Source organism: Pseudomonas sp. R2-60-08W (assembly GCF_003852335.1).
Taxonomy (GTDB): Bacteria; Pseudomonadota; Gammaproteobacteria; order Pseudomonadales; family Pseudomonadaceae; genus Aquipseudomonas.
In genome coordinates, this window is the sequence record NZ_CP027731.1 from 1716712 (window position 1) to 1941455 (window position 224744).

A 224744-nucleotide genomic window follows, 5' to 3' on the forward strand; every position below is an offset into this window, starting at 1 on the left:
GGTTAGCTTTTGTCGTGCGCATAGGCCTCGATGAGATGATCAACCCGTTCGTGCTGCATACATGGCTATTTTTAACGGCGCCTATTGTGACTATTCCGCTGTTTATACGTTTTGGCATGTATCGCGCGGTTTTACGTTACTTTGGAAATGATGCGCTGATCGCGATAATTAAGGCTGTCAGCCTTTCCTCCCTTATTATTGGAGTGGTCGTTTATTGGTACAGTAACCATCAAAATGTAATTCCTCGTTCTATCATCTTTAACTATTGGTGGTTAAGCCTGATTATGATAGGAGGATTGAGGTTAGCGCTGCGTCAATTCTTCCTGGGGGATTGGTTTACGGCGGCTCAATATGTGCCTTTCACTAACCGTGATGACGGCTTGCCACGTGTGGCTATTTATGGCGCGGGATCTGCTGGGAATCAGCTAGTTGCGGCATTACGCATGGGCCGCTTAATGAGACCTGTAGCGTTTATTGACGATGATCCTACTATTTCTGATAGGGTAATCTCTGGGCTGCAGGTTTATAAGCCTAAACATATCCAACGAATGATCGACACCACGGGCGCCCAAGAGATCTTGTTGGCGATACCTTCATCGACGCGTGGTCGGCGTCGGGAGATTCTCGGGTTTCTTGAGGGTTTTCCTCTGCATGTACGTAGTGTCCCCGGCTTCATGGACCTTGCAAGTGGGCGCGTCAAAGTCGACGATATCCAAGAAGTAGATATTGCAGACCTGTTAGGGCGAGATCCAGTACCTGCACAAGAAAATTTGCTGGAACATTGCATACGGGGCCATGTAGTAATGGTTACCGGCGCGGGAGGTTCTATTGGATCTGAACTCTGCCGCCAAATCCTCGAGCTGCAACCAACAATACTGATTCTCTTTGAACACAGTGAATATAATTTATACAGTATTATGTCGGAACTGGAAGCGCGCATACTTCGGGATTCGCTGGCGGTAAAATTGCTTCCGATCCTGGGATCTATACGTAACCAGGATAAGTTGGTTGATGTTATGAAAACCTGGCATGTAAATACGGTCTACCATGCGGCCGCTTATAAGCATGTGCCGATGGTAGAACATAATATATCGGAAGGGTTTCTGAATAACGTTATCGGCACGTTAAATACTGCTCAAGCAGCTATTATTTCAAATGTTGCTAATTTTGTACTTGTTTCGACTGATAAGGCGGTGCGTCCTACGAATGTAATGGGGAGCACCAAACGTCTCGCTGAAATGACGCTTCAGGCACTCAGCCGTGAATTAGAACCGGCTCTTTTTAACACGACCTCTCTAGCCCTCAATCGTACTCGCTTCACAATGGTCCGATTTGGAAATGTTCTGGGTTCTTCTGGTTCAGTAATTCCTCTTTTTCACAAACAGATTAAGTCAGGTGGGCCCATCACGGTGACTCATCCGAAAATAACCCGGTATTTCATGACTATCCCGGAGGCTGCTCAGCTTGTTATTCAGGCAGGCTCAATGGGGCAGGGGGGGACGTATTTGTATTGGATATGGGCGAACCGGTTAAAATCACGGAATTGGCAGAAAAAATGATTCATCTGTCAGGCCTAAGCGTCCGCTCAGAAAAAAAGCCCCTCGGAGATATCGCTATCGAGTTTACAGGACTTCGGCCCGGAGAGAAGCTCTACGAAGAATTACTCATAGGTGACAATGTCGATGCCACGCAACACCCAATGATTATGAGTGCTAATGAAGATTATCTATCTTGGAGCATATTGAAGCCAAGATTAGTGGAATTGCTGAGTGCGATAGAAAGTCATGATTATATTGAGGTACGTAAGTTGTTACGCGAAACTGTGAGTGGCTATGCTCCCGATGGCGAAATTGTTGACTGGTCTTATCAACAAAAAAGACTTGAGTTGTAGTGTGATTTTTAGTTTGGATAACAGCAGTTTATGCTGTTATCTCAGCTTTTATGCCCGTATTTTCTTCCCTATGCACCTCTGACAGAATACAATTCACCTGCGGCAACGCACCATGATTTTTCCGTGCGCACTGCTCGTGATAAACGGACGGCATAGTTTTCACGCTTCGTCATCCATGGAGCGTCTTCAACATAGCCTAAAGCAGGATGGCATTGCATGAGTAATCCTTTTAAATGAAAACTGAATATTCGCTTGAAGTTATCACGCTCACCCTCTCAATTATATTAATGTTCATTGCTTTTTCGTCGATTTTTAGATCGAAAATTGAAAGCGCGGAAGTTCAGCATGAATATAAATTCATCAATGGTCTGCGTGGTCTTGCTGCTATATTCGTATTTGTTAATCATGCGCCGTTTGTGCTAATAAATTTGGGTGTAAAAAATACCGTTTTTTCTGCCTGGGGACAAATTTACCCGAACCTTGGATCTTTCGGTGTACAGATTTTTTTCTGTATTACAGGCTTTCTTTTTTTTGATAAAGTAATCAAGAATAAGAATATTGACTGGGGTGATTTTTTTGTATCTAGAATTAGAAGGGTTGCTCCTCTCTACTATCTAACATCGATTTTGGTGTTTTTTATCGCGGCTTTTTTTGCAGGCTTTGATTTTCTGGATAAAGAGTCTATTACTACTATTGCGGGTTTAATAACGTTCAATTTCATCGATAACCCGATGAGAATTGGAGGTGTATCTCTTGTACCTCTGAGTTCCGTGACATGGACGTTGGTTCATGAGTGGCGTTTTTATGCAGTGTTGCCAATGGTAGCAATTTTTTACAGATCCCAATATAAGTTTATCATACTGACGGTGGCGATAATTATAGCTGCCATTGACCTGGGCACCTCCGCCGTCGTCTGTTGGGCCTACTTTCTGTCAGGCATGGCAGCAGCAGTTATTCATAAAGCAAATATTACAAGTAGGTTCGTCAAATTTGTTTCTACTGTAGTTGCAATATGCATATTTGTGTGGATGTGCGGACTGGTTGATGTTCCTGGCTACGGAGCTTTTAGATTTGCTCTGGCGACTATATTTTTCATATGTGTTACTGTTTCTAATCCTCGTTTCTTGCATTATCAGTTCCTTAACAGGCTAAGTGATATTAGTTATAGTATTTATTTGCTTCACTTGCCTGTACTGTTTCTATCCTTCAAGGTGTTGTCTGTATTCTTTGATTTAGCTGTTCTTGATAAAGTGACCTTTTGGCTTGTGAACTTTGCGACTATTCCCGTTATTGTCGCCTTGTCGACCTTTACCTTCGTTCATGTAGAAAAAAGGTTTATGCGCAAGAAACGGGTAGAAGAGATTAATGTACCCGAGGTTGACCGCACCTTGGACAGAACAAATGCCGTGGTGTGAAGATGCTTACCTCAAGCTCTCGCACGCAACTGGGTACTGATGCTTTCGATAGCATTCGTATGTAGCTCAATTTCGCATCGTTGGGGGGCACGCCGATTTGGATGATTCGATCATGTGGGAGAACCAAGCCCTTCCACACGGCAGTTCGTCAGCGCCCACACACAAAACGACTTTCTCTCACATCTTGCAATATCCCCGTTTTGACACCCTCCATCCGTCGCCTAAGGTAGAAAAGCAGCTTCGGAAAAGCTGCTTTTCTCTTACCGATGTCATGGAGCGTCACCAATGCAAAACCTCTACATCTCCTCTCTAATCTTCGCCTTCCTCACCAGCCTCTCTGTCGCCACCACCGCAGCCCCGTCCGCTAAACCTGAGGTCCCGACCCCAATCTCCGCACAAATGACCAAAACCGAGCAATCCGCCAAGGTCAACCTCAACGCCGCCGATGCTGAAACCCTGCGACGTGATTTGTTCGGTATCGGCGCCTCCAAAGCGAAGGCGATCGTCGCCTTTCGCGAAAGCAATGGGCCCTTCACCTCGGTGGATGAGTTGTTGGAAGTAAAGGGCATCGGCAAGGCTTTGCTGGAGAAGAATCGCGACAGGTTGGTTATTAACTAAAAGGCGAAGCTCAAAAGGCCGATCATTGATCGGCCTTTTCTCGTTTTGTTATTGCGATTTAAGCACCTTGGCATGAAAAGTGTTTATCTCAAGAGCAAAGATTGTTCAACAATCTGGGGAGTGAATGGAGCTCAATTTGTCCTTAGCTGACCAGATCGCCCCTGGAGCTTCGTGCCGATATCATAAGCTCGGTTCTTCACCAACAGATTGTCAGACTGATGCGCAGCCCTCTGTTCGATGTTTTTTTTGCCCAGGTGATCGCCCAATTGCGCCTTGTATTTTGCGCCGCACCTGATGAGCAGCGTTTCCAGTCGCCCTGGCTGGAACGTGATCGTGAGATTTACACGCTGTTAGCCAGCGATAACAAACCAGCCGCCAGCGAGGCGATGAGCCTCTACCTGGACGATTCCGAACACCTTTCCCTGGCACTGTTTGCTCACCCTTGATGGAGGTTCGCCCCATGTACAAAGACTATCCAGCCGCTTACCAAGTCAGCAAAGGCTCGGCGTTACAGGTGGATACTGCGTTCTATGAACGTATCCGTGATCGCCAGGATCAGCGCACGCTGATCGAGCAGTTCGAGGTGCCGATCCGCACGGGCAGGGCGTGGAAGGTGCCGGCAGGGCATGTGTTCCGGGTGACCACGCCTGTAGGCCCCCAGGTGGGCGACTTCAATGTGTGGAACGCCAATGATCCGCGCGAACGCTTGTGGGCGGCGCGCACTCGGCAACTTCAAGGCGCCCACGTCAGCACTCACGACCGCTTGTGGTCGAACCTTCCATTTCTCCGACCGTTAGTCACTATTACAGACGACAGCCTCGCAAGCTACGGCATCGATGAGCACGGCGGGCGCCTGCACGACTTGCTCGGCACACGCTGCGATCCCTATGTAAACCGTATGCTCACTGGCGAGGACTTTCATCACCACTGCCACTCAAACCTGACTCGCGCGATATTGCCTCACGGTCTGACGGAATTCGATGTGCACGACGTGCTGAATATTTTCCAGTGCACCGGCCTTAATCACGACGACATGTATTTCATGAAAGCCTGCCCGGCGCAGAAGGGCGATTACCTGGAGTTTTTCGCCGAGATTGATTTGCTGTGTGCGCTATCGACATGCCCAGGTGGGGATTTGTCGTTGCCGATGTGGGGGCCGGACGCGCAGGACCCGCTGACGGTGTGTCGTCCGTTGGGGGTTGAAATCTACAGGCTGGAGGACGAATTGCTGAGTGGCTGGAGTCAGCCGGAGCGTGCCGCGTATAAGGGGCAGCACGGGTTGCATATTGCCAAGGCGGAATGGGAGTAGGGGGCTGCTTCGCAGCCCGGCGGGAGCTACCGCCATCTAGCGATCCTGTGCATCCTTGGCATCGGCCTGGGCATTGCGCTCGGCCACGCGTTTGCGTTGTTCGTCGGTGAGTTCCACTTTGTTGGCGCTGTCACGCAGCATCATCAACCCACCGACGATCGACCCGATCGCAATTACCATAATCAACCACGCGTACCACGGCATAAGGCTCTCCTTGAGGCAGATAGCCGGGGGAGAATTTTCCCACGGTAATAACTGCTTTGAGTTACGGGCTTTCTGAGTAGTTCATTGTAGGCCCGTTCTGCCTCGTAAACCCTATAGTCCGGTCAACATCGCATCTGCTGGCGCATCGGCGCGGTCTTGGGCGGTCAGTTGGAAGTAGATGAAGCCCACGGCCATGAAGCCGAGGAAGATCAGCCCGATCAGTGTGTTGAACCAGGCCATCGCTACCAGGCACACCACTGCCAGAGCCAGCGCGATGCCCGGCACGACGGGGTAACCGGGTGCGCGGAAGGTGCGTTCAAGCAGCGGTTCGGTTTTGCGCAGTTTGAACAGGCTGAGCATGCTCATGATGTACATGACGATGGCGCCGAATACGGCCATGGTGATCATCGCGGCGGTCAGGGTCATGCCGCCCAGGTTGATCAGACCGTCACTGTAGATGGCCGCAATGCCGACCACGCCACCGGCGAGAATGGCTCGGTGGGGCGTCTGAAAACGTGACAGTTTGGCCAGGAAAGACGGCAGGTAACCGGCGCGGGCCAGGGCGAAGAATTGGCGCGAGTAGCCGAGGATGATGCCGTGGAAGCTTGCCACCAGGCCGAACAGGCCAATCCAGACCAGCATGTGCAACCAGCCGGAGCTTTCGCCTACGACGGTTTTCATCGCCTGGGGCAGTGGGTCGTTGATGTTCGACAGGGTGCGCCAGTCGCCTACGCCGCCCGCAAAGAACATCACGCCCATGGCCAGGATTACCAGGGTCAGGATGCCGCTGATGTAGGCCTTCGGAATGGTGCGCTTGGGATCTTTCGCTTCTTCGGCTGCCATGGCTGCGCCCTCGATGGCGAGGAAGAACCAGATGGCGAAGGGGATCGCTGCGAACATGCCGGCAATCGCCGGGGCACCGAAGGTGTCGGAGCCGGCCCAACCGTTCAGGGCGAAGTTGCTGAAGCTGAATGCCGGGGCAACGACGCCCATGAACACCAGCAATTCGGCGACGGCGAGTACGCACACCACCAGTTCGAAGGTAGCAGCGAGTTTCACGCCGAGGATATTCAGGCCCATGAACACGAAGTAGGCGCCGACGGCGGCGTGTTTCGGGTCCAGCGCTGGAAACTGCACGTTGAGGTAGGCACCGATGGCCAAGGCGATGGCGGGTGGGGCGAAGACGAATTCGATCAGGGTCGCCAGGCCGGCAATCAAGCCACCTTTTTCGCCGAAGGCGCGGCGGCTGTAGGCGAAGGGGCCGCCAGCGTGGGGAATCGCTGTGGTCAGCTCGGTGAAGCTGAAAATGAAGCAGGTGTACATCGCGGCGACCATCAGTGAGGTCACCAGGAAGCCCAGGGTGCCGGCCACGCCCCAGCCATAGCTCCACCCGAAGTACTCGCCGGAAATCACCAGCCCGACGGCGATGCCCCAGAGATGGAGGGTGCCCAAGGTGGGTTTGAGGTGTGTGTTCATTGTGTGGTGCTCCCTGAACGGTTTGGAATGATTCAAGGTGTTGCAGTGGACATGCCACTTCCCAAAGCCGTGTCGTAAAGCGCGTCCACTGTCGCCTGGAAGATGGTTTGGCGTTTGAATAGTGGCGACGTCGCACCAGATAAGTGCGAGGGTGTCTTGACTGGCGCCATCGGGGGCAAGCCCCCTCCCACACTTGACCGAGTTGTCATGCCGAGCGCAGATCAATCTGTGGGAGGGGGCTTGCTCCCGATAGCGCCCGCCCAGGCGCCGAAATCACTCGTGTAAACCCCGCATAAAGCCACTCTTTACGCCATCTTTACGCCCTACGCCCCGCCTCGCTCTCGTTCCTTTACACCGCTCCTGCGGACAATTGCCCCACACGCGGCACTCGCCGTTAAACGGAGAAACTTCCATGAGCGTTCTGGACGGGGTGTCACTGCTATTGGCTGTGGCGCTGTTCATTTATCTGCTGGTTGCGCTGTTACGCGCGGATCGGAACTAGGAGCAGGCTATGCACAGTTATGACTATTGGCTGATCATCGCCTTCTTCGCCGTGGTACTGGTGCCGGCACCGTTTCTGGGGCGGTTCTATTACAAGGTGATGGAAGGCCAGCGCACGTGGCTGACGCCGGTGCTGGGGCCTGTGGAGAAAGCCTGTTATCGCCTTTCGGGTGTGGACGATCAACAGGAGCAAAGCTGGCAGAAATACATGCTGGCCTTGCTCGCATTCAACCTCGCGGGTTTTTTGCTGCTGTTTGCAATCCTGTTGTTCCAGAACTATCTCCCACTCAACCCGCAGAAATTGCCGGGCCAGGAATGGACGCTGGCCTTCAACACCGCGGTCAGTTTCATGACCAATACCAACTGGCAGAACTACAGCGGTGAAGCGTCCCTGAGCTACCTCAGCCAGATGGTCGGCCTCACTGTGCAGAACTTCGTCAGTGCCGCCACCGGCCTGGCAGTCCTGGTCGCGCTTTGCCGTGGGATCGGTCGCAAATCCTCCAAGACCTTGGGTAACTTCTGGGTCGACATGACCCGCGCCACGCTCTACGGCTTGCTGCCGTTATGCCTGGTGCTGGCATTGTTTCTGGTATGGCAGGGCGTACCACAGACCTTCGCCCATTACGTTGATGCCGTGACGATGCAAGGCGTGGATCAGGTCATTCCCCTCGGCCCGGCGGCCAGCCAGATTGCGATCAAGCAATTGGGCACCAATGGCGGCGGCTTCTTTGGAGTGAACTCGGCGCATCCATTCGAAGACCCGACGGCCTGGGCCAACCTCTTCGAAGTGGCCTCGATCATTCTGATCCCGGTGGCCTTGGTGTTTACCTTCGGCCATTACGTCAAAGACCTGCGTCAGAGCCGCGCCATTCTTGCCTGCATGCTGGCCTTGTTCCTGATCGGCGGCGCGACTTCACTGTGGGCCGAATACCAGCCCAACCCAACCTTGAACAACCCGGCCGTTGAGCAAACCGCTCCGTTGGAAGGCAAGGAAACACGTTTCGGCACCACCGGCACGGTGCTCTGGTCGGTGACCACCACCGCAGCGTCCAACGGCTCGGTCAATGGCATGCAGGACAGCCTCAACCCCCTGAGCGGGATGGTGGCGCTGGTCAACATGATGGTCGGCGAAGTGATCTTCGGCGGGGTCGGTGCCGGTATGTACGGCATGTTGCTCAACGTGTTGATCGCGGTGTTCCTCGCCGGCCTGATGATCGGCCGCACCCCGGAATACCTGGGCAAGAAACTCCAGGCCAAGGAAGTGCAACTGCTGGTGGTGACCCTGCTGGTGATGCCGGTGGGTGTGCTTGTGCTGGGTGCCATTGCTGCCAGCCTGCCAGGCCCGGCCGGCGCCATCAGTAACCCTGGCCCCCACGGCTTCAGCCAGTTGCTCTACGCCTACACCTCGGCGAGTGCCAACAACGGCTCGGCGTTCGGTGGGTTCAGCGGCAACACCACGTTCCACAACCTGATGCTTGGCCTTGGCATGTTGATCGGCCGTTTCGGCTACATCCTCCCGGTATTGGCCCTGGCCGGTAGCCTGGCGATGAAGAAGACCGCACCGATCGGCCAGAACAGTTTCCCGACCCACGGCCCGTTGTTCGTAACCCTGTTGACCGTGACCATCTTGCTGGTGGGCGGCCTGACTTTCCTGCCGACGCTGGCGCTGGGCCCAATTGCTGAACACCTGAGCATGGGCTTCTAACCAAGGGATATGAAAATGAATATGCCTGTAAAAAACGCGGCCCCGGTCAAACCCCAGGAACCTGCCAAAACCGCGATTTCCTCGCTGTGGCGCGGGGCGCTGGTCCAGGCGTTCGTCAAACTGGACCCCCGCCAGCTGCAACGCTCGCCGGTCATGTTGGTGGTCGAGCTGACCGCCATCCTCACCACCGTGCTGTGCTTTGTGCCCGACGCCGCCGTACCGACCTTCGTGGCCGTGCAAATCGCGGTGTGGCTGTGGTTCACCGTGTTGTTCGCCAATTTCGCAGAAGCCTTGGCCGAAGGCCGTGGCAAGGCCCGCGCCGACAGCCTCAAGGCCGGCAGTGAAGGCTTGAGCGCTCGTCGCAAGGAGTCCGACGGTAGCTTCAAGGTGGTACCGGCCACCAGCCTGCGCAAAGGTGATGCGGTGCGCGTCGCCGCAGGTGAAATGATTCCTGGCGACGGCGAAGTGATCGAAGGTATCGCCGCCGTCAACGAAGCGGCGATTACCGGTGAATCCGCTCCGGTGATCCGCGAGTCCGGCGGCGACCGTTCCGCCGTCACCGGCAACACCCGCCTGGTGTCGGACTGGTTGCTGATCCGCATCACCGCCAACCCCGGTGAGTCCACCCTGGACCGCATGATCGCCCTGGTGGAAGGCGCTAAACGCCAGAAAACACCCAACGAAGTCGCGCTGGATATCCTGCTGATCGGTCTCACCCTGATCTTCCTGCTGGTGGTGGTGACCCTGCAGCCGTTCGCTCACTTCGCCAACGGCAGCCTGCCCTTGGTGTTCCTGGTCGCACTGCTGGTGACGCTGATTCCTACGACCATTGGCGGCTTGTTGTCGGCCATCGGCATCGCCGGCATGGATCGCCTTGTGCGGCTCAACGTGATCGCCAAATCTGGCCGCGCGGTGGAAGCGGCAGGGGACGTGCATGTGTTGCTGCTGGACAAGACCGGCACCATCACCTTCGGTAACCGTCGTTGCTCGGCAGTGGTTGCGGCGCCCGGTGTCAGTGGTCGGGAAGTGGCGGAAGGTGCGCTGTTCGCCTCCCTGGCGGATGACACCGCCGAAGGCAAGTCCATCGTCGAATACCTGCGCGCCTTGCACCCCCAGGCAGAGCCGACGCCGGACGAACTGACTGCGGTCCCCTTCAGCGCCGAAACCCGTTTGTCCGGTGTCGACTATCAGGGCCGCGTATTCCGCAAGGGCGCGGTGGACTCGCTGCTTGCGTTTATCGGCCAGCAGCGCAGCGACCTTTTACCTGCACTGTCGCGGGAAATCGACAAGATCGCGCAAAGCGGCGGCACGCCGTTGCTGGTATGCGCCGATGGCAAATTGCTCGGTGCGATCCATCTGAAAGACGTGGTCAAGCCCGGCATCCGCGAGCGTTTTGCCGAGCTGCGCAAGCTCGGGATTCGTACCGTGATGGTCACCGGCGACAACCCGTTGACGGCCGCCGCGATTGCCGCTGAAGCCGGCGTGGATGACGTGCTGGCTGAAGCCACGCCTGAGAAAAAACTCGCGCGTATCCGTCATGAACAGAACGACGGCCGCCTGGTCGCCATGTGCGGCGACGGTGCCAACGACGCGCCGGCGCTGGCCCAGGCCGACGTCGGCATGGCGATGAACGATGGCACCCAGGCCGCACGCGAAGCCGCGAACATGGTCGACCTCGACAGTGATCCCACCAAGCTGCTGGACGTGGTGCAGATCGGCAAGGAGTTGCTGGTGACCCGGGGCGCGCTGACCACCTTTTCCATCGCCAACGACGTGGCCAAGTACTTCGCGATCCTGCCGGCGCTGTTCGCCTCGATCTACCCGCAATTGGGCGTGCTCAACGTCATGCACCTGCAGAGCCCGCAGAGCGCAATTCTGTCGGCAATTGTGTTCAACGCGCTGATCATCGTGGTGCTGATCCCGCTGGCCCTGCGCGGTGTGCGCGTGCAGGCGGCGAGTGCGGCGGCCTTGTTGCGACGCAACCTGCTGATCTACGGCCTGGGTGGGCTGCTGGTGCCCTTTGTGGGCATCAAGGCGATCGACATGCTGCTGACGGCGCTGCACCTGGTGTAACCCTGCGGTCTTTTGTGGCCCGATTTATTGAGGATTTGACGATGACTAATACAATCCGCCCGGCCCTGAGCCTGCTGGTACTCATGACCCTGATCACCGGCGTGGCTTATCCGCTGGTGGTCACTGGCGTCGCTCAGGTTGCCTTCCCGGATCAGGCCAATGGCAGCCTGGTGCGCGATGTCAGCGGCAAGGTGCGCGGCTCCAGCCTGATCGCCCAGGATTTCAGCGGTGACGGCTGGTTCCATCCGCGTCCCTCGGCCGGGGCGTTCGCGACGGTCTCCAGCAGTGCCAGCAACCTTGGTCCGAGCAATCCTGCGCTGGTCACGCGCATCTTCGATGACGCGGATAAACAACAGATGCCCGGCCAGGGGCCCGTACCGTTGGCCTCGCTGACGACCTCCGGCAGCGGACTTGATCCACACTTGCCACCCGCGGCAATTGCCTATCAACTGGCGCGAGTGGCGGCAGCACGGAATGTGCCGGTGTCGACCTTGCAGCGGATATTGGATGAACACATCGAAAGCCCGTTGGTGGGGCCGCCGGTCGTCAATGTACTTGCACTGAACATGGCCCTGGAAAAACTCTGAACCCCTGTGGGAGGGAGCAAGCCCCCTCCCACATGTGATTTGCATTGAACCTGACTGCTTTGATACCTGAAGGACACTACCCGCATGAGCGACTCCGGCCGCGCCGATGCCTTGTTAGCCGATCTACCCCGCAACGGCCGTGGCCGGCTCAAGGTCTTCCTCGGCGCCGCGCCCGGCGTGGGCAAGACCTACGCCATGCTCCAGGCGGCCCACACTCAACTGCGCCAGGGCGTCCCGTTGATTGCCGGGGTGGTCGAGACTCACGGCCGTGCCGAGACGGAAGCCTTGCTCAGCGGCCTGCCGCAACAACCGCTGTTGCGCAGCGAATACCGTGGCGTGATGCTCGAAGAAATGGACCTCGACGGCCTGCTTGCGGCCAAGCCCAAGCTGGTGCTGGTCGACGAACTGGCCCATAGCAACGCCCCTGGCAGCCGGCATGAAAAGCGCTGGCAGGACATTCAGGAATTGCTCGCTGCCGGCATCAACGTATTCACCACCGTCAACGTCCAGCACCTGGAAAGCCTCAATGACCAGGTGCGTGGCATTACCGGTGTGCAGGTGCGTGAAACCCTGCCGGACTGGGTGCTGCAAGAGGCCGACGAGTTGCTGCTGATCGACTTGCCGTCCCGCGAACTACTGGAGCGCCTGCGCGACGGCAAGGTGTATGTGCCCGAACAGGCGCGCGCGGCCATCGATGCGTTTTTCACCCAGACCAACTTGATGGCCCTGCGCGAACTGGCCATGCAGACCGCGGCCGCCCACGTCGACGACGATCTGGCCCAGGGTTACCGCCAACTCGGGCAAGCTGCGCCGGCGGTGCGGGGGCGTTTGCTGGTGGGGGTCGATGGCGACGCACAGGCCGAACGCCTGGTGCGCCATGCCAGCCGGGTCGCCCAGCGGCGGCATTTACCCTGGAGCCTGGTGCATATCGACAACGGCCACGCGCGAGATGAACAGTCACGGCTACGCCTGCAAAATGCCCAGCAACTGGCGGAGCGTCTGGGCGGCGAGGTGGTGTTGCTGCGGGCGGGCGAGGTGGCTAAAACGTTGATCCAGCATGCCGCCGAGCGCCGCGCCAGCCTGGTCCTGGTCGGGCAGTCGCGCATGCGCTGGCGTCGACGGCTGTTCGGCGGTGGCCTTGCTGCACGCTTGTTGCGCAGTGCGCGGGGCCTGGAAATCAACGTGCTCGACAGCGACGACATGCCTGCTCCGCCGCGCTTGCCGGATGCGCGTGGGTTGCGCTGGTTCGACTACGCCTTGGCCGTGGTGGCAACCGTTGTTGCGGCCGGCTTGGCCTGGGGCGTGTCCAGTGTATTGCCGCTGCCGAATATTTCACTGGTGTTTCTCGCAGCGGTGCTGCTGGTGGCGGTGCGCAGCAGTTTGGGGCCCTCGCTGGTATGCGCCGCGTTGTCGTTCATGACCTATGACTTTCTGTTTATTCCGCCGAATTTCTCCTTTGCCATCCAGCGTGAAGAGGACGTGCTGACCCTGTTGTTCTTCCTGTTGATGGCAGCGCTCACCGGCAACCTGGCTGCGCGCCAGCGTCGCCAGTTGCAGGCGCTGCGCGATACCCAGGAAGAAACCAGCGAGCTGCTCGACCTGTCGCGCAAGCTCACTGCAGCCACGGATCGCCAGGCCGTTATCAGTGCGGCGGCTCACCACCTGCAAGGTTGGAATGACTTGGATGTATGCCTGGTCAATCGCGACGGCGAGGGCGGCTGGACAATCGAGACCGGTGGCCCGTTGACCCTTACCGAAGCCGAACGCGCTGCCGCCGATTGGGCCTGGCAGCACGACCAACCTGCCGGCATGGGCACTGGCACCTTGCCGTTTGGGCGCTGGTGGTGGTGGCCGTTGTCGGGCGAAGAGGGGCCCTTGGGTTTGCTCGGTGTCAGTGCCAAGCCGGGCTTGGAGTTGAGCGGGCAACGCCGCCGCCTGCTCACCGCCTTGAGCCAGCCGCTGGCCCAGGCGCTGGCGCGGGCGCAGTTGGGACAGGAGTTGGAGTCGGCGCGTTTGCACGGCGAAACCGAACAACTGCGCAGCGCCTTGCTCGCCTCCGTATCCCACGATCTGCGCACGCCGCTGACCTCCATGCGTGGCAGTATCGACAGCCTGCTGGCGCTGGGCGAGGCGATTCCTTTGGAGGATCGCCGCGAATTGCTCGAAGGCACCCGCGATGAAGCCGAGCGCCTCGACCGCTACATCCAGAATTTGCTGGACATGACCCGCCTGGGCCACGGCGCGCTGAAGCTGGCGCGCGATTGGGTCTCGCCCGGCGATATCGTCGGCAGCGCCCTCGGGCGTTTGCGCGCGGTGCTGGCACCGTTGCAGGTGAGTACCGATGTACCGCCGGAACTGCCGCTGCTCTACGTGCATGCGGCATTGATCGAGCAGGCGTTGGTCAATGTAATGGAAAACGCCGCACGTTTTTCACCGCCCCAGGGCCGTTTGCAGTTGAGCGCCGGTGTAGCGGACAATCAGTTGTTTTTCGCCGTGGCCGATGAAGGGCCGGGGATTCCCGAGGATGAGCGTGCGAAGATCTTCGACATGTTCTACACCGCTGCCCGTGGTGATCGGGGCGGGCAGGGCACCGGCCTTGGCCTGGCGATCTGCCAGGGCATGGTTGGCGCACATGGGGGGCATATCAGCGTGGCGGATGGCATTGAGGGGCGCGGCACCTGCATCACCCTGTTTCTGCCGCTACAATCTCAGCCGGGCTTGGACTCTGACCTTTGAAAACGTATGCCTACCGTGGCGAGGGAGCTTGTTCCCGCTGGGCTGCGCAGCAGCCCCAAAACCATTCGGTCGCGACGCATCACCTGCCTGACTAGTTTGGGAGCGCTTCGCACTCCAGCGGGAGCAAGCTCCCTCGCCACAACAGGTTCGTTTCTACAATGGTTTGTTTTTAATGGATTTTAATTGGACACCATGAGCCAGACCGCGACGATTCTAGTCATTGATGACGAACCGCAGATCCGCAAATTCCTGCGCATCAGCCTGGCCTCCCAGGGCTATAAGGTGATCGAGGCCGGCACCGGCACCGAAGGCCTGGCCCAAGCGGCATTGAGCAAGCCGGACCTGCTGGTGCTGGACCTGGGCTTGCCCGACATGGACGGCCAGCAAGTGCTGCGCGAGTTTCGCGAGTGGTCGACGGTGCCGGTGCTGGTGCTGTCGGTACGGGCCAGCGAGAGCCAAAAGGTCGATGCTCTCGACGGCGGCGCCAATGACTACGTGACCAAGCCCTTCGGCATCCAGGAATTTCTCGCCCGTGTGCGCGCGTTGTTGCGCCAGGCACCGACGGGCGAGTCTCAGGAAGCCGCCCTGAGTTTCGGCCCGCTGACGGTAGACCTGGCCTACCGCCGCGTTCTGCTGGACGGTGCCGAGGTGGCGTTGACCCGCAAGGAATACGCGGTGCTGGCGCAACTGGCGCGGCATCCAGGGCGGGTGATTACCCAGCAGCAATTGCTCAAGGATATCTGGGGGCCGACCCACACCGAAGACAGTCACTACCTGCGCATTGTGGTGGGGCATTTGCGGCAGAAGCTGGCGGATGACCCGACGCAGCCGAGGTTTATCGTGACTGAGGCGGGGGTGGGGTATCGATTGCTGAATACTTAGGGTGGATAGAGTTTCGCTGCCTCAACAAGCGTCATCGCGGGCAAGCCCACTCCCACATTCGACCGCATGCTCATGTTGAACTCAGTCTAATTGTGGGAGTGGGCTTGCCCGCGATGGGGTCGTCAGCAGCGCCTACAATCTCAAGACTGCTCACTCTCATACCGATCCAACGTATCACTGGCAATTTCCCGCCCCAACGCGATCAATTCCGGCGCCTTGTAGAACTCGAAAAAACGGCACACCCGCTTGGGCACGTTGATCAGCACATCCGGCGGGTAGCCGGCGATTTTGTACTGTGCCAATGACGTCTGCATCACCTCGAAACTCTGGTTGATCAGGTCCAGCAGCGACGCAGGCCCGACGTTATCGATAATGAACGAGCCTGTGGCCGACTTCGGCGTGCCGGGTTTTTCCGGCGCGGCGGCGGGTTGCTGGGATTCGGGCTCGGCCGACTCCAGCCATGGGTTGATCTCGGCGGCCTGGGCCTGCAACGCTTCCTGCTCGAGCTTCATCAACTGCTCGGCCTGTTTGCGTCGAAACGGCAGGTGCGAACCCAATGATTTTGCCAGGCTGTTGAAGCGGCTCTTGAATGCCGGCGGGCGCTGGATCACCGGCAAATGATAGTGCTTCTGGTTGGTGGCGTTGAGGTTGACCGCGATGATCAAGTCGCAATGGCTCGACACCACCGGCACGATGGGCAACGGGTTGAGCAAGCCGCCATCCACCAGCATGCGGTTGCCCTGCATCACCGGCGTGAACAGGCTGGGGATCGCGGCCGACGCGCGCATGGCCTGGTGCAGGCAGCCTTCCTGGAACCAGATTTCCTGCTGGTTGGTGAGGTCGGTAGCCACGGCTGTGTAGGGGATGCGCAGCTCTTCGATATTGATTTCGCCGACGATCTTGCGGATCTGCCCGAACACCTTTTCACCGCGAATCGCGCCCAGGCGAAAACTCACATCCACCAGGCGCAACACGTCGAGGTAATCGAGACTTTCGATCCAGTTTCGGTACTCGTCCAGCTTGCCGGCGGCATAGATCCCGCCGACCACGGCACCCATCGAGCAGCCGGCAATACAGGCGATGTCATAGCCGCGTCGTTCGATCTCTTCGATCACCCCGATATGGGCGTAGCCCCTGGCTCCGCCGGAGCCCAGCACTAAGGCAACACGTTTCTTCATGACCAGATCCTTCGTGAAACAGGTGCCCACAATGCACCCATCAAGGGGGCCGCTACAATCCTCGGTAAGCCTTGGCAATATTTTTCCAGAATCGCGTCTTGGCTCGGGTATGCTCTGGCAATGGGTACTACTGATTTCAGGCTAAGGACAAGGCACTTTTCCCTGTGGGCAACGTCTACAGGCTACGACAGATTTTGTATATTTTGAGGTGTCATTGATGAAAGCCTGGATGTGTGTTCCCGTGATCCTGTTGGCCTTGGCTGGCTGTGCCGGGAAAACCGCGTATCGCGACAGCTGCGGGTCGCAGTTGGATGCCGCCTGGAAAGAACTGGACCTGGCCAAGGCCGAGGGCTTCGCGGGCACCGTCAGCTACTCCAAGGCTTTGTCGTTGTTGACCGGGGCCAAGACCCAACAGCAATTCGAAGCGTTCGAAGGGTGCTCCAACAAGGCCGAGAAAGCGCGCTTCTATATCCGTGAGTCACGCGCCGGGCGTTGATTCGCTAGCCTCGAGTAGGCTGTTTCATCACACAGGGAGGGCAGGATGTCAGCGCTGGTCAATCAGTTGGTCGCTCAGGTCATTGGCCTGGAAGTAGGGTTACTGAGCTGTCAGGCGCGTCTTGCCGCCGTCACCGATGATGAAGCCTTGCATGATCTGCGCACTACCGTGCGCCGCTTGCGCAGCCTTTTGCGCCCCTTGCGCGGGTTACCGGGTGTCGAACAGCTTGAATCGGCCGCCCGCGCGGTCGGCCAGTTGACCACACCGTTGCGTGACCGTGAGGTGCTGGCGGCGTACTTGCAGCAGCAAGGTCATTATGAGGCGGCTGAGCGGCGTCTGCGCCTGCAGCCTGAGGCCTATCGCCAGGTGGCGCAGAGCTCGCAGCTCGCACACTTGTTGCAGATCCTCGATGCGTTTCCACGGTTCATCCGCGCTTCCCAACGCCAGAAACTGCTCAAGGGCCTGCACTCGCGCATCCAGAAACGCCTGACCAAGCAATGGAAGGCGCTCGATCATGCGCTGAAGGACCCCGAGCATGATCGCCACCGTTTGCGCCTGTTGATCAAACGCGTGCGCTACGCCGCCGAGGCGTATCCCGAACTGGATAAATTGCCCGCCAAGGCCCTGTCCGGTCTGAAAAAAGCCCAGGGCGCCCTGGGTGACTGGCACGACTGCTGGCAGTGGTTGATGCTGGCCGAGCATCAAGCCGATCTTGAGCCCTTCGTCGCCACCTGGCGTCAAACCATGGCCAAGGCCGAGCGGCAGGCGGACCGGGTTCTGGATAAGCTCAGCGCCGATTGTTTCTGAACCGGTCCGGTTTTTGGCCGGAATAGGTGCTGTATCTGGCGGGCTTGGTGGTTAAGATCCCCTCATCGATTTTCTTGATGTGAGGTCGCCATGCGCTTTAGTGATTTGCTCGACGCTGCCCGTCAAAACCCACAGGATGTCACCATTCCTGCCGAATGGGCCCAAGGCCGCGCCACCTTTGGTGGCCTGGTCGCCGCGTTGCAATACGAAGCCTTGCGCGCCCACGTGCCGGCAGACCGGCCGCTACGCTCACTGGCAATCACCTTCGTTGGCCCGGTCGCGCCGGATGTACCCGCTAGCTATCAGGTTGAAGTGCTGCGCGAAGGCAAGGCTGTCAGCCAATTGCTGGGCCGTGTGGTGCAGAACGGTGAAGTGGCGACCTTGATCCAGGCCAGTTTTGGTGCGCCCCGCGCGTCGGAAATTGACGTCGCGAGCGAGCCGCCACCCGTGTTCAAACATTGGGATGAATGCCAGGAGCTGCCCTATATCAAGGGCGTCACCCCTGAATTCATGCGGCATCTGGCAATGCGCTGGAGCGTCGGCGGCCTGCCGTTTACCGGCAATAAATCCCGCGACATGGGCGGTTGGGTACGGTTGCGTGGGGACGTGAAAGAAGAGCCTCTGACCGAGGCGCACATCCTCGCATTGGTCGACGCCTGGCCGCCGGCGTTACTTCCGCATTTGAAGAAACCGGCGCCGGGCAGCACCCTGACCTGGACCATCGAATTCATCCAGCCGTTGCAGCACCTGACCACCCTCGACTGGTGCCAATACCACGTCAACATCGAACACGCCCGCGACGGCTACGGCCATGCCGCCGCCGCGCTCTGGAGCCCGACCGGCGAGTTGATCGCCCTCAGTCGCCAGACCGTGGTGGTCTTCGCCTGACCCTCAATGCCGGTGACGCTGGCGCCACGCCCGCCACCAGCCGCCGCTGAGCACAAAGCGCGGAAACGTCACGAACTGCTCGACCACCAGGCGCTGCACCGCGTCGTTACGATCACTGAACGGCTCGCTCGCCTGGGCTTCCAGGCTGTGACCGTGACGCTGCAGCGCCAAGCCCGCCAAAATGCCGATCACGCCTACGGCAAAACTCACCAGGCTCAGGCTGAACACACCGGAAACGATCAACAGAAAGCCGATGATGAACAGCGGCACGGCAATCAGGTGCAAAGCCAGATTGGTGGGGTGCTGATGATTTTGTGGGTAATTACGCCATTGCCAGGCGGGGAGATTGGGGTGACGTTTGCCCATGGTGGTGAATCCTCTGTCCGTTTAAACAACTTGGAGAGAGTTTAGGTGTAGATGGGCAAGGGTACGAATTAAGGCTAACTATGGAGTTCATAGGGGGCGCACGCAGAATTTTTAGGGCTAGAAAAAATAATCATCTGGTCCATTTATGTATACATTTGGATCGCAAATTGAAATGGATTTGGCTTTGAATTCAATTAAAGAGTTTTCGTTGGTCGCTTTAAAGTGGAAATGATTATTTTCTTTAGTCATAACGACAAAGAATACTTCTCTAACAGGAATGTTGTGTATTTTTAACTCGCGAATGCCATGACAATCAATGCCCATTCTGCAGGTGTTGTAGCCTTTTCCTTCCCATTTTTTTGGCAAGATATCTGGAAACTCGGGTATGTCGAATCCTAATCCCACAGAAGGTCGATCATTTTCTATTTGTAAAGAAAAAAGAGCGATTTTTCCGATTTCTATGGGCATACTAAAAATCTTTTCAAAAAAAATATTATGATCTAGTTCATTCCAATACTTCATCAGTTTTTCCTAAAGTTGTAATGATCTCTGCCGCCGTCTACGGTTCCGTTTCGAGGCTTTGCAAATGGTCGCAAATTGAAGTGAGCTTTTTGGTCTCCTATACCGTCCGCCCTGCCAAATTTATGCCCGGCAGAATGGTCTTGAATAAGAACCTTAGAACCGTCTGCTCTCGTGAATTGATACACCCTTGAGTATATAGGTCTACCACTCTCATCCAATATGTTCTCATCATTCAAATCAGTCATTTTTTCTATTTGGTACTGTTTCGTCCTTCCTGACTTCGGATTTTTCATCACATCAGGATTTTGGGTTATCGGTATATTGGCGTCCCTTTTTGCTTGCCTAAACGCACCTTTGCGAGAGTGATCAGGTATATCCGGTTCAGCAGGCAAAGAGCAGGTCGGTTTTTTCTTGCCTGGACCGGGACAATTCGCGTTCAGTCCCAGGGGATCAATCCATCCCGTAGGGTTGGGCACGTACTGGTACGCGTTGATCCCGCCCGCCAGCTTCACCGGGTCGGACGTCAGGTAACGACCAAAATCCGGATTGTAGTAGCGATGGCGGTTGTAGTGGAGGCCGCTTTCCTGATCGAAGTATTGGCCTTGAAAGCGCAGCGGGTTGTCGACTTTGCCTACGTCGAGGCGGCTGATTTCACCGTAGGCGCGGTAATGGGCGGACCAGACGATTTCGCCTTCAGGCGTGGTGAGTTCCTGCGGTGTGCCGAGGTGGTCGAGTTGGTAGTGGTAGGGCTTGGTCTCTGCTGGGCCGAAGCCTGCCAGCAATGCCAGTGGGTGGAAGCTGTCCGGCTCATAGATGTAGCTGCGATGACGATCGGCATGGTGTTCAGCGATCAGCTTGTCGCCTTGCCAGAAAAACTCCGTGGTGACGCCGTCGACGGTTTTGCTGATGCGCCGACCAAACGGATCGTAGCGATAACTGGCAGTTTGGCCGTTGGGCTTGGTGATGCCGATTAGCCGGTGCTGGCAGTCGTAGCGGTATTCGGTGACGAGCTGATGGCTTTTGCCGCGCCGTTCGCGGGTCAGGTTGCCGAAGGCGTCATAGTCATAATGGTGATCGCCTTGGATCACTAGGCGGTTGCCCGCGACGATGTCCGGGCCAGGACGATCTTGCATCAGCAGGTTGCCGGCCGGGTTGTGGCCGAAGCGTTCCTGGACGTCTTGCGAGTGATCGGCTCGGGTCAGGCGGTGGAGCGGGTCGTAGCGGTAAAGGTGTTCGCCTTTGCGGGTGTCGTGCAGGCGGGTGAGGTTGCCGGTTTTGTCGTAGTCGTAGTGGCGTTGGTAGAGGTGGTTTTCCTGCTGCGTGACGGTGTGGGCGTGCAGGCGGTTTTGCTCGTCATAGTGGTAATGGCTGAGCAGTTGGCCTTGTTGGCGTTGGTGTTCGCGACCGGCTTTGAACAGGTGTGAGGTCAGCAGCGAACCGTTCAGTTCGACGGTGGCGAGGTGGCCGCCTTTGTCGTGGTTGAAGGTGAGGCGATTGTTGTCCGGTAGGCGTAAATGCTGAAGTTGGCCGCAGGCGTCGTAGCCGTAGCGCAAAGTGCCCCAGCCTTGGTGTTCGGCAGTGAGGCGGTTTTGGCGGTCGTATTCGTAGGCCAGGAACCAGTGGCCGTCGTCGACGCTGAGGAGGTTGCTTTGGCGGTCGTAGGTGTATTCAACCGTATTGCCGTCGGGCAGGGTTTTTCCTACGAGGCGACCGGCATGGTCACGCTGGTATTGAGTGACGAGCTGACTGCCATCGTCGCCGTATTCGGTTTTCTCCAGCAGGTTGCCGTTGAGGTCGTAGGCGTACGCGGTGCGTTGGCCGTCAAAGCCGGTTTCCTGTTGGATCAGGCCGTTGGGGTGATAGTCGAGTTGGTAGGTTTCGCCGACTTCGTTTTCGATGGCGGTGAGCAGTAAGCGGGCGTTGTCGTAGCGGTAGTTGACCTGGGTGCCATCGGCATTGATGCGGCGGCTGATCAGGTGCAGGCTGTCGGCGTATTCGTAGCGGGTGACGTGGCCGAGTTCGTCGCGCTCGGCGATGATTTTTCCGTAGGGGTTGTAGCTGAATTCTCGTGTGGCACCGTCCGGCACTACCAAGCGAGTTAACCGACCCACGGCGTCCCATTGATACTGGGTCAGCGCGCCCTGTTCATCCTCACGCGCAACCTGCCGGCCCTGGTCGTCATAGCGATAGCGCTTGATCCCACCATTCGGTAGCTGTTCTTCAACGAGTTGCCCGCGTTCATTCCACACCAAGCGATGGCAGCTGTTGTCGGGATACCAAACCCCGGTCAGTTGCCCCTGTTTGTCGTAGCTGTAGTCGGTCGCGTTGCCATCCGGATCGATCTGGCGAATGACATCGCCCTGGTCATTACGCTCGTATTTCCAGACCGCCTCGCCACGCCGCACCACCCGTACGAAACCGTTGTCATGCTCGTAGGACGTCGGCTCATCATCCCCCGGAAACAGCGCGACCAAGCGTCCGGCGTCGTCGTATTGATAGGCCGTCACCGCGCCCAGCGGGTCTTGCTCGACCGTCAGGCGGCCCTTGTCATCGTAGGATTTGAAATGCTGGGCGCCGTCTGGGTCGATGCGCTGTACCAGCCGCGCCCGCTGGTCATGTACGTAAACTTCCTGGCTGCCGTCGGCGTTGTGCACGGTGACGCGACCGTCATCGCCCCAGGCATACCGCGTGTCCATCTGCGAGAAACTGGCCCAATGCCGGACACAGCGCGCCGCCTTGCCGGAACCTTCCCACTCCCAAAAGAAACTCGCCCCACCGGCCAGTTGCCGTTCAAGAATGACGTGCTGCTCGTCGTACCGATAACGCTCACATTCACCGACAGCATTGGTCGCTGAAACCAGTCGTCCACTGTCGTCATAGGCGTAGGCAACGACGTTCTGCTCGGTCACCCAGACGAACGGTTCACGCCCCGTGGCGCGATGAACTTGGTAGTCCACCGCGACAATGCGATCCAGCTCGTAGCGCAAGAGCAAAGAGCGGCCCACGCCGTTATCCAGCCGCTCAATCCGCCCCAACCGATCCCGGACAACCAACAACCGGTTGTCATACGCATCGCTGATCGCCGTTAGCACACCGTCGCGAAAGTGGTAGAAGCGCGACGCCTGGGCCAGCACCAACTCATCAGGCAACGACCCCAAGTAAATCGCAGCTTCCGCCAGGCTGTTGGTAATCGCCGGCCGAGCAGCTGTCGGCAAGGGCAGGGTGGTCGCGCGATTCTCATGGTCGGTCCACACCACCGAATCGCCCACAACCACGAGCCGCTGCGCCAGTGCATGGCTCCAGCCAAACCCCAAGCCACAGTCCACTTCCACCGCACTGCTGCGATACAAGCGCGTCCACTCGAACGGCAAGACCCCATCCAGCGCGCCATCGGTGAGGGTCAGCAGTTCCTCGCCAGTGACCATCGACACCGGGCAGCCGTTGGTCAGGGTTTTGTCTGCCGGAGCCGCCGCATCGCCCTTCGGATTCGACGCAACAGCAGGCACATCATCCACATGCTCCTGCCGAACCAACGCGGTACGCTGGGTCTTGCTGCGCACCGCCGGCACCGCGTTCGAAACCAGCGTGTCACCCGCCTTCAACGGCGCCACCGGCACCGCCTTGACTGCCGTCGCCGCACTGTTCAGCAGCAACGGCTTGGCCGCCTCCACATGGCTTTCCAGCCCAGGCCCCACAACCTGCTTGGCCAGCAGCGCCAACAACGCCCGCGCCCGCCCGGATTTGACCTGGCTGAGTACCTGAGCCCCCAACCGAAGCTGGATCCCAATTCCCCGCGTCGCCCATATCAGCAGCAGATTGATCAACACTTCGCCGGTAATCTCACCCAGCAGTTCATACATCTCGGGCGGTGGCAGCATGCGCATCCAGGCCACCGCCGCGGAGAGATAAATGAACAACAGCGGCTCATCACTGAGCACCAGCAAACCCTGGGCGAGCGTGTCTTTACCCAGCTTGAGTAACTGATCCAGTTCGGCTTGAGAAAGGTACTGCAGCAACTTCTCGCTGTTGGACTTAAGGTTCGCCAGCAGGTCGTACAGCTCGGTAATGTTGTCCCACAGGTTGTAAAAGGCCTTGCCAATTCCGGTTGCAAAGGCCGCTCCCTGTTTCGCGCTGCGCGTGAAGGACGGGGCGTTTGCAAAATCTGTCCACTGAAGCTTGAAGCGCTCGTTCCATTGCTGGCGCAGGTCAGCTTCCAGCCCGGCGATCACCGACTGGTAGGACGCATACAGCGCCTTGACGTGATCTTTGGAAACGTTGGGGTAAAAGGTGACCTGGTACCGCTGGTCGCGAGTGCATTCTGGGACTTCAAGAATGCCGCTGGGGCCGATGGTTCGCTGCAGCGGCGCGCCAATGGGAGTGCCGTCCTTGGCGATGGCTTGCAGCGTGACCGGCGTGTTGCCGATCGGCACGAACCGGGTGCTTTCGAACAGGTGCACCAGGGTCAGCCCACCCTGGGCTTTGCACATGGCGACGGTGCGACTGGGCAGTTCGGATGAGGTTGGCGCGATCAGCGCGACGTCTTCCCCGACCTTGAACACCTGCTCCACTTCCAGTGCCGAGCCACTTAAAAAGCTGTCGGCCCAGTCGTCGAACGTATTCAGGCAGTCGCGCAAATTCCGAAGAATGCTTTCAACATCCGGCGCTTCGGGGTCCATGGGGGCCAGCACAAAGCTGGCAATCACCGGAATCAAAAGACGGCCCCGGCGACCTGGGCCCTAACGAAAAAAACCATCTGCACTCCCTCGCACTGTTTGATCAGGCGAGGGACTTTGCAGAGGTTCGTCGGTAAAAGAAGTCGGCGTTATTCGCGGGAGTGGCGAGGAAGTTTCGTCTTAATCTCAGGTAGGTTGTGGCTTGGTCGTAGGAATCGGATTACGGTCTGAACGGCCCTACAGCTTCAACTGCCCAATCGCTGTGCTCAATTCTCCCGCCAACGCCGCCAGTGCATGGCTGGTAGTCGCCGAATCCACTGTCTGCCGCACGGTGTTCTCGGTTACATCACGAATACTCACCACTGCGCGGTTCATCTCTTCGGCGACATGGCTTTGCTGTTCGGCGGCCACCGCGATCTGGGTGTTGCTCTCGCGCATCTGCGCCACGGCGCCGGTGATGTCGGCGAGCGCGGCACCGGCTTCCTGGGCCTGCTTTACGCAGTCGTCAGCCTTGAACGAGCTTTCCTGCATGAAGTCCACCGCGTCGCGGGTGCCGGCTTGCAGCGCCGAGACCATGCGGGTGATTTCGTCGGTGGAGCTTTGTACGCGCTTGGCCAGGTTGCGCACTTCGTCGGCGACCACCGCAAAGCCACGGCCCATTTCTCCTGCGCGGGCAGCTTCGATGGCGGCGTTGAGGGCGAGCAGGTTGGTCTGTTCGGCGATGCTGTGGATCACCCCGACCACGCTGTTGATTTTCTGGCTGTCTTCGGCGAGTTTCTGGATCATCTCAGCGGTCTGTTGCACGCCGCTGGACAGCCCTGCAATCGAACGCTGCACGCGGATGACCACTTCCTGGCCGCTGCCGGCGAGGGTGTCGGCGGTTTGCGAGAGGTCGCGGGTGGCGCCCGCGTGCTGGGCAATGTGGTAGACGGTGGCGGTCATTTCGTTGATCGCCGTGGCGGCCTGGTCGGTCTCGCTTTGCTGGCCGAGCATGCCGCGCTGCACCTCGTTCATGCTGCTGGCCAGCCGCGCGGCGCCCTCGTCCAATTGCCTGGCAGTATGGGCCACGGTGATGACCACCCGCTGGTAGCCGGCCTGCATGGCGTTGAAGGCGCTGGCCATCTGCCCGACTTCATCCTTACAGGCCAGGGGCACGCGGGCGGACAAATCGCCGGTCTTCTCCACATGCAGCATCACGTCCTTGAGAGTGTTGAGCTGGCTGAGCAGGAAGCGGATCAGCAGTTGTGAGGCGCCAAGCATCGCGAGCATCAGGATCGCCACCGCCAGCGCATAGTTGACGAAACGTTCGCCGAACACCTGGCGCAGGCTTGGCGCGTAGGCGAGTACGGCGACCTGCTGTCCGTCGGCACGGCGGATGACCTCGGCGCCCAGCAGCGGATTGACGCCGAACAATGGCAGGTGACTGAGCTCGATCCAGCCGCTCGCGTCTTGCAAGGCTGAGAGATCCTCGCCTGCGCGTTGTGGGACTTGGCCGCGGGTGAAGGTCAGCCAGTTCTCGCCAGTGGGCAGTGGCGTGTCAGCCGGCCAGGCGTTGAGCAACTGCCCCTGGGCCTGGGCCGACACCTGGGAGGCATGGCTGCGCGCCTGTTGTTCGAGCTGGACGGCATACAGCACCAGCAACAGGGTGGTGATGAAGGCCACCGCGTTGACGGCCCAGAATTTGTATTTAAGCGAGATATTGCTAAGCCAGGCACCCATGGAAGGTTTTCTCTGATAGCGGAAACAGCATTGGCAAGGTGCCATTATTGTGCCGCTACTCAGGAAAGCGTTTTTGACATGGGTCAATGCGCCGCATCACTCCACGGCAGGCAGGCCGAAAAAGGCGCGGGCACAGGCGGTGCTGTGCATCGCCAGCTCTTGCATCGTTTCATTGCGATGCAGGGCAACCTCGCGCAGCACTTCGGTCAGGAACGCGGGTTCATTGCGGCCGTTCTTCGGCTTGGGGCGCAGCGTGCGGGGCAGCAGGTAGGGCGCGTCACTTTCCAGCATCAGACGGCCACGGGGAATTTCCCTGACCAATGGGTGCAGATGCGTCCCACGGCGCTCGTCGCAGATCCAACCGGTGATGCCGATGTGCAGGTCGAGGTCGAGGTAGCTGAAGAGCGCGGCTTGCTCGCCAGTGAAGCAATGCACCACGGCAGCGGGCAGGTAGTCACGGTAGTCCTTGAGAATCTCCAGCAGGCGTTGGTTGGCGTCGCGCTCGTGAAGGAACACGGGAAGTTGCAGCTCGACGGCCAGGACCAGGTGTTCCTCGAGGACTTTTTCCTGCTGCGGGCGCGGCGAAAAATCACGGTTGAAATCCAGTCCGCACTCGCCGACGGCGCGCACGCGTGTTTCGCTGAGCAAACCGCGCAAACGTTGGGCACTATCGCGGTTCCAAGCACTGGCGGAGTGGGGATGGATACCGGCGGTGCTGAACAGGCGTTGTGCGCTTTCATCGAGTTTTACGCACAGTTCCAGGGCCTGCTCGCTGCCTTCGACGCTGGTGCCGGTGAGCACCAATTGTTGCACGCCAGCGGCGTAAGCACGCTCTAGAACGGCTGAGTGCCTCTCGTCGAAACTGGGGTTGGTCAGGTTGACGCCGATATCAATGAGTTGCATGGTGCTATCTCCGCCTGCGGCCGGAAAGCATATCAGAGCTGTAGATTTATAAGAAAAACGAAGAACTACAACGCGTTATCGCTGTCTTTGAACGTCGCAAGCGACATTGTGCGGGGCCCGCTGCCTCTCACCGTGTCGCCGTTGCGCGCCTTGCCAGCGCTTAAAGCGCTCTGTTTCTGACGCCCAACACCTCGCTTTTCACGAAGGCGTTGGCCAGTATTCTTTCCGGAGAGCGGATGATCCGACCCTCGGCTTTGCTTGTAGTGTGCGTGACGTTGCTGCTGCCCATGGCGGCGGTCGCGCGTCTGGATGGGCCGCTGGAAGTGACAAAGCCCGGCAAGGTGCGTGACCTGGCAGACATTCGTTCCAGTCGCACCCTGCGTGTACTGGTCAACCAGAGCCGTAACAGCTCCGGTGAAGTGCAGGGCCAGGCCATCGGTGTCGAATACCATCGCCTGCGTGCGTTCGAGCAATACCTCAATGGCCATGCCCGTGATGGCCAGCAAATCAACCTCAAGATCATCCCCAAGGCCAAGGAGCAATTGCTTGGCGCACTGGCCCGTGGCGAAGGCGACCTGGTTGCCCCTGGCGAATTGCTGGACGTGAAGGCCGCGCACAAGATCAGCGCCAGTGCCCCGATCGCCAGTGATGTGCCGTTGTGGCTGGTCGGCGTCAAGGGTGAACGCCGGTTTACCAGGTTGGAGCAGTTGTCGGGCCGTACCCTGACGCTGACCACCGGCAGCGCGGCGGCGGATGCGATCAGCCAGGTCAATCAGAAGCTGGCCCTGCACAAGCAGCCGCCGATCAAGGTGGAATGGGTCGACCCGAGCCTGGCGGTGGAAGACGTGCTGGAGATGGTGCAGGCCGGGATCTTTCACCTGACCATCGTTGAAAAGCCGATTGCCGAACGCTGGTCGAAAATCCTGCCCAAGTTGCGCTTTGACAAGCAGGTGGCCATCAGTGAGCCGGGTGACGAGTACTGGTTCGTGCGCCAGGATGCGTCGATGCTGCGGGCGAGTATCGATCGCTTCCTCAAGACCTATCACACCCCCTCCGACCAGGATGTGGCGTTCCAGCGTATCTATCGACGTCTCTATCAAGTGCGCAACCCGTTGGCCCGCGCCGATCGTCAACGCCTGGAGAAACTGCGCCCGATCCTGCAAAAGCATGCGCGCGAGCAAGGCATGGACTGGTTGAACCTGGCTGCGCTGGCCTTCAAGGAGTCTGCGCTGGACCCTGGCGCACGCAATAGCGGTGGGCCTACCGGTTTGATGCAGATCACGCCTTCGGCGGCGCAGCGGGTGGGCGTCAACAATATCGCGAATCTGGACAGTAATGTGCAGGCGGGTGCGCGCTACCTGGCGATGATCCGGCGCAAGTTTTTCGCCAGCCCCAAGCTCAATGAGCGCGAACGCATGGCCTTTGTGCTGGCGGCGTATAACATGGGGCCGGAGCGAGTGCAGGGCATGCGTACCGAAGCCAGGCGCCGGGGGCTCAACCCCAATCAGTGGTTCTTTCAAGTTGAACGCATTGCCATGGAGCAGGTGGGGATGGGCGGCGTCAGCTATGTTAATAGTGTCAACAAATACTACCTGGCGTTCGATCGGGAGCGCGAGTCCCTGGAGCCGCCAGCGCCGAAAGTCGCGTCTCGAAAATAATCGATTTTATCGATGTTGATAAGGCAATTTTTCGGCTTTTATCATTGTTTAAACTGATTAATATAGCGGCCAACCAACCCCTACCTGAAAAAGGATTTACCCCATGAGCCCACTGATCACCCGCGTCCTGTCGACCCGTGCCGGCTACGGCCTGACTGTTCTGCGCATCTTCGTCGGCATTATCTTCGCTGCCCACGGCTCGCAAAAACTTTTCGGCTGGTTTGGCGGCGGTGGTCTGGCGGGAACCGCCCAGTGGATGGAAAGCATCGGCCTGGCGCCGGGCACGCTGATGGCCGTGCTGTCGGGTGGCACCGAGTTCTTTGCCGGCCTGGCGCTGATCATCGGCCTGCTTGCACGCCCAGCAGCATTGGGCCTGACCTTCCTGACACTGGTGGCGATTTTTTCGGTGCACATTCATAACGGGCTGTTCATGGCCAACAATGGGTATGAATTCGCCCTGGCCCTGCTTGGCGGCTCGCTGGCGGTGCTGTTCGAAGGTGCCGGCAAACTGTCGGCCGACCGCGCCATCGCCAACTGAGCGTTTCGCACCTCATGAGAGGCCCGCCCTGTGCGGGCCTTTTTCGTTGCTCGGGATTCTTGACACTGCCCCGCCAGCTTCTCTAGGATGCTGCTCATGCGCCGATTTAAACAGCTAATTGCGGGGCGCCACTGGACTCGATGCAGTCCGACAGAACCATGCACTCGTCAGGAGGCACGGGTCGAAATACCGCTAAAGCGCTGGTTCGGTGTTGCCTCTCACCTGCCCGCAGACTTTTGAGGCAGAGACACGACACGATGAATGCACTACGCCCCCTGATACGCCTGGCCCCGATCACTGCGGACCTGATTCAACGCAACCCGAAAATCCTCCTGGGCGGCAAGCACCAGCCGACGCTGCTGCGTTACCTGGACGGCTGGCCACGTCGCACCGGGCGGCCTTCGGCGTTCTTGATCCAGTTCGTGGAAGATGGCGACTCCCTGGCCCGTTTTTCCAGTAACAGCTTTGACCTCGCGGTGATCCAGGCGCCGAGTGCAGACAACGCCGAAGAAGTGATCCGCCAACTGACGCGGATTGCCCGGCAAGGGCTGATTGCCCGTCGCTGATTTCCAACCCCAAATGTTCAGCTGAAGCCTGCGGGCGGCCATCGGCGTCGACACAGCCAGCGATAACGTACCCAGGCGATCAGGCATAACACCAGCGGTACCGTTACGATCATCAGCAGCTTTAGGTTCCGCTCGAAGCGGTGCAGCGGCGCGTACGCCTGAGTCTTGAGGGCATGAAGTTCCATGGGCAGGCGCAGGCGCTCTTTGTTGAGCGCTTGCAATTGGGTATTGGTGTCCACGGCCTGGGTGCCCAAGCGTGTGGCCTGTGGATTCAACCGCTGCCACGCTTGCTCGGTACGCTCAAGACGACGTTCCAGTTCTGCGGCCGTTTCCCGATAGGCCTGTGCGGCGGCTTCGCGCATGGGTTCCAGGGTACTGAGTGAATGCGAAGTGAGGCGCGGACGAATATTCGCCAGTTCTGCGGGAGCCGCCAGGTTATCCAGGGTATTCAAAACGAACTGCACGTTGCTGTTGGCCGTTGTCTGGCTGACAGCGTCCGCGAGTAAATCGGTATCGGCAACTACCACCACCTCGATTCGGGCAGCCTTTTGTAAGCCTGGCGGCTGCCCCCTGAGACCGTCAGGAAATGCCGAGTAGGCCGGCCCCTCCAGGCGAGCGGCGATCACATGGCGCTGACCTGAGGTGGAAGCTTCGTCGATGAGTGAATCGAACGCCGTCGCTGAAGCGAAACGCCCGGCGTCCAGCAGCGCAGACTGCCGGGAGCTTTGTAGCAGCGGGGTAAACGTCATCCGGCTTTTTCGAGTGCGCAAGAGTGCGCCACTGCTTGATACGCTCAGGCTGTCGAGTTTCCAGGTGCTGACGTCGTGCGCGGTCATTGCCAGGCGTGGCAGTTTTAACCTGGCTGGGTGCAATACGGTAGGCAAGCCTGGCCCGAGCGAGGCCGAGGAGGCGTAAAGACTGTCAACCAACAGCTTGTTCGCGGGCATCCGTATGCCCCATGTGGTCAACAGGCCATCCAGCTCGGAGTCTACCGCTACGGTTTCGGCCCCCATCTCGCTCACCGGGTCGATGAAAATCATCAGCTTGCCGCCGCTTAAGGCAAACTGCTCGATGGCGTAAAGCGTTTGTTCGGCTAACGCCCTTGGCTGCACCACCATCAAGCTACCTATTGATTGAGGTACCTGAGTGATGTTCGCTGCCAACTCCACCAAGTTGAAATGCTCGCGCATCTGCTCCAGAAGATGTCCGGCGGACTCATTCAACGGCAACCCGGACAGGAGGCCGACGCTGGAACGCTGGGGGTGCATCAATTTATGGATCAGCTGGCTGATTTGATACTCGAGCAACGGCTCGTCGTCGGGGTTGAACGCTTCGATACGTTGCGTGCCCTGGCCGGCACGCGTGCCGATAAGTCCGAGGTATCCCTGTGTGTCATCCAAGCCGAATAAGCTGGCTTTGTAGGCGTCTTCTGAAAAAGGAGTGGGGTCAATAATGTGCAAATTGATCATGCCCTCGGCGGCTGCTTCGAATTCCTGGAGCACGTCTTCTACGCGTTGGCCGAAGCGTTTCATAATGTGGCTTTTCTTCGGTGCAGTAAGCGAGTTGAAATAATACAAGTCCAGCGGGCTATCAAGTGTTGCGAGCAGTTGCCGCGTGGATGGCGATAAGGTGTGAATTTTCTGTTGTGAAAAGTCCCAGCGAATATCGGATAGTTTGTTTATCCAGACCAGATTGAATGCCAGGAACAATAATGATATGACGATCAATGTCATACCCGTACGAAGAGCGGATCGCATCAGCGACTTTCCTTCTCAGCTGTTTTTATAGTTGAGTGTGACAATGGATGCAGAGAGAAAAGCAAGGATCATGCTGACAAAATATAAACAGTCATGAAGTGTTATTTTGCCGTTGTCCATTGAGCTGAAGCGGGAAATCGGGTCAAGCCTCATCACGCTATCAACTATCCAGATCGGTGCCTGATGTTCCAGTGCATCCAGGATTGAAGAAAGCCCGCTGATGGTCAGCAGCAAGCCCATCGTCAATAGGAAAATAACAAGGCGCTGGTGCGTGAGTACACAGATAAAACAACCGGCAGCTAGATAACTTCCTGCCAGCAGCCAGCTTGCCAGAAACTGTGATGCGATTACCCCGTTATCAGGCGTTCCAAGATAATGGGCGGCGATCACTATAGGAAAATTCAACAACAGCGCAGCACTGCATACCGCCCAGGCTGCCAGGAATTTTCCGATCACTCGTTCTGCTGAGGTGACGGGCAGGGTTTTGATCATATTGGAAAATCCGGCGCTGTGTTCATCGGACCACATGTGCATGGATAAGCTGGGTATCAGTAGCAGATAGAGCCAGGGGTGCAGCTCGAAAAAAGCCTGCAAGTCGCTGCTGTCTCGCTCCATCCAGCGGTAGGTGTGCAATCCCAGCGCCGCACATAGCACCAGGAAAAACGCCACGCTCAGGTAAGTGATGGGGGTGCTGGCATAACTGGCGAGTTGGCGTTTGAAAATGAGGGGCAGCAGGTTCAAGGCGATACCTCGTGGCTCAGAGGGTGAACGACATCGTTCAAGCGACCTGGCTCCAGATGCAGTGACGTTATGTTCCAGCCGCGATGGGTAATGAGCGAATTGATGGCGGGGAAGATGGCGTGCCCGGGCATGGCCAGAACCGTCACTTTGCCTGGGTTTAGACGGTCTTCTTCGATGCCTGCAACCCCAGGTAATACCGCAAGCGCGAGTAAATCCAGGGGCGGATCCGCTGCGAGTGTCACCGCCTGGAAGTGCCGGGAACTGCGCTGCAAATCCTCCAGCGAAGCGTCGATAATCAATCGCCCGCTTGCGATGACCAGGGCGCGGGTGCAGATGTCGGACAGCCAGTCGTAATGGCGGGAGGCAATGATGACGCTCATTTCCTCGTTAAGGGACTGAACAAGCGCCCTGAATTTGAGCCGTTGCTCGGCGTTCATCCCTTCCATAGGCTCGTCCAGCAGGAGCACGCTGGGGGAATGCACAATGGCTTGCGCAATCGCGACTCTGCCCTTCAAGTCCTGGCTGAGCACATCGATGGGGCAGTTGAGTACGGGAAGTAGCTCCAGTCGTGTGGCGACCCGGTCCACGTGCCTGCGTTTTTCGGCGCCGCTGAACCCTCGAGCGGCGGCAACGAAGTTGAGGATGCTTTTGACCGACAGCGTGTGATGGGTGATTCCCCCTTGAAGCTGGTAGCCAACGGCTTGCCTGGCGAGAACTGAATCGGTCTGGGTACTGAAACCCTGAATACTGATATGCCCACTGGTGGGCTTGATCATGCCGGAAAGCAAATTCAGCAATGTTGTTTTACCGGCGCCATGCTCGCCCAGCAAACCCACGCATTCCTTGCGTTGGGCACAGAACGAAAAGTCGCTGATCACGCTTTTTTTGCCCAGGTACTTTGTCAGGTTGCTGACCTCGATCATAGGATTACCGAATCTATTGGGCGATGCCTGAAGAAAGTTTCGTTAGTGTGTGGCGGTGCCTTAAAAAGACTACGTTCAATACCCGTGCTTGGGAACGCTGGGTGCACTTAATAAGTAAAGTCCTACGTTTGAGTTGATTACGTACTGAAACAATTGTTGTGTGCTGAGTACTTAATAATGGTCGGATATTTGTCTGATATTTATATAAGGTTTTCTTTTTATAATGAGGCCTGACTGCCATGATGCTTCTACGTACCCTTGTTCTTGAGCGCAGCGGCGAGAATGCCCCGGTCAACGGCGCACTGCTGTGTGGGTTCGCTGTCGAACAGACTGCTTCCAACTTCCTGGTGTATAGCCTTGATGAAGAAGCCGAGCCTGGTCATTCCAGGGTGTATATCGCGGCCTTGCGCAAAAAGCTCGAGCGGTATTTCCTTGGTGGCGTCGAGACCAAAGAGGATTTGCAAATGGCGATGCAAGTCTTCAAGCAAATCCTGATGATGGCGGCGGCATCGGGCAATAAGGACAGCGCCCTCAGCGAATCTCAGGTTCCGTTTCATTTCATTGACCTGAAAGGCTGCAGGTTGCCGCCTGCCAGGCCCGAGGACCATCACTCGGTGATCGTCAAGAAAGCGCTCGTGATGAAGGTGATTACATTGGGCATGTCCGCCCCTGCTGCGCCTGCGATCGAAAGCAGCGCAGTCATCGTGCCGTCCATTCGCTTTTCATCGCAAATGGTTGCACCGCCCCGAGGCAAGAGCCCGCCCAAGTCCGCCCCGCCGCCAGTGGAAGAAGCCCTCGTTGATGAGCCACCTCATTCACAGGTCACGGAACCCGAGGTGCCGGAGGTACCGCAGGTGCCAGCCGAACCCCTAGCGCAGTCCGTTCAGGCAGAACACCTCGAAACCCCGTCGTCCTCCCTCTCTCCGAGAGAGCATACCTCCATGCTCGAGATAGACAGTACGCTGAGCAATCTCGCAAGGGTTGCCCAGGAACTGACGCAGAAAACACAGGCCGTTACCGAACGCGAAGAGATGCTTGAACAGTGGCAGGCTCGACTGCAACAACAGCAGACCCAGCAGGATGAAAAAAGCCGGGCGTTGGACCAACGCCATTCGCGACTGCAGGAGCAAGAACTGGAGGTGAGTCAAAAGACCGAAAAAATGGTGCTGATGATGTCGCAGCTATCGCTGATGCGACAGCGCCTGCAAGGCACGCTCGTTGAACTGGACCAGGTACTCGATGGACAGGGCTGAGTCGATGAGCCTGTCGATCTGGAAACTTTGCGCCGTTGATTTATCATCGCTCCCCGCCAGACGACGCCAGGGTATGATGCCGTGGCCTGCCGACACTAATGGACATTGCCTGGGGATGTGCGCGTTTGAGTACCAAGCTGATTACCAAAGAAGGCCATGAAGCGCTGAAAAAGGAGCTGGACTACCTTTGGCGTGAGAAGCGACCGGACACGACGCGCAAGGTGACGTGGGCGGCTTCTCTGGGAGATCGCAGCGAAAACGCGGATTACCAGTACAACAAGAAGCTGTTGCGTGAGATCGATCGGCGGGTGCGCTACCTGCGCAAACGCCTCGAAGATATGCGCGTGGTGGAATACATGCCCGAGCAGGAGGGCAAGGTGTTTTTTGGGGCGTGGGTCGATGTCGAGAACGAGCAGGGTGAGACCAAGCGTTTTCGCATTGTGGGGTATGACGAGATCTACGACCGGATGGATTACATCTCTATCGACTCTCCCATGGCGCGTGCGCTGCTGCGCAAGGAGGTGGACGATGAAGCCATCGTGCAGACTCCCGGCGGTGAGGTGTGCTGGTGGATTACCCGGATTGAATATGTGAAATAGCAACGAATGGCGCTTGTTCCGAGTGGAGCAAGCGCCATTCGTGTTTCAGCCCTCGCGCAGCACCGTCAGCGGGCTGGCGTTCAACGCACGGCGTGTACCGAACACCCCGGCGCCACCGATCAGCACCGCACCGATCACCGGCAGCAGCAACAGCCAGGGGTGAGGGTGCCAGGCCAGATCGAAGGCATAGCGGTACAACACCCAGGTCACCAGTTCCGTGCCCAGTGCCGCCAGCAAACCACTGACCGCCCCCAGCAGGCCGAACTCGATGCGCCGGGCATTGATCAGCAGCCTGCGCTCGGCCCCCAGTGCACGCAACAGCGCACCCTGGCGGATTCGCTCGTCCAGGGTGGCCTGCAAACCGGAAAACAGCACGGCCATGCCCGCGGCGAGCACGAACAGCAGCACGTATTCCACCGCCAGGGTCACCTGGGCGAGGATGCTGCGCAGCTGTTCCAGCAGGGCCTCGACCTGCAGGATAGTGACGGCCGGAAAGGCTCGGGACAGGTCCACGATCTGTTGGTCATGCCCAGGCGCCAGGTAGAAGCTGGTCAGGTAGGTGGTCGGCAAATCCTGCAAGGTGCCCGGTTGGAAGATCATGAAGAAGTTGGGCTGGAAGTTGTCCCAGTTGATGGTCCGCAGGCTGGTGACCCGTGCCTCGCGATTCTCCCCGCCGATGGTGAATACCAGATGGTCGTTGAGCTTGAGTTTCAGGCTTTCAGCCACCTTGGCTTCCACCGACACCCCGGGAATGTCATCGCCCGGTTGCGCGGTCCACCAGGTACCCGCCGTCAGTACGTTACCTGGGGGCAAGTCGGCGGCCCAGGTCAGGCTCAGGTCCCGTTGCACGGCGCGATCACCGCTTGAATCCTTGCTGACAATCTCTTGTACGGGTTCGCCGTTGATGCTGATCAGCCGACCGGGCACGACGGGATACAGCGGTGCCGATTGCGCCTGGACTTCCAGAAGGCGGGCGCCAAAGGCGTCTTTGTCGGCTGGCAGGATATTGAGCGCGAAGTAGTTGGGCGCATCCTTGGGCAATTGGTTCTGCCAGGTGTCGAGCAGTTCACCGCGTAGCAGGGCGATCAAGCCCATGGACAACAGGATCAAGCCAAACGCCAGGGACTGGCCGGCGGCCGCCAGTGGATGTCGCAGCAATTGGCCCAGGCCCAGTCGCCACGGCAAGGAGGCGCGCGCAAGTAACCGGCGCAGGCTTTGCAGTAACAGCAACAACAACCCGCCGAGGATCAGTGCGGCTACCACGCCGCCGCCCAATAACGCGAAGGTCAACACCAGGTCGAGGCTCAGGCGCCACATGATCAGGCCCAGGGCGAAGAGCGCCGCCCCATAAACCATCCAGGTGCTCGAGGGGATAGGCAGCAGGTCCCGACGCAGTACCCGCAGCGGCGGCACCCGGCCCAGTGCGGCCAGGGGCGGGAGGGCGAAGCCGGCGAGGGCGACCAGCCCGGTGCCGATCCCTGCAACGGCCGGTAGCAGCCCGCCGGGTGGCACGTCTGCGGGCAACAGGTCGTGCAGGAAGTAGAACAGACCAAATTGCGCGAGCCAACCGAGCAAGGCGCCGGCCAGGCTCGCCAACAGGCCCAGTACGCTCAGTTGCAGGCTGAACAGCAGCATGGTTTCGCGTCGTGACAACCCCAGGCAGCGCAGCAGGGCGCTGGCGTCGAAGCGGCGGCTGGCAAAGCGGTTGGCCGACAGCGCCACGGCCACGCCGGCCAGTAACACCGCCACCAGGCTGGCCATATTCAGGTAACGCTCGGCCTTGCCCAGGGCACCGCCAATCTGTTGGTTACCATCGCGCGAGTCCTGCAGGCGCTGGTTGGCCGCGAGGCCCGGCTTGACCAGGTCGCGATAGGTTTGCAGCGCCGTGCTGCCGGGCGGTGCGCGCCAAAGTTCGCGGTAGCTCACGCGGCTGCCAGGCTGGACTACGCCGGTGGCGTCCAGGTCCGCCAGGTTGATCATTACCCTGGGCGTGAGGCTGTAGAAATTGCCGGCGCGGTCGGGCTCGTACGTCAGTATGCGTGCCAGGCGCAGGGTCTTCATGCCCACGTCGATGCTGTCGCCGACCTTCAGGTCCAGCGCGGTCAGCAGCCGCGCTTCCACCCAGGCTTCACCGGGTTTGGGGCCGCCGCCTGGGGTTTCGGCGCCAAAGGGCTCAGCCGTACTTTTAAGTTCGCCACGCAGCGGGTACTGCTCGTTGACCGCCTTGATACTGGAGAGCTGGATGCCGTTGTCCGCAGCGATAACGCTGGAAAATTCGACGATGCGCGCATGATCCAGGCCCAGCTCGGTGCCGGACCTGACCTGCTCGGGGCGCGCCGGTGAGCTGCCTTCGAGTATCAGGTCAGCGCCCAGGAACTCGGTGGCGCGCAGCAGCATGGCGCCGTTGAGGCGCGCGCCGAAATACCCGATAGCGGTGCTGGCGGACACGGCCACCAGCAGGGCGAAGAACAATACACGCAGTTCACCGGCGCGGGCATCGCGCAGTAATTGGCGCATGGCAAGGCTGAACAGACGTAACAACGGCAGGCGTGCCATCAAGGCTCCAGGGGCGCGACCATCAGGCCGGCTTCAAGGCGGATCAGGCGTCGGCAACGATGGGCCAGGCGCTCGTCGTGGGTGACCAGTACCAAGGTCGTGCCGCTCTCTTTATTGAGTTCGAACAGCAGGTCGCTGATGCGCTCGCCGGTGTGGCTGTCGAGGTTGCCGGTGGGCTCGTCGGCAAACAGTACGTCCGGCTCGGCGGCAAACGCGCGGGCAATCGCCACACGTTGCTGCTCGCCGCCGGACAGCTGGCGCGGCGAATGGGTCAGGCGCTTGCCAAGGCCGACGCGCTCCAGTAAGTGCGTGGCGCGCTCGCGGGCATCTTTGCGGCCGTCGAGCTCCAGTGGCAGCATGACGTTTTCCAGCGCATTGAGGCTGTCGAGCAACTGAAAGGACTGGAACACGAAGCCCACGTGTTCGGCACGGATGCGCGCGCGCTGGTCTTCGTCGAGGCTGCTCAACGCTTGACCCGCCAGGGTGACTTCACCGCTGCTGGGCAGGTCAAGGCCGGCCAGCAGGCCGAGCAGGGTGGATTTGCCGGAACCGGAGCTGCCGACGATAGCCAGGCTATCGCCCTTGTTCAGTTCCAGGCTCAGTTCGTGCAGGATAGTCAGTTCACCTTCCGCGCTGGGAACCACTTTGCTGAGGTTTCGCGCGGTGAGAATGCTTGCGCCCATGGAGAATCCGATGCGAATGTGGTTTTTGAGTGCTGGCCTGGCCTTGATGTGCATGGCCCAGAACGCAGCGGCGGGTACAGTCCTGATCGTTGGCGATAGTATCAGTGCCGGTTTCGGCCTGGATACCCGCAAAGGGTGGGTTGCCCTGCTGGAGCAACGGCTCAAGCAGGAGGGTTTCGACGATAAAGTGGTGAATGCTTCGATCAGTGGCGACACCAGTGCCGGAGGCCTCGCGCGGTTGCCTGCGGCGCTTGCAGCGCATAAACCGGATGTGGTGGTGATCGAGTTGGGCGGCAACGATGGGCTGCGTGGTCAGCCGCCGGCGCAATTGAAACAAAATCTTGCTTCGATGATTCAGGCGTCCCAAGACAGCGGTGCCAAGGTGCTGCTGCTGGGCATGCAGATTCCTCCCAACTATGGCAAGCGTTACGTCGAAGCGTTCGCCAAGGTATTCGGCGAGGTAGCAGAGGAAAAAAAGGTACCGCTGGTGCCGTTTTTCCTGGAGGGGGTGGGTGGACATCCCGACCTGATGCAAGCGGACGGCCTGCACCCGGCAGTCCCCGCCCAGAGCAAGTTGCTGGAAAATGTCTGGCCAACGCTAAAACCGCTGTTATGACGCTTTTCTACCGGCAGGCTTTCGGCTAAGGTGGCGCCCCCCCGATTTGGAGCCCCTGATGTCGCGTCCTGCCTGGTCCCTGTTTAATTACCAACTGATCGAGCCGGACGAACAGCTGGATCTGTTCGCCTGCCAGGAAGTCCGGGTGCATCTGGTGGCGCGTCAACTGGAGTTGGGCGGCTCGATTGACCGCACGCTTTGCGGCACCTTATTGCCGGCGCAACCGCTCTGGTCCTCGGTGGATCGTTCGATCTTTCAGGACCAGCGGCTGTGCCCGTTGTGCAGGGCGATTCTCGAGTCGCAAAAGCGCGGTACACCGCCGATCTGGCCAGAGCTGCGCTTCGAACTCTAGCGCGGCCGGCTTGATGCCAGGCGCTCGCTTCACGTATACAATCAGTTTTTTCCTACCGTCGTCTGCGAAGGATTTTCCGGATGTTGTCGCGCCTCTCCGTCGTTACCTGCTGCCTGTCTCTTGCTGCGCTTTGTGCGGCCGGCTCGGCGCACGCCTTGCAGTTGCCGTTGCCGCCCCCCGGTGAGGACATAGTCGGTCAGGTCCAGGTGATCAAGGCCAAATACGAAGATACGTTTGCCGACCTGGGCACCACGTATGACCTGGGTTATTCGGAAATGGTCGCGGCCAACCCGGGCGTCGATGCCTGGCTGCCAGGTGCGGGGACGGACATCGTGCTGCCGACGCGTTTCATTCTGCCGCCGGGCCCGCGTGAAGGCATTGTGATCAACCTTGCGGAATATCGGCTGTATTACTACCCCAAGGGCCAGAACGTGGTCTACACCTTTCCGTTGGGGATTGGTCGTGAAGGCTGGGGATCGCCCATTGCCCATACCAGCATCATCGCGAAGACGCCGAACCCCACCTGGACACCGCCTGCCTCGATCAAGGCCGAACACGCCGCCAACGGTGACCCGCTGCCCAACGTGGTGCCTGCCGGCCCCGACAACCCGTTGGGCCCGTTCAAGTTCACCCTGGGCACGCCGGGTTACCTGATTCACGGCTCCAACATGAAATTTGGTATCGGCACGCGTACCAGCCACGGTTGCTTCCGTATGTTCAACAACAACGTGTTGGAAATGGCCAGCATGGTGCCGGTCGGCACCTCGGTACGCATCATCAACGACGCCTATAAGTTCGGCAGCGCTGGCGGCAAGGTCTACCTGGAAGCCCATACACCGTTGAACGATGATGGCACGCCGTCGGTGGTCGACAAGCACACGGCGGTGATCAATGCCTTGCTCAAGCGTGAAGACCTGGCCAATAGCCTGCGGGTGAATTGGGATCAGGTGCGTGATGTGGTGGCGGCGGAGGATGGTTTGCCGACTGAAATCGGTGTGCCTGGCGTCGCTCCGATCGCTTCCAGCGCGCCAGTTGATTTTCAATAGACGCCCCAAGCCCTAATGCCAGTCAGTTAAGGCTTTTGTAGGAGCGAGCTTGCTCGCGAAGAACTCAGGGCCACCGCGTTTATCCAGAATGAACGTGTTGCCTAGACGTTTTTCGCGAGCAAGCTCGCTCCTACAGTGACCCTCTTTCGCTTTACTGACCGGCATTACCCCAAGCCCGCTCCTGCTGCCTGGCGCAGCAGATTTCAGGTAAAAAAAAGCCGACCCATAAATGGATCGGCTTGATAACAACCCCGAGGGATTATTACTTGCGGCTTGCTTTTTCAAGCATGCGCAGAGCGCGCTCGTTAGCTTCGTCAGCAGTCTGTTGTGCTTTTTGAGCAGCAGCCAGCGCTTCATCAGCTTTACGGTAGGCTTCGTCTGCACGAGCCTGGGAGCGAGCTGCTGCGTCTTCCGTTGCAGTCAGACGAGCTTCGGTTTCTTTGGAGACGCTGCTGCAACCGGTAGCCAGAACTGCGGCCAGAGCCAGAGCAGAGAATTTCAGAACGTTGTTCATCGTGTTCCCCTTCAAGGACTTTCTATTAGATGGCTACTGTCTCAGAGTGAGCTAATAGCCGGCGTACATACTACCCATTACTTGTAGTAAGTAAACTGACGTAGCGCAAGAAGCAAAAAAAATTCTTGCACCGAATCTATTTTGGCTAATCTTTTGAAGGTTTGTATAAAAACCCGCCAGATTTTTTCATTCTGCCGAAGATTGGATCCAGGCTGAAAGGGCCGGCCCGCATGCGTCGAGCGGTGTATATAGATGAAATTTTATATATCCAAGCCGGCACTTCCGTTGCGGCGGGTTGTCTCGCACCGGGCATCTTTTGCTCATCTAGAGGTGACTTTAACGGCGCCAGTTCGTCTCACGCTTCAACTGCCGGCAATGTTCAGGCGTTCGGTCACCGGGTGATCGAGGCCCTTTCTAATATTCCACCTGTGGCAGGGGATGACGAGTGTGCCTTGAGCAATTGCTGGATTGGTGCCTACTATTCCCTACGTGCAGGTGTGAGCGCTCAGGGTTTTCTCGTTGTCGAAACCGGCACGGGGTGGCGTAGATGTTCCTTCGCCGGAAAAACATCGGTAAGGTAGGGTCAATATTCAAGACCCGCGAGGAGTAGTGATGAGCGAGGCGTTGTCCATCCACCATGACCAGGCTGGTCATCAGTTCGAGACCAATGTGGACGGTCATCGTGCCTATCTGACCTACATGGACCTCGGGAAACAGACCCTGGATATCTATCGTACGTTCGTGCCCAACGCGTTGCGTGGGCGTGGCATTGCGGCCGCGTTGACTGAAGAAGCGTTGAAATTCGCCGAAGAGTCAGGCTACACGGTCATCCCGTCCTGCTCTTATGTGGAACGCTACATGGAGCGCCACCAGCGCCACGCCGCAAAGCTCTGAGCGAGCAGCCATAAAAAAACGCCGGGTTTAGCCCGGCGTTTTTGTGTGTGCCTGATTCAGCTTCAGGTGCGTTTGCGATTGGGCAATACGTCCTTGAGCTTGGCGTGCATGCTGCGCAGGGTGTTCTCGGTAGCGGCCCAGTCGATGCACGCATCGGTGATCGACACGCCGTACTGCAAGTCGGCCAGGTCTTTTGGAATGGCCTGGCAACCCCAGTTCAGGTGGCTCTCGACCATCAAGCCGATGATCGACTGGTTGCCTTCGAGGATCTGGTTGGCGACGTTTTCCATCACCAGCGGCTGCAGGGCCGGGTCCTTGTTGGAGTTGGCGTGGCTGCAATCAACCATGATGTTGGGCTTGATCCCGGCCTTGTTTAGCGCCTGTTCGCACAGTGCGACGCTGACCGAGTCATAGTTGGGCTTGCCGTTGCCGCCGCGCAGTACCACGTGACCGTAGGCATTGCCCTTGGTCGTGACGATGGACACGCCGCCTTCCTGGTTGATGCCCAGGAAGCGGTGAGGGCTGGAAACCGATTGCAGCGCGTTGATCGCCACCGTCAGGCCGCCGTCGGTGCCATTCTTGAAGCCCACGGCCGAGGACAGGCCGGACGCCATTTCGCGGTGTGTCTGGGACTCGGTGGTGCGGGCGCCGATGGCCGACCAGCTGATCAGGTCCTGCAGGTACTGCGGGGAAATCGGGTCCAGCGCTTCGGTAGCGGTGGGCAGGCCCATTTCCGCCAGGTCCAGCAGCAGTTGACGACCGATGTGCAAGCCGTCCTGGATCTTGAACGAGTCGTCCAGGTACGGGTCGTTGATCAAGCCTTTCCAGCCGACCGTCGTGCGCGGCTTCTCGAAATACACGCGCATCACCAGGTACAAGGTGTCGGACACTTCCGCCGCCAGCACCTTGAGGCGTTCGGCGTATTCGTGGGCCGCCTTGAGATCGTGGATCGAGCAAGGCCCGATCACGACGAAGAGGCGGTGGTCGGTGCCGTCGAGAATGTCACGGATGACTTCGCGGCCCTTGGTGACGGTCTGCAGGGCAGCGTCGCTCAGGGGGATTTCGCGTTTGAGCTGATCGGGCGTGATCAGGGTCTCGTTGGATTCAACGTTAAGGTCATTGATCGGTAAATCAGCCATCGTGTTACTCGTCAGGGTCACGGGTGCCGGCCGCCAGCCATCCCCGTGCGGCGGAGCACAGCATGATTTGGATGCAGGGGGGAGGAACCTTAGCGCGTAACACGGGCCCGCGACAATGGGCAAAGCCCGCTTTAATCCAGCACTGGCTGCACAACCGTCTCATGGGAGAACTCATTGGCGTGGCGCGATACCCAGTCGCGAGCCAAGGCTTCGAGTTGCTCGGGCGTGGGCTCGGCGGCGTCGTGCAGGCGGCAGTAGCGTTCGATCTGGCACACTTGCTCACCCATTCGTGCGCCGAACAGTGCATGTTCGTCGGCAAAACAGATGCCGATGCGATAGCCGGCCTCCACCCTGCGGCACCACGCGACATAGCCTGGATAGCGGGCGCTGGCGCCCAGGGAGGGGATATGCAGGTCGACCGCCGTGCCAGGGCGCCAGGCACGCGGCCAGTTGCAGGCAATGCCACCACGGCCGATAGTGCGCAGGCGTTGGGAGGGCAGGGCAGGAGAGGGACGTTGGATCAACTCGACAGCGACATCATCAGGGTGAGGTAGAAAACGACCCATGTACACGGACTCCGAACACCGTCCAATGGACGGCAGTGGCAGCAGTATAGTGAAGCAACTGGAATTGACCGACCTGGATATCGACCAGCAATTGCTGGGGTTACCAGGGTGTTCTCTGGTCGTGTTTACCAGTGTCGGTTGTTCCAGCTGCCGCTGGGCGCGCCAGCAGTTGCCGGGCTGGCGCTTGCCGGTGGACCGGCTGTGCTGGGTGGATGCCGGGCACAACGGCGGCGCGGTCGAACGTTACCAGATCTTTCATTTGCCCGCGTTGTTCCTCGTGTGCGAGGGTCAATTTCTTGGGCAATTACAGACGCGTCTTACACCGCCTGACCTTGTCGACGCGATAAACCAGGCGCTCACCCGCACACCAGAGGATTTGCCATGACCGCACTTGCACACCCTTCGCCACGCATTGGCATCATTGGCACCGGTGCCATTGGCGGTTTCTACGGCCTGATGCTGGCGCGTGCCGGGTTCGATGTGCATTTCCTGCTGCGCAGCGAATACGCGGCGGTCCGCGAGCACGGCCTGCGCGTCAACAGTAGCGTGCATGGCAACCTGCACCTGCACCCGGTGCAAGCGTATGCCAGCCCTGCCGACATGCCGCCGTGTGATTGGCTGTTGGTGGGGACCAAATCCACTGGCAACCCCGAGCTGGCGCCGACCATTGCCCAGGTCGCTGCGCCGGACGCCAAGGTGGTGCTGCTGCAAAACGGACTGGATGTGGAAGACAGCCTGCGCGAGCACCTGCCATCGTCGCTGCATTTGCTGGGTGGCCTGTGCTACATCGGCGTGCATCGCGCCGCGCCGGGCGTCGTCGAGCATCAAGCGCTGGGGCGGGTCAATCTTGGCTATCACAGTGGCATGGCGGCCAACGATCAAGCGCGCCAGCAAGCGATTGTCGAAGAAGGGGCCGCTCTGTTTCATCAAGCGGGCATCGAATCCCAGGCCATGGCCAGCGTGCATCAGGCGCGCTGGCATAAGTTGGTGTGGAACGTGCCGTTCAACGGCCTCTCCGTCTTGCTGGGCACGGGGACCCGCGCGCTGATGGCGGATGAGTCCAGCCGCGCGCTGATTCAAGCGCTGATGGCCGAAGTGGTTCAGGGCGCTGGCGCTTGCGGCCATGACATTGCGGCAAGTTATGCCGAGCAGATGTTCGCCATGACCGAAACCATGGATGACTACCTGCCCAGCATGTACCACGATCACGCGCATCAGCGCCCGTTGGAACTGGAGGCCATTTATGCCCGACCGCTGGCTGCCGCCAAAGCGGCCGGCTGCGAATTACCGCGCATGCAGGCGCTTTACCAGGCCTTGAGTTTTATTGATCGGCACACTCGCTGATTCGGGGGCAAGCACATGGCGACAGGATTGAGCGACAAACTGGTGCTGGCGATTTCATCGCGGGCCTTGTTCGATTTGAGCGAGAGCCACACGGTGTACCTCGCCGAAGGGGTTGAGCCCTATCGCAAATACCAGATCGAGCACGAGGAGGAAATCCTCGAACCCGGCGATGCCTTTCCGCTGGTCAAGAAACTGCTGAGCCTCAACGCCAGCCTCGGGCGTGCCCGTGTCGAGGTGGTCTTGGTGTCACGCAACAGCGCCGATACCGGCTTGCGAGTGTTCAACTCGATCCAGCATTACGGCCTGGATATTTCCCGCGCCGCATTCGTCGGAGGGCGTAGTCCCTATCCGTATCTGGCCGCCTTTGGTTGTCATCTGTTTCTGTCGACCCATGCCGAGGATGTGCGCAGTGCCCTCGACGCCGGTTTTGCGGCGGCGACTATTTTGTCCGGTGGTGCGCGCCGGGCGTCGAGCGAGGAATTGCGCATCGCCTTCGATGGTGATGCGGTGCTGTTTTCCGACGAGTCCGAGCGCGTCTACCAGGCTGGCGGGTTGGAAGCATTCCAGGCCAGCGAGCGCGAGTCGGCGCGCCAGCCCTTGCACGGTGGCCCGTTCAAGGGTTTCCTCGCGGCACTCAACCTGTTGCAGCGTGAGTTTGCTGATGAGGCCTGCCCGATTCGCACCGCACTGGTCACCGCGCGCTCGGCGCCGTCCCACGAGCGGGTTATTCGTACGTTGCGCGAATGGGATATCCGCCTGGATGAATCGTTGTTCCTGGGTGGCCTGGATAAATCCGCGTTCCTGGAAGCATTCGCCGCCGATGTGTTCTTCGATGACCAGGCCGGCCATTGCGAAAGAGCCAGGCAGGTCGTGGCCACCGGGCATGTGCCGCACGGCATCAGTAATGAGTTGAAAATCCAGGGCGAGCGCTGAGTCGTACCCCCTGGGCGCTGCTAAGCTGATTTAATCTCCGCCATCCTGGCAGTCCAGGGGGTTCTATGATTCGTTCGATACTGTACGCCACGGATCTTGGCCTGTATGCGCCGTACGTCATGCAACATGCCCTGGCGTTGGCGCGAACGTTCAAGGCAGATTTGTATGTGATTCATGTGGTGGAGCCCATCGGGCTGTTCGCAGAGTCGGTGTTGCAGAGCTACCTTGATGAAAAGGCGCTCAGCGAATGGCAGAGCCAGGGGCTGAGCACGGTCATGGCAACGATCGAGCAGCGGGTGCTCGACAGCTTTCGCGAGGAGTTGGGGGACGGGGAGCAGGACTTGAAGTTTATTCGTTCGGTGCGGGTGATCCAGGGCGACCCTTGCGAGGTGATTCTCGACCAACTGCATAAACTTTCCGTGGACCTGTTGATCGTAGGGAGTCATAGCCAAGCCAGCGCGGCGGCGACACCGCTCGGGCGTACCGCCGCACGGTTGCTGCAGCTGGCGAGCGTGCCGGTTTACCTGGTGCCGTCGCTGCAACGTCGACGCAGCGATGATATGGATCGGTAAAAAACGATAAAAAGTTCTAGATTTATATATCTTACCTTTAATATAGTTATATACCGTCGCTGATACCCGTGGCGTCTATCTGCTTTGAGGGATTCATATGAAGCTTCAACAACTGCGCTACATCTGGGAAGTGGCGCACCACGACCTCAACGTTTCCGCTACCGCTCAAAGCCTTTACACGTCGCAACCCGGTATCAGCAAGCAGATCCGCCTGCTCGAAGACGAGCTGGGCGTCGAAGTGTTCGCGCGCAGCGGCAAGCATCTGACCCGCGTCACCCCGGCCGGCGAGCGCATCATCACCACCGCCGGTGAGATTCTGCGCAAAGTCGAAAGCATCAAGCAGATCGCCCAGGAATTCTCCAACGAGAAGAAGGGCACCCTGTCGATTGCCACCACCCACACCCAGGCACGCTACGCCTTGCCGCCGGTGATCCGTGATTTCATCAAGCAATACCCGGACGTGGCGTTGCACATGCACCAGGGCTCGCCGATGCAGATCGCCGAGATGGCCGCTGATGGCACCGTCGATTTCGCGATCGCCACCGAAGCCCTGGAGCTGTTCGGTGATTTGGTGATGATGCCGTGCTACCGCTGGAACCGTTGCGTGGTCGTGCCCCAGGGGCACCCACTGGCCAAGTTGCCGAAGTTGACCCTGGAAGCCCTGGCGGAATTCCCCATCGTCACCTACGTGTTTGGTTTCACCGGCCGTTCGAAGCTAGACGAAGCCTTCAGCCACCGTGGTCTTACGCCGAAAGTGGTGTTCACCGCAGCCGACGCCGACGTAATCAAGACTTACGTGCGCCTGGGCCTGGGCGTGGGCATCGTCGCCAAGATGGCGGTCGACACCCAGCTCGATAAAGACCTGGTGGTGCTCGACGCCAGCGAGCTGTTCGAGTCCAGCGTGACCAAGATCGGCTTCCGCCGTGGCACCTTCCTGCGCGGTTTCATGTGCGATTTCATCGAGAAATTCGCCCCGCACCTGACCCGCGAAGTGATGGCCAAGGCGATCCAGTGCCACAACAAGCAGGAACTCGAAGAGCTGTTCGACGGCGTTGAACTGCCGGTTCACTGATCCCTCTAGCGAGGGCGCCAGCGCCCTCGCTATCGCGCCCTATTTGGCCTCGGTCACCGTGAAATGTTGCCGGGTGCCCGCCACCAGAATCTCTACCTCATCCTCGACACGCTTGCCCAGCAGGCTTTTGCCCAAGGGCGAGCGCGGGGTGATGACGGTTACCGGCTGGCCGACCACTTCAACCTTCAAGCCCGCGGCATCCGGCGCCAGGAACAGCCATTGCTGGCGACCGTTCTCGTCTTCCAGGCCCAGCAGCGTACCCACTTCGATCCCGCGTTGGTCATCGTACGCACGCACCTGCAGGTTCTGGCACAGCGCCAGCGACTGCTTGATCTCTTCGACCCGCTTGGCCTGGCCGGCCGCCAGATACGAAGCCTCCAGCCCCAAGGTGTCGTACTTGTTTTCTGCGATGTTCTCCTCGTGTGTCGCCGTCTCGTAGGCGGTCTGCGCGGCGCGCTGGGCGATGTCGAGGTCGGCGGAGAGTTTTTCCAGGATCAGTTGGAGGACGGCGTGTTTATTCATGATCTCTAATCGCAGAATTGCAGGACATTGGCTTTGGATTTTTCATTTGGAGCGTTCTGATCCTGTTGCAGCCAGAACTGGCATTTGGGGTTGGCCAGGTTGCGCGCATTGCTTCGGGCCTGGTCCAGGGCTTGTTGCTGCTCCTGCTTTTGCAGGTTCTGCTGGTACTGCTCGAACATACGGTTCGGCGGCTCAGGCGTGACGACGGTCGGCTTACCCAGTTGCTGCACCGCCTGGGCCACGGGTGCCAGGCTCTGCGGGAACAGGTAGCGCGATGCCAGCCAGCTGGTCAGTGCGATGGCGATAAACCCTAGCCACACGCCTGCGGCAATGGCGATACACAGCTTGAACAGCGACAGCGGACGGTCAGACATGGTGGCCTCCTGGCAGGCATTGACGGCGTGGCAGCGATTGTCGCACAGCCACTGCGCAGAATAATCGCGATCAAGCCTTCTGCATCGGCGCATTTATGCGGACAATCGAGCCTTTGAGTCGTGGAGCCCGGAATGAAAGCCCGCTGGGATATTTTTTGCAGCGTCGTCGATAACTACGGCGACATCGGCGTGACCTGGCGCCTGGCCCGGCAATTGGTCGCGGAGCACGCGTGCGATGTGCGCCTGTGGGTCGATGACCTGCGCGCCTTCGAGCGCATGTGCCCACAGATCGATGTAAACCTGGCGCAGCAATGGCAAGCGGGTGTCGATGTGCGCCACTGGCCGTTTGACTGGTCGACAACGCCTGCGGCCGATGTGGTGATTGCCGCGTTCGCTTGCCAGCTGCCGCCTGACTACATGGAAGCCATGGCCGCGCGTGAACGCACGCCGTTGTGGATGAACCTGGATTACCTCAGCGCCGAGGACTGGGTGGTGGGCTGTCACCGCCTGCCGTCGGTGAAGTTCAAGGGTGTGCAGAAGTACTTCTTTTTTCCGGGCTTTCGTCCAGGCACCGGCGGGCTGTTGCGTGAGGCGGGGTTGCTGCAACAGCGTCAGGTTTTTCAGCAAGATGCCGATGCGCAGCGACAATTCCTGCAAAGCCTGGGCGTATTTCCGCTTGCCGATGCGCGCCTGATCTCACTGTTCGCCTACGAAAACGCCGGGCTCGGCAGTTGGCTGGACGTGTTGTCGACAGACGGGCGTGCCACTCATCTGTTGGTGCCGGAAGGGCGCATCCTGGGTGACGTGCAGCGCTGGCTGGGCGAGGAGGGGTTGACGGCAGGGGCTGTTCACCAGCGCGGGGCCTTGACCGTGCAAGTGCTGCCGTTCGTGCGCCAGGCCCAGTACGACCTATTGCTGTGGTGCTGTGACATCAATGCCGTGCGTGGCGAAGATTCGTTCGTGCGCGCCCAGTGGGCCGGGCGCCCGTTGCTGTGGCACATCTATCGTCAGGACGAAGACATCCATCTCGACAAGCTCGATGCGTTCCTCGAGCTGTACACCGCCGCCTTGTCGCCGGCGGCCAAGGCGGCGCTGGTTGCACTCTGGCAAGCCTGGAATACCGAGGGCGATATGGCCCAACCCTGGAAAATGCTGCTGGAGCACTGGCCGGAACTCAGCCAGCATGCGCAAGACTGGTGTCTGGAACAGGGCTTGCAGGCCGATCTTGCGACGGCGCTGGTACAGTTTTATGAAAGTTGGATATGATACGCCACCTTGATTTTTGTAAATCCCATCCAAATTTCGGATATATGCAATGAAAACTGGTAAAGAACTGAAACCCGGTACAGTGATCCGTCTCGAAAACGACCCTTGGCTGGTTCAGAAAGCTGAGTTCACCAAGTCTGGTCGTAACAGCGCCATCATGAAGACCAAGCTGAAGAACCTGCTGACCGGTTACAAGACCGAGATCGTCTACAGCGCCGATGACAAACTGGACGACGTGATCCTCGACCGCAAGGAAGCGACCCTGTCCTTCATCAGCGGCGACACCTACACGTTCATGGACACCACCGACTACACCATGTACGAGCTGAACGCTGAAGATATCGAAGCCGTTCTGCCGTTCATCGAAGAAGGCATGGAAGACGTCTGCGAAGCGATCTTCTTCGAAGAGCGCCTGGTTTCCGTAGAGCTGCCGACCACCATCGTGCGTAAAGTGGCCTACACCGAAGGCTCCGCTCGCGGTGACACTTCCGGCAAGGTGATGAAGCCTGCCAAACTGAGCAACGGTACCGAGCTGCAAGTAGCCGATTTCATCGAAATCGACGACCTGATCGAAATCGACACCCGCGAAGGTGGTTCGTACAAAGGTCGCGCCAAGAAGTAATTCTGGCCCTGCCTTACGAATGGAAAAGCCCGACCATGCGTCGGGCTTTTTTGTGCCTGCGGGGTTTACTTCAGGTGCTGCTTGAGTTCGTCCGACGCTTGCAGCAATGCCGAGCGCACCGCCGGTACCTGGCTGACCACGTTCAGCAAACCGTAGTCGTGGATCATGCCGTTGTAGCGTACGGCAGTCACCGGCACGCCGGCCTGATCCAGCTTGCGGGCGTAGGCTTCACCCTCGTCACGCAGTACATCGGCGCCAGCGGTTTGCACCATCGCAGGTGGCAACCCCTTGAGTTGATCAGGGGTGGCTCGCAGTGGCGAGGCGTAGATCTCGGCCCGCTGGTTGGCGTCGGTGGTGTAATTGTCCCAGAACCATTTCATCATGTTCCGGGTGAGGAAGTGCCCCTCGGCGTACTGGTTGTAGGAGCCCGTGTCGAAGTTGGCATCGGTCACCGGCCACAGCAGCAGTTGGAACTTGATCGCCGGCGTACCCTTGTCCTTGGCCATCAGGCTGACCACCGCTGCCATGTTGCCCCCGACACTGTTGCCCGCGACCGCCAGGCGCTTGCCATCGACGTTGATCTCTTTTCCGTGCTCGGCCACCCATTTTGTTGCGCCATACGCTTGGTTGATCGCCACGGGGTAATGCGCTTCTGGTGACGGCGTGTAGTTGACGAACACCGCCACTGCCCCCGAACCCACCACCAGGTCCCGCACCAGGCGTTCATGGGTGGGGTAATCCCCCAGCACCCAGCCACCGCCGTGAAAGAACATGAACACCGGCAAAGCGCCCTTGGCCCCGGCTGGACGCACAATGGTCAGGTCCAGCGGCTGGCCATCGACCTGAATGGTCTTCTGGCTCACGTCTGCCCTGGGCAGGCTCAACTTCACCCCGGCCTGGGCACCTGTCAGCACCGCACGGGCCTGCTGGGGCGTCAATTGCTCGATCGGCTTGCCGGTGCCGGCGTTCAGCGCATCCAGGAAACCCTGGGTGCTGTGCTCCACATCACCGCTAGCGGCGAAGGCGGTGCTGATGGACAGGGCAAGCAGGCTGCCGGTGAGCGCTTTAGCAAAGGTGTTCATGGTCTTCTCCGATCAGGGCGCGTGGTTAAACGGTTACGTGCAGGCGCACATCAACGTTGCCGCGAGTGGCGTTGGAGTACGGGCAGACCTGGTGGGCGGCGTCGACCAGGCTTTGCGCATCGTCTTGCGCCAGGCCTGGCAGACTGATGTGCAGGTCGATGTCCAAGCCGAAGCCACCAGGGATCTGGCCGATGCCCACATGGGCGGTGATCGAAGCGTCATCCGGGATCTTGCGTTTGGTCTGGCTGGCGACGAATTTCAGCGCGCCGATAAAGCAGGCCGAGTAGCCGGCAGCGAACAGCTGTTCAGGGTTGGTGGCCTGGCCGCCAGCGCCGCCCAATTCCTTGGGGGTCGAGAGTTTGACGTCGAGGATGTTGTCGCTGGAGACAGCGCGACCATCACGGCCGCCGGTGGCGGTGGCTACTGCGGTATAGAGCGTTTGCATGGTGTCGTCCTCTGTGTTGTTAGCGCTAAATGTTTGTGCGCTAAGTAGTTGGTGAGGTGAATGTATAGCTCTAATGTTTAGCGCGCAAGATAAATTTATAAATATTTTTTTGCGATGGGAAAACAATGTGGGAGGGGGCTTGCTCCCGATGGCGGTGGGCCAGCCACTCAATGCGTATATGGCTCACCGCTATCGGGAGCAAGCCCCCTCCCACATGTTCAGTAGCGTCTTTAGATTGCGTTCTGCAGGTTGCTGCGCAAAGCAACCAAATCGGCCTGCAGCTTGCGTAATTGTTCCAGTTCCAGTCCGCTGGCACCCAGGATGCACTGGGGAATGTCCATCGCCCGGTCCTGCAACGCCCGTCCGGCGTCGGTCAACTCCACTACCACCACGCGTTCGTCTTCGCGGCTGCGGGTGCGGCTCAACAGGCCTTCGGCTTCAAGGCGCTTGAGCAGCGGGGTCAGGGAGCCGGGGTCGGTGAGCAGGCGATTGCTGATTTCACCGACGGTCAAACCATCTTCTTCCCACAGCACCATCATGGCCAGGTACTGCGGATAGGTCAGGCCGAGCGCCTGGAGGAGAGGCTTGTAGACCTTGGTCATCAGTAGCGAGGTGGAATGCAACGCGAAACACAGCTGGTTATCCAGCATCAGGGATTCGCAGGGTGTGGGATTCTTGCTCATGGCGGTGCCTCGAAAAAAGCCTGTATGGGCTGGAATCTAGCGGGCAAATCTTTAATGCACCAGATAATTCTACGCGGACGGTCAGACCATGGTGCTTCGCAGGGCCAGATCCCAGGGTGGCACCGGGCTGAAACGGGACTTCAGGTATTCCAGCAGCAATCGGCTGCGCGCATTGGGTTGTTGTTCCAGGCGTAGCGCGTAAATGCCGGTGGTTTCCGGGCTGGGCAAGCCGTTTTCACAAAACAGGGGCAAGAGTTCACCGCGCACCAGGTATTCGCTGGCCAGCCATGTCGGCAGGTGCGCAATACCCAACCCTGCCAGGGCGCCGCTGAGCAGGGCTTCGGCGTTGTTGGCACTCATGCGGATACGGCGAGGGCGGTAGATGGCACGGCGCCCGTCCAGTTCGAAGCGCCAGGCGAACATCGGCGCCAGACCGTCCCAATCCAGGCCGTCATGTTCGCTCAGCTCCCGCGGGTGCGTCGGCGTACCGCGGCTTTTCAGGTAGCCCGGACTAGCGCAGGCGATGCGCACAATACTGGCGAGCGGCGTGGCGATCAGCCGGGTGTCGGCAATATGCCCGGCGCGCAGCACCAGGTCGACCTTGCCCAAATGCGCGCCCTGCATATCAACAAAGCTGTCGATCAAATGCAGGTGCACATCCAGCCCAGGGTACAGCTTCAGGAAATCTGCAATCACCGGCGCCAGGTGCCGTCGCCCGAAAGCCGCCGGTGCATCCATGCGGATCAGGCCTTCCGGCGCATGGCTCAACGACACTGCTTCGGCGCGCGCCAGTTGCAATTCACTCACAATCCGTCGCGCCCGCTCGGCAAACGCCAGGCCAGCCGGGGTGGGCACCACGGCATGGGTGCTGCGCTGGAACAGGCGGCTGCCGACTGAGTTTTCCAGGCTGTCGATACGCCGTGCCACGGCCGAGGGAGTCAGCGGATGGCGGCGTGCAGCGGCGGAAAAGCTGCCGGTTTCGAGTACATCGAGAAACAGGCCCAGTTGGTCGGTGAGGGTATTGGGATTCATCGGCTCATGCTTATGCGAGGTTGGCACAACCATTGTGCGTTGCTGTGCGTTTCCGTGCCAGGGCCGACTGCGTAGCATGCAAGGCTTGGGATGACGGAGTAGCGAGCGGTGTTGGATTTAGCGATGTACCTGGTATTGGGCGCGGCCCTTGGCACAGTGGGCGGCTTGTTTGGCATTGGAGGCGGGCTGATTGCCATCCCCGTGCTGGGGGTGCTGTTCGGCCTGGACCAGCAGATCGCCCAAGGCACTGCGCTGGTCATGGTAGTACCCAACGTGATGCTGGCCCTGTGGCGCTATCACCAGCGCAACCGCATCGAGCTGCGCCACGCCTTGCCGCTGGGTGTGATGGGCTTCAGCTTTGCCTGGCTGGGATCGATCTGGGCGGTAGGCCTGGATGCCGGGGCGATGCGGATTGGGTTTATCGTGTTTTTGGTGGTGCTGGCGGCCTATAACCTGTTGCGCATGCTCACCCGTAACGCACCGCCGACCGCGCAAATGCGTTATTCCTGGCCCTGGTTGGGCGTACTCGGCGCAGCGTCGGGCGCCATGGGCGGATTGTTTGGTGTGGGTGGCGCGGTGGTGGCCACGCCGGTGCTGACCAGCGTTTTCGGCACCACCCAAGTCGTCGCCCAAGGCTTATCCCTTGCGTTGGCGCTGCCCAGCACCGGAGTAACCCTGGTCACCTACGCCTGGCACCACCAGGTGGACTGGCTGATCGGCGTGCCGTTGGCGGTGGGAGGCCTGCTCAGTATCAGCTGGGGCGTGAAAGTCGCTCATGCGCTGCCCGAGCGCGTATTGCGTGGCCTGTTCTGCGGCTTCCTGGTGGTGTGCGCGGTGATGCTGACGTTTAAAGTCTGAAGCCTTCGAGGATGTAGTCGGCCAGGCATTCGGTGATGGGCGACGTCATCTGCGGATTGCGCAACAAGCGCAGGTGCATCGACGGCAAGGGTGGGAAGCCTTCGTCGCTGCCGAGTACGCGCAGGTCCTGGGGCACCAGGCTTTCCATGCTGATCATCGCCGCCAGGCCGGCACTGACGACTGCCAGGATCGCCGCGCCGTTGGAGCTGTGATAGGCCAGGCGATAATCCCGCCCGGCCGCATCCATTGCCGCCCGCGCCCACTGCGTGTAAACGCAGTCGTCGCCGGAAACCGCCAGCGGCATGGCGTCATGCTCGTCCACGCAGAAACACGGCGAGGCGGCCCACACCATGCGCTCAGTGCGCAAGAATTCACCGAGATCATTGCCGGGCTCGCGGCTGATCACGGTCAATGCCAGGTCCCGGCGCTGCATCAACACCGTTGACGACTCGCAGTGCAGTTCGATCTGGATCAGCGGGTAAGCCTTGGAAAACTGCTTGAGGATGCCCGGCAGGAAGCGCATCACGTAGTCGTCCGGCGTGCCGATGCGCACCAGGCCCACCATATGCGGCTCGCGCAGGGTGTTGAACACTTCGCTGTGCAATTTCAGGATGCGCCGCGCATAACCCAGCAACACTTGGCCCTCGGGGGTCAGCCGCACCTGACGGCCGTCGCGTTCGAACAGCTTGCGCTGCAGCACATCCTCTTCCAGGCGTTTCATCTGCATGCTCACCGCCGACTGGGTGCGGTTGACCAGCTCGCCGGCCCGGGTAAAGCCGCCCTGATCGGCGATGGCGACGAAGGTGCGCAGCACTTCGGTGTCGATGCTGGGGTACGTGGACAATTGATCAATCTCCGAGATGTATTTCATAAGAAACATTCGTTGGATTGATCATAAGCCCAGGCACACACTGGCGTCATCTCCACTGGAGGGCGAGAAGATGAAAGGTCAAACAGATGTTGAATTGATGGCAAAGTGGCCGCTTTCCGGGCTTCTTCATACGATTTCGCGTTGGCAGGCGCTGCATCGTGAACGCCAGATGCTGGCGGGCATGAGCGACGACGCGCTCAAGGATATCGGTCTTAACCGTATCGATGTCGAGCAGGAAATCCATCGACATTTCTGGGAAGACCCGCTGCGAAAGTAACCGGGAATACAGTAGGGTAGGACGCGCGTATTCAAGGAGCTACCCATGCCCGCCGTCCTGTCCTTTTCCCTCAAGCAAGCACGACGCATGGCGCTGGCAGCCCAGGGGTTTTCCGGGCGCCAGCCGCCAGCACAGATAAAAGCCGCGCACCTCAACCGTGTGATCGAGCGCCTCGGTGTGCTGCAGATCGATTCGGTCAATGCCGTGGTGCGCTCCCATTACCTGCCGCTGTTTTCCCGGTTGGGCCGTTATTCTCCCTTGATGCTCGAACAGGCCGCCTGGAGCCAGGGGCGGCAGCGCTCGCTGTTCGAATATTGGGGGCACGAAGCCTCGTTGCTGCCCATGGCGCTGTACCCAATGATGCGCTGGCGCATGGAGCGGGCCAAACAAGGGCAGGGGATCTACGCGCAAATGGCGCGATTCGGGCGTGAGCAGCAGAGCACTGTCCAGCGCGTACTGCGCGCCGTTGAAGAGCAGGGCGCCTTGGGCGCGGGCAGTTTGTCGACCCGCGGGGTGCGTGCCGGGCCCTGGTGGGATTGGAGCGACGAGAAGCACGCGTTGGAATGGCTGTTCGCGGCCGGTCTGGTCACCGTTGCCGGGCGGCGTGGCTTTGAACGCCTCTATGACTTGCCCGAACGGGTACTCCCCGCCGAAATCCTTCAAGCCAACCTGAACGAAGCCGAGGCCCAGCGGGGCTTGTTGTTGCACAGCGCAACCGCCCTGGGAGTGGCCACTGAAAAAGACCTGCGCGATTACTTTCGCCTCGAACCCGTCGACAGCCGCCAGCGCCTGGCCGAGCTGATCGAGGATGGACAGTTGCTGAACTGCCAGGTGCAAGGCTGGAAGCAGCCGGCGTATTGCTTGCCGGCACCCAAAGTGCCACGCAACGTGCCGGCCAGCGCCTTACTGTCGCCCTTTGATTCGTTGATCTGGGAGCGTGCCCGTACCGAGCGCCTGTTCGATTTCCGTTACCGGCTGGAAATTTACACCCCGCAACACAAGCGGGTGTACGGCTACTACGTGCTGCCGTTTTTGCACAACGAGCGGATCGCTGCGCGCGTCGATTTGCGCGCCGAACGAGCCAACGGTTGCCTGGCGGTGCATGCGCTGCACGAGGAAGAGCCGGGCCTGGATGAGCGGGGGATGTCGGCGTTGGCGCTGAACCTGCGGCAGATGGCCGATTGGTTGGGGCTGCAACAGGTCGTGCTCAATTGCCAGCGGCCGAGCGCCGCGCGGTTACGGGTGGCAATGCTCGGTCTGGAGGCTGGTCTTTAGGGCGCCATCTGGGGCAAGCCCCCTTCCACATGTGAAATGCATTCCCTGTGGGAGGGGGCTTGCCCCCGATTGGCGTCAGTCCAGTCGACAACAATCTAACGCTTGACCTGTTTCAAGGTTTCGGCAATCAAAAACGCCAATTCCAGCGACTGATCAGCATTCATCCGCGGGTCGCAGTGGGTGTGATAGCGGTCCGACAAGCCGTCCTCGGTGATCGGCCGTGCGCCGCCAATGCACTCGGTGACGTTCTGCCCGGTCATCTCGATATGAATGCCGCCGGCATAGCTGCCTTCAGCCTGGTGTACCTGGAAGAACTCCTTCACTTCGCCGAGGATCTGCGCAAAGTCGCGGGTCTTGTAGCCGCTGCTGGCCTTGATGGTGTTGCCATGCATCGGGTCGCAGCTCCACAGCACGTGCTTGCCTTCGCGCTGCACGGTGCGAATCAGGTCTGGCAGGTGGTCGCCGACCTTATTGGCGCCCATGCGTGCGATCAGGTTCAAGCGGCCAGGGTCGTTGTCCGGGTTAAGGATGTCGATCAGGCGGATCAGGTCGTCCGGGTTCATGCTCGGGCCGACCTTGACCCCGATCGGGTTGTTCACCCCGCGCAGGAATTCGACGTGGGCGCCATCCAGCTGACGAGTACGGTCGCCGATCCAGAGCATATGGGCCGAGCAGTCGTAGTAGTCGTTGGTCAGGCTGTCACGGCGCACGAAGGCTTCTTCATAGTTGAGCAGCAACGCTTCGTGAGCGGTGAAGAAGCTGGTCTCGCGCAGTTGCGGCGAATCGTCCATGCCGCAGGCGCGCATGAAGGCCAGGGTCTCATCGATGCGGTCGGCCAGTTGGCTGTACTTTTCGGCCAGCGCGGAGTTGGCAATGAAGTCCAGGTTCCACTTGTGTACCTGGTGCAGGTCAGCGAAGCCACCCTGGGCAAACGCGCGCAGCAGGTTGAGGGTGGCGGTGGACTGGTGGTAGCTCTGCAGCAGGCGGTCCGGGTCCGGGACGCGGCTCTTTTCGTCGAAGCCGATGCCATTGACGATATCGCCGCGGTAGGCGGGCAGGGTAACGCCGTCGATGGTTTCATCGTTGGACGAGCGCGGCTTGGCGAACTGGCCGGCCATGCGCCCGACTTTCACCACCGGGCAGCCGGCGGCGAACGTCATGACGATCGCCATCTGCAGCAGCACCTTGAAGGTGTCGCGGATTTTCGCGGCGGAAAACTCGGCAAAGCTCTCGGCACAGTCACCGCCTTGCAGCAGGAAGGCGCGACCCTGGGTGACTTCGGCAAACTGACGACGCAATTCGCGGGCTTCCCCGGCAAACACCAGCGGCGGGTAACTGGCCAGGCTCTGCTCCACTTGCAGCAGATGCGTGGCATCCGGGTACCGGGGTTGTTGCTGGATCGGCAGGGCACGCCAGCTGTCGGGGCTCCAGGGTTGGCTCATCATGCACTCGTTGGGTAGGTTGACGTTCGGGCGTCAATGTTAGCAGCAATTAGTGCGTGACCTGCTGCCGTCGCTTGGCCGACAATCGCGCACTTTGCCCCGCAGCCAACCCGTTAGGAGTAGTGATGAGCGAGGAGCGTGTCGAGCGCCTGCTGGCCGAAGTCCATGATGATTTCGGCATGATCCGTGTGTTGGAAGTGGCCGATTACCGTTTTCTCGAATTTGGTGATGCCATCGAGCAAAGCTGTGTGTTCACTGCCGACCCAAGCTGGCTGGAGTACGACTACACCCGCGCCATGTTGGTCGGTGCGTTGTGCCATGAACAGCCGGAGAGCGCGCTATTCCTTGGCCTTGGCGCCGGCACGTTGACCCAGGCCTGTCTCAAGTTCCTGGCGCTTGAGGACGTCGAAGCCATCGAGTTGCGCCCCGACGTGCCGCGCCTGGCGATTGAATATCTGGGCCTGGACGATGATCCACGCCTGTATATCCGTATCGGCGATGCCCTGGAGTTGCTCGACAGTGCCGAATCGGCGGACCTGATCTTCGTCGACCTGTACACCGACGTGGGGCCTGGCGTCGGCCATCTGGCCTGGACGTTCCTGGAGAACTGCCAGAAAAAGCTCAATCCCGGCGGCTGGCTGGTGATCAACCAGTGGGCCACCGATGATGGCAAGCCGCTGGGCGCGGCGCTGTTGCGCGGGTTGTATCACCGGCATTACTGGGAACTGCCGGTGAAGGAGGGCAACGTGATCCTGCTGGTGCCTTCGGAGCTGGATCAGGAGCTGGACCTGGAGGCGCTGTCCTTACGGGCTGAAGTGCTGGCGCCGCGACTGGGGTATTCGTTGCAGGCGTTGATCAAGGTGATTCGGCCGGCGACCTAGGCGTCTGTTCGGACGCCATCGGGGGCAAGCCCCCTCCCACATTTGGAACACATTTCAACTGTGGGAAGGGGCTTGCTCCCGATGAGGCCGGCACTGCCCACTCAAATACCCTTGAACACCCCAGGCCGCTTCTCGATCATCGCCCGCACGCCCTCCTTGGCGTCTTCGCTGTTCAGCAACTTGTCCACCATCGGCGGCAACGCGGCGGCCGCCACGGTCTCGCCTTCCTTGTGCGCCAATCGCGCCGACATCAACGTTGCCTGCACCCCAAGCGGCGCCTGGCGTGCGATGCGATTGGCCAGCTCGATGGCGCGCGGCAGCAGGTCTTCGCTGGCCATCACTTCCTGCACTAAGCCCAAGCGCAGGGCTTCATGGGCGTCGAACTCGTCGCCGGTCAGCAGCCAGCGCATCGCATTGCCCCAGCCAGCGATCTGATGAAAGCGTAATGTCGCGCCGCCAAACGGAAAGATCCCACGCTGCACTTCCATCTGCGCAAAGCGCGTGTTGCTCGCGCAAAGATTGATGTCCGCCGCCAGCATCAGCTCGATGCCGATGGTCAGGCAGTAGCCATGGGCGGCCACGATTACCGGTTTATTGACCCTGGGACCGGCGAACACGCCCCAGGGGTCGCAGCCGCCCAGGGGCGGTTGCCAACCTCCCGCCATGACGCCGCTGACATTGGCCAGGTCGAGTCCGGCGGTGAAGTGGTCGCCATGGGCAAACACCACGGCAACGCGCGCGTCATCGTTTCGATCAAAATCGCCATAGGCCATGCTCAGTTCGTTAAGCAGGTCGAGGTCGAAAGCATTGCGCTTTGCCACTCGGTCCAGCCCCAGCAGCAGGACATGGCCCTGGAGTTCACGGGTAACGCGGCTGGTGCTGGCTTGATTCATCTGGGGTGCCCTCGGGGCGCGGATTAAGGTTTCAGACCAAGGGGCAGGCCTGGACAGGTGAACCGTTTAAGCGTGATGACCAACAGGGCCGGGCCTTTGCAAAATAGACCCTGGCGCAGTTATCTGCAAAGGCTGTGACGCAGCACGGTTTATCGGTGCTTTGCGATAAAAAAAGCTCCCTTTTTCAGCTATTTCCGGTATAGTGCGCGCCGGCCTTTAACCGGGCCGCGTTTAGGTAGCGCAATTCCCCGAAGTCAGCTTCGGCTGCACGTCCGCACAGCGGACTCTTCCTTGACGAATCTTTTTCATTCATTCGTTTTCGCAAATCCCCGCCGACAAAGCAGCCAGGGCGACTCTTGAGTCTCAACACGGCATGCGCAGCTTTGGAGCATGGGTCTTTGCGGATGCACTTAGAGGCAGACCCATGACCCAGGAAACCGGCGGCTTCGCCGCTTTTAATCTTAATCCGAACATTCTCGCCGCCGTCATCGCGACTGGCTACGAAGAACCTTCGGCTATTCAGCAGCAATCGATCCCGATCATCATGGCCGGCCAGGACATGATTGGCCAGGCGCAGACCGGTACCGGTAAAACCGCCGCGTTCGCCCTGCCTATCCTGCACTGCATCGATCCTGCCAAGCGCGAACCGCAAGCCCTGATCCTGGCGCCAACCCGTGAGTTGGCGCTGCAAGTAGCAACCGCTTTCGAAACCTACGCCAAGCAAATGCCAGGTGTAACCGTTGTGGCCGTTTACGGCGGCGCGCCTATGGGCCCACAACTGAAAGCCATCCGTAACGGCGCACAGATCGTTGTCGCCACCCCGGGCCGTCTGTGCGACCACCTGCGTCGCGACGAGAAAGTCCTGTCGACCGTGAACCACCTGGTTCTCGACGAAGCCGACGAAATGTTGAAGCTGGGCTTCATGGATGACCTGGAAGTCATCTTCAAGGCACTGCCACCAACCCGTCAGACCGTATTGTTCTCGGCCACCCTGCCGCAGTCGATCCGTGCCATTGCCGAACGCCACCTGCGCGATCCGCAACATGTGAAGATCCAGACCAAGACCCAGACCGTCACCGCGATCGAACAGGCTCACCTGTTGGTTCACGCTGACCAGAAGACCTCGGCTGTATTGAGCCTGCTGGAAGTCGAAGACTTCGACGCCTTGATCATGTTCGTGCGCACCAAGCAAGCGACCCTGGACCTGGCCAGTGCCCTGGAAGCCAAAGGCTACAAGGCCGCTGCGCTGAACGGTGACATCGCCCAGAACCAGCGTGAGCGCGTGATTGATTCCCTCAAGGATGGCCGCCTGGACATCGTTGTAGCGACCGATGTTGCTGCTCGTGGCCTCGACGTTCCACGTATCACCCACGTGTTCAACGTTGACATGCCTTACGACCCAGAGTCCTATGTCCACCGTATCGGCCGTACCGGCCGTGCCGGTCGCGAAGGTCGTGCACTGCTGCTGGTGACTCCACGTGAGCGCCGCATGCTGCAAGTGATCGAGCGTGTCACCGGTCAGAAAGTGGCCGAAGTCCGCCTTCCGGATGCCCAGGCCGTTCTCGATGCCCGCATCAAGAAACTGACCAACAGCCTGGCGCCACTGGTGGCTGACGCTGAATCGACCCACGGCGAACTGCTGGACCGCCTGACCGCCGATATCGGTTGCACCCCGCGTGCCCTGGCTGCAGCGTTGCTGCGCAAAGCCACCAATGGTCAGGCCCTGACCCTGGCAGCGATCGAGAAAGAACGCCCACTGGTACCGAACAACGCGCCACGCGGTGATCGTCCAGAGCGTACCGGCGACCGTCCGGACCGTGGTGATCGTGAGCGTCGTGCTCCGGTTCCATTGGCTGAAGGTCGTGCTCGTTGCCGTACTGCGCTGGGCGCGCGTGACGGTATCGCTGCCAAGAACCTGCTGGGCGCTATCCTCAACGAGGGTGGCCTGGCACGTGAAGCCATCGGTCGCATCCAGGTCCGTGACAGCTTCTCCCTGGTGGAGCTGCCGGAAGACGGTCTGGAAAAACTGCTGGCCAAGCTCAAAGATACACGCGTTGCCGGCAAGCAGCTGAAGCTGCGTCGCTACCGCGAAGATTGATCCGCCCTTGGGCTGATTGATCGCACATAAAAAATCCCCGACTGGTTCGGGGATTTTTTTTGCCTGGGATTTCAGGCAGTGCACCTGTGTTAGCCAAAGCGATAGATGTCCATGCCCAAGGCGCCGAGGGTGAAGCCCTGATGCGCCACGCTGAAATCACCGCCGGCACCTCGCGCAAAGTAAAGCGGCAACAAATGCTCGTCGCTGGGGTGGCTGCGCACTGCATGGGGCGCCAGGAGGCGATAGTCATGCAAGGCTGTTTCGTCACCGGCAGCGAGTTTTTCGACTACCCAGTCGCGAAAGGCTTGCGCCCATGGCGTGATGGTTTCCGGCCCGGCGCGCCAGTCCAGCTCACCGAGATTATGGGTGATGCTGCCGGAGCCGATCAGTAGCACACCTTGATCGCGCAGACTGCAGAGGGCATGTCCAACCCGGGTTTGAAAAGCCGGACCCATGCGGCTTGGCAGGGAGACTTGCACCACCGGAATATCCGCCGCCGGGTACATCAGCGACAGGGGCACCCAGGTGCCATGGTCGAAGGGCCGTCGGTTGTCGACCTGTGCAGTCAGGCCGTCAGCCTGCAATAACTCGGCAATTTCATTCGCCAGCCGTGAATCACCCGGCGCAGGGTATTGCACCGCAAACAGTTCGCGAGGGAAGCCGCCGAAGTCGTGCCAGGTTTCGGGCGCGGCGCTGCCACTGACCAGCAGTCCTTGGCTTTCCCAATGCGCCGATACCACCACAATCGCCTTGGGCCGTGGCAGCGCGGCTGCCAGAGCCTGCAGCGCCGGACCGCTGGCACCGGGTTGCAGAGCCAGCATCGGGGAGCCATGGGAGATAAACAGGCTGGGGAACATAAGAAGAGTCCTGAAGATTAATATCGGGCTATCTTCATTCAGATCATTAATCGAGATCTAATATAAGATTTAGTGTCTTTTGATCGATTTTTCGAGGTGATGCATGGACGCAAGAATTTGGCAGGAACGCTGGGCAACCAATCAGATCGGTTTTCATCAGGCCGACGTTAATCCTTACTTGCAGCGGCATTGGTCAACGTTGGCCCTGGTCGATGGTGCCAGGGTTTTCGTGCCTTTGTGTGGCAAGAGCCTGGACATGAAGTGGTTGGCGGATCGCGGGCATCGCGTGATGGGTGTGGAGGTGTCGGATAAAGCCGTTGAGGCATTCTTCAGCGAACAGGGACTTACACCGCAGATCGATCAGAGAGGCGTGTTCAAGGTGTATCAGGCGGGCCTGATCGAAGTGTGGTGCGGTGACTTCTTCGCCCTTGACGCAAGTGCTGTGGCTGATTGCGTGGCGTTGTATGACCGTGCGGCACTGATCGCTTTGCCGCAGCCAATGCGCTCGCGATACACCGAGCATCTCGATACCCTGCTGACCCCCGTCTGTGAGGGGCTGTTGATCACTGTCGACTACGACCAGGCGCAAAGGGCTGGCCCGCCCTTCGCTGTTCCGGATGAGGAGGTGCAGTCGCTGCTGGGCCCGCACTGGAATGTGGTCACGCTGCAAGAGCGGGACATTTTGAGTGAAAGCAGCAAATTCAGGGCGGATGGCGTTACTCGGCTTGATGAGCGTGTCTATCGGCTGACCAGGCGGTAAATCACGCCCACGAAAAAGGGGCGATCCAATCGCCCCTTTTTGTGTTGCCCTGCGCTATCAGCCGCGACGACGCAATGCGTCAATCCGCTCTTCCAGCGGTGGGTGGCTCATGAACAGGCGAGCCAGGCCCTGCTTGACGCCACCGTTGATGCCGAAGGCGGTCAGGCTGTCCGGCATGTGCACCGGCAGGCCTTGTTCGGAGCGCAGGCGTTGCAGTGCGCCGATCATCGCGCTGGTACCCGCCAGGCGTGCGCCGGCTTCGTCTGCGCGGAACTCACGTTTACGCGAGAACCACATTACGATGGCGCTGGCCAGGAAGCCCAGGACCAACTCGGCGAAGATCGTTGCAACGAAGTAGGCGATACCGCGGCCTTCTTCGTTCTTGAAGATTACCTTGTCGACGAAGTTACCGATGATTCGCGCAAAGAACATCACGAAGGTGTTCACCACGCCCTGGACCAACGCCAGGGTGACCATGTCGCCATTGGCCACGTGGCCGATCTCGTGGGCCAGCACCGCCTTGACTTCGTCGGGCGAAAAACGCTCCAGAAGCCCCTGGCTGACAGCGACCAGCGCGTCGTTCTTGTTCCAGCCGGTGGCGAAGGCGTTGGCCTCATAAGCAGGAAAAATCCCCACCTCGGGCATTTTGATGCCTGCTTCTTGAGACAACTGCTCCACGGTTTGCATCAGCCATTGTTCATGGCGAGTGCGTGGTTGAGTGATGATCTGGGTGCTGGTGCTCATTTTCGCCATCCACTTGGAGATGAACAGCGAGAACAGCGAACCGGCAAAACCGAAGACCGCACAGAAAATCAGCAGCTGATTGAGGTTCAGATCAACCCCGTTGGCCGCCATGAACCCGTCGAAGCCAAAAAGGCTCAGGGTGACGCTGGCAATCAATACGACCGCCAGGTTAGTGGCCAAGAACAGCAGGATGCGCATCATGGTTGTAGAGTTCTCCTCATGCTTAATATGTCGCTTACTGCGGGGTATATAAGGTGCGGCATGGGGTGATTCAACCGAGCGACTATTTCAAACTGTGTCCTACAGCGAAAATGTAGCGCCTTGAAGGGTTTTTCCCACAACAATTACCCTTGTCGGTTAGCCGTCAAGCGTGTCGCACCCCCGTTAACACTAGGTGCAGAGCGGCTGGCGTGGTGCTATCACCCGTTCAAGGCCGCCCGTGCCAGAGAAGTGTTGCCAGATAATCGCCGTACGACCAAATGCAGGCCGTACGGGATCATTTGCGTTACTGGCGATAGGACTTCAGGAAGTTGCCGATGCGACCGATCGCCATATCCAGCTCATCCACGCGTGGCAACGTCACCACGCGGAAGTGATCCGGCCACGGCCAGTTGAAGGCGGTGCCTTGCACCACCAGCAGCTTTTCCGACAGCAGCAGGTCGAGCACGAACTTTTCGTCGTTGAGGATCGGGCAGACTTTCGGATCGATCCGCGGGAACGCGTACAACGCACCCATGGGCTTCACGCAGCTGACGCCCGGGATCGCGTTGAGCAACTCCCAGGTGCGGTTACGTTGCTCCAGCAAACGACCTTGGGGCAGTACCAGGTCGTTGATGCTCTGGTAGCCGCCGAGGGCGGTCTGGATCGCGTGCTGGCTCGGCACGTTGGCGCACAGGCGCATGTTGGCCAGCATGTCGATGCCCTCGATATAGCTCTGGGCGTTGTGCTTGGGCCCGGAAATGGCGATCCAGCCGGAGCGGAACCCCGCCACCCGGTAGGACTTGGACAGGCCGTTGAAGGTCAGGCACAGCAGGTCTGGCGCCAGGGAGGCGGTGCACACGTGGACGGCGTCATCGTAGAGGATCTTGTCGTAGATCTCGTCGGAGAACACCACGAGGTTGTGTTGGCGCGCCAGTTCGAGCATGCCCAGCAGCACTTCCCTGGAGTACACGGCGCCGGTGGGGTTGTTCGGGTTGATGATCACCAGGGCTTTGGTGTTCGGGGTGATCTTGGCCTTGATATCGGCCAGGTCCGGGAACCAGTCGGCCCCTTCGTCGCACAGATAGTGCATCGGGTGGCCACCGGCCAGGGTCACGGCGGCGGTCCACAACGGATAATCCGGCGCCGGCACCAGCACTTCGTCGCCGTTGTTGAGCAAGGCCTGCAGCGACATCACAATCAGCTCGGACACGCCATTGCCCAGGTAGATGTCTTCAATCCCGACACCTTCGACCTGTTTTTGCTGGTAATACTGCATCACCGCCTTGCGCGCGCTGAACAGGCCCTTGGAGTCACTGTAGCCTTGGGCCGTGGGCAGGTTGCGGATCACGTCCTGGAGGATTTCGTCTGGCGCTTCGAAACCAAAGGGCGCCGGGTTGCCGATGTTCAGCTTGAGGATGCGATGGCCTTCCTCTTCCAGGCGTTTGGCGTGCTTGAGCACCGGGCCGCGAATGTCGTAGCAGACGTTGGCGAGCTTGTTCGATTTGCTGACCTGCATGGTGATGTGATCCTGAAAATGAACGATCCAGACGGCACAGGCACTACCGTACTGTGAATCCCGTGCGGCGCGCACCCATAAATACGTTTGAATGGTGATGGCGCGGGTGCCAGACTGGCGTTTTGAAGAGGCGCAATCATACGTGCCGCCTGATCCACGGAAAAGACACAGATCAGAGTTTTTCAGTTGCCGAGGTGTACCGATGGAAAAGCTGCAGAAACCCATTGAAGAATGGAAAGCGATGCTCGACCCGGAGCAATACAACGTGTGTCGGCTCAAAGGCACCGAGCGGCCGTTCTCCGGCGAGTACAACGGGACCAAGACCGACGGCGTGTACCACTGCATTTGCTGCAATGAACCGTTGTTCGATTCCAAGGCCAAGTTTGACTCGGGCTGCGGCTGGCCCAGCTTCTACGAGCCGATTGCCGATAACGCGATGGTCGAGATCCGTGACGTCAGCCACGGCATGATCCGCACCGAAGTCACCTGCGCCAAGTGCGATGCGCACCTGGGGCATGTATTCCCGGACGGTCCGCCACCGACCGGCCTGCGTTACTGCATCAATTCGGTATGCCTGGACCTGGTGCCGCGCTAGGCGAGTACCCGCACGGTCAAAATGTGGGCGGGGCTTGCTCCCCCACGTTAGGCCCTGGGTTGATTGCACATCATCATTGCCGTCAATTGAGTTGACGCTATTGAATGGCAAGCTACCTTTCTGCTTCTTCCCTTAATCAAAGGCACTGCCATGAGCGACAACTTGCTGAGCATCCCTTGCACCACTATCAAAGGTGAGCAAAAGACCTTGGCCGATTTCGCCGGCAAGGCCATTCTGGTGGTCAACACCGCCAGCAAGTGTGGTTTCACCCCGCAGTACAAGGGCCTGGAGCAACTCTGGCAGCAATACAAGGACCAGGGCCTGGTGGTGCTGGGCTTTCCGTGCAATCAGTTCGGCAAGCAGGAGCCGGGCAACGAAGGCGCGATCGCCGAGTTCTGCGAGTTGAACTTCGGCGTCAGTTTTCCCTTGTTCAAAAAGATCGACGTCAATGGCAGCGATGCCCACCCGCTGTTCGTGCAGCTCAAAAAGGCGGCGCCAGGGCTGCTGGGCTCGAAGAACATCAAGTGGAATTTCACCAAATTCCTCATCGGGCGTGACGGCAAAGAGGTCAAGCGTTTCGCCCCAACCACCAAGCCCCAGGACCTGAGCCAAGAGATCGAAGCCCTGCTCAAATGAGACTCGTCGTCTCAGGCACCCACAGGTCCAGCAGGGCCTTGAGTTCTTCGCGGCGAAACGGCTTGGCCAGGTAATCATTCATCCCCGCTGCACGGCAACGCTCACGCTCTTCGGACAGGGCATTGGCGGTCAAGGCGACGATGGGCAGGTCCGGCCAGCGACCGCTCTGGCGAATCTGCCGGCTGGCCTCGTAGCCGTCCATCACCGGCATGTTGCAGTCCATCAAGACCAGATCGAAACGCTGGTCCTCGAGGAACTTGAGGGCTTCGCCACCATGGGCGGCCACGATGACCTCGCAGCCGAGCTTGCCGAGCATGCCCTTGGCCACCAGTTGGTTGACCGGGTTGTCCTCCACCAGCAGGATGCGCGCGCGATGGCTGAGGGGCGCGGCGTCGATTGGAAGCGGGTCCTGGATTGGCTGCGTGTCGCTGCGCAAATTACGCTGCAGGATTTGGTACAGCGCGTTACGGCTCAGCGGGCGGGCTTGTTGCTGCAGCGGTGCCAGGGCGACGACTTCTTCGCTGGGCATGAAATTGCCATAGGCAGTCACCACCAGGATCGGCGCGCTGATGCCCGGCCTCAGGCGGAACAGGCACTCCGGGCAGTCGGTGATCAACAGGTCGGGAGACTGTCCGCTCAGGTCGTCTTCCATGGAGTAGCAACGCGGCGCCAACCCCCAATGGGGCAGCAGGGTCGTGAGCAACTCCCCCAGGCCACTGCTGTGGTGGGTGATGACGATCACATCCCCCACCAATGGCACTCGCGCTGCCGCCGGCAAGTGGGTGGGCAACGGCAGGTCGGCGCAGAACTGGCTGCCGAAGCCGACCTCCGAACTGATGCTCAAGCGGCCCTGCATGGCTTCGCACAGGTTATGGGTCAATGCCAGCCCCAAGCCGGTGCCGCCGAATTGGCGCGTGATACCGGCGCCGGCCTGGGTGAACGGCTGGAAAATCTTGACCTGTGCATCCTGGGCAATCCCGATACCGGTATCACAGACTTCAATGCGCACTCCGTCGCCGTGGTGGCGCAGGCGCACATCCACCCGGCCGAAGCGGGTGAACTTCAAGGCATTGGACAGCAGGTTACTGACGATTTGCCGTACCCGCGTCGGGTCGCCAATGACTTGGGCAGCAAATAGCGGGTCGATCAGGCAGGTCAGTTCCACGCTGGGCGCGGCGTTTTGTGACAACAGGTTGGCGGTGTCTTCCACCAGTGAGCCGAGGTCGAACGGGATGCGTTCAAGCTCCAGTTGGCCCGCGTCGAACTTGGACAGGTCGAGGATATCGTTGAGCAACTCCACCAGTACCTTGCCGGAGTCATGGGCAATGGACAGTTGCTGGCGCTGCTCGGCGTTGAGCGGGCTGTCCAGCGACAGGGCAATCATGCCCAGCAGGCCATTGAGCGGGGTGCGGATTTCATGGCTCATATTGGCCAGGAACGCCGCCCGAGCCTGGGCCATGCCCAGGGCGGTCATCCGCGCTGCTTCCAGCTCATCATTGATCTGGCTCAAGCGTTGGTTGCTGGTCTTGAGCTCAAGGGTGCGGGCAGAAACGATGTCTTCCAGTTGGCCCAGGTATTCGGTGAGACGATCTTCGGCATGGCGACGCTGCTGGATCTCGGTTTCCATGTTTTCGAATTGCTGGTTGGCAACGTTGACCAGCACGCCGATTTCGTCGTGCTCATGCCCTGGCGGGCAGTCCAGGCGCGCCTGTTTGCGCGTGCTCAACGCGCGAATAATGCGCACCAGCGGCTGGGTGAGCATGATGTAGAACAAGCCCAGCAAGATCCCGGTCAGCAGCAGGCTGCGCACAAAACCATTGAGCAACGTGACCTCGGCGCGGCGCAGGAAACGGCTGCCAAACGCGTAGGTATCGACATCAAGGCGCAGCACTCCCAGGGATTCGTTGGGCATATGGCTGAGGTACAGACGGTCTTCGAATTGACGGTTGGCACCGAACAGAAAATCGCTGACAGGCCGATAATGGCTTTCCTTGCGCGGCCGGTCGACGTCGGCCAGCACCATGCCGTTGTTGTCGACCAGCTGTGCGTGGGCAATGGCAGGAGAGTGCAGCAGGCCCAGGGTCAGTTCCTGGGCAAGTTCGGCATCGATGTTGTAGGCAATACGCGAGGCAGGGTTATGGCTGATTTCGATCAGCGAGCGTATTTCGCGGTTGATGGATGCGTCTTCACTGGCATAATCAATGCCGATTTGGATAAAACTGAGCAAGGTTCCCAAGACGAAACCGACCAGCACAGTCAATCTGGCTTGTTTATAAGACAAGCGGTGGGCGAACTTGATATCCATCGAGTGTTGAACCACTTCACGTTTCCCTTCGCCCGGCAAGCATAGCTGAACATCCCACCAGCGCTGACTTGCCCGGCATAAATCGATTTTCTTGACGCAGCCTTGTGCGGTCTGCCACAGGGTTGCCAATACGCCATCTTTTACAAGAACTTGCCAGAGGAATAGATGTGGATTCTCGATTGAATGCCTTTCTTGAGCGGGCTGACGCCGTGCTGGCGCGCCTGGAGCCCCTGTTACCCGCACCGCGCCAAGCCATCGACTGGAACCAGTGCCTGGCCGCCCGCTGGCAGCGCGAAGGCCGTACAGGCTTCCTGTTGCCGCTGGAAGTCAGCCTGGACATGCGCCTGTCGGACCTGATCGGCGTCGACAAGCAGCGTGAACAGCTGGCGCGTAACACCCAACAGTTTCTCGACGGCTTGCCTGCCAACCATGCGCTGCTGTGGGGTTCGCGTGGCACTGGGAAATCATCCATGGTACGCGCCTTGCTCGCCCAGCACGCCAAGGCCGGCCTGCGCTTGATCGAAATCGAGCGTGACCACCTGGCCGACCTGCCGCGCGTGGTCGAACAACTGCTCAAGCTGCCGCAGCGTTTCATCCTGTTCTGCGATGACCTGTCGTTCGATGCTGGGGAAGGTGACTATCGCGTGCTCAAGAGCGTGCTGGATGGCTCCCTGGAGCAGGCGCCGGAAAACGTGTTGCTGTATGCCACCTCCAATCGTCGTCACCTGGTGCCGGAGAACCAGAGCGACAACGACAATTGGAAGCGCGTGGATGGCGAACTGCACCCGAGCGAGGCGGTAGAAGACAAGATTGCCTTGTCCGACCGTTTTGGCTTGTGGCTGTCGTTCTACCCGTTTACCCAGGAGCACTTCCTGAATGTGGTGGAGCACTGGATCGGCGAATTGGCCGGCAAGACCGGCCTGCAGTGGCAGCGTGATGAACAACTCGACATTCTCGCCGTGCGCTGGGCGACCGGACGCGGTAACCGCAATGGCCGCTGCGCCTATCAGTTCGCCCGTTACTGGGTGGGTCTCAAATTGCTGGAGCGTCAACCATGATCGATTTACAACAGGCCGGCACCGGCCTCGAGGGCTATGCGCTGCTCTGCGCGCAACTGGAGTCGCTGCTGGCGGATGAGCGGGATTTCATCGCCAACAGCGCGCAATTTTCCGCGTTCCTGTTCAATCAGTTGGACGACCTGAACTGGGCGGGTTTCTACCTCAATCGCAATGATGAGCTGGTTCTCGGCCCCTTCCAGGGCCAGATCGCCTGTGTGCGCATCCCTTTTGGTCGTGGCGTGTGTGGTGCCGCCGCGGCGTCCCGGCAAACCCAGCGAGTGGAAGACGTGCATGCATTCGCCGGGCACATTGCCTGTGACAGCGCCTCCAACAGTGAGTTGGTGGTGCCGCTGGTCAAGAACGGCCAATTGATTGGCGTGCTTGACCTCGACAGCCCGTCGCTCGCGCGTTTTACGCCTCAGGACCAGGCGGGTATCGAACAACTCGCGGCTATTTTCCTGCGCTTGACCGATTGCTGAGCGAGCGAGGCGGGGGCAAGCCCTAATGCCAGTGAGTTAAGAAGTAGAAAGGGTAAAAAGTAACCTGTGGCGAGGGGCTTGCTCCCGCTGGACTGCGCAGCAGTCCCATCTTTGGGGCCGCTTCGCGGCCCGGCGGGAGCAAGCTCCCTCGCCACAGGTACAGGGTTCGCCCTTAACTGACTGGCATTAGGGCGAACCCCCTGCCTCCTATTGGCCGTCCAGGTCATGCAGTTGAACCTGCAGTGCCCGTTCCAGCTCCAGCATGAGCTTTTCCAGGGATTTGACCCCCGTTTCGATCACTCGCCGATCATCGTTGCGCGAGCAGGCCTGCTCCAGTGTTTCGCACTGCCCGGCCAAGGCATTGGCTTGGACGATGCGTGCGGCCCCCTTGATCTTGTGGGCCTGTTCGATTATGTCGGTGGATGAAGCCTTGCGATCCAGCAGCGCAATGAGTGCCTGACGATCATCAACGCTGCTGGTCAGCAGTTCTTCGAGCAGGCGTCGACTCAATTGCGAATCCCCTCCGGTCAGCGCGTCCAGGCATCCCAGGTCCAGTTGCGGGCTCGTGGGTTGGGGAATGATCTGTGCCAATTGCCGCTCCAGCACGGTGAGGCTGATAGGTTTGAACAGACAGTCGTCCATGCCCGCTTCCATGCAGCGTTGTCTTTCCTCCGGTTGTGCATTGGCGGTAAATCCCAGTACCACGCAGTGCGCCAACTGTTCGCGTTGCTCGTACTCACGGATGGAACGGCTCAACTCGTAGCCATTCATGATGGGCATGTTGCAGTCGGCGATCACCAGGTCGAACTGTTCCTGGCGCCAGGCCTGGAACCCGGCGGCACCATGCTCGGCGGCAGTGAATTGATGGCCCAGGTAGCCCAGTTGCTGGCACATCAGCAAGCGGTTCGCCGGATGGTCGTCTACCACCAGCACATTGAGCACCGGGGTGGAGGCCGGCTTCGCAGGCGTGTGCTCGCCCTGGGTGGTGATCGGATGCAGGCGCGGCATTTTCAGGCTGATGTGCACCTGGGTTCCGACCATGGGCACGCTGCTCAGGCTCAGTTGGCCGCCCATCATTGCGCAAAGGCTGCGGCAGATCACCAGGCCCAGGCCGGCACCGCTTCTGGCCAGGTGCCCGGAATTATCGGCCTGGGCGAACGGCTCGAACAGACGCAGTTGGTCGTCCCGGTTGATGCCGATACCGGTGTCTTCCACGACCAGCTTCACGTCGACCTGTTCCTGGGTCTGGCTCGGTTGCACCTCCACCTTGATTTTCACCTGGCCGTGTTCGGTGAACTTGATGGCGTTGCTCACAAGATTGGACAACACTTGCTTGAAGCGCAGCGGGTCTATGAGGACTTCGATGTCGTTCAGGTCGGGCTTGAACTCCAGTAGCAGGCTGAGGGTTTTCTGGCGCGCAAGACCGTCAAACACGCGTACCACGGACTCGATCACCTCGCGCAGATTGACGCGTTCCGGCGCCAGGCTGAGACGGCCGGACTCAATGCGCGCGATGTCGAGAATGTCGCCTATCAGCTCCAGGAGATCCTTGGCCGAGTTGTAGGCCACTTCTATCGCCGGACGGTCGAGATGCCCTTGGTCGGCCCGCTTGAGCGTCAGTTCGAGCATGCCGATCACGGCGTTCATGGGGGTGCGGATCTCGTGGCTCATGGTGGCAAGGAACGTGCTTTTGGCGCGGTTGGCCTCGTCGGCGCGCTCTTTGGCGGCGCGCAGTTCATCGAACAACTGACGCCGTTCACTGATGTCGATCCAGCCGCCGATGATGCCCTGGACTTCGCCAGTGGAATCGCGGTAGGGCAGGATCCAGTGGTAGATCGTCAGCTTCCTCTCCTCGATATGCAGGGTGCGGTCCAGAATCAATGGATTGCCCTCAGCCACCACCCGCAGGTAGTCGGCATGGTACTGCGCTGCTTCGGGCGCCAGGGCCATGCTCATCTGGGTCACGCTTTTGCCGATCACGTCCTCCCGCTTGACGTCGAAGGTCTGCAGATAACTGTCGTTGCAGGTTTGCAGCAAACCATTACGGTCGCGTACATAGATGGGGTGTGGTGTTTCGTTGACCAGCGCGCGCATGAACTCGAACTGATCGTTGAGGGCGCGCTCGGTCATTTTTCGTTGCCTGATCTGGCGCCGCATGTAGGCATTCCAGGCCAGGGAAATCAGGAGCAGCAAACCGGTACCGATGACGATCCTGGCAATCAGTTGGTTGTAATTGCGCCAGTAGCTATCGGATTCGACCGTGTAGCCACGCCAGCGACTGTTGATCACGCTCATTTCATCCGGGGCGATACTGAGCAGCGCTTTGTCGAGGATCGAACCCAACTCGGTGGCATGGCGCGAGGTGGCCAGCGCGAACGTCGCCGGCGTTGTGCCGATACTGGTGGTGATCTGCAGCTTGCCCTGGAAAACCTTCGAAGACAGGAAATAGTTAGCGATCAACAGTGTGTTCACAGCGCCGTCCACTTGCCCTTGTGCAAGCAACTCGGCTGCCCTGAAGGCATCGCCGGTTTCCACCAGTTGAATCTGGGGAAAGTCCTTGCGCAGGGCCTCGGCCAGCGGAGTGCCCAGGGTTATCGCCAGGCGCTTGCCCGCCATCTGCTCCAGGTTCAGCGGTGCTCCGGGCTCTTTGCGGGTCAACAGCACATACGAATTTTCCAGGTAGGGACGGCTGAAATTCAGCTGCGCCTCGCGTTGGTTACTCGGCACAATGGCCCCGATCATATCGACTTTTTGCGTGGCGACCTGCGCGATCATATCGTCGATTTCACGGCCGCGCTGCACCGCAAAACGCAAGCCGGTCCGCAAGCGAATGAGTTCAAGAAGGTCGGCGGTGATGCCGCGAAAGTTGCCTTCCGCATCGAAGAAGGTGAGCGGGGCAAAGGTTTCATTGACGATGACCGTTACCACCGGGTGCGCCTTCAACCAGCGTTCTTCGCGCGGGGTCAGTTGCAGTTTCTTGTCGGTCAGCAAGATATCGCTGCCGGCGCTCCAACGCTTGGCGATGCTGTCCCGTTCGTTGATGGGCACAGCCGCCAGCACCGTGTCGACAATGCTCAGGAGAACGAGGTTGTCGTGGCGCAATGCAAAGCTGAAACCATAGGCTTCATGCTTGCCGAAATTGGCCATGCGGATGTTTTTGAGGTAGCCCTTGTTAATCATGAAATGCGTGGAAATCGTGTCGCCAAGAAAAACATCCGCCTGGTCGAATGCCACTGCATTCAGCGCATTTTGATAAGAGGGGTAGGTGTGGATATCTGCCTTGGGGTACAGCTTCTCCACTTCATCGAGCGGCAGGTAATGATAGACGAGGCTCAAGCGCAGCCCTTCAAGGCCATCGCTGAGACTACGGGTTTCCCCCTCGCGAGTGACCAGTACCGGCTGGTCCACGGCGTAAGGTGCCGACAATCTGAGATTGGGGTTCGCGGCCTCAAAGCCATTGGAGGAGCCCAGCAAATCGATGTCGCCAGCCTCGAGGGCTTGAATGGCGGCCACCCGGGTAGGGTAGCGCAGGACCCTCACCGGTATGGCCAGTGCCTTGGCCAGCAGGCCTGCATAATCTGCGGTAAGGCCTTCGTAATCGCGACCACTGGAGGTGAGGTCGAACGGCGGGTAGTCAGGCGCGGCAGTACCCAGGACCAGTTCGCGCTTGTATTGCAGCCACTGGCGCTGGGTCCTGTCCAGTTGAGTGTCCAGTTGAACGATTCCGGCGCGGCTCAGTAAGGTGAGGTGTTGCGGGTTGGTGGAGTCGTCCGCAAGCACGGTAGTGCTGAAGTACAAACCGGCACTCAATATGATCAAATAGTCCTTGATACGGCTGGGCATCCGTTTTCTCACACTAGCGCGTTTCGTTTTGCCATCTCGATGAGCTCGACTAAAGACTGAGCTTTTAGTTTTTGCATTAGTCGCTTTTTATAAGTGCTGACTGTTTTGTTACTCAGGAACATGCCCTTGGCTATTTCTTTGTTGGTGCGGCCTTGTGCAAAAAGTTGCAAGACCATGAGTTCTCGGTCGTTAACTGCCTTGAACAAGTCCAGCTCCTGCGTTTCCATACCTTCCGCTCCATTTGCATTCAATGCCTGGCTGGGGAAGTAGTTGTATCCGGATAGTACGGCGCGGATAGCACTTAGTAGTTCACTCAGGTCGCCTTCCTTGCAGACGTAACCGTCCGCACCCGAACGCATGCAGCGCGTGGCAAACAGCGTCGGGCATTGGGCGGTAAGCACCAGAGTTTTCATCGAAGTGTTCATGGCATTGAATCGGCAGAGAACTTCGAGGCCGTCAAGTTTCGGAATGCTGATATCCAGGATTACCAAGTCCGGCAGGCATTCGCGGACCATTTGTATGGCGTCGCATCCGTTATCCGTTTCTCCAACGACTTTGTAACCTTCGTGTTCCAGTAACATTCTGATGGCGAGCCGTATGACGGGGTGGTCGTCGATAATAAAAACGGTGTTCATAATCACATTCCATGCAGGTGCAAATAAAGCGTTCACATTAGCGCAGAAGAAGAGGCAGCAGCATGAAGCGTGGGGGGGACAAGCGCAAAACAGGAAGTTTCCTACATAAAGAAAGGTATAGGCCTACGAGTAGCTAGGTAATTGTGACACTAAGTGTGTGTGTTTTCAGGGCAGTTGGCGTAGCCAACGGTCACGGGTATTTTGCGACAGCTCTCACCTTGTTTTTCGCGATTGCTAAGGTTTAAATTCCTACACTTATAATGATTAAGTTGAATTCATTAAACTCGCAAGTTCAGCTTTGTTTAACGGCTTTGATAAACAACCCAGGAGTGGCAGATTGCGCTGCGCAGCTTGTGCGGTCAGTTTGAGCAATTCCGTGGTTGGTAGCCCGCTCAATAGAATCGCTCGCATAATGAACTGACCACGGCTGGCGATTTCTACCAACTCAAGTCCGGGCAGATCGGGCAGGCATTGGTCGCATAACATCAAGTCGAAGGGGAATTCACACTGGGTCATGGTGCGTATGGCCTGTTCGGCATTTTCGACGGGAGTGAGTTGGTGGAAACCGAAGCTTCTAAGCAAGCATTGGGTGGCGAGGAGTTGAAAAGGGTGATCCTCCACCAAGAGAATACGAAGGGGATAGTTGGGCATAGAGAGTACACAGTGAGTCAAGCGTCGATGGGAGCGTAGGAATTGCTCGTCTTGTCTGCGATGGCGCGCGTGATTATTCCTCGGGAATATGTACGAATTCGATCAGGCCGCTCTGTTCCCATCGTAGGGCAATTCGTTTCAGGCAACAGAGCGACTCGATCGAGTCGTTATTGAGGGCTGGAGCGCCCGGTCATCTCTCGCGCCATCTCGGTGGCATAGCTGTCGGTCATGCCGGCGATGAAATCGATCATGCGCAGGAACGAGGCGTGCAATGGCCAGGCAGGGTCCGGCGCGCTGTTGCCCAGCAAGTCGAGAATGCGCCGGTGCTTGAACGACGGCGTACGCCCGCCGTGCTGCTCCAACGCCGCACCGCAAAAAGCGTTCAGCAGAATTTCCAGGGTGGTGTAGGCGCCGATTTCATGCAGGGTCTTGCGTTTGTCCTGGAAGATTTTCTTGCGCGCCATGTCCTTGGCATCCAGTACGCAACGCTTCGCCGGACCGTGCATATGCTCAACCAGGTCGCCAGGCAGGGTGCCGGCAAGCAGGGCGTCCTGTTGTTCGACGAATGCGCGCGCCGCTGCGTTGGTCAGGTGCTCGATGGCCTTGCCGCGCAGGATCGCCAGCTTGCGCCGACGGGAATCCTGCGGGCCCAATTGCCGATACGTCTGCGGCAGGTCATCACCCACCAGGTCGAGCAGCAGTGACTCGACTTCGGCGTACTCCAGCAAGTCCATCTCCAGGCCATCTTCCAGGTCAATCAGCGCATAGCAGATGTCGTCGGCGGCTTCCATCAAGTACACCAACGGGTGGCGGGCCCAGCGTTGCTCCTCCAGTTGAGGCAGGCCGAGTTTATGCGCGATCTGTTCCAGAATCGGCAGCTCGCTCTGGTAGCAGCCGAACTTGTGTTTCTTGTAGCCCAGCGAGTCCGCGTGGCGGGCAGTCCAGGGGTACTTGAGGTAAGTGCCCAAGGTGGCATAGGTCAGCCGCGTGCCGCCGTCGAATTGATGATATTCAAGCTGGGTCAATACGCGGAAACCCTGGGCGTTGCCCTCAAAGTTGAGGAAGTCATTGCGCTCGGCGTTGCTCATGTCATCCAGCCAGCCGCGCCCGGCGGCCTGCTGGAACCAGTGGCGAATGGCGTCTTCGCCGGAGTGCCCGAATGGCGGATTGCCGATGTCATGGGCCAGGCAGGCCGATTGCACCACCATGCCCAAATCGCTTGGATCGCACCAGTCGGGCAGGGCGCCGCGCAACGTTTCACCGACGCGCATGCCAAGGGAGCGGCCCACACAGCTGACTTCCAGCGAGTGGGTCAGGCGCGTGTGGATATGGTCATTGCTCGAAACCGGATGCACTTGGGTCTTGCGGCCCAGGCGACGGAAAGCGCCGGAAAAAATAATGCGATCATGGTCTTTGTGAAAAGGGCTGCGGCCCAGCTCTTCAGGGCTGTGCAGGGGCTTGCCAAGACGTTCGCGGGTCAGCAGGGTAGGCCAATCCAAGGCAGGTACTCTCCGTACGGTGAATGACACCTGCAGCTTCCCGTTTCCGCGCGGGCGGGGCAAGCGGAAATCTTCAGGTCGACAGCGGCTGATAACAGGCGCTGACCGCCGTTGCGCAGTTGCCCGGCGGTCAGGTTGTAGCGTGGGACCAGCGAGCGGGGCTTATTTTCTGCGAGAAGCGCCTTGCATGGCCAGTTTGATCAGCGGGATCAACCCTGCCCCCAGCCGCACCAGGCGCGTCACGCTGCTGATGCTACCGCCCTTGGCGCCCTTGCCGGTAAAGAACCCCATCAGAGTCACCGCCGCCACGCCCCACAGTGGTGCGTGCTTGATGCCCAGGCTGTCTTGCCAGTTGTGACGCAGGTCGCGCACTTTGTGCAGCGGCGCCATCAGTTGCTGGGACTCGTGACGGATTTCCTGACGGTGCATTTCCATGCGCAGGCGGATCAACGCCTTGCGCATCTCCCGACGGGACGAGTTTTGCGGGATTTCAGGCAGGCTCATGGCAGCAGGCGCTCCCGGTCATTGGCCAATTCTTCGAGGGTGGCGTGGAAGGGTGTGGACTCATCGAACACGGCCGCCTTCAAGCGTACCCCGCAGAATGCTGCGGCCAGGCTGTAAAACACGCACAGACAGATGATCCCGGTCAGGCGGTAGCCGGTGTCCCATACCAGGATCATCACCAACGTCGATAGGCCTACCAATAACAGCAGGGCAAACACTAACGCCAAGCCGGCAAACAGCAGCAAGCTGACCGTACGTGCCTTCTGTTCCTGTAACTCGATGCCAAACAGTTCAACATGGCTGTGCAGTAAGCCGAGCACGGCAGCGCCCAGGCGGCGGGAAGTGGTACCTGCGCCCTTTGACGAGCTGAATTCGTCGATAGCCATGATATTAGCGCCTGGTAGCCAGCAGACCGATCAAAAAGCCCACGCCCGCCGCAATGCCGACAGACTGCCATGGGTTGGCCTGCACGTAATCTTCGGTTGCGGTAATGGCCGCCTGCCCGCGCTCGCGCAGGGAGTCTTCGGTCAATTGCAGGGTTTCGCGGGCCTTGAGCAGACTTTCGTGGATCTTGGTGCGCAGCTCATCGGCCTGGTCACCGGCCAGGATGGCAGTGTCGTCCAGCAACCTTTCGGTATCGCTGACGAGGGTCTGAAAATCCGCCATCAGTATTTCTTGAGCAGTCTTTGCTGTTTTGCCGGCCATGGTTATCTCCGTGTGTGGCTGTTCTGTACGTGTGGTTTCGAGTCGCCGGGTTCGCCGAAGGTTCACTGCGATTGTGTGGTACAGCTTTTGCTTTGCCTTGGTGCGCATGCCTTGGGGCCTGCGCTGAATCCGGGCGGTCTAGGTGAAAACCTTGAAAAACCTTACCCTAATTAACTGAAACTCGCGCAAATACCCCGTCGGGGAGTGCCGGTTGTGTTGATCGCTGCGCTAAAGCAGTTCACGTCCTCTGAAGAACGACGGCGGCTTTGGTGCCAATTTGGTGCGAGCAACCCCAGCTTGAACCGCTTTGGTGCTGTTTGCCTTACCGCAGGCCTGCCAACCTCCATGGAAAATCTGCAAAGTGCGGTGGACACCCTTGTCCATAGCTCCAATACCCTGTTCATCCTGATTGGCGCGGTCATGGTCCTGGCCATGCACGCCGGTTTCGCCTTTCTGGAAGTCGGTACGGTGCGCCAGAAGAATCAGGTCAACGCATTGTCGAAAATCCTCAGCGACTTCGCGATCTCTACCCTGGCTTATTTCTTTATAGGCTATTGGATCTCCTATGGGGTCAGCTTCATGCAGCCGGCGGCGGTGATCAGCGCGGATCATGGCTACGGCCTGGTGAAGTTTTTCTTCCTGCTGACCTTTGCCGCCGCGATCCCGGCGATCATTTCCGGGGGGATTGCCGAGCGCGCGAAGTTCGCGCCGCAGTTGTGCGCGACGGCATTGATTGTGGCGTTCATCTACCCGTTCTTCGAAGGCATGGTGTGGAATGGCAACTTCGGTATGCAAGCCTGGCTGCTCGCGACTTTTGGCGCCAGTTTCCATGACTTCGCCGGGTCCGTGGTGGTCCATGCCATGGGCGGCTGGCTGGCGTTGGCGGCGGTGCTGTTGCTCGGCCCGCGCAACGGACGTTACCGCGAAGGGCGCCTGGTGGCGTTTGCTCCCTCGAGCATTCCGTTCCTGGCGCTGGGCTCGTGGATCCTGATCGTGGGCTGGTTTGGTTTCAACGTGATGAGCGCGCAAACCCTCAATGGCGTAAGCGGTCTGGTGGCGGTCAACTCGTTGATGGCAATGGTCGGCGGCACCGTCGCCGCGCTGGTGATCGGCCGCAATGACCCCGGCTTTCTGCACAACGGCCCGCTGGCCGGGCTGGTGGCGATCTGTGCCGGTTCCGACCTGATGCATCCGGTGGGCGCGTTGGTCACCGGCGTGGTCGCGGGGGGCTTGTTCGTCTGGTGCTTCATGGCGGCCCAGGACCGTTGGAAAATCGATGACGTGCTGGGCGTATGGCCACTGCATGGCCTGTGTGGGGTATGGGGCGGCATTGCCTGCGGCATCTTCGGGCAGACGGCGCTGGGTGGGCTGGGCGGTGTGAGCCTGGTCAGTCAGTTGATCGGCACTGCCCTCGGCGTCGCCGTGGCGCTGGGTGGCGGCCTGCTGGTGTACGGTGTGATCAAGCGCGTGTGCGGGCTGCGACTGAGCCAGGAAGAAGAGTATTACGGCGCGGACCTGTCGATCCACAAGATCGGCGCGGTCAGCCAGGATTGATCGGCGCGCCGGTTGCCCAATGTTGGGTTTAGAATGGTGGCGTGTTTTCCATTCGAGTTGATTTGCCATGCTTCCTGAATGCCAGCTGTTCGGCACCCTGGGTTGCCATCTGTGTGAAATTGCCGAAGCCGAAATCATGCCGCTCGTCGAACACGGGTTACTCGTAGAGCTGGTGGATATCACTGATCCCGACGACTTGACCGATGTCTACGGCCTGCGGATTCCGGTGCTTAGACGGGTGGACACCGGGGCTGAACTGGATTGGCCGTTCGACGCCGAGCAGGTGGTCGCTTTCCTGCGCTGATGTTTAGGCCATGGCGGGGTTTCCAATATTACGTTACTGTATGTTTGTACAGCGATGAATAGAGGGAACGCCCGTGGTGAATGTCGAACAACTGAAAAGCAGCGTCAATCGCATGTCCGCCGACGTCGTGCGCGATGCGGTGAGCGAGCTGCGCCTCGATGGCCTGGTCACGGAAGGCAAGACGCCCTTCAACAAAGTGCATTTCAATACCTGCTTTGCGGAAATCGAGGCGCTGTTCCAGCGTGCCGGTTATCACAAGCAGTTGGATGTGGTGGGTTACCAGGGCTTGCTCTATGCCCTGTACGATCCGGGCCGTTGGGAGGCCGTGGACGTACTGCGCTGGCTCAAGGAGTTTACCGAGGCGGCGAGCGCTTCGAAGGTTTTGCGCGCGCAATTGGTCAAGGCCTGAGATCTCTCCTAGGCTCCATCCCGCGCCATGCGGGATAATGCCCGCCTGTTTTTATTCCAGGCTTTGAGCATCTGCATGTCCACTTCCGGTTTTTCCCCGTCCCAGCACCAAGCCAGCACCTTGTACCTGCCGCCTGGCCCGTGGGCAACGGTGCTCGATTGCCTGTGCGATCATTTCCCGGCAATCGCCCGTGAACACTGGCTGGACCGCATTGCCCGTGGCCGGGTGCTGGATATCAACGGTCACCCCATCCGCCTGGATCTGGCGTACAAGGAAGGTCTGTGCATTTATTACTTTCGCGAAGTGCCCAACGAGAAAGTGATCCCGGTACAGGAAACCATCCTGTACGCCGATGAACACTTGGTGGTGGCCGACAAACCGCATTTTCTGCCGGTGACCCCCGCCGGCGAGTACGTCGAACAAACGCTGTTGCGCCGTTTGATCCGGCGTCTGGACAATCCCGCCCTGGTGCCCCTGCACCGCATCGACCGGCATACCGCAGGGCTGGTGCTGTTCTCGGCCAATCCCGACAGCCGCGCGGCCTATCAGCAGCTGTTTCCCACGCGGCGTATTGATAAATTCTACGAAGCCATTGCTCCGGCGTTACCTGGCCTGACCTTCCCGCTGGTGCACAAGAGCCGGCTGGTGGATGGCGAACCGTTCTTCCGCATGCAGGAAGGCCCCGGTGCCAGCAATACCGAAACGGCAGTGGAAGTGCGCGAGAAACACGGCGATTTATGGCGCTATGGCCTGTTCCCGGTCACCGGCAAGAAGCACCAGTTGCGCGTCCACATGACTGCACTCGGGGCGAGCATCTGCAATGACCCGTTCTATCCCAACGTAATCAAGGACGCGGTGGACGACTACGCCAACCCGCTCAAGTTGCTGGCCCAGGGCGTGCGCTTCATCGACCCGGTCAGCGGCCAGCAACGCACCTTTCGCAGTGAAATCACCCTGGACTGGTGAACGCCAGAAACAACAAGGCCCGCGCGAGGCGGGCCTTGTGTGCAAGCGATGGCTTACAGGTCTTTAACGGTACGAACCTGATCTTTGTTGATACGGGTGTGTTTGCCGTCCAACTGTTCGAATTCGTAGAAGCCCGAATCTTCATCGAATTTCGGGGTGTCGACGGCCTGGATTTCGCGACCGTCATTCAGGGTGATCACTGTTGGCGAAGCGCAACCGGCGAGGGTGGCGAGGCCCAGTGCAAGCATGAGAGCGGCGATGGTCCGTTGAGTCATGAGTGTGTCTCCGAGAGAATACTTTTGAAATGCTGACCTTGTGACGTGTGCAACGCCGGCAAAGTTCCTGATGCAAGGCTCATTCTGACACGCCAGCCTGTGGGTGCAACAGCTCGGGGGTATTAAGATTGGCCAGGCGCGGGTCATCGGTGGCGCATTCGAGCGCCACGCCACCCAGTTGCAGAAAAATTTTCCGCGGGCTGCGTTCGCCCGCTTGCCAGGCTCGTTCCACTTGTTCTTTCAGGGCGGTGGGGAAGATGCAGAGCAAGGGTTCCCAGAACTCGCCGTGGCGAATCATCACCGGAACCTGCGGGTTGCAGCGCGCTGTGGCACGCAAGTCGGCCAGCAGTCGTGCATCGATGCGCGGCACATCGCAGGGCAGGATCAGCAGATGCCCATGGCGTGCGGCGAACAGTCCCGCGCGGATGCCGGCAAGTGGCCCGGGAAAGTCCGGGCTATCGTCGCTCACCAGTTGGTCGGCATAGGGCGCATACCGCGCGTGGTTGCGATTGCACGAGATGATCAGGTCGTCCGTCAGCGGCCGCGCCAGGCGTTGCAGGTGCGCAATCAAGGGCTCGCCGCGCCATTCCAGCAGCCCCTTGTCCTGGCCGCCCATGCGTTGGCCACGCCCACCGGCCAACAATAAAATCGAGCAAGGCAGGGGTGAAGATTCAACAGACATGGCGGTTCCGCTGCGGCATGGAAATAGGGGCCTGTGATATAACATCGGGCTGTTCCTTCGACAACCGGACCGTGCCATGAACGCCAAGGCCGATGCGCCCTTCGTACCCCTGAATATCGCTGTATTGACCGTCAGCGACACCCGTACCCTGGACACCGACACGTCGGGCCAGGTCTTCGTCGACCGCCTGACCGCCGCCGGCCACACCCTGGCCGAACGGGTGCTGCTCAAGGACGACCTCTACAAAATTCGCGCCCAGGTTGCCCATTGGATCGCCGAGGACGTGGTGCAGGTCGTGCTGATCACCGGCGGCACCGGCTTCACTGGCCGCGACAGCACGCCCGAAGCGGTGAGCTGCCTGTTGGACAAGCAGGTCGATGGTTTCGGCGAGCTGTTTCGCCAGATATCTGTAGCCGACATCGGCACGTCCACGGTTCAGTCCCGCGCCTTGGCCGGCCTGGCCAATGGCACCCTGGTGTGCTGCCTGCCGGGTTCCACCAATGCGGTGCGCACCGGTTGGGACGGCATCCTGGCGGAACAGCTGGATAACCGTCATCGGCCGTGCAACTTCGTCCCCCATCTGAAACAGGCCGAGCCTTGTGAATCGCGTGGATAAGCCCGGCAAGTCCGGTGCCTTGATGCCGGTGGAAGTGGCCTTGCAGCGTTTATTGGACATGGCCGACGCGTCGCCGATCCGCGAGCACGAAAGCATGCGCCTGGCCGAGTGCGATGGCCGCGTATTAGCGCAAGACCTGGTCTCCACCCTCGACCTGCCGCCCTGGCCCAACAGCGCCATGGACGGCTACGCGCTGCGCGTGGCGGATTGGGCCGGCGAACCCTTGCCGGTCAGCCAACGCATTTTCGCCGGCAATGCGCCAGAGCCTCTAGCGGCCGGCACCTGCGCGCGCATCTTTACCGGCGCGCCGGTGCCCCAAGGTGCGGACTGCGTGGAAATGCAGGAAAACGCGACCCTTCACAGCGATGAGCGCGTGAGCTTCAGCGAGCCACTGCAAGCGGGCCAGAACATCCGCCCACAAGGCCAGGAAACCACGGTCGGCGAGTTGGTGTTGCCCGCGGGCACGCGCCTGGGCCCGATCGAGTTGGGCCTGGCCGCTTCGCTTGGGCGCGATCGCCTGGACGTGGTGCGCCGGGTGCGGGTGGCCGTGCTGTCGACCGGCGATGAGCTGATCGAGCCCGGTTTGCCGCTGGGGCCAGGCCAGATCTACAACAGTAACCGCCGCGTGCTGTGCAGTTGGCTGACGCGAATGGGCTGTGAAGTGATCGATGCCGGCATTTTGCCGGACGACCTGGAACAGACGCGCACGCGATTGGCTGGCGTGGGCGGCGTCGACTTGATCCTGTCCACTGGCGGTGTGTCGGTGGGCGAAGCGGATTTCCTCGGCATTGCCCTACGTGAAGAGGGCGAGCTGGCGTTGTGGAAACTCGCGATCAAACCGGGCAAGCCGCTGACCTTCGGGCACTTTCGTGGCGTGCCGGTGATCGGCCTGCCGGGTAACCCCGCGTCGACCCTGGTGACGTTCGCCCTGTTGGCACGGCCTTACCTGCTGCGCCGCCAAGGTGTGCAAGACGTTGCGCCGCTACGTTTCAATGTGCCGGTGGGGTTCGTATGGCCCAAGCCAGGCAACCGCCGTGAGTATCTGCGCGGGCGTATCGAGCAGGGCCAAGCGGTCATCTACGGCAACCAGAGTTCCGGCGTATTGCGCAGTGCAGCGTGGGCGCAAGGGTTGGTGGAGGTGCTGGAAGGGACGACCTTGGCGGTTGGCGATCAGGTCAACTTCATTCCGCTGAGTGACGTCCTGAATTGAGACCCGAGCTGAAAATCGCTCACCCTGTTTCGACGCAGCAAAAATTTGAACCGCCCGTGAATGCGCTTACCTAATGATTAGCTTGTGACGAATCGCACAGGCAATTTGCCAATATCGGCATATCCGAGAGGTGGGCAACGTGGCTAAAGACGAGAAGAAAAGCAAAGGTGAAGGTTCGAAAGCCAGCAAGGAATTGAAAGACAAAAAGTCTTCACCGGTAAAAAAATCCGCGGCGGCATCGACTCTTTCAAAAACTTCGGAAAAGAAAGACAAGAAAAAAGATGCCGAACCCAAGAAGCCCGTAAAAAAAGCTGATAGCAAGCCAGAAAAGGCGAAGAAGCCGGAGAAGGCAGAAAAGCCGGCGAAAAAGAAAAAATGATACCTGCTAGGGCCTTGCGCCCTAGCTTCTCCACGCTCGGGGCCTTCGATTCCGGAGGCTCATCAACTTTGAACTAATCATAATGCCCGTCCCCCTAACGCTGTGCAGATAATCCCTGGCTTGGGTCGATCCTGAGCTGATCAATGACACGCAAAGGTGGTGAATCATGAAGAGTGAACAAGTAGAAGGTGTGGCTGAAAAACTCGCCGGCAAGGCACAAAGTGCGGTCGGAAAGTTGTTGGGTGATTCGAAGATCGAAGCAGAAGGTGCTGGACGACAAGCTGCCGGTCAGCTGACCCAGACCTATGGCGACGCACTGGACAGCGTATCTACGTTCGTTAAAGAAAAACCAGTCGCCGCACTCGCGATTGGTGCGGTGGCCCTGCTGGTGCTCGACCGTCTGCTGCGCCGCTGAGGTTTATCGGCTTGGTCCGATAGCGCAGGTTCAGGTGACTGATACACCGCTATCGGGGCAAGCCTCAACGCCGATCAGTTAAGCGAAAGGGACTCATTGTAGGAGCGAGCTTGCTCGCGAAAAACGTCCAGGCAACGTGTTTATTCTGGATAAACGCGGGGGCTCTGAGTCTTTCGCGAGCAAGCTCGCTCCTACATAGCAAGCCCCCTCCCACATTTGAATCGGTGTTGGCCTGGCTTTATTCAGTAGTCGTCGCCACGTTCCGTCACATCCCGCTCCACCGGCCCCGCGTCGGGGTCATAGCCCACTGGGAACTTGCCCTTCAGGGTCCAGGCAAACGCGATGATTTCGGCGATCGTGCGGTACAACTCCTCCGGAATACTGTCCCCCAATTCCATACGCGCCAGCAGCTTCACCAATTCGGCGTTTTCATAGATAGGAACTTCATTTTCTCGCGCCAGCTTGAGGATCGCTTCGGCCAGGGCCTCATCGCCCTTGGCGGTCAGGGTGGGGGCTTGCTGGCCGTCGTACTTGAGGGCGATCGCCTGGCGGGGAGGTGAGGGGTTCTTCATGCGGTCTCATCCACCCAGCGTTGTTCCAGTCCGGTTTTGGGCCCGCGCGGCGGGGTGCCGAGGTGGCAATCCAGGTCGCCAACGTTAAGCCCGGACGCCACCAGGCGTTCGCGCAGGCTGCCCAGGTGGTTTTCGATCAGGCTGGCGGTAAAGGGTCGTGTCGCCCATAACTGGCTGGAGAGTTTGCCCTGAGTCAGCTGCGCTTGCACTTGCAACGGCCCCAACGGCTCCATATCGAACGCCAGTTCCACGCGCCAAAGCATCTGCTTGGGGTCTTTGCGCTCTTTGCGGTCGGGCTGCTCTTTATCCGCGGGCGGCTCCTCGCGCTGGAATTTCACCTGCAGCGGCACGATGTCCTGCAGGTTGCGCATGGGGATTTCCAGTTGCCAGGTGGTTTGCAGGCGGCCATCGGCGGTGGTGCCGGTCTGTTCCAGGCTCGACAGTTGGTGGCTCTGTAAGCGAGCGATCGCCCCGGCGGCCAGGCGCAGCAGGTTTTCCAGGTCGCCTTCGCCTTCCAGTTTGGCCATCAGCCGCTCGGGCAGTGGGAAACTCGCGGGCGTCTGACGCGCACTGACCTGACCGAGGGTGCCCAACGGGCTGCGCACAAAATTGGGCAATACCTGGGCCAGCGTATTGGCGGCGAGGATGGCATTCAGATTGGTGCTGGCGGGTAGGGCAGGCAGTAGATCCGCGACCAGGCGCAGCAGCGCGCCCTTCATGTCCAGCGGTGGTATTTGCGGGTTCTGCCCGGCAAGCAGCTTCGCCTCCAGAAAGGCCCCGCTGTTCTGCACCAGTTGCGCCAGCACCTTGGGATTGCTGACTTGTGCCAGGTCGGGGAGGGCCGCCAGTAAACGCTCGGCCGCCCCACGCAGGTCGGCGGAGGTGCTGTCGCCACGGGGCAGGTTTTGCAGGGCGGTAAACACTGCATCCAGCGAGCCTTGGCGACTTTGCTGGGTCGAGAGTTGCTGCGCGACCGCCAATTGGTCCTTCATGCCACTCAAGGGCACGAAGCTCAGGGTCTGCGCGTCCTGCACGACCGCGCTGAGCAAGCTGCCAACCCTTAACGGCTGCGGGCTTTCCACGGTGAGGGTGGCAGTGGTCATGGCGTTATTGAGCACAGTCACCAGCGAGCGATAGACCGCCGGCTGCGCGGTGCCCTGGGGCAGCATCTGGGTGGTCAGCACCTTGGCTTGCAGCAGCGTGCCCACCGGCATTTGGGTAGTGTCGATGCGGGTGAGGGCGGCGACATTGGCGCTCAACGCCTGCTGCAGCGAGAGGGTAAGGTTGCCCGCTGGCGTCTGGCCCACGGCCACGTTACTGCCCAACGGCAGCGGCTGGGTGCTGCTGGCCTGCACCAGGGTCTGGCGACCACCCTCAAGCGTCAACTTCAACAGTAACTGAAAAGCTTCGCCGCCTTGTTTAAGCGCGATGACCTCGGCGTTGACGGTTTTTCCAGGCGCGATCAAGCCGGTCTGCGGCTCCAGCAGCTTGAGCAACTCGCCGGCCGCAGGCAGCGGGGCGGGGCCTGAAGTCGCGGTTGGCGGCAGGGTAGGAAGGTTGATCTCACCGGTCATCGTGCGCATCGTCTCTGGGGAAATTGCCCTCTTTAGAGTAGGGCATCGCATGTATAATGCCGCCCGTCTGCAACGAGAGCGGTAAAAACCTCACAACTATTTGATCCAGCTCTCTAAAATCGGTCGCCAAAGCCGTTATTGTGCATTTCTCTATAACGGCCGCTGCACCGCCGACTTGAACCGTAAAGGCCCGCGATCTCTTGACCAGCCCTCTTCTTGAAGCCGTAGCGCTTGCCTGTGAACGCGACCTGCGCCTGCTGTTCGAACACCTCCAATTGCGCCTGGCGGGCGGCGACATGGTGCAAGTCAGCGGCCCCAACGGCAGTGGCAAGACCAGCCTGCTGCGCTTGCTGGCAGGGTTGATGCAACCGACGGCGGGTGAGGTTCGGCTTAACGACAAGCCCCTGCATGAACAGCGCACCGAGTTGGCCCGCAACCTGATCTGGATCGGCCACGCCGCCGGGATCAAGGACGTACTCACCGCAGAAGAAAACCTCAGTTGGCTCAGCGCGCTGCATCATCCCGCTGGCCGCGATGCAATCTGGCAGGCCCTGGCCGCTGTCGGTCTCAAGGGCTTCGAAGACGTGCCCTGTCACACCCTCTCCGCCGGCCAGCAGCGTCGTGTCGCGCTGGCGCGCCTGTACTTGCCGGGCCCGCCGCTGTGGATTCTCGACGAACCATTCACCGCCCTCGACAAACAAGGCGTGGCCCAATTGGAAGAACACCTGGCCCGGCATTGCGAGCAGGGCGGGTTGGTGGTGCTCACCACCCACCACACCCTGGCGCGCAGGCCCGCCGGTTACCGTGAACTGGATCTGGGGCGGTGGTCGGCATGAGCGTCTTTGCGCTGCTGGTCGCCCGCGAAGCACGCCTGTTGTGCCGGCGCCCGGCAGAGCTGGCCAACCCGCTGGTGTTCTTCGCCATCGTGGTTGCCTTGTTCCCCCTGGCGGTCGGTCCCGAGACTAAACTGTTGCAAACCTTGTCCCCGGGACTGGTGTGGGTAGCGGCGCTTTTATCCGTGCTGCTCTCGCTGGACGGGCTGTTTCGCAGTGATTTCGAAGACGGTTCCCTGGAGCAATGGGTCCTTTCGTCGCACCCTTTGCCCCTTCTGGTATTGGCCAAGGTACTGGCACACTGGGCCTTTTCCGGCCTCGCGCTGGTCTTGCTTTCGCCGCTGCTGGCGCTGATGCTGGGTTTGCCGGTTGAATGCTTGCCGGTGTTGCTCCTGTCCTTGTTACTCGGTACACCAGTGCTCAGCCTGTTGGGGGCGGTGGGCGCAGCGTTGACCGTCGGTTTGAAGCGCGGTGGCCTGTTACTGGCCCTGCTGATTCTGCCGTTGTACATCCCGGTCCTGATCCTCGGCAGCGGTGCTTTGCAGGCTGCGCTGATGGGCATGCCGGCAACCGGTTACCTCCTGTGGCTTGGCAGCCTGGCCGCCCTTGCGGTAACCCTGACACCCTTTGCCATAGCGGCCGGCCTGAAGATCAGCGTCGGCGAATAATGAGGTCTGGTCAGGCTTTACACGCTTAGCCAGTAAAGACCCTAAGCTGCTTGCCACGACAAGCAGCAACCGTGAGAAACAGCAATGAACTGGACCTGGTTTCACAAGCTCGGCTCGCCCAAATGGTTTTATGGCATCAGCGGCAGGCTGCTGCCGTGGTTGAGCGTCGCCGCCGTGCTGCTGATCGGCACCGGCTTGGTCTGGGGCCTGGCCTTCGCACCGCCGGACTACCAGCAAGGCAACAGCTTTCGCATCATCTATATCCACGTGCCCGCCGCCATGCTGGCGCAGTCCTGCTACGTGATGCTGGCGGTGTGCGGCATCGTCGGTCTGGTCTGGAAGATGAAGCTTGCCGACGTCGCCCTGCAATGTGCCGCGCCGATCGGTGCGTGGATGACCGCCGTGGCGTTGGTCACCGGCGCGATCTGGGGCAAACCCACCTGGGGTTCGTGGTGGGTGTGGGATGCGCGGCTCACGTCCATGTTGATCCTGCTGTTCCTGTACTTCGGCCTGATCGCCCTGGGCAACGCGATCAGCAACCGTGACAGCGCCGCCAAGGCTTGCGCGGTGCTGGCGATTGTCGGCGTGATCAACATCCCGATCATCAAATACTCGGTAGAGTGGTGGAACACCCTGCACCAGGGCGCCACCTTCACCCTCACCGAAAAACCGGCGATGCCGGTGCAAATGTGGGCGCCGTTGCTATTGATGGTGCTGGGTTTCTACTGCTTCTTCGGCGCGGTGCTGCTGCTGCGCATGCGCCTGGAAGTGCTCAAGCGTGAGGCTCGCACCAGCTGGGTCAAGGCCGAAGTTCACGCCAGCCTGGGAGCGCCTGCATGAGTTTTGCTTCATTCAGCGATTTTCTCGCCATGGGCCATCACGGCCTGTATGTCTGGACGGCCTATGGCATCTGCCTGGCGGTGCTGGCCCTCAACGTCGCCGCGCCGCTGCTGGCGCGCAAGCGTTACCTGCAACAAGAGGCGCGTCGTCTGCGCCGGGAGACCGATAAGTGAATCCGTTGCGCCGAAAGCGTCTGTTGATCATCCTTGCCATCCTCGCCGGTGTCGCCATTGCCGTGGGCCTGGCCCTGAGTGCCCTGCAGCAGAACATCAACCTGTTCTACACCCCGACCCAGATCGCTAATGGCGAAGCGCCGGTGGATACGCGCATCCGCGCCGGCGGCATGGTGGAGAAGGGTTCACTGAAACGCTCCGGCGATTCCCTTGACGTGACCTTCGTCGTCACCGACTTCAACAAAGCCGTGACCATCACCTATCGCGGCATCCTCCCGGACCTGTTCCGCGAAGGCCAGGGCATCGTCGCCCTGGGCAAGCTCAACGCCAACGGCGTGGTGGTGGCCGATGAAGTGCTGGCCAAGCACGATGAAAAATACATGCCGCCGGAAGTCACCAAAGCGCTGAAAGACAGCGGCCAATCCGCGCCTGGCTCAATGCCGGCACCTGCCAAGGAGGGCTAAGCGATGACGTCCGCACTGTTTATTCCTGAGCTGGGCCAGTTGGCGATGATCCTCGCCCTGTGCTTCGCCGTCGTCCAGGCCGTGGTGCCGCTGCTCGGTGCCTGGCGCGGCGACCGCCTGTGGATGAGCCTGGCGCAGCCGGCCGCCTGGGGCCAGTTCGCGTTCCTGCTGTTCGCCTTCGGCTGCCTGACCTATGCCTTCATGACCGACGATTTTTCCGTCGCCTATGTGGCCAATAACTCCAACAGCGCGCTGCCCTGGTACTACAAGTTCAGCGCCGTGTGGGGCGCCCACGAAGGGTCGCTGCTGCTGTGGGCGTTGATCCTCGGCGGCTGGACCTTCGCCGTATCGGTGTTCTCGCGCCAATTGCCGCAAGTCATGCTCGCACGGGTGCTGGCGGTGATGGGCATGATCAGCATCGGGTTCCTGCTGTTTCTGATCATGACGTCCAACCCGTTCAGCCGCATCCTGCCGCAGATCCCCGTGGACGGGCATGACCTCAACCCACTGCTGCAAGACATCGGCCTGATCGTGCACCCACCGATGCTTTACATGGGGTATGTCGGCTTTTCGGTGGCCTTTGCCTTCGCCATCGCCGCGTTGCTCGGCGGGCGCCTGGATGCGGCCTGGGCGCGCTGGTCGCGTCCCTGGACCATCGTCGCCTGGGCCTTCCTGGGTATCGGCATCACCCTGGGGTCTTGGTGGGCTTACTACGAACTCGGCTGGGGCGGCTGGTGGTTCTGGGACCCGGTGGAAAATGCGTCGTTTATGCCCTGGCTGGTCGGCACTGCGCTGATTCACTCCCTGGCTGTCACCGAAAAACGTGGCGTGTTCAAGAGCTGGACCGTGCTGCTGGCCATCGCGGCATTTTCTCTCAGCCTGCTCGGCACCTTCCTTGTGCGTTCGGGCGTGCTGACGTCAGTGCACGCGTTTGCGTCGGACCCTGCGCGCGGCGTGTTCATCCTGATCTTCCTGCTGTTTGTGGTCGGTGGTTCGCTGACGCTGTTTGCCTTGCGTGCACCGGTGGTCAAAAGCCAGGTCGGCTTTAACCTGTGGTCGCGGGAAACCTTGCTGCTCGGTAACAACCTGGTACTGGTGGTGGCCGCGTCGATGATCCTGCTCGGCACGCTGTACCCGTTGGTGCTGGATGCCTTGAGCGGTGCCAAGCTGTCTGTCGGCCCGCCGTACTTCAACGCCTTGTTCATTCCGTTGATGGGCCTGTTGATGGTGGTGATGGCGGTCGGCATGCTGGTGCGCTGGAAAGACACCCCGGTGAAATGGCTGGCCGGCATGCTGATGCCGGTGCTGCTGGGCAGTGTGGCCCTGGCCGTGATCGCCGGGGTGGCCTACGGCGATTTCAACTGGGCGGTGCTCGCCACGTTCCTGCTCGCGGCCTGGGTACTGCTGGCCGGTGTGCGCGACATTGCCGACAAGACCCGTCACAAGGGCTTGATCAAAGGCTTGCCGACGTTGACCCGCAGCTACTGGGGCATGCAGATCGCCCACCTCGGCATCGCGGTGTGTGCCCTGGGGGTGGTGCTGTCGAGCCAGAACAGCGCCGAGCGCGACCTGCGCCTGGCACCGGGTGAGTCCATGGACCTGGCCGGTTATCACTTCATCTTTGAAGGCGCCAAGCATTTCGAAGGGCCGAACTTCACGTCAGACAAAGGCACTGTGCGCGTCGTGCGCAACGGCAAGGAAATCGCCGTGCTGCATCCGGAAAAACGCCTGTACACGGTGCAGAGCTCAATGATGACCGAAGCCGGCATCGACGCGGGGTTCACCCGTGATCTGTATGTGGCGCTCGGTGAACCGCTGGGCGACGGCGCCTGGGCGGTGCGCGTGCATGTGAAACCGTTCGTGCGCTGGATCTGGTTTGGCGGTTTGTTGACCGGTTTCGGTGGCTTGCTCGCCGCGCTGGACCGGCGCTATCGGGTCAAGGTCAAGAGTCGGGTGCGTGAAGCCCTCGGTATGGGAGCGGCGGTATGAAGCGTTGGTTGATGGTGTTGCCGCTGGCAGCGTTCCTGGTGGTGGCGGTGTTCCTTTATCGTGGCCTGTACCTGGACCCGGCCGAGTTGCCGTCGGCAATGATCGGCAAGCCGTTCCCGGAGTTTTCACTGCCGAATGTGCAGGGCGACAAGCAGCTGTCCCGCGCCGACCTGTTGGGTAAACCGGCGCTGGTCAACGTGTGGGGCACCTGGTGCATCTCCTGCCGCGTCGAACACCCGGTGCTGAATAAACTGGCCGAGAACGGTGTGGTGATCTACGGCATCAACTACAAGGACGACAATGCCGCGGCCTTGAAGTGGTTGGCCGAATTCCACAACCCCTACCAGCTGGATATTCGCGATGAGGACGGCAACCTCGGCCTGAACCTGGGCGTGTACGGCGCGCCGGAAACCTTCTTTATCGATGCCAAGGGCGTGATCCGCGACAAGTATGTCGGCGTGATCGACGAAGTGGTCTGGCGCGAACAACTGGCCGCCAAATACCAGGCCCTGGTTGATGAGGCCAAACCATGAAGCGCCTGTTGGCTGCCGCCGTCCTGGCGCTGGGGCTGGCCGGTGTGGCCCACGCCGCCATCGACACCTATGAATTTGCCAACGACGCCGAGCGTGAGCGTTTTCGCGAGCTGACCAAGGAACTGCGCTGCCCCAAGTGCCAGAACCAGGACATCGCTGACTCCAACGCGCCCATCGCTGCCGACCTGCGCAAAGAGATCTTCCGCATGCTGGGGGAGGGCAAGGACAACCAGCAGATCATCGACTTCATGGTCGACCGCTACGGTGATTTCGTGCGCTATAAACCGGCCCTGACCGGCAAGACCGCGCTGCTCTGGTTCGGCCCTGCCGGGCTGTTACTGGCTGGCGTGGTGGTGATGGCCGTGATCGTGCGCCGCCGCCGCGCCGCGCCTGCCGATGGCTCCGATGCGCTGTCCCCTGAAGAGCGTAAACGTCTCGACCACTTGCTGGACACCAAGACTGATGATTGATTTCTGGCTCGCAGCCGGCCTGCTGCTGTTGATTGCCCTGAGTTTCCTGTTGATCCCTGTTTTGCGCGGCCGCCGCGCCCAGCGTGAAGAGGATCGCACCGCGCTGAACGTGGCGCTGTATCAAGAACGCGTCGCCGAGCTGCAAGTGCAGCAGGACGAAGGCGTGTTGAATGCCGCGCAACTCGATACCGGCCGCGCAGAAGCGGCGCGTGAGTTGCTGGCCGACACCGAGGGCCTGGAAAAGCCTCGCGAATCCCGCCTGGGCAAACCGCTGCCATTACTGGCGGCGGTGTTGGTACCGGTGCTGGGCTTGGGCATGTATCTGCATTTTGGCGCGAGTGACAAAGTCGAACTGGCCCGTGAGTTCTCCCAGCCGCCAGTGTCCATGGCCGACATGACCCGACGCCTGGAACGCGCCGCTGCCGCGCAACCGGATTCAGCAGAAGGGTTGTACTTCCTGGGGCGCGCCTACATGGCCCAGGATCGTGCGGCCGATGCCGCTAACGTCTTCGAACGCACCGTGGCCCTGGCCGGGCGCCAGCCCGAACTGCTCGGGCAGTGGGCTCAGGCGCAATATTTTGCTGACAACAAGCAGTGGTCACCCAAGATCCAGGCGCTGACCGACGAAGCCTTGAAGCTCGATCCAAAGGAAGTCACCAGCCTTGGCCTGCTCGGTATCGCCGCCTTCGAAGGCCAGCGCTACCAGGAGGCTATCGATTACTGGAATCGTCTGCTGGCGCAACTGCCCCCCGAAGACAATTCCCGTGTTGCGCTGCAAGGCGGTATCGACCGCGCGGCGCAAAAGCTCAGGGAGAGTGGCGGCACTGTCGCGCAAAAGGCCGTGCTGAAAGTGCGCGTGGACCTGTCCGCCGAAGTGAAAGCCAAGGCCCTGCCCGGCGACAGCGTGTTCATCTTTGCCCGCGCCGTCAGCGGCCCGCCGGCGCCATTGGCGGCCAAGCGTGTCAGCGTTGCCGAGCTGCCCGTCACCGTGGAACTGGGCGATGCCGACGCGATGATGCCGCAGTTGAAACTGTCCAACTTCCCTGAAGTCCAACTGGTTGCGCGCATATCCCGGGCAGGTGTTCCAACCGCTGGCGAGTGGATCGGCCGCAGCCAACCCCTGGCCAGCAACACCACTGCACTGCAGCAGCTGACCATCGACAGTCCGGATAAGTAATTCGAGGAAACGCCCATGACCGCATTTGCACGTATCACCCTGCTCAGCCTGGTAGTGGGCCTGAGCGCCTGTGCGGTCCACCGGCCACCTCCCGGGCCCACTGGGCCGACCATCCCGCCGTCCGGCCCGTCGACGCAACCGACGACCAAACCCTCCGGCCCGGTCACCCCGCCGCCGAAACCACTGCCAACCAAATCGCCAACCTTCGCCCCACCTCCCGGCGCCGCCAGCCACTGGGATGGCAAGATGCAGGTCTACGTACTCGACGACCAGCCCGACACCTTCTATCGCCAGCGCACCTACTACCGCTGGAGCAACGGCTGGAGCCGCTCCATCAGCCCGAACGGGCCGTGGGAAGAAACCAACGTGCAAGGCGTGCCGCCGGGGTTGAGCAAGCAGTACGCGCAATGACAACAGGCGACCTTTATAGGTCGCCTTTTTCATGACTGTAAAATGCATACCTCCAAACACTGAAGATCAAATGTGGGAGGGGGCTTGCCCCCTCCCACAAATGTTTACCGCGCCATAGCGATTCACTGCTGTACCGGGCAAACCGGTACAGTGGGCCAATGAGTGGGAAAACAAGCAAAGAGGGTGTGGTGATGGCAGGCAGGTTGATCTATCTCATCGGGCCTTCCGGTTCGGGCAAGGACAGCCTGCTGGAGGCCGCACGCCCACGGTTGGCCGAGCGCGGTTGCCGCATTGTGCGCCGCGTCATCACCCGGTCTGCAGAAGCGGTGGGTGAAGCGGCGCTGGGCGTGAGCCCGGCGCAGTTTGCGGCGATGCAGGCGCAAGGCGAGTTTGCCCTCAGTTGGCAGGCCAATGGGTTGTCCTACGGCATTCCCAAGCAGATCGATGAGTGGCTGGCGGCTGGGGAGGACGTGCTGGTCAACGGCTCGCGCGCGCACCTGGCGCAAACCCGTGAGCGTTATCCGACGTTGCTGGTGTTGTTGCTGACGGTCGATCAGGTGGTGTTGCGCCAGCGTTTGATCGCACGCGCACGTGAGTCATTGGCCGATATTGAGGAACGCCTGGCACGCAACGTGCGGTTCACCGAGGAACTGATCACCGCCAATGGCGAAGGGTTATTCGTGTTGGATAATTCCGGCCCGTTGGAACATACGGTCGAGCGCTTGCTCTGCTGCCTGGCCCACGGGCACTCGGCCTGAGCCCGATACTGCGTCGAAACGCCTACCCCAGATCTCTTTGATATCACCCACCGCGCCACCAGGCGCGCCTTCCGTTGTGCATATTCAGTAAAACAACCGCCAGTCAGACCAGTCAATTCTGTGCTTGAGTAAAGATAACTCTAGGGTTATTTTTATTTAGTCCAAGCCAAGGAGGCAGGGGTGCAAAGCAGGCTATTGATCAAAGAGCTGCAAGAGGCGGGTTGGGTGCTGGATCGTGTCACCGGCAGCCATCACATTTTTACCCACCGCTATAACCCGTACACGATCCCGGTGCCTCATCCGAAGAAAGATCTTCCCTTGGGCACCGTCAGAAGCATCAGGAAACGCGCCGGGCTGTTTCAGTTTTAAGGAGAGCATGCATGCAATACCCAATCTGTATCGAATGGGGCGATGACTTTACCGCCACCGGTATCCAGATCCCCGATATTCCGGGTGCTGTCACCGCCGGGGACAGTTTTGAAGAGGCGTATAACGCGGCCGTGGAGGTTGCGCACATCATGCTGCAGGAGATCGCCGCCGAGGGCGGAGTGATTCCGATGCCAACCTCAGTCGCCAATCATCACGCCCATGAAGACTACGCCGGCATGGGCTGGGGCATGTTGGAGCTGGATATCTCGCCCTATCTGGGCAAGACCGAGAAGGTCAACGTGACCTTGCCCGGCTATGTGATCCAACGCATCGACCGTTACGTGCGCGAGCATAAAGTCAAAAGCCGCTCGTCATTTCTGGCGGACGCGGCTTTGGAGAAGTTGGTGCGGTCTTAAGCGGTTGCCGCCGCCACCTGGCGCGACGCACTGAGAAACCGCAACAACGCCACCAGCGGGAACGCACTGCCCACCAGCATCACCCCCAGCCAACCGCCGTGTTCGTACACGCTGCTGGCAATCGCCGAGCCGAAGGCGCCGCCAATGAAGATGCTGGTCATGTACAGCGCGTTCAGGCGGCTGCGGCTCTGGGCGTCGAGGGCGTAGACGGCGCGTTGGCCGAGGACCATGTTCATCTGCACGCAGAAGTCCAGCACCACGCCGGTCACCGCCAGGCCGATCACACTGTACAGCGGGTGCACGAAGGCCGGCAGGAAGCTCAACGCGGCAAACAGCATCGCCAGCAGCGACGCACGGTGGGTGTGGCCGGCGTCCGCCAGGCGCCCGGCGATGGGCGCCGCGATGGCACCCAGGGCACCGACCAGGGCGAACAGCGCGATTTCGCTCTGGGTCAGGCCATGATTGCGTGCCAGTTCCAGTGGGGCAGCGGTCCAGAACAGGCTGAAGGTGGCGAACATGCAACCCTGATAAAACGCGCGCTGGCGCAAAACCGGCTGGTGGCGCAACAGGCTGCCCAGCGAGCCCAGCAGTTGACCGTAGCTGGCGCTATGATCCGGCTGGCGCTTGGGAATGGTCAGCATCAACACCACGCTGATGAACACCATCAACGCCGCCGCCGCCATGAACATCGCACGCCAGCCGAAGTGGTCCGCCACCACGCTGGACACCGGCCGCGCCAGCAGAATGCCCAGCAATAACCCGCCCATGATGCTGCCGACCACCCGGCCACGGGACTCGGCAGGCGCCAGGTGCGCGGCCAACGGGATCAGGATCTGCACCGACACCGAGCTGAAGCCGATCAGCAGCGACACCAGCAGGAACAGGTTGGGCTGCTCGGTGAACGCGGCGCCCAGCAGGCTGGCGATGGCCACCACGGTGGTGATGATCATCAGCCTGCGGTTTTCCAGCAGGTCCCCCAGCGGCACCAGGAAGAACAGGCCCAGGGCATAGCCGATCTGCGTCAGCGACACAATCAGGCTGGCCATGGCCGGCGTGAGCCCGATGTCCGGGGCAATCAGTTCGATGATCGGCTGCGCGTAATAGATGTTGGCGACGATGGCGCCGCAGCAAAACGCAAACAGCATGACCATGCCTCGGGTCATGGTGCCTGTCGCCTGGGAGGTAGCGTTCATGGTGTTCTCATAAAAGCGAAGGAAGATGGCGTGAGAGGGTAAAGACAATGGCCGGCAGTGAGTAGGCCGCTTGTAGTGATAACGGTCATGCCGCGAAATAATGACACTACACAAAACCAATGTGGGAGGGGGCTTGCTCCCGATGGCGGTGGATCAGTCAATGCCTGTGCTGGCTGACCCACCGCTATCGGGAGCAAGCCCCCTCCCACAGTATTGAGGAACGCTTACTGGCCGGAGTAAATCTGGTCAAACACGCCGCCATCATTGAAGTGGGTTTTCTGCACGGTGCGCCAGTCACCAAAGGTTTTCTCTACCGACAGGAAGTCGACTTTCGGGAAACGGTCGGTGTACTTGGCCAGCACTGTCGGGTCACGCGGGCGCAGGTAGTTGTTGGCGGCGATTTCCTGGCCTTCGGCCGACCACAGGTACTTCAGGTAGTCTTCAGCGGCCTCGCGGGTGCCTTTCTTCTCGACCACTTTGTCCACCACCGACACCGGCGGCTCAGCTTCGGCGGAGACGCTTGGGTAGATCACTTCGAACTGATCGCGGCCGAATTCACGGGCGATCATTTCCGCTTCGTTTTCAAAGGTGACCAGCACGTCGCCGATCTGATTGGTCATGAAGGTGGTGGTGGCGGCACGGCCACCGGTGTCGAGCACTGGAGCTTGCTTGAACAGTTTGCCGACAAAAGTCTTGGCTTTTTCTTCATCGCCGCCGTTCTTCAGCACATAGCCCCAGGCCGACAGGTAAGTGTAGCGGCCGTTACCCGAGGTTTTCGGGTTGGGCACGATCACCTGTACGCCATCCTTGAGCAGGTCGGGCCAATCTTTCAGGGCTTTCGGGTTGCCCTTGCGCACGATAAATACGGTGGCGGAAGTGAACGGCGCGCTGTTGTTCGGCAGGCGGGTGACCCAGTTGTCCGGTACCAGTTTGCCGTTGTCAGCCAGGGCGTTGATGTCGGTGGCCATGTTCATGGTGATCACGTCCGCCGGCAGGCCGTCGATCACCGAGCGCGCTTGTTTGCTGGAGCCGCCGAAGGACATCTGCAGGGTCAGCTTGTCATTCGGGTGTTCGGCATCCCAATGCTTCTGGAAGGCGGCGTTGTAGTCCTTGTAGAAATCACGCATCACGTCGTAGGAGACGTTGAGCAGGGTGACCGGTGCAGCCTGGACGGCGCCGGCCAGGGCCAGGCCGGCGGCCAGGAGAGAGGCGCTGAGAAAGTTTTTCACTGCTCATTCCTTGTTGTTCGAGAGAAGGGGGGAGGCACAATGCCAGCGACTATAGCCGGGGCCGCATAGTCGCTTAAAGATTAAAAAGAACTTTGCTTATTCCACTTTCTTAAAGAGATTGCTGCCACAGCGTGAGCAAAACGCCGCATTCGGCTCGTGGCTGTTCTTCCTGCACACCGGGCAGTCAGTTTGCAGCTGCTCACCGCGCATGGCGCTCGCCAGTTCTGCGGTGAATATCCCGGTGGGCACGGCAATGATCGAGTAACCGGTGATCATCACCAGCGAGGAAATCACTTGGCCCAGGGGAGTCTTGGGCACGATGTCGCCAAAGCCCACGGTGGTGAGCGTCACGATCGCCCAATAGATGCCCTTGGGAATGCTGGTAAACCCGTGTTCCGGGCCCTCGATCACGTACATCAAGGTGCCGAACACCGTCACCAGGGTGCACACGCTCACCAGGAACACCACGATCTTCTGCTTGCTGCCGCGCAGCGCCGCCATCAGGTAGTTGGCCTGCTTGAGGTAGGGGCTCAGCTTGAGTACGCGGAAGATCCGCAGCATGCGGATGATGCGGATAATCAGCAGGTACTGCGCGTCGCTGTAGTACAACGCGAGGATGCCGGGGACGATGGCGAGCAGATCCACCAGGCCATAAAAGCTGAACGCATAGCGCAATGGCTTGGGCGAGCAGTAAAGCCGCAGGCCGTACTCGATCAGGAAGATGAGGGTGAAGCCCCACTCGATATACGCCAGCACGTCGGCGTAGTTCTGGTGGATCTGGTCGATGCTGTCGAGCATCACGATCACCAGGCTGGCGAGGATGATCAACAACAGGATGCCGTCAAAGCGCCGCCCGGCGACGGTGTCGCTTTGAAAAACCATGACGTAGAGCCGCTGGCGCCAGTCGTTGTTGCTGTCCATAAGTCCGCCTGAGGTGAATATCGGCAAAGCCTAGGGGGATTCGAACGGCCTGTCCATGCGCGGTGTGCGCAGCATTCGCTGGCTGGCGCGCACCAGCCAGCAGCTGAGAATGAACGGCGCGGTCAGCGCCGGCAGGTGCAGCGCGGCAAACCCTGGGGTGAGCAGAATGGCCAGCCCGATGCCGAGCAGCGGCAGCCAGGGTTGGCGCCGTGCCTGGCTCAGCGCCAGGGCGGCGAGCGCCGGGTTGTAGCTGTGCAGGCCGAGCAGGGCGCCGCTGGTTTCGCCCAGCAGCAAGGCGACCAGTACGCCGGCGATGGCGCCGAGCAGTGCCCACACGGCGGCGCGGCGGTCAGCCAGTAGCACGCCGACGGCGATCAAGGCCCCGGCCAGGGGCTGGTCCAATAGCAGCACTTGCGCCAGGCCGGTGAACGGCGCAGCGAGTACCGTCAGGGTATCGGGCTCGATCAGGGCCAAGGTAGCGGGCGCCATGGTGCCCAGCAACAACCAGCCCAGGCCGACAAAGGGTGCGGTGTAGGCGGGTAGGTCCTGGGGGTGCGAGGCCAGTTTCAACCACTGTCGCACCAGCATCGCGCTCACGCCGCCGCACGCCAGGATCAGCGGCGGCACCAGGGCCGACCAGGCGAAGTGCTGGCTGATCAACAAGCCCAGCAAGACGCCGTTGTAGCTATACAGCCCGGCCTGGCGTTCGGCCTTGGGGTAGCCCCGGCGCTGGGCCGTGAGCAAACCCGCGACGCCGCCCAGCAAGGCGCCGCCGAGCAACGCCGGGGCGCCGATCAGGATCGCCAGCAGGCACAGCAGGCCGCACAGTGGATGGCGCTGGAGAAAAATCTGGCTGAAGCCGTTGAGCAGGGCTTCGGCCCAGTCGGGGCAGGTGGAGTTGTGCATGGCAGCTCCCTGTAGGAGCGAGCTTGCTCGCGAAAAACCTAAGGGCGCCGCGTGCATTCAGAATGCCTGCGTCATCGTTGACGTTCTTCGCGAGCAAGCTCGCTCCTACAGTAGGGTTTCGATACGCAGCGAGTTGGTCGACCCCAACTGCCCAAACGGCACCCCGGCGGTAATCACCAGCGTATCCCCGCGTTGCGCCATCCCTTGGGCCTGGGCGATCTCCAATGCGGTGGAACACACCTCATCCACCTGGCGCAGCCGATCGTTGACCACCGAGTGCACCCCCCACGCCACGCTCAAACGCCGCGCCGTGGACAGGTTCGGCGTGAGGTTGAGGATCGGCGCCACCGGCCGCTCTCTGGCCGCGCGCAGGCTGGAGGCGCCCGACTCGCTGTAGTTCACCAGCACCGCCACCGGCAGGATGCTGCTGATACGCCGGATCGCACAGCTGATGGCGTCCGACACCGTGGCGTCCGCCCCGGGCCGGCTGACATCCAGCTGGGCCTGATAGTCCGGGCCGTTTTCAACTTGGCGGATAATCTTGCTCATCATCTGCACGGCTTCCAGCGGGTACTCGCCCGACGCGGTTTCCGCCGACAGCATCACCGCGTCCGCGCCTTCTGCCACCGCATTGGCCACGTCGGTGACTTCGGCGCGGGTCGGCGCCGGGGAAAAGCGCATGGACTCGAGCATCTGTGTCGCCACCACCACCGGCTTACCCAATTGGCGGCAGGTTTTAATGATGTCCTTCTGGATCTGCGGCACGCTTTCGGCCGGCACTTCCACGCCCAGGTCGCCGCGGGCCACCATGATCGCGTCGCTCAATTCGGCGATTTCCCGCAGCCGTTGCACCGCCGAGGGCTTCTCGATCTTGGCCATCAGGAACGCCCTGTCGCCGATCAGCTCGCGGGCTTCGCGGATATCTTCCGGGCGCTGCACGAACGACAGCGCCACCCAGTCCACGCCCAATTCCAGGCCGAACGCCAAGTCGCGACGGTCCTTGGCGGTGAGCGGGCTGAGTTCCAACAGCGCCTGCGGCACGTTCACACCTTTGCGATCGGACAGCTCGCCGCCATTGAGCACGGTGGTGTCGATGGCATCGGCATGCTTGGTGAGCACGCGCAGGCGCAGCTTGCCGTCGTCCAGCAACAGCTCCATGCCCGGCTCCAGTGCCGCGATGATTTCCGGATGGGGCAGGTTGACCCGACGCTGATCGCCCGGTGTTTCATCCAGGTCCAGGCGCAGCGCCTGGCCACGCACCAGTTGCACCTTGCCCTCGGCAAAGCGCCCGACGCGCAGCTTGGGCCCTTGCAGGTCCATGAGGATGCCCAGCGGATAGTTCAACTGGCGCTCCACCTGGCGAATCCACTGGTAGCGCTGCGCGTGATCGGCGTGGTCGCCATGGCTGAAGTTGAGACGAAAGATATTCACCCCGGCTTCCACCAGCTCGCGGATGTCATCGATCCCATCGGTGGCCGGGCCCAGGGTGGCGAGGATTTTGACCTTCTTGTCAGGCGTCATGTTTGGCAGTCTCGAGGATCAGGATGGCGCGGAAGTCGTTGACGTTGGTGCGGGTCGGCTCGGTGACTATCAGCCCGTCGAGCGCGGCGAAATAACCGTAGCCGTTGTTGCTGTGCAGCTCGTCGCTTGCGCTCAGGCCCAAGGCTTCGGCGCGGCGGTAGCTGCACGGGGTCATGATCGCGCCGGCGTTGTCTTCCGAGCCGTCGATGCCATCGGTATCGCCGGCCAGGGCGTAGACGCCGGGCAAGCCCTTGAGGCTGTCGGTGAGGCTGAGCAGAAACTCCGCGTTGCGCCCGCCACGGCCATTGCCGCGCACGGTGACGGTGGTTTCGCCGCCGGAGAGAATCACGCACGGCGCCGCTAATGGCTGGCCGTGCTGCACGATTTGCCGGGCAATGCCGGCGTGCACCTTGGCCACGTCGCGTGCTTCACCTTCGAGGTCGCCGAGGATCAGCGGGCTGAACCCGGCCTGGCGTACTTTTACCGCCACCGCTTCCAGGGATTGCTGCGGCCGGGCGATCAACTGGAAGTGGCTGCGGGCGAGCAGCGGGTCACCAGGCTTGACGGTCTCCGACGCAGGGTCCTGCAACCAGTTGCGCACCGAGGCGGGCACGTCGATGCCGTAGCGCTTGAGAATTGCCAGGGCCTGTTGCGAAGTGCTCGGGTCGCCGACCGTGGGGCCGGAGGCGATCACCGTGGCCTGGTCGCCCGGTACATCGGAAATCGCGTAGGTATAGACCGTGGCCGGCCACGCGGCCTTGGCCAACCGCCCGCCCTTGATCGCCGAGAGGTGCTTGCGCACGCAATTCATCTCGCCAATGGTGGCGCCGGACTTGAGCAGGGCTTTGTTGATGCTTTGCTTGTCGGCCAGGGTGATGCCTTCGGCGGGCAGGGCGAGCAACGCGGAACCGCCGCCGGAGAGCAGGAAAATCACGCGGTCGTCTTCGGTCAGATGGCTGATCAGGTCCAGCACGCGCTTGGCCACGGCGAGGCCGGCAGCGTCGGGCACGGGATGGGCGGCCTCGACCACTTCGATTTTCTGGCACGGCGCACCATGGCCGTAGCGGGTGACGACCAGGCCGCGAACCTCGCCCTGCCAGCAGTCCTCCACAACCAGCGCCATGGCGGCTGCGGCCTTGCCGGCGCCGATCACGATCACCCGGCCGCTGCGGTCGGCGGGCAGGTAAGGTTCAAGGACTTGCCGGGGATGGGCGGCGTCGATGGCTGTGGCAAACAGCTCGCGAAGCAGGTGTTGCGGATCGACCGACATAAGCGGGCTCCGGGGGAAATTCTTGTTATTAGAGGTGCAACAATCCAACGATGAAATGAGGGCCAAATGTGGGAGGTGGCTTGCCCCCGATAGCAGTGTTTCAGTCACCTCATCCATAACCTGACACACCGCAATCGGGAGCAAGCCCCCTCCCACCTTTGAATGCATTTCAACAGGGGAGAGTGGTGTGGGTTATTTATCGCGAATCGAGAAATTCGCCATATGCTCCAACCCCTTGATCAATGCCGAATGGTCCCAGTTACCGCCGCCAAGCGCCGCGCAGGTGCTGAACACTTGCTGGGTGCCGGCGGTGTTCGGCAAGTTGATCCCTAACTCTTTCGCCCCGGCCAGGGCCAGGTTCAAGTCCTTCTGGTGCAGGTTGATACGAAAGCCTGGATCAAAGGTGCCCTTGATCATGCGTTCGCCATGCACTTCCAGGATCTTCGACGAGGCAAAGCCGCCCATCAGCGCTTCACGCACCTTGGCCGGGTCGGCGCCGTTTTTCGAGGCGAACAGCAGCGCTTCGGCCACCGCCTGGATATTCAGGGCCACGATGATCTGGTTGGCGACCTTGGCGGTCTGGCCATCCCCGTTACCGCCTACCAGGGTGATGTTCTTGCCCATCGCCTGGAACAGCGGCAGCGCGCGCTCGAAGGTCTGCGGTTCGCCGCCGACCATGATGCTCAGGGTGCCGGCCTTGGCGCCGACTTCACCACCGGACACCGGGGCATCCAGGTACTGCGCGCCGGTCTCGTTGATTTTCGCAGCGAACGCCTTGGTGGCGGTGGGGGAGATCGAGCTCATGTCGATCACCACCTTGTTCGGCGACAGGCCGGCGGCCACGCCGTCGGCGCGCAACAGCACGTCCTCGACCTGCGGGGTGTCGGGCACCATGACGATGATGAACTCGGCTTCCTGGGCGACTTGCTGGGGGGTGGCCAAGGCCACCGCGCCGGCGCTGATCAGTTCAGCCGGGGCCTTGCCATGATGTTCGGAGAGAAACAGTTGGTGACCTGCTTTCTGCAGGTTCGCGGCCATGGGTTGGCCCATGATGCCGGTGCCGATAAATCCGATTTTAGCCATGATGAAAGTCCTCTTTTTTATTAGATATGGCGCGGTCTTTTAGACGCTGCCAAGCCAATGTGGGAGGGGGCTTGCTCCCGATAGCGGTGCATCAGTCGACACACCTTTCGAATGAAACATTGCTATCGGGAGCAAGCCCCCTCCCACATTGTTTGGTGTTGTGTCTGTCAGATGGCGTTGTGGCTTTTGAGCCAGCCAAGCCCCGCTTCGGTGGTGGTCAGCGGCTTGTACTCACAGCCGACCCATCCGGTGTAACCGATGCGGTCCAGGTGCTCGAACAGGAAGCGGTAGTTGATCTCACCGGTGCCCGGCTCGTTGCGCCCTGGGTTGTCGGCCAGTTGAATGTGGTTGATCACACCCAAGCGCGTGGCCAGGGTGCGGGCCAGATCGCCCTCCATGATTTGCATGTGATAGATGTCGTATTGCAGGAACAGGTTGTCACTGCCCACCTGCTCGCGGATCGACAGAGCCTGCGCGGTATTGTTGAGGTAGAAACCCGGAATGTCGCGGGTGTTGATCATCTCCATCACCAGCTTGATACCCGCTGCCTGCAATTTGTCGGCGGCGTACTTGAGGTTGGCGACGAAGGTTTTCTCAATGGTTTCGTCATCCACGCCTTGCGGCCGGATGCCCGCCAGGCAATTGACCTGGGTATTGCCCAGCACCTGGGCGTAGGCGATAGCCAGCTTGACCCCGGCGCGGAATTCTTCGACCCGGTCGGGGTGGCAGGCCAGGCCGCGTTCGCCTTTGGCCCAGTCGCCGGCCGGCAGGTTGAACAGCACCTGGGTCAGGCCGTTGGCGTCGAGCTGCGCCTTGATCTCAGCTGAGCTGAATTCGTACGGGAACAGGTACTCCACCCCTTCGAAGCCGGCATCGGCGGCCGCTTTGAAGCGGGAAAGGAAATCCTGCTCGGTAAACAGCATGGACAGGTTGGCGGCAAAGCGCGGCATAGGGTTCTCCTTAATCGAGCAGGGAAATGGCGGTCGGTGCGTCGTTGCCGACCAGGGCCAGGTCTTCGAATTCGTTGACGGCGTTGATCTCGGTGCCCATGGAAATATTGGTCACGCGCTCCAGAATAATCTCAACGATCACCGGCACCTTGAATTCTTCAATCATTTCCTGAGCGCGGCGCAGCGCCGGCTGGATCTGGCTCGGCTCGAACACGCGCAACGCCTTGCAACCCAGGCCTTCGGCAACCGCGACGTGGTCCACGCCATAGCCGTTGAGTTCGGGTGCGTTGAGGTTGTCGAAAGACAGCTGCACGCAGTAGTCCATTTCAAAGCCGCGTTGCGCCTGGCGGATCAGGCCAAGGTAGGAATTGTTCACCACCACGTGGATATACGGCAGCTTGAATTGCGCACCCACGGCCAGCTCTTCGATCATGAACTGGAAGTCGTAGTCGCCCGACAGGGCCACCACTTTGCGGCTTGGGTCGGCCTTGACCACCCCGAGCGCCGCCGGAATCGTCCAGCCCAAGGGCCCGGCCTGGCCGCAGTTGATCCAGTGGCGTGGCTTATACACATGCAGAAACTGCGCGCCGGCGATCTGCGACAGGCCGATGGTGCTCACGTAGCAGGTGTCTTTGCCGAACACCTGGTTCATCTCTTCGTACACCCGTTGCGGCTTGACGGGCACGTTGTCGAAGTGGGTCTTGCGGTGCAGGGTGGCCTTGCGCTGCTGGCAATCATGGAGCCAGGCGCTGCGGTCCTTGAGCTTGCCGGCGGCTTTCCACTCGCGGGCGACTTCAATGAACATCGTCAGCGCGGCGCCGGCGTCGGACACGATGCCCAGGTCTGGGGTGAATACGCGGCCAATCTGGGTAGGTTCGATGTCGACGTGGATGAATTTGCGGCCCTCGGTATACACCTCCACCGAACCGGTGTGGCGGTTGGCCCAGCGGTTGCCGATGCCCAGCACCACGTCGGACTTGAGCATGGTCGCGTTGCCATAGCGATGGGAGGTTTGCAGGCCGACCATGCCGACCATCTGCGGGTGATCGTCGGGAATGGTGCCCCAGCCCATCAGGGTCGGGATCACCGGAATGCCGGTCAACTCGGCGAATTCCACCAGCAACTCGCTGGCGTCAGCGTTGATCACACCGCCACCGCTCACCAGCAGTGGGCGCTCGGCCTGGTCGAGCAGGGCCAGGGCCTTTTCCACCTGGATGCGTGTCGCCAATGGCTTGGCCAGGGGCAGCGGCTGGTAGGCGTCGATGTCGAATTCGATTTCGGCCATCTGCACGTCGAACGGCAGGTCGATCAACACCGGGCCAGGACGGCCGGAGCGCATTTCATAGAAGGCTTTCTGAAACGCGTAGGGCACCTGGCCGGGTTCGAGCACGGTGGTCGCCCACTTGGTCACCGGCTTGACGATGCTGGTGATGTCCACGGCCTGGAAGTCTTCCTTGTGCATGCGGGCACGGGGCGCTTGCCCGGTGATGCACAGGATCGGGATCGAGTCGGCCGAGGCGCTGTACAGGCCGGTGACCATATCGGTGCCCGCCGGGCCCGAGGTGCCGATGCACACGCCGATGTTGCCGGCCTTGGTGCGGGTGTAGCCCTCGGCCATGTGTGAGGCGCCTTCAACGTGGCGAGCAAGGACGTGATCGATGCCACCCACCTTCTGCAAGGCCGAATACAACGGGTTGATCGCGGCGCCTGGGATACCGAAGGCGGTGTCCACCCCTTCACGGCGCATCACCAGGACGGCGGCTTCGATTGCTCTCATTTTGCTCATGGTTTTGGTGCCTCTTGCGTTTTGTAATTGTATACAAGTGGTGTCTGGACAAAGTGTATTCACGGCGAGCGGCGTAGGTCAATGCATTTCATAAACTGAGCTTTGCGTTCGTCTGAATCACTTTTTTCGACGTATGGAAGCTTTGTCTGGAAATATTGTATACAAAAATAAATACTATTGTGTTCTATTTGTTTGATCCGGCATCTGATCAAACAGACGCTCCAACGTATTCCCAATAACAAAAGAAGGACGGCACCATGAGCGCTTTAACCTTGAAACTTGCCACCCAACTGGCCAGCCAGGCCCTGGCCGCAGGCCGCACCATTGCCGCCGCGCCACTGACCATCGCGGTGCTCGACAGTGGCGGCCACTTGGTCACCCTGCAACGCGAAGACGGGGCGAGCCTGCTGCGCCCGCAGATCGCCATCGGCAAAGCCTGGGGCGCGATTGCCCTGGGCAAAGGTTCACGGCTGCTGGCGCTGGATGCGCAGCAGCGTCCGGCGTTCATCGCGGCGCTGAACAGCCTGGGCCAGGGCAGCGTGGTGCCGGCGCCGGGTGGGGTATTGATTCGAAATCAGGACGGCGTGGTGCTGGGGGCGATCGGGATCAGCGGGGATACGTCGGATATTGATGAGCAGTGCGCGATCACGGCGATCGAGGGGGTGGGGTTGATGGCGGATGCGGGGGTGTCAGCTTGATCTTTGGGTGATCTTGAAAAGCATCGGGGGCAAGTCGAACCGTCGCACCGCCCCTCCCACATTTGACTGTATTCACAGATAGAAATGTGTGAACCCAATCAAGTGTGGGAGGGGCGGTGCGACGGTTCGACTTGCCCCCGATTAGCCCAGGCACTGCGGTCTTTCAGTCCGGCTCACACCCCTTGAGCACCAACCGAATAATCGTTTGCGCCGCCGCTTCATAATCCGCTTCATCCAGCTTGGCCTTGCCGGTCACCGCCGAAATCTGCCAGTCGAAATCGGCATAGGTCTGGGTCGCGGCCCAGATGCTGAACATCAAGTGGTTGGGCTCGATCGCCGCGATCAGGCCGCGTTCCACCCAATGCTGGATGCAGTCGATATTGTGCTTGGCCTGGGCATTGAGCTGTTCGACCTGCTCGGCACTGAGGTGGGGAGCGCCGTGCATGATTTCGCTGGCGAACACCTTGGAGGCAAACGGCAAGTCGCGGGAGATGCGGATTTTCGAGCGGATATAGTTGCTCAACACTTCCTTGGGCTCGCCCTCGGGGTTGAACGGCGTGGAAGCGGCCAGGATCGGCTCGATAATGCTCTCGAGCACCTCGCGGTAGAGGTTGTCCTTGGACTTGAAGTAGTAATAGACGTTGGGCTTGGGCAGCCCCGCCTTGGCGGCGATGTCGCTGGTTTTGGTCGCGGCGAAGCCCTTGTCGGCGAACTCCTCGCTTGCCGCCCGCAGGATCTTTTCTTTGTTGCGCTCGCGAATGGTGCTCATAAACCAGGAACTTCCTTGCCAGGACAGGCGGTTGCGCATGGTAGCACCGGCTATCCGCGGGCCTCAACAATGTGCCCGCAAAGCGTTGCGCCGCGCTATGCTCGCGCCATCTCTCACTTTACGGATACCCGATTCATGGCAGGAAGCAGCTTGTTGGTTTTGCTCGACGATATCGCCGCTGTACTCGATGACGTTGCACTGATGACAAAAATGGCGGCGAAGAAAACTTCGGGTGTGCTCGGCGATGACTTGGCGCTGAACGCCCAGCAAGTGTCCGGGGTGCGCGCCGAGCGCGAAATTCCCGTGGTGTGGGCGGTGGCCAAGGGCTCGTTTGTCAATAAGTTGATCTTGGTGCCGACGGCGCTGCTGATCAGCGCGTTTGCACCCTGGGCGGTGACGCCGTTGTTGATGCTGGGCGGCGCTTACCTGTGCTTCGAAGGTTTTGAAAAACTCGCGCACAAGTTTCTGCACAGCAAGGCAGAAGACCAGGCCGATCACGCGCAGTTAAGCGAAGCGGTGGCCGACCCGGCGACGGACCTGGTGGCCTTCGAAAAGGACAAGATCAAAGGCGCGATTCGCACCGACTTCATTCTGTCGGCCGAAATCATCGCCATCACCCTGGGCATCGTCGCTGACGCGCAGCTTACCCAGCAGGTGATCGTGCTGTCGGGCATCGCCATTGTCATGACCGCAGGCGTTTACGGGTTGGTCGCGGGTATCGTCAAGCTCGACGACCTTGGGCTGTGGCTGACACAGAAGCCGGGCCAAGTGGCGCGCAGTATTGGCGGCGCCATCTTGAGTGCGGCACCGTACATGATGAAAAGCCTGTCGGTGATCGGCACGGCGGCGATGTTCATGGTCGGCGGCGGGATCCTGACTCATGGCGTGCCGGTGGTGCATCACTGGATCGAAACCGTGAGCCAGAACACCGGGGCGCTGGCGTGGTTGATGCCGACATTGCTGAATGCGGTGGCGGGGGTTATTGCCGGGGCTTTGGTGCTGGCAGTGGTCAGCTTGGTCGGCAGAGGTTGGAAGGCGCTCAAGGCATAAACAGCGCCCACAAAAAAGGCCATTCAGTCGAATGGCCTTTTTTGTATGAGAGAGATGATCGTTCCCTCGCTCCGCGTGGGAATGCATCCCTTGACGCTCCGCGTCACCCTTGCGCAGGTGCTGGATTTTGCGCTGAAAGCGGGACGCGGAGCGTCCTGGGTGGCATTCCCACGCGGAGCGTGGGAACGATCTTGTAAGGGGCGCTGTTTACTCGGCAATCTGCAACTTGCGCGATTCCGTGTAGATATAGCGCACCTTTTCATACTCGAACGGCGAGTTCATCTGGCCGTAGCGGAAGCTGGTCTGGTAGCGCTTGTCCACGGCGCGCAGGGCCCAGATTTCCGGGTGGTTGGAGCTGACCTCGGACACGTTGAGGAAGTTGATCTGCGACTCGGCGGTGTAGTCCACCAGCAAGCCTGCGGTATCGCGCAGGTTCGACGGGCCGAAGATCGGCAAAACGACGTAGGCGCCGCCCGGCACACCGTAGAAGCCCAGGGTCTGACCGAAGTCTTCGCTCTGGCGCGGCAGGCCCATGGCGGTAGCCGGGTCCCACAGGCCGGCGATGCCGATGGTGGTGTTGACCAGCAGGCGTCCGGTGGTCTCCAGGGAGCGATGGCCCTTGAGTTGCAGCAGGCTGTTCAACAGGTTGGGCACGTCGCCCAGGTTGTTGAAGAAATTGCTCACGCCGGTGCGCAGGAAGCTCGGCGTGACGTAGCGGTAACCGTCCACCACCGGCAGGAACACCCATTGGTCGAAGCGATAGTTGAAGTGGTACACGCGGCGGTTCCACGACTCCAGGGGGTCGTAGACGTTGAGCGCGGTCAGCGACGAGCGCTCGAATTCACGCTGGTCCAGGCCGGCGTTGAACTTGAGTTTGGTCAACGGTTCCTTGAAACCGTCGGCACCGACCTTGACCGGTTCATGGGCCTTGCTGTTGTCGGCATTGGCCACGCCCGCGCACATCAGTGCGGCAAGCAGCAGAAGATATTTAGCCACGGAAGAACTCCAGCATGGCGTCGGCGTTGACGCGGTAATTGAGGTTGCCGCAGTGGCCGCCCAGCGGGTAGACGGTCAAGCGATCGCCGAAGGTTTTACGCAGGAAACCCAGGTCGCCCGGGCCGAGGATCACGTCGTCGGCGTTGTGCATCACGGCGATCTTCGGGCTGGCGTGCAGGTAGTCCTTGAGCGCGTACAGGCTGACCTGGTCAACCAGTTGCAGCAGGCTGCCGCCGTCGGAGCGGGCGCGCCACATCGGGATCACCTGTTCGGTGAGGTAGCAGTCGAAGTCGCACTGCAGGGCACGCTTGAGGAACGGCGTGAGGCTGGTGCCTTCGGTGATCGGGTATTTCGGCGGGATGATCAGGCCGCGACGGTTGATCAAGTCCGAGGTGAAGGCGATGTCGGCAGCGGAGAAACGAAACGAGGTGCCGATCAGCATGGCCATCTGTTCGTTGGTCAGGTGCTGCTTGGATTGCTGGAAGTCGTAGAGCAGGGCGTCGTTGAGGTCGATGTAGCCCTTTTGCTGGAAGTAGCGGGTCAGCTTGCTAAGCACCAGCTCATAGAAGGTGGTGGTGTTGTTGATGCCCTTGACCTCGGTCTGTACCAACTTGTCGAGGTTGGTGATCGAGGTGTAGAGGTTGACCGGTGGGTTGAGCAGCAGCACTTTCTTGAAGTTGAAGCTGCGACGGGTTTCGTCGAGCTTGCTGACAAACGCCGCGTCCAGGGCGCCCAGGCTGTAGCCGGTCAGGTAGAAGTCAGTGACCGGCAGCGAGGCGTTCTGCGCGCGCACGGCTTGCATCACGCGGTACATGTCTTCGGCGTCTTCCTGGGTGATACCCGGAGTGGCGAAGCGCGACGCGGCGCTGATGAAGTCAAAGCTGGTCGGCGACGACAGCTGCACCACGTGGTAGCCGGCCTGGTAATACAGTTTCTTCAGGTATTCATTGATGCTGCTGTCAAACCGCGCACCGGTGCCGGCGATCAGGAAGATCAGCGGCGCGGCGCGGTCCTGCTTGGCAATGCGGTAGGTGAGTTTCTTCACCGCCCAGAAGTTGTCCGGCAGGCTGAACTCGCGCTCGGGGCGCATGTTCAAGGTGTAGTCGGATTGATTGATCTCGTCGTCAGTCGGCAGGGTTGGCCGAAGATCGGGCGGCGTGGTGGCAATGGTCGCTTCGAACGGGTTCGTCAAAGGGTAGCCATAGCTGGCCTGGTCGATATCGACGGCCAGTGCTGACGCACTCAAAAAAAGGCTGCCCAGCAAGGCAGCACAGCGCAAGGAACGGAGCATGACTTAATCCCTAGGAGGAAAGGTGCTGAATGAAATTCGCAGGCTATGACCACCGCGTTGCCACCGAAGTGCCAGCCCTCGGCACGAAAAGTCGGAAAAAACGTCGGAATCGGAGTAATAGCTGGCAGAAGATACACTTTGCCACGCATTGATGAACAGATATCTGCGCAGACACCTTGCTAACGGCCCCCGTGGGATTAAGCTGAGCGCCGTTTTTGCCTATCGGAGTGCCCCATGTCCCGTCGTTTGCCGTTGATCCTGCTGCTTATCGCCCTGCCGTTATGGTTGGCGGCCAGTTACGCCGCGCGTTACGGCTTCATGGAAGACGGGCAGTGGGTCGGCATCTGTGCGGATGAGGCCAGCCGTTGGGAATGCCAGGTGCGTTCGAACCTGGGCTTGATGATTCATTTCAAGGTACTGGGCTGGGCCGCGCTGGTGACCTCGGTGCTGGGGTTTTTCGTACCGGGCCGGGCGGGATGGAGCTTGGCGGTGCTGGGGCTGGTGTTTGGGTTGCCGGCCCTGGCGTTGTACAACACCACGTTTGCAGTGTTTGCTGTGGTGATTGCAGGGTTGCGGTTGGTCAGGAAGCCTCGCGTCGCCTGATAGGGCCAATCGGGGGCAAGCCCCCTCCACACTTGATTGGGTTCACACATTTCCATTTGTGAATACGGTCAAATGTGGGAGGGGGCTTGCCCCCGATGGCGGTGTTAGGACTTGCGCACCCGCAAGCAACGCCACAAAGCTGCAACCATCATCACACTCACCACCGCCCACCCCCAGGCCTGCTGATTCAACAAACCTTCCCGGAACAGCTGCGGCGCAATGCCGGCACCGATGATGAAGGCCAGCAAAGCAATCTCCCGACGCGGCCCGCTCACCGGGCGCACCAGGTACACCAGGGCCGGCAGCACCAGTGCCGCGCTGGGGAAGCTGCGATAACGCGGGTCGAACACCAGCGCCAGCATCATCACCGCACCGGCAAAGCCGGCAATCGCCACCAGCCAGCCCGCACGTTGCTGCAGCCAGTTGAATGCGCGTTCACGCCAGCCGTCCCTGGCGCTGAGTGCCAGGGCGGCGTGGGCCAGTACCAGCAGGTTCAACACCACCAGCAAGCCGGCCCACACCCATTCATCATTAAAGCGCGCGGTGACGCGGGTCAATTCGGCCCAGGTGCCGAGGGAGCATGCGGCAATCGCACCCAGCAGCGGCAGTGCGAGGGCCGCGCGGGTTGTGCGCACGCGCCCGCCCAACACCAATGTACCCAGCAGAATCATCCCACCAACGCCCAACCACAGCGGCCAGTACGGTACGTTGCTGACCGGCCCGGCGAGGGTGCCCTTGTCCTGGCGATCAGCATCGAACAGGCCCCAATAACCGCCCACTGCGCCTTCACTGGCGCGCTTCCAGGGCTGGTCAAAGGCTTCGATCAGGTTGTAACGCCAGCCATTGGCTTCGGCCATGGCGACAAAACCACGCATGAACTTGGCTTCGTTGACCCGGCTCGGCAAGGCGGTTTCGCGCTGGCGGCCTTCACTGGGCCAACCGGTTTCGCCGATCAGGATGTCCTTGGGCGCGAACTTGTGGCCGAAGGTCTGGCGTACATCGCCTACGTGTTTGAGCGCCTGGTCGATGCCGGACGGCTCATCTTCCCAGTACGGCAGCAGGTGGATGGTCAGGAAATCCACCGCCGGGGCAATTTCCGGATGCTGCAACCAGAACTCCCACACATCGGCGTAGGTGACCGGCTGCTTGATCTGGCGCTTGACCGTTTGGATCAGCGTCACCAGTTGTTTGGCGGTGACTTCCTTGCGCAACAGCGCTTCGTTGCCGACGATCACCGAGGTCACTACGTCCGGGTTGGCATTGGCTGCCGTGATCAACTCTTCGATTTCCTTTTGAGTGGCTACCGGGTCACTGCTGACCCAGGCGCCTGCCATCACCTTCAAGCCATGCTTGCGCGCCATGCCCGGCAAGGCTTCCAGGCCGGTCATGGAATAGGTGCGGATGCATTCAAAGCGTGTGGCCAGCAGGGCCAGGTCGGCGTCCATGCGCTCGGGGCGCAGCTGGAATGGCTGGTCGAACGGCGACTGGTCCTTGTCGAACGGCGTATAGGACGCGCATTGCAGCTTGTGGCTGGCGCTCGCCACATCCGGCAGCACCACCGGCCGGCCGAGGCCATACCAGTAGCCGACGAGGGCAAGCAAGCCAATGAACAAGGCGAAAACATAGGGCAGGGCAGGGAGGCGGGCAGTCGCGGGCATGGTCGGCTTATCTGGGAGAGCAAAGGCGCGCATCTTACCCGTAATTGTCGCGTTCCAGTGGGGCTGCATACTTTTGACATGCAAAGTTCGGGCGGGAATAGGTGGGCAAGTCCTACAAAGTGGTCTGCTGGCGATGTGATGTCGTTTCTTGCTCAACCAAGGTCGCTGACAGAGCAGGGCAAAGGCCTACGCAGGTTGATGATAAAACTGTCAGTACTCCACTGATGCCTCAGCAACCGGATCGATGCGCGTGAAGGGGGCGCGGTGCACCGTATAACAACAGGTTGACGTCGCTCGGCATTCGTCGGGCGCAGCACTTTCGGGGAAGTACATATGAAGATGCGACGACTCTTGGGCGCAGCTGCCACTCTGGTAGTTGCGATGGGCTCCACACTGGCCAGCGCCGACAGCAAAACCCTGAGCATCGGTTACGTGGACGGCTGGTCCGACAGCGTTGCCACCACCCATGTGGCGGCAGAAGTGATCAAGCAGAAGCTCGGCTATGACGTCAAACTGCAAGCGGTCGCCACCGGGATCATGTGGCAGGGCGTTGCCACCGGCAAGCTCGACGCCATGCTGTCCGCCTGGCTGCCGGTGACTCACGGTGAATACTGGACCAAGAACAAGGATAAAGTGGTCGACTACGGCCCCAACTTCAAGGATGCAAAAATTGGCTTGATCGTGCCGGAGTACGTCAAGGCCAAGTCCATCGAAGACCTCAAGACAGACACCACGTTTAAAAACAAGATCGTCGGCATCGACGCCGGTTCAGGCGTGATGCTCAAGACCGACGAAGCCATCAAGCAATACGGCCTCGACTACAAACTGCAAGCCAGCTCGGGCGCCGCAATGATCGCCGAACTGACCCGCGCCGAAGACAAGCAGGAATCCATCGCCGTCACCGGTTGGGTGCCGCACTGGATGTTTGCCAAGTGGAAACTGCGTTTCCTGGATGACCCAAAAGGAATTTATGGTGCTGCTGAAACCGTCAACAGCATTGGCAGCAAGGGCCTGGAGAAGAAAGCGCCGGAAGTCGCGGCCTTCCTGAAGAAGTTCCAGTGGGCCTCCAAGGATGAAATCGGTGAAGTCATGCTCGCTATCCAGGAGGGCGCCAAGCCTGATGCAGCGGCCAAGGATTGGGTGGCCAAGCACCCTGAGCGTGTCGCTGAGTGGACCGCTAAATAACTCTGCATCTTGATGTAATCCCTTGTGGGAGGGGGCTTGCTCCCGATAGCGGTGTGTCAGCCAGCCAGTTTTCGGCTGACACACCGCCATCGGGAGCAAGCCCCCTCCCACATTAGTTTTGCACCACCTCAAATTTTTCTGTGCTCCAGCAATCCCTCGCTACACTCGATCTACTACTAAGGTCGTCTGGAACCCTTTCCACAGCCGCATACAGTGGATACGTTCCAATAATAAAAAAGCTGTGCTGCGAGGATAAAAACAATGAACGACAGCATTTACCTCTCGATTCAAAACAGCCCGCGTTTCAAGGAGCTGGTCAGAAAAAGAGAAAAGTTCGCCTGGATTCTCTCGGCGATCATGCTAGGGCTTTACTCCGGTTTCATCCTGTTGATTGCCTACGGGCCACACGTGCTGGGGGCCAAGATCAGCCCCGGTTCGTCGATTACCTGGGGCATTCCCCTGGGCGTCGGACTGATTGTGTCCGCCTTCATCCTGACCGGCATCTACGTACGCCGGGCCAATGGCGAATTTGACGACCTGAACAATGCGATTCTCAAGGAGGCTGCGCAATGATCCGGCGTCTATTGGCGGTACTCGGCGCTTCGCTGTTTGCTCCGGCCCTCTGGGCGGCCGACGCATTGACCGGCGAAGTGCAAAAGCAACCCCTGAACGTCTCGGCCATCGTGATGTTTGTCGCGTTCGTCGGCGCTACCCTGTGCATCACCTACTGGGCGTCCAAGCGCAACAAATCGGCGGCCGACTACTATGCGGCCGGCGGCAAGATCACCGGTTTCCAGAACGGCCTGGCGATTGCCGGCGACTACATGTCGGCGGCGTCCTTCCTGGGGATTTCCGCGCTGGTGTTCACCTCCGGCTACGACGGCCTGATCTATTCGATCGGCTTCCTGGTGGGCTGGCCGATCATTCTGTTCCTGATCGCTGAGCGCCTGCGCAACCTGGGCAAGTACACCTTTGCTGACGTGGCGTCCTATCGCCTCGGGCAAACCCAGATCCGCAGCCTGTCGGCCTGTGGTTCGCTGGTGGTGGTAGCGTTCTACCTGATCGCGCAGATGGTCGGCGCGGGCAAGCTGATCCAACTGCTGTTCGGCCTCGATTACCACGTTGCGGTGATCCTGGTAGGTATCCTGATGTGCATGTACGTGCTGTTCGGCGGCATGCTGGCGACCACCTGGGTGCAGATCATCAAGGCGGTGCTGCTGCTGTCCGGTGCCTCGTTCATGGCGCTGATGGTGATGAAGCACGTCAACTTCGACTTCAACATGCTGTTTTCCGAGGCGATCAAGGTTCACCCCAAAGGTGAAGCGATCATGAGCCCAGGCGGCCTGGTGAAAGATCCGATCTCGGCGTTCTCCCTGGGGCTTGCGCTGATGTTCGGTACTGCGGGCCTGCCGCACATCCTGATGCGCTTCTTCACCGTGAGTGATGCGAAAGAAGCGCGCAAAAGCGTGCTGTATGCCACCGGCTTTATCGGCTACTTCTATATCCTCACGTTCATCATCGGCTTTGGTGCGATCCTGCTGGTCAGCACCAACCCGGCGTTCAAGGATGCAGCAGGCGCCTTGCTGGGCGGTAACAACATGGCGGCGGTGCACTTGGCCAACGCGGTGGGCGGCAGTATCTTCCTGGGCTTCATCTCGGCCGTGGCCTTCGCCACCATCCTTGCGGTGGTTGCCGGCCTGACCCTGGCCGGTGCCTCGGCGGTGTCCCATGACCTGTATGCCAGCGTGATCAAGAAGGGCAAGGCCAACGAGAAAGATGAGATTCGCGTGTCGAAGATCACCACGGTCGCCCTGGCAGTGCTGGCTATCGGCCTGGGTATCCTGTTCGAAAGCCAGAACATCGCGTTCATGGTCGGCCTGGCGTTCTCGATTGCGGCCAGCTGTAACTTCCCTGTGCTGCTGCTTTCCATGTACTGGAAAAACCTCACCACCCGTGGCGCCATGATCGGCGGCTGGCTGGGCTTGATTAGCGCCGTGGGCCTGATGATCCTGGGCCCGACCATCTGGGTGTCGATCCTGCACCACGAGAAGGCGATCTTCCCGTATGAATACCCGGCGTTGTTCTCGATGATCATCGCGTTCGTGGGTATCTGGTTCTTCTCTATCACCGACAAGTCGGCGGCGGCAGAGAAAGAGCGTGCGCTGTACTTCCCGCAGTTCGTGCGTTCGCAGACTGGCCTGGGGGCGAGTGGGGCGGTTAATCACTAAGTTTGTAACTGGTTAAAGAAATGCCCCGGTCGAAAGGCTGGGGTATTTTTTTGCCTTGGATTTAGTGGTGTCTGGGTGATGGTCATCGGGAGCAAGCCCCCTCCCACAGTTGACCGAGTTCCAACATGAGAATGCGGTCAACTGTGGGAGGGGGCTTGCTCCCGATAGCGGTATGTCAGGCGACCCAAACAAAAACGGCCTCCACTAATGGAGGCCGTTCTCAATACAGCTTGCAGCTAAAGGCTTACTTGCGATCTTCCAGCTTGGTAATGTCACGCGACTCGTAGCCGGTGTACAGCTGGCGCGGGCGGCCAATCTTGTACGGGCTCGAGAGCATTTCCTTCCAGTGGGAGATCCAGCCCACGGTCCGCGCCAGGGCGAAGATCACGGTGAACATGCTGGTTGGAATGCCGATCGCCTTGAGGATGATCCCCGAGTAGAAGTCGACGTTCGGGTACAGCGAGCGTTCGATGAAGTATGGGTCGGTCAGGGCGATCTCTTCCAGGCGCATGGCCAGTTCGAGTTGCGGATCGTTCTTGATGCCCAGTTCCTTCAACACTTCGTCGCAGGTCTGTTTCATTACGGTGGCGCGCGGGTCGCGATTCTTGTAGACCCGGTGACCGAAGCCCATCAACTTGAACGGATCGTTCTTGTCCTTGGCCTTGGCGATGAAGGTGTCGATGTTGGACACATCGCCGATTTCATCGAGCATGGTCAAGACGGCTTCGTTCGCACCGCCGTGGGCAGGGCCCCACAACGCGGCGATACCGGCGGCGATACAGGCGAACGGGTTGGCACCCGACGAACCTGCCAGGCGCACAGTAGAGGTGGAGGCGTTCTGCTCGTGGTCGGCGTGGAGGATGAAGATCCGGTCCATTGCCTTGGCCAGCACCGGGCTGATCGGTTTGATCTCGCACGGGGTGTTGAACATCATGTGCAGGAAGTTTTCCGCGTACGTCAGGTCGTTGCGCGGGTACATCATGGGTTGGCCCATGGAATACTTGTAAACCATCGCGGCCAGGGTTGGCATCTTGGCGACCAGGCGGATCGCGGAAATTTCGCGATGCTCGGCGTTATTGATGTCCAGAGAGTCGTGATAGAAGGCCGACAGGGCGCCGACCACGCCGCACATGACGGCCATCGGGTGGGCGTCGCGACGGAAGCCGTTGAAGAAGGTCTTCAACTGCTCGTGAACCATGGTGTGGTTCTTCACGGTGCTGACGAACTGGGCCTTTTGCTCGGCTGTTGGCAGTTCGCCATTTAGCAGCAGGTAGCAGGTTTCCAGGTAGTCCGACTGTTCAGCCAGTTGTTCGATCGGGTAGCCGCGGTGCAGCAGGATGCCATTGTCGCCGTCGATATAGGTGATCTTCGACTCGCAAGAGGCGGTCGACATGAAGCCTGGGTCGAAAGTGAAACGGCCCGTGGCCGTCAGGCCCCGTACGTCGATAACATCGGGACCAACGGTGCCGGTTAAAATGGGCAGCTCGACGGGGGCTGCGCCCTCGATGATCAACTGCGCTTTTTTGTCAGCCATGTGGCCTCCTATTTATGCTTCAAATCATCAGACAGACCCCCCACGCAGGGCCCGCACCACTATAGTGAGATAAATTCAGATGTCAATTTGCCTAAAGTCTTGCTCCAGAAGGCTTTAACCGTACTTTTTCGTCGAAATTGCCTGCCATTTACGCCTTTTATCGCGTCAGCGCAATCAGCTATTAGGGTGAGGTGTGCGCGTTGTCATTAGTAACCTAACTGTCTATACTCGGCCACCGACCGCCAAGGGCTTTTGGGCTTGCTTTCATTGGGGGTCGCACTCCCTGGGTGGTGCTTACCTGACCAGTCGCACTCCCCAACAACTTTGCCCTGATTGTTAGGGGCTCTTCAGTGTGAAAAAAAGCCGTGAATAGCCAACGACCTGTAAACCTAGACCTAAGGACCATCAAACTCCCCATCACCGGCGTTACGTCGTTCCTGCACCGTGTTTCCGGCATCATCCTGTTCCTGGGCCTGGGCATCATGCTTTACGCATTGAGCAAATCCCTGGGTTCCGCGGAAGGTTACGCCGAGGTGAAGGCAACCTTGACCAGCCCACTGGCCAAGTTCGTAGCGTGGGGCCTGCTGTCCGCTCTGCTGTATCACCTGGTAGCCGGTGTGCGCCACTTGATCATGGATGCGGGTATCGGTGAGACGCTGGAAGGCGGCCGCCTGGGCTCGAAAATCATCATCGCCATTTCCGTGGTGCTGATCGTTCTGGCAGGAGTTTGGATATGGTAACCAGCGTAACGAATCTGTCGCGTTCGGGCCTCTATGACTGGATGGCACAGCGTGTGTCTGCGGTCGTTCTCGCGGCTTATTTCATTTTCCTGATCGGATACCTCGTCGCAAACCCGGGCATCGGCTATGAGCAATGGCACGGCCTGTTCGCCCACAATGCGATGCGAATCTTCAGTCTGCTGGCCCTTGTGGCCCTGGGCGCTCACGCCTGGGTCGGCATGTGGACCATCGCGACCGACTACCTGACGCCAATGGCGCTGGGCAAGTCCGCGACCGCAGTCCGTTTCCTCTTCCAGGCAGTATGCGGCATCGCGATGTTCGCTTACTTCGTCTGGGGTGTGCAGATTCTTTGGGGTATCTGATTCATGGCTAACATTCCTACTATTTCATTCGACGCCATCATTATTGGTGGCGGCGGTGCCGGCATGCGCGCTGCGCTGCAGCTGGCCCAGGGTGGCCACAAGACCGCCGTGATCACCAAGGTGTTCCCGACGCGTTCGCACACCGTATCGGCCCAGGGTGGCATTACCTGCGCCATCGCTTCTGCCGACCCGAACGATGACTGGCGCTGGCACATGTACGATACCGTCAAGGGTTCCGACTACATCGGTGACCAGGACGCTATCGAGTACATGTGTCAGGAAGGCCCGGCTGCGGTGTTCGAGCTGGACCACATGGGTCTGCCGTTCTCCCGTACCGAGCAAGGCCGTATCTACCAGCGTCCGTTTGGCGGCCAGTCCAAGGACTACGGTAAAGGTGGCCAGGCTGCCCGTACCTGCGCCGCGTCCGACCGTACCGGTCACGCGCTGCTGCACACTCTTTATCAGGGCAACCTGAAAGCCGGTACCACGTTCCTGAACGAGTACTACGCTGTCGATCTGGTGAAGAACGGCAAGGGCGAGTTCGTCGGCGTGATCGCCATCTGCATCGAAACCGGTGAAACCACCTACATCCGCGCCAAGGCTACCGTGCTGGCGACCGGCGGTGCAGGCCGTATCTACGCGTCGACCACCAATGCCCTGATCAACACCGGTGACGGCGTCGGCATGGCACTGCGTGCAGGCGTACCGGTGCAAGACATCGAAATGTGGCAGTTCCACCCGACCGGCATCGCCGGCGCCGGTGTACTGGTGACCGAAGGTTGCCGTGGTGAAGGTGGCTACCTGATCAACAAGCACGGCGAGCGTTTCATGGAGCGTTATGCGCCGAACGCGAAAGACCTTGCTGGTCGTGACGTCGTGGCCCGTTCGATGGTCAAGGAAATCATCGCCGGCAACGGCTGTGGCCCGAACGGCGACCACGTACTGCTCAAGCTCGATCACCTGGGCGAAGAAGTGCTGCACAGCCGTCTGCCAGGTATCTGCGAGCTGTCCAAGACCTTTGCTCACGTTGACCCGGTGGTTGCGCCGGTGCCAGTGGTTCCGACTTGCCACTATATGATGGGCGGCGTGCCGACCAACATTCATGGCCAGGCAATCACCCAGAACGCCGATGGTGTGGACGAGATCATCCATGGTCTGTTCGCGGTAGGCGAAGTGGCCTGCGTATCGGTTCACGGTGCCAACCGCCTGGGCGGCAACTCGCTGCTCGACCTGGTGGTATTCGGCCGCGCTGCCGGCCTGCACCTGGAAAAAGCTCTGACCGACGGCATCGAATACGATGACGCCACCGACGCCAACATCGAAGCCGCCCTGGCGCGCCTGAACGCTCTGAACGAGCGCACTGACGGCGAAGACGTGGCAACCCTGCGTCGCGAGCTGCAAAGCTGCATGCAGAACTACTTCGGTGTGTTCCGTACCGGCGAATACATGCAGAAGGGCATCGCCCAGCTGGCCGACCTGCGCACGCGCATCGCCAACGTCAAGATCAACGATAAGAGCCAGGCGTTCAACACCGCGCGTATCGAAGCCCTTGAGCTGCAAAACCTGCTGGAAGTGGCAGAAGCGACTGCGATCGCCGCCGAGGTTCGTAAGGAATCCCGTGGCGCCCACGCTCGTGAAGACTTTGAAGACCGCGACGACGAGAACTGGTTGTGCCACACCCTGTACTTCCCGGGTGACAAGCGCGTAACCAAGCGTGCCGTGAACTTCTCGCCGAAGACGGTGCCGACGTTTGAACCGAAGATTCGGACTTACTAAGGGTGGCTGCCATGTTGAAAGTCAGTGTTTACCGCTACAACCCTGATCAGGACGCCGCGCCGTTCATGCAGGAGTTCCAGGTCGATACCGGTGGTAAAGACCTGATGGTGCTGGATGTACTGGCACTGATCAAAGAGCAGGACGAAGGTTTCTCCTATCGTCGCTCTTGCCGTGAAGGTGTGTGCGGTTCCGACGGCATGAACATCAACGGCAAAAACGGCCTGGCGTGTATCACGCCGCTGTCCGCCGTGGTCAAGGGCAACAAGCTGATCGTTCGTCCACTGCCAGGTTTGCCGGTTATCCGTGACCTGGTTGTCGATATGAGCATCTTCTACAAGCAATACGAGAAAGTTAAGCCATTCCTGCAGAACGACACGCCGGCTCCGGCCATCGAGCGTCTGCAGTCCCCGGAAGAGCGTGAAAAACTCGACGGCCTGTACGAGTGCATCCTGTGCGCTTGCTGCTCGACGTCCTGCCCGTCCTTCTGGTGGAACCCGGACAAGTTCCTGGGCCCGGCTGCACTGCTGCAAGCCTACCGCTTCCTGGCAGACAGCCGCGACACCAAGACGTCCGAGCGTCTGGCTTCACTGGATGACCCGTTCAGCGTATTCCGCTGCCGCGGGATCATGAACTGCGTCAACGTATGTCCCAAAGGCCTGAACCCGACTAAGGCCATTGGTCACATCCGTAACATGCTGCTGCAAAGCGGCGTGTAACTGACGTAAAAGCAGGACCGTTGTGCCCGTAAATGCTGCGGCGCAGGCTTCAACCGGCGCCGTAGTTTTAACTTGAGCAGCGACTTACAAAGCCGCGGCTCTTATTTTGAAGAAATGAGACAAGCAGGGGCATTCGGGTTGGTACCCGAACTATCAGCGTGATCCTAAGTGGCTTGTTTTGGTCGCTGCACTTGGCCTTTTGCAAGCAAACTCGGTGTTTTCGCCGGTGGTGTCCCCAAATCGAGGGTGACCAAGCATGCAAGAAAGCGTGATGCAGCGCATGTGGAACAGCGGCTATCTTTCAGGTGGTAACGCTGCCTATGTGGAAGAGCTTTATGAGCTCTACCTGCACGACCCTAACGCTGTGCCAGAAGAATGGCGCACCAAATTTCAGACGTTGTCTTCAGACGGCAACGCTGCCACCGATGTATCGCATGCTGCGATTCGCGATCATTTCGTGTTGCTGGCAAAGAACCAGCGCCGCGCCCAACCGGTTTCCGCCGGCAGCGTGAGCAGTGAGCACGAGAAGAAGCAAGTTGAAGTACTGCGACTGATCCAGGCTTACCGGATGCGTGGCCACCAGGCGGCCCAGCTTGACCCGCTGGGGCTCTGGCAGCGTCCTGCACCTGCTGACCTGTCGATCAATCATTACGGCTTGACCAATGCCGATCTTGATACGACCTTCCGTGCCGGCGACCTGTTCATCGGCAAAGAGGAAGCGAGCCTACGCGAAATTCACGAAGCGTTGCAGCAGACATATTGCCGCACCATCGGCGCTGAGTTCACGCACATCACCGATTCCGAGCAACGCCAGTGGTTCCAGCACCGCCTGGAAGGCGTGCGTGGCCGTCCGGTATTGTCCGCCGATGTGCGCAGCCACCTGCTCGAGCGCGTGACTGCCGCTGAAGGTCTCGAAAAATACCTGGGTACCAAATACCCGGGCACCAAGCGTTTCGGCCTGGAAGGCGGCGAAAGCCTGATTCCGATGCTCGACGAGCTGATCCAGCGTTCCGGTTCCTACGGCACCAAGGAAGTCGTGATCGGCATGGCTCACCGTGGCCGCCTGAACGTGTTGGTCAATACCTTCGGCAAGAACCCGCGCGAGCTGTTCGACGAGTTCGAAGGCAAGAAGAAGGTCGAACTGGGTTCCGGTGACGTTAAATACCACCAGGGCTTCTCGTCCAACGTCATGACCACCGGCGGTGAAGTTCACCTGGCCATGGCCTTCAACCCCTCCCACCTGGAAATCGTTTCTCCAGTGGTCGAGGGTTCGGTGCGCGCTCGCCAGGATCGTCGTAACGACACCACCGGTGAAAAGGTGCTGCCGATTTCCATCCACGGTGACGCGGCATTCGCCGGTCAAGGCGTGGTCCTGGAAACGTTCCAGATGTCGCAGACTCGCGGCTTCAAGACCGGCGGTACGGTTCACATCGTCATCAACAACCAGGTTGGCTTCACCATCAGCAACCCGCTGGATGCGCGCTCCACCGAGTACGCCACCGACGTTGCCAAGATGATCCAGGCGCCGATTCTCCATGTGAATGGCGATGACCCGGAAGCCGTACTGTTCGTGACCCAGTTGGCTGTTGACTACCGCATGCAATTCAAGCGTGACGTGGTGATCGACCTGGTTTGCTACCGCCGTCGCGGTCACAACGAAGCGGACGAACCAAGCGGCACCCAGCCGTTGATGTACCAGCAGATCACCAAGCAGCGCACCACCCGTGAGCTGTACGCCGAAAGCCTGACCAAGGCCGGCGTGCTGGATGATGCGCGTGTTCAGGCGAAAATCGATGAATACCGCAACGCGCTGGATAACGGCCTGCATGTAGTGAAGAGCCTGGTCAAAGAGCCGAACAAAGAGCTGTTCGTCGACTGGCGTCCGTACCTGGGTCACACCTGGACCGCACGCCATGACACCAGCTTCGACTTGAAGACTTTGCAGGAGTTGTCTGCCAAGTTGCTGGAGATCCCTGAAGGGTTCGTGGTTCAGCGCCAGGTTGCGAAGATCTACGAAGACCGTCAGAAGATGCAAGCCGGCGGCCTGCCGATCAACTGGGGTTACGCCGAAACCATGGCGTACGCGACCCTGGCGTTCGAAGGTCATCCGATCCGCATGACCGGCCAGGACATCGGCCGCGGTACGTTCTCGCACCGTCATGCCGTGTTGCACAACCAGAAAGACGCGGGCACCTACATCCCGTTGCAGAACCTGTACGAAGGCCAGCCGCGTTTCGACCTGTACGATTCGTTCCTGTCCGAAGAAGCTGTACTGGCGTTCGAATACGGCTACTCCACCACCACGCCGCAGGCGCTGGTGATCTGGGAAGCCCAGTTCGGCGACTTCGCCAACGGTGCCCAAGTGGTTATCGACCAGTTCATCACCAGCGGCGAGCACAAGTGGGGCCGTCTGTGCGGTCTGACCATGCTGTTGCCCCATGGTTATGAAGGCCAGGGTCCGGAGCACTCCTCGGCCCGTCTGGAGCGTTACCTGCAGTTGTGCGCCGAGCACAACATCCAGGTGTGCGTACCGACGACCCCGGCGCAGATCTACCACTTGCTGCGTCGCCAGGTAATCCGCCCGCTGCGCAAGCCGCTGGTCGTGTTGACTCCCAAATCGCTGTTGCGTCACAAATTGGCCGTTTCGACCCTGGAAGACCTGGCCGAAGGTTCGTTCCAGACCGTTATTCCAGAAATCGATACGCTGGACGCCGCCAAGGTCACTCGCCTGATCCTGTGCAGCGGCAAGGTCTACTACGATCTGCTGGAAAAACGCCGTGCCGAAGGCCGCGAAGACATCGCCATCGTGCGTATCGAGCAGCTTTACCCGTTCCCGGAAGATGACCTCATGGAGATCATCGCGCCTTACACCAACCTCACGAATGTCGTGTGGTGTCAGGAAGAACCGATGAACCAGGGCGCCTGGTACAGCAGCCAGCATCACCTGCGTCGCAGCATCGGCAACCACAACAAGGCTTTGGGCCTGGAGTACGCCGGTCGTGATGCATCTGCTGCACCTGCTTGTGGCTACGCGTCGATGCACGCCGAGCAGCAGGAAAAACTGCTGCAAGATGCTTTCACTGTTTAACGCCTTCGCGCTGACTGAAACCGAATTTTAAGGACCTACAGATAATGGCTATCGAAATCAAAGCCCCGTCATTCCCGGAATCGGTTGCCGATGGCACCGTTGCCACTTGGCACAAGAAACCAGGCGAGGCCGTCAAGCGTGACGACCTGATCGTCGACATCGAGACCGACAAGGTTGTGCTGGAAGTGCTGGCCGAAGCCGACGGCGTGCTGGGCGCGATCGTTGCAGAAGAAGGCGCTACCGTTCTGTCGAACCAGGTACTGGGCTCGATCGAAGAGGGCAGTGCTGCTGCCGCGCCTGCTGCTGCCGCACCGGCTGCCGCTGCCTCTGCTGCCCCGGCCGCCGCTCCGGCTGCAGGTGGCGAAGACCCAATCGCTGCACCGGCTGCGCGTCAACTGGCTGAAGAGAACGGTATCAACCTGGCTTCCATCAAAGGCACCGGCAAAGACGGCCGTGTTACCAAGGAAGACGTGGTTGCTGCTATTGAAGCCAAGAAAAACGCTCCGGCTGCCGCACCTGCCAAGGCCGCTGCTCCAGCTGCCGCCGCGCCTGTATTCGCCGCCGGCGACCGCACCGAGAAGCGCGTGCCGATGACCCGTGTACGTGCCACCGTGGCCAAACGCCTGGTTGAAGCTCAGTCGAACATGGCGATGCTGACCACGTTCAACGAAGTCGACATGACCGAAGTCATGGCCCTGCGTTCGAAGTACAAGGATCTGTTCGAGAAGTCCCACAACGGTGTGCGCCTGGGCTTCATGTCGTTCTTCGTGAAAGCGGCCACCGAAGCGCTGAAGCGCTTCCCGGCAGTCAACGCTTCCATCGACGGCGCCGACATCGTTTACCATGGCTATGCAGACATCGGCGTTGCCGTGTCCAGCGACCGTGGCCTGGTGGTTCCGGTTCTGCGTAACGCCGAACTGATGAGCCTGGCCGAAATCGAAGGCGGCATCGCCGGCTTCGGCAAGAAAGCCCGTGACGGCAAGCTGACCATCGACGAGATGACCGGCGGTACCTTCACCATCACCAACGGTGGTACCTTCGGTTCGATGATGTCGACGCCGATCGTCAACCCGCCACAAGCTGCGATCCTGGGCATGCACAACATCATCCAGCGTCCGATGGCCATCAACGGCCAGGTCGTGATCCGCCCAATGATGTACCTGGCGCTGTCTTACGATCACCGCCTGATCGATGGTAAAGAAGCCGTGACGTTCCTGGTGACCATCAAGAACCTGCTGGAAGACCCGGCTCGCCTGCTTCTGGATATCTAAAAAGCAGCTGCAGGTCGCAAGCTGCAAGCGCCAAGCCCAAAGCGGCGAGCGGTGCTTTCAACTTGCGGCGTGCGGCTTGTAGCTTGCAGCTAAAAAGGGAACCTTTTTATGACACAGAAATTTGACGTTGTAGTGATTGGTGCAGGCCCTGGCGGCTATGTTGCCGCCATCAAGGCCGCACAACTGGGCCTCTCGACTGCTTGCATCGAAAAGTACACCGACAAGGAAGGCAAACTGGCGCTGGGCGGTACCTGCCTGAACGTGGGTTGCATTCCGTCCAAGGCGCTGCTGGACAGCTCCTGGAAATTCCACGAAGCCCAGGATGGCTTCGCGATTCACGGTATCAACCATGCTGGCGTGACCATGGACGTGCCAGCGATGGTCGGCCGTAAAGCCAACATCGTCAAAGGCCTGACTTCCGGCGTTGCCACCTTGTTCAAGGCCAACGGCGTTACTTCCCTGCAAGGTCACGGCAAACTGCTGGCCGGCAAGAAAGTTGAAATCACCAAGCCGGACGGCTCGGTTGAAGTCATCGAAGCCGAGAACGTGATCCTGGCACCGGGTTCGCGTCCAATCGACATTCCACCGGCTCCAGTCGATCAGAACGTGATCGTTGATTCAACCGGCGCCCTGGAATTCCAGGCCGTACCTAAGCGCCTGGGCGTCATCGGCGCCGGCGTCATCGGCCTGGAGCTGGGTTCGGTATGGTCGCGCCTGGGTTCCGAAGTGACCGTGCTCGAAGCTCTGGACACATTCCTGCTGGCTGCCGACACTGCCGTGTCCAAGGAAGCCTACAAGACCCTGACCAAGCAAGGTCTGGACATCAAGCTTGGCGCCCGAGTTACCGGTTCTAAAGTCAACGGCGAAGAAGTGGTCGTGACCTACACCGACAAGGAAGGCGAGCAGACCATCACTTTCGACAAGCTGATCGTAGCCGTTGGTCGCCGTCCAGTGACCACCGACCTGCTGGCCTCCGACAGCGGCGTGAGCATCGATGAGCGTGGTTTCATTCACGTTGACGATCACTGCGCAACCACCGTGCCGGGCGTTTACGCGATCGGCGACGTGGTTCGTGGCATGATGCTGGCCCACAAGGCTTCCGAAGAAGGCATCATGGTTGTCGAGCGCATCAAGGGTCACAAGACCCAGATGAACTACGACCTGATTCCATCGGTTATCTACACCCACCCGGAAATTGCATGGGTCGGCAAGAACGAACAGCAGTTGAAAGCTGAAGGCGTTGAAGTTAACGTCGGCACCTTCCCGTTTGCCGCTTCTGGCCGTGCCATGGCAGCCAACGACACCGGTGGTTTTGTCAAAGTCATCGCTGATGCCAAGACTGACCGCGTATTGGGCGTCCACGTGATTGGCCCAAGCGCTGCAGAACTGGTTCAGCAAGGCGCTATCGGTATGGAATTCGGCACCAGCGCCGAAGACTTGGGCATGATGGTCTTCTCCCATCCGACCCTGTCCGAAGCGTTGCACGAAGCAGCGTTGGCTGTGAATGGCGGCGCCATCCACATCGCCAACCGCAAGAAGCGCTAAGCGAGATAATAAGAAACCACGGCGGAGTTGCCCGTCGTGAGCCTTGCGCGCAAGACTCACCGCGGAATATCCGCTGGACGCAGCCTTGCGCAGCTTTACGGGCCATAAGCCCTGCAAGTTGCGCAAGCAGCAGTCACAGGTGGCGCGGCACTCATAATGAGCGCAGCGCCGAATGCGCAGTACCTAACGAAGACGGTAAAAAGCATGAATCTTCACGAGTATCAGGGTAAGCAGCTGTTCGCTGAATACGGCCTGCCAGTTTCCAAGGGCTACGCAGTAGACACCCCGGAAGCAGCAGCAGAAGCTTGCGACAAAATCGGCGGCAGCGAGTGGGTTGTCAAAGCCCAGGTCCACGCCGGTGGTCGCGGTAAAGCGGGCGGCGTTAAGCTGGTTCGCAGCAAAGAAGACGCCAAGGCCTTCGCACAGCAGTGGCTGGGCAAGCGTCTGGTGACTTACCAGACTGATGCCAATGGCCAGCCAGTCACCAAGATCCTGGTTGAATCGTGCACTGATATCGCTAAAGAGCTGTACCTGGGCGCTGTCGTTGACCGTTCGAGCCGTCGCATCGTGTTCATGGCTTCCACCGAAGGTGGCGTGGACATCGAGAAGATCGCTCACGAAACCCCAGAAAAAATTCTGAAAGCCACTATCGATCCACTGGTTGGCGCTCAGCCATTCCAGGGTCGCGAGCTGGCTTTCCAGCTGGGCCTGGAAGGCAAGCAAGTTGCCCAGTTCGCCAAGATCTTCGTCGGTCTGGCCAAACTGTTCCAGGATCACGATCTGGCCCTGCTGGAAGTGAACCCGCTGGTGATCAAGGCTGACGGCGATCTGCATTGCCTCGACGCCAAGATCAACATCGACGCCAACGCCATGTACCGTCAGCCTAAGCTGAAGACTTTCCACGATCCGTCCCAGGACGATCCGCGCGAAGCGCACGCTGCCAAGTTCGAACTGAACTACGTAGCCCTGGAAGGTAACATCGGTTGCATGGTCAACGGTGCTGGCCTGGCCATGGGTACCATGGACATCGTCAACCTGCATGGCGGCAAACCAGCCAACTTCCTCGACGTAGGTGGTGGCGCTACCAAGGAACGCGTTACCGAAGCGTTCAAGATCATCCTGTCCGACTCCAACGTCGCTGCAGTACTGGTCAACATCTTCGGCGGCATCGTTCGTTGCGACATGATTGCCGAAGGCATCATCGGTGCAGTGAAAGAAGTTGGCGTTAAAATCCCGGTTGTTGTTCGCCTTGAAGGTAACAACGCTGAACTGGGCGCTAAAGTACTGGCAGAAAGCGGTTTGAACATCATCGCGGCTACCAGCCTGACCGACGCTGCTCAACAAGTTGTCAAAGCTGCGGAGGGCAAATAATGAGCGTCCTGATCAATAAAGACACCAAAGTTATCTGCCAGGGTATTACCGGTTCGCAAGGTAGTTTCCACACCCAGCAAGCCATCGAATACGGCACCAAGATGGTTGGCGGCGTAACTCCGGGCAAAGGCGGCACCGAGCACCTGGGTCTGCCAGTGTTCAACACCGTGAAAGAAGCTGTAGACACCACTGGCGCTACCGCCAGCGTGATCTACGTTCCAGCACCTTTCTGCAAAGATTCCATCCTGGAAGCGGCATTCGGCGGCATCAAGCTGATCGTGTGCATCACTGAAGGCATTCCTACCCTGGACATGCTGGACGCTAAAGTTAAGTGCGACGAGCTGGGCGTTGTCCTGATCGGCCCTAACTGCCCAGGCGTGATCACTCCAGGCGAATGCAAGATCGGCATCATGCCAGGTCACATTCACTTGCCAGGCAAAGTCGGTATCGTTTCCCGTTCCGGCACCCTGACCTACGAAGCTGTGAAGCAGACCACTGACGCCGGTTTCGGTCAGTCGACTTGCGTCGGCATCGGCGGTGACCCGATCCCAGGCTCCAACTTCATCGACATCCTGAAGCTGTTCCAGGAAGACCCGAAGACCGAAGCGATCGTCATGATCGGTGAGATCGGCGGTTCGGCTGAAGAAGAAGCCGCTGCCTACATCAAGGCACACGTGACCAAGCCGGTTGTTTCCTACATCGCTGGTGTGACTGCCCCCGCAGGCAAGCGCATGGGCCATGCTGGCGCAATCATCTCTGGCGGCAAGGGCACTGCAGACGAGAAGTTTGCTGCCCTGGAAGACGCAGGCGTGAAAACCGTGCGTTCGCTGGCAGACATCGGCAAGGCTTTGTCCGAGCTGACCGGTTGGGCTGTCAAGTAAGCCTCGCGCTTAGCTGACGCTTTACCAGCAAAGGCCACCTTCGGGTGGCCTTTGTGCATGTCGGGCTCGGTAACATGCCTGCGACGGGTAGAGATCCAAATGTGGGAGGGGGCTTGCCCCCGATTGCGAAGTTTTAGTCAGGATGATGTGACTGAGCCACCGCTATCGGGAGCAAGCCCCCTCCCACATTTTTGTCTGTATTGCCAAATTAAGTATGAAAAAACGACATTGAAATGTCGCTTATCGGACAGTTCGCCCTGCAACAGTGCGTTTGTCAGGCTAATTCTGTACCCTAGCCGCCTCTTTATGCGTGCGCCTCCCAAAAGGAAGCCCCGCGCTGGACCGGCCGGTCCCGATCAGGACCGGCAGCCTTTCCCTCATCCATAGGGAAGCCCTCTCTAAATTCCGATTCAGTAGTGTGGTATTTCCTCAAATGAAAGTGTTGAAAAGCCAGGATATCCTGGCGTTGGGCTTTATGACCTTTGCCCTGTTCGTGGGCGCCGGCAACATCATCTTCCCGCCCATTGTGGGCTTGCAGTCCGGGCCACACGTCTGGATGGCCGCCTTAGGGTTCCTGATTACGGCAGTTGGCCTGCCGGTCGTCACCGTGATCGCACTGGCCAAGGTCGGCGGCGGTATGGATGCGCTGAGCAGCCCGATCGGCAAGATCGCCGGCGGCCTGCTCGCGGCGGCGGCGTACCTGGCGGTCGGGCCGCTGTTCGCCACGCCGCGTACCGCCACCGTTTCGTTCGAAGTGGGCCTGGCGCCGCTGACCGGCGAAAGCCCGCTGGCGCTGTTCCTGTACAGCTCGGTGTATTTCCTGGTGGTGTTTTTCGTGTCGTTGTACCCAGGGCGCCTGCTGGACACCGTGGGGCGTTTCCTCGCGCCGTTGAAGATCATCGCACTGGCCATCCTTGGCATCGCCGCGTTTGCCTTGCCGGCCGGTGAAGTCGGTGTCGCCACGCCGGAATACGTCGCTGCGCCATTCTCCCAGGGCTTTATCAATGGCTACCTGACCATGGATACCCTGGGTGCGCTGGTATTTGGCATTGTCATCGTCAACGCGATTCGCTCCCGTGGCGTGGAGTCGCCCAAGCTGATCACGCGTTACGCGATCATTGCCGGGCTGATTGCCGGCGTGGGTCTGGCGCTGGTGTACATCAGCCTGTTCCGCCTCGGCTCGGGCAGCCATGCCGTGGCCGCAGGTGCCAGCAACGGTGCCGCAGTGCTGCACGCCTATGTGCAACATACCTTCGGCTCACTGGGCAGCGGTTTCCTGGCGGTGCTGATTTCCCTGGCGTGCCTGGTCACCGCCGTGGGCCTGACCTGCGCCTGCGCTGAGTACTTCAGCCGTGTGCTGCCGCTGTCCTACAAGACCCTGGTGGTGATCCTCGCGCTGTTCTCGCTGTTCGTGTCCAACCTGGGCCTGACCAAGCTGATCGCGTTCTCCATCCCGGTGCTCACCGCGATCTACCCGCCGTGCATCGTGTTGGTGGCCCTGAGCTTCTGTAAGGATTTCTGGCAGGAGCAGGGCCGTATCGTTGGCCCGGTCATGCTGGTGTCGTTTATCTTTGGCTGCATCGATGCGCTCAAGGGCGCGGGCCTGGCGGATTGGATGCCGTCGCAACTGATGCACCTGCCGTTGAGCGAGCAGGGCCTGGCGTGGCTGGTGCCATCGGTGATGATCCTGGTGGTGGCGGTGGTGGTGGATCGCATGCTGGGAAAACGCAGCGAAGCCATCGCGTAGTACTGATTTCAACGCATTGATGAAATGCCCCGTATCAATCGATACGGGGCATTTTTTATGGGCGTCATGCAGTGTCTTTTTGCTTGAGCTAGCGTCGAACAGGTGACTCATTTCTCAAATGAAAACTGTGAACAAGGGCCCACATGTCGTTTGTCGAAACCAATCAAGTCCACCTGCTTGCTGCCCTATGGTTCATCCTGTGTTGGGGTGGTTATACCCGTTACGCCACTTGGAAGGCCCGCGACACGGCCTGCCTGGCCAGCGTGTTGCATCTGTATCGCGAAGACTGGATGCGCCGCATGTTGCTGCGCGATAACCGCATCGCCGACGCCAGCGTGATCGGTAACCTGGAGCGGAACGCCTCGTTCTTCGCCTCCAGCACCTTGATTATCCTCGCCGGCATCCTCACCGTGCTGGGCGCCTCCGAGCGGGCGGTATCGCTGCTGGCGGATATCCCGATGGTGCAGCAGGCCTCCCAGGGTATGTCGGAGATCAAGTTGCTGTGCTTGGCGCTGGTGTTCGTCTACGCCTTCTTCACCTTCAGCTGGTGCATGCGTCAGTACAACTTTGCCGCAGTGCTGGTGGGCTCGGCGCCGATGATCGGTGAGCGGCATGTGTCGGAGCAGGAGCGCAATGCATTTGCCTTGCGGGCGGCGCGGGTGATTTCGATGGCGGCCAACCAATTCAACTTTGGCCTGCGCGCTTATTACTTCGGCATGACCATGCTGGCCTGGTTCGTCAGCCCGTGGTTGTTCATGTTGATGAGCAGCGGGGTGGTGTTAGTGCTTTACCGTCGTGAGTTCCATTCCGACGTTCTACAGGTGATGGTGTATACCCCGACGGAGATGCACGCCCCGGATCCGGCAAAAGACAACGTGTCTTGAACGTCGGATAAAACAACAGGCAAAGAAAAGCCCGCTTTATAAGCGGGCTATCTTTTGCAGCACTACAGCTTTACACCGTGCAATTACTGCTTGGCAGGCTCTGCAGGTGCGGCAGGTGCAGCTTCTTTCGCGGCGGCAGCGTTCGATTCGGCCTGAGCTTTGGCAGCATCGGCGTTTTCTTTCGCAGCGTCGTTCACTTTATCCTGTGCTTTCGCCATGTCTTGCTGAGCTTGCTCAGAATGTGCAGCGGCGTCTTGGGCTTTGTCTTCGGATTTCTTGTCGCAGGCAGCCAGGCCGAGGGCAGCGGCCAGCATCATGGAAATAGCTAATGTCTTGCGCATGGTGTTTCTCCTTATTGAAGATATCTACTGGCCTTTCGAACTCAAGGGGCCAGCATTAGTTCCTTTTGTTCCACAGATATATAAAGCTTTTCGCCAGGAACTTTCCAAATTATTACCTATCCGGCCCACTCACACTAATAAGAATTTAAAAACAATGACCGAAACCCCCTTGTTAGACCGCGCCACTCGCTTTGCTTCGGCGCTTCGCCATTGCCAGGTACTGGGGATTACGGTCCATGCTGCGACGAAGGAGGGCATGACGTTGGTGTTGCCCTACGGCGCGCATATCGTCGGTGATCCCCGCACCGGAGTCATCCACGGTGGCGCGCTGACTTCGTTGATGGACACCGCCTGCGGCATGGCCACCCTGTGCGTGCTGCCCGAGTTCGAGGTGTGCCCGACCCTGGATTTGCGCATCGACTATATGCATCCCGCCGAACCGCATAAACCGGTGTATGGCTTCGCCCAGTGCTACCGGGTAACCACCGATGTAATCTTCACCCGCGGCGTGGCCTATCAGGACGATCCACAGCAGCCCATTGCCCATGTAGTAGGCACCTTCATGCGCATGGGCAAGCACCTCAAGGGGATGCCAGCATGAGTCATCGATTCAAGACCCGCCTGGAGCAAGCACTGGAGCACGGCGATTACGCGGCACTGCTCGACCTGGTTCCCTACGCAAAGCTGATCGGCGTCGAATGCACGCGCTCAGGGGACGAATTGCTGTTTCGCCTGCCAGCCAACAAGGACAACATTGGTAACCCTATATTGCCGGCGCTGCATGGCGGGGTGATCGCCGGCTTCATGGAACTGTCAGCGGCGTTGCACTTGCTCGTATTTACCGGCGCCCCGGGCCTGCCGAAAATCATCGACTTCTCCTTGGATTACCTGCGCGCCGGCCAATTTCGCGATACCTACGCCATTTGTCAGGTGTGGCGCCAGGGCCGGCGTGTCGCCAACGTGGCGATCACCGCCTGGCAAACCATGCCAGCGGAACCAATTGCCACCGCTCGCGCACATTTCAAGATCGAGGAACCGCCGCGCCCTTGAAATACAGGTTGGAGCCCCCAACTTTGATGACAACCCGCCGCCAACCCTTTCGGGCGCGGCTATTGCCATCCAATTGGAGTTTGATGACCATGAGTGTGGAAACTCAAAAGGAAACCCTGGGCTTCCAGACCGAGGTGAAGCAGCTGCTACACCTCATGATCCATTCGCTGTATTCCAACAAGGAAATTTTCCTTCGCGAATTGATCTCGAACGCCTCTGACGCTGTCGACAAATTACGTTTCGAAGCCCTGTCCAAGCCTGAGTTGCTGGAAGGTGGCGCCGAACTGAAAATCCGTGTGAGCTACGACAAAGACGCCAAAACCGTCACCCTCGAAGACAACGGTATCGGCATGAGCCGTGACGATGCGATCACCCACCTGGGGACCATCGCCAAATCCGGCACCGCAGACTTCATGAAGAACCTGTCGGGCGACCAGAAAAAAGATTCCCACTTGATCGGCCAATTCGGCGTGGGCTTCTATTCGGCTTTCATCGTTGCCGACAAGGTAGAAGTGTTCAGCCGCCGCGCCGGTCTTGACGCCAGCGAAGGTGTGCACTGGGCTTCCAAAGGTGAGGGCGAGTTTGAAATCGCCACCCTCGACAAGCCTGACCGTGGCACCCGTATCGTGCTGCACCTGAAAGATGGCGAAGACGAATTCGCCGATGGCTGGCGCCTGCGCAACATCATCAAGAAATACTCCGACCACATCGCCCTGCCGATCGAGTTGCCGAAAGAACAGACGGCTGCCGAAGGCGAAGAAACACCGGCCGTCGAATGGGAAACCGTCAACCGCGCCAGCGCCCTGTGGACCCGTCCGCGTACCGAAATCAAGGACGAGGAATACCAGGAGTTCTACAAGCACATCGGCCACGATTACGAGAACCCGCTGAGCTGGAGCCACAACAAGGTCGAAGGCAAGCTGGAATACAGCTCGCTGCTCTACGTGCCGGCCCGTGCGCCGTTCGACCTGTACCAGCGCGAAGCGCCGAAGGGCCTGAAGCTTTACGTACAGCGTGTGTTCGTGATGGACCAGGCGGAATCGTTCCTGCCGCTGTACCTGCGCTTCATCAAGGGTGTGGTTGATTCCAACGACCTGTCGCTGAACGTGTCGCGTGAGATCCTGCAAAAAGACCCGATCATCGACTCCATGAAGTCGGCGTTGACCAAGCGCGTACTCGACATGCTGGAAAAACTGGCGAAGAACGAGCCTGAGAAATACAAGGGCTTCTGGAAAAACTTCGGCCAGGTCATGAAAGAAGGTCCGGCAGAAGATTTCGCCAACAAGGAAAAAATCGCCGGCCTGCTGCGTTTTGCCTCGACTCAAGGTGAAGACGGTGAACAGGTTGTGTCGCTGGCCGACTACCTGGCACGCGCCAAGGAAGGTCAGGACAAGATCTACTACCTCACCGGTGAAACCTACGCTCAGGTTAAAAACAGCCCGCACCTGGAAGTCTTCCGCAAGAAAGGCATCGAAGTGCTTCTGCTGACCGACCGTATCGATGAGTGGCTGATGAGCTACCTCACCGAATTCGACGGCAAGTCGTTTGTGGACGTGGCGCGTGGCGACCTGGACCTGGGCAACCTGGATTCCGAGGAAGACAAGAAAGCCGCTGAAGAAGTCGCCAAGTCCAAAGAAGGCCTGGTTGAGCGGATCAAGGCGTCCCTGGGTGAAGCCGTCAGCGAAGTGCGGGTTTCCCATCGTCTGACCGATTCGCCGGCGATCCTGGCCATCGGCGAGCAGGACCTGGGCATGCAGATGCGTCAGATCCTCGAAGCCAGCGGTCAGAAGGTTCCGGATTCCAAGCCGATCTTCGAATTCAACCCGGCGCACCCGCTGATCGAGAAGCTCGACGGTGAGCAGAGCGAAGAGCGTTTTGGCGACCTGTCGCACATCCTCTTTGACCAGGCGGCCCTGGCCGCTGGCGACAGCTTGAAAGACCCGGCCGCTTATGTGCGTCGACTGAACAAGCTGTTGGTTGAACTGTCGGTTTAACACCGTTGTAGAAAAACCCGCTTCGGCGGGTTTTTTCGTTTTAGCGCACCTCAACTGGAGTGAATCATGAGCCAAGTCACACTACGTTCCGTGGTCTATCAGATTGATGGCCAGACTTATGAAAGCCGCTTGGCGTTCGATGCCAGCCACAAAGGCCCGTTGCCGGGGCTGTTGATGGCGCCGAACTGGATGGGCGTGAGCGCAGGGGCCGAAGAGATCGCCAAGAGCGTGGCCGGCCAAGGCTATGTGGTGTTGATCGCCGACCTCTATGGGCAAACCGTGCGCCCTTCGAACGGTGATGAGGCGGGTGCGGCGATGATGCCGCTGAAGAACGACCGTGCGTTGCTGAACAAGCGTATGCAAGCCGCCTTCGAACACCTGCAAAGCCAGACTGAAGCGGCTGTGGATACGTCGAAACTGGCGACCTTCGGCTTCTGCTTCGGTGGCTGCTGCTCCCTGGAGCTGGCCCGTACCGGTGCGCCGTTGAAAGCGGCGGTATCGTTCCATGGCACCCTCGACACACCGAACCCCGCAGATGCGAAGAACATCAAGGGTTCAGTGCTGGTGCTGCACGGCGCCTCGGACCCGCTGGTACCGAAAGAACAACTGCCGGCGTTCGAAGATGAAATGAACGCGGCGGGTGTGGATTGGCAATTGCTGAGCTACGGTGGCGCGGTGCATTCCTTTACCGACCCCGAAGCCAATGTGCCGGGCAAGATGATGTATGACGCCAAGACCGCAGCGCGGGCGTTCCGGTCGATGCATAACTTGCTGGATGAGGTGTTCAAGGGCTGATTTTTTAGTGTCTGTTCGGACGCTATCGGGAGCAAGCCCCCTCCCACACTTGGATTGTGAATACAGTGCAAATGTGGGAGGGGGCTTGCCCCCGATGACTATCTAACAGGCAACTCAATCCTTTCAGACTCCCCCGGCACCGTCGGCCAATCCCCAGCCGCCCAGCGCTGCCGTGCCTGTTCGATCACCGCCGGGTCGCTCGACACAAAGTTCCAGTTTATCCGCCGTGGTCCATCCAGCGGCGCGCCGCCAAGTATCACCAGGTGGCAGTCACTCTCGGCAGACAGGGTCATCTCCTGCCCAGTCGGTAAGACCACCAGGCTGCGTACCTCCAGAACCTCACCGTCCAACTGCGCGTCACCCTCCAGTACATACACCGCGCGCTCCTCGTGCTCATCCGGGATCAGCAGGGTAGTGGCCGTCTGCATCCGCACGTCGGCGTACAGCGTGGGCGACAACACCGGTACGGGCGACTTGAGACAGAACCCGCTGCCGGCGATCAGGCGCACCTGCACGCCCAGGTTATCGCTGACCGGCAAACTGGCCGCCGGGTGGTGACTGTAGTGGCCCGGCCCGGTTTCGTGGTGCTTGGGCGATGCCAGCCACACTTGCAGCCCATGCAGCGTAAAACCACTGGCCTTGACCGCCTCGGGCGTGCGCTCGACGTGGGCAATCGCGCTGCCAGCAGTCATCCAACTGACCTCGCCGGCTTGCACCACCTGGTCCGAGCCCAGGCTGTCCTTGTGCTGCAAGGTGCCTTCGAACAGATAGGTGAGGGTCGACAGCCCGATATGGGGATGCTGGCGGATATTCATCCCACTGCCCGGCGCGTAACGGATCGGCAGCATATGGTCGAAGAACACGAAAGGCCCGACGCTGCGGCATTCACGCGAGGGCAGTGGGCGCAGGATAGGCTGGCCCTCGACATCTTCGGGGCGAGGGCGGATCACGGTGAGCGTGGTCATGGGGGCATCCCTGTCTGAGCGGGTTGGACGACGCTGAGCATAACCCGCTCGGACAGAGTTGGCGTTATTGGCTGAAGGCGCCTTCCGAAAGTGTGGTCTCGATGCTGACTTCGGCGGTGGTCATCAGTTTGTGCACCGGGCACTTGTCGGCGACACGGTGCAACTCATCGCGCTGAGCGTCGGTGAGCACGCCCTTGAGGGTCAGCTTGACGTTGAGCCTGTACTTACCTTTTTGCTCTTCGGCGGCGTCGTGGGTAACTTCTACCGTCACGCCGGTGAGCGGAATGTCTTTCTTCTGCGCATAGAGCCTGACGGTCAAGGCCTTGCACGATGCCAGCGCAGCATCGAAGTAATCATGGGGAGAGGGCGCTGAATCGTCACCTCCCAGGCTCTTGGGCAGGTCGGTAAACAGCTCGTGGTTGTTGATAGCGACGCTGTGACGGAAATTCTCAGCGTTCAACGTATTGACGGTAACAGGCATGGCGAACCTCACAAGGCTGTGGATGACGGTCATGCAGTAATAGAACATGCCGGCGCTGGGGCGTTCCAGGTTTTTGTCCGTGCTGAACCCTGATGCGTGGCGTAGGGTCTACCCGTATCAGCCCCTATCGAGGTATCACCGTGCTCTGGACCCGTGTGAGTTTTGCCCTGATGCTCGCCGCCAGCAGCCTTGCCGCGCAGGCTCGCGAGTATGCCTACAGCGATGCGCACCTGCATTACGTGGATTTTTTCCAGGAAACCGCAGGCATGGACAAGCTGCTCAAGGCCATGGCGGACAATCGCATCGAACATGTGATGATTTCCGGCATTCCCGTGGCCAAGAAATGGCATGAGGACGAACCCAAGCGCCCGCGCTATTACGCAGGCGACGATGCCGATGCCTATTGGTACAGCGCCACCGATGTGATCGTCGCCGCCGCGGTCAATAAGCTGACCCCTGAACAGCGCCAGCACTTTCACCCGTTCCTGGCCGGTTTCAATCCTAACGACAAGAACTCCGCTGCCCACATCCAGCGCATGCTCGACCTCAACCCAGGGCTGTGGCAGGGCATAGGCGAGGTGTTTACCCGCCACGACGACCTCACCGCGCTGACCTCGGGTGATACACCGCGCGCCAACAACGAAGCCATGACGCGCATCTATCACTTGGCGGCGGAGAACGACCTGCCGGTGATGGTGCATTCCAACATCACCTCCAAGCGCGAGCGCAACCCGTTGTACCTGGCCGAAATCGAGCAGCCGCTGCGCAACCATCCGCACACGCGCTTTATCTGGGCCCACGCCGGCACCAGCAAGGAAATCCATCGCCATCAGGTGCAAATGGAGTTCTTGCTGCCCACCTTGACTCGCCTGCTGGAAACCTACCCCAACCTGTATATCGATCTGTCGTGGAGCATGCTCACGCCCTATCTGCTGGATGATGCGGGCAAGCCCAGGCCGGAGTGGGTCAAGCTCGTGGAGCGCTTCCCTGATCGCTTCATGTTGGGCTCCGACGTGGTAGGACGCTTCAACAAGCTGGGTAAGGAAATGCGCCGCTTTGATCCCTTCCTTGATGCATTGCCTGAAGACGTTGCCCACAAGGTCGCGCGGGATAACTTTTTGGCCATCCTGCCCAAGTCGCCTCGCGATGAGGGAGCGCATTGATAGCGGGTTTTGGTTTTGTGTAATGACGTAAGGCGCCGTTAACCTACAGCGGTGGCGCGGTTTTTGGTGTAGGGTTGGGGCTGAGGTGGCCCTATCGGGGCATAGGTACCTACGCAATTTTGGCACGCCCCTGAACCTGTGACGGCTCAGGAGCCGAAACCTCTCTAACTGACGCCCCGCGACCAAAATGTGGGAGGGGGCTTGTTCTGGCCTAATGATCCCGGACACCTCTTAAGGGCGATATGATTCGCCCAATCAGGAGGTTCCATGCAACAGCGAAAGACCTATACCCGCGAGTTCAAGCAACGTGCTGCAAGCATGGTTCTTGATGATAACTGCTCAGTTCCTGACGTCTGTGCGTCGATGAGCGTTGGGCCTACGGCTCTGCGCCGCTGGATTGATCAGGTTCGTAAAGAGCGTCACAAAGGGCAGCCAGTGGCAGGTACCAAGGCTATCAGCGACGAACAGCGAGAGCTTCAACAGCTACGAGCCAAGGTCAAGCGCCTGGAGAGTGAGGCTGAAATCTTAAAAAAGGCTACGGCTCTCTTGATGTCGGGTCCCGATCGTTTTTCCTGATCGAGGAACTGAGGGAGTCGAGTTCATATCCGACCAGCCTGCTTTGCAGTGCACTAGGCGTTTCTCGCAGCGCGTTTTATGACTGGATCAAGCGTCGCTCAGCGCCGAATGCCGAGCGTGACGCGCTTAGAGCAAAAGTCGTGCAATTGCATGTCGAAAGCCGGGAAAGTGCAGGCGCGCGGATGATTTCTCAGCACTTGAAAGCCCAGCAGATCAAGGTGGGCCGGTATTTAGTTGCAAAGCTCATGGCGGAGGCAAATCTGGCCAGCAAACAGCGCCGCCGCCATCAGTATCGTTCTAGAGGTGTCGAAGCATTTGTGGCCAAGAATCTGCTCGAGCGTAACTTCGAGCCAACCGCAATTAATCAGGTCTGGTGCGGCGACGTTACCAGCCTGATGGTTGGGAAACGCTGGTATCACTTGGCAGCGGTCATTGATCTGTTCGCCCGCCGAATCGTTGGCTGGGCGTTTTCTCTGATCAATGACGCCAACCTGGTTAGCAGGGCGCTGAGAATGGCGGTGGAGGTTCGAGGCAAACATGCAGGCTTGATGTTTCATTCGGATCAAGGCTGCCAATACACCAGCCAGCTCTTTCAATCCGAGCTGCTGGGGGCATGGGATAACGCAAAGCATGAGCCGTAGGGGGCAGTGCTGGGACAACGCGCCAACAGAGCGTTTCTTCGGGACGCTCAAATCAGAGTGGGTGCCCACCAAAGGCTATACGACAGTTGAAGAAGCCAAGCAGGATATGACTTGCTTCTTCATGCGATACAACCGGATCAGGCTGCACAGCTACAACAACTACCTGTCGCCAATAGCCATGGAGCAGGAGGCGGCTTGATCACCGTAATCGGTGTCCGGAAAAACTTGACCAGAACAGCTTGCCCCCGATGGCGGCCTGACAACCGACCAGAATGCTGGATCAGAACGAGTACATATCCGTTCCTGCGGTAACGGCGGCTGGCGGTTCCGCTTTTACAGCGTGTCACTTTTGGAAGGATCCAAAAGTAACCAAAAGGTCCTCGCCCCACCACTCGGCACCTCGCCTAGGCTCGGTGTGCCCGTAATCCGACATTGATTTGGGGGGCCGCCGCCACGCGCCATCCATGGCGCGGGGCGGCTAAACCGGCATCCCTGCCGGTTTACCCCCCAAATCACTGTCGGATTCCGGCCAGCGTGGTTTAACGGGCGCCTAAGATCAAGATCAAGAGCAGGAGCAAGATCAAGAGCGGCTCGCTTCGCATCGTGGTTACCGTAAGCTGCTACAAAAGTTGTGTAGATACCTATGCCTATCGGGGGCAAGCCCCCGATGCAGGTGACCCGGTCTCATTCAATGGCTCACAAAAAAGCCCCGAACCAGTCGTAATGCTGTTCACTTAAGCGGAGCAGCATTGCGATCCACTGGAAATCGGGTTTTTGAGATCTTCACCGTCCTCGGCCTTGCAGGTCTGGGGCGGTGATCCAGAAACAAGCTGCCGATACCCTTCCTTAGTTCGGCCAAGCGTCTGCCTGTGGCTGATACCGGATTGGCTGCCGCCATCACGATCAACTGCACGGCGATATACTGGCAAACGGGCTTAAAGCGTATGTCCGACGGAGCTCGACCAAACGCTACCGCTGCTTGACCGGCCTCCCGGCGAATCACGTTGTAAGCGAGTAAAAGCCCCCAGACCTCCTGATAGACCAAGTCGATTTTTTTACTGCGCAAGGTCACGGCATTCTGCTGCATAGGGCTTTTGATATCCCTAAAGCCCAATTCGATTTCCCAGCGTTCCTGATAAAGTTTGGCAACGACCTTGGTGCTGTAGGTGTTGGCTGGTAACGACGTCATGACAGTTTTTAATCTGCCTTGGATTTCATAGCTGACTTCGCGGGCTTCCCAGTGGGTGCCAAGAGCCGGATTTCTCTTTCTGGCTTGCGGTGAGACCTTCATGCGCACCAAGCGGTCGTGCTCGCCGTAACGGATCACTTCTTCACAGACCATGCCTTTTTTGGCGGGAATCAACCAATGACGGTGGGTTCCGGTGTTACTCAGGCTCAACAGCATTTCTGCGCCCCAAAATCCTTTATCGAATAGCGTCACGGAGTGGTCGGGGACTTGCTGCAAAAACTCGTCGGCCAAGCGCATTTCACTGCGCCGGTAAGGCCCTAATTGTGCATCCAGGATTAAGTGCGAACGCACGTTCATCAGCGCTACCAAGCGCATCATGGGGAAGGGAGTCTGACGATCACTGGGCGTATATCCTGACCCGAAATGATCTCGAAGCTCGGGTGTGTCCGGCGTGCGCAAGAGCGCACCGTCCACCGCGAAGACCTGCAAACCGTGCCAGTCGTCCTCGTCGTAGCGCTCCAAGCCCCATTGAGTGCCGGTTTTACGGAATAACCACTCAACGGGATCGGCCCCTAGTCGCTTGCGGGCTTCAGTGACGCCGCTTCGGGCCAACAAGTGGTCGGAGGCGAGGCCTTGAGCGCAAATGTTCAACCGTCTAGCGACCTCATGGACAGGCTCATCACGAAACAACGCCATGCCAAGCACCAACCAAAGCACCTGATCGGCGGGCAAGCGACGCCGACGAATAGTGGCCTGACTGGATAGATCCAGCGCAGACGCAACCCATTCAATGGGGATGTTCTGGGTGAAAGTGCTTAGGTCGCAGAAGTTGAAAAGGTCGCCGAGGTCGAGCAGGTCCTGTTGAACAGACATAAAAAAATCCGATGCCAGAGGTCTGGCATCGGATTTTCTAGGAAGCCCCGCTTTAGCTCAAATGCTTAAGTGAACAGCATTACGAACCAGTCGGGGCTTTTTCATGTGATCAGCCTACGGGCCTTACTTGCCCTGCCAGCGTTTCAACACCAGGGTGGCGTTAGTGCCACCAAAGCCGAAGCTGTTGCTCATCACGGTGTCGATTTTTACATCTTCAACGGTCTTGGTCAGGATCGGCATATCGGCGACGACCGGGTCAATCTCGTCGATGTTGGCCGAACCGGCCATGAAGTTGCCTTCCATCATCAGCAGGCAGTAGATCGCTTCGTGAACGCCAGCGGCGCCCAGGGAGTGACCCGACAGGCTCTTGGTGGAGCTGATTTTCGGCGCATTGTCACCGAATACCGCACGCACGCCTTCCATTTCCTTGGCGTCGCCAACCGGAGTCGAAGTGCCGTGGGTGTTCAGGTAGTCGATCGGGGTGTCCACGGTGGACATCGCCATCTGCATGCAACGGATGGCGCCTTCACCGCTTGGCGCAACCATGTCGTAGCCGTCGGACGTCGCACCGTAGCCGACGATTTCCGCGTAGATCTTGGCACCGCGGGCCAGGGCGTGTTCCAGTTCCTCGACCACGACCATGCCGCCACCGCCGGCGATGACGAAACCGTCACGCTTGGCGTCGTAGGCGCGGGAGGCTTTTTCCGGGGTTTCGTTGTACTGGGTGGACAGCGCGCCCATGGCGTCGAACAGGAACGACTGGCTCCAATGTTCTTCTTCACCGCCGCCGGCGAATACGATGTCCTGCTTGCCCAGTTGAATCTGCTCAACGGCAGTGCCGATGCAGTGGGCGCTGGTGGCGCAGGCCGAGGAGATCGAGTAGTTGACACCCTTGATCTGGAACGGCGTGGCCAGGCAAGCCGAAACGGTGCTGCCCATGGTCCGCGTGACGCGGTACGGGCCAACGCGTTTCACGCCTTTTTCGCGCAGGATGTCCAGCGCTTCCATCTGGTTCAGGGTGGATGCGCCGCCGGAGCCGGCGATCAGGCCGGTACGTACGTTCGACACCTGGTCTTCGCTCAGGCCGGAGTCGGCGATCGCGTCTTTCATGGCCAGGTAGGCGTAGGCGGCAGCGTGGCCGACGAAGCGATAGATCTTGCGATCGATCAGTTCTTCGAGGGGCAGGTCAATGGAGCCGGAAACCTGGCTACGCAGACCCATTTCGGCATATTCCGGGTTGAAGCGGATGCCAGGGCGACTTGCACGCAGGTTAGCGGTGACGGTCTCTTTGTCATTGCCCAGGCAAGAAACGATGCCCAGACCAGTGATAACGACGCGGCGCATGCGGATAACCCTTAAAAGTTGTCAGTGGAAGTGAATACGCCGACCCGAAGGCCTTCGGCAGTATAGATCTCGCGACCGTCGACAGTCACCGAACCGTCGGCGATGGCCAGGTTCAGCTTGCCCTTGAGGACGCGCTTGATTTGAATGTTGTAGGTGACTTTCTTGGCGGTCGGCAGGACCTGGCCAAAGAACTTCACCTCGCCCGAACCCAGGGCGCGGCCGCGACCTGGCAGGCCTTGCCAGCCCAGGTAGAAGCCGACCAGTTGCCACATGGCATCGAGGCCCAGGCAGCCCGGCATCACCGGGTCTCCTTCGAAGTGGCAGGCGAAGAACCACAGGTCAGGGGTGATATCCAGCTCGGCGACCAATTCACCTTTGCCGTACTTGCCACCCTCTTCGCTGATATGGGTGATGCGATCCACCATCAGCATGTTCGGGGCGGGCAGTTGCGCGTTACCTGGGCCGAACAGCTCACCGCGACTGCAGCGCAGCAGGTCTTCCCGAGTAAAGGCGTTTTGTTTGGTCATGCGAGCTCCTCAATAATCCCATGCGGCAGGGTAGGGCAAATCTTCCCGAACCGAATGAAGCGTTCATGCCTCATAGCGGTAGCCTACACATAGACTATTGCGTTGTAGTGAAAGTCACAGCGGCAAGGTACTCAATGTACACTTGTTCACTGAAATGTTAAACCGGACCTGTTTATCGGTCCGTTCGGGTGCCTAAGACTGCCGCACTTTCGTCTTCCACGCCAGTCGGACTTGGCTTGAACGCGACAGCTAATGTACCCAGCGCTGTAGGATTTGCTGCAAATCCGTGCGTTTGAACGGTTTGGCCAGGTAATCGTTCATTCCGGCTGCCAGACAGGCTTCGCGGTCGCCCTGCAAGGCGTTGGCGGTCAGGGCGATAATCGGCAGATCGGCGCAGCCCGGCAGCTGGCGGATGCGCCGGGTGGCCTCGTAGCCGTCGATCAATGGCAGGCGGCAATCCATCAGGATGGCCGTGAAAATCAGGCTTTCGGCGCTGCGGATCGCCTCGGCGCCATCGGTGGCCAGGCTGACTTCGAAGCCCAGGCTGCGCAGCATGGCCTCGACCACGGTACGATTAACCGGGTTGTCTTCCACCAGCAGTATATGCCGCCCGTCGCCTGCACTGGTTTTACCCACGGCGTCCTCGGCGATGGCGGGCAGGCTCTGTTGATCGATAGCCAGCGGAATTTCCAGGGTGAACACCGAACCCCGGCCTTCTTCGCTCTGGGCGCGCAGGGTGCCGCCCATGCGTTCGGCCAGCGTACGGGCAATCGGCAGGCCGAGGCCGGTGCCGCCGTAACGTCTTGAAATGGAACTGTCGGCTTGCTGGAACGCGTCGAACATCAATTCCAGGCGCTCGGCGGAAATACCGATGCCGCTGTCGCGCACGGTGCAGGTAAACCACACCAGTTCATGGTCAAGGGTTTGCCAGTGGGGCTGCACGTGTACCGTGCCGTGCTCGGTGAACTTCAAGGCATTGCCGATCAGGTTCACCAGAATCTGCCGGATACGCGTCGGATCACCGCGCACCCGCAGGGCTTCCATGCCCGATGGAATCGGCAGCTCCAGGGCCAGCCCGCGTTGCTGCGCACTGTGCTGGAACGCCTGGGCGCAACTGCTGATCAGTTCAGCCAGGTTGAAGGAAATATGTTCCAACTCCAGCGCGGCCCGCTCGATACGTGAAAAATCGAGGATGTCATTGATCACCTTGAGCAGGTGCTCGGTGGACTCGGAGGCCAGCGCCGCGTACTCGGCCTGCTCTTCGGTCATCTCGGTGGTTTCCAGCAGTTGCAGCATGCCCAGCACGCCATTCATGGGCGTGCGCAGCTCATGGCTCATCATCGCCAGGAAGTCCGATTTGGCATTGTTCGCGCGCTCGGCTTCTTCGCGGGTCTGGATCAGTTGAGCCATGGCCTGCTGTTGTTCACGGCTGGCCTGGTTGAGGCCGGCGGCCAGGTTGTTGATGTGCCGCGCCAGATCGCCCAGTTCGGAGTCATCGACAATCGGCAGCGGTGTCTTGTAGTCGCCCTGCTGGATAGCCTTCACCGCGTTCCCCATGGCGCTGATCGGCTGCGACAGGCTGGCGGCCAGGCGTCGCGCCAGCAGGCAGGTGAACAACAGCGCGAACAGCGCCAGGATGCCGGCCTTGAACAGGATTTCCTGCTGGCGCTGGCTGAACGCATCGTTGGACATCCCGACGATCACTCGGCCCAGGTAATCCGCGCGCGGCGCTGTGGGTTCGTTGAGGTTGTCCTGGAAAAAGTCATTGCCCAACTGGATATGTTGCAAGCGGATCGGTGCCTGGAACACCTTCACCGACAGTGAGCGGTCGTGTTTCTCCGACGGCTGCTCCACGTACACCAGAATGTTCTCGGCGCTGTCCTGAATCTCCAGGAAACGCACGTGCGGGGTAGCCAGCGTCGCGCGCAACAGGGTGTCGAGCACCTCGTTGTTGCCGGAAATAACGCCGTACTCGGTGGCCGGCGCCAGTTGGTTGGCGATCAACTGGCCGGTGTGGTCCAGCTCCTGGCGCAAGTCCTGGATACGCACGAAGGTAAAGAAGCTGATCAACAGCAAGGTCAGCAACAGCGCGGGCCCCAGGGTAATGAGCTGGGTGCGGGTGTTGATGTCCCAGCGACGGCGCAAGGTCATGGGCGTCTGTCTCCTTCGGCCAAGCGGGCGGCGACGGCAGCTTCGTCGACCTGTTCGATGCCCAGTGAGCGCGCGACTTGCGGGTTGCCCACCACTTTGAAGTGTTCCGGGTAGAGCGTGCGCGGCCAGTTGGCCGGCGGGTGGTCCAGCAGCCGATCGAGTACCGCGAGCCAGTCAGGCTGGTCGCTGTAGGTACTGGCCAGGCTGCCCGCCCGGACAAACCCGGCATTGGGCCCCACCAACGGCAGTTGCTGGGCATAGCTGCTCAATAACAGGTTCTTGGCGGTTTTAGGGTTGTACAGCTGCGGATCGTCCAAGCCCAGCAGCACGTCACTGTTTTTGAACAGGGCTTGCAGGGGGCGGCTGTCATTGGTGTTGTCCCAGCGTTGCGGCACGATTTCCAGGCCCAGCGGCGCCGCGTACCGGTCAAGCTCAGGCAGCAGGAATTCGCTGTCGGCACCGTAAAGCACACCGATGCGCCGGGCCTGGGGCACGATGCTGGCGATCAGGCGCAACTGGCGCGTCAGCGGCGGATCGCTCCACAACAGGCTGATTTTTGCCGGGTGCGCGCCACCCAGGCGTTGCTGGGCTTGCAGACGGCTGATGCGCAGCACCAGGGTCGGCGGGCCCTGGCTGTCCTGCAAGCGCCAGTCGAGGCCGGGCAGGTCGAGCAGGATCAGGCGGGTAGTGGCGGGCAACTGGCTCGGCGCCGGCAGGTTTTGCAGCAGGGTGAAGGAGACATGGTCTTCGGGGCGCTGCTGCGCGAGGGCCTGTGTAAAGGCTTGGACGCCGGCACCGTCCTCGGCGGCGGTCAGCAAGATTTCCGCGCTCCACACGGGCCTCGTGAACAGCAGGCACACCAGCAGCAAGCCTTTGCGCCACAGCCTTGAAACGACAGGGAGGGTCATCCGTGACGGGTCGCCCATGTCAGAACTCTAACTGCGCGCTGAAGTAGAGCACATGGCGATGGTCGTAATGGTTGTCGGGCCAGGTGGTCGGCTGGTTATCGAGGCGTTGTTGCAGCATGCCAGCCAGCTCCACGTTGGTTTTGCCCAGGGCAAGGCGCTTGGCCACCCGCAGGTCGACCCGTTCGAAGCGATACTCGTTGAGTGCGTCGTCACCATAGTAGAACAAGGCGCTGGACCAGCCGTGGCCCCATTCGCGCAACCAGCCGGCCGAGCCGCTGTTACGTGCGGTCTGCGCCTTGTCGAGTGGGTTGCTGGTGCTCGCGTCGACGTAAGCGTAAGTCAGGCGCAGGCGGTCGGCGTTGCTCACGCGCCAGTCGAATTGGGATTCGGCACCGGTAAAGCGCGAGCTGTTGGCGTTGCTGGCGATGTATTGGTTGTTGCGCAACGGCGAGCTGATCATGTCGGTGATTTCGTCATAGAACAGCTTCACGTCGACATTCAACCCGAGGTCGGCAAAGAAGCCGTTGTAGCCCAGTTCGCGCGAGCGCATCAACTCTTTATCGAGATTGCCCGGGCCGCGTGTTACCACAAAATATTGCCCGGAATTCTGCCCATACACCGGCGAACTGAGGTTGGTGACGCGGTAGCTCCAGTTGACGTTGTTCTCGAACATGTCCGGTGAACGGATCGCCTCGGAGTACACCGCCCGCAGACCGTGGCGCGGGTTGATCAAGTAGTTGACCGCCACGCGGGGTGTCAGCGAGTTACCGCTCAAGTGGGTGTCTTCGTACATCGCGCCGCCTTGCAGCAGCCAGTGTTCGCTGGCGCGCCATTCCAGGTGGCCGAACAGGCGCCAGGTGGTGTCGTCCAGCGTTCCATTGAAGTAGGTGTCGGAGTCGGCGCGGTCGTAGCGGTAATTCATTCCGCTGACCAGGCGCAGGCTGTCGGAGAGGCTGAGGGTGTCTTGCAACTCCAGGTCGTAGCGGCTTTCCTGGGTGCTTTGGTCGATATCGCCGCACACGCTTTGGCTGGCGCCGTTGCGCCATTGGTCCAGTACCTGGTTGCCCAGCGCCTGTTCGGCGGCGCTGCCGGGCGGGGCGCTACCCTGGCTGAACTGGTCCATGTGCCGCGCCAGCTTTTCGGCGTAGTTGGGGTTGAGCTGCCACAGCTGGGTCAGTTCAGGGCTGAACGAGACCTTGGCGTCACAGGCTTTCCAGATCTGCCGACGGTTCCATTGCTGGGCCGACCCCTGGATATACAGGCTGTGGTCGGGGTTGAAGTCGAAGTTCCAGCGCATTGAACCCGCGTAGTCCTTGGCGGTGACGTCGGAATTGGTGCCGCCTTCGGTAATCCCGGCGAATACCGGAGTGTAGGTATAGGGACGCTGATTGGTGCCTTCCTTGGCATCCAACTGCCAGTCGATGCTCTGTTGCGCATTCAACGTCTGGCTGACGGCCAGGCTGAAACGGCTGAGGCGGCGGCTGTCTCGGCGGTCGGCACCGGCGGCATCGCTATCAAAACCATCGTCCTGTTGCCCGGACAGCGACAAGCGCAAGTCGCCGGTGTCCCAGCCCACGCCCTGGCTGGCATAGACATCGTTGATCCCGCGTTCACCGCGTATGACCTTCACCCGCGTGCCCTGGCTGTTGGCCGGTGAACGGGTGAGGATATTGACCACCGCCATCAGCGCATTGGCGCCGTAGCTGACGGTATTGGGGCCACGAAACACCTCGATGCGCTCGATGTCTTCCATGGCCACTGGAATATCGCTCCAGTCCACCGTGGCCAGGCCTGCGCGGTACACCGAGCGTCCGTCGATCAACACCTGCATGCGCCGTGCATCGCTGGCGCTGGTGCCGTGGTAATTCACCGCCGCCTGGTTGCCGGTGGTGTAGCCGACCATCATCCCGGGCACCAGGCGCAACAGCTCGGCAATGTCACGCGCACCGCTGGCCTTGATCAACTCGCTGTCGATCACGGTCATGCTGCCGGGTACGGCCGCGGCCGATTGCTTGAGACGGGTGGCGGTCAATACCTGCGGCAGCGGTTGGCTGTCGAGGAACAGATCGTCGGCCGACGCACTGGCGCTGCACGCCAGGGTCAACGGCAGCATCAACAGCAGGGATGAGCGGGGAGGAGGGCCCAGGTACACGGCGCGGCCTTGATAATTGCGGATAGCCGCCCATGTTAACTGAGGTGAGGCCTTTTGCCAGTCGTGAGACCTGCAATAACTTCATTCAAGTGTGGCATTTTCCGACAAGCGCACGAATTCACACGGGGGCTGGCCGCAAGCAGGTCGCCCCGTATAATGCCGCCATCGCCACTGGTATGGATTAACGGATTGCATATGACTGAACAGCGCCCTATCGCGGTCCTGGGAGGCGGAAGTTTTGGTACCGCCGTGGCTAACCTGCTGGCCGAGAACGGCCACGCCGTGCGCCAGTGGATGCGTGATCCCGAGCAGGCCGAGGCCATTCGCGTGCATCGGGAAAACCCGCGTTACCTTAAAGGCATCAAGATTCATCCGGCGGTCGAACCCGTTACCGATTTGTTGGCAACCCTCACGGCCTGCGACCTGTGCTTTGTCGCGCTGCCTTCCAGCGCCTTGCGCTCGGTGCTGGCGCCCCACGCCGAACGCCTGGCGGGCAAGCTGCTGGTCAGCCTGACCAAGGGTATCGAGGCGCAGACATTCAAGCTGATGAGCGAAATCCTCCAGGAGATCGCCCCCCAGGCGCGCATTGGCGTGCTGTCCGGGCCGAACCTGGCGCGGGAAGTGGCCGAGCATGCGCTGACCGCCACGGTGGTCGCCAGTGAAGACGAGCAACTGTGCGAGCGCGTCCAGGCGGTGCTGCACGGTCGCACCTTCCGCGTCTACGCGAGTGCCGACCGGTTCGGCGTCGAGCTGGGCGGTGCGTTGAAGAACGTCTACGCCATTATCGCCGGCATGGCCGTGGCCTTGGGGATGGGCGAAAACACCAAGAGCATGCTGATTACCCGCGCCCTGGCGGAGATGACCCGTTTCGCCGTGAATCAGGGCGCCAACCCGATGACGTTCCTGGGCCTGGCGGGCGTCGGCGACCTGATCGTCACCTGCTCGTCGCCGAAAAGCCGTAACTATCAGGTCGGGTTCGCGCTGGGCCAGGGGTTGAGCCTGGAAGAGGCCGTGACCCGTCTGGGCGAAGTGGCCGAAGGGGTCAACACCCTCAAGGTGCTCAAGGCCAAGGCTCAGGAAGTCGGGGTGTACATGCCGCTGGTTGCCGGGCTGCACGCGATCCTGTTTGAAGGGCGCACCTTGGACCAGGTGATCGAGCTGCTGATGCGCGCCGAGCCAAAAACCGATGTCGACTTTATTTCCACCAGCGGTTTCAACTGAGGAACGCGGCATGAACGATTCGAAAGCAGCCCCCAAGTATGAGTCCATTGTGCTGCGCATCCTGTGGATGCTGGTATTTGCCCTGGTGTGGCAGGTGGCGCAGTTCGTGCTCGGCGCCTTGGTGGTGGTGCAACTGATTTACCGGTTGATCTATGGCGCGCCGAACCTGAGCCTGATGAACGTTGGCGACAGCCTCAGCCAGTTCCTTGCGCAGATCGGTCGCTTCGGCAGCTTCCACACCGAGCAAAAACCCTGGCCGTTCGCGGATTGGCCAACCCCGCGTGCACCGGAAGGCGAAGCCGCCCATAGCGTGTCGCCAGCACCGCACCCGGTGCGTGATGAAGAGCCCAAGCTATGAAATTGTGGATCCTGCGCCACGGGCAAGCCCAAGCTCATGCGCCAACTGACGCCGAGCGTAACCTCACCGAGCACGGCCGGGCTGAAGTATTGCGCAGTGCAGCGCACCTGATCGGCCAGCCGCTCAGTGCCATCATTGCCAGCCCTTATGCGAGGGCGCAGCAGACGGCGCAGTTGGTGCGCGAGGCGTTGGGTTTCGAGCCGCCGGTCTGCACGGTGCCGTGGCTGACGCCAGAGGGCAGCCCGGCGCAGGTGCTGGAAAAACTCCATACCGATGACAACGTGCTGCTGGTCAGCCATCAGCCGCTGGTGGGCAACCTGATCAGCTTTTTGCAGCACGGTCACTCGCGCCAGCCGCAGCCGATGCATACCGCCAGCCTCGCGCTGTTGGAGGGTGACTTCCCATTGGCAGGGTTGATGAGCCTGGTCAGCGTTGAAAATCCATAAGCTATAGCGCTTATCTGGAATGCTGTTGTGTGGCAGGATTAGGATCGTAATAAAACCAATAAGGACAGTCCCATGAGCCTGTGGCGCACGCAACCGAATATCGAACAGCTCAACGCGAGCCAGAAAAACACCATCGGTGAATTGCTGGATATTCGCTTCGAAAGCTTTGACGACGAATCCATCACCGCCAGCATGGTGGTCGATCACCGCACCCATCAGCCCTACGGCCTGTTGCATGGCGGCGCCTCCGTGGTACTGGCCGAAAGCCTGGGCTCCGTGGCGGCCTACCTGTGCGTCGATGCGAGCAAGTTCTATTGCGTTGGCCTGGAGGTCAACGCCAATCACCTGCGCGGTGTGCGCAGCGGGCGCGTCACGGCGGTGGCCAGGGCCATTCATATCGGCCGCACGACCCAGGTGTGGGACATCCGCTTGACCAACGACGAGGGCAAGGCCAGTTGCGTATCGCGCCTGACCGTGGCCGTGGTACCCCTGGGCGAACAGCCTCCGGCGCGATAGACATGGCGTGAGTGTCATCATTCCTGGCGGTTACGGTCATTGCCGTGAACGCCAGGCATGGTGACAATCAACCTCTGTTCCTGAAGAGCGCGCCGCTATGTCGCAGCATGTGTTTTTCGCCCACGCCAATGGCTTCCCGTCGGCCACCTACGGCAAGTTGTTCGCGGCCCTGGCTCCCGAATATACGGTGGGGCATTTGCCGCAGCACGGCCACGATCCCAGGTTCCCGGTGGACGATAACTGGCAGAACCTGGTCGATGAATTGATCCACCATCTGCAGCAGCAACCGGAGCCGGTGTGGGGCGTCGGCCATTCCCTGGGCGGGGTCTTGCATTTGCACGCCGCCATGCGCTGCCCGCAGCTGTACCGTGGCGTGGTGATGCTGGACTCGCCGGTGTTGACCCGCGCGGATCGCTGGGTGATTCGCGCCGCCAAACGCTTTGGTTTCATCGACCGCCTGACCCCGGCCGGACGCACCCTGGGCCGTCGTGAAGAATTCGCCGACCTGGACGCCGCGCGCGCTTACTTCGCCGGCAAGACCCTGTTTCGCGGTTTCGACCCCGAGTGCTTCGAGGCGTATCTGCAACATGGTCTGCTGCCAGTGGGCGACCGTCTGCGTCTGCGTTTCGACCCCGCGACGGAAATCAGCATCTATCGGGGCGTGCCTCACACCAGCCCCGGCCAGGTACGCCAGTTGAAAGTGCCGCTGGCGGTGGTGCGCGGCCAGCAGAGCCGTGTGGTAATGCGCCATCATGTCAGCGGCGTAGGTCGCCTGCCCATGGGTGAGATGCTCACCATGCCCGGCGGCCATATGTTTCCCCTTGAGCGACCCCAGGACACCGCGACCTTGATCAAGCATCTGTTTGCCCGCTGGCAGGCCCGTGAGCGCAGTTGCGCATGAGCGCGCCCGTGGAAGAAGTACGCCTGAGCCTGCCGCATATCGAGCTGGCCGCGCATCTGTTCGGGCCTGAAGACGGCTTGCCGGTCATCGCCCTGCACGGTTGGCTGGACAACGCCAACAGCTTTGCGCGCCTGGCGCCGAAGCTGCAGGGTTTGCGCATCGTCGCGCTGGATATGGCCGGGCACGGGCACTCGGCACATCGTCCGGCCGGGGCCGGTTACGCCGTGTGGGATTACGTCCACGATGTGTTGCAAGTGGCCGAGCAACTGGGCTGGCAACGTTTTGCATTACTTGGCCATTCCCTCGGCGCCATCGTTTCCCTGGTGCTGGCCGGAGCCTTACCGGAGCGAGTGACGCACCTGGGGCTGATCGACGGAGTGATCCCGCCGACCGCCCGCGGCGAGAACGCGGCCGAGCGGCTGGGCATGGCATTGCAGGCGCAATTGAGCCTGCAGGGCAAGCGCAAGCCGGTCTATGCCAGCCTGGACCGGGCGGTCGAGGCGCGCATGCAGGGCCTCGTCGCGGTCAGCCGCGAAGCCGCCGAACTGCTGGCCCAGCGCGGTTTGATGCCGGTGCCGGGTGGCTATACCTGGCGCAGTGACAGCCGCCTGACCCTGGCATCACCGATGCGTCTGACCGATGAACAAGCCATGGCGTTCGTACGACGCGTGAGTTGCCCTACGCAGCTGGTGGTCGCGGCTGACGGCCTGTTGGCGAAACATTCCGAATTGCTTTCACAGCTGCCCTTTACCGTGACGACGCTGCCGGGTGGCCATCATTTGCACCTGAATGACGAGCCCGGTGCGGTTCTTGTTGCAGACTGTTTCAATCGGTTCTTCTCCGCGCCTTGACTTGGCGCGGTCAACTGCCGAGGCTGGGCGGATTGAAAGGGAGTCAACCATGAACCATCTTGAAACCGCTGCGACCCTCCATGGCCACGGCTTATTGATCCGATGAGCCTGGGTAAAGGCTGTATCCGTGCCTTTGGGCTGTGCTGTTTCAGCCCGCTGGTGTTCGCCGCCGATGTAGCGGGAAGCCAGGACTTACCGGCCATTGCCCGCCAGGTGGACGCGCAGATCGTCGACTATCGCCCTGCTGAAGAAAAGGAACGCATCTACCCCATGGGTGCGATCCGCAAGATCAGCGGTCAATTGCGCTCCGAAGCCCAGGCCACCGCACGCGGTCCAACCACCGCGATCACCTACGAATTGCCTGCCGAGCACAGTTCCAGCGCCGCCTTTACCGCCACTCGTGAAGCCTTGCAGGCTCAGGGCGCGCAGCTGTTGTTCTGGTGCCAGGCCCGCGATTGTGGCGAAAGCAGCCTGTGGGCCAACGAAGTGTTCGGCAACGCCAAGCTGGTCGGGGCCGATGGCCAGCAGGAGTATCTGCTTTTGCGCCTGGCGGCCCCACAGGACAACTCGCTGGTGGCGCTGTACGGCATTACCCGTGGCAATCGACGCGCCTATCTGCATGTCGAGCAACTGGATGCCAGCACGCCGCTGGGCACTCTTCTGCCCACGTCGGCAACCCTGCTGCGTGAGCTGAAAAGCACCGGCGAGCTGGACTTTCCTGCGCTCGGCGCCGAGCCCGACGCCACCTGGTTGACCTTGATTTCCCGTGGGCTGAACCTCGACACCAACCTGCGCGTCAGCCTGACCGGGCCCAGCGCCGAAGCCTGGCGCCAGGGCCTGATCGACAGTGGCGTGCGCGCCGCGCGCCTGGAAACCGGCACAGGCAAGGCTGAAGGCCTGCATGTGCATCTGATACGCTAAGCGCCATAGGGCGAACGGACCCGTGCCGTTCGCCTAAGCTGTCTTCCTACATGACTCTTTTCGAGATACCCGATGCTCAATAACGATCGCCTGCTGGTGCAAATCCTGCTGCTGGTGCTGTTCGGTGCCAGCTTCTGGGTCATGGCGCCGTTCTGGTCGGCGCTGTTCTGGGGCGCGGTGCTGGCGTTTGCCAGTTGGCCGCTGATGGTACTGCTGACCCGTGGGCTGGGCGGTCGCGAATCACTGGCGGCCGGTATCCTGACATTGGGCTGGATGTTGCTGGTCGCGCTGCCGCTGGTGTGGCTGGGGTTCAACCTGGCGGACCATGTGCGCGATGCCGTCGTATTGATCAAGGATATCCAGGTCGACGGCTTGCCCAATGCGCCCACCTGGCTGGGCTCGATCCCGCTTATCGGCGAGCGGCTGGTGGCGACCTGGGACAGCATCGACCAACAGGGCGCGGCGCTGATGCTGAGTATCAAGCCTTACCTGGGCCAGGTCGGCAATTGGTTGCTGGCGCGCAGTGCGCAAATCGGCGGCGGCATTCTCGAGCTGACCTTGAGCCTGGTCTTCGTGTTCTTTTTCTACCGCGACGGGCCGCGCCTGGCGATGTTCGTGCACCGTCTGCTGGAGCGCCTGATCGGCGACCGCGCCAGCTATTACATCGAGCTGGTGGCCGGTACGGTGCAGCGGGTGGTCAATGGCGTGATCGGCACGGCTGCCGCCCAGGCCGTGCTGGCGCTGATCGGCTTCCTGATTGCCGGCGTGCCTGGCGCGCTGCTGCTGGGCGGCGTCACCTTCCTGCTCAGCCTGATCCCGATGGGCCCGCCGCTGGTGTGGATTCCGGCCACGGCCTGGTTGGCGTGGAAGGGTGACTACACCTACGCGGTGTTCCTTGGCGTGTGGGGCACCTTCATCATCAGCGGCGTCGACAACGTGCTCAAGCCTTACCTGATCAGCCGTGGCGGCAACCTGCCGTTGGTGATCGTGCTGCTGGGCGTATTCGGCGGCTTGATCGCGTTCGGTTTTATCGGCCTGTTTATCGGCCCGACCTTACTCGCGGTGGCCTACAGCTTGTTGACCGACTGGAGCGCGACCCAGGCTCAGGCGCGGCGCGAAGACAAGCCGCTTTAAGCCCGCGGCAGCCACATCACGGCGGTCAGGCCGCCGCCTGGCGTATCGTCCAGGCTCAGGTGGCCGCCGAGGCGCTCGACCGCTTCCTTGGCGATCGTCATGCCCAGGCCGACGCCGCCGGAATTTCGGTTGCGCGAGCCCTCCAGGCGAAAGAACGGTTCGAACACCGCTTCGCGCTTATCGGCCGCGATGCCAGGGCCGTGATCGATCACGCGGATCACCAGGGCGCCGCGGCTGTCGGCCAGTTCCACGCGCGCCGAGCCGGCATAGCGCAGGGCATTGTCGATCAGGTTGTTGAGGCACGAACGCAGCGCCATCGGCTGCACCTGCAAGGGCGCGCAGGTGCCGCACACCTGCACATCGCTGCCCTGGTCCTGGGCATTTTCGCTGAGCGATTCCACCAACGCCTGCACGTCGAGCCAGTGGCGGGTCTCGCTGGTGCGCTGTTCGTGCAGGTAGCTCAAGGTGGCGTCGAGCATGCCGATCATATCGTTGAGGTCCTGGCGCATCTGGCCTTGCAGCTTGGTGTCTTCGATCTGTTCCAGGCGCAGTTTCAGCCGGGAGAGCGGCGTGCGCAGGTCATGGGAGACAGCCCCGAGCATGCGTGCGCGCTGGCTGACTTGTTCGCGGATGCGCCTTTGCATCAGGTTGAAGGTTGACGCGGCCTGGCGTGCCTCGCGAGGCCCGGATTCGTCCAGCGGCGGGCTGTCGAGGTCGAGGCTCAAAAGCTCGGCCGCCGCGCTCAGGCGCTGGATCGGCCGGCTCAACAGCTTGGCGCCGTACCAGGCGGCGATGATCAGCGAGATGAACTGAAACGTCAGCGGCACCACCGGGCCACCGAACCAGGGTCGCTGATGCTTGGCCAACGGCTTCATCGAGCCATCCGGCTGTTCGACGAAGGTTTCCGGCGGCGGTGGCGGCGGTGGGCCGTAATGATGGAACCAGAAGAACGCCAGCACATGCGCCAGCACGATGGCCACCAGCAACACGCCGAACAGCCGCCCGAACAAGGTATTGAAGGTGGCGCTCATCAACCGATATCCCGCGCGTCGAACAGATAGCCTTCGCCGCGCACGGTCTTGATCAAGCGGGGGGCCTTGGGGTCGTCGCCCAGTTTCTGGCGCAGGCGCGACACCAGCAGGTCGATGCTGCGATCGAAGGCTTCGATGGAGCGACCGCGTGCGGCATCCAGCAATTGTTCGCGGCTCAACACGCGGCGCGGGCGTTCGATGAACACCCACAGCAGGCGGAACTCGGCGTTGGACAGCGGCACCACCAGGCCATTGTCGGCCACCAATTGGCGCAACACACTGTTGAGGCGCCAGTTGTCGAAGCGGATGTTGGCGCGCTGCTCGGTACGGTCATCGCGTACACGGCGCAGGATGGTCTGGATACGCGCCACCAGTTCGCGCGGTTCGAAAGGTTTGGACATATAGTCGTCGGCGCCCAGTTCCAGGCCGATGATACGGTCGGTGGGCTCACAGCGGGCGGTGAGCATCAGGATCGGAATGTCCGATTCAGCCCGCAGCCAGCGGCACAAGGTAAGGCCGTCTTCGCCCGGCAGCATCAGGTCGAGCACCACCACATCGAAGGTTTCGCCTTGCATGGCTAGGCGCATCGCCGCGCCGTCGGTCACGCCCGTGGCGAGAATATTGAAACGCGCCAGGTAATCGATCAGCAATTCACGAATCGGCACATCGTCATCGACGATCAGCGCACGGGTGTTCCAGCGCTTGTCGTCGGCGATCACCGCGCCTGGGTGCTCGTCGTTTACCGGGACGGAAGGAGTCTGCATAGTGCGATCATCTACCTGATTGTTATGGCCAGCATAGGCGCCCAGCCCCATGGCTGGAAGTGCTGGACGGTCGGTCATGCGGCGAGGCTAACGGTGGGGCGTGTTGGGCGCATGTCGTGAATGTATCGGCTTTGAAATAATTGTCGCAAACCGGCGCCCATCAACGCCCAAATCAGTATTTACCGATCATCGGATCCCGCAACGGCGCCGCTTGCGCTACAATCCGCGCCGATTTCGACTTGCCTGAGAGCCCATTCCAATGCCCGTCTGCCAGACTCCTATCATCGTCGCCCTGGATTACCCCACCCGTGACGCCGCACTGAAGCTGGCTGACCAGTTGGACCCCACGCTTTGCCGGGTCAAGGTCGGCAAGGAACTGTTCACCAGTTGCGCGGCGGAAATCGTCGGCACCCTGCGTGACAAGGGCTTCGAAGTGTTTCTTGACCTGAAATTCCACGATATTCCCAATACCACCGCCATGGCGGTCAAGGCAGCGGCCGAGATGGGCGTGTGGATGGTCAACGTGCATTGCTCTGGCGGCCTGCGCATGATGAGCGCCTGCCGGGAAGTGCTGGAACAGCGCAGCGGGCCGAAACCGCTGCTGATCGGCGTGACTGTGCTGACCAGCATGGAGCGCGAGGACCTGGCCGGCATCGGCCTGGACATCGAGCCGCAGGAGCAGGTGTTGCGCCTGGCCGCGCTGGCGCAAAAAGCCGGCCTCGACGGCCTGGTCTGCTCGGCCCTCGAGGCCCAGGCGCTCAAGAGCGCTCACCCGACGCTGCAACTGGTGACCCCGGGGATCCGCCCGGCGGGCAGCGCTCAGGATGACCAGCGCCGTATTTTGACGCCGCGCCAGGCGCTCGATGCCGGTTCCGACTACCTGGTGATTGGCCGTCCGATCAGCCAGGCGGCCGATCCGGCCAAGGCGCTGGCAGCCGTCGTTGCCGAAATCGCCTGATATTGAATGTGGGAGGGGGCTTGCTCCCGATAGCGGTGTGACAGTCAACAGATGTACTCGCTGATCCACCGCCATCGGGAGCAAGCCCCCTCCCACATTTATCTATCAGCTGACCTTCAGCACCAGCTTGCCGAAGTTCTCGCCGTTGAACAGCTTCATCAACGTCTCGGGAAACGTCTCCAGCCCTTCAACGATATCTTCCTTGCTCTTGAGCTTGCCCTGCGCCATCCAGCCGGCCATTTCCTGCCCGGCAGCGGCAAAGTTCGCTGCGTGATCCATCACCACAAAGCCTTCCATCCGTGCGCGGTTGACCAGCAATGACAGATAGTTGGCCGGGCCTTTCACGGCTTCCTTGTTGTTGTACTGGCTGATGGCCCCACAAATCACCACCCGCGCCTTCAGCGCCAGGCGGCTGAGCACCGCGTCGAGAATGTCGCCGCCAACGTTATCGAAGTACACATCCACGCCTTTGGGACACTCACGCTTGAGGGCGGCGGGTACGTCTTCGTGTTTGTAGTCGATGGCGGCATCGAAGCCCAGTTCGTCGACCAGGAACCTGCACTTGTCAGCGCCCCCGGCGATGCCCACCACGCGGCAGCCCTTGAGTTTGGCGATCTGCCCGGCAATGCTGCCGACCGCACCGGCCGCGCCGGAGATCACGACAGTCTCGCCGGGCTTGGGTGCGCCGGTGTCCAGCAGCGCGAAGTAGGCAGTCATGCCGGTCATGCCCAGCGCAGACAGGTAGCGCGGCAGGGGCGCGAGTTTCGGGTCGACCTTATAGAAACCGCGCGGCTCGCCCAGGAAGTAATCCTGCACGCCCAAGGCGCCGTTGACGTAGTCGCCGGCCGCAAAGTTCGGGTGCTTGGAGGCAATCACCTTGCCTACGCCCAATGCACGCATCACTTCGCCGAGGCCGACAGGTGGAATGTAGGACTTGCCCTCATTCATCCAGCCACGCATGGCGGGGTCGAGGGACAGGTACTCGTTGTGCACCAGCACTTGCCCGTCCTGCGGCGTGCCTACCGGGACTTCCTGGAAGGTGAAGGTGTCCCGCGTGGCGGCGCCGACCGGGCGTTTGGCAAGCAGGAACTGGCGGTTGGTCTGGGCAGTCATGGCGGCAACTCTTTAGAAGGGGAGTATGAGTGATAGACAAGGAACCGCCTGTGAGCAAGGTTGTTCGAGCCACGCGAATGCTTGCCGATAGACGGGGTTGATAGTCAGCCCGGTGGCCTTATCACCCAGACGCATGCAGCACCAACCGGCCTTCTGATAGTGCTGACGCGTCGCTCCCCTGATTGACTAGACTCGCCCGACGGCTATCAACCCCCAAAGGACATTCCCCATGAGCATGACGTTTTCCGGCCAGGTTGCCCTGGTGACCGGCGCCGCCGCCGGTATTGGCCGCGCGACCGCGTTGGCGTTCGCCGCCGAAGGCTTGAAAGTGGTGGTGGCCGACCTCGATGTGGCGGGCGGCGAGGGTACGGTTGCGTTGATTCAGCAAGCGGGTGGCGAAGCCTTGTTTGTGCGCTGCAACGTCACCTTGGAGGCGGATGTGCAGCAATTGATGGCGCAGACCGTCGCCGCCTACGGCCGCCTGGACTATGCCTTCAACAATGCCGGGATCGAGATCGAGAAGGGCAAGCTGGCTGACGGCAGTCTGGATGAGTTCGATGCCATCATGGGGGTCAACGTCAAGGGCGTGTGGTTGTGCATGAAGTATCAACTGCCGCTGTTGCTGGCCCAGGGCGGTGGCGCCATCGTCAACACGGCGTCGGTGGCGGGGCTGGGCGCGGCGCCGAAAATGAGCATCTATGCGGCGTCCAAGCATGCGGTGATCGGCCTGACGAAGTCGGCAGCCATCGAGTACGCGAAAAAGAAAATCCGCGTCAATGCTGTCTGCCCGGCGGTGATCGATACCGACATGTTTCGCCGCGCCTATGAAGCTGACCCGCGCAAGGCCGAATTTGCCGCAGCGATGCACCCGGTCGGGCGCATTGGCAAAGTTGAGGAAATCGCCAGCGCGGTGTTGTACCTGTGCAGTGATGGTGCGGCCTTCACCACAGGTCAGGCCCTGGCGGTGGACGGCGGTGTCACGGCAATTTAAGACTTCACACTGCAACCTGTTCGAAAAGGACTGGGGGGTTGTGGGGTGTTTCCGTAGCTGGCACAAAGCCGCGATCGAATGTGTATCACTAGGTAAAAAACTCAATAAAATCAATACTTTAATAAAATATGAGAACGGGTTTATTGGGCTTCTGTGCTTAACTGTTTGGGTTGAATAACAAACAGTTGAAGTGAGTGGCTCATGGATTTAGGGATTGATCGACAAGCCCCGGTACCGGTGGTGCAGCAAATCATCAGCGCAGTCGCGGGATGGATTCGCAAGCATGGGGTGAGCCCCGGCACACGCTTACCGTCTGTGCGGCAATTGGCCCTCGACAACCTGCTCAGCCAGTCCAGCGTGATCGAGGCATTCGAACGGATGGAGGCCCAAGGCATGCTGGCCTCGAAAAAAGGCTCGGGGTTCGTCGTGGCGCAACCGGCGAGCATTCAGGAGAACCAGTGGTACGAAGGCGCCGAACAGGGCTGGGGCAGGTTTACCGACAGCCCTTTAGGCGAGCTCAAGCTCAGCTGTGGCTGGCTGCCGGACGCCTGGCGCGAGAGCGATGACATCAGCTACGCGATCCGCGAAGTCAGCCGCACCGACACCGCAGGCCTGTTCAACTACAGCACGCCTCTGGGCTTGCCGGCCCTGCGTGAACAATTGCTCAAGCGCCTGACCCAGATTCACGTGCCCAGCAGTCTCGACTGCATTCTCACCACCCACGGCGCCAGCCATGCCCTGGACCTGCTCATCCGCACGTTGCTCAGGGCCGGCGATACGGTGGTGGTCGAGACCCCCGGCTACGGCAACCTCTACCGGCAACTGGCGTTTCACGGGGTGACATTGCTGGAAGTACCCCGCACGCGCAGCGGCCCGGATATCAAGGTGCTGGAGGCGCACCTGCAATACCATCGGCCCAAATGCCTGTTCATCAACAGCCTCTATCACAACCCTACCGGCACCAGCCTGTGCCGTGCGGTGGCCGAGCGCTTGCTGGCGCTGGCATGCAGCCGGGATTTCCTGATCATCGAGGAAGACGTCTACGGCGATCTGCAGCACGCCAGTTGCACGCGGTTGTCGGCGTTGCCCCATGATGACCGTGTCATCTACGTCTCCAGTTTTTCCAAGACGCTGAGCAGCGCCTTGCGCGTGGGCTACCTGAGCGCCAGTGCGGCGATCATCGCGCAACTGTCGCAACTCAAGACCCTGACGGGCATCGGCACCTCACGCTTTGCCGAAGCGATAGTGGCCACTTTGCTGGTCAACGGCGCCTACCGCAAGTGGGTGCAGCGCCTGCGCAAGCGCCTGAATACGCAAATGGCCGCCACCTTGCAGGTGCTGGAGGATGAAGAATGGCAGGTGTTTGCAGTACCCGCCGGCGGCATGTTCCTGTGGGCGCGGCCTGGCGCGCAAAACCCTTCGCGCGTGCAGGCGTGTGCCCGCAAGCTCGGCGTGCTGCTGGCGCCGGGAATGCTGTTCAACCCGGCGGGTGAGTGCTGCGAGTGGCTGCGCATCAACGTGGCCTACGCAGCTGATCCGCGAGCACTGGCGCTGTTTCGTGCCCTGGGTCCCGCCAGATCGACCTCGACCATTCTGAAAACGACGGGTGTGTAGCTTTTTGCCATTATTGTGGAGCCCACGACTTGTGTTCAGTGCCCCGTGATTGCGACTCTCGCTGCTGGTAAGCGGGTTTATGGCATCTGCCATTGCAAGAGGACTCAAGTGCAATGATTTCGGGCGCGCAACGACGTTTCGCCAACCTCGGTATGGCGAAAAAACTGGGCTTGGGTTTTACCCTGGTGCTGCTGCTGACGGCAGTGATAGCGGCCATTGGCGTATGGTCGCTGCAAACCGTTGGCCAGCGCTTCGAAGGCCTCAAGCACATGTCTTCGCTCAACAGTGGACTGCAGAAGGTGCGCCTGATCGAACAGGATTACGCCTTGCACGCCGACCCCAAGGCTGTTGACGCCCTGCATGAAAGTGTCGACGCGCTGGCCGCGCTGGCGGCCAGTCTCAAGGCCCAGTCCGCTGCCAACGTGCCGGTCATGGCCGATGTCGAGCAAGCCCTGGCAGCCTACCGCAAGGCGTTCGACGAGTTCGTCGAACTGACCCAGGCCAAGGACCTGGCCCTGGAAATGGCCAGTTGGTCGGTGTCCAGCGTGGCCAATAACCTCGATGTGTTGCAGGCCGGCCTGGCGGACGATGGCGCCTATGGCCTGAAGGAAAGCCAGGGCAAGGCGGGTGCCGAGTTTATCGAGCAGGCAGGGCAGGTGAGCCAGGTGTCGCGGTTGATGCTGCAGGCGATGAACGAAGCGCGGCTACGCCTGGATCAGAGCCGCAAGGCCGATGCGGAGGAGGCCGAGCAGGGCAAAATCGAGCAGGCCGACCAGGCGCTGGCCCAGGCCGAACAACTGAAAACCTCGGTCAAGGACCCCGGCTACCAGACCGTGCTCAATGAGGTGTCCGGGCATATCGCGGCGTTCAGCGAAAAGCTCGGCGAGTACACCGGGCTGTTGGCCCAGGAAAAACTGGTTTACAAACAATTGCATGATCGCGCCGATCAGGTGGTCAGCCGAGTCAACCTGGCCTATGACGCGGAAGACCAGTCGATGCAGGCGCAACTGGGCAAAAGCACGCTGCTGATCATCGGTTCATCCGCCCTGGCGCTGCTGGTGGGGCTGATCGCGGCCTGGGTGATTACCCGCTTGATCGTGGCGCCGCTGCGCAGTGTGATCGCAGTGGCACAGCAGATTGCCTCCGGTGACCTGAGTGGGCGCATGGAGGTCAACCGCCGCGACGAAATCGGCCAACTGATGCAGGCGATGCAGCAGATGGGCAACGGCCTGAGCCATATGGTCAGCGGGTTGCAGGCCGGTATCGAGCAACTGGCCAGCTCGGCGCAGACGCTGTCCAGCGTTACCGAGCAGACCAACGTCGAAGTCAGCAGCCAGAAGGAAGAAACCGAACAGGTAGCCACGGCGATGAACCAGATGACGGCCACGGTGCACGACGTGGCGCGCAATGCCGAAGAGGCCGCGCAAGCCGCACAGACGGCGGATGACAAGGTCGACAGCGGCCAACGGGTGGTGCGTCAGAGCTTGCAGCGCATCGAATTGCTGGCCACGTCCAGCAACAGTGCCAGCGCCAGTATCGAAAGCCTCAGCGCGGAGATCCAGAACATCGGCACGGTCCTGGGCGTGATCAAGAGCGTCGCCGAGCAAACCAACTTGCTCGCCCTGAACGCCGCGATCGAAGCGGCCCGCGCAGGGGAGCAAGGGCGCGGCTTTGCGGTGGTCGCCGATGAGGTGCGGGCGCTGGCCAAGCGCACCCAGCAATCGACCGAAGAAATCGAACGCCTGGTCAGCACCTTGCGCAGCGCGGCGCAGTCGTCGGTGCAGCAGATTCAACAAAGCGGCGAACTGGTGAAGCTGGCGGTCAGCGATGCGTTGGAAACCGAGAGCGCCCTGGGCAGCATTGCAGCGGCGGTGTCATTGATCCAGCAGATGAACCAGCAGATTGCCGCAGCGGCTGAAGAGCAAAGCTCGGTGGCCGAAGAGATCAACCGCAGTGTCACCAGCATCCGGGCAAGTGCCGATCAATCGGCGTTGAGCATGCAAGGCAATGCTGCCTCGAGCATCCAGCTGGCGCAGTTGGGCGCGGAACTCAAGGGCATGGTGGGGCACTTCCGCCTCTGATCGCGGCCGGCGCGCCGCGATCAGTGTGGAAGGTGATCAGGCGTTGTTGGCGAGGAACGTCAGCAGCGCCTCATTGACGAAGTCCGGATTCTCGCGGCTGGAGATATGCCCGGCGTCGGGAATCAATGTCAGGGCACAGCCGATCAGCTCGGCCATTTCCCGGGATTCCGCAGGTGGCCGCGGCTTGTCCTGCTCGCCGCACATCACCAGGGTGGTATCGCAATCCAAGCGATGAAGCTGATCGAGAATGTCTGCGCGGCTGAAAATCAAGCGGCCCAGGGGCACTACGCTGTCCAGCAGGCGCTCCCGGGGGAAATCCTGCAGCGACTGGCGAAAACCCTGATACAGGGCTGATTCGCGGTCGATTCCCGGTCTGAAGAAAATCGGCGCGATCACATCCAGCAGCGGCGGCGGGATGGCGCCAGCGTCTTCGATCATCTTGAACAGCGAGAAGTAATACTCGCGCGTGGCCCCCGGCTCGGCGCCCAGGTAGGTGTCCATCAGCACCAGGCTGTTGATGCGTTCCGGTGCCAGCAAGGCGAGGCGGGCGCCCCACATGCCGCCGACCGACAGGCCCACCAGGTTGACCTGTGAGATGTCCAGTTGGTCGAGCAAAGCCAGGTTGTGACGTGCCAGGTCATCAAGGGACAGGGTTTGCGCAGGCAGCGTGCCCGACTCGCCATGGCCCCACAGTTCAGGGACGATCACACGGTATTGCTGCGACAGCGCTTCGATCTGCGGTGCCCACATGTCGCGGTCCCACAGGTAGCTCGAACCCAACAGGACGACCGGGCCGGTGCCCTGGTCGATATAGTGCAGCGGTTGTCCATCAATCACGGCGACAGGCATAGCAGGCCTCTAACTTCACGGAGTGAGGGGCACTTTTTTACGCTAGTCGGGGGCGGGGGGATAGATGCAAACTGATGGCACCGTCATGTGCGGCGCAGGCAGGAGCGAGCAAGCTCGCCCCTGCACTCGGAAGGCCGGCCCGTGACGGGGCCAGCGGCACTCAATCGTAAATGGCTTTCTTTTTCCACTCGGCATCGGCGTCGACGACCTTCAGGCCTTCGGTCAGTTCGTTGACTTCGTCTTCGGCCGGCGCGCTGTTGGTCAACACCGTGGAGTTGGCGCGGGCCAACTGTGATTCCAGCAATTGCAGCTGTGCGCTGTACAGCACGGGCTCCGGTTGTTTGCGCAGGTACTGTACGCCACGCTCGAATGCCAGGCGCGCCTGGCCCGGCTGACCTTGCTGCAGGGCATGCTGGCCCAGATTGTTGAAGAACTCGATGTGCAGCAGCACCAGGATATGGCGGATTTCCTTGATCCAGTGCTTGGCCTCGTTGGTCGGCAGAAAGCCGTCCTGGGCTGCCCGGGTGACCTGACCATGCAGTGCTTCGAGCAGGAAGCGCACATCCTTGGCCTTGGCTTCGGTCTGGATCGGCGCGGGTGGGTTGGCCACCGGAATCGATTCGCCTTGGGCGATCATTGCATTCAGCTCGGCGATCCGCGCCTTGAGCGCGGCGCTGGACTTGTTGAGGTTCAGCAGGCGTTGGTTGACGTTGAGTTCCAGGCGGGTCAGCAACAGCTTGAGCGCCGGCGTCATCAACTGGCCGGGAAAGGTCTCGGTGATTTCACCACAGCGACGCAGCCGATCATTGAGCTCGATCTCGGTACGCTTCTTTTCCAGCTTATTGTTTTCCACCACATGGTTCATGTAGCCAATGGCGATCAGTATTACGATCCCGGCTACTACCAGCAGGGTGATCATGAGTGGTGTCACCGGTGTGACCTCTTTATAGGGTTTGCTGTGGAGTGTAGTGACTGCGCTAACCGGCGGATAGGACTGTTCGACCAGTTGCCCAGGTAGTTTCTTCTATATAGGTAAAGTGATCCTGCGTGGATGCACATTGCCATCATTTGCCTGTGGCAACTATAGCGCCTTGTGGCGCGTCAGAATATAGGCGCCAGGGCTTGGGCGCAGCAGAATGCCCGCGCAGGCCGCTCAATGGGGCGAAGTCATTGATTTAAATAAATTTATCCTTGGGGGTTGACGACCTTTCAATCCATCCATAGAATGCGCGCCACTTACAGCGTAAAGCACACAGCGAAACGCGGTAGGGAGTGAATGTTGTACGTGTGTCCCCTTCGTCTAGTGGCCTAGGACACCGCCCTTTCACGGCGGTAACAGGGGTTCGAGTCCCCTAGGGGACGCCATATGCGGGAATAGCTCAGTTGGTAGAGCACGACCTTGCCAAGGTCGGGGTCGCGAGTTCGAGTCTCGTTTCCCGCTCCAATTTACAAGCAGTGTGGCTCTCGGGCGGCATTGAGTGAAACCAGGACCACGTCTTCGGACGAGGCCTCTGGGCACTGAAATACACACCATGTGTTTCAGTAGCGTGTCCCCTTCGTCTAGTGGCCTAGGACACCGCCCTTTCACGGCGGTAACAGGGGTTCGAGTCCCCTAGGGGACGCCATTTGCGGGAATAGCTCAGTTGGTAGAGCACGACCTTGCCAAGGTCGGGGTCGCGAGTTCGAGTCTCGTTTCCCGCTCCAATTCAAAGAAAAAGCCACTCAAACGAGTGGCTTTTTTTTGTCTGCGAAAAACAGCGCTCACCTTTTTGAAGTCATTGGCGCTGAAGGCTGTTGGCCGCTTGGGCCAAGCGCAAGGTGGCTTGACGGATTTCCTCCTGATTGAGCGACGCAAAACCCAACCGCAACGCATTTTCCGGCTGGCCCAGCGGCGAGAACTGCCGACCGCTGCGCACCACCAGTCCGTGGTCCAAGGCAGTGTTTACCATTCGATCTACGTCTATTTCATCCTCGAAACGCGCCCACAGTGCCAGGCCACCTTCCGGCTCGCGCACCTGGATACGAGCGCCCAGCGACTCATGCAGACAGGTCTGCAACGTCTCTCGACGCACTCGATATTCTTTCGACACGCGGCGCAGATGCTTCTTCAATTCACCGTCATTGATCAGGTCGGCCAGCATCTTCTGGGCGACGGCGTCGGCATCTCCCAACATCAACGCCGCGTTGCGGTGCAGGGCCTCTATCACGTGGGTGGGGGCCACCACGTAGCTGCATCGAAACGTCGAGCCCAGCGCCTTGGACAACGAACCGATATAGATCACATGGCGCTGAGAACGGTCACTGGCAAGAGGCAGGTAAGGGCGCCCGTTAAAGTGGAATTCGTGGTCGTAATCTTCTTCGATAATGCAGAAGTCGTGCAGCGCTGCGAGCGTCAACAATTGTTGTCGGCGCGCGGCGTGCAGGCTGACGGTGGTCGGGAACTGGTGATGCGGCGTGACATAGATCATGCGCACTTTGTGCTGCTGGCATAGACGGTCGATCTGGTCCGTGCGACAACCCTCGTCGTCCACGTCCACCGTGACCAGTTGCGCGCCCAACTGCCGGAAAATTTCCCACGCCGGCGGGTAACTCAGACGCTCCACCAGTACCACGTCCCCCGGTGTGAGCAGCAGGCTGGCGCTCAGGTACAGCGACATCTGCGTGCCCTGGGTCAGGCAGATATTGTCGGCGTTGACGGCCAGCCCGCGCTCGCCGCGCAGCATCTCGGCGAGGGCACAGCGCAGGTGATGGCCGGTGCCTTCGCTGCCGTAGCGTACGGTGTTGGAGGCAAAGCTGTTGCGCAGGGCGTTGCGGTAGTAGCGATGCAGCACGGCCTGGGGCAGTAGGCGGTGGTCGCTGGTGCCATTGTCGAAAAACAGCGCGTCATGCCGATGGCGCAGCGCGGTGACTTGAGCGTTATGGGCAAAATACGGCACCACCGCCTGCGCCAGCAGGGGCGGTGCAAAAGCCTGCGGCGCGCCACCGGGCAGTTGCTTGGGCTTCAACTGGGCATTGACGAACGTGCCGCGACGCGGCTCGCTGATGAGCCAGCCTTTGGTCGCGGCTTCTTCATAGGCCAGGATGACCGTCTTGCGGTTAACGTCGAGCAATTGCGCCATTTCCCGCGTACCTGGCAGCAAGGTGCCGGGCGGCAGGCGCCCTTCAAGAATCGCGGTCACCAGGCCCTCGGCAATCTTGCGATAGGACGCTTGTGATGCGTTCTCATCGAGCTTGAGTAAAGGGCGCCATTTACGCATCTGGACCATCTGAAGTATCCAAAACTGGAGGTTCTTATGGGCCCAGTCTAGCGCAACAATGCAGCTTCACATTCTGAGGTCCTGAGCACATGCGCCATGTCATCGAACTGTCCCCTTCTGGGAAAACCTTTGAAGCCGGCAATGAACTGTTGCTTGATGCCATGCTCGCCAGCGGCCTGTCGGTGCCGTTCTCCTGCCGCCGTGGTGCCTGCGGCTCATGCAAGGTGACGGTCGCTGCAGGCGAGTATCGGGCCAAGCGTCTGGCACCGGATACGCCGGCGCCGTGTTACCCACTGGCCGCCAATGAAATGCTGTTGTGCCAGAGCCATGCGTGCTCCGACATGCGCCTGGAAATTCCCGGCTGGTCCCTGGATACCCCCGCGTTGGTCATTGATGCTCAGGTACTCGACAAGCGCGCACTCGGACCCGATGTCATCGAACTGGTCCTCAAGCCGGATACACCGGTGGTGGCGCGGGCTGGCCAATACCTCAAGTTCCGCCTGGCGGACGGTGACACGCGCTGTTTCTCGATTGCCAACCTGCCTGCAGAGGACGATGGGCGTCTGGTCTTCCAGATCCGTCGGGTCAGCGGCGGTTGCTTTTCCGACGGTATTCTGGGTCGCCTGGCGGTGGGTGAGCGCTTGCGACTGGAAGGACCGTTTGGCGCCTGTACCTGGCAGGACGATGCCGCCAACGCCGTCGTCCTGTTCGCCACGGGCACCGGTTATGCGGGTATCAAGCCGATCCTGTTGAGCGCGCTCAAACAGGATATCGAGGTGACGTTGTATTGGGGCGGCGCGCAGTCTACGGACTTTTATGACAGCGCCTTCCTGGACCAATCGACGCTCAAGCATCCGCGTTTTCGCTGGCATCTCATACGCTCATCCGAGGGCAGGGTGCAGGAGGTTGCATTGAGCCATGGGCATCACTGGGAAGCGGCTCAGGTCTATGCGTGCGGGAACGGCGCTATGCTCAGCCAGATACGGACCCAGTGCCTTGCGGCGGGGTTGCCGAGCCATCGGTTTGTCGCGGAGGCTTTTGTCGCCAGCGGTCGGGAGAATGCTGTAACGGTTTCCCCATCGTTCGACCCGGTCTGGGAGAAAGTCGGCCCGCGTTATTCCCTGGATGGCATGCTGGCGGCGCGAGACAAATCCATACGCGCCCTCGCGTCCATCGTCAGCCAATTGAAGGTCGGCATGACCACCGGGGAAGCCCTTGAGATGGCCGCCGCACAATTGCAGGCCATGGGCGCGTCGCACACCTGGCATCCCACCTACATCCGTTTTGGCGCCGACACGGTGCGGCCACCTCGCGAAGGCATCGATCGTCAGCGCAGGCTGCGCGCCACGGATATCGCCGTGGTCGACCTCGGCCCGGTGTGGGACGGCTACGAAGGTGATTATGGCGACACCTTTGTATTCGGTGACTCGCCGTTGTACCTGGCCTGTACCACCGCACTGCATGAAGTGTTCGATGAAACCCGCCAAGCGTGGCTGCGCGGCCTGACCGGGCGCGAACTCTATGACTTCGCCGAACAGCGCGCCGTGGCCAAAGGCTGGAGGCTGGCGCGTAACCTGGCGGGGCATCGCCTTGCGGATTTTCCCCATGCGTTGTTCGAAAGCAAGCAACTGGCCGACCTGGAAATCGCACCGAGTGAGATGGCTTGGGTGCTGGAGATTCAGCTGTGCCATCCCACTGAGCCGGTCGGTGGGTTCTTTGAGGATATGCTGATGTTACAGGCCTGAAAACCCATCTGCAGGACGAAGCAGAGCCCAATGTGGGAAGGGGCAAACCCTTCCCACATTGGATATTCACAGCTTAGGCAACTGGCCGACACGCCCCATCATTTCCGTAACGATCTGCAGGTCCAGCAGGAACTGCTCGACGGTCTTGAACTCACCGTCGGTGTGCCCGGTGTATTTCTCTTCCGGGCGGGCCAGGCCGAATTGCACGCCGTTGGGCAGGTCGTGCACGGAGGTGGCGCCGGCGGAGGTGCCAAACGTGTGCGGCATGCCCAGGTTTTCAGTGGCCACCGCCAGCAACGCTTTTACCCACTCCCCCTCGGGGTTGCGGTACATCGGTTTATCCAGCGAATAGGTGAAGTTCACGTTGACCTTGGCGTGTGCGTTCCAGGCGTTCAGTTTCTGCTCGAGCTGTGCCTTGAGTGCCTCCGGGGTTTTGCCTTTCGGCGCGCGCAGGTTCACCGCCAGCTTGAGGGCTTTGTCATCCAGGCCGACAAAGGTCGGCGAGGTGGTCAGCGGCCCCATGAAGTCATCGGCAAAGCCCACGCCCAATTTGCCGCCCAGGTAATCCAGGCCCCAGTTGTCCGCCGCATACTTCGCAGCATCGGTGATGTGGTTGTGCTGGAGGGCAATCTTGCCATCGACGCTGTGGATCAACTCCAGCATACGTGCCACCGGGTTGACCCCGGATTCGGGCTCGGAAGAGTGGGCCGACACGCCGGTGACGGTGAGTTTGACGTTCTTGCCGTCGACCTTGGCGGCCACCTGGAAATTGCCGCCATTGCGCTTGGCATAGTCATCCCCGGCCTGCTGCAGGCTGGCCGCCAATTCAGCAGGGTTATCGCTGAGCAGCGTGGCGACCGATACCGATGGAATCTGGTTGGTGGCCTTGCCGCCGGTCATGGCGATGATCTGCGCGCCGGTGCCTTCACCCTTGCGCACCGGGAAGGTGGCCATGACGGTGCCCGAACCTTTCTCGGCAATCACCACCGGGTAACCGCCATCCAGCGCCAGGTTGTAGTGCGGCACGGGGTTGCGTTCAAAGTAGTAAGGAATGGCATCACCGGAGGTTTCTTCGGTGGTATCCACCAGCAGCTTGAACGTGCGCGCCAGCGGCAGCTTTTCTTCCTTGATCACTTTCATGGCGTACATCGCCACGACGATCGCGTTCTTGTCGTCCTCGGTGCCACGGCCATACATGCGGTCGCCGATCAGCGTGACCTTGAACGGGTCGAGCTTGGTGCCGTCCTGCAGCACCCAATTTTCCGGCGTCACCGGTACCACATCGGCGTGGGCATGCACGCCGACCACTTCTTTACTGCTGCCTTCCAGGGAAATTTCATACACGCGGTTATCGACGTTACGGAAGTTCAGGTTGAAAGACTTGGCCAGGGCCTGGATTTTGTCGGCGATCTTGAGGAATTCCGGGTTTTTATACTGCGGTAACCCGTCGACGTTGAACGTCGGGATTTCCACCAGCTCGCGCAGGGTCTCCAGCGCGGCTTTGCCGTACTTCACGCGGGTGTAAACGCCCAGCAGGCGGTTGATCTCGTTCTGCTGGTCGGCGCTCAGGGTTTTGTTATCGAGAAAGGCGCTGATGGCCGGGGCGATGTCACCGGTCTTGCCCAGGTCGCCTTTGGCCAGTGCGCCGAGGAAACTGCGGAAATCGCTGACCGATGTGTCGCTGAAACTCTTCAGAATCGCGGTGTTCTGTTCAGGCGTGATGTTGGCGAGCGCAGCTGGGGTGACGGCTGCAAGGCTGGCGGCGAACAGGGTGGCGGCCGCGAGCTTTTTCAGTGGAAAGTGCATGGTTAGAGGCATTCCTTTGCAGGGAGTGAGTAGGGGTGTTTCTGACCGACAAGGCAGAAACATTTTCACACACTACCATTACCCAGATGGCCCAGGTCAATGCTGGCCAGGATGAGGCGCGGGGTACTCATCCGTCACGTTCAAGGCTCTAGCGTAGGGGCCGTCCCACAATTGCTCATGCAATTGCCCTACGCGCTTGGCCATCGCTTCACTGCGCATCACTACTTCCAGATTGCGCGAATTATCCAGGGAGCCGCCCAACCAGTTGCTGGTACCCACCCACGCTACCTGCCCGTCGATCTCCATGGTCTTGCTATGGATCACCCGCGCATAGGGGGTGAATCCTTGTTTGGCCTCGGTCAGTGTAATGCTGGCCTCTATCCAGCGAAATCGCGTGCATAACCCGGTGTTCTGGGGCGGGGATATTCACTCGTTCTGGGCTACGGACCTGCACGCGGATGCCAATGATCCCGACTCAGCGATTGTGGCGACCGAGTTCGTCGGCTCTTCGGTGACTTCCGATGGCCCGCCTTATGAGGCCTTCATGAAGATCCTGCCGCTCAACCCCCATGTGAGGTTTTTTGATAGTCGCCAGCGGGGGTATGTGTCGGTGGAAGTGGACGCCCAGCAGATGCTCACGCATTTTCGCGTGATCAGCGACCCACGCGACCCGGCGGCCACGGTGTCGGCGTTACAGTCGTTCGTGGTGGAGCCAGGCAGGGCGGGGGCAATTGCTGTGTAGCCGGATGTCTTTGTAGTGCACAGTTTAAATGTGGGAGGGGGCTTGCCCCCGATAGCAGTGTGTCTGTCAGCTTGTCTGTCAGTGATACACCGCCATCGGGGGCAAGCCCCCTCCCACATTTTTGAGTGTCAGTTGATTTCGTAGCGCACCGACAACGCGCCTTTTTTCTCCGACAGGGTCAGGATCGTCACTTGGCCCACTTCCCCCAGAGCCTGCACATGGGTGCCGCCACAGGCGTAAGCCGGCAGTTCGCCGAAGCCGACTTCGCGTGTGCCTTCATCCAGGGTCATCTGCCGTGAGTAGTCAGCGGCGATCCACTGGTTGACTTGCTGTTGGAGCGCCTCGGCGTCCATGGTTTGTGCGGTTTCGCCACGGATAAAGGTGATCTTGCTTTCCCCCGGCCAATGGTGAGCCTTGATCGGCATCCAGCCCAGCCGTTCGCCGGCATTGCCAATCAAATGCCCCGCTGAGTGAAGGCGGCTGTGCAGCGCGCGGCGTTGTGCATCGACCCAGGCAGTGATCGGGCCGGGTTCCACAGCTTGATTGACGTAGTGCACCACATGCTCGGCTTCCTGCATGACGCGCAGCACCTGGCTGTCGCCGAGCCACCCGGTGTCGAATGGCTGGCCGCCGCCCTGGGGATGGAAAATCGTCGACTGCACAACAACGGCGAATTGCTCAGCGTGCGGGGTACAACTGAGCACTTCCAGTTCGGCAGTCAGGTGATCATGGGTGAAAAACAGGCGCTGGGTCATGGTCGTCTACATCCGCATTCAGGTTCTGCGGGCAGTATAAATACTGCGCTGATAGGTGATAATCCATGCAAATATCAATGGACCTGTGCGTCATGAGCATGAATCTTCCTTTGCCGCTGCTGGGTGAAATGGCGATTTTCGTCAAAGTGGTGGAAACCGGCAGCTTCTCCGAGGCGGCGCGGCAGCTGAGCGTTTCACCTTCGGCGGTGAGCCGCAGCATTTCGCGCCTGGAACAGGCCTTGGCAACCCGGTTGTTGCAGCGCACCACGCGCAAGCTGCGCCTTAGCGAGGGCGGCGAAGAGGTGTTCAAGCGGTGCCAGGAGATGGTCAACGCGGCGCGCTCGGTGATGGAAATCAGCGGGCAATTTACCCATGAAGCCGAAGGCCTGGTGCGAGTCAGCGTGCCCAAGGCGGTGGGGCGGTTTGTGGTGCATCCGCATATGCCGGAATTTCTGCGGCGCTATCCCAAGGTGGATGTGCAACTGATCCTTGAGGATCGGCATGTGGATTTGATCGACGACAATGTCGACCTGAGCATCCGCATCACCGACAGCCCTCCACCCGGTCTGATCGGGCGGCAGCTATTGCCGATTGAACATTTGCTGTGTGCAACGCCGCAGTACCTGGCCGAGCATGGCACGCCGAGTCACCCCCATGATCTGCTGGAGCACAGCTGCATCTACCTGGGTGAAACCCCAGGGGACTCACGCTGGAAGTTCCGCCAGGCCGGCAAGGCGGTGACGGTCGGTGTACGCGGGCGATATGCGGCGAACCACACGGGCGTGCGGCTGGATGCGGTGTTGCAGCATGTGGGGATTGGCAGCTTGCCGTATTTCACGGCGCGACACGCCTTGGAGGCGGGGCAGTTGGTGCAGGTATTGCCGGAGTGGGATTTTATTGCGTCGTATCATGGTGAAGCGTGGTTGCTGCACTCACCGACGCGATACTTGCCGCCGAAGTTGCGGGTGTTTATTGATTATCTGGTGGAGTGCATGGCGAAGGAGCCGACACTGCGCCGCCGTTAAAAATGTGGGAGGGGCTTGCCCCCGATGGCGGTGGATCAGTGACAGGTAAGCTGACTGACACACTGCTATCGGGGGCAAGTCGAATCGTCGCACCGCCCCTCCCACATTTGGATTGGGTGTTCTGCAAGTCAGTGCTTGCTCTGGTCGTCCGGCATGGCCAGCAGCTGCTTTTCCTGATTCCAGTCGAACGGTTCGTCGTTCAGCTCGGCTTCATGGCGACGCTCTTCCAGGGCCTGGTACAGGTCCAGTTCTTCGTCGGGCATGAAGTGCAGGCAATCGCCGCCAAAGAACCACAGCAGGTCGCGCGGTACCAGGTGCGCGATTTGCGGATAGCGCAGGATGACCTGGCTCATCATGTCCTGGCCAAGGTATTGGCTTTCGATCGGATCGATCGGCAGCAGGGCGCGCAGTTCGTCGAAACGTTCCAGAAACAACAAATGGCTTTCCTCGGGTACCTGTTCGGCTTCGCCGACGGCAACCAGGATGCTACGCAGGTGGTCGAGCAAGACGAGATGATCGGCAACGACGTTGGACACGAGATAAGTCCTCTAAAGCAAAAACGGGCGCGAGAGTATAGGCCTCTCGCGCCCGTTTTTATATGACCGCTGGTATCAGCGGACTTTACCCTCAGCCTGCAGCAGCTCTTCCTTGCTGAAATCATCCACGTCGATCACCTTGCGGCGAGCCGCTTCGGCGTCACGCAGGGTTTGCGCTTCGGCGGGTTGCAGCACTCCAGCGTGCAGCGCGGCGTCGATGGCATGCTCGCCGGCAGTCGGTTTGACTTGCCCGCTCTTGAGCGCGGCGTGCAGTTTTTTCTGCAGCGGATGGCTGGCACCGAGCAGGTCATAGGCATGTTGCAGTGCGCCCACCGGGTCATGCGCCGATTGTGGGCGATAGCAGCCAGCCAGCAACTCTTCCAGAGTCGGGTCGCCCTTGGCACGGCCGATCACGGCTGCAACCTCGGCATCCAGGGCATCGGACGGCCCGGTATGCCGACGCCCGAACGGGAACACGATCACCCGCAGCAGGCAGCCGAGGATTTTATTCGGGAAGTTGCTCAGCAATTCATCCAGTGCGCGCTCGGACTGGCCAAGGCTTTCTTCCATGGCCCAGGCGAACAGCGGTTCCAGGTGATCCGGCGAGTCCAGGTCGTGGTAACGCTTGAGCGCCGCCGACGCCAGGTACATGTGGCTCAGCACATCACCCAGGCGCGCCGACAGCCGTTCACGGCGTTTCAATTCGCCGCCCAACAGCATCATGCTCAGGTCTGCGAGCAGGGCGAACGCGGCGGCCTGACGGTTGAGTGCGCGGAAATAACCCTGGCTCAAACGGTTGCCCGGGGCTTTTTCGAAGTGACCGATGCCCAGGTTCAGCACCAGGGTACTGGCGGCGTTGCTCACGGCGAATCCGATGTGTTGCATCAACAGCCCATCGAACTCCTTCAATGCCTGGTCATGGTCTTCACGACCGGCCAGGGCCATTTCCTTGAGCACGAACGGATGGCAGCGAATCGCCCCCTGGCCGAAGATCATCAGGTTACGCGAAAGGATATTCGCGCCTTCCACGGTGATGAAGATCGGCGCCCCTTGCCAGCTACGGCCCAGGTAGTTGTTCGGGCCCATGATGATGCCCTTGCCGCCATGCACGTCCATGGCGTGGCTGATGCATTCGCGGCCGCGTTCGGTGAGGTGGTACTTGAGGATCGCCGACAGGACCGAGGGCTTCTCGCCCATGTCCACGGCATTGGCGGTGAGCATGCGCGCGCTGTCCATCAGCCAAGCGTTGCCGCCGATGCGCGCCAGGGCTTCCTGGATACCTTCGAAGGCCGACAGCGGCACGTTGAACTGTTCACGCACTTGCGCGTATTGGCCGGTCACCAGGCTGGTGAACTTGGCGGCGCCGGTGCCTACTGCTGGCAGGGAAATCGAACGGCCCACGGACAGGCAGTTCATCAGCATCATCCAGCCCTTGCCGAGCATCTCCTGGCCGCCGATGAGGAATTCGAGCGGAATGAAGACGTCCTTGCCCGAGTTGGGGCCATTCATGAACGCGGCGCCCAGGGGCAGGTGGCGGCGGCCGATTTCGACGCCGGGGGTGTCGGTAGGAATCAGCGCGAGGCTGATGCCCAGGTCTTCTTCCTCGCCCAGCAGATGGTCCGGGTCATGAGCCTTGAACGCCAGGCCGAGCAAGGTCGCGACCGGGCCGAGGGTGATGTAGCGCTTTTCCCAGTTCAGGCGCAGGCCGAGGGTTTCCTTGCCTTCCCACTCGCCTTTGCAGATGACGCCGGTGTCGGGCATGGCTCCGGCATCGGAGCCGGCCAGCGGGCCGGTCAGGGCGAAACACGGAATATCGTCGCCACGCGCCAGGCGCGGCAGGTAGTGGTTGCGTTGCTCGTCGGTGCCGTAGTGCAACAGCAATTCGGCAGGGCCCAGGGAGTTGGGCACCATGACGGTGGAAGCCAGGTCGCCGCTGCGGGTGGCCAGTTTCATCGCGACCTGGGAGTGGGCATAGGCTGAGAAGCCTTTGCCGCCATATTCCTTGGGGATGATCAGGGCGAAGAAACCATGGGTCTTGATGTGCTCCCAGGCAGCGGGGGGCAGGTCCATGGCCTGGCCGATTTCCCAATCACTGACCATGGCGCAGAGTTCTTCGGTGGGGCCGTCGATGAAGGCCTGTTCTTCCTCGGTCAATTGCACCTTGGGGTAGGCCAGCAATTTGTCCCAGTCAGGCCGCCCGCTGAACAGTTCGCCGTCCCACCACACGGTGCCCGCGTCGATGGCATCGCGCTCGGTTTCGGACATCGGCGGCAGGACTTTCTGGAACCAGTTGAACAACGGCTTGGTAAAGTATTGGCGGCGCAGGTCGGGCAGCAGCAGAGGCACGGCCACGATGGCGATCAGCACCCAGAAAATCAGCAGCAGCCAACCCGGTGCATGGCTCCAGGCGCCCATCGCCAACAGGTAAACGGCGACCACACCCAGGGCGGGCAAGGGCGCGGTGCGGCGGTGTGCCAGGTAGGCAATGCCGACCACCAGAACCAGTATCCACAACAACAGCATATTCAATCCTCCGTGAAACCAGGGGCGAAACCACCAGGGAGCTTAGACGGCGTCCGGCCAAGCGGGGTGATCAGGGTGTTACAAGTTGTACTGGGGATACCTGAGTCCCAGCCGCTTCATCGATAGTGACCACCCTGCGGGGGTGGAGTTCGCCGGGAAACATCGTGGAACCCGCGCGGATTTATATGACCAGGCAGTCAATCTCGACGGCGACGTGCATGAGGCGGTGCGCTGCAACCCCTGCACCTTGAACACCCAGGCTTGCCGGGCGACGGGCAGAGTGATTCAAGGCGCGCGTGAACCGGCGTATGCTGCCACGTTCATCAAGCCATGTTCACCAACGATAAGGCGCGGTCATGCTGAAAATCTGGGGTCGTAAAAACTCATCAAATGTCAGGAAGGCACTCTGGTGCGCCGAGGAACTCGGCCTGGACTATGAGGCGATTGATGCGGGCGGCGCTTTTGGTGTGGTCGACACGCCGCAATACCGGGCCTTGAACCCCAATGGCCGGGTGCCGATGATCGAAGACGGCGACTTCGTACTGTGGGAATCCAACACCATCGTGCGTTACTTGTGCGCCAAGCACGCGTCGGACTTTTACCCAAGTGACCTGCAAATCCGGGCCAGCGCCGAAAAATGGATGGACTGGACCACGTCCACGCTCGCCGATCCCTTCAAGGCTGTGTTCTGGGGCATCCTGCGCACACCGCCGGAAAAACAAAACTGGGACAGCATCAATGCCGGGCGCCAAGCCTGCATCGATGCACTCAAAACGGTCGACCAGGCTCTTGCCGAGCAACCTTACCTTTCCGGCAAAACCTTCGGCATCGGTGATATTCCCCTGGGCTGCTTCATTTATGCCTGGTTCGAGATGCCCATCGAACGCCCGGCAATGCCCAACCTGGAGGCGTGGTACCAGCGCCTGAAGCAACGTCCGGCCTACCGCAAGGCAGTGATGACCGCGTTGACCTGATACACACTATTAACAAGGGTGACTGTACTTGTACGGCGCGGGCACGCACCATGCTGGAACACATCGCAGGTTGAACTACCTGCGCTGTGCCCTCATCTATTGTTTCTATTCTTTTCCTTGGTGCGTAATCCGATATGAGTTCCGCTCTGTCCATCCGGCAGCTAACCAAAACCTACGGCAACGGTTTCCAGGCCCTGAGTGGTATCGATCTGGACGTCGCCGAAGGTGATTTCTTCGCCTTGCTCGGCCCCAACGGTGCCGGCAAATCCACCACCATCGGTATCCTCTCGACCCTGGTCAACAAGACCAGCGGCACGGTGAATATCTTCGGCCATGACCTGGACAAATCCCCGGCGGCGCTCAAGCGTTCCATCGGCGTGGTGCCTCAGGAATTCAACTTCAACCAGTTCGAAAAGACCTTCGACATTGTCGTGACCCAGGCCGGTTACTACGGCATCCCGCCGAAAATCGCCAAGGAACGCGCCGAGCAGTACCTGACCCAACTGGGCCTGTGGGACAAGCGCGATGTGCCTTCGCGCTCGTTGTCCGGCGGCATGAAGCGGCGCCTGATGATTGCCCGCGCACTGGTGCATGAACCGCGCCTGCTGATCCTCGACGAGCCCACCGCTGGCGTGGATATCGAGTTGCGTCGTTCAATGTGGACCTTTCTCACCGAGCTGAACGAGAAGGGCATCACCATCATCCTCACGACCCACTATCTGGAAGAGGCCGAGCAGTTGTGCCGCAACATCGGCATCATCGACCACGGCACCATTGTCGAGAACACCAGCATGCGTAATCTGCTGGGCCAGTTGCATGTGGAAACTTTCCTGCTCGACCTGAAAAACAACCTGTCGGCGCCGCCGCAATTGTTGGGCTACCCGAGCCGCCTGGTGGACAGCCACACGCTGGAAGTGCAGGTGGACAAAGCCATGGGCATTACGGCGCTGTTCAGCCAACTGGCGGCCCAGAACATCGAAGTGTTGAGCCTGCGTAACAAAACCAATCGCCTTGAGGAGTTGTTCGTGTCCCTGGTGGAGAAAAATCTGGCGAAGGTGGCGGTATGAGTTCCGAACTGCAACCCAACCTCGTCGCGCTGCAGACCATCGTCTACCGCGAAGTGAAGCGCTTTACCCGAATCTGGCCGCAGACTCTGCTGCCGCCGGCGATCACCATGGTCCTGTACTTCGTGATCTTCGGTAACCTGATCGGCCGGCAGATCGGTGACATGGGTGGCTTCACCTATATGGAGTACATCGTGCCGGGCCTGATCATGATGTCGGTGATCACCAACTCCTACGGCAACGTGGTGTCGAGTTTCTTTGGCAGCAAGTTTCAGCGCTCTATCGAAGAGCTGATGGTGTCACCGGTGTCGCCGCACACCATCCTGATCGGCTACACCTTGGGCGGCGTGCTGCGCGGCTTGATGGTGGGGGTGATCGTGACCCTGCTGTCGTTGTTCTTCACCCACCTGCAAGTGCATCACCTGGGGGTCACCATTCTGGTCGTGGTACTCACGGCGACGATTTTCTCGCTGCTGGGGTTTATCAACGCAGTGTTCGCGCGCAACTTCGATGATATCTCGATCATTCCGACGTTCGTGCTGACGCCGCTGACCTACCTGGGCGGGGTGTTCTACTCCATCACGCTGCTGCCGCCGTTCTGGCAGACCGTGTCCCTGGCCAACCCGGTGCTGCACATGGTCAACGCTTTCCGCTACGGCATCCTGGGCGTGTCGGATATCAAGATCAGCGTGGCGATCACGTTCATGGTTGTCGCCACCATCGTCTTGTATATCGGCTGTGCGCGGTTGCTGGTAAGCGGGCGTGGGATGCGTACGTAAAAATGTGGGAGGGGGCTTGCTCCCGATAGCGGTCTGTCAGCCACCTTTGTACTGACTGATCCAAAGCTATCGGGAGCAAGCCCCCTCCCACATTTGGTTTTGTATCAAGCTTCAGTTTTTCAGCGCCAAGTCGATCAGCGTATGCAGCTCTTCAACCGCCAACGGCTGCGTCGAAAACAGAATACGAAACACCGTGGGGGCCGCGAGCAGATTGATCAAACGATCCACGCTGGGGGCTGGCTGGTCCGGGTAACGATCAACGATCACCTGCAACTGCCCGCTCAGAATGCTCACGCAATACCCCGGCGTCACGCTGCATTGCACGTCGCGCATCATGTTGCGTCCAGGCTCCGAACTCATTTCATCCAGATATTGTTCCGCCCAGGCTTGCAGGTCGCCGCGCAGGCTGCCGGTAATGGCCGGCTCGCTGTCCGGGCGCATGCGCGCCAGGGCCACGTCGGCCAGCAGCGCAGAGAGGTCACCCCAGCGCCGGTAGATGGTCGAGGGCGTGACGCCCGCGCGTGTCGCAATCATCGGCACGGTGACGCTGGCGCGCTCATGGGTTTCCAGCAGTTCGCGGACGGCCGAATGCACGGATTCTTGTACCCGGGCACTACGGCCCCCCGGGCGAAGGCCTTCTTTGATCGCCATGGGTAAAACCTTAACACAAAGAATTTGCTTTAAGCGTCGACGGGTAGCACACTCCACAAAAGCAAAATATTAGCTTTAGCGGAGCGTGCCTATGCCCAGCAACCTGTCTCAACGGTCCAGCCTGACATTTCTGGTGATCACGGTACTGACCTTTCTCGCCGCCTCCAGCGCGCCGACGCCGTTGTACCAGGTGTATCAGGACAATCTGCATTTCTCCGCAGCGATGCTGACGCTGATCTTCGGCGTGTATGCCGTGAGTCTGCTGGCGGCGCTGCTGACGGTGGGATCGCTGTCGGATTACATCGGGCGCAAGCCGGTGATTTTCGTCGCGCTGCTCCTGAATATCGTGGCGATGCTGTTGTTTATCAACGCCGACAGTACCGCCTGCCTGATTGCCGCGCGGGGGCTGCAAGGCTTTGCCACGGGGACGGCGACGGCAGTATTGAGTGCGACGCTGCTCGACACCGACCGTCTGCGCGGCCCGATGCTCAATAGCCTCGCGCCGATGCTGGGGATGGCCAGTGGCGGTTTGGGCAGCGGTTTGCTGGTGGAATACGCGCCATGGCCGACCCAGTTGATCTACTTCACCCTGCTCGGATTGATGGTGCTTCAGGCGTTGTATGTCTGGCGCTTGTCGGAAACCGTCAGCCGCATACCGGGTGCCTTGAAATCCCTGGCGCCGACCCTGCATGTGCCGAAGCAGGCGCGCCGGGCCCTGGGCTTGGCGATGCCGTTGAATGTAGCGGTATGGGCGCTGGGTGGTTTCTACTCATCCCTGGCGCCGTCGCTGGTGCGGGCAGCAACGGGGTCGACTTCGCACCTGATCGGCGGCGGGCTGGTGGCCGTGATTACCTTGAGTGGCGCAGTGATGATCTACAGCCTGCGCGAACACCCGGCGGATAAGGTCATGCGCCTGTCTGCGATGTTGCTGGCGGCGGGCGTGGCACTGTTGCTGACGGCTGTGCAAAGCGCCAGCCTGTGGTTGTTCTTTGTCGCCAGTGTGGTGGCCGGCCTGGGTTTTGGCGGCGGGTTCATGGGCAGTGTGCGCAGTATCGTCGGGTTGGCATTGCCCCATGAGCGCGCGGGATTGATGTCGGCGTTCTACGTGTTGAGTTACCTGGCGTTCTGCTTGCCGGCACTGCTGGCCGGTAACTTGAGCAGGGAGTTTGGTTTGATCGCTACCACTGATGCGTACGGCGCACTCCTGATTCTGCTGGCCTTGGGGGCTTTGGCCGGAATGCTCTGGCAGCGCTCTGTATATCTGCATAATAGATAATGTATAGAGATATTACCCGTTATATAGATATTCGATTCGCTTCTATGATGGTCTCACCCTCATGCGAGGAAGAGGATTGCCATCATGACCTGCTTGACCCCCATCAGCTATAAACCCTTCAGTCACCTGGCCCGCCCACGGGAAGTGATTCGTCAGTTCACCCCGAACTGGTTTGCCGCGACCATGGGCACCGGCGTGCTGGCGCTGGCCCTGGCGCAACTGCCGGTGGCCCTGCCCGGCGTGCATGCCGTCGCCGAGGGGCTGTGGATGTCTACCATCGGCTTGTTCATCCTGTTCAGCGCGCTGTATGCCGCACGCTGGGTGATGTTTTTCCACGAGGCGCGGCGGATTTTCGCGCACTCCACGGTCTCGATGTTTTTCGGCACCATTCCCATGGGCCTGGCGACCCTGCTCAATGGTTTGCTGCTGTTTGGCCTGCCACGCTGGGGCAACGCTGTGATCCCCCTGGCCGAAGCCCTGTGGTGGCTGGACGTGGCCATGGCGTTGGCCTGCGGCGTGTTGATTCCGTTCATGATGTTCACCCGCCAGGAGCACAGCATCGACCAGATGACCGCGGTGTGGCTGCTGCCGGTGGTGGCCGCCGAAGTCGCCGCCGCCAGCGGCGGCCTGCTGGCGCCGCACCTGGCGGATGCCCATGGGCAACTGGTGATGCTGGTGACCAGCTACGTACTCTGGGCGTTCTCCCTGCCAGTGGCCTTCAGCATCCTGACCATCCTGATGTTGCGCATGGCTTTGCACAAACTGCCCCACGCCAACATGGCGGCCTCGAGCTGGCTGGCGCTGGGGCCCATCGGCACCGGTGCCCTGGGCATGTTGCTGCTCGGCGGCGATGCGCCCGCGATTTTTGCCGCCAATGGCCTGCCGGGTGTCGGCGAAATGGCCAACGGGCTCGGCCTGGTGGCGGGCATCACCCTGTGGGGTTTCGGCTTGTGGTGGATGTTGCTGGCGGTGTTGATCACCCTGCGTTACCTGCGCGCCGGTATCCCGTTCAACCTGGGCTGGTGGGGCTTTACCTTTCCGCTGGGGGTGTACGCGCTGGCCACGCTCAAGCTTGCAAGCCAGCTGCACCTGGGGTTCTTCAGCGTATTGGGCAGTGGGCTGGTGGTGGCCCTGGCGCTGATGTGGCTGATCGTGGCCACGCGCACGGTGCAGGGTGCCTATAAAGGCGAGCTTTTTGTTTCACCTTGCATTGCAGGGCTAGCGAATAAGTAAGCGGGATTAGGTAAAGTCGTGGCCTGATCAATAACAGGCCACGCAGGAACACGGACGATGAGCCACCCCTCACAATTCACCTTGCTGCGCACGCGGCGTTTCCTGCCGTTCTTCATCACCCAGCTCCTGGGCGCGTTCAACGACAACATCTTCAAGCAATCGCTGATCCTGGCGATTCTCTACAAGCTCACCCTCGACGGTGACCGTTCCATCTGGGTCAACCTGTGCGCCTTGCTGTTCATCCTGCCGTTCTTCCTGTTCTCGGCGCTGGCCGGGCAATTTGGCGAGAAATTCAACAAGGACGCGTTGATCCGCGCGATCAAGCTTGGTGAGATCGTGATCATGGCGGTGGGGGCCACCGGCTTTCTGTTCGATCACCTGGAATTGATGCTGCTGGCGCTGTTCGCCATGGGCACCCACTCGGCGCTGTTCGGCCCGGTGAAATATTCGATCATGCCCCAGGCGCTGCACGACGATGAGCTGGTCGGCGGCAACGGCCTGGTGGAAATGGGCACGTTCCTGGCAATCCTCGCCGGCACCATCGGCGCGGGCATCATGATGTCGTCCACCCATTACGCGCCGGTGGTGGCCGTGGCGATTGTCGGCGTGGCGCTGCTGGGGTACCTCGCCAGCCGCAGCATTCCACGGGCGGCGGCTTCTACGCCGCAATTGCGCCTGGACTGGAACATCTTCACCCAGTCCTGGGCCACGCTGCGCATGGGCCTGGGACAGACCCCGGCGGTGTCGCGCTCGATCGTCGGCAATTCATGGTTCTGGTTCGTCGGCGCGATCTACCTGACGCAGATTCCGGCCTACGCCAAGGAATGGTTGTATGGCGACGAAACCGTGGTCACCCTGATCCTTACCGTGTTCTCGGTGGGAATCGCCCTTGGTTCGATGCTCTGTGAAAAGCTGTCCGGGCGTAAGGTGGAAATCGGCCTGGTACCGTTCGGCTCGTTCGGCCTGACGGTGTTCGGCCTGCTGCTGTGGTGGCATTCCGGCGGCTTCGCGCAGAATGTCCAGCCCAACGACTGGCTTGCGGTGCTCGGCTACGGGCAAGCCTGGTGGGTGTTGTTCGATATCCTCGGCCTGGGCGTGTTCGGGGGCTTTTACATCGTGCCGCTGTACGCGCTGATCCAGTCGCGCACCGCCGAGAATCAGCGTGCGCGGGTGATCGCGGCCAACAACATCCTCAATGCGCTGTTCATGGTGGTGTCGGCGATTGTGTCGATCCTGCTGCTAAGCGTGGCCAAGCTGTCGATCCCCGAGTTGTTCCTGGTGGTGTCGCTGCTCAACATCGCGGTCAATACCTACATCTTCAGGATCGTGCCCGAGTTCACCATGCGCTTCATGATCTGGCTGCTCAGCCATTCCATGTACCGCGTCGAGCACCGCAACCTGGAGCAGATTCCGGATGAAGGCGCGGCCTTGCTCGTTTGCAACCATGTGTCGTTTGTCGATGCGCTGCTGATTGGCGGCGCAGTGCGTCGGCCGATTCGGTTTGTCATGTACTACAAGATCTACCGCTTGCCGGTGCTCAACTTCATCTTCCGCACCGCCGGGGCGATTCCGATTGCCGGGCGTCACGAAGACATCCAGATCTACGAAAAGGCCTTTACGCGGATCGCCAAATACTTGAAGGACGGTGAGCTGGTGTGCATCTTCCCGGAAGGCAAGTTGACCGGCGATGGCGAGATGAATGAGTTTCGCGGTGGCGTGACGCGGATTCTGGAAGAGACGCCGGTGCCGGTGATTCCGATGGCGTTGCAGGGGCTGTGGGGGAGTTTTTTCAGTCGCGATCCGGATAAGGGGTTGTTCCATCGGATCTGGTCGCGGGTGGTGTTGGTGGCGGGGGCGCCTGTTCCTGTAGAGGAGGCGACACCTGCGCAGTTGCAGGCTGTGGTCGGTGTTCTGCGTGGGAGTGTCAGGTAGTTCTGTGCTGGATGTACTGGCCTCATCGGGGGCAAGCCCCCTCCCACATTTGAATGCGTTCACAAATCAAAAGTGGGAGGGGGCTTGCCCCCGATGGCGGTAGTGGCCTAGGTGGAGATCTTGAGGCCAATAAGCCCGCAGATAATCAACGCCACGCTGGCCAACCGAAACAGCGCCATGGATTCCCCAAACAGGATAATCCCGGCGATCACCGTACCCACGGCACCCACCCCGGTCCATACGGCGTAGGCGGTGCCCAGCGGCAGCTCCTTAACCGCCATCCCCAGCAGGCCAAGGCTGATGGCCATGGCGGCAATGGTCAGTGCGGTGGGCAGGGGCTTGCTGAAACCGTCGGTGTACTTCAGGCCGACAGCCCAGCCGACTTCGAACAACCCGGCAAAAAACAGAATGATCCAGGACATGATGACCTCGCTTCTTCAGGCGGGGTCGTCCCCGGATTCAACGCTCGTTGGCGTCGCGGGGTCGTCCCCGCGAAGCGCTTAGAGTGCCGAACATGCACCCCACGATCAAGTTTGCGGGGTGTTCTCCAGCGCGCGGCGGTCTTCCTTCTCGCTCATGCGGCGAAAATAGGTCGAGAGCAACGCCCCCGAAATATTGTGCCAGACGCTGAACAGCGCACTGGGCACTGCCGCCAGCGGCGAGAAGTGCGCGCTCGCCAGCGCGGCGCCGAGCCCGGAGTTCTGCATACCCACTTCCAGCGCCAGTGACTTGCGTTGGGCCAAGGGCAATTTGAACAGCCGCCCGGTGAAGTAACCGAGCAGGTAGCCGAAGCTGTTGTGCAGCATCACCACCGCCATGATCAACAGGCCCGACTCGGCAATTTTCGCCTGGCTGGCGGCAACCACCGCTGCGACGATGATCACGATGCTGACCACCGAGACCAACGGCAACACGTCGACCGCATGCCGTACCCGACTCCCCAGCAGACGCTGCGCGACCACCCCGAGCACGATAGGCAGCAGCACCACTTGCAGGATCGACCAGAACAACTCCATGAACGACACCGGCAGCCAGGCCGAGGCCAGCAACCAGATCAACGCCGGCGTGAGCAGCGGGGCGAGGAGGGTGGTGACGGCGGCGATGGCCACCGACAGCGCCAGATCGCCACGGGCCAGCCATGTCATCACGTTGGATGAAGTGCCGCTTGGGCAGCAGCCGACCAGAATCACCCCGACGGCAATTTCCGGCGGCAGGTGAAAGACCTGGCACAACAGCCACGCCACGCCCGGCATGATCACAAAGTGCGCGACCACGCCGAGGGCGACGCGCCAGGGATGGCGGGCCACCTCAGCGAAGTCTTCAAGTTTCAAGGTCAGGCCCATGCCGAACATCACCAGGCCCAGCAACGGCACAATGGCGCTTTTCAGGCCGATGAACCACGCGGGTTCCAGGAAGGCGAGCACCGCGAAAATCAGCACCCAGTAGGCGAAGGTATTGCCGACGAAGCGGCTCAGGGCGGCGAGTGCGCGCATGGGGTAGTCCTTGTTATAGAAATTTGTAAATGCGGTCGAATGTGGGAGGGGGCTTGCTCCCGATGGCGGTGGTTCAGTCAAAGATACCTTGGCTGACACTCTGCCATCGGGAGCAAGCCCCCTCCCACATTCTGCTCTTCACCCGGCTTAGATGCCTTGTGGCGTCTCTTCACCGCCCAGTGCTTCGATCAGCGCTGGCAGGAACTCGCCGAAGGTCAGCATCATCAGGGTAAAGCTGGCATCCAGCTGCCCCAGGGCTTCGTCGCCGCCGTCCTGTTCGGCCTGGTCCTGCAGCAGGTCTTCGAACTTCAGGCGCTTGACGGTCATTTTGTCGTCGAGCATGAAGGACAGCTTGTCCTGCCAGGCCAGGGACAATTGGGTCACGACTTTGCCGGTGGTCAGGTGCAGCTGGATTTCTTCGCCGGTCAGGTCCTGACGCTTGCAGCGCACGATGCCGCCGTCTTCGTGGGTGTCGCGCAGTTCGCATTCGTCGAGCACGAAGAAGTCGTCGGCGGGTTTCTGGGTGGTGACCCAGTCGGTCATGATCGCCGTCGGTGCGGTTTTCACGGTCAGTGGGCGAACGGGCAGGGTGCCGATCACTTCGCGCAAGGTAGAAAGCAAGTCTTCGGCGCGTTTCGGGCTGGCCGAGTTCACCAGGATCAGGCCCTGTTTCGGCGCGATGGCGGCGAAGGTCGACGAGCGACGAATAAAGGCGCGCGGCAGGAACGCCTGGATGATTTCATCCTTGATCTGGTCGCGTTCCTTTTTATAGACCTTGCGCATTTGCTCGGCCTCGATCTCCTCGACCTTCTCTTTAACCGCATCGCGCACCACGCTGCCCGGCAGGATGCGTTCTTCCTTGCGTGCGGCGATCAGCAGGAAGTCGCCGCTGACGTGCACCAGGGGCGCGTCTTCACCTTTACCGAAAGGTGCGACGAAACCGTAAGTCGTCAACTCCTGGCTTGCGCACGGGCGCGCCAGTTTGGTGGCCATGGCCGCTTCCAACGCCTCGGCATCAACGGGCAGATCTTGGGTCAGGCGATAGATAAGCAGGTTCTTGAACCACATGGGGTGAGTCTCTCCTCTATACAAAGGGGGGCATTATTCTCTTGATCACGCCCCAGGCCAACCCTGCGTAAGCCATTGGAAGGGCTGAAAAAAAAGATTTAAGAAAGTGCTTGCCAGACCTTGGGTCGCTCCGTAGAATGCGCGCCACACCGAAACGAAGGGTGATTAGCTCAGCTGGGAGAGCATCTGCCTTACAAGCAGAGGGTCGGCGGTTCGATCCCGTCATCACCCACCATTCGCTTCAAGTGTTACGCGCAGCGGTAGTTCAGTCGGTTAGAATACCGGCCTGTCACGCCGGGGGTCGCGGGTTCGAGTCCCGTCCGCTGCGCCATATTCGGTAACCTGGAACGCTGAACGCCAGGTCGCCACAAGGAGCCCGCTCATTGAGCGGGCTTTTTATTGTGCGAAATATGGCAAAAAGTCGTGCGGTAAACTTTTTTTAAATAAACTGCATTTAAATCAAGACATTACGATTTTTTGATGTATGATGCGCCCACACCGAAACGAAGGGTGATTAGCTCAGCTGGGAGAGCATCTGCCTTACAAGCAGAGGGTCGGCGGTTCGATCCCGTCATCACCCACCATTCGCTTCATGTGTTACGCGCAGCGGTAGTTCAGTCGGTTAGAATACCGGCCTGTCACGCCGGGGGTCGCGGGTTCGAGTCCCGTCCGCTGCGCCATATTCGGTCACCTGGAACACTGAACGCCAGGTCGCCACAAGAAGCCCGCTCATTGAGCGGGCTTTTTTTCGTCTGCACAATTTCGCTGCAATTGCATCCCCAACCACGGTTTTTAATAAGACGGTTAAGCTGCGTCGTTAGAACAACGGGAGGGGCGTCATGCAGCACCTGGATCACTTATCTTTGCACTTGTTCATTCTGGTCTGTGAAGAGGGCACGATTGCACGCGCCAGCGAGCGGGCATTCATTGCGCCGTCGGCGGTCAGTAAACGTATCTCCGATATTGAGGCGCGGTTTGGTACGCCGCTGCTCAACCGCAGCAAGCGCGGGGTCGAACCGACGCCGGCGGGGTTGGCGCTACTTCGGCACGCTCGGTCCCTGACGCGGGCCATGGAGCGGCTCGATAGCGAGCTTAGCGAATACGCTGAAGGCGCCCGAGGACATGTGCGGGTATTGGCAAACATCTCATCAATCATGGAGTTCCTGCCCGAGGAACTGTCGGACTTCATGATCGAGCATCCAAGAATCCAGGCAGACATCGAAGAGCGTTTCAGTCCCGACGTGGTGCGCGGGGTAGCCGAAGGCAATGCCGATTTAGGTATTTGTCGACGATCAATGGCCGTGGGCGATCTGGAATTTCTGCCCTATCGCCGGGATCACCTGGCGGTCGTGGTAGGGGCGAACCATGCCCTGGCCGGTCGTACCCATATTGCCTTCGCAGAGACCCTGGCCTTTGATCACTTGGGGCTTTCGGCTTTCGCCACGTTGAATAACTTCATGCGCAGTGAAGCGACGAAGGAGGGCCATGAGCTGCGGTTTCGCTCCTATGTGTCGTCATTTGACGCAGCTTTTCGGCTGGTGCAATTCGGCTTGGGACTTGCCGTATTCCCCCTGGAAGCAGTGGAGCGGTATGCGCGGTTGTTTGACTTGCGGATTATCCCTCTGACCGACGATTGGGCATTGGGTGAGTTCGTTATCTGCGTCCGTGACCGGGATGCACTGTCGCTGTCGGCCCGGCGATTGCTGGATCATCTGCTTTTGCGCGCGACACCGCCTGCGCCCCGCACCTGACTGTATCCGTCGCCGTTGGCGATGGATCACCGCGTAAATGACGTCTTTTTGCTGACTCCCTGGCTCTCTAATCTGAAGGTGCGCTTCAGCCTGTGAGAGCTTTTTTCATGACAACAATAACAATCAACGAAGTCGGCATGCGTGATGGTTTGCAAAGCCTTCAAGCCATTATGCCGACATCCGCCAAACGACATTGGATTGATGCCGCCTATGCCGCAGGTGTGCGGTACATGGAGGTCGCGTCCTTTGTTCCCGCCAAACTGTTGCCGCAGATGGCCGATGCCAAAGAAGTCGTCGCCCATGCCTTGAGTTTTCCGGATCTGGTTGTCACGGTCCTGGCGCCTAACCTGCGCGGCTGTCGCGATGCGCTGGAATCCGGTGCGCACCGTATCATTGCGCCCGTGTCCGTCAGCGCAGCCCATAGCCTGGCCAATGTGCGCCGTACTCCGTTGGAAATGGTCGAAGAGCTGGCGCGAATGTGCCAGCTGCGGACTGAATCCGGCTTGCACAACGTTCAAGTGATCGCCGGCATGTCTGTGGCGTTCGGCTGTACCCGCCAAGGTGATGTGCCATTGAGCGATCTCTGCGCGTTGACCGGGCATGTGCTGCAAGCCGGCTGCGATCTGGTGTCCCTGGGAGACACCACGGGCTACGCCAATCCCGGCCAGGTGGCGACCACCTTGCAGGCGGTTCGCGCCATCGCAGGTGACAAGCTCAGGGCCGCGCACTTCCACGACACCCGAGGCCTGGCGCTCGCCAATAGCCTGGTCGCCGTTCAGCAAGGTATCACCGAACTCGACGCGTCACTGGCCGGGTTGGGCGGTTGTCCGTTCGCACCGGGTGCATCCGGCAATACGGTCACAGAAGACTTGGTGTTCATGCTGCAAAGCATGGGCTACGAGACGGGCATCGACCTGGCAGCCCTGATCGCTTCCCGACATGTGCTCAACGAAGCACTGCCGCACGAGACGCTCTACGGCTGCATTGCACGAGCTGGCCTGCCACTCAATTACGCATCAGTCGCCGGTCGCGTCTGAACCTGCCAGATCAAGGAGAACCCTAATGTCCAGGCTTCCATTGGACGGCATTCGTGTCGTTGAAATTTCTCACATGGTGATGGGCCCGACCTGCGGAATGATCCTGGGTGACCTCGGTGCCGAGGTGATCAAGATTGAACCGATCCGTGGCGACGGTACACGCCGTCTGCTAGGCGCCGGTGCCGGTTTTTTTCGCACGTTCAACCGCAACAAACAGTGCATCGCCATCGACGTCAACACTCAACAAGGACGAGATGCGGTACTGGAGCTGATCGATACCGCTGACGTATTCATCGAGAACTTCAAGCCCGGCCGCATGAGCGAGCTCGGCTTCGGTTACGCGGCGATTCGAGCGCGTAACCCGCGCATTATCTACGCCTCGCACAAAGGCTTTCTCAACGGCCCCTACGACAATCGCCTGGCCCTGGATGAAGTTGTGCAAATGATGGCAGGCCTGGCCTATATGACCGGCCCGGTAGGCAGGCCTCTGCGTGCCGGCAGTTCGGTGAACGACATCATGGGCGGCATGTTCGGTGCTATCGGTGTGCTTGCTGCGCTCAACGATCGTCATGTCACCGGCGTCGGTCGTGAGGTGCAAAGCGCGCTTTACGAAAACTGCGTATTGCTCGCTGCTCAGCATATGCAGCAATACGTCGTGACCGGCCAGGCGGCTGCACCGATGCCAAACCGTATCAGTGCATGGGCCATTTACGATGTATTCGAGTTTGCCAATGGGGAGCAGATGTTCGTCGCCGCCACGGGTGAAGGTCAGTGGACCGCCCTGTGTCAATTGCTCGGCCAGACTGCGTTGCTGGACGACCAGTCCCTTGCTACCAACAATGATCGCGTGTTGCAGCGGCCACGTCTGCTGGCTCACTTGGCTGAAGTCTTTGCCAGCATGGACGCTCAAGCGCTGGCCCTGGAACTTGAGGCAAACAGTATTCCGTTTGCTCCGATTCGACGGCCCGAGGAACTGTTCGAGGATCCTCATCTGCTGCACAGCGGTGGCCTGGCAAATCTTGAACTTGAAGACGGATCGTTCACCGCCATGCCACTGCTGCCGTTGTCCCTGGATGGCGAGCGACTGCAACCCCGTCGATCTATCCCACGCATCGGCGAGCACACCCACAAAGTCATGCGTGAACTGGGCTACAGCGACGAACACATTGCCGAGCTGTGTGCCGCCGGTGTCCTGAAAACCGACGCTCAGCCTTGAGGAAGAACTGCCATGGCTATTTATCAATACGACACCCTTATTCCTGTCATTCACGCTGAAACTTTCATCGCGCAAGACGCTACCGTCATCGGCAATGTCACGCTGGCGCAGGGCGTCAGTGTCTGGCCGCAGGCTGTTCTGCGGGGTGACAACGAGCCGATTCGCATTGGTCAGCACAGCAATGTGCAGGAGGGAGCGGTGCTGCATGCCGATCCGGGATTTGCGCTGACGGTGGGCGAGGGCGTCACTATCGGCCACCAGGCCATGTTGCACGGTTGCACCGTCGGCGACGGAGCGCTGATCGGGATTCAGGCTGTTGTGCTCAATGGCGCGGTCATCGGCAGCAATTGCCTGGTTGGCGCCGGGGCGGTTGTGACCGAAGGCAAGGTGTTCCCGGACAACTCACTTATTCTCGGCGCACCTGCCAAAGTCGTGCGCGAACTGACACCTGAAGCAATTGCCGACATGCATCGAAACGCCGCTGACTATGTCGTCAAAGGTCAGGCTTACAAGGCCAAACTTATTCTGATCGGCTGAACCCATTGAGCAGGGTTCCTCAAGAGCCTTGCCTCTCTCCAATAATTACAACAATGGAGAAACATCATGGTTGCCATGACTGGCGAAATCGCGCTTGCGCGCAACGCAGAAACGATCAACGAGCTGCTGCTCTATCGGCGTGTGGCCTGGCGAATCATGCCGCTGGCCATTATCTGCTTTCTCTTTTCCTATTTTGACCGGATCAACATCAGCTTCGCCAAGACCCAGATGCAGCAAGAGTTGGGTTTGTCCGACGCGGCGTACGGCCTGGCCGCGAGCATGTTTTTTTTCGGCTACGTGCTGTTTGAAGTTCCCAGCAGCCTGGGGCTCAAGCGCTATGGCGCACCTGCCTGGATCTGCCGGATCATGATCTCCTGGGGGCTGGCAACGGCGGCGTTAATGTTCGCCTACACGCAATACACCCTGTACTTCCTGCGTTTTCTGATCGGCGTCATGGAAGCCGGTTTTGGCCCGGCGATCCTGTTCTACCTGGCGTGCTGGTTTCCCAAGAAGCACCTGGCGAAGATGAATGGCCTCTGGTTCCTCGCTGTACCCCTGGCAGGCGCGGTCGGGGGGCCAGCGGCGGGAATCCTGTTGGGCACGATGGATGGCGTGTTCGGTCTGGCTGGCTGGCACTGGCTGTTCCTGATGTCCGGACTGCCCTGTGTGGTGCTCGGCCTGCTAGTGCTGTGGAAGCTGGACCGAGACATCGAATCGGCCAAATGGTTAAGCCGTAGCGAGAAGGATCTGCTGGCGGCAAACCTGGCGCATGACAAAGTCAACGATAAGCCGGTATTGGGGTCCTTGTGGCGTGTGTTGCTGACCCGGGAAGTCGCGATCATGGCGTTCATCTACTTTGTGATCAAGACAGCTTCTTATGGCCTCAACTTCTGGATGCCGCACCTGATCAAATCGTCCGGTGTACAGAGCCTATTCTGGATAGGGATGCTTTCGGCGCTGCCTTACATCGTGGCCTGTATCGGCATGATATGGCTGACCCGGCGTTCCGATCGTACGGGTGAGCGCAAGACTTACCTTGTTCTGTGCCTGGCGGCGGCAGCCGCCGGCTATCTGTTGGCTTGCCTGTTCTCGGATTCATCCTGGGCCATGATGGCAGCGCTCGTACTCGCTACTGCGGGTACCTTTATTGCGATCCCGATTTTCTGGACCATCCCGCAATCGACCTTTTCGGGACTGGCGATCGCCACGGGGACTGCGGCGATCAACTCCATCGGTCAACTGAGCGGTATGGTTGCCCCGGTGATGGTGGGGAAAATCAACGATCTGACCGGCTCTACCTACATGGGCATGCTCTCCATCGCACCGCTGATTCTGGTCGCGGGTTTTGTGGTCCTGCGCTACGTCAAGAATCCCGGGGCCTGACCCCGTTATTCAATCCTGCAAGGGATAATCCGCTGAATCCGCCCGGCAGGCTTTGTGCCTCAGCCGATCGCCTGGGTCACCAGCGCAAACTCGGTGACCCCGGCGCTTGATCTGGGCGGCAAACCGCGCACCATCCGTGGCGCGTTATCCACGCAGGGCAGCCCCAGGTTTTCCAGCCAGTCGGCCAACCCGCATGCGATGGGAATATCCAAACGCACGAACGCACCCGGGATCAACCGAAGAAGGTGAGTGATCAAGTGTCGGGCCTGCTCCGGGTGTTGCGCGACGACGGGGCCAATGAGGTGGCCGCGGCCAAATTGGCGCAGCAGGGCGCACCCTTGCAGATGCCCCTCTACCTCGAGGCCCACCACGTGCTCGGCTGTCGGCAGCAGGTCGTTGAGTACACCGGTGCGGTCCAGGCCACTGGCGGCATTGGCCAGTTCGATTACCTTGGGGTAGTCGGCCCGGTTCAGTACGCGACAGTGCGCGTGGCGCGTCTCGGGTAGGGGCTCCGGCGTCTGCGGCACGCCCTGGTGTTGCTGAATCCGTGCAAATTCAACGAATCCCATGCTGGCGTACAGCGGCGCGCCTGACTCGGTGGCATTGAGGATCGGCGTGCGCGAGGCCACGGCGTCCAGGCACAGATTCATCAGGCGACGCCCGATGCCTTTGCGCTGGTGCTGATGACTGACGATCACCAGGCCGATGGACGAGTAGGCCCCCTGATGGCAGGCGAATGCGACGCCTGCCAAGACACCGTCCTGTTCGGCGACGAAGCCCTCGGATGTGCGCTGCACCATCGCCCAGTCTTGCTCGCGATGCGGCCATTTTAGGTGTACGGAGAGTGCATGGGCGGCGGGCATGTCGGCGGCGGTTGCCGGGCGATACAGGTAAGCGCAATTCACATCGGTTTCCTCTGCTGGCATGCAGGCACCGAGTCTACGGTGCGTTGCGGCTGTGGCGGTAATCGCTGACGGCCTCGTACACCGCCTTGCGCAGGCGGTTGATGCCGCCGATGGGGCGGTGTTCTTCCACGCCGAACCAGGGGTTGAATGACTGGTTGTCACAGGCGAGATTCAGCGCGGGCGTGTCGAAGTCCTGCGCCGGAACCCGCACCTTGGCCACGGTTTCAAAAGGTGCGTCGCTTTCCTTCCATTCGATGCTGGTGTCTTCGATGGGCATGAATGTCTGCGGGTTCTGTCGCTGGATCTGCAACACGAAGCACGCCGGTACGCGGTCGGTGGAGAGCTGCTGGTTCAGGGCGCTGCGCAGGAAGTTCGGCAGGTCCAGGTTCTGTTTGGGCAACGTATATTCCGGGCAGCTTTGCGGGTCGGGGGCGACGCGGAACTTGGCGTTGGCCGCACCGAACTTGTAAGGCGAAACCGAAAAGTAGGTGGTCTGCGTCGGGCTGGCCGGGGCGGGGGCGAGGGTTGCCAGGGCGATGAACAGGTGGCGTATCTGCCAGGTGCGTGGGTCGGCCTTGGGGAAGAACGCCAGCACTTTCTTGCCATCCGCCTGGGCCCCGATGTTCTGCGCATATTCGGCCACATCGCTGACAAAGAAGTTCGGGTGGCTGAACATCACGAAGTCCTGTTCCGTGCGCGCTTGCTGATCGGCCATCAGCTGTTTGCCCGGTACATCCAGCAGTTTGATGGCCATGCCGCGGGCATCGCGGATGCTGTCGAATTGCGGGTAGGCATTGCCGTTGGACAAGCGCATCGTCGCCTGCCAGGTTTTGCCCGGCTCGGCGAACACACCCTGGCGCAAGGCCGGGTCGAGGTCGGCCAGCACGCTGACTTCGGCTTTCACACAGCCGTGGGCCTTGGCGTGGGCATCGCGCAGGTAGCGCGTGCCTTCGCGGTGCTGGTCGACGATGCGTACCGCCGTCTGAATGATGCCCTGGGTCATGGCGGCTTCACCTGGAGGGATCTGTTCGTCCGGCGACACCGGGCCGCTATGCTGCCAGGCGAACCACAGGATCGAGGCCAGCCATACCAGCAAGCCCAGGCCCACCAGCCACAGCAGTGTTTTGCCAATGAAGGCGCCGAGACGCAGCCAGATACGCGCGAGCATGGAGGGTTCCTTGTGGGGTGATCGGATCATCATGGCAACTGTTGCTCCAGGGGGCCGCCCAACACTTTGAGGTATTCCAGCAGTGCCCAGCGTTCTTCGGGGAGCAAGCCCCGGCCGATCACGCCATTGCCACGCCGGCCGGCCCGGAATTCGTGGCCACTGTTGTGGTTGCCGGTGATTTTGGTATCGAACACAAAGGCATTCTTGAACGCGTCGGTCTCAAAGCCGAGATGGCGCGGATCATAGTTGAAGGTGCCTTTATAGAAGGTGGTGCTGCGCTCGTCCTGGGGCGAGAGCAACTGGTAGATTGTCGGCACCGAACCGTTATGCAGGAACGGCGGCGTTGCCCAGACGCCAGCCAGTGGCCGCGCTTTGTAGGCGCGCAACTCGCGCACACCGATGGGCAGGCCGTAACCGTCCAGGCGCGGGCGCTCGGCAGGGGTCACGCCGGCGGCGCGGTAGGCGTGGTCCTCGACAAATGCCGTGACGTAGGCCAGGCCCTTGGCCACGGACATCTTTTTAAGGTCCAGTGGCTCGGTCGGCGTGGGGTGCAGTTGAACGTTGAGCCCGGCCAGCTCCGCCAGGTCCCATTGCAAGGCGCTGAGGTCGTAACGCTGGTCGGCGATGTTGTTGGCCGTGCCGGGGTCGGTGCCGATGTAGTCCACCGGCAGCATCTTGAGTTGCTGCACCGGCCGGCCGCCTTCTTCAGTCACGGTAGGCACGTGACAGCCGGCGCAGTTCTCGGCGAACAATGCACGGCCCTGGGCGGCAAGGGGCTTGTCGATGGCGCCGAACAGATCTTGCGGCCAGGTGGGCGGCTTGAGGCGCTGCAAGGTTTCTTCGATCAGGTTCAGATCGCGCACGCGTACGCTGGATGGGTAGCGCGCATCGCCCTGCAGAGGCTGGCCGGCAGCGTCGAAGAAGTCCAGGGTCGCGCCCACGCCGAGGGCTTCACCGATATTGCGTGCCATGGGTTGCTGGGCCGAACCGTTCCATTGCACCCAGTCGAAGGTCCAGATATCCCACAGCTGCGGGTAGTCCACCGGGGCGTTGGCGATGCGGTAGTTCTGCGGAGAAATGGCATCGCCGAAGCTGGCATTGGCGATGCGGCCGAAGGCGTCGGTGCGCCCCGGTCCTTCTTCGGTGGGGTAGAGGCCCCGGTGGGTATCGTTCCAGGCGACCTTAATGAATTTGTCCAGCGACTGTTTGAAGTCCCGGCGCAGTTGGCTGTGCTCGGCTTCGTAGCGGTCGCCCAGAACCTGGCGGGCGAAGCGCTCGAACTTCCATGGGTTGTAATAAGTTGCCGCAAGGCTGGCGACCAGGGCCTGGCCGAAACTGCCGCCGCGCAAGGTCGGCACGCTCGACGGCAGCACATGCTGGGCTGAGCCGCCGTCGATGCGCAGGGCCTGGCCCTTGAAGTGCAACTCGCCGGTGTGGCAGGCGGCGCAGGTGATATCCAGGTATTCAACGTTGCTGCCGGCATTTTTATGCCGGGCGAAACCTACAGGCAGATTGCCGGGGTTTTGTGGGGTGGACACTTGCCTGGGGTCGACCAGGAAACCGAAACGGGCCAGGTACTCAGGCGTGGCAAAACGGCGCTCGGAAAACGGCAGCTCCAGGGCGCTGAACCAGTCGTAGTGCAGGCCTTTGACCTGGGTGCCCTGGGGGGTGAAGTAGTAGGTCTGGCGGTCGGCGGCGCTCCATTGATCCTGATAGTGCACCTGCTCGACGGGCACGTAATCCGGCAGCTTGGGGTTGACGATGTAGTAGAGCACCACGGCCAGAAGCAGGCCCAGGGCTATGAGGATCAAGAGGAAAACACGGGAAAAAATGCGCAAGTTAACTATCCTTGTCGAGTTATCACGTTGTTATGCCACTACGCCAAGGGTGCGGCAAGTGGCCATGAGCCTGGTAGTGGCCGTCCCACGATCCGTCGCGGGCCTTCATCATGGATGAAATTGCTTTTAAACACGTGAACTTATCAGACGTTTCCTGCTCACATGCCGGTAGCCATTGGTCGTGGCCGCCTGATAAGCTCGCGACTTTATTCGAATGCCCTTTTGGCGCATGAACAAGGAAATAGCATGAAACAGCATCGGTTGGCGGCGGCGGTGGCCCTGGTTAGCCTGGTACTTGCGGGTTGTGATTCGCAGACCAGCGTAGAGCTGAAAACCCCGGCGCAAAAAGCTTCCTACGGCATCGGCCTGAACATGGGCAAAAGCCTTGCCCAGGAAGGCATGGATGACCTGGACTCCAAAGCGGTAGCCCAAGGCATTGAAGATGCGGTCGGCAAGAAAGAGCAGAAGCTCAAGGACGACGAACTGGTTGAAGCCTTTGCCGCGCTGCAAAAGCGCGCTGAAGAGCGCATGACCAAAATGAGCGAAGAGTCGGCGGCCGCCGGCAAGAAATTCCTTGAAGACAACGCCAAGAAAGACGGCGTCGTCACCACCGCTTCCGGTCTGCAGTACAAGATCGTCAAGAAAGCCGACGGCGCCCAGCCCAAGCCGACCGACGTGGTGACTGTTCACTACACCGGCAAGCTCACCAACGGCACCACCTTTGACAGCTCCGTGGACCGTGGCAGCCCGATTGACCTGCCGGTCAGCGGTGTGATCCCAGGTTGGGTCGAAGGCCTGCAACTGATGCACGTGGGCGAGAAGGTCGAGCTGTACATCCCGTCCGACCTGGCTTACGGCGCCCAGAGCCCGAGCCCGACGATTCCAGCCAACTCCGTGCTGGTATTCGATCTGGAGCTGCTGGCCATCAAGGACCCAGCCAAGGCTGACGCCGCTGCCGCACCTGCTGCACCTGCCGCCAAGAAGTAATCGGCGCTTGAACAGACAACGCCCCGTTTCGACGGGGCGTTGTCGTTTATAGGGTTTGAGGCGCTGTAAACCCCCTATGAGGCTCGCCAGCTGCCGCATAACGCCCGGGCAAATCCAAACGAACGTCCGCAACCTGAAGCAGTCTGATATAAAACTCGAGCACGGGTAGCCGTACACGCCTGCCAAGTCAATGAAATCTTGGGTTTTTTTGATGTGCGCAAAAAACGCCCGATCTGACTGCAAGCCTTGTAGTTCGTGGCTTTCAGCCATGAAAAAAGGCTCTGTTCACAAGGTTATCCACAATTTGTGTGGATAACCTTTCTGTCGTATGGAACTGGAGTGACCCATGAAACCACCCTTCAATTTCACCCGCTTCCTGCCCATGGCCGCACGTCTGCTCGGGCGTGGCCGTTTGCCGACGCTGCTGTTCGCGGTCGCTGCCAAGGGCTCAAGCCAGGGCAATCGCCTGGGCCAGCTCAAGGATGATTTCAAGCTGCTCCAGGCCCTGTGCCTGGCCTACTGGCGCGGCGAGTATCGGGCGATCAGCCCCAAGGCGTTGATCTCGGTGGTGGCGGGGCTGATGTACTTCCTCAGTCCGATTGACGCAATTCCGGACTTTATCCCCATGTTCGGCATGCTCGACGACATCGCCGTGCTGGCGTGGGTCATGAAGACCCTGAGCGGCGAGCTGAGCGCGTTTCGTGCCTGGCGTGATGCGCAGCGCCCGGAAAAGCTGGCCGTGGTCGAGCGCCTGCCCGCCACGCCCGAGCTGCTCGCCCGGGAAAATCCGCAAAAAAACTAATGCTATTGACTATCCTCTGCGACCTCTGTGGCTGTTAGGATTACACTTCTAAGGAAAGAACTTACTTAGTAAGTGTTTTTATCCTACGGGGCAGTCATGGATATCCAGATCATTTCACGCAATGGCGAACCCGAATATGCGGTGTTGCCATGGGACCAGTACCAGGCGCTGCTAAAAGCGGCCGGTCAGCAACCCCCCACATTCGCTTCCTCCCCTGCCGCATCTACTGTCACCGACCAGGACCTGCATCCGCTCGCAGCCCTGCGCGGCCTGCGTGAAGCCAAGGGCCTGGCCATCGAAACCCTGGCGCGCACGGTGGGTATCAGCCCCTCGTATCTGGGTTTGATTGAAACGGGTGAACGCCAGCCGGATGCCGCCATTCGCCGCAGCCTGGCCTGGGAATTGGGCGTTGCAGGTTGGAGGGAAGAATCGTGAGCCTACGTATCAGCCGTCAACATTGGGATGGGTTACTCAACGAACTGGACCAGGCACGCCGCCAGCGCCATCTGCTGACCTACCGTGCGCTGCTCGAGCGCTTGCAGTTCCCGACGCCGGCGATGCAGACCCTGGCCGCCGCCCTGGAGCACCTGGCGGCGCTGGACGCCAAGGCCGAGCAGCCGCTGCGCAGCTCGCTGGTGATCAGCCAGGGCGCCAGCCGCTTGCCGCGTACGGGGTTCTTTGAGTGTGTGGAGCGCCTGGGACGTTTCAGCGGGCCCTCCGACGGCGTGGCCGCCGCCTCCTGGCACGCTTCGGAGGTGGTGCGGGTGTTCGAGTACGAGTACCCGGAATCCGCCGAGGCCTAAGCGGGCAGCAGCAGGTCCAGGCTGTCGATCACATGGATGCTGTAGCCCGTCACTGCTTTGGCGTGGTGCTTGGCCTGCGACGCCAGCTCCGCCAACTGGCTGGCATCAAGTTGCGCACAGGCCTGTGGATACAAATGCACCACCCCAATCGACAGTGAAAGCAATGCGAACTCTTGGCGTACGCCCTGGCGGTTGAGTGCGACGAAGCAGCCGGCGTCGAGGTGCTCGGCGCGGTAGAAGCGCCGGCATTGGGTGTGAAAGTCATCCAGCAGTTGATTAAGGCGTTTGCGCCAGTCCTGCGGGCCCAGCACCAGTAAAAAGTCATCCCCGCCAATATGCCCGACAAAGTCGCGGCTGGGGTCGACCCGATCGTTCAGACACTGCGCCAGGCACAACAGCACCTCATCCCCGCGCCCATAACCGTAGATATCGTTGAATGGCTTGAAACTGTCGATGTCCACGTAGCAGATCACCGATTCACGCTGCTGCTGCAACAGACGCGTCAGGCATTGCTGGATCGGCACGTTGCCCGGTAGCAGGGTGAGCGGGTTGGCATAACGCGCCTGCTGGATTTTCAGCTCGGTGATCAGCTTGAGTACATCGATGACCCGGCCCAGGCCCAGGTAGTCGCCGTTCAAGGTAATGATGAAATCTTCTTCAATGCGTTGCCGCGCGCGGCTGGTCAGCAAGCGGCTGACCTGCTGCAGGGACTGGCTCAACTCCACTGCCAGGAAGTCGTCGCTCATCAGGCGGCTGATGGGTTTGCGTGCGAACAGGTCGGTAGCGAACGGTTTGAGCAGCGCGTCCGACAGCGAGTGTCGATGCACAATGCCGACCGGGTGGCCGCGGCTATCGAGCACCGCCAGTGAGTTGAGATTGGCCTGGCGGCGGAAGGATTCGAGCACCTGGGCGGTTGCGGTGTTTTGGTCCACCGCCGGCTGTTCATTGAGCAGGGCGCTCAGGTCACTGCCTTCTTCACTGAGGGCGATATTGGCGTTATCCGGCTTGGGCAGCATCAAGCGTGCCTCGTGCGGCGGCTGTTCCTGGGGCCGGCAAAGCAGGTAACCCTGGACCAGATCGACGCCCATGTCCGTCAACACCGCCAACTCTTCCGGCAATTCGATCCCTTCGGCGATCACTTGGGCGCGGGACGCCTTGGCGATCTGCATGATCGAACCGACGAATTCGCGCTTGAGGGCGTCCTGGTGAATGCCGTCGATAAAGTGCCGATCAATCTTCACATAATCCGGGCGCAGCTCCGACCACAACCGCAGGCTGGAGTAACCGGCGCCCAGGTCATCCAGAGCGATGGCAAAACCCATGTCGCGATAATGATGCAACGCGGTCTGCAACAGCTGGAAATCATCGGTGGGGGTCTGCTCGGTGAGTTCGATCACCACCTGGCTGGGGGCAATCCCGAAGTCGCGCAGCAGCTGCAGCGTGCGTCCCGGTTGGTGCGCCGTCTCCATCAGGGATTCCGGCGAGATATTGAGAAACAGCTTGCCCGGCAGCTTTTGTTCGCTGAAGCGTCGGCAGGCGCTTGCACGGCAGGCCATTTCCAGTTCGCTCAGGCGCCCGGCGTGGTTGGCAATGGAGAACAGCGCGACGGGGGAGTGCAGCGGGCTGTTGGACGGGCCGCGACTGAGGGCCTCGTAGCCGAGAACGCGCCGTTCAGACAGGCAGATAATGGGTTGGAACAGGCTGTGCAAACTGCCTTGAGCCAGGATAGAGCCCAGTGCATCCAGCTGTTCGGTCATGGTCATGGCGATCTCGAGCGAAAAAAAAGGACCGCAGGCGTGAAGCCTGCGGTCCTTTATTTCACGACAGAATGATGTCTATATGATGACACTCCGAGGAGCGATCACATTAAATTGCCATCATTTACTGCTTGGCCACCTGCTTGGTGATTTTCAGGTAGTCCAGCAGGATGCGACCGGTCTCGGCCAGATAGGCGTCGTCTTCCGGCTTGGTTTTATCTGCCTCGGTGGGCAGCGCATCCTCATCTTCTTTCTTCAGCTCTTTAAGCGGCTCTTCGCCCTTGGCCTTGCGGCGCACGTTTTCCAGGACAAGCTGTTGATTTTCAATGTCGGCGTGCTGCTTGCGACGATCCGCCTCGTTGAGGCTGACGGTTTTCTCTTCCATCAACTTCTTGGCCAGGGCCAGCTTGTCGCGGATGAAGACGAACTCGGCGTCCTTGGCGGAGCGCGTATCGTGGTCAGCTTTGAGCTGGGTCAGGAACGGTTTGAACGGGTCCGACGCCGGCTTGATCGCAGGACGGATGGTGTCCCACGGCATGGCTTCGGGCAGGGCGCTCTCGCCGATTTCCTTGGTGTCGATGATCGACGGGAAGTCGATGTCCGGCAGTACGCCCTGATGTTGGGTGCTCTGCCCGGAAACCCGGTAGAACTTGGCCAGCGTCAGCTTGAGCTCGCCATGGTTGAGCGGCTGGATGGTCTGCACGGTGCCTTTGCCGAAGGTCTGGCCACCGATGATCAACGCGCGGTGGTAGTCCTGCATGGCGCCGGCGAAAATCTCCGAAGCCGAGGCCGAGAGACGGTTGACCAGCAATGCCATCGGCCCTTTGTAGAAGGCGCCCGGGTTCTCGTCTTCCAGCACGTCGACACGGCCGTCAGCGTTGCGCACCAACACGGTCGGGCCCTTGTCGATGAACAGGCTGGTCAGCTCGGTGGCTTCCTGCAGGGAACCGCCGCCGTTGTTGCGCAGGTCGATGACCACGCCGTCGACTTTTTCCTTCTGCAGTTCCGTGAGGATTTTCTTCACGTCGCGGGTGGTGGACTTGTAGTCCGGGTCACCGGCGCGGAAGGCCTTGAAGTCCAGGTAGAAGGCCGGGATTTCAATCACGCCCAGCTTGTAGTCCTTGCCATCCTGCTTGAGGCTGAGGACTTTCTTCTGCACGGCCTGGTCTTCGAGTTTCACCGCTTCACGGGTGATCGACACGATCTTGCTGGTCTGGTCGTTCGGTGCATTGGTGTGCGGAATCACTTCCAGGCGCACCACGCTGCCTTTGGGGCCGCGGATCAGCTTGACTACTTCGTCCAGGCGCCAGCCGACCACATCGACCATCTCTTTGTCGGCCTGGGCCACACCGATGATTTTGTCGGCCGGGGCGACCTGCTTGGTCTTGTCCGCTGGACCCGCCGGTACCAGGCGCACGATCTTGACTTGGTCATTGTCGCTTTGCAGGACGGCACCGATGCCTTCCAGGGACAGACTCATGTTGATATCGAAATTTTCCGCGTTATCTGGCGACAGATAATTGGTGTGCGGGTCGTAGGACATCGCGAAAGTGTTGATGTAAGCCTGGAAGATGTCTTCGGCACGGGTCTGGTCCAGGCGCGCCAGTTGATTCTTGTAGCGCTTGGTCAACAGTTCCTGGATGGCCTTGGGCTCTTTGCCGGCGATCTTCAGGCGCAGCACCTCGTCCTTGACGCGCTTGCGCCACAGGTCGTCGAGTGCGGCGGTGCTGGTCAGCCAAGGGGCGTCCTTGCGATCCACCAGAAGGGTTTCCTTCTCGGTGAAGTCGAGCTTGTCGATGCCTTTGTTCAACTCACCCAAGGCGAAGTCCAGGCGCGCTTTGACGCGGTCCAGGTAACGCTTGTAGATGGTGAAACCAGGCTGCAGATCGCCGCTCTTGAGCAAATCGTCGAACTGGGTCTTCCATTTGTCGAACTCAGCGATATCGCTGGCCAGGAAGTAGCTGCGCGACGGATCCAGCAGCTTGAGGTAGCTGTCGTAGATGATCACCGAGCGCGCGTCGTCCAGCGGCGGCTTGCTGTAGTGATGGCGCTTGAGCAACTCGACGACGTTAAGGCTGGCAATCACCTCATCGCGATCAGGCTGAAGGTTGTCCCAGCTGTTGGCTGCGAACGTATTGGTCGACATCGACGCGAAGCCGAGACCAATGAAAAGAGCGAGGGCGGTGCTGGGGAACAGATGCTTCATGCTGATTCGACGCGGGGGCAATTGATAACGCATATTAGGCCGTCTTTGAGGGAGCCGGTTCCATATGGTCCGGTCGCATAATGCAAAAAGCCCGGCGCTACTGCTACGGGCTCAGTCCGGACTCACTATGGAGGCACTGTGAAAGCATTGCAAGGCGTTGAGGGTCATGTCGAGCGGTGGAATAGCTCGCTCCTACATGCAATGTAGTCGCAGTTCGCATCCGTGAGGTGGCAGCGAACTCTTATCGCGGTGAATTCCAGAGTGGGAGGGGGCTTGCACCCGATGGCGGTGTGTCAGTGAAGAATGTTTCATCTGATAGACCGCGATCGGGGGCAAGCCCCCTCCCACAGGGGTATCTTGGTGGGTTCAGACCCAATGGTGGATCGGCCAGCCGGCCTTTTCTGCGTGTTCGTGCAGTACCGGGTCCGGGTTGACCACCTGCGGATGGTCCACCTTGAGCAATAACGGCAGGTCATTGCGCGAATCCGAATAGAAATACGCGCCCTCCAGGTTTTCACCTTCCTGCTCCAACCACGCCAGCAGCCGTGTGATCTTGCCTTCGCGGTACGTCAGCACGCCTACCGTACGGCCGCTGTACACGCCATGGCTGACATCCAGCTCGATGCCCAGCACTTCGTCGATACCGATGCGCGCCGCGATCGGCCTGACCAGGTGTGTACCCGAGGCGGAAATCACCAGGATCCGGTCGCCATTGGCGCGGTGCCGGGCGATGGTCTTGGTCGCGTCGCTGTAGATCAGCGGCTCGATCACGTCCTCGACCCAGGGCTCCACCAAGTGTTCGATTTCTTCCGGGGTGCGGCCGATCATCGGCTCCAGGCTGAAATCCATGAAGTCTTCCATGCGCAACTCGCCCCGGCTGTAGGCCGCCATCAGTTCATCGTTCTTGCGCATGAAGGATTCAGGATCGACCCAGCCCAGGCGGCCCATCTGTGCGCTCCATAACGTGGCGCAGTCGCCGTGGATCAGGGTGTCGTCCAGATCAAAAATTACCAATGCCATCCGTCTGCTCTCTCAGTCAATCGTCGCCCGTCAGGCTACTTCACACAGGGCGCTGGGGTCGATGGAAAGTGCCAGGCGCTGGCCGTCCGGATGCAGATCGTCGGCGCTGCGGTTGAGCACATCCACCACCAACTCCACGCCACGCGCTTCGATGCGGTAGCGAATCACGTTGCCCAACAGGCTGTGGCTGCGCACCAGCGCATCGAGTTCCCCGCTGCGGCTCAGTTCGATGGCTTCGGGGCGAATCGCGATGCGCCCGCTGATCGGACGTTGCAGCAGTTGGCTGGCCTTGTCGGCATCCAATAGGTTGTAGTTGCCGATAAAACCGGCGGCGAAGACATCCACCGGCGCGGTGTAGAGGGTCTCGGCATCGCCGCTCTGCACGATCTTGCCCTGGTTCATCAGGAAGATGCGGTCCGACATGGTCAGGGCTTCTTCCTGGTCGTGGGTGACGAAGATGGTGGTCAGCCCCAGTTCGCGCTGGATCTGGCGGATCTGCTCGCGCAGGTGCTTGCGAATCCGGGCATCCAGCGCCGACAGCGGTTCATCCAGCAGCAACAGGCGCGGGCGGGTCACCAGGGAGCGGGCGAGGGCGACGCGCTGGCATTGGCCGCCGGACATCTGGTGCGGGTAACGGCCGGCGAGGTCCTTGAGTTCCACCAATTGCAGGACGTCCTGCACCCGCTTGTGGCTGTCATCGGCGTTGACCTTCTGCATGCGCAGGCCGAAGGCAACGTTCTGCTCCACGGTCATGTTGGGGAACAGCGCATAGCTTTGGAACACCATGCCGATGTGGCGTTTCTGCGGGCTCAGCGGGACGATGTCCTGGCCGTCCAGCAGGATTTTCCCACTGTCCACCGAGGTCAGCCCGGCGATGCAGCGCAGCAGGGTCGACTTGCCGCAACCGGACGGGCCGAGCAGGGTGACGAACTCGCCCTTGGCGATTTCGCAGTTGATATCGCTGAATACCGGTGTGCCGGCGTAGCCTTTTTGCAAATGTTGGACGCTGACGAAGCTCATTGGCTTTTGTCCTTGTTCAAGATATTGGCGGCCCAGGTCAGCACCAGCACAAAGAAGAAGTAGGAGATGACGACGGCGCTGGTGAAGTGGCCGCTGCTGTTGCGCATGTTGTTCAGGTACACCTGCAGGGTTTCATAGCGGGTGCCGACCAGGATGTTGGCGAACACGAACTCACCGAACAGGAACGAGAACGACAGCAGCAGTGCCACCATCAGGCCTTTGCGCAGATTGGGCAGGACCACGAAGATCGCGGCTTGCCAGGTGCTGGCACCGAGCAGTTGCGAAGCGTCCATCAGGTCGCGCAGGTTGATGGCCTGCAGGTTATTGGTGATCGCGCGGTACATGAAGGGCAATGCCACGGTGAAGTAGCAGCCGATCAGAATCCACGGCGTGCCCACCATCGCCAAGGGCCCGGAACCGTACAACTGCAGCAGGCCCACCGACGACACCACCGGTGGCACGGCGAACGGCAGCAGGATCAGGATGTTCATCAGCGCATCCAGCTTGGGGAAGTGGTAATGCACCACGAACAGCAACGGCAGGATCAACACCACCGAAAGGATCAGCGCGCCCACGCACACCAGCAACGATTGCGCGAAAGCCATCAGGAAGCGCGGGTCGCTCCATAGCTGCGTGTACCATTTCAGGCTGAAACCGGCGGGCAGGATGGTGGCCGACCAACTGCTGGAGATGGAATAGACAAAGGTACCCACCAGCGGCAGTACCAGGATCAGGAACAGTATGTACACCACCACCCGGTGGTAGAGCGACGCCGGGCCGGCTTCAGCGCGAGACATGGTAGCTCCTCTTGAGCAGCAGTTGATGGACCACCGTAACCACGGTCATCAGCGCCACCAGCACCACGGCCAGGGCACTGGCCAGGTTCGGGTCCAGCGACACGTCGCCGGAAACCAGCCCCGCAATGCGGATCGGCAGCACGTTGAAGTTGCCGGTGGTGAGGGCGTACACGGTGGCGTAGGCACCCAGGGCGTTGGCCAGCAGAATCACGAAGGTGCCGAGCAGCGCGGGCGTCAGGACCGGCAAGCCGATATGCCGCCAGAAGTGCCAGCCATTGGCGCCGAGCAGGGCGGCCGACTCACGCCAGTCTTCGCGCAATGCATCGAAGGCCGGGTACAGCAGCAGCACGCCGAGGGGAATCTGGAAATACGTGTAAAGAATGATCAAGCCGGTTTTCGAGTACAGGTTGAAGTCCTGAATGATCCCCGCCTGCTTGAGCATGATGGTGATGCTGCCGTTGAACCCCAGCAGGATGATGAACGCGAAGGCCAGGGGCACGCCGGCAAAGTTGCTGGTCATATTGGCGAAGGCGGTGACGAAGTTGCGCAGCGGCGAATCGACCCGGCGCAGGGAGTAACTGCCCAGGGTGGCGATGATGATGCCGAAGACGCTGGAGTAGAAACTGATTTCGAGGCTGAACTGGATCGCCTGCAGATAGAACTTCGAGCTGAAGATGCGCGTGAAGTTTTCCAGGCTCCAACCGCTGTCTTCGGTTTGCAGGCTGTTGATCAGCACCCAGGCTAACGGTGCGATTTCGAATACGATAAAGAACAGCGCGAAGGGCACCAGGCACAGCAGGGCCAACCATTTGCCGCGATTCATGGCATTCACTTGAGCAACTCCCGGCAGACAGGCTTGTCGTGGGGCACGCCGAGCAACTCGCAGACGGTACCGCACAGCTCGGTCTGTTTCGGCGCAGCGTTGGCATCCAGGCTGAAGGCGTCGCCAAGCACAAACAGCGGCACTTCGCGCTCTTCCGGCAGCAGGCCGTTGTGGGAGCGGTCGTTGTTCATGCCGTGGTCGGCGGTGACCAGCACCTGGTAACCGGCGTCGAGCCAGCCCTGCAGGTAGTCGGCGAGAATGATGTCGGCCGAGCGTGCGCTGTTGCGGTACTGCGCGCTGTCGAGGCCGTGCTTGTGGCCGGCGTCGTCGATGTTCATCGGGTGCACCAGCAGAAAGTCCGGCGCGTGCGCAAGGCGCAGGCTTTCGGCGTCGGCCAGCAGGTGGGAGTCCGGGTAGTGGTCATTCCAGTAAAAATGCCCATGCTGGATCGCCAGCGTCTGGTCGTCGGTATGACGATCTCGAGCGGCGAGAAAGGGGCTGCGGTTATACAGTTCGCTCACCCAGTGGTAAGCCGCCGCTGCGGTGGTCAAGCCGGCATCGCGGGCGTAATGAAAAATGCTGCGCTGGTTGGACAGGCGCGAGACGTTGTTGTGGACGATGCCGCTCTGGATCGGCGCAACGCCGGTCAGTATGCATTCATACAGCGGGCGGGACAGGGCAGGCAGTTCACATTCCAGTGTGTAGAGGGCTGCGCGTCCTGCGCCAACGTAAGCCTGCAAATGCCCCATGGCGTGCCGGGCGACCTCGAAGTTCAGGCCGTCGAGCACGACAAGGATGACAGGGTGCTTCATGGGGAGAGCGCTCCGCAGCAATAGGCTTGACTCAATTCACCTGGAGGAACGAGGTCAAAAGTGTGGGAGGGGGCTTGCTCCCGATAGCAGTGGATCAGCCAATGAATCTGTTGAATGACACACCGCTATCGGGAGCAAGCCCCCTCCCACATTGGATCTCCAGTGGATTTCCAATGTGGGCGACAGGCTTACTTCATTTCTACGATGACCTGCTCGTTCCACAGCTGCGGCAGCTTTTTGGACGTGGCTTCCCAGGCATCGGCATCCTTGATCGGCTGCGGGTTGGCCTTGGTGTACTGCTCACCCGGGATCAGGTTCTTGGCGATGTCAGCCGGCAGTTTCAAGTCGGTTTCGGCGCGGATCGGGCGTGCATTGCCTTTGGCCAGGTTGATCTGGCCGGCATCGCTGAAAATGTATTCGCGCGTCAGCTTGGCGGCGTTCGGGTGTTTGGCGTACTTGTTGATGATGGTGGTGTAGCCGGATTTCACCGAGCCATCCGACGGGATCAGCACCACGTAGTCATCCGGGTTGGCCATCTTGGCTTTATAGCTCAGGCCGTTGAAGTCCCAGACGATACCCACTTCGACTTCGCCTTTTTCCATGGTGGCGATGGTCGGGTTGGACAGCGAGAGGCGACCTTGCTGGGCGATCTTGGTGAAGAATTGCAGGCCCGGCGCGATGTTCCGCTCGTCGCCTTTATTGGCGATGGCGGCTGCCAGCACGGCGTTGGAGGCCTGGGCTGCGGTGCTTACGTCACCCACCGAGACCTTGTACTTGCCGGTTTGCAGGTCGGCCCAGCTGGTTGGAACGTCGGAGCCGTGCAGCAGCTTTTTGTTCACGATAAACGCGATGGTGCCGGTGTAGGCCAGCGCCCAGTGGCCGTCCTTGTCTTTCGCCCAATCCGGCACCTGGGCCCAGGTGGACGGTTTGTAAGGCTGGGTCACTTCCTGCTTCACCGCGATGGGGCCGAAGGCCGCGCCCACGTCGCCGATATCGGCGCTGGCATTGTCTTTTTCGGCTTTGAACTTGGCGATTTCCTGGGCCGAACTCATGTCGGTGTCGATGTGCTTGAGGCCATAGGTCTTGGCCAGGTCTTCCCAGGTGCCTTTCCAGTTGGCCCAGTCATCGGGCATGCCGACGCTGTTCACGGCGCCCTCGGACTTGGCGGCGGCTTCCAGGGTTTTTAGATCGGTATCAGCGGCCATGGCTGCGGTGCACATGGCAATGGTCGAGCCTAACAGTGATGCCAGGAAAAGCTGTTTCATCCGAAGCTCCTTTGGGCGTTTTCAACGCGGCGTTTTATGCAGGCGGTGTGGTTGGTCTAGGTCAGAGCAATACCTGAGCCAATCTAGACGCGATGGATGACAGTTTCATGTCGATGTCGTTTTTGAGGCGCTGATGTCGTTCGGCGCAGACTTAGCGTAGACCATGCCCAAGTGCCCGTAACGCCTGGACTTGGCCGATGTATTGCAGGGTGTGGTGCACGAGGGTGATGCGGCTGTCATCTGTCGGTCATCTGCAATGCCTAGGCTGGCGCAACATTGAGGTGGGACGTTTATGCAGCTTTATGTGCACTTGGATGGTGCTGGTCTAGTCCAGATAGGTAACGTTGATGCGTGACGAGGCAATCAAAGCGGTAACCTCCATCGGGCTGGCGCTGCAGGAGCAGATCGACCACGGCCTGTTGCCGCCCGCCAGCAAACTGCCCGCCGAGCGCAAGCTCAGCGAGTTGTTTGGTACCACTCGCATTACCGTGCGGGAAGCCTTGTTACAGCTTGAAGCCCAAGGGCAGATCTATCGCGAGGAGCGCCGAGGCTGGTTCGTCTCGCCGCCTCGGTTGGCCTACAACCTGATGCAGCGCAGCCACTTTCACGCGATGGTCAACGACCAGGGCCGGGTGGCATCGACCCAGGTGATTTCTGCGCGCCTGCAACCGGCATCGGCGGCGGTGTGCGCCTGGTTACAGTTGCCGGCGCTGTCCAGCGTGATCCAGATCTGCCGGGGACGGCGGATCGATGGGCGGCTGGTGCTGTACGTCGAGCACTACCTGAACCCGCAGTATTTTCCTGGGATCCTGGCGTGCGACTTGAATCAGTCGATGACCGAACTGTATGCGCGCAAGTACGACTTGCACTATGGACGGGTGCGTTTCGAGATCGTACCGACCTCACTGCCGGTGGAGGCCGCCGCTGCGTTGCGCGTATCGGTGGGCAGCCCGGGCTTGCGGATCGCCCGGGTCAACTATGATCAGCACCAGCGCTTGATCGACTGCGACCTGGAGTTCTGGCGGCATGATGCGATTCATGTGGGTGTGGACGTGGTTTGAGCTATGGCGAGGGCGTGAGTGCCTTGATCACCTGATCCACATTGGTTTGCAGCTCTGTCACCGGGTCGGCACCGTCCACATTCAATACCAGCAGGGTGGCGCCCCCAGCCGTGACCGCCGCTTTCACCGCCTCACTCGGCTGGCGGTGGTGCAGCACCGTCGCCACATCATTGGTTTTCAACTGCGCACTGAACTGTTGCAGCGCTTCAGGCGTCCAGTCCGCATCCGGTCGTGCATCGGTACTGACCAGTTCCAGGTTCAGGCTGCTGACCAGATAGGCAAAGTGATCGCTCAAGCTGACCACACTCAGGTTATCGGCCTGGGCCAGGCGCGCCTCGCTGTCGGCGGCGAGCTTGAGCAGGCGCTGCTTGAGCGCGGCCAGGTTCGCGTCGATCTGCGGTTTGGCGCCCGGCGCCAGGCGGCTCAGGTCGGCCGCCAATACATCGGCCATGCGCCCCATGTTGTTGCCCGACTGCCACGGTTGGCTGTTCAAGCCATCGCTGACGCCCGGCTGCACGGCGATGCCCGGTAAGCCGCCATCCACCGGGCGTGCGGCGTCCACTTCGACAATGCGGATATTGCTGCGCCGCGCCACGGGGTAGAGCGGGTCGTCCGCCCACAGCGAGCGCAGGCCGATGGCGGCATCGGCATCCTGGGCGAGTTGGCTCAGCGCTGGCGCACCGCGCCCGGTGAAGTACGACACTTGCCGCGAACCGGGCAGGTTGGCGGGGGCGGCGCGTTCGAGCTGCACATCGGTGCCTTTAAGCAGCACTTGCGCGAGGCCGTAGGTGATCGGCAACGAGGCCAGCACCTTGACCGGTTTTGCTGTGTTGGGCTTGGTCAGCGCGGCATGACCAAGGCCATGGTTGGCGACGAAGTCCCTGGTTTGGAAGCCATCCACGACGGCGAGCGACGGGGTGCTGATCAGGCAAGCCATGGCCAGGGCCAGTGGGCGAAAGTCAGGGCGCATTATCCAAGATTCCCTTTGAGGCTGGGCACTGTACCGCGCGCAATCGCGGCGAGGGCGAAGGCGATACCGGCGACCAGGATGATTGCGGCGCCGGAAGGCACCGGCAGGTCGAAGATGATCGGCAGCAGGATGCCGCACAGGGTGCTGACGGTCGCAATCGCCACCGACACCCAGAAGAACCCTTTGAGCGACTGGCTCAGCAGCCGCGCCGCCGCCGCCGGGATCACCAGCAGGGCACCGACCAGGATGGCGCCGATCACCTTGACCGCCGCGACGGTGATCAGCGTCACCAGGATTACGAACAGATAGTCCAGGGTCTTCACCGCCACCCCGCGCACCGCCGCCAATTGCGGGTTGAAGCTGGCGAGCATGATGCGGTTGTACAGCGGCAACGCCAGGGCCATCACCAGCGAACCGACGACCGCCAGCACCAGCAGGTCGTTGCCATTGACCGTCAGCACCGAACCGAACAGCACGTTTTCCAGAATGTGCACATTGATCTTGCCGGCCAGAATCAGCAGCAGGCTTGCGCCCAGCGCCAGGGACACCGACAGGAACACGCCGATCAGCGTATCCGGCGCCAGGCCGGTACGGTTGCGCAGGTAGTTGAGCAGGATGCCGAACAGCAGGCAGTAGCCGAACAAGCTGCCGTAGGGCCCGGTGTAGGGTTCCCCGAGCAGGATGCCCACGGCCACGCCGGTCAGCGCGGCATGCCCGACCGCTTCGGAGAAAAACGCAAAGCGCTTGACCACCACCAGTGTGCCCAGGCCGCCCAGCACCGGGCCGATCAGCAGACCGGCGAGCAGGGCGTTGACCACAAAGCCGTAGGCCAGTGCCTCGGGCAGATAACCGGCAGAGGCCCAGCCCTGGACCATCAGGCGAAACGCTTCATAACTCATTGCGCCAGGCTCCGAGGGTGGGTGGAGAACAGGGTCAGCAGGCGATCGGGGGTGAGGGCCTGTTTCGGCGTGGCGTCGAACAGTACGCGGCGGTTCAAGCCGGTCACGCGGTCGGCCAGGCGCCCGACTGCCTCGAGGTCGTGCTCGATCCACAGCACGGTAATCCCGGCCAGTCGCCAGTCATTCAACAGTCGCTCGAACACCTGGATACCGGCCTCATCGAGGGCCGACATCGGTTCATCCAGCACCAGCAATTGCGGCGCCGGAATCAGCCCCTGAGCCAGCAATACCCGTTGGCGTTCACCGCCGGACAAGGCGCCCATGCGCCGCTTGCGCTTGTCCTGCATGCCGACCCGTTCCAGCGCCTCGCCAATCGCGCCGGCGTAGTGCCGGGACAGGCCGAGAAACGCCGGCCGCCGCTGGCACATGGCGGCCATAAAATCATCCACGGTCATCGGCAAACCCCGGTCGAACTCCAGGGCCTGGGGCACATAGCCAATGGTGCCGGGGCTGCCCGGCCACTCCAGGCTCAAGCGGCCCTGGTGCGGCGTTTGCCCGAGCAGGGTCTTGATCAGCGAGCTTTTGCCGCCGCCATTCGGGCCGACCAACGCGTGAATGCTGCCGGGCCGTACCTGAAAGCTCACCTCATCGAGAATAACGGTGCGGCCCAAGGTCAGCGACACCTGGTCAAAGTCGAGGGTCGGGCCACAGGCCAGGTTCAGCGGTTGCGCCGCCGTCATGTTCCCGACTCCTGGATCGCGCGAACCACGGTGTCGAGGTTGCCGGTCATTTCCACCTCATACTTTTGCGCGCTGTATTCACCGTAGGAAATATGCGACAGCGGATACAGCTTGACCCCGGATTCCCGTTGGATTGTGTCGACATAGGAAGACGGGAAATCCATTTCCGAGAAAATCACTTTCACGTCCAGGGCGCGCAGTTCATCAATGGTTTTTTTCAACTGGCTGGGGCTGGGCTCGATACCGTGGGCCGGTTCGACCACGGCGGTGACTTCCAGGCCGAACTCGCGCAGCAGGTAGTCGTAGGCCGCGTGTACCGTGGCCACGCGCAGGTCCGGGTTGGGCGCACTGGTCAGCTTGGCCAGGGCATCGGCGCGCATCTGGCGCAGGCGTTTGCCGTAGGCGCGGGCGTTCTGGGTGTAGGTCTTGGCGTTGTCCGGGTCGAGCTTGCCCAGCTCGCGGGCGATGTTGTTGACCTGGGCAATCGACGCACTGATCGACAGGAACGTGTGCGGGTTGACCACCTTGCCCGCACCGCGCGCGGCATTGCCGGTGGCGGCCAGCAAAGGCACGTTGGCGTTGGCTTCGATCACCGGGATGTCCGGGCGCTCGCTGGTGGCGATCATGCGGTCGGCGAAGTCATCATGCCCCACGCCATTGAGCACGATCACGTCCAGGGTGCCGATGCGCTTGATGTCTTCGGCGCGCGGCTCGTAGGCATGGGGGTTGAACCCGGCCGGAATCAGTGGCACCACCTCGGCCTTGTCGCCGACGATGTTTGCCACGTAGCTGTAGTAAGGATGCAAGGTGATGCCGATGCGCAGGCGTTTACCCGCCTCGGCGTTCGCCAGGGGCGCGAGCATCAGGCTGAACAGGCCAACCAGCAACAGGCGCAACAGGGGAGATGAAATGGACATGGGCAATCGGTCTTCTCGTTCAGTGGCGATGCTGGCGGGTCACGCCAGCATCGAATTGCGCGACCACTTGCCGCCAGCCGGCAGCGATCAGCGCCTGGTCAGTGAGGTCGGAGGGGGCAGCCAGGTCGTTGCCACGGTTGAGCCAGATATCCGGCTCGGTGCCCTGCACGCGCATCAACAGCGAACCGCTGGTGCCCGGTGCCTGGCTCAAGCCCAGGTAGGCCGAGGGGGCGAGCAGCTGCCAGCGATGATCGCCACGGCTGACGGAACTGGCGTCCTGGGCAAACGGCGCAAAGCCCTCCTGGGCCAACTGGGCCGGTGTCGGCAGGGCGTTATGTTCCTGCTGCAGCAAGTGGATTTCATCCAGGGTCACCCGCAGGTCGGCGTAGACCCCCTGTTCGGCGGCGCTCAGGTCGCGTCGGGCATCCAGTTGGTGGCTTGGCACCGTTGCGAGCTCCTGGGTCTCACCGTGCAAGGCCACCACCGTTCCCGACACCGTCAGGATGATCAGGCACAGCAACAGCACGTAAAGGGTTTCATGACCCGCGCCGGCCGGGCGCACTACTTGTACGGTACTCATGGCGCCTGGATATCCGCTTGGTCGATTTCCACCACGTGACCGGGGCCGGCATCGAACAGCACATAGAATTCGGCTGCGGGTTTCTTGAAGGTCAGGGTCGAATCCTCACCGAGCTTGCCCGGCACCAGGATGGTCTCGTCGTAGCCGATCACATCCAGGGTCACGCCCGGAGCGCCGCTGCCATCGGAGAACCCCCCTTTGCACTGGATCTGCTCGCCGGGGATTTCCTTGCATTCGCACATCGGGTTGTGGGCGAAGGCCACGTCAGTGAAGCCGGCGCTCAGCACTAGCACGCCAGCGGCGCGCATCAGGCGCTTGAACATCATGGTTTGACTCCTTGCTTGTTCAGCCAGGCAACAGTGGCGGGCGAGGCCTGGCTCAGTGGAATGGAACCCTGGTGCATGCTGCCGTCCCAGCCTTCCATGGTGACCCACAGTTCAGCGTCGACCGGCGTGCGTTCCGGCACCGGCAGGACGGCGCCCATGCGGTAGGGCGTGCCAAAAAAGATCACCCCGGCGGCCCGCAGGCTGCGCGGTTTGCCGATGCGCAGATAAGTCGCCTTGACCTGCTCGGCGCAGGTGGCGCACAGGGCGGCGTTAAAGGTTTTCATCGGGCCGGCCGGGTCCGGGCGCGGGCCTTCGTTGCGAAATTCCGCGAGGGTCAGGCTCCAGGGGCCGACTTGAACGTCCCCGGCGACCCGCTCGCCGATGCCGCCATCGCCGCGAAACAGCGCGGCATCGGCAAAATACTTGGGCATGAACCCCAGCGGCACCAGCAACAGCAGGATGTTTATATGAAAACGCCACCTCAGCCAGCATGCGCGCAGCGGGGAAGAGGGTTTGGCCGCGACCTTGCTCATCAGTGCGTCTCCGAGGTTTCAGCCTGCAGGGCAGAGATGGGCACAGGCGGGCGCTGGGTCTTGGCCTCGCGTTTGAGAGCGTGGAGGGTGGCCAGGGCGGTGCGCTTGGTCCAGATCAGCAAGCCGCTCAGCACCATCATGCTCAGCACCAGGCCGAAGAAGGCCCAGATCAGCTTGATCCACAGGCCACCGAAGTCACCGGTGTGCAGCGGGCGCATGGACTCGGTGACGAACTCCAGCGTGGTGCGGTCGGACAACAGGTGCGAGACCGCGATTTCACCGCTGTAGGGGTTCAGTTGCGCGGTCTGGAACATCAGCGGGTACCAGCCGCGCCCGCCGATCTGCAGGTGGCTGTAGGCATTGAGGGGCAGGAAGGCAAACGTGGCCTCCAGCCCGGGAATGCGCTGGGTGGCGATCTTGATCGCTTCGTCCAGGGCAATCATCGGGGCCGGTACGCCGGGGGCGGACAGCGGTACCTTCTCCCGGGCAATCACCGGCACGATGGGCTCGCTGGAGATGGAAATCTGATTGTCGGCCAGGGTCGCCTCGATCAGGAACCAGGTGCCGGTAATGGAAATGACGGCGATGAACCAGATCGACCAGATACCGCTCAGGCGGTGAAAGTCACCCCAGAAGATGCGCGCGCCATGGCGGATGCGCAGGGTAGGGCGCAAAAAGCCTTTCCAGAAACGCTTGTACACCACCAGACCGGTGACCAATGAGGCCAGCAAGGGCAGGCCGAGCAGCGACACCAGGTACCAACCCCAGCTGTAGCCATTGGTGAACGGCACTAGCCACCAGCCGTGCAGGGCACGGGTAAATTGCTTGAAGTCGAACGATGGGCTGATGCCCTGGATGGCGCCCGTGTAGGGGTTGGCATAGGCCTCGACCGAACGTCCGTCCGGGTAGCTGAGACCGACGGTCAACGCGAAGTGTGATTCGTCGGGGCGGATGATCGAGCGCACGATGACTTGGGGCTCGTCGTGCTTGATGGCGGCGATTACCTGGTCGAAGCTCAGCGGCTGGGCATCATCAGACGGCTTGGTCGCCCGGATATCCGGGTTGGCCAGCCAGACGATTTCCTGGCTGACCACCGCCAGGGTGCCGGTGACGCAGACGATCAGTACAAAGAACCAGATGGGCAGCGCCAGCCAGCTGTGTACGAGAAACCAGAGTTTTGAGCGTGACTTCTTCGACATGTGAATGAGGGTCTTGATCGGAGGGGGCGATGGAAGCCCGGAAAAGGCCAGTCGTAGCTTTTGCTGACGCGACGGGCTGTATCTAAGTTAAGACGGATGAGAATGAGAAATCCCCAAGGGGGAAATGAAAGAAAATGTTTCAGGCTCACCGGGGTGGCCTGCGCAGGGGCAATGATCGTGCCTGATTGCACTGAGGGATGGGGTGCAAGCGAAGCGCACGTCGAGGCTGAGTGGCTAGCGTTGAAGTACGTAGTTACATAAGTATAAAAATAATTTGGCGGGTTATTTGCTGTGCTATTTACTTTTTAAATTAACCCATGTGAGCGGCTGGATACCCATGCCTGCGGGGGTAGGCAAAGGTGCGGTTTAAAACCAGAAAAAAACAAAGGATATTGTATTGACGGTATCGGAAGCTTCGGCTTAAGTAGGTATCGGCTTGGAAGTCAGATAATTTTAAAAAAAGGAAGTTGCTATATGACCGTATTCATCGTTTATCCGAACCCTCAGATAATAAATTCCTGTCACTTTCCAGTGGGGCTGATTGCATCGGCCAGCTGATCGTCGCCTGTCACTTAAGTCGATTGTCATTGTTGCGAATATCGCTGTTCCCGAGAGGGAAGGGCACGCATTCATATGCCTGAACAGAGAGTACCCACTCATGTCGATTTTTGATCAAGAAATTCACCGCTCGGTACAGTGGCAGGACTGGCGCTGGCAGCAGAAGAACGCCCTGCGTGATGAACCGACGCTGCGCGCCGCCTGCGGTGGTTGGGACGAGGAAACGACTGCGCACATCGAACATAACCTGCTCGGGCGCAAAATGCAGATCACGCCTTACTACATCGATCTGATCAAGCGCTCCCTCACTACCGGCACGGTCATGGACCACCCGCTGTGGCGGCAAGTGGTGCCGTACTGGAGTGAACAGGTCGAGGGCGATTACGACGGCACTTCCGAGAACTGGGAGTTGGGCCATGAAATGAAGACGCCCATCTGCCAGCACAAATACGACAATCGCGTCATCCTGCGCACCACCAATACCTGCAACGCCTATTGCCAGTTTTGCTTCGAAGCGCTGCGCACGCTGCAGGTGGGCACTGAAAAGGCCAACGCCAGCAAGGATTCCTTCATGGAATCGGTCGAGTACATCCGCGCCAACCCGGCTATTGAAGAAGTGATTCTCAGCGGCGGCGACCCGTTGATGCTGGCCGACCGCAAGCTCGAAGAATACCTGGCCGCCCTGCGCGGGATCAGTGATGACTTGCTGATCCGCATTCACTCGCGGGCCCTGAGCTTCAACCCGTTTCGCGTGACCGATGAGTTGATCGCGATGCTGGAAAAGTACAAGGTCAATGCGTTCGGCGTGCACGTCTGCCATCCGCTCGAACTCAGCGCTGACTTTGCGGTGGCGGTCAAACGTATTCAGGGCGTGGTGCCGATCGTGTTTTCCAATATGCCGTTGTTGCGCGGCGTCAACGACGACGAAGCGACACTGCATAAGTTGTTCATCGATCTTTATCGCCTGGGTGTGAAGCCTTATTACTTATATCACTTCATGCCGTTTTCACCCGGCGCCTCTGAATACAAGGCATCGATCAGCCAGGCCATCACGATCATGGATCGCCTGAAGCGGCGAGTGTCTAATATCGCCCTGCCTGAATATGTTCTACCGCACGCACAAGGCAAGTTCACGGTGCCGCTGTTGGACTTTGAAAAGCCTGAGAATTTACCGCACTTCGAAGTTCGCGACGGGCAGCGCCATTACCGCTTCCTTAACTGGGAAGGGCAGTGGTGCAGTTGGCAGGATGCCTGAATCAATTGATGGACTAAGGCGGTATAAAGCATGAAACAAGACGCCATTCTTTTTATTGATGTCGATGACAGTACGGCTGTCCGTTATAACTACCGAGAGCCGCATTTTGCGGTTGCCCGTGCTCAGGGCCTGGTGTGCTTGACGGCGGGTGTGGCAGGGCGCAGGCATATACAGCGACTCGAGGAAGACAGCGATGCGGTGTTCCTGCTCAACGCACTCAACGAGCAAGCCATTCTTGATCTGGTCGGCCAGCTCGATGAGCAGTATCAGATTCGCGGAATTTTCTGCCAGGCTGGTCATCCGTCTGCGCAAGGTGAAGTCGGCTGCATCGTGGCACGGGCGTCCCGGCGCCTGGGCCTGGTGCACAGCTGTCCCGAGGCAATTGCCGTGTGCAACAACAAGTTCCTGATGCGCAGGGTACTGAAACAGCACGCCATTCGTTCCGTGCCGTTTGCGCTGTGCAATGACGAACAACAACTCCAGCAGAATGCCGAGCGGGTGGGTTACCCGCTGATCGCCAAACCGCCGTTTGGCGGGGCTTCGGCGTTTATCAAGAAATGCGCCAATTGGGCCGAGCTGCGCAGCCACTACGCGCTGTTCGTCAGGGATCACGCTGGCGCCGCGTATGCGGATTTCTACGGTTGCGTGCACACACTGCCGGAAGAAGACGGCGAACGGCATGACTACATCCCCGGGCGCAGTCTGTTATTGGAGGGCTACATCCCCGGTATCGAAGGCAGTGTGGAATGTGTCGTGGCCGGCGAGCGTGTGCACCCGCTGCTGATCAACGAAAAGCTGCTGTTGACCGAGCGCAGTGGCACGGTCCTGGAAAACCTGCTGATTACCCCACCGACGTCCTTCACCGACAGCCAGTGCGCGCAGATCCGCGAGTACGCCGTGGCGTGCCTGCAGGCGGTCGGCCTGACCAACGCCGTGGTGCATTTCGAGTTCCGCATGACGGAGCAAGGGCCGGTGGTGATCGAGATCAACCCACGCGTGGGCGGGCTCTATGTGAACGCGGCGTTGCGTGACTTGGCCGGTATCGATCCCTACCAACTGTATCTCTCATTGTTGACGGGCGAGCAGGGTGTCACTGCGCAGTTGGAGGCGGGGGCACGCAAGGTTGCCGAGACCGGGCAGCATTACGCGATGCTGGCGATTTACCCGCAGCACAGCGGCCGGTTCGAGGGCATCGAAGGCATGGAGTACCTGGAGCGTAACGCTGCGGTGCTGGAGTACGCCCAGCAGGAGCCGGGCCATATGATCGATGCGGACATCGAGGAGCACTATCTGCTCAAGTGCTGGGCCAAGGTCGACGGCGCTGCCGACGCCCACGCGCTGCATGACGCGGTCACTCAGCACCTGCGCGTTATCATCGACCCCCCAGTGGCAGGCTAGCGATATGGACATCCCACGAATTAGCGCGCAGTTGCGCGAGCAGCATTACTGCCATCGCCGTGACTTTGGCGAATTGCTCAATATCGAGCCCGCAGAAGAGCAAAGTTTCCGGGCCTACTGGGCCAACCTGGTGCGCGACGAGGCGTTCAAGGCGTACACCCATCGTGAACGGCGGATCCTGCGCTATCGTTTATCACCTTCACGGCAGTTGCAGATCGACAGGAGCACCGCGTTCAAGTCGCCGGTCACCTACGCCGTCAACTATCGTCAGGGGGTGAACCACTTGAGCTATAGCGAGGAAGGCTTTATCGAGCATCCACTGATGCACAAACTGCTGGCCACCGACCTGGCGGTGATCGCACCGCACCTGGGCGAACAGAGCTACACCATCGACATCCACCAGTTCCGCGTGCGTGCGGATGCCCAAGCGAGCAGCCCCACCACGTCGGGGATTCATCAGGATGGCCTGGATTGGGTGTTCATGCACTTTATCGGCGAGCACAACACGGTGCCGGTGGTGTCTGAAGTGTTCACCACTGAAGCGGAGCACAGCCGGGTGTTGAATGTGCCCATGGAGCACTTCCTGGAAACCCTCGTGGTTAACGACCGCAGGCTCTACCATCGCGCTGGAGATGTACGGCCGAGGGTCGATTCGACGCCGGCCTGGCGCGATATGCTGTTGGTCAGCCTGCGCAGCGTGCCCGCCGATCAAGAGGCGCCGCCCGCATGAGCCTCGATCAACAGCTGTACCTGTCGACCCGCAACGCGCGGCTGATCATTTTTGCTCGCGGCGTTTCGGACTTTGGCGCCTTTCTCAACCTGGTGGCCCTGTCCACCTATGTCTACTGGCTCAGCCAGAGCGTGGTGTTCGTCAGCATCTTCCTGGCGTGCCGCGTCACCGGTGGCATTGTCGCCAGCCTGTTTGGCATCCCGTTTTTCCGGCGCTTTGCCGGGCGCGGCACGTTGGCGGGGCTGGACCTGGCGCGAGCGTTGTTGCTGACGCCGCTGTTGCTGCTGATTCCCACCCATCAACTCAGCCTGTTGCCGTTCATTGCCTTTGGTATCGGCTTGTGCAATTCCCTGTTTGCCATTGGCCTCAACAGTCAGTTGCCCACCTGGGTGGCCCTTGAACAGCGGGTGAACACCAACGCCTGGATCACCTCGGCGGCCGCCACCGGCGCGGTGTTCGGCAGTTTGCTGTCGGGGCTGCTGATTGCCACCGGGGGATTCGAGGCGGTGTTCGCGGTGAATATCGGCACGTATGTGATTGCCGCTTGCCTGGTGCTGCCATTGCGCGGGTTGTACTGCGTCGCCATCGCCGCCCATCGCGGGCTCTCGGCCGAATGGCGCGAGTTGACCAAGGGGCTGCGCGCCGCGCCGGTATTGGCCGCCATGTTGTTGATCAGCATGCTCGACACCCTTGGCAGTGCGGCGCATAACGTCGGCTGGCCGGTGCTGTCCCAGTACATTTCCCCGGACACGGCCAAAACGGTGATGGGGTATCTGCTGGCGGTCTGGGCCTGCGGCAAGTTTATCGGGGCACGTATTGCCAGTGCGCTGTTGAAAGGCCGTGGCACGCCGAGCATGGAACGCCTGTTCATGTTCGGCGTGGCGCTGATGTCCAGCGGCTTTATCCTCACCTTCCAGCAAACCCAATTGTGGCTGGCGCTGCTGTTGGTGGTGTGGGCGGGGTTGGGAGACGGGCTGTCTGAAGTGGCGTTGGTCTCGCGTGCGCAAAGTGAACCGGATAGCCTGCGCCTGCCGCTGTTCAGTTTATTGACCCTGATTCAAATGGCGGGCTTCGGCGTGGGGATGCTGGTGGTCGGGCCGTTCTACCTGACGTGGACGCCGGCCCAGGTGATTGTGCTGTTCCATGGGCTACCGCTGACGGCGCTGGCGGTAATGACCCTGTGGCTGGGGTGCACGGCTTACCGAAGCCGGCCGGACGTGTCGCGCACACCGCCCGCGCGTTGATAGCGACCGGTGGGAGGGGGTGAGCCCCTTCCCACCTGGGTAGCGCCTCAACTGGGTTCAAGCAACTGCGCTCCCGGCCCGCGCTCACCGAGTTGGTCACCCTGGTTGCGCAACGGGCAGGCGTCCATCGACAAGCACCCGCAGCCGATACAGCCATTGAGCTTGTCGCGCAGTTGCACCAGCTTGTTGATCCGCTCATCCAGGTCTTCCCGCCAGCGTGCCGACAGGCGTGCCCAATCCTTGGCCGTCGGTGTGCGGCC

The 224744-nt window shown here is 60.2% G+C and carries 215 protein-coding genes, 8 tRNA genes and 7 pseudogenes (2 of these 230 only partly in view); 131 read left to right on the forward strand and 99 right to left on the reverse strand.

From position 1 onward, the window contains the following. From C4J90_RS07795 to C4J90_RS07815, 5 genes and pseudogenes are all read left to right on the forward strand, one after another. Positions 1-1891, forward strand: a pseudogene (locus C4J90_RS07795) (polysaccharide biosynthesis protein); it begins 97 nt to the left of the window's first position. A gap of 233 nt (positions 1892-2124) precedes the next feature. Further along, positions 2125-3306 (forward strand): acyltransferase, encoded by a 1182-nt coding sequence (locus C4J90_RS07800; protein ID WP_124419554.1) that lies wholly within the window; start codon positions 2125-2127, stop codon positions 3304-3306. A gap of 285 nt (positions 3307-3591) precedes the next feature. Next, complete coding sequence (locus C4J90_RS07805; protein ID WP_124361872.1) at positions 3592-3924, forward strand: ComEA family DNA-binding protein; 333 nt, start codon at positions 3592-3594, stop codon at positions 3922-3924. A gap of 185 nt (positions 3925-4109) precedes the next feature. Then, positions 4110-4370: pseudogene (locus tag C4J90_RS07810) on the forward strand (GntR family transcriptional regulator); the annotation flags it as partial. A gap of 14 nt (positions 4371-4384) precedes the next feature. Next, positions 4385-5233, forward strand: a complete 849-nt coding sequence (locus C4J90_RS07815) for a DUF1989 domain-containing protein (RefSeq protein WP_124419555.1) — start codon at positions 4385-4387, stop codon at positions 5231-5233. A gap of 36 nt (positions 5234-5269) precedes the next feature. On the opposite strand, the gene C4J90_RS07820 is transcribed toward C4J90_RS07815, so the two are convergent. Together C4J90_RS07820 and eat are read right to left on the reverse strand one after the other, a co-directional pair. Next, positions 5270-5437: a DUF2897 family protein gene (locus tag C4J90_RS07820; RefSeq protein WP_124361874.1), complete on the reverse strand. Its 168-nt coding sequence runs from the start codon at positions 5435-5437 to the stop codon at positions 5270-5272. Positions 5438-5548: 111 nt separating this feature from the next. Then, on the reverse strand, positions 5549-6913 hold the full coding sequence (gene eat / locus C4J90_RS07825) for an ethanolamine permease (RefSeq protein WP_124366347.1): 1365 nt from the start codon (positions 6911-6913) through the stop codon (positions 5549-5551). A 412-nt stretch (positions 6914-7325) separates the two neighbouring features. On the opposite strand from eat, the gene kdpF reads away from it, so the two are divergent. The 6 genes from kdpF (at position 7326) to C4J90_RS07855 (ending at position 15397) form a co-directional block, all read left to right on the forward strand. Continuing rightward, complete coding sequence (gene kdpF, locus C4J90_RS07830; protein WP_003218754.1) at positions 7326-7415, forward strand: K(+)-transporting ATPase subunit F; 90 nt, start codon at positions 7326-7328, stop codon at positions 7413-7415. A 9-nt stretch (positions 7416-7424) separates the two neighbouring features. Next, on the forward strand, positions 7425-9119 hold the full coding sequence (kdpA, locus tag C4J90_RS07835; RefSeq protein WP_124419556.1) for a potassium-transporting ATPase subunit KdpA: 1695 nt from the start codon (positions 7425-7427) through the stop codon (positions 9117-9119). Between the two features lie 21 nt (positions 9120-9140). After that, positions 9141-11192 (forward strand): potassium-transporting ATPase subunit KdpB, encoded by a 2052-nt coding sequence (gene kdpB, locus C4J90_RS07840; RefSeq protein ID WP_372237491.1) that lies wholly within the window; start codon positions 9141-9143, stop codon positions 11190-11192. Positions 11193-11233: 41 nt separating this feature from the next. Next, positions 11234-11779 carry a potassium-transporting ATPase subunit KdpC gene (gene kdpC, locus C4J90_RS07845; protein ID WP_124419558.1) on the forward strand — a complete coding sequence of 182 codons (546 nt, stop codon included), beginning with the start codon at positions 11234-11236 and terminating at the stop codon, positions 11777-11779. A gap of 84 nt (positions 11780-11863) precedes the next feature. Then, the gene (locus tag C4J90_RS07850) at positions 11864-14515 is read left to right on the forward strand and encodes a sensor histidine kinase KdpD (RefSeq protein ID WP_124419559.1); all 2652 of its coding nucleotides are present in this window, start codon (positions 11864-11866) and stop codon (positions 14513-14515) included. Between the two features lie 192 nt (positions 14516-14707). Then, positions 14708-15397, forward strand: coding sequence for a response regulator (locus C4J90_RS07855; protein ID WP_124361880.1), 690 nt, complete (start codon positions 14708-14710; stop codon positions 15395-15397). Positions 15398-15537: 140 nt separating this feature from the next. Here the strand turns inward: C4J90_RS07855 and C4J90_RS07860 are convergent, their stop codons facing one another. After that, the gene (locus tag C4J90_RS07860; RefSeq protein WP_124361881.1) at positions 15538-16575 is read right to left on the reverse strand and encodes a patatin-like phospholipase family protein; all 1038 of its coding nucleotides are present in this window, start codon (positions 16573-16575) and stop codon (positions 15538-15540) included. A 217-nt stretch (positions 16576-16792) separates the two neighbouring features. On the opposite strand from C4J90_RS07860, the gene C4J90_RS07865 reads away from it, so the two are divergent. From C4J90_RS07865 to C4J90_RS07875, 3 genes are all read left to right on the forward strand, one after another. Then, entirely contained in the window at positions 16793-17071 is a 279-nt protein-coding gene (locus tag C4J90_RS07865) for a hypothetical protein (protein WP_003238638.1), read from the forward strand. Positions 17072-17116: 45 nt separating this feature from the next. Then, positions 17117-17878 (forward strand): CHAD domain-containing protein, encoded by a 762-nt coding sequence (locus C4J90_RS07870; protein ID WP_124419560.1) that lies wholly within the window; start codon positions 17117-17119, stop codon positions 17876-17878. A gap of 90 nt (positions 17879-17968) precedes the next feature. After that, positions 17969-18766, forward strand: a complete 798-nt coding sequence (locus C4J90_RS07875) for an acyl-CoA thioesterase II (protein WP_124419561.1) — start codon at positions 17969-17971, stop codon at positions 18764-18766. Between the two features lie 3 nt (positions 18767-18769). On the opposite strand, the gene C4J90_RS07880 is transcribed toward C4J90_RS07875, so the two are convergent. From C4J90_RS07880 to C4J90_RS07900, 5 genes are all read right to left on the reverse strand, one after another. Further along, positions 18770-19132, reverse strand: coding sequence for an Mpo1-like protein (locus C4J90_RS07880; protein ID WP_124361884.1), 363 nt, complete (start codon positions 19130-19132; stop codon positions 18770-18772). A 117-nt stretch (positions 19133-19249) separates the two neighbouring features. Further along, positions 19250-19654 carry an Imm50 family immunity protein gene (locus C4J90_RS07885; RefSeq protein ID WP_124414199.1) on the reverse strand — a complete coding sequence of 135 codons (405 nt, stop codon included), beginning with the start codon at positions 19652-19654 and terminating at the stop codon, positions 19250-19252. Continuing rightward, entirely contained in the window at positions 19654-24366 is a 4713-nt protein-coding gene (locus C4J90_RS07890; protein WP_124419562.1) for an RHS repeat-associated core domain-containing protein, read from the reverse strand. The genes C4J90_RS07885 and C4J90_RS07890 overlap by 1 nt, the downstream gene beginning before the upstream one ends. Positions 24367-24564: 198 nt before the next feature. Next, positions 24565-26046 (reverse strand): methyl-accepting chemotaxis protein, encoded by a 1482-nt coding sequence (locus C4J90_RS07895; protein WP_124419563.1) that lies wholly within the window; start codon positions 26044-26046, stop codon positions 24565-24567. A gap of 96 nt (positions 26047-26142) precedes the next feature. Further along, a complete protein-coding gene (locus C4J90_RS07900) occupies positions 26143-26949 on the reverse strand; it encodes a TatD family hydrolase (RefSeq protein ID WP_124419564.1) in 807 nt (268 codons plus the stop codon). Between the two features lie 236 nt (positions 26950-27185). Between C4J90_RS07900 and C4J90_RS07905 the strand changes: the two genes are divergently transcribed. The 3 genes from C4J90_RS07905 to C4J90_RS07915 all read left to right on the forward strand — a co-directional run bounded on the left by C4J90_RS07905 (position 27186) and on the right by C4J90_RS07915 (position 29711). Then, positions 27186-28607: a transglycosylase SLT domain-containing protein gene (locus C4J90_RS07905; protein ID WP_124419565.1), complete on the forward strand. Its 1422-nt coding sequence runs from the start codon at positions 27186-27188 to the stop codon at positions 28605-28607. 103 nt (positions 28608-28710) lie between these two features. Further along, positions 28711-29145, forward strand: coding sequence for a DoxX family protein (locus C4J90_RS07910; RefSeq protein WP_124357637.1), 435 nt, complete (start codon positions 28711-28713; stop codon positions 29143-29145). Between the two features lie 257 nt (positions 29146-29402). Then, positions 29403-29711: a class I SAM-dependent methyltransferase gene (locus tag C4J90_RS07915; RefSeq protein WP_124419566.1), complete on the forward strand. Its 309-nt coding sequence runs from the start codon at positions 29403-29405 to the stop codon at positions 29709-29711. 17 nt (positions 29712-29728) lie between these two features. Here the strand turns inward: C4J90_RS07915 and C4J90_RS07920 are convergent, their stop codons facing one another. The 3 genes from C4J90_RS07920 to C4J90_RS07930 are packed head-to-tail and all read right to left on the reverse strand — an operon-like array spanning position 29729 to position 33132. Next, a complete protein-coding gene (locus tag C4J90_RS07920; RefSeq protein WP_124414204.1) occupies positions 29729-31468 on the reverse strand; it encodes a Gldg family protein in 1740 nt (579 codons plus the stop codon). A 15-nt stretch (positions 31469-31483) separates the two neighbouring features. Beyond that, positions 31484-32209: an ABC transporter permease gene (locus tag C4J90_RS07925; protein WP_124414205.1), complete on the reverse strand. Its 726-nt coding sequence runs from the start codon at positions 32207-32209 to the stop codon at positions 31484-31486. Then, positions 32206-33132 carry an ABC transporter ATP-binding protein gene (locus C4J90_RS07930; protein ID WP_124414206.1) on the reverse strand — a complete coding sequence of 309 codons (927 nt, stop codon included), beginning with the start codon at positions 33130-33132 and terminating at the stop codon, positions 32206-32208. The genes C4J90_RS07925 and C4J90_RS07930 overlap by 4 nt, the downstream gene beginning before the upstream one ends. Before the next feature lie 239 nt (positions 33133-33371). Here C4J90_RS07930 and C4J90_RS07935 point away from each other — a divergent pair, with 239 nt between their 5' ends. Both C4J90_RS07935 and greB read left to right on the forward strand, forming a co-directional pair. Continuing rightward, positions 33372-34385 carry a hypothetical protein gene (locus C4J90_RS07935; protein ID WP_124419567.1) on the forward strand — a complete coding sequence of 338 codons (1014 nt, stop codon included), beginning with the start codon at positions 33372-33374 and terminating at the stop codon, positions 34383-34385. A gap of 125 nt (positions 34386-34510) precedes the next feature. Then, complete coding sequence (gene greB / locus C4J90_RS07940) at positions 34511-34984, forward strand: transcription elongation factor GreB (RefSeq protein ID WP_065892558.1); 474 nt, start codon at positions 34511-34513, stop codon at positions 34982-34984. A 45-nt stretch (positions 34985-35029) separates the two neighbouring features. Here greB and C4J90_RS07945 read toward each other — a convergent pair whose 3' ends face one another. Together C4J90_RS07945 and C4J90_RS07950 are read right to left on the reverse strand one after the other, a co-directional pair. Continuing rightward, positions 35030-37540: an ABC transporter permease gene (locus C4J90_RS07945; RefSeq protein WP_124419568.1), complete on the reverse strand. Its 2511-nt coding sequence runs from the start codon at positions 37538-37540 to the stop codon at positions 35030-35032. Further along, positions 37540-38223: an ABC transporter ATP-binding protein gene (locus C4J90_RS07950; protein WP_065885127.1), complete on the reverse strand. Its 684-nt coding sequence runs from the start codon at positions 38221-38223 to the stop codon at positions 37540-37542. Before C4J90_RS07950 ends, C4J90_RS07945 begins: the two co-directional genes overlap by 1 nt. Before the next feature lie 10 nt (positions 38224-38233). On the opposite strand from C4J90_RS07950, the gene C4J90_RS07955 reads away from it, so the two are divergent. The 3 genes from C4J90_RS07955 (at position 38234) to C4J90_RS07965 (ending at position 40237) form a co-directional block, all read left to right on the forward strand. Then, positions 38234-38839: an arylesterase gene (locus C4J90_RS07955; protein WP_124361895.1), complete on the forward strand. Its 606-nt coding sequence runs from the start codon at positions 38234-38236 to the stop codon at positions 38837-38839. Positions 38840-38897: 58 nt separating this feature from the next. Next, positions 38898-39191 carry a hypothetical protein gene (locus C4J90_RS07960; RefSeq protein ID WP_057722836.1) on the forward strand — a complete coding sequence of 98 codons (294 nt, stop codon included), beginning with the start codon at positions 38898-38900 and terminating at the stop codon, positions 39189-39191. 80 nt (positions 39192-39271) lie between these two features. Further along, a complete protein-coding gene (locus tag C4J90_RS07965) occupies positions 39272-40237 on the forward strand; it encodes a L,D-transpeptidase family protein (RefSeq protein ID WP_124419569.1) in 966 nt (321 codons plus the stop codon). A 262-nt stretch (positions 40238-40499) separates the two neighbouring features. On the opposite strand, the gene oprI is transcribed toward C4J90_RS07965, so the two are convergent. After that, positions 40500-40751, reverse strand: a complete 252-nt coding sequence (gene oprI, locus C4J90_RS07970) for an outer membrane lipoprotei OprI (RefSeq protein ID WP_003172710.1) — start codon at positions 40749-40751, stop codon at positions 40500-40502. Positions 40752-41363: 612 nt separating this feature from the next. Here oprI and C4J90_RS07975 point away from each other — a divergent pair. Beyond that, positions 41364-41645, forward strand: coding sequence for a GNAT family N-acetyltransferase (locus tag C4J90_RS07975; protein ID WP_003233387.1), 282 nt, complete (start codon positions 41364-41366; stop codon positions 41643-41645). Positions 41646-41707: 62 nt separating this feature from the next. Here the strand turns inward: C4J90_RS07975 and C4J90_RS07980 are convergent, their stop codons facing one another. Together C4J90_RS07980 and C4J90_RS07985 are read right to left on the reverse strand one after the other, a co-directional pair. After that, positions 41708-42784 carry a 3-deoxy-7-phosphoheptulonate synthase gene (locus C4J90_RS07980; protein WP_124361897.1) on the reverse strand — a complete coding sequence of 359 codons (1077 nt, stop codon included), beginning with the start codon at positions 42782-42784 and terminating at the stop codon, positions 41708-41710. A 131-nt stretch (positions 42785-42915) separates the two neighbouring features. Further along, entirely contained in the window at positions 42916-43350 is a 435-nt protein-coding gene (locus tag C4J90_RS07985) for a PilZ domain-containing protein (protein ID WP_124361898.1), read from the reverse strand. Here C4J90_RS07985 and C4J90_RS07990 point away from each other — a divergent pair. The 5 genes from C4J90_RS07990 to cysB all read left to right on the forward strand — a co-directional run bounded on the left by C4J90_RS07990 (position 43349) and on the right by cysB (position 47271). Next, positions 43349-43735, forward strand: coding sequence for a thioredoxin (locus C4J90_RS07990; RefSeq protein ID WP_124361899.1), 387 nt, complete (start codon positions 43349-43351; stop codon positions 43733-43735). The two genes, C4J90_RS07985 and C4J90_RS07990, sit on opposite strands and share 2 nt — an antisense overlap. Further along, a complete protein-coding gene (locus C4J90_RS07995; protein ID WP_124419570.1) occupies positions 43732-44694 on the forward strand; it encodes a putative 2-dehydropantoate 2-reductase in 963 nt (320 codons plus the stop codon). The genes C4J90_RS07990 and C4J90_RS07995 overlap by 4 nt, the downstream gene beginning before the upstream one ends. A gap of 15 nt (positions 44695-44709) precedes the next feature. Next, positions 44710-45627 carry a 5'-nucleotidase gene (locus C4J90_RS08000; protein ID WP_124361901.1) on the forward strand — a complete coding sequence of 306 codons (918 nt, stop codon included), beginning with the start codon at positions 44710-44712 and terminating at the stop codon, positions 45625-45627. Positions 45628-45692: 65 nt separating this feature from the next. Then, entirely contained in the window at positions 45693-46199 is a 507-nt protein-coding gene (locus tag C4J90_RS08005) for a universal stress protein (protein WP_124361902.1), read from the forward strand. A gap of 97 nt (positions 46200-46296) precedes the next feature. Continuing rightward, positions 46297-47271, forward strand: coding sequence for an HTH-type transcriptional regulator CysB (gene cysB, locus C4J90_RS08010; RefSeq protein WP_124361903.1), 975 nt, complete (start codon positions 46297-46299; stop codon positions 47269-47271). 39 nt (positions 47272-47310) lie between these two features. Here cysB and C4J90_RS08015 read toward each other — a convergent pair whose 3' ends face one another. Next, a complete protein-coding gene (locus tag C4J90_RS08015; protein ID WP_124361904.1) occupies positions 47311-47793 on the reverse strand; it encodes a GreA/GreB family elongation factor in 483 nt (160 codons plus the stop codon). Between the two features lie 5 nt (positions 47794-47798). Continuing rightward, positions 47799-48167 (reverse strand): hypothetical protein, encoded by a 369-nt coding sequence (locus C4J90_RS08020; protein WP_124361905.1) that lies wholly within the window; start codon positions 48165-48167, stop codon positions 47799-47801. Between the two features lie 132 nt (positions 48168-48299). Between C4J90_RS08020 and earP the strand changes: the two genes are divergently transcribed. Further along, the gene (earP, locus tag C4J90_RS08025; RefSeq protein WP_124361906.1) at positions 48300-49433 is read left to right on the forward strand and encodes an elongation factor P maturation arginine rhamnosyltransferase EarP; all 1134 of its coding nucleotides are present in this window, start codon (positions 48300-48302) and stop codon (positions 49431-49433) included. A gap of 49 nt (positions 49434-49482) precedes the next feature. Then, a complete protein-coding gene (locus tag C4J90_RS08030) occupies positions 49483-50055 on the forward strand; it encodes an elongation factor P (RefSeq protein WP_003172723.1) in 573 nt (190 codons plus the stop codon). A 65-nt stretch (positions 50056-50120) separates the two neighbouring features. Here C4J90_RS08030 and C4J90_RS08035 read toward each other — a convergent pair whose 3' ends face one another. The 4 genes from C4J90_RS08035 to C4J90_RS08050 form a co-directional block, all read right to left on the reverse strand. Next, entirely contained in the window at positions 50121-51137 is a 1017-nt protein-coding gene (locus C4J90_RS08035; RefSeq protein WP_124414214.1) for an alpha/beta hydrolase, read from the reverse strand. A gap of 25 nt (positions 51138-51162) precedes the next feature. Further along, positions 51163-51582 carry an organic hydroperoxide resistance protein gene (locus C4J90_RS08040; protein WP_010176159.1) on the reverse strand — a complete coding sequence of 140 codons (420 nt, stop codon included), beginning with the start codon at positions 51580-51582 and terminating at the stop codon, positions 51163-51165. A 230-nt stretch (positions 51583-51812) separates the two neighbouring features. Beyond that, positions 51813-52265, reverse strand: a complete 453-nt coding sequence (locus tag C4J90_RS08045) for a MarR family winged helix-turn-helix transcriptional regulator (protein ID WP_124361909.1) — start codon at positions 52263-52265, stop codon at positions 51813-51815. Between the two features lie 81 nt (positions 52266-52346). Further along, on the reverse strand, positions 52347-53297 hold the full coding sequence (locus C4J90_RS08050; RefSeq protein ID WP_124419571.1) for a LysR family transcriptional regulator: 951 nt from the start codon (positions 53295-53297) through the stop codon (positions 52347-52349). Positions 53298-53405: 108 nt separating this feature from the next. On the opposite strand from C4J90_RS08050, the gene C4J90_RS08055 reads away from it, so the two are divergent. Then, the gene (locus C4J90_RS08055) at positions 53406-54155 is read left to right on the forward strand and encodes a sulfite exporter TauE/SafE family protein (protein ID WP_124419572.1); all 750 of its coding nucleotides are present in this window, start codon (positions 53406-53408) and stop codon (positions 54153-54155) included. Here the strand turns inward: C4J90_RS08055 and C4J90_RS08060 are convergent. Then, complete coding sequence (locus tag C4J90_RS08060; RefSeq protein ID WP_124419573.1) at positions 54145-55026, reverse strand: LysR family transcriptional regulator; 882 nt, start codon at positions 55024-55026, stop codon at positions 54145-54147. The genes C4J90_RS08055 and C4J90_RS08060 overlap by 11 nt on opposite strands. A gap of 70 nt (positions 55027-55096) precedes the next feature. Here C4J90_RS08060 and C4J90_RS08065 point away from each other — a divergent pair, with 70 nt between their 5' ends. After that, positions 55097-55303 (forward strand): DUF1127 domain-containing protein, encoded by a 207-nt coding sequence (locus C4J90_RS08065; RefSeq protein ID WP_256657887.1) that lies wholly within the window; start codon positions 55097-55099, stop codon positions 55301-55303. 45 nt (positions 55304-55348) lie between these two features. Further along, on the forward strand, positions 55349-56578 hold the full coding sequence (locus tag C4J90_RS08070) for a winged helix-turn-helix domain-containing protein (RefSeq protein WP_124419575.1): 1230 nt from the start codon (positions 55349-55351) through the stop codon (positions 56576-56578). Positions 56579-56673: 95 nt separating this feature from the next. Here the strand turns inward: C4J90_RS08070 and C4J90_RS08075 are convergent, their stop codons facing one another. Beyond that, positions 56674-58020: a class II 3-deoxy-7-phosphoheptulonate synthase gene (locus C4J90_RS08075; protein ID WP_124419576.1), complete on the reverse strand. Its 1347-nt coding sequence runs from the start codon at positions 58018-58020 to the stop codon at positions 56674-56676. Positions 58021-58145: 125 nt separating this feature from the next. On the opposite strand from C4J90_RS08075, the gene C4J90_RS08080 reads away from it, so the two are divergent. Further along, complete coding sequence (locus tag C4J90_RS08080; RefSeq protein ID WP_124414220.1) at positions 58146-58901, forward strand: spermidine synthase; 756 nt, start codon at positions 58146-58148, stop codon at positions 58899-58901. Positions 58902-59002: 101 nt separating this feature from the next. Here the strand turns inward: C4J90_RS08080 and C4J90_RS08085 are convergent, their stop codons facing one another. Beyond that, positions 59003-59794, reverse strand: coding sequence for a crotonase/enoyl-CoA hydratase family protein (locus C4J90_RS08085; protein ID WP_124361917.1), 792 nt, complete (start codon positions 59792-59794; stop codon positions 59003-59005). A gap of 424 nt (positions 59795-60218) precedes the next feature. Between C4J90_RS08085 and C4J90_RS08095 the strand changes: the two genes are divergently transcribed. Continuing rightward, the gene (locus C4J90_RS08095; RefSeq protein ID WP_124366387.1) at positions 60219-61892 is read left to right on the forward strand and encodes a DEAD/DEAH box helicase; all 1674 of its coding nucleotides are present in this window, start codon (positions 60219-60221) and stop codon (positions 61890-61892) included. 89 nt (positions 61893-61981) lie between these two features. On the opposite strand, the gene C4J90_RS08100 is transcribed toward C4J90_RS08095, so the two are convergent. Beyond that, positions 61982-62749 carry a class III extradiol ring-cleavage dioxygenase gene (locus C4J90_RS08100; protein WP_124419577.1) on the reverse strand — a complete coding sequence of 256 codons (768 nt, stop codon included), beginning with the start codon at positions 62747-62749 and terminating at the stop codon, positions 61982-61984. 103 nt (positions 62750-62852) lie between these two features. On the opposite strand from C4J90_RS08100, the gene C4J90_RS08105 reads away from it, so the two are divergent. Next, entirely contained in the window at positions 62853-63509 is a 657-nt protein-coding gene (locus C4J90_RS08105) for a thiopurine S-methyltransferase (RefSeq protein WP_124419578.1), read from the forward strand. 57 nt (positions 63510-63566) lie between these two features. Here C4J90_RS08105 and htpX read toward each other — a convergent pair whose 3' ends face one another. Then, positions 63567-64454 (reverse strand): protease HtpX, encoded by an 888-nt coding sequence (gene htpX, locus C4J90_RS08110; protein ID WP_124361920.1) that lies wholly within the window; start codon positions 64452-64454, stop codon positions 63567-63569. Between the two features lie 304 nt (positions 64455-64758). After that, the gene (locus tag C4J90_RS08115) at positions 64759-65970 is read right to left on the reverse strand and encodes a pyridoxal phosphate-dependent aminotransferase (protein WP_124419579.1); all 1212 of its coding nucleotides are present in this window, start codon (positions 65968-65970) and stop codon (positions 64759-64761) included. A 202-nt stretch (positions 65971-66172) separates the two neighbouring features. Here C4J90_RS08115 and msrB point away from each other — a divergent pair, with 202 nt between their 5' ends. Both msrB and C4J90_RS08125 read left to right on the forward strand, forming a co-directional pair. Beyond that, the gene (gene msrB, locus C4J90_RS08120) at positions 66173-66565 is read left to right on the forward strand and encodes a peptide-methionine (R)-S-oxide reductase MsrB (RefSeq protein ID WP_124419580.1); all 393 of its coding nucleotides are present in this window, start codon (positions 66173-66175) and stop codon (positions 66563-66565) included. Between the two features lie 150 nt (positions 66566-66715). Continuing rightward, positions 66716-67201 carry a glutathione peroxidase gene (locus C4J90_RS08125; RefSeq protein ID WP_124361922.1) on the forward strand — a complete coding sequence of 162 codons (486 nt, stop codon included), beginning with the start codon at positions 66716-66718 and terminating at the stop codon, positions 67199-67201. Here C4J90_RS08125 and C4J90_RS08130 read toward each other — a convergent pair. Next, positions 67194-69506 (reverse strand): response regulator, encoded by a 2313-nt coding sequence (locus C4J90_RS08130; protein ID WP_124419581.1) that lies wholly within the window; start codon positions 69504-69506, stop codon positions 67194-67196. The genes C4J90_RS08125 and C4J90_RS08130 overlap by 8 nt on opposite strands. A gap of 167 nt (positions 69507-69673) precedes the next feature. On the opposite strand from C4J90_RS08130, the gene C4J90_RS08135 reads away from it, so the two are divergent. Next, on the forward strand, positions 69674-70564 hold the full coding sequence (locus C4J90_RS08135; RefSeq protein ID WP_124361923.1) for an ATP-binding protein: 891 nt from the start codon (positions 69674-69676) through the stop codon (positions 70562-70564). Further along, a complete protein-coding gene (locus C4J90_RS08140) occupies positions 70561-71043 on the forward strand; it encodes a GAF domain-containing protein (RefSeq protein WP_124361924.1) in 483 nt (160 codons plus the stop codon). Before C4J90_RS08135 ends, C4J90_RS08140 begins: the two co-directional genes overlap by 4 nt. Positions 71044-71250: 207 nt before the next feature. Here C4J90_RS08140 and C4J90_RS08145 read toward each other — a convergent pair whose 3' ends face one another. The 7 genes from C4J90_RS08145 to C4J90_RS08175 all read right to left on the reverse strand — a co-directional run bounded on the left by C4J90_RS08145 (position 71251) and on the right by C4J90_RS08175 (position 78880). After that, complete coding sequence (locus C4J90_RS08145) at positions 71251-74886, reverse strand: transporter substrate-binding domain-containing protein (protein WP_124361925.1); 3636 nt, start codon at positions 74884-74886, stop codon at positions 71251-71253. A gap of 8 nt (positions 74887-74894) precedes the next feature. Continuing rightward, positions 74895-75521: a response regulator transcription factor gene (locus tag C4J90_RS08150; RefSeq protein ID WP_124361926.1), complete on the reverse strand. Its 627-nt coding sequence runs from the start codon at positions 75519-75521 to the stop codon at positions 74895-74897. A 264-nt stretch (positions 75522-75785) separates the two neighbouring features. Further along, positions 75786-76172, reverse strand: coding sequence for a response regulator (locus C4J90_RS08155; RefSeq protein WP_124419582.1), 387 nt, complete (start codon positions 76170-76172; stop codon positions 75786-75788). A 167-nt stretch (positions 76173-76339) separates the two neighbouring features. After that, a complete protein-coding gene (locus C4J90_RS08160) occupies positions 76340-77671 on the reverse strand; it encodes a deoxyguanosinetriphosphate triphosphohydrolase (RefSeq protein ID WP_124361928.1) in 1332 nt (443 codons plus the stop codon). A gap of 162 nt (positions 77672-77833) precedes the next feature. Next, positions 77834-78175, reverse strand: coding sequence for a hypothetical protein (locus C4J90_RS08165; protein WP_124361929.1), 342 nt, complete (start codon positions 78173-78175; stop codon positions 77834-77836). Next, complete coding sequence (locus tag C4J90_RS08170) at positions 78172-78561, reverse strand: phage holin family protein (RefSeq protein WP_124361930.1); 390 nt, start codon at positions 78559-78561, stop codon at positions 78172-78174. The genes C4J90_RS08165 and C4J90_RS08170 overlap by 4 nt, the downstream gene beginning before the upstream one ends. A gap of 4 nt (positions 78562-78565) precedes the next feature. Next, positions 78566-78880: a YqjD family protein gene (locus tag C4J90_RS08175; RefSeq protein WP_124361931.1), complete on the reverse strand. Its 315-nt coding sequence runs from the start codon at positions 78878-78880 to the stop codon at positions 78566-78568. Between the two features lie 345 nt (positions 78881-79225). Between C4J90_RS08175 and C4J90_RS08180 the strand changes: the two genes are divergently transcribed. The 4 genes from C4J90_RS08180 (at position 79226) to C4J90_RS08195 (ending at position 82113) form a co-directional block, all read left to right on the forward strand. After that, complete coding sequence (locus tag C4J90_RS08180; RefSeq protein WP_124419583.1) at positions 79226-80434, forward strand: ammonium transporter; 1209 nt, start codon at positions 79226-79228, stop codon at positions 80432-80434. A 67-nt stretch (positions 80435-80501) separates the two neighbouring features. Further along, positions 80502-80738, forward strand: coding sequence for a glutaredoxin family protein (locus tag C4J90_RS08185; RefSeq protein ID WP_124419584.1), 237 nt, complete (start codon positions 80502-80504; stop codon positions 80736-80738). 73 nt (positions 80739-80811) lie between these two features. Next, the gene (locus tag C4J90_RS08190; protein WP_124403534.1) at positions 80812-81147 is read left to right on the forward strand and encodes a transcriptional regulator; all 336 of its coding nucleotides are present in this window, start codon (positions 80812-80814) and stop codon (positions 81145-81147) included. 75 nt (positions 81148-81222) lie between these two features. Next, on the forward strand, positions 81223-82113 hold the full coding sequence (locus C4J90_RS08195) for a pseudouridine synthase (protein ID WP_124419585.1): 891 nt from the start codon (positions 81223-81225) through the stop codon (positions 82111-82113). Positions 82114-82166: 53 nt separating this feature from the next. Here C4J90_RS08195 and C4J90_RS08200 read toward each other — a convergent pair whose 3' ends face one another. Continuing rightward, entirely contained in the window at positions 82167-82388 is a 222-nt protein-coding gene (locus C4J90_RS08200) for a YgdI/YgdR family lipoprotein (RefSeq protein WP_124361936.1), read from the reverse strand. A 79-nt stretch (positions 82389-82467) separates the two neighbouring features. Next, on the reverse strand, positions 82468-83070 hold the full coding sequence (gene mobA, locus C4J90_RS08205; RefSeq protein WP_124419586.1) for a molybdenum cofactor guanylyltransferase MobA: 603 nt from the start codon (positions 83068-83070) through the stop codon (positions 82468-82470). Positions 83071-83146: 76 nt separating this feature from the next. Here mobA and moaB point away from each other — a divergent pair, with 76 nt between their 5' ends. The 4 genes from moaB to C4J90_RS08225 all read left to right on the forward strand — a co-directional run bounded on the left by moaB (position 83147) and on the right by C4J90_RS08225 (position 85690). Continuing rightward, entirely contained in the window at positions 83147-83686 is a 540-nt protein-coding gene (gene moaB, locus C4J90_RS08210; RefSeq protein WP_048729884.1) for a molybdenum cofactor biosynthesis protein B, read from the forward strand. Next, positions 83670-84896, forward strand: coding sequence for a gephyrin-like molybdotransferase Glp (gene glp / locus C4J90_RS08215; protein ID WP_124414231.1), 1227 nt, complete (start codon positions 83670-83672; stop codon positions 84894-84896). Before moaB ends, glp begins: the two co-directional genes overlap by 17 nt. 130 nt (positions 84897-85026) lie before the next feature. After that, the gene (locus C4J90_RS08220; protein WP_124419587.1) at positions 85027-85275 is read left to right on the forward strand and encodes a hypothetical protein; all 249 of its coding nucleotides are present in this window, start codon (positions 85027-85029) and stop codon (positions 85273-85275) included. Between the two features lie 166 nt (positions 85276-85441). Continuing rightward, a complete protein-coding gene (locus C4J90_RS08225) occupies positions 85442-85690 on the forward strand; it encodes a CsbD family protein (protein WP_124361940.1) in 249 nt (82 codons plus the stop codon). 242 nt (positions 85691-85932) lie between these two features. On the opposite strand, the gene C4J90_RS08230 is transcribed toward C4J90_RS08225, so the two are convergent. Both C4J90_RS08230 and C4J90_RS08235 read right to left on the reverse strand, forming a co-directional pair. Further along, the gene (locus C4J90_RS08230) at positions 85933-86262 is read right to left on the reverse strand and encodes an EscU/YscU/HrcU family type III secretion system export apparatus switch protein (RefSeq protein ID WP_124366406.1); all 330 of its coding nucleotides are present in this window, start codon (positions 86260-86262) and stop codon (positions 85933-85935) included. Then, a complete protein-coding gene (locus C4J90_RS08235; protein WP_124419588.1) occupies positions 86259-87836 on the reverse strand; it encodes a flagellar hook-length control protein FliK in 1578 nt (525 codons plus the stop codon). Before C4J90_RS08235 ends, C4J90_RS08230 begins: the two co-directional genes overlap by 4 nt. A 200-nt stretch (positions 87837-88036) precedes the next feature. Between C4J90_RS08235 and ccmA the strand changes: the two genes are divergently transcribed. From ccmA to C4J90_RS08300, 13 genes are all read left to right on the forward strand, one after another. Beyond that, positions 88037-88672, forward strand: coding sequence for a cytochrome c biogenesis heme-transporting ATPase CcmA (ccmA, locus tag C4J90_RS08240; RefSeq protein WP_124361943.1), 636 nt, complete (start codon positions 88037-88039; stop codon positions 88670-88672). Next, positions 88669-89337, forward strand: a complete 669-nt coding sequence (gene ccmB, locus C4J90_RS08245) for a heme exporter protein CcmB (RefSeq protein ID WP_124361944.1) — start codon at positions 88669-88671, stop codon at positions 89335-89337. Before ccmA ends, ccmB begins: the two co-directional genes overlap by 4 nt. Before the next feature lie 84 nt (positions 89338-89421). Further along, positions 89422-90177 carry a heme ABC transporter permease gene (locus C4J90_RS08250; protein WP_124419589.1) on the forward strand — a complete coding sequence of 252 codons (756 nt, stop codon included), beginning with the start codon at positions 89422-89424 and terminating at the stop codon, positions 90175-90177. Continuing rightward, on the forward strand, positions 90174-90350 hold the full coding sequence (gene ccmD / locus C4J90_RS08255) for a heme exporter protein CcmD (RefSeq protein ID WP_057722744.1): 177 nt from the start codon (positions 90174-90176) through the stop codon (positions 90348-90350). Before C4J90_RS08250 ends, ccmD begins: the two co-directional genes overlap by 4 nt. Then, entirely contained in the window at positions 90347-90814 is a 468-nt protein-coding gene (ccmE, locus tag C4J90_RS08260; protein ID WP_124361947.1) for a cytochrome c maturation protein CcmE, read from the forward strand. The genes ccmD and ccmE overlap by 4 nt, the downstream gene beginning before the upstream one ends. 3 nt (positions 90815-90817) lie before the next feature. Further along, positions 90818-92803, forward strand: coding sequence for a heme lyase CcmF/NrfE family subunit (locus tag C4J90_RS08265; RefSeq protein WP_124419590.1), 1986 nt, complete (start codon positions 90818-90820; stop codon positions 92801-92803). Next, positions 92800-93336, forward strand: a complete 537-nt coding sequence (locus C4J90_RS08270) for a DsbE family thiol:disulfide interchange protein (RefSeq protein WP_124414238.1) — start codon at positions 92800-92802, stop codon at positions 93334-93336. Before C4J90_RS08265 ends, C4J90_RS08270 begins: the two co-directional genes overlap by 4 nt. Beyond that, positions 93333-93806, forward strand: a complete 474-nt coding sequence (locus C4J90_RS08275) for a cytochrome c-type biogenesis protein (RefSeq protein ID WP_124419591.1) — start codon at positions 93333-93335, stop codon at positions 93804-93806. The genes C4J90_RS08270 and C4J90_RS08275 overlap by 4 nt, the downstream gene beginning before the upstream one ends. Beyond that, complete coding sequence (ccmI, locus tag C4J90_RS08280) at positions 93799-94983, forward strand: c-type cytochrome biogenesis protein CcmI (RefSeq protein WP_124419592.1); 1185 nt, start codon at positions 93799-93801, stop codon at positions 94981-94983. The genes C4J90_RS08275 and ccmI overlap by 8 nt, the downstream gene beginning before the upstream one ends. Before the next feature lie 15 nt (positions 94984-94998). Then, the gene (locus tag C4J90_RS08285) at positions 94999-95394 is read left to right on the forward strand and encodes a hypothetical protein (protein WP_124361952.1); all 396 of its coding nucleotides are present in this window, start codon (positions 94999-95001) and stop codon (positions 95392-95394) included. A 191-nt stretch (positions 95395-95585) separates the two neighbouring features. Then, complete coding sequence (gene phnN, locus C4J90_RS08290) at positions 95586-96152, forward strand: phosphonate metabolism protein/1,5-bisphosphokinase (PRPP-forming) PhnN (protein ID WP_124361954.1); 567 nt, start codon at positions 95586-95588, stop codon at positions 96150-96152. A 180-nt stretch (positions 96153-96332) separates the two neighbouring features. Next, on the forward strand, positions 96333-96521 hold the full coding sequence (locus C4J90_RS08295; RefSeq protein WP_065901605.1) for a type II toxin-antitoxin system HicA family toxin: 189 nt from the start codon (positions 96333-96335) through the stop codon (positions 96519-96521). A gap of 11 nt (positions 96522-96532) precedes the next feature. Then, positions 96533-96937 carry a type II toxin-antitoxin system HicB family antitoxin gene (locus C4J90_RS08300; protein ID WP_048729935.1) on the forward strand — a complete coding sequence of 135 codons (405 nt, stop codon included), beginning with the start codon at positions 96533-96535 and terminating at the stop codon, positions 96935-96937. Here the strand turns inward: C4J90_RS08300 and C4J90_RS08305 are convergent. The 10 genes and pseudogenes from C4J90_RS08305 to gcl all read right to left on the reverse strand — a co-directional run bounded on the left by C4J90_RS08305 (position 96934) and on the right by gcl (position 107796). Further along, positions 96934-98130 (reverse strand): MFS transporter, encoded by a 1197-nt coding sequence (locus C4J90_RS08305; RefSeq protein ID WP_124361957.1) that lies wholly within the window; start codon positions 98128-98130, stop codon positions 96934-96936. The two genes, C4J90_RS08300 and C4J90_RS08305, sit on opposite strands and share 4 nt — an antisense overlap. 224 nt (positions 98131-98354) lie before the next feature. After that, complete coding sequence (locus C4J90_RS08310; protein WP_124419593.1) at positions 98355-99359, reverse strand: sulfate ABC transporter substrate-binding protein; 1005 nt, start codon at positions 99357-99359, stop codon at positions 98355-98357. A 96-nt stretch (positions 99360-99455) separates the two neighbouring features. Then, positions 99456-100280, reverse strand: coding sequence for an ion transporter (locus C4J90_RS08315; RefSeq protein ID WP_124419594.1), 825 nt, complete (start codon positions 100278-100280; stop codon positions 99456-99458). Positions 100281-100310: 30 nt separating this feature from the next. Continuing rightward, positions 100311-101186 (reverse strand): urea transporter, encoded by an 876-nt coding sequence (locus tag C4J90_RS08320; RefSeq protein WP_124419595.1) that lies wholly within the window; start codon positions 101184-101186, stop codon positions 100311-100313. Between the two features lies 1 nt (position 101187). Then, a pseudogene (locus C4J90_RS27020) lies at positions 101188-101283 on the reverse strand (outer membrane lipoprotein carrier protein LolA); the annotation flags it as partial. Between the two features lie 8 nt (positions 101284-101291). Beyond that, positions 101292-102707, reverse strand: coding sequence for a pyruvate kinase (gene pyk, locus C4J90_RS08325; RefSeq protein ID WP_124419596.1), 1416 nt, complete (start codon positions 102705-102707; stop codon positions 101292-101294). After that, positions 102697-103977: a glycerate kinase gene (locus C4J90_RS08330; RefSeq protein ID WP_124419597.1), complete on the reverse strand. Its 1281-nt coding sequence runs from the start codon at positions 103975-103977 to the stop codon at positions 102697-102699. Before C4J90_RS08330 ends, pyk begins: the two co-directional genes overlap by 11 nt. Before the next feature lie 192 nt (positions 103978-104169). Continuing rightward, complete coding sequence (locus tag C4J90_RS08335; protein WP_124419598.1) at positions 104170-105060, reverse strand: 2-hydroxy-3-oxopropionate reductase; 891 nt, start codon at positions 105058-105060, stop codon at positions 104170-104172. A gap of 167 nt (positions 105061-105227) precedes the next feature. Continuing rightward, on the reverse strand, positions 105228-106010 hold the full coding sequence (gene hyi / locus C4J90_RS08340) for a hydroxypyruvate isomerase (RefSeq protein ID WP_124419599.1): 783 nt from the start codon (positions 106008-106010) through the stop codon (positions 105228-105230). A 10-nt stretch (positions 106011-106020) separates the two neighbouring features. After that, the gene (gene gcl / locus C4J90_RS08345) at positions 106021-107796 is read right to left on the reverse strand and encodes a glyoxylate carboligase (protein ID WP_124406717.1); all 1776 of its coding nucleotides are present in this window, start codon (positions 107794-107796) and stop codon (positions 106021-106023) included. Positions 107797-108053: 257 nt separating this feature from the next. On the opposite strand from gcl, the gene C4J90_RS08350 reads away from it, so the two are divergent. Continuing rightward, entirely contained in the window at positions 108054-108494 is a 441-nt protein-coding gene (locus C4J90_RS08350; protein WP_124403553.1) for a heme-binding protein, read from the forward strand. Positions 108495-108657: 163 nt separating this feature from the next. Here C4J90_RS08350 and C4J90_RS08355 read toward each other — a convergent pair whose 3' ends face one another. Continuing rightward, positions 108658-109263, reverse strand: coding sequence for a TetR/AcrR family transcriptional regulator (locus C4J90_RS08355; protein WP_124361967.1), 606 nt, complete (start codon positions 109261-109263; stop codon positions 108658-108660). Positions 109264-109398: 135 nt separating this feature from the next. Here C4J90_RS08355 and C4J90_RS08360 point away from each other — a divergent pair, with 135 nt between their 5' ends. Further along, a complete protein-coding gene (locus C4J90_RS08360) occupies positions 109399-110313 on the forward strand; it encodes a DUF808 domain-containing protein (protein WP_124419600.1) in 915 nt (304 codons plus the stop codon). Between the two features lie 207 nt (positions 110314-110520). On the opposite strand, the gene C4J90_RS08370 is transcribed toward C4J90_RS08360, so the two are convergent. Beyond that, positions 110521-111309: a VacJ family lipoprotein gene (locus C4J90_RS08370; protein ID WP_124361970.1), complete on the reverse strand. Its 789-nt coding sequence runs from the start codon at positions 111307-111309 to the stop codon at positions 110521-110523. Continuing rightward, positions 111302-112600, reverse strand: a complete 1299-nt coding sequence (locus C4J90_RS08375) for a serine/threonine protein kinase (RefSeq protein WP_057722697.1) — start codon at positions 112598-112600, stop codon at positions 111302-111304. Before C4J90_RS08375 ends, C4J90_RS08370 begins: the two co-directional genes overlap by 8 nt. A gap of 234 nt (positions 112601-112834) precedes the next feature. Between C4J90_RS08375 and C4J90_RS08380 the strand changes: the two genes are divergently transcribed. Further along, the gene (locus tag C4J90_RS08380; protein WP_124419601.1) at positions 112835-113203 is read left to right on the forward strand and encodes a hypothetical protein; all 369 of its coding nucleotides are present in this window, start codon (positions 112835-112837) and stop codon (positions 113201-113203) included. A 104-nt stretch (positions 113204-113307) separates the two neighbouring features. On the opposite strand, the gene C4J90_RS08385 is transcribed toward C4J90_RS08380, so the two are convergent. Further along, positions 113308-114861: a glycosyl hydrolase family 17 protein gene (locus C4J90_RS08385; protein WP_124419602.1), complete on the reverse strand. Its 1554-nt coding sequence runs from the start codon at positions 114859-114861 to the stop codon at positions 113308-113310. 333 nt (positions 114862-115194) lie between these two features. On the opposite strand from C4J90_RS08385, the gene C4J90_RS08390 reads away from it, so the two are divergent. The 3 genes from C4J90_RS08390 to C4J90_RS08400 all read left to right on the forward strand — a co-directional run bounded on the left by C4J90_RS08390 (position 115195) and on the right by C4J90_RS08400 (position 118274). Further along, on the forward strand, positions 115195-116046 hold the full coding sequence (locus tag C4J90_RS08390; protein ID WP_003233255.1) for a glycine betaine ABC transporter substrate-binding protein: 852 nt from the start codon (positions 115195-115197) through the stop codon (positions 116044-116046). Positions 116047-116307: 261 nt separating this feature from the next. Beyond that, the gene (locus C4J90_RS08395) at positions 116308-116619 is read left to right on the forward strand and encodes a DUF485 domain-containing protein (RefSeq protein WP_124361973.1); all 312 of its coding nucleotides are present in this window, start codon (positions 116308-116310) and stop codon (positions 116617-116619) included. Further along, positions 116616-118274 (forward strand): cation acetate symporter, encoded by a 1659-nt coding sequence (locus C4J90_RS08400; protein WP_124361974.1) that lies wholly within the window; start codon positions 116616-116618, stop codon positions 118272-118274. The genes C4J90_RS08395 and C4J90_RS08400 overlap by 4 nt, the downstream gene beginning before the upstream one ends. A gap of 244 nt (positions 118275-118518) precedes the next feature. Here C4J90_RS08400 and gltA read toward each other — a convergent pair whose 3' ends face one another. Continuing rightward, on the reverse strand, positions 118519-119808 hold the full coding sequence (gene gltA / locus C4J90_RS08405) for a citrate synthase (protein WP_124361975.1): 1290 nt from the start codon (positions 119806-119808) through the stop codon (positions 118519-118521). A 365-nt stretch (positions 119809-120173) separates the two neighbouring features. Here gltA and sdhC point away from each other — a divergent pair, with 365 nt between their 5' ends. The 11 genes from sdhC (at position 120174) to C4J90_RS08460 (ending at position 134189) form a co-directional block, all read left to right on the forward strand. Then, positions 120174-120548 carry a succinate dehydrogenase, cytochrome b556 subunit gene (sdhC, locus tag C4J90_RS08410; RefSeq protein ID WP_124361976.1) on the forward strand — a complete coding sequence of 125 codons (375 nt, stop codon included), beginning with the start codon at positions 120174-120176 and terminating at the stop codon, positions 120546-120548. Next, positions 120542-120910 carry a succinate dehydrogenase, hydrophobic membrane anchor protein gene (sdhD, locus tag C4J90_RS08415; RefSeq protein WP_003233245.1) on the forward strand — a complete coding sequence of 123 codons (369 nt, stop codon included), beginning with the start codon at positions 120542-120544 and terminating at the stop codon, positions 120908-120910. Before sdhC ends, sdhD begins: the two co-directional genes overlap by 7 nt. A gap of 3 nt (positions 120911-120913) precedes the next feature. Beyond that, a complete protein-coding gene (gene sdhA / locus C4J90_RS08420) occupies positions 120914-122686 on the forward strand; it encodes a succinate dehydrogenase flavoprotein subunit (RefSeq protein ID WP_124361977.1) in 1773 nt (590 codons plus the stop codon). Between the two features lie 11 nt (positions 122687-122697). Beyond that, complete coding sequence (locus C4J90_RS08425; RefSeq protein ID WP_003172807.1) at positions 122698-123402, forward strand: succinate dehydrogenase iron-sulfur subunit; 705 nt, start codon at positions 122698-122700, stop codon at positions 123400-123402. 256 nt (positions 123403-123658) lie between these two features. After that, entirely contained in the window at positions 123659-126490 is a 2832-nt protein-coding gene (locus tag C4J90_RS08430; protein ID WP_124361978.1) for a 2-oxoglutarate dehydrogenase E1 component, read from the forward strand. A gap of 44 nt (positions 126491-126534) precedes the next feature. Further along, positions 126535-127761: a 2-oxoglutarate dehydrogenase complex dihydrolipoyllysine-residue succinyltransferase gene (odhB, locus tag C4J90_RS08435; RefSeq protein WP_124366429.1), complete on the forward strand. Its 1227-nt coding sequence runs from the start codon at positions 126535-126537 to the stop codon at positions 127759-127761. Positions 127762-127869: 108 nt separating this feature from the next. After that, entirely contained in the window at positions 127870-129306 is a 1437-nt protein-coding gene (gene lpdA / locus C4J90_RS08440; RefSeq protein ID WP_065949127.1) for a dihydrolipoyl dehydrogenase, read from the forward strand. 204 nt (positions 129307-129510) lie between these two features. Further along, positions 129511-130677, forward strand: coding sequence for an ADP-forming succinate--CoA ligase subunit beta (sucC, locus tag C4J90_RS08445; protein WP_003190011.1), 1167 nt, complete (start codon positions 129511-129513; stop codon positions 130675-130677). Then, positions 130677-131558, forward strand: coding sequence for a succinate--CoA ligase subunit alpha (gene sucD / locus C4J90_RS08450; RefSeq protein WP_124361980.1), 882 nt, complete (start codon positions 130677-130679; stop codon positions 131556-131558). The genes sucC and sucD overlap by 1 nt, the downstream gene beginning before the upstream one ends. A 433-nt stretch (positions 131559-131991) precedes the next feature. After that, positions 131992-133305, forward strand: a complete 1314-nt coding sequence (gene brnQ / locus C4J90_RS08455; protein WP_124361981.1) for a branched-chain amino acid transport system II carrier protein — start codon at positions 131992-131994, stop codon at positions 133303-133305. Between the two features lie 143 nt (positions 133306-133448). Next, positions 133449-134189, forward strand: a complete 741-nt coding sequence (locus tag C4J90_RS08460; protein ID WP_124366431.1) for a DUF599 domain-containing protein — start codon at positions 133449-133451, stop codon at positions 134187-134189. A gap of 83 nt (positions 134190-134272) precedes the next feature. Here the strand turns inward: C4J90_RS08460 and C4J90_RS08465 are convergent, their stop codons facing one another. Further along, positions 134273-134530, reverse strand: a complete 258-nt coding sequence (locus C4J90_RS08465) for a hypothetical protein (protein WP_057722672.1) — start codon at positions 134528-134530, stop codon at positions 134273-134275. 154 nt (positions 134531-134684) lie between these two features. Between C4J90_RS08465 and C4J90_RS08470 the strand changes: the two genes are divergently transcribed. The 4 genes from C4J90_RS08470 (at position 134685) to C4J90_RS08485 (ending at position 138369) form a co-directional block, all read left to right on the forward strand. Further along, a complete protein-coding gene (locus C4J90_RS08470; protein ID WP_124414251.1) occupies positions 134685-135131 on the forward strand; it encodes a PaaI family thioesterase in 447 nt (148 codons plus the stop codon). Beyond that, positions 135128-135580, forward strand: a complete 453-nt coding sequence (locus tag C4J90_RS08475) for a PaaI family thioesterase (protein ID WP_124419603.1) — start codon at positions 135128-135130, stop codon at positions 135578-135580. Before C4J90_RS08470 ends, C4J90_RS08475 begins: the two co-directional genes overlap by 4 nt. Positions 135581-135669: 89 nt before the next feature. Beyond that, complete coding sequence (gene htpG / locus C4J90_RS08480) at positions 135670-137574, forward strand: molecular chaperone HtpG (RefSeq protein ID WP_124366434.1); 1905 nt, start codon at positions 135670-135672, stop codon at positions 137572-137574. A gap of 66 nt (positions 137575-137640) precedes the next feature. Continuing rightward, positions 137641-138369, forward strand: coding sequence for a dienelactone hydrolase family protein (locus C4J90_RS08485; RefSeq protein ID WP_124361987.1), 729 nt, complete (start codon positions 137641-137643; stop codon positions 138367-138369). Positions 138370-138467: 98 nt separating this feature from the next. Here the strand turns inward: C4J90_RS08485 and C4J90_RS08490 are convergent, their stop codons facing one another. Both C4J90_RS08490 and C4J90_RS08495 read right to left on the reverse strand, forming a co-directional pair. Then, positions 138468-139334, reverse strand: coding sequence for a pirin family protein (locus C4J90_RS08490; protein ID WP_124419604.1), 867 nt, complete (start codon positions 139332-139334; stop codon positions 138468-138470). A 64-nt stretch (positions 139335-139398) separates the two neighbouring features. Then, the gene (locus tag C4J90_RS08495) at positions 139399-139815 is read right to left on the reverse strand and encodes an OsmC family protein (protein ID WP_124361989.1); all 417 of its coding nucleotides are present in this window, start codon (positions 139813-139815) and stop codon (positions 139399-139401) included. A gap of 170 nt (positions 139816-139985) precedes the next feature. On the opposite strand from C4J90_RS08495, the gene C4J90_RS08500 reads away from it, so the two are divergent. From C4J90_RS08500 to C4J90_RS27035, 4 genes are all read left to right on the forward strand, one after another. Beyond that, positions 139986-140978 (forward strand): amidohydrolase family protein, encoded by a 993-nt coding sequence (locus C4J90_RS08500; RefSeq protein WP_372237492.1) that lies wholly within the window; start codon positions 139986-139988, stop codon positions 140976-140978. Positions 140979-141245: 267 nt separating this feature from the next. After that, the gene (locus tag C4J90_RS27025; RefSeq protein WP_256658934.1) at positions 141246-141554 is read left to right on the forward strand and encodes a transposase; all 309 of its coding nucleotides are present in this window, start codon (positions 141246-141248) and stop codon (positions 141552-141554) included. A gap of 8 nt (positions 141555-141562) precedes the next feature. Beyond that, entirely contained in the window at positions 141563-142195 is a 633-nt protein-coding gene (locus C4J90_RS27030) for an IS3 family transposase (RefSeq protein WP_256658983.1), read from the forward strand. After that, positions 142185-142394 (forward strand): integrase core domain-containing protein, encoded by a 210-nt coding sequence (locus C4J90_RS27035; RefSeq protein WP_256658935.1) that lies wholly within the window; start codon positions 142185-142187, stop codon positions 142392-142394. The genes C4J90_RS27030 and C4J90_RS27035 overlap by 11 nt, the downstream gene beginning before the upstream one ends. Before the next feature lie 531 nt (positions 142395-142925). Here the strand turns inward: C4J90_RS27035 and C4J90_RS08515 are convergent. The 6 genes from C4J90_RS08515 to C4J90_RS08540 form a co-directional block, all read right to left on the reverse strand. Beyond that, positions 142926-144257, reverse strand: a complete 1332-nt coding sequence (locus tag C4J90_RS08515) for an IS4 family transposase (RefSeq protein WP_124419606.1) — start codon at positions 144255-144257, stop codon at positions 142926-142928. A gap of 123 nt (positions 144258-144380) precedes the next feature. Beyond that, positions 144381-145601: a beta-ketoacyl-ACP synthase I gene (gene fabB, locus C4J90_RS08520; protein WP_124361992.1), complete on the reverse strand. Its 1221-nt coding sequence runs from the start codon at positions 145599-145601 to the stop codon at positions 144381-144383. Positions 145602-145612: 11 nt separating this feature from the next. Next, positions 145613-146128, reverse strand: a complete 516-nt coding sequence (gene fabA, locus C4J90_RS08525) for a 3-hydroxyacyl-[acyl-carrier-protein] dehydratase FabA (protein ID WP_003210552.1) — start codon at positions 146126-146128, stop codon at positions 145613-145615. 249 nt (positions 146129-146377) lie between these two features. Continuing rightward, the gene (locus tag C4J90_RS08530; RefSeq protein WP_124414256.1) at positions 146378-148279 is read right to left on the reverse strand and encodes an ATP-binding protein; all 1902 of its coding nucleotides are present in this window, start codon (positions 148277-148279) and stop codon (positions 146378-146380) included. After that, positions 148276-149205: an ABC transporter substrate-binding protein gene (locus C4J90_RS08535; RefSeq protein ID WP_124414257.1), complete on the reverse strand. Its 930-nt coding sequence runs from the start codon at positions 149203-149205 to the stop codon at positions 148276-148278. The genes C4J90_RS08530 and C4J90_RS08535 overlap by 4 nt, the downstream gene beginning before the upstream one ends. 1 nt (position 149206) lies before the next feature. Next, positions 149207-151339: a TonB-dependent siderophore receptor gene (locus C4J90_RS08540; protein WP_124419607.1), complete on the reverse strand. Its 2133-nt coding sequence runs from the start codon at positions 151337-151339 to the stop codon at positions 149207-149209. 195 nt (positions 151340-151534) lie between these two features. Here C4J90_RS08540 and C4J90_RS08545 point away from each other — a divergent pair, with 195 nt between their 5' ends. The 8 genes from C4J90_RS08545 to C4J90_RS08580 all read left to right on the forward strand — a co-directional run bounded on the left by C4J90_RS08545 (position 151535) and on the right by C4J90_RS08580 (position 157687). Next, the gene (locus C4J90_RS08545; protein WP_124366441.1) at positions 151535-152560 is read left to right on the forward strand and encodes an NAD(P)H-dependent glycerol-3-phosphate dehydrogenase; all 1026 of its coding nucleotides are present in this window, start codon (positions 151535-151537) and stop codon (positions 152558-152560) included. A 10-nt stretch (positions 152561-152570) separates the two neighbouring features. Then, positions 152571-152918, forward strand: a complete 348-nt coding sequence (locus C4J90_RS08550) for a DUF4389 domain-containing protein (RefSeq protein WP_124419608.1) — start codon at positions 152571-152573, stop codon at positions 152916-152918. Beyond that, positions 152915-153364, forward strand: a complete 450-nt coding sequence (sixA, locus tag C4J90_RS08555) for a phosphohistidine phosphatase SixA (RefSeq protein ID WP_124419609.1) — start codon at positions 152915-152917, stop codon at positions 153362-153364. Before C4J90_RS08550 ends, sixA begins: the two co-directional genes overlap by 4 nt. Before the next feature lie 72 nt (positions 153365-153436). Beyond that, on the forward strand, positions 153437-153880 hold the full coding sequence (locus C4J90_RS08560) for a hotdog fold thioesterase (protein WP_124361999.1): 444 nt from the start codon (positions 153437-153439) through the stop codon (positions 153878-153880). A 97-nt stretch (positions 153881-153977) separates the two neighbouring features. Further along, positions 153978-154781, forward strand: a complete 804-nt coding sequence (locus C4J90_RS08565) for an alpha/beta fold hydrolase (RefSeq protein WP_124419610.1) — start codon at positions 153978-153980, stop codon at positions 154779-154781. After that, positions 154778-155632, forward strand: a complete 855-nt coding sequence (locus C4J90_RS08570; protein WP_124414259.1) for an alpha/beta hydrolase — start codon at positions 154778-154780, stop codon at positions 155630-155632. Before C4J90_RS08565 ends, C4J90_RS08570 begins: the two co-directional genes overlap by 4 nt. Before the next feature lie 102 nt (positions 155633-155734). Continuing rightward, the gene (locus C4J90_RS08575; protein ID WP_124362002.1) at positions 155735-156553 is read left to right on the forward strand and encodes a DUF4892 domain-containing protein; all 819 of its coding nucleotides are present in this window, start codon (positions 155735-155737) and stop codon (positions 156551-156553) included. A gap of 72 nt (positions 156554-156625) precedes the next feature. Further along, positions 156626-157687 (forward strand): AI-2E family transporter, encoded by a 1062-nt coding sequence (locus C4J90_RS08580; protein ID WP_124362003.1) that lies wholly within the window; start codon positions 156626-156628, stop codon positions 157685-157687. On the opposite strand, the gene C4J90_RS08585 is transcribed toward C4J90_RS08580, so the two are convergent. Both C4J90_RS08585 and C4J90_RS08590 read right to left on the reverse strand, forming a co-directional pair. Next, positions 157684-158718 (reverse strand): HAMP domain-containing sensor histidine kinase, encoded by a 1035-nt coding sequence (locus C4J90_RS08585; protein ID WP_124419611.1) that lies wholly within the window; start codon positions 158716-158718, stop codon positions 157684-157686. The genes C4J90_RS08580 and C4J90_RS08585 overlap by 4 nt on opposite strands. Beyond that, positions 158718-159482, reverse strand: coding sequence for a response regulator (locus C4J90_RS08590; RefSeq protein ID WP_124414260.1), 765 nt, complete (start codon positions 159480-159482; stop codon positions 158718-158720). The genes C4J90_RS08585 and C4J90_RS08590 overlap by 1 nt, the downstream gene beginning before the upstream one ends. A gap of 259 nt (positions 159483-159741) precedes the next feature. Between C4J90_RS08590 and pyrF the strand changes: the two genes are divergently transcribed. Further along, positions 159742-160440: an orotidine-5'-phosphate decarboxylase gene (gene pyrF, locus C4J90_RS08595; protein ID WP_124362006.1), complete on the forward strand. Its 699-nt coding sequence runs from the start codon at positions 159742-159744 to the stop codon at positions 160438-160440. A gap of 105 nt (positions 160441-160545) precedes the next feature. Here the strand turns inward: pyrF and C4J90_RS08600 are convergent, their stop codons facing one another. Then, entirely contained in the window at positions 160546-161553 is a 1008-nt protein-coding gene (locus C4J90_RS08600; RefSeq protein WP_124414261.1) for an NADP-dependent oxidoreductase, read from the reverse strand. A 229-nt stretch (positions 161554-161782) separates the two neighbouring features. Between C4J90_RS08600 and C4J90_RS08605 the strand changes: the two genes are divergently transcribed. The 4 genes and pseudogenes from C4J90_RS08605 to C4J90_RS27370 all read left to right on the forward strand — a co-directional run bounded on the left by C4J90_RS08605 (position 161783) and on the right by C4J90_RS27370 (position 166239). After that, the gene (locus C4J90_RS08605; RefSeq protein ID WP_124419612.1) at positions 161783-162544 is read left to right on the forward strand and encodes an SDR family oxidoreductase; all 762 of its coding nucleotides are present in this window, start codon (positions 161783-161785) and stop codon (positions 162542-162544) included. Between the two features lie 201 nt (positions 162545-162745). Further along, positions 162746-164158 carry a PLP-dependent aminotransferase family protein gene (locus C4J90_RS08610; protein ID WP_124419613.1) on the forward strand — a complete coding sequence of 471 codons (1413 nt, stop codon included), beginning with the start codon at positions 162746-162748 and terminating at the stop codon, positions 164156-164158. Positions 164159-165153: 995 nt separating this feature from the next. Then, positions 165154-165378 (forward strand): annotated as a pseudogene (locus tag C4J90_RS27365) (HAMP domain-containing protein); the annotation flags it as partial. 18 nt (positions 165379-165396) lie between these two features. After that, the gene (locus tag C4J90_RS27370) at positions 165397-166239 is read left to right on the forward strand and encodes a methyl-accepting chemotaxis protein (protein ID WP_372237493.1); all 843 of its coding nucleotides are present in this window, start codon (positions 165397-165399) and stop codon (positions 166237-166239) included. A 36-nt stretch (positions 166240-166275) separates the two neighbouring features. On the opposite strand, the gene C4J90_RS08620 is transcribed toward C4J90_RS27370, so the two are convergent. Together C4J90_RS08620 and C4J90_RS08625 are read right to left on the reverse strand one after the other, a co-directional pair. Continuing rightward, entirely contained in the window at positions 166276-167088 is an 813-nt protein-coding gene (locus C4J90_RS08620) for an alpha/beta fold hydrolase (protein ID WP_124362011.1), read from the reverse strand. Between the two features lie 160 nt (positions 167089-167248). Further along, positions 167249-168007 (reverse strand): hypothetical protein, encoded by a 759-nt coding sequence (locus C4J90_RS08625; protein ID WP_124362012.1) that lies wholly within the window; start codon positions 168005-168007, stop codon positions 167249-167251. A gap of 370 nt (positions 168008-168377) precedes the next feature. On the opposite strand from C4J90_RS08625, the gene C4J90_RS08630 reads away from it, so the two are divergent. The 4 genes from C4J90_RS08630 (at position 168378) to C4J90_RS08645 (ending at position 168792) form a co-directional block, all read left to right on the forward strand. Then, a tRNA-Glu gene (locus tag C4J90_RS08630) sits at positions 168378-168453 on the forward strand. Between the two features lie 3 nt (positions 168454-168456). Then, a tRNA-Gly gene (locus C4J90_RS08635) sits at positions 168457-168532 on the forward strand. Between the two features lie 105 nt (positions 168533-168637). Beyond that, positions 168638-168713 (forward strand) — tRNA-Glu (locus C4J90_RS08640). 3 nt (positions 168714-168716) lie between these two features. After that, a tRNA-Gly gene (locus C4J90_RS08645) sits at positions 168717-168792 on the forward strand. Between the two features lie 71 nt (positions 168793-168863). On the opposite strand, the gene C4J90_RS08650 is transcribed toward C4J90_RS08645, so the two are convergent. Next, positions 168864-170354: a PLP-dependent aminotransferase family protein gene (locus C4J90_RS08650; RefSeq protein WP_124419615.1), complete on the reverse strand. Its 1491-nt coding sequence runs from the start codon at positions 170352-170354 to the stop codon at positions 168864-168866. Positions 170355-170434: 80 nt separating this feature from the next. On the opposite strand from C4J90_RS08650, the gene C4J90_RS08655 reads away from it, so the two are divergent. Then, a complete protein-coding gene (locus C4J90_RS08655; RefSeq protein WP_124419616.1) occupies positions 170435-172090 on the forward strand; it encodes a M24 family metallopeptidase in 1656 nt (551 codons plus the stop codon). Between the two features lie 66 nt (positions 172091-172156). On the opposite strand, the gene C4J90_RS08660 is transcribed toward C4J90_RS08655, so the two are convergent. Both C4J90_RS08660 and C4J90_RS08665 read right to left on the reverse strand, forming a co-directional pair. Then, the gene (locus C4J90_RS08660) at positions 172157-173896 is read right to left on the reverse strand and encodes a dipeptidase (protein ID WP_124419617.1); all 1740 of its coding nucleotides are present in this window, start codon (positions 173894-173896) and stop codon (positions 172157-172159) included. Positions 173897-173992: 96 nt separating this feature from the next. Continuing rightward, a pseudogene (locus C4J90_RS08665) lies at positions 173993-174265 on the reverse strand (phospholipase D-like domain-containing protein); the annotation flags it as partial. Between C4J90_RS08665 and C4J90_RS08670 the strand changes: the two are divergent. After that, a pseudogene (locus C4J90_RS08670) lies at positions 174246-174638 on the forward strand (alkaline phosphatase D family protein); the annotation flags it as partial. The pseudogenes C4J90_RS08665 and C4J90_RS08670 sit on opposite strands and share 20 nt — an antisense overlap. Positions 174639-174766: 128 nt before the next feature. On the opposite strand, the gene C4J90_RS08675 reads toward C4J90_RS08670, so the two are convergent. Continuing rightward, the gene (locus C4J90_RS08675; RefSeq protein WP_124419618.1) at positions 174767-175393 is read right to left on the reverse strand and encodes an alanyl-tRNA editing protein; all 627 of its coding nucleotides are present in this window, start codon (positions 175391-175393) and stop codon (positions 174767-174769) included. A gap of 92 nt (positions 175394-175485) precedes the next feature. Between C4J90_RS08675 and C4J90_RS08680 the strand changes: the two genes are divergently transcribed. After that, entirely contained in the window at positions 175486-176418 is a 933-nt protein-coding gene (locus tag C4J90_RS08680) for a LysR family transcriptional regulator (protein WP_124421193.1), read from the forward strand. A gap of 128 nt (positions 176419-176546) precedes the next feature. Here C4J90_RS08680 and C4J90_RS08685 read toward each other — a convergent pair whose 3' ends face one another. Further along, positions 176547-176954 carry a PA2817 family protein gene (locus tag C4J90_RS08685; RefSeq protein WP_124362017.1) on the reverse strand — a complete coding sequence of 136 codons (408 nt, stop codon included), beginning with the start codon at positions 176952-176954 and terminating at the stop codon, positions 176547-176549. A gap of 75 nt (positions 176955-177029) precedes the next feature. Further along, positions 177030-179477 carry an acyl-CoA dehydrogenase gene (locus C4J90_RS08690; protein ID WP_124419619.1) on the reverse strand — a complete coding sequence of 816 codons (2448 nt, stop codon included), beginning with the start codon at positions 179475-179477 and terminating at the stop codon, positions 177030-177032. An 85-nt stretch (positions 179478-179562) separates the two neighbouring features. Between C4J90_RS08690 and C4J90_RS27040 the strand changes: the two are divergent. From C4J90_RS27040 to C4J90_RS08710, 4 genes and pseudogenes are all read left to right on the forward strand, one after another. Then, positions 179563-179730, forward strand: a pseudogene (locus C4J90_RS27040) (cysteine protease); the annotation flags it as partial. 103 nt (positions 179731-179833) lie between these two features. Beyond that, the gene (locus tag C4J90_RS08700) at positions 179834-180451 is read left to right on the forward strand and encodes a glutathione S-transferase family protein (protein ID WP_124419620.1); all 618 of its coding nucleotides are present in this window, start codon (positions 179834-179836) and stop codon (positions 180449-180451) included. 134 nt (positions 180452-180585) lie between these two features. Further along, a complete protein-coding gene (locus C4J90_RS08705; protein WP_124366461.1) occupies positions 180586-181518 on the forward strand; it encodes an ABC transporter ATP-binding protein in 933 nt (310 codons plus the stop codon). After that, on the forward strand, positions 181515-182294 hold the full coding sequence (locus C4J90_RS08710) for an ABC transporter permease (protein WP_124370200.1): 780 nt from the start codon (positions 181515-181517) through the stop codon (positions 182292-182294). The genes C4J90_RS08705 and C4J90_RS08710 overlap by 4 nt, the downstream gene beginning before the upstream one ends. Positions 182295-182405: 111 nt before the next feature. Here the strand turns inward: C4J90_RS08710 and C4J90_RS08715 are convergent, their stop codons facing one another. Beyond that, complete coding sequence (locus C4J90_RS08715; RefSeq protein WP_124419621.1) at positions 182406-182945, reverse strand: TetR/AcrR family transcriptional regulator; 540 nt, start codon at positions 182943-182945, stop codon at positions 182406-182408. Between the two features lie 91 nt (positions 182946-183036). On the opposite strand from C4J90_RS08715, the gene C4J90_RS08720 reads away from it, so the two are divergent. The 3 genes from C4J90_RS08720 (at position 183037) to C4J90_RS08730 (ending at position 187386) form a co-directional block, all read left to right on the forward strand. Next, the gene (locus C4J90_RS08720) at positions 183037-184221 is read left to right on the forward strand and encodes an MFS transporter (protein ID WP_124414272.1); all 1185 of its coding nucleotides are present in this window, start codon (positions 183037-183039) and stop codon (positions 184219-184221) included. 84 nt (positions 184222-184305) lie between these two features. Beyond that, positions 184306-185454, forward strand: a complete 1149-nt coding sequence (locus C4J90_RS08725; protein WP_124419622.1) for a TDT family transporter — start codon at positions 184306-184308, stop codon at positions 185452-185454. 57 nt (positions 185455-185511) lie between these two features. Then, complete coding sequence (locus C4J90_RS08730; protein ID WP_124419623.1) at positions 185512-187386, forward strand: MFS transporter; 1875 nt, start codon at positions 185512-185514, stop codon at positions 187384-187386. A 107-nt stretch (positions 187387-187493) separates the two neighbouring features. Here the strand turns inward: C4J90_RS08730 and sugE are convergent, their stop codons facing one another. The 3 genes from sugE to rdgC all read right to left on the reverse strand — a co-directional run bounded on the left by sugE (position 187494) and on the right by rdgC (position 189947). Further along, complete coding sequence (gene sugE, locus C4J90_RS08735; RefSeq protein WP_124362026.1) at positions 187494-187808, reverse strand: quaternary ammonium compound efflux SMR transporter SugE; 315 nt, start codon at positions 187806-187808, stop codon at positions 187494-187496. Between the two features lie 105 nt (positions 187809-187913). Further along, a complete protein-coding gene (locus C4J90_RS08740) occupies positions 187914-188879 on the reverse strand; it encodes a bile acid:sodium symporter family protein (protein WP_124362027.1) in 966 nt (321 codons plus the stop codon). Positions 188880-189026: 147 nt separating this feature from the next. Beyond that, positions 189027-189947, reverse strand: coding sequence for a recombination-associated protein RdgC (gene rdgC / locus C4J90_RS08745; RefSeq protein ID WP_124357762.1), 921 nt, complete (start codon positions 189945-189947; stop codon positions 189027-189029). Positions 189948-190106: 159 nt separating this feature from the next. Here rdgC and C4J90_RS08750 point away from each other — a divergent pair. The 9 genes from C4J90_RS08750 to C4J90_RS08790 all read left to right on the forward strand — a co-directional run bounded on the left by C4J90_RS08750 (position 190107) and on the right by C4J90_RS08790 (position 195871). Further along, positions 190107-190182: transfer RNA gene (locus C4J90_RS08750), tRNA-Val, on the forward strand. A gap of 19 nt (positions 190183-190201) precedes the next feature. Then, positions 190202-190278: transfer RNA gene (locus C4J90_RS08755), tRNA-Asp, on the forward strand. A gap of 177 nt (positions 190279-190455) precedes the next feature. Further along, a tRNA-Val gene (locus C4J90_RS08760) sits at positions 190456-190531 on the forward strand. A 19-nt stretch (positions 190532-190550) separates the two neighbouring features. Continuing rightward, positions 190551-190627: transfer RNA gene (locus C4J90_RS08765), tRNA-Asp, on the forward strand. Between the two features lie 159 nt (positions 190628-190786). Next, the gene (locus C4J90_RS08770) at positions 190787-191698 is read left to right on the forward strand and encodes a LysR family transcriptional regulator (RefSeq protein ID WP_124419624.1); all 912 of its coding nucleotides are present in this window, start codon (positions 190787-190789) and stop codon (positions 191696-191698) included. A gap of 107 nt (positions 191699-191805) precedes the next feature. After that, on the forward strand, positions 191806-192735 hold the full coding sequence (locus C4J90_RS08775; protein WP_124419625.1) for a hydroxymethylglutaryl-CoA lyase: 930 nt from the start codon (positions 191806-191808) through the stop codon (positions 192733-192735). 25 nt (positions 192736-192760) lie between these two features. Beyond that, positions 192761-193951 (forward strand): CaiB/BaiF CoA-transferase family protein, encoded by a 1191-nt coding sequence (locus tag C4J90_RS08780; protein ID WP_124419626.1) that lies wholly within the window; start codon positions 192761-192763, stop codon positions 193949-193951. Positions 193952-193963: 12 nt separating this feature from the next. Continuing rightward, positions 193964-194488, forward strand: a complete 525-nt coding sequence (locus C4J90_RS08785) for a gamma carbonic anhydrase family protein (RefSeq protein ID WP_124414279.1) — start codon at positions 193964-193966, stop codon at positions 194486-194488. A gap of 66 nt (positions 194489-194554) precedes the next feature. Next, a complete protein-coding gene (locus C4J90_RS08790; RefSeq protein ID WP_124362033.1) occupies positions 194555-195871 on the forward strand; it encodes an MFS transporter in 1317 nt (438 codons plus the stop codon). 59 nt (positions 195872-195930) lie between these two features. On the opposite strand, the gene C4J90_RS08795 is transcribed toward C4J90_RS08790, so the two are convergent. Genes C4J90_RS08795 through C4J90_RS08805 form a run of 3 tightly spaced genes read right to left on the reverse strand, consistent with a single transcriptional unit; the run spans position 195931 to position 199782 of the window. Continuing rightward, positions 195931-196797, reverse strand: a complete 867-nt coding sequence (locus C4J90_RS08795; protein ID WP_177413393.1) for a GNAT family N-acetyltransferase — start codon at positions 196795-196797, stop codon at positions 195931-195933. A gap of 13 nt (positions 196798-196810) precedes the next feature. After that, entirely contained in the window at positions 196811-197944 is a 1134-nt protein-coding gene (locus C4J90_RS08800) for a catalase family protein (protein WP_124419627.1), read from the reverse strand. Positions 197945-197973: 29 nt separating this feature from the next. Then, complete coding sequence (locus C4J90_RS08805; protein ID WP_124419628.1) at positions 197974-199782, reverse strand: di-heme-cytochrome C peroxidase; 1809 nt, start codon at positions 199780-199782, stop codon at positions 197974-197976. 246 nt (positions 199783-200028) lie between these two features. Between C4J90_RS08805 and C4J90_RS08810 the strand changes: the two genes are divergently transcribed. From C4J90_RS08810 to C4J90_RS08825, 4 genes are all read left to right on the forward strand, one after another. After that, entirely contained in the window at positions 200029-200769 is a 741-nt protein-coding gene (locus C4J90_RS08810) for an FKBP-type peptidyl-prolyl cis-trans isomerase (protein ID WP_124362036.1), read from the forward strand. Between the two features lie 346 nt (positions 200770-201115). After that, positions 201116-201571, forward strand: coding sequence for a YkvA family protein (locus C4J90_RS08815; protein WP_124419629.1), 456 nt, complete (start codon positions 201116-201118; stop codon positions 201569-201571). 96 nt (positions 201572-201667) lie between these two features. Then, positions 201668-202006: a helix-turn-helix transcriptional regulator gene (locus C4J90_RS08820; RefSeq protein ID WP_124419630.1), complete on the forward strand. Its 339-nt coding sequence runs from the start codon at positions 201668-201670 to the stop codon at positions 202004-202006. Next, positions 202003-202374 (forward strand): hypothetical protein, encoded by a 372-nt coding sequence (locus C4J90_RS08825; protein ID WP_005786715.1) that lies wholly within the window; start codon positions 202003-202005, stop codon positions 202372-202374. The genes C4J90_RS08820 and C4J90_RS08825 overlap by 4 nt, the downstream gene beginning before the upstream one ends. Here the strand turns inward: C4J90_RS08825 and C4J90_RS08830 are convergent. The 8 genes from C4J90_RS08830 to C4J90_RS08865 form a co-directional block, all read right to left on the reverse strand. Continuing rightward, entirely contained in the window at positions 202371-204137 is a 1767-nt protein-coding gene (locus C4J90_RS08830; RefSeq protein WP_124419631.1) for a bifunctional diguanylate cyclase/phosphodiesterase, read from the reverse strand. The two genes, C4J90_RS08825 and C4J90_RS08830, sit on opposite strands and share 4 nt — an antisense overlap. A 118-nt stretch (positions 204138-204255) precedes the next feature. Beyond that, entirely contained in the window at positions 204256-206337 is a 2082-nt protein-coding gene (locus tag C4J90_RS08835) for a carboxy terminal-processing peptidase (RefSeq protein ID WP_177413395.1), read from the reverse strand. 366 nt (positions 206338-206703) lie between these two features. Further along, positions 206704-207357 (reverse strand): HAD family phosphatase, encoded by a 654-nt coding sequence (locus tag C4J90_RS08840; RefSeq protein ID WP_124414286.1) that lies wholly within the window; start codon positions 207355-207357, stop codon positions 206704-206706. 30 nt (positions 207358-207387) lie between these two features. Then, positions 207388-208377, reverse strand: coding sequence for an ABC transporter ATP-binding protein (locus C4J90_RS08845; RefSeq protein ID WP_124403602.1), 990 nt, complete (start codon positions 208375-208377; stop codon positions 207388-207390). Then, entirely contained in the window at positions 208374-209174 is an 801-nt protein-coding gene (locus C4J90_RS08850) for an ABC transporter permease (RefSeq protein ID WP_124366477.1), read from the reverse strand. Before C4J90_RS08850 ends, C4J90_RS08845 begins: the two co-directional genes overlap by 4 nt. Beyond that, on the reverse strand, positions 209161-209997 hold the full coding sequence (locus C4J90_RS08855) for an ABC transporter permease subunit (protein WP_164484520.1): 837 nt from the start codon (positions 209995-209997) through the stop codon (positions 209161-209163). The genes C4J90_RS08850 and C4J90_RS08855 overlap by 14 nt, the downstream gene beginning before the upstream one ends. Before the next feature lie 5 nt (positions 209998-210002). Further along, positions 210003-210809 carry an alkaline phosphatase family protein gene (locus C4J90_RS08860; protein WP_124414289.1) on the reverse strand — a complete coding sequence of 269 codons (807 nt, stop codon included), beginning with the start codon at positions 210807-210809 and terminating at the stop codon, positions 210003-210005. Between the two features lie 188 nt (positions 210810-210997). Further along, positions 210998-212074, reverse strand: a complete 1077-nt coding sequence (locus C4J90_RS08865; RefSeq protein WP_124419633.1) for an ABC transporter substrate-binding protein — start codon at positions 212072-212074, stop codon at positions 210998-211000. A gap of 347 nt (positions 212075-212421) precedes the next feature. On the opposite strand from C4J90_RS08865, the gene C4J90_RS08870 reads away from it, so the two are divergent. After that, on the forward strand, positions 212422-213135 hold the full coding sequence (locus tag C4J90_RS08870) for a UTRA domain-containing protein (protein ID WP_124362047.1): 714 nt from the start codon (positions 212422-212424) through the stop codon (positions 213133-213135). Between the two features lies 1 nt (position 213136). Here the strand turns inward: C4J90_RS08870 and C4J90_RS08875 are convergent, their stop codons facing one another. Genes C4J90_RS08875 through C4J90_RS08910 form a run of 8 tightly spaced genes read right to left on the reverse strand, consistent with a single transcriptional unit; the run spans position 213137 to position 219299 of the window. Continuing rightward, positions 213137-214105: a metal ABC transporter solute-binding protein, Zn/Mn family gene (locus C4J90_RS08875; protein ID WP_124419634.1), complete on the reverse strand. Its 969-nt coding sequence runs from the start codon at positions 214103-214105 to the stop codon at positions 213137-213139. Beyond that, positions 214105-215004, reverse strand: a complete 900-nt coding sequence (locus tag C4J90_RS08880) for a metal ABC transporter permease (RefSeq protein ID WP_124362049.1) — start codon at positions 215002-215004, stop codon at positions 214105-214107. The genes C4J90_RS08875 and C4J90_RS08880 overlap by 1 nt, the downstream gene beginning before the upstream one ends. Then, the gene (locus C4J90_RS08885; RefSeq protein WP_124362050.1) at positions 215001-215744 is read right to left on the reverse strand and encodes a metal ABC transporter ATP-binding protein; all 744 of its coding nucleotides are present in this window, start codon (positions 215742-215744) and stop codon (positions 215001-215003) included. Before C4J90_RS08885 ends, C4J90_RS08880 begins: the two co-directional genes overlap by 4 nt. Then, entirely contained in the window at positions 215741-216661 is a 921-nt protein-coding gene (locus tag C4J90_RS08890) for a metal ABC transporter substrate-binding protein (RefSeq protein ID WP_124362051.1), read from the reverse strand. Before C4J90_RS08890 ends, C4J90_RS08885 begins: the two co-directional genes overlap by 4 nt. Positions 216662-216680: 19 nt before the next feature. Further along, positions 216681-217241 (reverse strand): DUF6162 family protein, encoded by a 561-nt coding sequence (locus tag C4J90_RS08895; RefSeq protein WP_124419635.1) that lies wholly within the window; start codon positions 217239-217241, stop codon positions 216681-216683. After that, positions 217238-217549, reverse strand: a complete 312-nt coding sequence (locus tag C4J90_RS08900; protein WP_256658985.1) for a hypothetical protein — start codon at positions 217547-217549, stop codon at positions 217238-217240. Before C4J90_RS08900 ends, C4J90_RS08895 begins: the two co-directional genes overlap by 4 nt. A gap of 14 nt (positions 217550-217563) precedes the next feature. Then, a complete protein-coding gene (locus C4J90_RS08905; protein WP_124419636.1) occupies positions 217564-218100 on the reverse strand; it encodes a thiamine pyrophosphate-binding protein in 537 nt (178 codons plus the stop codon). Then, positions 218100-219299, reverse strand: a complete 1200-nt coding sequence (locus tag C4J90_RS08910) for a PepSY domain-containing protein (RefSeq protein ID WP_124419637.1) — start codon at positions 219297-219299, stop codon at positions 218100-218102. Before C4J90_RS08910 ends, C4J90_RS08905 begins: the two co-directional genes overlap by 1 nt. A 658-nt stretch (positions 219300-219957) precedes the next feature. Between C4J90_RS08910 and C4J90_RS08915 the strand changes: the two genes are divergently transcribed. The 4 genes from C4J90_RS08915 to C4J90_RS08930 are packed head-to-tail and all read left to right on the forward strand — an operon-like array spanning position 219958 to position 224484. Further along, positions 219958-221112: a KamA family radical SAM protein gene (locus C4J90_RS08915; protein ID WP_124419638.1), complete on the forward strand. Its 1155-nt coding sequence runs from the start codon at positions 219958-219960 to the stop codon at positions 221110-221112. A 30-nt stretch (positions 221113-221142) separates the two neighbouring features. Beyond that, positions 221143-222510: an acetyl-CoA carboxylase biotin carboxylase subunit family protein gene (locus C4J90_RS08920; protein WP_124419639.1), complete on the forward strand. Its 1368-nt coding sequence runs from the start codon at positions 221143-221145 to the stop codon at positions 222508-222510. 4 nt (positions 222511-222514) lie between these two features. After that, complete coding sequence (locus C4J90_RS08925) at positions 222515-223240, forward strand: 2OG-Fe dioxygenase family protein (protein WP_124419640.1); 726 nt, start codon at positions 222515-222517, stop codon at positions 223238-223240. Further along, positions 223237-224484, forward strand: coding sequence for an MFS transporter (locus C4J90_RS08930; RefSeq protein ID WP_124419641.1), 1248 nt, complete (start codon positions 223237-223239; stop codon positions 224482-224484). Before C4J90_RS08925 ends, C4J90_RS08930 begins: the two co-directional genes overlap by 4 nt. Before the next feature lie 47 nt (positions 224485-224531). Here C4J90_RS08930 and soxR read toward each other — a convergent pair whose 3' ends face one another. Next, positions 224532-224744, reverse strand: partial view of a redox-sensitive transcriptional activator SoxR gene (gene soxR, locus C4J90_RS08935; RefSeq protein ID WP_124414296.1) — the 3' portion only. It continues 228 nt past the right edge of the window; 213 of the gene's 441 nt are visible here — the last part of the coding sequence; its start codon lies beyond the right edge, outside the window; it ends in the stop codon at positions 224532-224534.

Bases quoted from the DNA above. Each gene is read 5' to 3' on its own strand.
- C4J90_RS07800 (WP_124419554.1), top strand. From the start codon at position 2,125: ATGAAAACTGAATATTCGCTTGAAGTTATCACGCTCACCCTCTCAATT.
- C4J90_RS07805 (WP_124361872.1), top strand. From the start codon at position 3,592: ATGCAAAACCTCTACATCTCCTCTCTAATCTTCGCCTTCCTCACCAGC.
- C4J90_RS07815 (WP_124419555.1), top strand. From the start codon at position 4,385: ATGTACAAAGACTATCCAGCCGCTTACCAAGTCAGCAAAGGCTCGGCG.
- C4J90_RS07820 (WP_124361874.1), bottom strand. From the start codon at position 5,437: ATGCCGTGGTACGCGTGGTTGATTATGGTAATTGCGATCGGGTCGATC.
- eat (WP_124366347.1), bottom strand. From the start codon at position 6,913: ATGAACACACACCTCAAACCCACCTTGGGCACCCTCCATCTCTGGGGC.
- kdpF (WP_003218754.1), top strand. From the start codon at position 7,326: ATGAGCGTTCTGGACGGGGTGTCACTGCTATTGGCTGTGGCGCTGTTC.
- kdpA (WP_124419556.1), top strand. From the start codon at position 7,425: ATGCACAGTTATGACTATTGGCTGATCATCGCCTTCTTCGCCGTGGTA.
- kdpB (WP_372237491.1), top strand. From the start codon at position 9,141: ATGCCTGTAAAAAACGCGGCCCCGGTCAAACCCCAGGAACCTGCCAAA.
- kdpC (WP_124419558.1), top strand. From the start codon at position 11,234: ATGACTAATACAATCCGCCCGGCCCTGAGCCTGCTGGTACTCATGACC.
- C4J90_RS07850 (WP_124419559.1), top strand. From the start codon at position 11,864: ATGAGCGACTCCGGCCGCGCCGATGCCTTGTTAGCCGATCTACCCCGC.
- C4J90_RS07855 (WP_124361880.1), top strand. From the start codon at position 14,708: ATGAGCCAGACCGCGACGATTCTAGTCATTGATGACGAACCGCAGATC.
- C4J90_RS07860 (WP_124361881.1), bottom strand. From the start codon at position 16,575: ATGAAGAAACGTGTTGCCTTAGTGCTGGGCTCCGGCGGAGCCAGGGGC.
- C4J90_RS07865 (WP_003238638.1), top strand. From the start codon at position 16,793: ATGAAAGCCTGGATGTGTGTTCCCGTGATCCTGTTGGCCTTGGCTGGC.
- C4J90_RS07870 (WP_124419560.1), top strand. From the start codon at position 17,117: ATGTCAGCGCTGGTCAATCAGTTGGTCGCTCAGGTCATTGGCCTGGAA.
- C4J90_RS07875 (WP_124419561.1), top strand. From the start codon at position 17,969: ATGCGCTTTAGTGATTTGCTCGACGCTGCCCGTCAAAACCCACAGGAT.
- C4J90_RS07880 (WP_124361884.1), bottom strand. From the start codon at position 19,132: ATGGGCAAACGTCACCCCAATCTCCCCGCCTGGCAATGGCGTAATTAC.
- C4J90_RS07885 (WP_124414199.1), bottom strand. From the start codon at position 19,654: ATGAAGTATTGGAATGAACTAGATCATAATATTTTTTTTGAAAAGATT.
- C4J90_RS07895 (WP_124419563.1), bottom strand. From the start codon at position 26,046: ATGGGTGCCTGGCTTAGCAATATCTCGCTTAAATACAAATTCTGGGCC.
- C4J90_RS07900 (WP_124419564.1), bottom strand. From the start codon at position 26,949: ATGCAACTCATTGATATCGGCGTCAACCTGACCAACCCCAGTTTCGAC.
- C4J90_RS07905 (WP_124419565.1), top strand. From the start codon at position 27,186: ATGATCCGACCCTCGGCTTTGCTTGTAGTGTGCGTGACGTTGCTGCTG.
- C4J90_RS07910 (WP_124357637.1), top strand. From the start codon at position 28,711: ATGAGCCCACTGATCACCCGCGTCCTGTCGACCCGTGCCGGCTACGGC.
- C4J90_RS07915 (WP_124419566.1), top strand. From the start codon at position 29,403: ATGAATGCACTACGCCCCCTGATACGCCTGGCCCCGATCACTGCGGAC.
- C4J90_RS07920 (WP_124414204.1), bottom strand. From the start codon at position 31,468: ATGCGATCCGCTCTTCGTACGGGTATGACATTGATCGTCATATCATTA.
- C4J90_RS07930 (WP_124414206.1), bottom strand. From the start codon at position 33,132: ATGATCGAGGTCAGCAACCTGACAAAGTACCTGGGCAAAAAAAGCGTG.
- C4J90_RS07935 (WP_124419567.1), top strand. From the start codon at position 33,372: ATGATGCTTCTACGTACCCTTGTTCTTGAGCGCAGCGGCGAGAATGCC.
- C4J90_RS07945 (WP_124419568.1), bottom strand. From the start codon at position 37,540: ATGGCACGCCTGCCGTTGTTACGTCTGTTCAGCCTTGCCATGCGCCAA.
- C4J90_RS07950 (WP_065885127.1), bottom strand. From the start codon at position 38,223: ATGGGCGCAAGCATTCTCACCGCGCGAAACCTCAGCAAAGTGGTTCCC.
- C4J90_RS07955 (WP_124361895.1), top strand. From the start codon at position 38,234: ATGCGAATGTGGTTTTTGAGTGCTGGCCTGGCCTTGATGTGCATGGCC.
- C4J90_RS07960 (WP_057722836.1), top strand. From the start codon at position 38,898: ATGTCGCGTCCTGCCTGGTCCCTGTTTAATTACCAACTGATCGAGCCG.
- C4J90_RS07965 (WP_124419569.1), top strand. From the start codon at position 39,272: ATGTTGTCGCGCCTCTCCGTCGTTACCTGCTGCCTGTCTCTTGCTGCG.
- oprI (WP_003172710.1), bottom strand. From the start codon at position 40,751: ATGAACAACGTTCTGAAATTCTCTGCTCTGGCTCTGGCCGCAGTTCTG.
- C4J90_RS07975 (WP_003233387.1), top strand. From the start codon at position 41,364: ATGAGCGAGGCGTTGTCCATCCACCATGACCAGGCTGGTCATCAGTTC.
- C4J90_RS07980 (WP_124361897.1), bottom strand. From the start codon at position 42,784: ATGGCTGATTTACCGATCAATGACCTTAACGTTGAATCCAACGAGACC.
- C4J90_RS07990 (WP_124361899.1), top strand. From the start codon at position 43,349: ATGTACACGGACTCCGAACACCGTCCAATGGACGGCAGTGGCAGCAGT.
- C4J90_RS07985 (WP_124361898.1), bottom strand. From the start codon at position 43,350: ATGGGTCGTTTTCTACCTCACCCTGATGATGTCGCTGTCGAGTTGATC.
- C4J90_RS07995 (WP_124419570.1), top strand. From the start codon at position 43,732: ATGACCGCACTTGCACACCCTTCGCCACGCATTGGCATCATTGGCACC.
- C4J90_RS08000 (WP_124361901.1), top strand. From the start codon at position 44,710: ATGGCGACAGGATTGAGCGACAAACTGGTGCTGGCGATTTCATCGCGG.
- C4J90_RS08005 (WP_124361902.1), top strand. From the start codon at position 45,693: ATGATTCGTTCGATACTGTACGCCACGGATCTTGGCCTGTATGCGCCG.
- cysB (WP_124361903.1), top strand. From the start codon at position 46,297: ATGAAGCTTCAACAACTGCGCTACATCTGGGAAGTGGCGCACCACGAC.
- C4J90_RS08015 (WP_124361904.1), bottom strand. From the start codon at position 47,793: ATGAATAAACACGCCGTCCTCCAACTGATCCTGGAAAAACTCTCCGCC.
- C4J90_RS08020 (WP_124361905.1), bottom strand. From the start codon at position 48,167: ATGTCTGACCGTCCGCTGTCGCTGTTCAAGCTGTGTATCGCCATTGCC.
- earP (WP_124361906.1), top strand. From the start codon at position 48,300: ATGAAAGCCCGCTGGGATATTTTTTGCAGCGTCGTCGATAACTACGGC.
- C4J90_RS08030 (WP_003172723.1), top strand. From the start codon at position 49,483: ATGAAAACTGGTAAAGAACTGAAACCCGGTACAGTGATCCGTCTCGAA.
- C4J90_RS08035 (WP_124414214.1), bottom strand. From the start codon at position 51,137: ATGAACACCTTTGCTAAAGCGCTCACCGGCAGCCTGCTTGCCCTGTCC.
- C4J90_RS08040 (WP_010176159.1), bottom strand. From the start codon at position 51,582: ATGCAAACGCTCTATACCGCAGTAGCCACCGCCACCGGCGGCCGTGAT.
- C4J90_RS08045 (WP_124361909.1), bottom strand. From the start codon at position 52,265: ATGAGCAAGAATCCCACACCCTGCGAATCCCTGATGCTGGATAACCAG.
- C4J90_RS08050 (WP_124419571.1), bottom strand. From the start codon at position 53,297: ATGAATCCCAATACCCTCACCGACCAACTGGGCCTGTTTCTCGATGTA.
- C4J90_RS08060 (WP_124419573.1), bottom strand. From the start codon at position 55,026: ATGAAATACATCTCGGAGATTGATCAATTGTCCACGTACCCCAGCATC.
- C4J90_RS08065 (WP_256657887.1), top strand. From the start codon at position 55,097: ATGAAAGGTCAAACAGATGTTGAATTGATGGCAAAGTGGCCGCTTTCC.
- C4J90_RS08070 (WP_124419575.1), top strand. From the start codon at position 55,349: ATGCCCGCCGTCCTGTCCTTTTCCCTCAAGCAAGCACGACGCATGGCG.
- C4J90_RS08075 (WP_124419576.1), bottom strand. From the start codon at position 58,020: ATGAGCCAACCCTGGAGCCCCGACAGCTGGCGTGCCCTGCCGATCCAG.
- C4J90_RS08080 (WP_124414220.1), top strand. From the start codon at position 58,146: ATGAGCGAGGAGCGTGTCGAGCGCCTGCTGGCCGAAGTCCATGATGAT.
- C4J90_RS08085 (WP_124361917.1), bottom strand. From the start codon at position 59,794: ATGAATCAAGCCAGCACCAGCCGCGTTACCCGTGAACTCCAGGGCCAT.
- C4J90_RS08095 (WP_124366387.1), top strand. From the start codon at position 60,219: ATGACCCAGGAAACCGGCGGCTTCGCCGCTTTTAATCTTAATCCGAAC.
- C4J90_RS08100 (WP_124419577.1), bottom strand. From the start codon at position 62,749: ATGTTCCCCAGCCTGTTTATCTCCCATGGCTCCCCGATGCTGGCTCTG.
- C4J90_RS08105 (WP_124419578.1), top strand. From the start codon at position 62,853: ATGGACGCAAGAATTTGGCAGGAACGCTGGGCAACCAATCAGATCGGT.
- htpX (WP_124361920.1), bottom strand. From the start codon at position 64,454: ATGATGCGCATCCTGCTGTTCTTGGCCACTAACCTGGCGGTCGTATTG.
- C4J90_RS08115 (WP_124419579.1), bottom strand. From the start codon at position 65,970: ATGCAGGTCAGCAAATCGAACAAGCTCGCCAACGTCTGCTACGACATT.
- msrB (WP_124419580.1), top strand. From the start codon at position 66,173: ATGGAAAAGCTGCAGAAACCCATTGAAGAATGGAAAGCGATGCTCGAC.
- C4J90_RS08125 (WP_124361922.1), top strand. From the start codon at position 66,716: ATGAGCGACAACTTGCTGAGCATCCCTTGCACCACTATCAAAGGTGAG.
- C4J90_RS08130 (WP_124419581.1), bottom strand. From the start codon at position 69,506: ATGGATATCAAGTTCGCCCACCGCTTGTCTTATAAACAAGCCAGATTG.
- C4J90_RS08140 (WP_124361924.1), top strand. From the start codon at position 70,561: ATGATCGATTTACAACAGGCCGGCACCGGCCTCGAGGGCTATGCGCTG.
- C4J90_RS08145 (WP_124361925.1), bottom strand. From the start codon at position 74,886: ATGCCCAGCCGTATCAAGGACTATTTGATCATATTGAGTGCCGGTTTG.
- C4J90_RS08150 (WP_124361926.1), bottom strand. From the start codon at position 75,521: ATGAACACCGTTTTTATTATCGACGACCACCCCGTCATACGGCTCGCC.
- C4J90_RS08155 (WP_124419582.1), bottom strand. From the start codon at position 76,172: ATGCCCAACTATCCCCTTCGTATTCTCTTGGTGGAGGATCACCCTTTT.
- C4J90_RS08165 (WP_124361929.1), bottom strand. From the start codon at position 78,175: ATGAGCCTGCCTGAAATCCCGCAAAACTCGTCCCGTCGGGAGATGCGC.
- C4J90_RS08170 (WP_124361930.1), bottom strand. From the start codon at position 78,561: ATGGCTATCGACGAATTCAGCTCGTCAAAGGGCGCAGGTACCACTTCC.
- C4J90_RS08175 (WP_124361931.1), bottom strand. From the start codon at position 78,880: ATGGCCGGCAAAACAGCAAAGACTGCTCAAGAAATACTGATGGCGGAT.
- C4J90_RS08180 (WP_124419583.1), top strand. From the start codon at position 79,226: ATGGAAAATCTGCAAAGTGCGGTGGACACCCTTGTCCATAGCTCCAAT.
- C4J90_RS08185 (WP_124419584.1), top strand. From the start codon at position 80,502: ATGCTTCCTGAATGCCAGCTGTTCGGCACCCTGGGTTGCCATCTGTGT.
- C4J90_RS08195 (WP_124419585.1), top strand. From the start codon at position 81,223: ATGTCCACTTCCGGTTTTTCCCCGTCCCAGCACCAAGCCAGCACCTTG.
- C4J90_RS08200 (WP_124361936.1), bottom strand. From the start codon at position 82,388: ATGACTCAACGGACCATCGCCGCTCTCATGCTTGCACTGGGCCTCGCC.
- mobA (WP_124419586.1), bottom strand. From the start codon at position 83,070: ATGTCTGTTGAATCTTCACCCCTGCCTTGCTCGATTTTATTGTTGGCC.
- moaB (WP_048729884.1), top strand. From the start codon at position 83,147: ATGAACGCCAAGGCCGATGCGCCCTTCGTACCCCTGAATATCGCTGTA.
- C4J90_RS08225 (WP_124361940.1), top strand. From the start codon at position 85,442: ATGAAGAGTGAACAAGTAGAAGGTGTGGCTGAAAAACTCGCCGGCAAG.
- C4J90_RS08230 (WP_124366406.1), bottom strand. From the start codon at position 86,262: ATGAAGAACCCCTCACCTCCCCGCCAGGCGATCGCCCTCAAGTACGAC.
- C4J90_RS08235 (WP_124419588.1), bottom strand. From the start codon at position 87,836: ATGACCGGTGAGATCAACCTTCCTACCCTGCCGCCAACCGCGACTTCA.
- ccmB (WP_124361944.1), top strand. From the start codon at position 88,669: ATGAGCGTCTTTGCGCTGCTGGTCGCCCGCGAAGCACGCCTGTTGTGC.
- C4J90_RS08250 (WP_124419589.1), top strand. From the start codon at position 89,422: ATGAACTGGACCTGGTTTCACAAGCTCGGCTCGCCCAAATGGTTTTAT.
- ccmD (WP_057722744.1), top strand. From the start codon at position 90,174: ATGAGTTTTGCTTCATTCAGCGATTTTCTCGCCATGGGCCATCACGGC.
- C4J90_RS08265 (WP_124419590.1), top strand. From the start codon at position 90,818: ATGACGTCCGCACTGTTTATTCCTGAGCTGGGCCAGTTGGCGATGATC.
- C4J90_RS08270 (WP_124414238.1), top strand. From the start codon at position 92,800: ATGAAGCGTTGGTTGATGGTGTTGCCGCTGGCAGCGTTCCTGGTGGTG.
- C4J90_RS08275 (WP_124419591.1), top strand. From the start codon at position 93,333: ATGAAGCGCCTGTTGGCTGCCGCCGTCCTGGCGCTGGGGCTGGCCGGT.
- ccmI (WP_124419592.1), top strand. From the start codon at position 93,799: ATGATTGATTTCTGGCTCGCAGCCGGCCTGCTGCTGTTGATTGCCCTG.
- C4J90_RS08285 (WP_124361952.1), top strand. From the start codon at position 94,999: ATGACCGCATTTGCACGTATCACCCTGCTCAGCCTGGTAGTGGGCCTG.
- phnN (WP_124361954.1), top strand. From the start codon at position 95,586: ATGGCAGGCAGGTTGATCTATCTCATCGGGCCTTCCGGTTCGGGCAAG.
- C4J90_RS08300 (WP_048729935.1), top strand. From the start codon at position 96,533: ATGCAATACCCAATCTGTATCGAATGGGGCGATGACTTTACCGCCACC.
- C4J90_RS08305 (WP_124361957.1), bottom strand. From the start codon at position 98,130: ATGAACGCTACCTCCCAGGCGACAGGCACCATGACCCGAGGCATGGTC.
- C4J90_RS08315 (WP_124419594.1), bottom strand. From the start codon at position 100,280: ATGGACAGCAACAACGACTGGCGCCAGCGGCTCTACGTCATGGTTTTT.
- C4J90_RS08320 (WP_124419595.1), bottom strand. From the start codon at position 101,186: ATGCACAACTCCACCTGCCCCGACTGGGCCGAAGCCCTGCTCAACGGC.
- pyk (WP_124419596.1), bottom strand. From the start codon at position 102,707: ATGACGCCTGACAAGAAGGTCAAAATCCTCGCCACCCTGGGCCCGGCC.
- C4J90_RS08330 (WP_124419597.1), bottom strand. From the start codon at position 103,977: ATGTCGGTCGATCCGCAACACCTGCTTCGCGAGCTGTTTGCCACAGCC.
- C4J90_RS08335 (WP_124419598.1), bottom strand. From the start codon at position 105,060: ATGGCTAAAATCGGATTTATCGGCACCGGCATCATGGGCCAACCCATG.
- hyi (WP_124419599.1), bottom strand. From the start codon at position 106,010: ATGCCGCGCTTTGCCGCCAACCTGTCCATGCTGTTTACCGAGCAGGAT.
- gcl (WP_124406717.1), bottom strand. From the start codon at position 107,796: ATGAGCAAAATGAGAGCAATCGAAGCCGCCGTCCTGGTGATGCGCCGT.
- C4J90_RS08350 (WP_124403553.1), top strand. From the start codon at position 108,054: ATGAGCGCTTTAACCTTGAAACTTGCCACCCAACTGGCCAGCCAGGCC.
- C4J90_RS08355 (WP_124361967.1), bottom strand. From the start codon at position 109,263: ATGAGCACCATTCGCGAGCGCAACAAAGAAAAGATCCTGCGGGCGGCA.
- C4J90_RS08360 (WP_124419600.1), top strand. From the start codon at position 109,399: ATGGCAGGAAGCAGCTTGTTGGTTTTGCTCGACGATATCGCCGCTGTA.
- C4J90_RS08375 (WP_057722697.1), bottom strand. From the start codon at position 112,600: ATGCTCCGTTCCTTGCGCTGTGCTGCCTTGCTGGGCAGCCTTTTTTTG.
- C4J90_RS08380 (WP_124419601.1), top strand. From the start codon at position 112,835: ATGTCCCGTCGTTTGCCGTTGATCCTGCTGCTTATCGCCCTGCCGTTA.
- C4J90_RS08385 (WP_124419602.1), bottom strand. From the start codon at position 114,861: ATGCCCGCGACTGCCCGCCTCCCTGCCCTGCCCTATGTTTTCGCCTTG.
- C4J90_RS08390 (WP_003233255.1), top strand. From the start codon at position 115,195: ATGAAGATGCGACGACTCTTGGGCGCAGCTGCCACTCTGGTAGTTGCG.
- C4J90_RS08395 (WP_124361973.1), top strand. From the start codon at position 116,308: ATGAACGACAGCATTTACCTCTCGATTCAAAACAGCCCGCGTTTCAAG.
- C4J90_RS08400 (WP_124361974.1), top strand. From the start codon at position 116,616: ATGATCCGGCGTCTATTGGCGGTACTCGGCGCTTCGCTGTTTGCTCCG.
- gltA (WP_124361975.1), bottom strand. From the start codon at position 119,808: ATGGCTGACAAAAAAGCGCAGTTGATCATCGAGGGCGCAGCCCCCGTC.
- sdhD (WP_003233245.1), top strand. From the start codon at position 120,542: ATGGTAACCAGCGTAACGAATCTGTCGCGTTCGGGCCTCTATGACTGG.
- sdhA (WP_124361977.1), top strand. From the start codon at position 120,914: ATGGCTAACATTCCTACTATTTCATTCGACGCCATCATTATTGGTGGC.
- C4J90_RS08425 (WP_003172807.1), top strand. From the start codon at position 122,698: ATGTTGAAAGTCAGTGTTTACCGCTACAACCCTGATCAGGACGCCGCG.
- C4J90_RS08430 (WP_124361978.1), top strand. From the start codon at position 123,659: ATGCAAGAAAGCGTGATGCAGCGCATGTGGAACAGCGGCTATCTTTCA.
- odhB (WP_124366429.1), top strand. From the start codon at position 126,535: ATGGCTATCGAAATCAAAGCCCCGTCATTCCCGGAATCGGTTGCCGAT.
- lpdA (WP_065949127.1), top strand. From the start codon at position 127,870: ATGACACAGAAATTTGACGTTGTAGTGATTGGTGCAGGCCCTGGCGGC.
- sucC (WP_003190011.1), top strand. From the start codon at position 129,511: ATGAATCTTCACGAGTATCAGGGTAAGCAGCTGTTCGCTGAATACGGC.
- sucD (WP_124361980.1), top strand. From the start codon at position 130,677: ATGAGCGTCCTGATCAATAAAGACACCAAAGTTATCTGCCAGGGTATT.
- brnQ (WP_124361981.1), top strand. From the start codon at position 131,992: ATGAAAGTGTTGAAAAGCCAGGATATCCTGGCGTTGGGCTTTATGACC.
- C4J90_RS08460 (WP_124366431.1), top strand. From the start codon at position 133,449: ATGTCGTTTGTCGAAACCAATCAAGTCCACCTGCTTGCTGCCCTATGG.
- C4J90_RS08465 (WP_057722672.1), bottom strand. From the start codon at position 134,530: ATGCGCAAGACATTAGCTATTTCCATGATGCTGGCCGCTGCCCTCGGC.
- C4J90_RS08470 (WP_124414251.1), top strand. From the start codon at position 134,685: ATGACCGAAACCCCCTTGTTAGACCGCGCCACTCGCTTTGCTTCGGCG.
- C4J90_RS08475 (WP_124419603.1), top strand. From the start codon at position 135,128: ATGAGTCATCGATTCAAGACCCGCCTGGAGCAAGCACTGGAGCACGGC.
- htpG (WP_124366434.1), top strand. From the start codon at position 135,670: ATGAGTGTGGAAACTCAAAAGGAAACCCTGGGCTTCCAGACCGAGGTG.
- C4J90_RS08485 (WP_124361987.1), top strand. From the start codon at position 137,641: ATGAGCCAAGTCACACTACGTTCCGTGGTCTATCAGATTGATGGCCAG.
- C4J90_RS08490 (WP_124419604.1), bottom strand. From the start codon at position 139,334: ATGACCACGCTCACCGTGATCCGCCCTCGCCCCGAAGATGTCGAGGGC.
- C4J90_RS08495 (WP_124361989.1), bottom strand. From the start codon at position 139,815: ATGCCTGTTACCGTCAATACGTTGAACGCTGAGAATTTCCGTCACAGC.
- C4J90_RS08500 (WP_372237492.1), top strand. From the start codon at position 139,986: ATGCTCGCCGCCAGCAGCCTTGCCGCGCAGGCTCGCGAGTATGCCTAC.
- C4J90_RS27025 (WP_256658934.1), top strand. From the start codon at position 141,246: ATGCAACAGCGAAAGACCTATACCCGCGAGTTCAAGCAACGTGCTGCA.
- C4J90_RS27035 (WP_256658935.1), top strand. From the start codon at position 142,185: ATGAGCCGTAGGGGGCAGTGCTGGGACAACGCGCCAACAGAGCGTTTC.
- C4J90_RS08515 (WP_124419606.1), bottom strand. From the start codon at position 144,257: ATGTCTGTTCAACAGGACCTGCTCGACCTCGGCGACCTTTTCAACTTC.
- fabB (WP_124361992.1), bottom strand. From the start codon at position 145,601: ATGCGCCGCGTCGTTATCACTGGTCTGGGCATCGTTTCTTGCCTGGGC.
- fabA (WP_003210552.1), bottom strand. From the start codon at position 146,128: ATGACCAAACAAAACGCCTTTACTCGGGAAGACCTGCTGCGCTGCAGT.
- C4J90_RS08530 (WP_124414256.1), bottom strand. From the start codon at position 148,279: ATGACCTTGCGCCGTCGCTGGGACATCAACACCCGCACCCAGCTCATT.
- C4J90_RS08535 (WP_124414257.1), bottom strand. From the start codon at position 149,205: ATGGGCGACCCGTCACGGATGACCCTCCCTGTCGTTTCAAGGCTGTGG.
- C4J90_RS08545 (WP_124366441.1), top strand. From the start codon at position 151,535: ATGACTGAACAGCGCCCTATCGCGGTCCTGGGAGGCGGAAGTTTTGGT.
- C4J90_RS08550 (WP_124419608.1), top strand. From the start codon at position 152,571: ATGAACGATTCGAAAGCAGCCCCCAAGTATGAGTCCATTGTGCTGCGC.
- sixA (WP_124419609.1), top strand. From the start codon at position 152,915: ATGAAATTGTGGATCCTGCGCCACGGGCAAGCCCAAGCTCATGCGCCA.
- C4J90_RS08560 (WP_124361999.1), top strand. From the start codon at position 153,437: ATGAGCCTGTGGCGCACGCAACCGAATATCGAACAGCTCAACGCGAGC.
- C4J90_RS08565 (WP_124419610.1), top strand. From the start codon at position 153,978: ATGTCGCAGCATGTGTTTTTCGCCCACGCCAATGGCTTCCCGTCGGCC.
- C4J90_RS08570 (WP_124414259.1), top strand. From the start codon at position 154,778: ATGAGCGCGCCCGTGGAAGAAGTACGCCTGAGCCTGCCGCATATCGAG.
- C4J90_RS08575 (WP_124362002.1), top strand. From the start codon at position 155,735: ATGAGCCTGGGTAAAGGCTGTATCCGTGCCTTTGGGCTGTGCTGTTTC.
- C4J90_RS08580 (WP_124362003.1), top strand. From the start codon at position 156,626: ATGCTCAATAACGATCGCCTGCTGGTGCAAATCCTGCTGCTGGTGCTG.
- C4J90_RS08585 (WP_124419611.1), bottom strand. From the start codon at position 158,718: ATGAGCGCCACCTTCAATACCTTGTTCGGGCGGCTGTTCGGCGTGTTG.
- C4J90_RS08590 (WP_124414260.1), bottom strand. From the start codon at position 159,482: ATGCAGACTCCTTCCGTCCCGGTAAACGACGAGCACCCAGGCGCGGTG.
- pyrF (WP_124362006.1), top strand. From the start codon at position 159,742: ATGCCCGTCTGCCAGACTCCTATCATCGTCGCCCTGGATTACCCCACC.
- C4J90_RS08600 (WP_124414261.1), bottom strand. From the start codon at position 161,553: ATGACTGCCCAGACCAACCGCCAGTTCCTGCTTGCCAAACGCCCGGTC.
- C4J90_RS08605 (WP_124419612.1), top strand. From the start codon at position 161,783: ATGAGCATGACGTTTTCCGGCCAGGTTGCCCTGGTGACCGGCGCCGCC.
- C4J90_RS08610 (WP_124419613.1), top strand. From the start codon at position 162,746: ATGGATTTAGGGATTGATCGACAAGCCCCGGTACCGGTGGTGCAGCAA.
- C4J90_RS27370 (WP_372237493.1), top strand. From the start codon at position 165,397: ATGGTCAGCGGGTTGCAGGCCGGTATCGAGCAACTGGCCAGCTCGGCG.
- C4J90_RS08620 (WP_124362011.1), bottom strand. From the start codon at position 167,088: ATGCCTGTCGCCGTGATTGATGGACAACCGCTGCACTATATCGACCAG.
- C4J90_RS08625 (WP_124362012.1), bottom strand. From the start codon at position 168,007: ATGATCACCCTGCTGGTAGTAGCCGGGATCGTAATACTGATCGCCATT.
- C4J90_RS08650 (WP_124419615.1), bottom strand. From the start codon at position 170,354: ATGGTCCAGATGCGTAAATGGCGCCCTTTACTCAAGCTCGATGAGAAC.
- C4J90_RS08655 (WP_124419616.1), top strand. From the start codon at position 170,435: ATGCGCCATGTCATCGAACTGTCCCCTTCTGGGAAAACCTTTGAAGCC.
- C4J90_RS08660 (WP_124419617.1), bottom strand. From the start codon at position 173,896: ATGCACTTTCCACTGAAAAAGCTCGCGGCCGCCACCCTGTTCGCCGCC.
- C4J90_RS08675 (WP_124419618.1), bottom strand. From the start codon at position 175,393: ATGACCCAGCGCCTGTTTTTCACCCATGATCACCTGACTGCCGAACTG.
- C4J90_RS08680 (WP_124421193.1), top strand. From the start codon at position 175,486: ATGAGCATGAATCTTCCTTTGCCGCTGCTGGGTGAAATGGCGATTTTC.
- C4J90_RS08690 (WP_124419619.1), bottom strand. From the start codon at position 179,477: ATGCTGTTGTTGTGGATACTGGTTCTGGTGGTCGGCATTGCCTACCTG.
- C4J90_RS08700 (WP_124419620.1), top strand. From the start codon at position 179,834: ATGCTGAAAATCTGGGGTCGTAAAAACTCATCAAATGTCAGGAAGGCA.
- C4J90_RS08705 (WP_124366461.1), top strand. From the start codon at position 180,586: ATGAGTTCCGCTCTGTCCATCCGGCAGCTAACCAAAACCTACGGCAAC.
- C4J90_RS08710 (WP_124370200.1), top strand. From the start codon at position 181,515: ATGAGTTCCGAACTGCAACCCAACCTCGTCGCGCTGCAGACCATCGTC.
- C4J90_RS08715 (WP_124419621.1), bottom strand. From the start codon at position 182,945: ATGGCGATCAAAGAAGGCCTTCGCCCGGGGGGCCGTAGTGCCCGGGTA.
- C4J90_RS08720 (WP_124414272.1), top strand. From the start codon at position 183,037: ATGCCCAGCAACCTGTCTCAACGGTCCAGCCTGACATTTCTGGTGATC.
- C4J90_RS08725 (WP_124419622.1), top strand. From the start codon at position 184,306: ATGACCTGCTTGACCCCCATCAGCTATAAACCCTTCAGTCACCTGGCC.
- C4J90_RS08730 (WP_124419623.1), top strand. From the start codon at position 185,512: ATGAGCCACCCCTCACAATTCACCTTGCTGCGCACGCGGCGTTTCCTG.
- sugE (WP_124362026.1), bottom strand. From the start codon at position 187,808: ATGTCCTGGATCATTCTGTTTTTTGCCGGGTTGTTCGAAGTCGGCTGG.
- C4J90_RS08740 (WP_124362027.1), bottom strand. From the start codon at position 188,879: ATGCGCGCACTCGCCGCCCTGAGCCGCTTCGTCGGCAATACCTTCGCC.
- rdgC (WP_124357762.1), bottom strand. From the start codon at position 189,947: ATGTGGTTCAAGAACCTGCTTATCTATCGCCTGACCCAAGATCTGCCC.
- C4J90_RS08770 (WP_124419624.1), top strand. From the start codon at position 190,787: ATGCAGCACCTGGATCACTTATCTTTGCACTTGTTCATTCTGGTCTGT.
- C4J90_RS08775 (WP_124419625.1), top strand. From the start codon at position 191,806: ATGACAACAATAACAATCAACGAAGTCGGCATGCGTGATGGTTTGCAA.
- C4J90_RS08780 (WP_124419626.1), top strand. From the start codon at position 192,761: ATGTCCAGGCTTCCATTGGACGGCATTCGTGTCGTTGAAATTTCTCAC.
- C4J90_RS08785 (WP_124414279.1), top strand. From the start codon at position 193,964: ATGGCTATTTATCAATACGACACCCTTATTCCTGTCATTCACGCTGAA.
- C4J90_RS08790 (WP_124362033.1), top strand. From the start codon at position 194,555: ATGGTTGCCATGACTGGCGAAATCGCGCTTGCGCGCAACGCAGAAACG.
- C4J90_RS08795 (WP_177413393.1), bottom strand. From the start codon at position 196,797: ATGCCAGCAGAGGAAACCGATGTGAATTGCGCTTACCTGTATCGCCCG.
- C4J90_RS08800 (WP_124419627.1), bottom strand. From the start codon at position 197,944: ATGCTCGCGCGTATCTGGCTGCGTCTCGGCGCCTTCATTGGCAAAACA.
- C4J90_RS08810 (WP_124362036.1), top strand. From the start codon at position 200,029: ATGAAACAGCATCGGTTGGCGGCGGCGGTGGCCCTGGTTAGCCTGGTA.
- C4J90_RS08815 (WP_124419629.1), top strand. From the start codon at position 201,116: ATGAAACCACCCTTCAATTTCACCCGCTTCCTGCCCATGGCCGCACGT.
- C4J90_RS08820 (WP_124419630.1), top strand. From the start codon at position 201,668: ATGGATATCCAGATCATTTCACGCAATGGCGAACCCGAATATGCGGTG.
- C4J90_RS08830 (WP_124419631.1), bottom strand. From the start codon at position 204,137: ATGACCATGACCGAACAGCTGGATGCACTGGGCTCTATCCTGGCTCAA.
- C4J90_RS08835 (WP_177413395.1), bottom strand. From the start codon at position 206,337: ATGAAGCATCTGTTCCCCAGCACCGCCCTCGCTCTTTTCATTGGTCTC.
- C4J90_RS08840 (WP_124414286.1), bottom strand. From the start codon at position 207,357: ATGGCATTGGTAATTTTTGATCTGGACGACACCCTGATCCACGGCGAC.
- C4J90_RS08845 (WP_124403602.1), bottom strand. From the start codon at position 208,377: ATGAGCTTCGTCAGCGTCCAACATTTGCAAAAAGGCTACGCCGGCACA.
- C4J90_RS08850 (WP_124366477.1), bottom strand. From the start codon at position 209,174: ATGTCTCGCGCTGAAGCCGGCCCGGCGTCGCTCTACCACCGGGTGGTG.
- C4J90_RS08855 (WP_164484520.1), bottom strand. From the start codon at position 209,997: ATGAATCGCGGCAAATGGTTGGCCCTGCTGTGCCTGGTGCCCTTCGCG.
- C4J90_RS08860 (WP_124414289.1), bottom strand. From the start codon at position 210,809: ATGAAGCACCCTGTCATCCTTGTCGTGCTCGACGGCCTGAACTTCGAG.
- C4J90_RS08865 (WP_124419633.1), bottom strand. From the start codon at position 212,074: ATGAAACAGCTTTTCCTGGCATCACTGTTAGGCTCGACCATTGCCATG.
- C4J90_RS08870 (WP_124362047.1), top strand. From the start codon at position 212,422: ATGCGTGACGAGGCAATCAAAGCGGTAACCTCCATCGGGCTGGCGCTG.
- C4J90_RS08875 (WP_124419634.1), bottom strand. From the start codon at position 214,105: ATGCGCCCTGACTTTCGCCCACTGGCCCTGGCCATGGCTTGCCTGATC.
- C4J90_RS08880 (WP_124362049.1), bottom strand. From the start codon at position 215,004: ATGAGTTATGAAGCGTTTCGCCTGATGGTCCAGGGCTGGGCCTCTGCC.
- C4J90_RS08885 (WP_124362050.1), bottom strand. From the start codon at position 215,744: ATGACGGCGGCGCAACCGCTGAACCTGGCCTGTGGCCCGACCCTCGAC.
- C4J90_RS08890 (WP_124362051.1), bottom strand. From the start codon at position 216,661: ATGTCCATTTCATCTCCCCTGTTGCGCCTGTTGCTGGTTGGCCTGTTC.
- C4J90_RS08895 (WP_124419635.1), bottom strand. From the start codon at position 217,241: ATGAGTACCGTACAAGTAGTGCGCCCGGCCGGCGCGGGTCATGAAACC.
- C4J90_RS08900 (WP_256658985.1), bottom strand. From the start codon at position 217,549: ATGCGCGCCGCTGGCGTGCTAGTGCTGAGCGCCGGCTTCACTGACGTG.
- C4J90_RS08905 (WP_124419636.1), bottom strand. From the start codon at position 218,100: ATGAGCAAGGTCGCGGCCAAACCCTCTTCCCCGCTGCGCGCATGCTGG.
- C4J90_RS08910 (WP_124419637.1), bottom strand. From the start codon at position 219,299: ATGTCGAAGAAGTCACGCTCAAAACTCTGGTTTCTCGTACACAGCTGG.
- C4J90_RS08915 (WP_124419638.1), top strand. From the start codon at position 219,958: ATGTCGATTTTTGATCAAGAAATTCACCGCTCGGTACAGTGGCAGGAC.
- C4J90_RS08920 (WP_124419639.1), top strand. From the start codon at position 221,143: ATGAAACAAGACGCCATTCTTTTTATTGATGTCGATGACAGTACGGCT.
- C4J90_RS08925 (WP_124419640.1), top strand. From the start codon at position 222,515: ATGGACATCCCACGAATTAGCGCGCAGTTGCGCGAGCAGCATTACTGC.
- C4J90_RS08930 (WP_124419641.1), top strand. From the start codon at position 223,237: ATGAGCCTCGATCAACAGCTGTACCTGTCGACCCGCAACGCGCGGCTG.